The organism is Cellvibrio sp. GW822-FHT04B05, from assembly GCF_058800985.1.
In genome coordinates this window covers 519043-749728 of the sequence record NZ_JBXAMU010000002.1, presented here as the reverse complement: position 1 = coordinate 749728, position 230686 = coordinate 519043, and the positions used below count along the sequence as shown (strand labels likewise).

Here is a 230686-nt window from a genome sequence, read left to right as displayed (position 1 = left end):
CACGGGATATCGGCAACAGGTGGCCAGTGAACAACCGGTGGTGATTGTCGATCAGGATCGCACCGCCCTCAGCCGGGAATTGATACGCCATATCGAGCGCGTCAATGCCGTGCATATGATTGCCCAGGTGGACAGCGAAACGGAAGCCGCCGCCCAGGTTGCCGCCATGAAGGCCGAGGGTTTTGTGGTCATCCCCAGCGGCTTTGAGCGGGATATCCTGCGTGGCGACCAGGGGAAAATGGCTATCTATGCCAGCGGCGCCTGGCTCGGGCGGGCCAATACCCTGCTCACAGGGCTGGGCGATGCCATCACCGGTTTTGCCCGCGAAGCGGCGGTCAGGCAGGCCGCTTTTGCCGGTGCGGCAGCACAACCACCCTTGTACCTGGTGCAGCGGCCACTGTTCAACACGCGGGAAGGTTACGGCAGCGCACTGGTCACCGGTGTGGCCGAGTTGATTGTGCAGCAAACCTTATTGATTGGGATTGCGGTGATGACAGGAACCCGTCGCGAACGGAAAGGACGATTGTTTTTCTCCGGCACCCAACTGATTGGCATTGCCACCGCCTGCCTGCTGATCGGTTTTACCAATATGCTCTATTACGCCGGGTTTATGTTCTGGTATCAGGATTATCCGCAAGGTGGAAATTTCGCGGGCCTGCTGGTGGGCGGCTTGTTATTTGTCGGCGCGATAGTGACACTGGGTTTATTTCTGGGAAGCTTTTTTCGCACCCGCGAGCGGGCCTACCAATTGATCCTGGTCACTTCCCTGCCATTCTTCTTCCTGTCCAATCTCTCCTGGCCAGCCACATCGACACCGGAATGGCTGGTGTGGCTGGCCAAACTGCTGCCCTCGACTCCGGGCATCAACATCATGGTGAAGTTCAACCAACTGGGCGCCAGTTTTGCCGAGGCAACGCAGGAGATTGTGAATTTATTGGTGTTGATTGTTGTGTTTGGTGCGCTGGCCTGGTGGCGATATCGTCGACCATCCAGACCACCCTAAAAAATTGACGCTCATGCCGCCAAAGTCATAAACCCGCGAACACAAACGGATCAGCCACCTTGAACGAATCAAGTGCATTGCCCGCATACATCTGGTGGTTATTGACAAGGAGGCGCCTGACCAGACTATTTTTACCAAAATCATACTTCTTCAAGTCCACCCAGAAAGTATTGGGTGTTAGTGCTGTCTCGAAATAATAAACAAGGTTCTTCTGGTCAGATACGGATCGCCAGCGGGTCGAAGAAATGTTCGGCTCTTCTGCAGATGAAATGCCGAAGGGAACAGAGGCATTGCGGATAACGCTGAAGGCACTGGCAACGGCGATCCTGGTGTCACTGGTTTTGGGGATAGCATTCATATAAAACGACGCCCTCACAAAACGATCAGCAGCGCGGTTGGTTCCCGGCAGCATGGTAAGGCCACCGATCTGTTGCCAGTATTCATTCAACGCAATCTGTTTCTCGAAAACCGGTGAGTTGGTCATCACCGTGTAGGACATACCGTGGTGAATAACGAGCTTGCCGTCGACATATTCAAAAATCGCGTTATCACCCTTAGCGTCAGAGATCGATAAATGCAGCGTCGCAAATCTATCTGTACCCGGAATATCCGACGAAACCACCACGAAGGATTCCTTGCGCAGTGCCTTCACTGCTTCTTCGACTGTGGCGAAGTTATCCAGCACATATTGTACCCAGGCGGCGACACTTAACCCCTTTTGCCTGGGGCCATACGTCGGGTAGCTGGATTCAGCAAGCCATAGCAAATTGGCGACAAGACCTTTCTCGTTCATCCCATCCGTGCTGGATATATCGAATGCGCTTGTGACGATGCTCCCGTATTTGGACGTCCAGGTGACAGAGTTAGGGCCAACCGCTCCATGTCGTTGCATCCCTCGGGGGAACAACCACAAATTGGCGGGTATCTCGTCCTTCCAGTCCATGGATCGGGCGGTGATGACTAGCCCATCGGGACCTTGATAGACGGCACGCGTACAGGCGTTGGCTGATGTCGCTACCAACAACAAGTAAGCGCATATAGTGGTAAAAATACAGATTTGTTTTTTCATTACCGTTCTCCTTCAGTCATAACGCCATGTATGATGTTGTAGAAAATTTTTATGCAGAAAAACTTCTTTCAAAGGGCATGGGTCTAAAAACACATTGCTTTTTTTCAGATCAATCAAACTTAACCCTCTTTGTTATTGCTCTTGGCCTACATCAAATAATTTATTTTCAATCTAAACGGCTCAACTCATCCGATGATGGTTTAGCAAGCATAGCAATAAACGTTGCTGATTCAGGTACATTACCGGTGGTAAGGCGAATGATCATATCGGGATGACTGTACAGTGTGATTTGCGCTCCAGTCCTAACCAATATCCTAGCCTGCGGCAACCAGCAGCATCATTAATGAAACAACTATTGGCTTTATTGTGGCCTCGTTTTCGAGAAGCTTGCTGGCGATCAAGGGTATAACAGTAGACGGCAGATAGGGGGGGCGTGTTACAATAATTCGATATGAAGCTGCTGTGGGAGCAGACCATTTCCCCGAGCACTTTCCCAATTAAATTGAATTCAGGTTTTGCCATGATCCGTACCGCTTCGACCAACACTGTACAGTGGTGGCGCTTCCAATAAAGGAAGCGGCATGTCGTTGCGGCCTCGACCGCGCCTTGCCGCCGTATCGGCAGAAAGGTCAGCGGATGGCTCTCCGGCACGGCGGCTCCAAGAACTCAGGAGATTGCCAGATGCCTTTAAATATCCCCGTTACCAATAACCCTTTGTGCGCCATACCTTCACAGCGCGCGTTGGCTTTTGTTGCCAGGCGACACTCTATCCTCCCGCTCAAGTGGTGCGTGCTTCATGAGCAAGCGTTAGAACTGCTTTCTACTTTTGTAACCAGTCAAAACTACTTTCTGGCGGCTGTTCCACTGAAATCCACTATCAATGTGTGTAATGGTGTATATAACGGCATGAGTCTTAATCAAAAATTTCCAATAAAATTAAGGTGTTATAATGCCTAAAATTCTGATGATTGATAACTACGATTCATTTACCTACAACTTGGTGCAATATTTCGGCGAGCTGGGCGCGGATATAAAAGTCGTGCGCAATGATGAAATTACTGTCGACGAAATTGCTGCGCTTGCGCCGGAAAAAATTGTTATCTCTCCCGGGCCTTGCACGCCAACAGAGGCCGGCATATCTGTGGAAACTATCAAAACCTTTGCTGGAAAAATCCCTCTTTTAGGCGTTTGTCTGGGGCATCAAAGTATTGGCCAGGCATTGGGCGGTAAAGTGATTCGCGCCCCCTTTGTGATGCATGGTAAAACTTCACCTGTGTATCACAACAACAAAGGTGTATTTGCCGGATTGAACAATCCGTTTCAGGCAACACGTTATCACTCGTTGGTGATTGAAAAAGAATCGATACCGGATTGTCTCGAAATTACTGCCTGGACGCAAAATGACGATGGCAGCATGGCGGAAATTATGGGCGTCAAGCATAAGACTCTCGCACTGGAAGGTGTACAGTTTCATCCCGAGTCAATTTTGACCGAGCATGGCCACGATATGCTGCGCAATTTTTTAACGGCTTATTAATTTCTTGCTGTGTAGTATTTTTAGTTTACTTACAACAAACAAGTGCACTTGCGATGACCGGTACTTTCGATGTCTCGGCACTTGCTCATAGAAAGGTAAATGGCAATGGATATCAAACAAGCGTTAACGAAATTAGTCGCGCAGATTGATTTGAGTACAGATGAGATGATTTCTGTCATGCGCTCGGTGATGACAGGCGGCGCTACGCCTGCCCAAATTGGCGGTTTCCTCGTTGCTTTGCGTATGAAAAGCGAAACCCTCGATGAAATTACCGGTGCTGCTATGGTGATGCGTGAATTGGCAACACCAGTAGATATTGATGTGAATTATCTGGTGGATACTTGTGGTACCGGTGGCGACGGTGCCAACCTGTTTAATATATCTACGGCAAGTGCGTTTGTTGTTGCTGCAGCGGGCGGTCGTGTTGCCAAGCATGGCAATCGCTCAGTTTCAAGTTCAACCGGCAGCGCCGATGTATTGGAAGCTGCCGGGATTAAATTGGATATCACTGCCGAACAAGTTGCCCGTTGCGTGCGTGAGATCGGGGTCGGCTTTATGTTTGCTCCGGCGCATCACAGCGCGATGCGTCATGCCATTGGCCCGCGTAAAGAATTGGGAATGCGCACCATTTTTAATATGCTTGGCCCTATGACCAATCCGGCCAATGTAAAGCGGCAGGTAATTGGTGTCTTCAATGGCGAACTGTGCAAACCTATGGCCGAAGTGCTTGCGCGGCTTGGCAGCGAACATGTGATGGTAGTTCACGCAAAAGATGGCTTGGACGAAATCAGTCTGGCCACCGAGACCCAGATTGCTGAATTAAAGAACGGTGAAATTCGCGAATACATCATCAAACCGGAAGATTTTGGTATGCAATCCAAAAGTTTGATCGGTTTAAGTGTAAGTAATGCTGAGGATTCGCTGTTATTGATTCGCGATGCATTAGGTAATCGTCGCGGACAATACGCAGAAAAAGCGGCCGATATTATCGCGCTGAATGCCGGTGCAGCGATTTATGTAAGTGGCGTTGCCAGCACCTTGTCTGACGGTGTGGAAATGGCTCGCGATGCCATTGGCAGCAGTCTTGCGGGTGAAAAAATCCGTGAGCTGGCGGCCTTTACTCAATATTTGCAATAAATCTTTGTAAAACGATTTTGGAAAGCTCCATGTCAGATACACCAACAGTACTGCGTAAAATTATTGCGCGAAAGTGGGAAGAAATTGCCGAGCGTAAAACGCAGGTTTCGCTGGAGCAATTAAAGCGGGGCGCTGCTCAGCAGGAACCTGCGCGCGGTTTTGTTCAGGCAATTGAAAATAAAATTGCCCGGGGTAAATCCGGCGTAATTGCGGAAATCAAAAAAGCGTCGCCCAGCAAAGGCGTCATTCGTGAGCATTTTGTTCCAGCCGAGCTTGCGCGCTCCTATGAGCAGGGCGGTGCAGCTTGCTTATCGGTATTAACCGATGTGGATTTCTTCCAGGGTGCTGACGCCTATTTACAACAAGCGCGGTCGGCAGTGAGTTTGCCGGTGATCCGCAAGGATTTTCTGGTCGATGAATACCAGATTTACGAAGCGCGCGCGATGGGTGCTGACTGTGTATTGTTGATCGTGGCTGCGCTCACAGCGGAGAAATTAAAGGAGCTTAATATGCTGGCCCACTCTATCGGGTTGGATGTATTGGTAGAGGTACATGATGAAGCTGAACTGGATATTGCGTTGGAGTTGCCGAATAAATTAATCGGCATTAACAATCGCAACTTGCACACGTTTGATGTGACTTTAGAAACGACTTATAAACTGCTCGATAAAATTGGCAGTGATCGCATAGTGGTAACTGAAAGCGGGATTCTCGCTCCTGCGGATGTACAAGCGATGCGTGCTAAAAATGTACATGCCTTTTTAGTCGGTGAAGCGTTTATGCGCGCAGATGAGCCTGGTGTAGCCTTGGCAGAGTTCTTTTCTTAAATCTACAGGTTTGGTTTTAACGCACAAAAAATAAAGCCCGCATCAGCGGGCTTTATTTTTTTATGGCGGGTGAACGTATTAGCGCGTGCCGTATACAACCATGGTTTTGCCTTTCACCATTACCAAACCTTGTTCTTCCAGGGTTTTAAGTACGCGGCCTACCATTTCACGTGAGCAGCCAACAATGCGGCCAATTTCCTGACGGGTAATTTTAATTTGCATACCATCAGGATGAGTCATCGCATCCGGCTCCTTGCAGAGTTCCAGCAGGGTACGCGCAACGCGGCCAGTTACATCAAGGAAAGCGAGATCGCCTACTTTGCGGGTAGTAGCGCGCAAGCGTCGAGCCATCTGGCTGCCGAGTGCGAATAAAAATTCGGGATGAGATTCGGAAATTTCCTGAAATTTAGCGTAACTGATTTCAGCCACTTCACATTCAGACTTCGCACGCACCCAGGCACTGCGCGAATCTTTTTCATCGAATAAACCCATTTCACCAAAAAAGTCACCATCATTAAGATAGGCAACAATCATTTCGTGACCTTCATCGTCTTCGATCAAAACAGTGACCGAGCCTTTCACGATGTAATACAAGGAATCACTTTTGTCGCCCGCGTAAATGATGGTGCTTTTGGCGGGATAACGGCGACGGTGACAATGAATTAAAAACTCTTCCACATTCTTTATGTGCGGTGTAAGCGAGACAGCGACCAAGGTGTGGCTCCTGTTGATGGATTTTTATATTACTAATTTAAATATGAAATTTATTATGACGACAAGGCCATCACACTGCTATAGATATGCCATGACAACCTGAGAATTTGTGATGCAGTTATAAGCCTAGACAATTGAATTGTCTACAAAAAGTCACCATTTACATTACATATGTTGAAATTTGCGACATTTTCGATTTTTCAGCGCGCTGTGTTACGCTAGCCGCCTATTTTAGGGTGCAATATTACAACGGGTATGTCTATGCAAGCGGTAGTGAAATGGGTTGATGGGGCGCAGTTTCTGGGTGAATCGGGCAGTGGCCACGCTGTCTTAATGGATGGCCCTCCAGACCATGGTGGCCGTAATACCGGTGTCCGCCCAATGGAAATGCTGCTGCTTGGCTTGGGTGGTTGCTCTTCATTTGATGTGATGAGTATTTTGACTAAAGCGCGTCAGCAGGTGACTGATTGCCGCTGTGAGTTGGATGCCGAGCGCGCCGAAGGTGTGCCATCGCCATTTACCAAGATTCATATGAAATTCCTGGTTACCGGTAAAGAATTGAAAGAAGCGCAAGTAAAACGGGCGGTGGAATTATCGGCGACTAAATATTGTTCTGCATCGATTATGCTGGAAGCAGGTGGAGTTGAAATTACCCACTCTTACGAGATCTGCGAAGCCTGATTTGTGATCGATTTGATGAAAGAAAAAATGCCCGCTTACTGCGGGTATTTTGTTTTTAAGTGATAGCACTTTTCCAGGATATATCCGGTGTTAAATGCGATAACTGGCTGTTGTCATCACTTTGGAAACCAATGTCATTAGGCCTTTTACGGGTGCAGGAAAGTTGTATCCGCCCGCATTCAGTGCCATATCGGCATGGCGCGCTTCGTCCTCCAGCATTTGTTCGACCACCGCGCGGCTGCGGGCATCTTGTTCGGGCAACTCGTGCAGATGTTCCTGCAGATGTTTGCAGACTTGATGTTCAGTCGCGGCGACAAAGCCCAAGCTGACTTTATCGCTCACTAAACCTGCCCCGGCGCCAATTGCGAAAGAGAGCCCATACCATACCGGGTTTAAATAACTGGTATGGCTGCCCAGTGACTCGATTCGCTCCTGGCACCAGACCAAATGATCAATTTCTTCTTCAGCGGCATGCTCCATCTCCGCCCGCACATCAGGCAACCTGGCGGTCAATGCCTGGCCTTGATAGAGCGCTTGTGCGCAGACTTCACCGGTGTGGTTAACGCGCATCAGCGCGGCAGATTTTTTGCGTTCGACCTCGCTGAGGTCGGCTTCATCCAATAGATGTGCGGGCGATGGGCGCTCGCTGGTCATGTCATTGCCCGCGGCAAGGGTGCGTAGGGCGCGGTCGGCATTGATAATGAAATTATCGATTAGGCTCAAATGCTTGTTGGACATGATGGCTTCCTCTTAAAACGATGGTCTATTTAAACAGAAATTGCAGGTGAGGGCACGGGCAAAAAAATCGCACTCCAATATCGACAAGCCCACTTACAGTTACAAACCCATTGCAAGGATGCCGCACCCGCTGCATGCTGGGGTCTTGAATAGACGAAAGTGGCTCGCCCGGCTGAAAGGAGACAAGCGTGCAAGATGTTGACGAGATAAAACTATTACTGGATTCCCGCATTCCGCTGCTGGTAATAGAAACCTTCGAAGAAAAAAAAGCGCTGGATACCTTGCTTAAAGTTGCCAATAAACATGGCAAGGATTTGCATCGCTGGTCCATTACCGAAGGGCTCACGCGGATGAATTTCGGTCCGCAATTAGTGCCCAAGGGAAATTTACTGAACGAACCGGAAGAGATGTTGCGTCACATCAAGCAACAGCATCAACCGGCGATATTTGTATTGTGCGATATTCATCCATTCCTTGTCGATCAACCGCAAGTAGTACGTTTGTTGAAAGATATTGCACTCAATCATTTTGCGGTGCCGCACACATTGGTTTTGCTTAGCTACCAATTGCGTTTGCCGCCGGAACTGACACGTTACAGCGCGTCTTACTCGCTGACCTTGCCCAATGATGACAAGATCATGGAGATCATCCGTGAAGAAGCAAAAGATTGGTCGGATCGCCACGCGGGTGCGCGGGTCAAGACTGATAACATCACACTGAAAAAAGTGGTGAACAATTTACAAGGTATGAGCGTGAGCGATGTGCGCCGTTTGGTGCGCTCAGCGATCTGGAATGATGGCTCGCTCAACGAAGATGATTTGCCGCGTATCAATAAGGCCAAATTTGCGTTGCTTGATATGGAAGGAGTAATCAGCTTTGAGCAGCAGACAGAAGATTTTTCCAACGTCGGTGGTTTGAATAATTTAAAACGCTGGTTGTTAACACGGCGCGGCGCATTCAACGACGAAGATTCCAAACTGGATCGCCCCAAAGGTATTTTGTTGCTCGGTGTACAGGGCGGCGGTAAAAGTCTCGCCGCCAAAGCGGTGGCCGGTTTATGGGGCCTGCCGCTGATGCGCATGGATGTCGGCGCGCTCTACAATAAATTCCACGGTGAGACCGAACGCAATTTGCGCGAGGCATTGAAGTTAGCCGATGCAATGTCACCTTGTGTGTTATGGCTTGATGAAATTGAAAAAGGCATGGCGCAAGACGGTAACGATAACGGCGTATCGCAGCGATTGCTCGGCACTTTATTGACCTGGATGGCAGAGCGTCGCACGCGCGTATTTATTGTCGCCACTAGTAATGATATTTCGCGCCTGCCGCCGGAACTGATTCGCAAAGGGCGCTTGGATGAAATCTTTTTTGTCGATTTGCCCGAGCAAATTGTGCGCAAAGATATTTTTACCATTCATCTGCGCAAGCGTAATTGCGCCAGCGAGAATTTCGATTGTGAACAATTGGCTGCTGCAACACACGGCTTTTCCGGTTCGGAAATTGAGCAGGCTATTATCGCGGCGCTCTATTCTGCCGGCGCCGAGGGCAAACCGCTGACGAACGGGATTTTATTGCGCGAAATTGCGGCTACCAGCCCGCTTTCGGTGGTGATGTCCGAGCAAATTACCCAGTTGCGTTTGTGGGCGGAAGATCGAACTATTCCTGCATAAAATGGTGACAAAGAACTCGTGATGACAGAAAACCCGCAGCAGATTAATGACGGTTGGCTTGATGGGGCAGAGCAGTGTTTGTCGCCTAATTTCAATCAGCGCCCCGAAAATACCGCCATTGATTTGCTGGTTATCCACAATATCAGCTTGCCGCCGGGCGAATTTGGCGGTGGTTATGTGCAGCAATTTTTCCAAAACAAACTGGATGCGAGCCTGCATCCGTATTTTTCTACTATTGCTGAACTCAAGGTTTCGGCGCACTTATTCATCGAACGTGACGGTAAAATTACGCAATTTGTCCCTTTTGATGCACGCGCCTGGCACGCCGGTAGTTCCAGCTTTGCCGGTGTCGCCGACTGCAACAATTACAGTATCGGCATAGAATTGGAAGGGACGGATGATATGCCCTACAGCGATGCGCAATACCATGCGCTGGAGAAAGTTTCTCGCCAGTTGATGCTGACTTATCCTAAACTAACAGCTGAGCGTATTACCGGCCATTCCGATATAGCGCCCGGCCGCAAAACTGATCCGGGGCCCGCTTTTGATTGGCTGCGCTTTCGTAAAGCGCTTGGGTAGTACCATTTTGTTCTTTTTTGACTGAAGAGTGATTAAACAAAAATGATTTTTCTCAGTTTGGTTGTTGTCCTCGCTATCGTCTACTGGCTCGGTTCGGCCAGCTTCATCCAATTTGACGGCTGGTATAAATGGTTAGTTAATCGCCTGCAAGGTATTCCCGGCCTTTCCTCTGCGCCGGCATTACCACTCGCATTGGCGTTGTTGATTCCATTGGCTGTGCTGGTGATTCTGTTTTTGCTTGTGTACCAAATCGCAGGAATCCATTGGTTGTTTTTTCTCTACGTGCCGGTGTTGCTCTACAGCCTTGGGCGCGGGAATTTATTAGCAGATATTCAAGAGTACATTGCCCTCGCCACACGTGGCGATAGTGTGGCTGCTGCACAACTGCTTGATCGATTGCGTGGCCACGATGTTATTAGCAGCGATGCGGAAGTCAGCGATTGGCGCGGGTTACACACCGAAGCGCTGCGTGTATTTGCGTATCGCGGCTTTGAGCGCATGTTCGCTGTGCTCTTCTGGTTTTTTATTGCCGGGCCATTTGGCGCGCTGATTTATCGTTTAAGCGTTTTGTATCGCGATTTTTCATCTGCAGGCAGCGAGTCTGCCGCGCTGGCAAGCAAATGGCTGTGGTTGTTGGAATTACCTGCCGTGCGTTTGATGGGCGTAACCTGGGCGTTCGTGGGGAATTTTGAAACTTGCCCACTGCGCAAAAATTTATTGGATCTGCAAAATTCTTCCGACTATGTATTGAACGAGTGTTTACGCGGCGCCCTTGGCGCCACTACAGATAGCTCGGCTGCCGCTATGGCAGAAATGAAACCGGAAGAAAAAGCAGAAATGCAGGAAGGGATGGAAGAAGAAACCCAGGATATCATCGAAGATTTGACTGGCGATGTAATCACTACTCACTCTGAGCCGGCCTATTCATTTGCCTTGGTAAAATCCAGTGTGCCACTTTATTCGCGCTCGCTATTGTTTTGGATTTGCGCGATTGCGTTTGCAACATTGGTTGTATAAGCGCCATTTGTTTAACTCGTTTGTTTGAAAGAGGTTAGTTATGCCATCGTTTGATGTGGTTTCAGAAGTCGATAAACATGCGCTTACCAATGCGGTTGATCAGGCAAGTAAAGTGATCGTCAGTCGCTATGATTTCAAAGGTGTCGATGCCAAGTTTGATCGCAAGGAATATGAAATTACTATTACTGCAGATAATGAATATCAACTTGATGCTATGTTGGATTCTTTAAGGAGCGCTCTGCACAAAAACGGTATCGGCGTTTCTTGTTTGGAAGTTAAACCGGTTAAAACGGCGGGCAAGCAGGTAAAGAAAGATATTGTGGTGCGCACAGGCGTAGAAACTGAATTGGCGAAAAAAATTGTCCGTATGGTTAAAGATGCCAAGCTAAAAGTGCAGGCGTCGATTCAAGGTGATCAAGTGCGTATTACCGGCAAGAAGCGCGATGATCTACAAGAAGCGATTGCCATGTTGCGCGCAGCCGAGGACATTGACATGCCGTTGCAATTTGAAAATTTCAGGGACTAGTTGTGTTCGAGCGATTGTGTTTGTATCGCAACAAGCCGCTGGAGAAATCCGGCGGCTTTTTATATCGGTGCAGAACAGTAGAGTAAAATTTAATTGCTTTTATCTGTCTGGATTCGATTCCATATCCACCATAACAGAATCAGCGTGGGTACTACCGATATGCTGCTCAGGATAAAGAAGGTTGAGTAGTTGGACGCTTCCACAATATAACCCGATAAGCCGCCAATAAATTTGCCCGGTAAATTGGCGAGCGATGCAAGCAGTGCATATTGGGTTGCGGTGAAATTGCGATTAGTTAAGCTCGACATAAATGCTACTAATACGACACCGGCGAATCCTTGCGATAAATTATCGGCGCTGATCGCAGCATAAAATGCCCAGGCCTCAGCCGGGTAGTGGGCCATTAATAAAAACGCAATATTCGACACCGACACAGCAATAGTGGCAACGACTAACATCCAGCGTAAACCGAATGCAGCAATACAAATGCCGCCTAAAAATGCACCGGTAATACCAATCCAAACTCCGTAAAGTTTCGCTACCGTTGCGATATCCGCTTTGGTGTAGCCTGAATCCAAATAAAACGGGCCAGCTAACACGCCGATCATTTGGTCCGGCAATTTAAACAACCCAACAAATGCCAGTAACGCGAGCGCGAGCCAAAACCCATTGCGTGAAAAAAATTCCTGAAATGGTTTTATAAATGCATCCCATACAGAGATGTCACGCACCGCTAATGATTGTACAGAAGGTTCTTTGGAGAGCAAACCCGCGATAAGCGGTAAAAAAACGCTCGCCGCCATTACTAAATACGCATTGGTCCAACCGATCAGCTCGGCCATATAAAGCGCTATTGCGCCGGAAATAATTAACCCCAAGCGATATCCCAAAATGTAGGTGGCGGCGAGCGCGGCTTGTGATTCCACGGGCGCTATCTCAATGCGGTAGGCATCCACCACTATGTCTTGTGTGGCGCCTGCAAAAGCGGTCAGTCCTGCCAGGGCGACAAAAAGGATTAATGATGACGTAGGGCCAGTCAGTGCCATGCCCGCCAACGAGACGATCAATAATAGTTGTGAAAATGCGAGCCACCCTTTACGACGACCCAAAAATGGCAATGGATAACGGTCAATCAGCGGTGCCCATAAAAATTTCAGCACATAAAAAAAACTGGCGTAACTCACCAGCCCAATCACGCTAAGTGCGACACCGGTATCGCGCAACCAGGTTGAGAGTGTCATTCCCACCAGAAAAAAAGGCAGGCCGGAACCAAAACCCAGACAGAGCATGGTGAAAGCCGATGGTGTTGCAAATGCGCGCTTGATCCCGCGCCAGCCTTTGTAATTATCTTGTTCGGGCAGTGATTGTGAAGATGATGTCATAAGGTGTGTGGCCAACTATTTATTGCCCGCGAGCGTGGGACTGATTAGTTATTGTAACCGTAAATGCGCAAACTGATTTTTCCATTTTTTATTTCCACCCCTTCTGCTTTCAACCGCTGCAATTGTTTTTTATATGCAGCTGAGTCGACTGGAAGCGAAATTTTCCCTTGTGCATTAATAACCCTGTGCCACGGCAGTTCGGTTTTCTCCGGCAATCCGCACAACACCGAGCCGGCCAAACGCGCCGCGCCGGGTAATCCTGCCAATGATGCAAGCTGTCCATAAGTAATGACTTTGCCCGCTGGAATAGTCATCAGCGCCAGATAGATGGCTTCGCGATTTGTTGCTACTGACGTGGTGGAAGTCGATATCATCTTCGCTGTTGTGCCTGTAATGATTTGGTAAATCGATGCAGAAATATTCGCATTTACCGGAATAAACCCAAACCTAACCTAAGTTAACACTATTAACACTTCTGGCGTTGCTCTGTGGTAGAGGGGTCACTTTAATTGACTCATGCTAACTAATAAACCGGAAATCCTGCTTGTGAAGTCATTTGTCGTACTCTTGTGGACATTGTTGGGTGCCTACGCTCATGCCGGCGTTGTGGAATTAAACAACGGCGATCGCCTTGAAGGCGAATTGGTGCGTATCGATGGCGATTATTTGATTTGGAAATCGACCAACTTCGGCGAGCAGTGGCTCAAAAAAAACAATATCAAGAATATCCGGTCCAGCAAGCCGTTAAAGATCAACGGCAGCAAGGCCGCATGTTCACTGAAGCAAATGGATGCAGAACATCTGGTTTACCAATGTGAAAATTCGTCGCGGATAAAACGCACACCGCTGCTCACCGTGCAAACGCTGATGCCCTATGAGGATTATAAGAAGGGCGCTTACGTCCATCATGGTCGGTTGAATTTATGGGGCGCTTATTCGCGAGGCAATGAAGTGCGCGATGAGTGGAATATCCAAAGTGAGATGGAGTTTCGCCGCGGCGATTTCCGTCACGTTGTCGGCAGTGAGTTTGCACGCGCATCCTGGAATTTCTCGCCCGCACAGGAGCGCTGGAATAGTCGCTATTCATTGGACTGGTTTCTGGCGGATCACTGGTTCTGGTACAACAGTGTGCTGGCCGGTTCCGAACCCAATCGCGGTATGGCGAATTACCGCAGTCTTGGAACCGGTGCGGGTTATCAATTTTTCGAAAATCTCAATCAAGCCTTGTCGCTGAAAACGGGCGCAGCTTACATGGATGAACGCTACACGCTCCCCGCGAGTGTGGAGGAAGATTTTGCTACCGAGGATGAATTTATGGCGGTGCGTGTAGCGGCTGATTTTCGCTATCGCCTGCCCTGGGGGGTTGGATTTTTCCACAATAACGAAGTGCTGCAGTCAACTGAGGACAAACCTAACTGGCGTGTCAAAACTACAACTGGTCTTAGTTCGATGATCCTCAAGCGCATTTACTCAGAATTCAAAATCGACTATTGGCGCGACAACGAGCCGCAACCGACACGTAACGACAAGGATACGCGTATGTCGCTGGGGATGAGTTACAAGTGGTAGACTGCCGGCTCCACGATTCTGGATTTGATTGATGCGTATACGTGTTCTGTTTTTACTGTTATTACCCCTACTTGAACTCTGGTTGATGATTGCAATCGGTTCGGAAGTGGGAGCCTTGGCGGTAATTGTCTGGTTGATCGCGATGATTTTTCTCGGTATTAACCTATTGCGTTATCTGGGCGCCTCCAGCATGTTGCGCGCTGCTCAAGGGATGCGCGGCGGCGTTATGCCAGCACAAACCATGGTTGATGGATTGTTCAAGGCGATTGGCGCGATATTGTTGATCATTCCCGGTTTTATTACCGACTTCATGGCATTGCTGTGTTTTATTCCATTCTTACGCCGGTTGCTGTTCAAGCGCTGGCTGGCAAAAGTGGCGGTCACTGCCAGTGCGCGAGGCTTCAATGCTGCTGGGTTTGGAACACATCCATTCAAGCAAGGGCCATTTAATCCGGCCGCGGGCAATGTATACGAACATCAGGGTTCAGTTCATAAAGAGGCTGACAAAACCCCATCTGGTGTACTTATTGATCAACAACCTGAAGCGCCAGCGTCCAAAGAGCCGAAAAACGATTAAATCATCGTTATTTCGACAATTTCCTGCTTTTCTCCGTTGAAATCGCTAAACCCGGCCCCAGATAGGGGACACCGCTTTTAGGTCACCGCCTTTTGATTAATATTTAAGGGGGGAGCCCCTGTAAATCGGTGGCCTATTGACGGCCTTGAATCTTTTCTGGCCGTCCCTATATGTCATCACGCGGAATCATAATGCTCTATCTAGCCGGTGCGGGTGGAGTAAAGCCTGGTTCCAAGCATGTTTAATCTGTTTTGTTAGGAGACAAAGTTCCATGAAAATTCGTCCGTTGCATGATCGCGTTGTAGTTCGTCGCAAAGAAGAAGAAACCAAAACTGCCGGCGGCATCATTTTGTCCGGTGCTGCGAAAGAGAAGCCTAATCAAGGTGAAGTGGTAGCTGTAGGTAATGGCCGCGTGTTGGCCAGCGGTGAGTTGCGTCCGTTGGATGTAAAAGTAGGCGATGTAGTAGTGTTCGGTAAATACGCTGGCAGCGACACCATCACCATTGATGGCGAAGAGTTAGTGATTCTGAGCGAATCCGATATCAAAGCTGTTTTGGTGTAAACCAACTGCGACAAGAATTTAGTGAAGTTGCATTGCGTCGACTTCATCGGTTTAACAAAAGTTTTTAGGAATTGAAAATATGTCAGCTAAAGAAGTGAAATTTGGTGATAGCGCACGTCAACGCATGTTGGCAGGGGTAAACGTTTTGGCCGATGCTGTTAAAGCGACCCTTGGTCCAAAAGGCCGTAATGTGGTATTGGAAAAATCGTTCGGTGCACCAACCATTACTAAAGACGGTGTGTCTGTTGCGAAAGAAATCAACCTGAAAGACAAATTCGAAAACATGGGCGCACAAATGCTGAAAGAAGTAGCGTCCAAAGCATCTGACGATGCCGGTGACGGTACTACGACCGCTACCGTGTTAGCACAAGCGATTGTGAACGAAGGTTTGAAATCAGTTGCTGCCGGCATGAATCCAATGGATTTGAAGCGCGGTATCGACAAAGCAATCACTGCTGCTGTTAAACACGTTCAATCTATTGCACAGCCATGTGTTGATACCAAATCTATCTCTCAAGTGGGCAGCATTTCTGCGAACAGCGATACTTCTGTAGGTGACCTGATTGCTGAAGCAATGGAGAAGGTAGGCAAAGAAGGTGTTATCACCGTTGAAGAAGGCACCAGCCTCGAAAACGAGCTGGACGTAGTAGAAGGTATGCAGTTTGACCGCGGCTACCTGTCACCTTACTTCATCAACAACCAGGACAACATGAGCGTTGAGCACGATCATCCGTTCATCCTGTTGGTTGACAAGAAAATCTCTAATATCCGCGAATTGCTGCCTGTACTGGAAGGTGTTGCCAAATCAGGCAAGCCACTGGTAATCGTTGCTGAAGACGTTGAAGGCGAAGCGCTGGCCACCCTGGTTGTGAACAACATCCGCGGCATCGTAAAAGTAGCTGCGGTTAAAGCACCTGGTTTCGGCGATCGTCGTAAAGCCATGCTGCAAGATATCGCTGTGTTGACCGGCGGTACGGTGATTTCTGAGGAAGTAGGTCTGGATCTGGAAGGCGCTACCATTGAGCACTTGGGTACCGCAAAACGCGTAACCATGAACAAAGACAACACCACTATTGTTGATGGTGCTGGTAACGCTGAAGAAATCAAAACCCGCGTTCAACAAATCCGTGTTCAAATCGAAGAAACCTCATCTGACTATGACCGTGAGAAACTGCAAGAGCGCGTAGCGAAATTGGCTGGCGGTGTTGCGGTAATCAAAGTCGGCGCGGCAACTGAAGTTGAAATGAAAGAGAAAAAAGCCCGTGTTGAAGATGCCCTGCACGCAACCCGCGCAGCGGTAGAAGAGGGTGTGGTTCCAGGAGGCGGTACTGCATTGATTCGCGCAGTTGCTGCTATTGCTGACCTGAAAGGTGACAACGAAGACCAAAACGCCGGGATCGGTATTGCGCGTCGTGCGATGGAAGCGCCATTGCGTCAAATCGTTGCCAACGCTGGCGATGAACCATCCGTTGTTGCTGACCAAGTGAAGAAAGGCACTGGTAACTACGGCTACAACGCGGCGACCGGTGTGTACGGCGATATGTTGGAAATGGGTATCCTCGACCCGGCTAAAGTGACCCGTTCTGCATTGCAGGCAGCCGGTTCAATCGCCGGTTTGATGATTACTACTGAAGCCATGGTTGCTGATTTGCCAGAAGACAAACCAGCAGGTGGCGGCCATAGCCACGATATGGGCGGCATGGGTGGTATGGGCGGCATGATGTAAGCTTACCGAATAAACGTTACGGCCCCTAGTGGGCCGTAATTGTTTCTGGTAATTGCTAATTGTTTTTAGGAATTGCTTCAAGTAATTGATAATCCCTATTTTTAGCGATAGCGAATTTTTAATAATGCCAATTTCATTTAGTTGTTATTATCGCTACCGACTTGAACCGAGAACAAGACAGAACCTAAACAACCGTGAACTAGGAGAAACATCATGGCTTTTGAATTACCTGCATTGCCTTACGCAAAAGATGCATTGGCTCCCCACATTTCTGCTGAGACCCTGGAATACCACCACGGCAAGCATCACAAAACTTATGTTGATAAGTTAAACGGTTTGATCCCCGGTACCGAATTTGAAGGCAAAAGCTTGGAAGATATCATCAAGACTTCTTCTGGTGGCGTGTTCAACAACGCTGCGCAAATCTGGAACCATACCTTTTACTGGCACTGCCTCAGCCCGAACGGTGGCGGCGCAGCAACCGGTGCTGTAGCGGATGCGATTAACCAGGCATTTGGCTCGTTCGACAAGTTCAAAGAAGACTTTACTAACTCTGCCATCAATAACTTCGGTTCAAGCTGGACCTGGTTGGTGAGAAAGGCCGATGGTTCAGTTGCTATTGTTAATACCAGCAATGCGGCTACTCCATTGACTGATGCATCGGTTACCCCAATCCTGACTGTGGATCTGTGGGAACACGCTTATTACATCGATTACCGCAATGCGCGTCCAACCTACCTGAATGCTTTCTGGGCGTTGGTAAACTGGGAATTTGTAAACGACAATTACGCCAAGTAATTGGATTTTACCGATAATAAAAAAACGGGCCTCTGTGCCCGTTTTTTTATTGTGCTAAATAAAATTCTTGGCCTATGTTTGTACTGGCTGCTGCTATAAAATGCGCGCACACTGATCACTCATCGACCCTGTCTCATTGTTAAGGTATTTGTTGTTATGGAACGCAGAGAACCCACACTATCCCCTGGCGGTGCGTCTGAGCCAGTTGAAACCGCGCGTCGACAACCAGCGCATGACGATGATTATCCGCCTACGCGTCCTTCGCGTAAATCCACACCACCTTCAACACCGGCCTACACGCAAGCACAGTCAAGCAGTTTGCCGGCGATAGCACTGATAATTGCTCTGGGTGCTGCAGCTGGCGCAGGGTTTCTGGGGTGGCAACTCATTGAAGCTCAAGAGACGCTCAAGCAAGCTGACACCCGCATTCGGGGGTTGGAGCAACAATTAAACCTGAGCTCGGAAGAATCCAATGCAACAGTGGGAACCCTGCAAGTCAATTTGAAAAAGCTGGATGGCGAGACTCGTCGTATTGCTGGTTTGGTAGATGAAAGCCGTAAGGCGATTACTGCAAATACCGAAAAGATAACGGCGGTAGGACGCGATGCCGCCAATGCGCAAAAACTGGGTAACGATGCAAAAACCGGTATAGCGTCCTTGAAACAGGAAGTTGCCGCAAACAAAACGGAAGCCGCTGCCGCTGCTGCAAAAATTGATGGCATGAGTACCAGTGTGAGCAAGCAAAACCAAAGCGTGCAAAATATGAGGGAGCGGTTGGATAAAATGGAGTTGGAGTTAACTGCATTGGACAGTTTAGCGACGCGTTTGCGCAATAACGAAGAAGCGATTTCTGCAATCGATGAATATCGTCGCAGCACCAACCGCGAGCTGTTACAAATCAAGCAACAGTTGGGTTTGGCTCCAAAATGATCGTTTGATTGAATTCGTACTTGGCGAAAGAAAAAACGGGATCGAAATCGATCCCGTTTTTTTATTGCGGTTTTACTTTCCCGCAAATAATTAGCAGCGCAGTTGTGCCAGATGGCTATCAATATCCTGGGTAATTTTATCGACATTGTTGCTTGCATTAAAAATACTGTTGGAGAGTCGTTCCAATTCCTGGGTCGCATCACCAATTGCAGAAATATTGCGATTGATTTCCTCCGTCACCTGATTTTGTTCTTCCGCAGCCGCAGCTACTTGATAGGAGCTGTCGGTGATTGCGTTCATACCTTCCGTTGCCGTTGTTAAGCGTTCATAAGCATGTTCTGCTTCGACTAATGTGTCGCCCACTCGCTGGGTGTTTTGGTTAATTTGCACAACTGTTTGGTCAACTTGTTGTTGCAAGGATTGGATCAGGTTTTTAATTTCCTCGGTCGATTGCTGGGTGCGCGCAGCGAGTGAGCGCACTTCATCTGCAACTACGGCAAAACCGCGCCCTTGTTCACCGGCACGCGCCGCTTCAATTGCCGCATTCAGTGCAAGTAAATTGGTTTGCGCTGCTATGCCTTGAATTACATCGGTAATGCCGCTGATTTTATTGCTGCTTTCCGCGACCAACTGGATTTTCTGGCTGGAGTTGGAGAAATCTATCGCTACACCTTTAAATTCTTCCACTGTGCGCTGGAATAGATCCCGCGCGTTGGTGATCGCTTTAACTGAGGCTTCGGAATCGGTGGACGTATTGCTGGCCAGCTTCGCAACTTCGTTGGCGGTTGCCGACATCTCGTGAATTGCCGTCATAATATTTTGAATTTGTGCAACCTGTACCTCGGTGGCAGAGCGTGTATTGCGCGATGTGCCGGTCAAACTATTACTTTGATCTTTGAGTTTTTCCGAGTCCTGCTTCAGCGCAATAATCATGCTGCGCAATTTTTCAGTAAAGCGGTTAAAACCGTCGGCCATGTCAATTAATTCCTTGTCTTTTGATGGAATTAATTTGCGTGTCAGGTCGCCATCGGAGCTGGCAAGGTCGCGCATCATTTCACTCATGCGCACAATCGGTTGGGTTGAGGTTTTAATCCAGAGCGATACCACCGCCACAAAGATAACCAACAATACGATAGCGAGCATGATCATATTGGTCGCGGTAGTTACGCTACTGTCTTGCAGCGATTGGCTTAGTTCATCGACAACGCCATAGGCAATTGCCGCCGGCGTTACTATGACCATCGACCATTGGTTTTGCGTTGCATCCACTTTGATGGGCTGAACGGTAATGATTTGGTTGTTATGAATAAATTGGTCGCGAGTGTTTTGTTTGAGCAGGTTGAATAATTCTTTATCGTTTGCCTCAAGCGATTTGCCCAAATATTCCGGATGTTGGTTGCTTGCCAAAACCAGATTGCCTGAGCTGAGCAGATACATGCTGGTTTTGCCGTTGTAGAGCATCTGGGCTTGCTCCAGTAGACGCTTCTGTAATACGGGGAGGTTGATATCAATCCCCGCCACACCGCGAAACTCGCCATTAACGACCACTGGCGCAACCAGCGATGTCATCAACATGGAATTACCGGGGTTGATCTCGTACAAGTAGGGCTCCATCAAACAGGGTTTGATGCTGTCTTTACTGCACAAATACCACTCTGATTTTCGCTGGCCATTTTCATCGCGGGTCGCATCGGATTGTGAAGTGAAGGCGACATGGTTGAACACCGCCTTGCCGTTGTCGGCAACCCAATAGATACCCACGCTGCCCACATCCGAGCTATACAGTTTGTCGCCGACAAATTCTGCATCGCGCCCGTCATAACCATTGGGATCAAATTGCGCGTATATCGCCGATGCGGCTGGTGATGCCACAAGGATGTCGTAAGTGAGTTGTTTTATTTGCGCACGTGAGTAGCTTGGCGCCGTTGCGCCTCGCGCCGTGCTGCTAAGTGCAGCAGCCAGATGCAAGGCTATATCAAAATTGCGGTTGAGCAGTGCGCTCGTCTCCAGCGCTGTTGCGCGGGCTATATCGTACAGTCGGCCATTGATGGTTTCTTGCATCGAGTTGGCACTGTGTTCGATTGATTCGCTCGCATTGGATGACATGGAACGCCATGCTACAAAGCTCAAGCTGCCCATACTGAACGCGAGTATGAGGGCAACGCTGAGGCTCAGTTTGAAACGCAGTGAAAAAGAATTCATAACCAGCTGATTCCTAAGATTGGTGTTTATTCAAGCCTAGCTGTTTGGCGTTTGTTTGCACGGGATCATAAAGAGTAAGTCGACTGTTTTTCGTACTTTTTAGTGGGCCCTGGTTGAATGCATTTTGTTGGTGCAGGTTTGACGGCATTGTGGTCGCGCGGACTCAGCAGCAGCGAGCATCATGGTGTAGAATTGTCGCCACTTTTTACCCGTTCCGCTTTACGACCTAACAATCGAGAAGTCCATTATGCCAACCGTGATTCGCCAACAAGATCTTATCGACAGCGTCGAAGATGCGCTGCAATTTATCTCCTACTACCATCCCGTTGATTTTATCCAGGCCGTGCACCAGGCCTACGAGCGCGAGCAGAGTAAGGCCGCTAAAGATGCCATGGCGCAAATCCTCATTAACTCGCGCATGTGTGCCATGGGGCATCGCCCGATTTGCCAGGATACCGGTATTGTCACCGTGTTCGTTACTGTCGGGATGGATGTCCAATGGGATGCGCAAATGAGCCTGACCGATATGGTGAATGAAGGGGTGCGCCGCGCGTATATGAACCCGGATAACGTGCTGCGTGCATCTATCCTTTCCGATCCGGACGGTACGCGTAAAAATACCGGCGACAACACCCCCGCTGTCATTCACTACAACATAGTTCCCGGCAACACGGTTGATGTCCATGTAGCGGCAAAAGGTGGCGGATCGGAAGCAAAAACCAAGTTTGCGATGCTGAATCCCTCTGACTCAGTAGTGGATTGGGTACTTGAGCAGGTGCCAAAAATGGGTGCTGGCTGGTGTCCACCGGGCATGCTCGGGATTGGTATCGGTGGCACGGCCGAAAAAGCCATGCTGCTGGCGAAAGAGGCATTGCTCGATCCGGTCGATATCCAGGAACTGCAAGCGCGCGGTGCAAAAGACCGCTACGAAGAATTGCGTATCGAGTTATACGACAAAGTGAATCGCCTGGGTATTGGTGCCCAGGGTCTGGGTGGTTTGACTACCGTGCTGGATATCAAAATCAAAGATTATCCGACTCACGCGGCGAACAAAGCCATCGCTATCATTCCCAATTGCGCGGCGACCCGTCACGCGCATTTTGTGCTGGATGGTTCAGGCCCGGCACTGCAAACCCCGCCGTCATTGGAAGATTACCCGGAAATCAGTTGGGATGTGGGCGATAGCGTGCGTCGCGTTAATCTGGATACTGTTACACCCGAAGACGTGCTGGAGTGGAAAACCGGCGAGACTATTTTGTTATCCGGCAAAATGCTCACTGGTCGCGATGCCGCCCATAAGAAGATGACTGATCTACTGGCGAAGGGTGAGCAATTACCCGTCAGCATGAAAGGCCGCTTTATTTATTATGTCGGCCCGGTTGATCCAGTGCGCGATGAGGTAGTCGGTCCGGCAGGTCCAACTACAGCGACCCGTATGGATAAATTCACCCGGACTATGCTGGAGCAAACCGGACTGCTGGGAATGATCGGTAAATCCGAGCGTGGTCCAACCGCGATTGATGCAATTCGCGACAACAAATCAGTGTATCTGATGGCTGTTGGTGGCTCGGCCTATTTAGTGGCGCAAGCAATTAAATCTGCCAAGGTGCTTGGCTTCCCTGAACTGGGAATGGAAGCAATTTACGAATTTGATGTTAAAGATATGCCTGTTACCGTTGCAGTGGATTCACGCGGTGAGTCAGTGCATACCACTGGCCCACAAATCTGGAAAGCAAAAATAGAAGAAGGCATAGTGCAAGTGCAATAAATCACTGTTGTGTAATTCCGTGTAATATTTTCCCGATCAAATAAAAAACCGGCAATTGAATAATTGCCGGTTTTTTTATTGCTAAAAATAAATTTTTATAAAAATTTGCAATTAAAAACATAGCTTGGTGTTTTTATCCGCCATTTAATCCCACTTTACTTTTTGCAACTAATCACTGAAAAAATCCCCAAACGTTTTGCAAACTGCGCAAGCTGGAATAAACCTGCTACTTTTAAATAATCGTGTTTGGCCTCCCTCTGATAAATCGTATAGGGCTGCTTGCGTTAATCACCATGGAGTCATTGGAGTTAGATGCGCTTATGCAGGTGAAACCACTATGGCTAATTGCCGTCGCCTTGCTTGGCGGATGTTTGCTGGGCAGCTATCTCCATGCTCTTGCAGGCCCGGTATTTGCGGCTGCTTTGCTGGGGTATTTCCTGATTGATGCAAGCGGTAATGTATCAGCAAACGATAAAACCCTGTCGAACGACTATCACCGTCCTGTCTCACCTGCACTCAGTGAAACCAGCGCGCTAATCAATGAGGTCGTGCAAGAGAGCGCAAATAATCTGGTTGCACAGATTGGAATTCAAACCGATGCGATAAACATTCTCACCAGCGCATTTCAGCAAATCAAAGCATTATTAGAAGAGCAGCAGCGCGGTGTCCAGCGTTTGTTAAATGAAGTGGACGACGAAAAAAATTGCCAAACTATTTCGGCGCGCATGAGTTTATTTGCAGAGAATACCTACACGCTGCTCAACCAGTTTGTAGATACCACCGTTAATATGAGCACCTCGTCAATGGAGTTGGTTGAAAAGGTTGGTGCAATTGCAGACAAAATGCCGAATGTCCTTAAAGCGCTGAAAGATATCGACCAAATTGCTGCACAAACCAATTTGCTTGCACTGAATGCGGCAATTGAAGCGGCTCGCGCCGGTGAAAGTGGGCGTGGATTTGCGGTAGTCGCTGATGAGGTACGGGCATTATCAAACCGTTCAGCCGGTTTTAGTCTCGATATCCAAAAGCAATTGCGCGATATAGCAAACGCTATAGAGGATTTGACCCGCACTGTGGGTGATGTCGCATCCCAGGATATGAGTTACGTGCTGCAGGCAAAAGCGGATATGCAGGATGTCAGCGAAAATTTAATTAAATCGGTAGATAAAAACCAGGGTATGACAAAAGAGATGGAGCAACTGGTCGGACAATTAGTACAGGCGCTACACAACGCTATGCGCGCGCTACAATTTGAAGATATGTCTACTCAAAATATACGTCATACCCTGCACCGGCTCGAAGAACTGGTCCCTATAGCGACATCACTGGCGCTACCGGAAAGTAATTTTACGCAGTTAACAATTGAATTGGAAAAATACAAAAGCGCTGGCCTGCGCCAGAAACATAATCCGGTATCAGCTTCATCAGTTGATAGCGGTTCGGTAGATCTTTTTTAGGAAAATCGTGGAGATTTTTATGGCACATGTAGCAGTAATAAGGATGCCAAAGCGTTTCGATTATTCTTCCGGTGTTGAATTTAATCGCAAGGTTGCATCCGCATTGGAAACACCTGGAATAATAACGCTGGATTGCAGCGATCTGGAGTATATCGATAGTGCAGGCATTGGCTTATTAGTGATGTCGCAAAAAAAAGTCCAGGCTAAGCACTCGAAAATGGCCATGATTAATTTAAAGGCGGCGCCAAAAGAAATTTTACATTTGGCGAATTTGCAAAAAATCATTGAGCTTACCTGAGTGATGCAAAAATCACAGAAGGGATAATTTATGAGCGACAGGGCACAAGTAGTGTTACCGAATCGTTTCGATTACGGATACCACAAAGAATTTCAGCGGCAATGTACCGAGTATGTCGAGAGTCCAGCAATAACGGCCATCGTGTTTGATTTTAGCCGGGTGGAGTATCTGGATAGTGCGGCATTGGGAATGATGATGATGTGGCAGCGTCGCGCTGCTGCCGCCAATAAAAAAATGATGATCAAGGGAGCCAAGGGAGCTACAGCACAGATACTCGCAATGGCAAATATGCAAAGGCTTTTTGAGTACATCTGATCATTATGAACGAATCATTTGCTAGCTCGGTTCATTACATTTTGGTGGTCGATGATGACGAGTTGCTCAATGGACTTTTTTGCGAATTTTTACAGGATAAAGGATTCCAAACCCGAACTGCCTATAGCCTTGCCGAAGCAATGCCATTATTGAAGGCAGATGTTGAAGTCGATTTGGTGTTATTGGATTACCAATTGGGTGATGGCAACGGGCTTGAGTTTTTAGCAGAAGTTAACAGCCATGCGCAGTTAAAGAAACCACCGGTGATTATGGTGAGCGGCAACGAAGATCCGGATTTTTTGGAGAATTGTTTCGCTTGTGGCATAGATGATTACATCATCAAGCCAGTCAATCTTTCGCTGTTGGCATTGAAAGTGAGTGCACTGATTAAATCCGTGGCGATGCAACGCGTTATCACTTTACAGAATGCAGAGCTGGAGCGGTTTAAACGAGAGGCCGAGCGCGAAGAAACGATAGCAAAATATACTTACGAATATTTGCTCCGCCAAAATAGTCAAGCTATTGAGGGGGTATCGCTTTGGTTGAAATCGTCCTCCTCATTTTGTGGTGATATCGCGCTGGCAAGGATTTCGCCCAGTGGGGATCTTTACTTTTTATTGGCAGACGCCACTGGTCATGGTCTCTCCGCAGCGATTACGGTTATGCCCGTGGTAGCCATTTTTAACAGCATGGTCGCGAAAGGATTCCATATCCAAACCATTGTGGCGGAAATGAATAAAAAATTGATGCGTGACACACCGGAAGATCGATTTGTTGCCGCGATTCTGATTCAAATGCATCAAGAGCGACAAGAAATAGAAGTATGGAATGGCGGGATGCCAACGGCTTATTGGGTGCATCAGGGAAAAATTTTGCAATCATTCAAATCCCAACATATGGCGCTGGGGATTTTGGATGAAGAAATGTTTGATGCAAATGTGGTTACTTGTAACTTTTCCGGAAAGGGAACCATCATCGCCCATAGCGATGGTTTGATTGAGGAAGTGAATGCAACTGGCGATTCATTTTCTTCCGCACGTGTAGTAGAGCTGATAAAAGCTGATGGCGATAATTTACAAACTGTCTTAATCGATGCATTACACGAACACGCTGTATGCGATCAATACAAAGATGATGTATCCATTTGCATGTTGGAGCCACAGCTGATATTTGCCAACTGTGAGCGACAATTAAATGAAAGCATAAGCCGTGGCTACGTACAGGAAGATATAGGGGATTTTTCGTGGAGCGTAAAAATTTCCGGGAAGAAAATTGCCAGCTGTGAGATTCCACCCTTGTGTAACAAATTTTTGCAGCATTTCGACATTAACCAAAGTTTTTGCCAGATTATTTTTTTGGTGGTCAGTGAAATGGTGAGTAACGCCGTCGACCATGGAATTTTAAAATTGGAATCGTCAATGAAGGAAGAACCGGATGGTTTTAATCACTATTTCAGGGAGCGCGATAAACGCCTGGCGACATTGACGGCTAACGATTTTATCGAACTGCAGCTGACCTGGGTGACTAATGCAACTCCACCGCATCTTGAAGTCAGTGTGCGCGACAGCGGCAATGGATATGACAGCTCAGCTATTACCTCCAATATTGATGCGATTTTATCGGGGCGAGGTTTGCAGTTAATTCGTAACCTTGCACAAAAGGTAGAAGTTTTTCCACCGGGCAATTTTATTAAAGCGACTATTAATCCTTCATGGTAAATAGCGCCTGTATAACCAGTAGTAGAGCCGATTTTAATTATCACACAGGTAATTGTTATGAGTAAGCATGTGTTAATTGTGGATGACTCAGTGTCTGTTCGGCAAATGGTGGAGGCGACGCTCAAATCTGCTGGCTACACCGTAACGGCAGCCAAGGATGGGCTGGAAGCATTTAATTTGTGCAAAACCAGAACCTACGATTTTGTCCTCACTGACCAGAATATGCCGAATATGGATGGCCTCACGTTAATTAAATCCTTGCGTGGTTTACCAGCACATACGCGCACACCGATCATTGTGCTGACTACAGAAGCGAGCGATGCGATGAAAGCGCAGGGGCGCGCAGCCGGTGCAACGGGTTGGATGGTGAAGCCCTTTGATCCAGGCAAGTTGTTGGAGATTGCCAAAAAAGTAATGGGGTAAGGGCGCTGCTTGCCGCGCCCAATAACCTATGAGGAAATCCCAAGGGCGCAGCAAGCGGCGCCCCTACGGAAATGTTGAATGTATTGCGAAGGACGTTGGCTATGTCGATTGACATGAAACAATTCCATGCCGTTTTTTTCGAGGAGAGCCAGGAACACCTCGACGAAATGGAACAGCTATTGTTGGATTTGGATATCGATAACCCTGATGGGGAAATGCTGAACAGCATTTTTCGGGCGGCGCATTCTATTAAAGGTGGAAGTGGTATTTTTGGTTTTGATGCACTTGCAAGCGTAACCCATATTATGGAAAGCCTGCTGGATAAAATCCGTCAGGGAAGGATGGCTATCACTTCCGAAATGGTTGATCTATTTTTAGGTTCAGTTGACCAATTAAAAGAAATTTTACGTTGTTACCGCATTAATGCTCAATTGAATTGGCATCAAGTTCAGACCCTGACACGGAAATTGGAAGTGGTTACGGCGGGCAGCTCTGCTTCAGATCAGGCCGCCGCAGAAGGCAAAAAAGGCTATGGTTTTTTTATCGATGTAGAACAAAAATGGCAGCAGCCTTATGGATTCTTTGATAATCCTCGTGAAGATGATTCATTCGGATTTTTTGATGACCTTCCCGCGCCAACAGCAGCAGAATCCGCAGTAAACGAAACTGAAGTTAACGAAGAATCCTTCGGTTTTTTCGATGACCTTCCCGACCCGGCATCTGCGATAGCTGAAACATTTGGATTGTTTGAGGAGCATGCCCCAGCAGCTACAACTGTTCCAGCAACGGATGATGGATTTGGCTTTTTTGATAATATCCCGATTACAGCACACACAACAAACCCGGTTTCTTCAGCGGCTGCGCCACAGGCATTAACCAACAATTCATCCCCATCAGTAATTACACCAAACGAAAAACTATCAACGGCAGTCCCAACTAAAACAAAAAATAGCGAGAGTGTGAGTGTAGAAAGTACATCGATTCGTGTTGATGTCTCCAAAGTTGATCAGCTAATCAATCTTGTCGGTGAAATTGTTATAACCCAATCCATGATGAGTTTACTTGGCAAAAGCCTGGAGGGGGCGTTAGGTGAAAAGTTCCAGGCGGTCGCAAATGAACTGGAGCGCAATACCCGTGAGATTCAGGAAGCGGTTATGTCAATCCGCATGTTACCCGTTTCTTTTGTGTTCAATCGCTTTCCGCGCGTAGTGCGCGATTTATCCAGCAAATTAGGCAAGAAAATTGATTTGATTATAGAGGGCGGCGAAACCGAGCTGGATAAAGGTTTGACCGAAAAATTGGTTGATCCATTAACCCATTTGGTACGTAATAGTATTGACCATGGCATTGAATCCGAAGCAGTGCGCAGCGAGCGCGGTAAAAATCCCACGGGTACAGTAATCCTGCGTGCGGCGCAACAAGGGGGTAATATTGTTATCAGTATCAGCGACGACGGCGGTGGTTTGAATCGTGAACGTATTTTGGAAAAGGCGCGCGAAAATAATATTCCGATTAGTGAAAATCCGAAAGACGAAGAAGTGTGGCAGTTAATTTTTGCTCCCGGTTTTTCTACGGCCGCTGCAGTAACGGATGTATCTGGCCGCGGTGTGGGGATGGATGTTGTTAAACGCAACGTACAAAGCCTGGGGGGCCGCATCAATATTGAATCGCGTTCGGGAGAAGGCGCTACCTTTACTATTCATTTGCCACTTACCCTGGCCATTGTTGATGGCATGTGTGTTTCTGTGGGTGAGCAAACTTTTATTGTGCCACTGGTACACATTGTCGAATCCATGCAGCCCGCAGCTAAAGATATTAAAACACTGGCTGGTGATGATCAGTTATTGCATGTTCGCAATGAATACTGGCCAATTTTACCGCTTTATAAAGTGATGCAATTGGAGCCGCAATTTACCGATGTCAGCAAAGGCATCGCTGTGCTTATCGAAACCAATAAATACCGTTTTGCATTATTTGTTGATGGTCTGGTTGGTCAGCAACAAGTCGTTATTAAAAGTCTTGAACAACATTATAAGCGTGTGCAGGGGGTCGCCGGTGCAACCATTATGGGCGACGGCAGTGTCGCACTGATTGTGGATGTGGAATCACTAGCACTAACTGTTAATAACACCTTGCAGCTGGCCACAGCAGTTTGATAGTGATCCTATGATCTAAACGCAATATGGAACAGGCAGATCAAAAATGATGACAGTAGACGAACAGGAATTTTTAACGTTCACCTTGGGCGAAGAGCATTACGCGCTCGACATCCTGACAGTGAAAGAAATTCGCGGTTATGAATCCGTTACAAAAATCGCCAATGCGCCGCCGTTTATTAAAGGTGTTATTAATTTGCGCGGCGATATAGTTCCGATTGTCGATTTGCGCATTAAGTTTAATGTTGGAGAAGCTATTTATGACGAATTCACTATTGTCATTGTGTTGCATATCCACAGTCGTATCCTGGGCATAGTTGTCGATGGTGTTTCAGATGTTGTGAGTTTGACTAAAGAACAGGTGCGTCCACCGCCGGATTTTGGTGTCGCGTTTGATAGCCGCTATTTATTGGGGCTGGCAACCGTCAGTGAGCAGATGGTTATTTTGGTTGATATCAATGAATTGATATCAAGCCAGGAACTTGGATTATTTGATTCCAACCTCGTCGATAAGGAATAAAGGAAGCAAAATTATGAAATTCTCTGTTAAAACCCAGATCGCCATTGCAGGGGTGCTCGCTATCACCGGTGCCATAGTGCTTTCCATTGTTGCTTATTTTACGGCGGTGCCCGAAAGCCACGCCATGATTTTTATTATTTCCCTTATTGTGATTGCAATTGTAATTACATCGTTTACTTACTGTTATCGAAGTATTGATACCAGTAAGGAAATATTGAATGAACAAATCCGACAGGCACTGCACGCCACCTCGTCCAATATTATGTTGGCTGACGCAGGCCGAACAATTGTGTACATGAACAAGGCGGTGGAGGCAATGTTGCGTGAAGCAGAATCGGATTTGCGTAAAGCATTGCCGCATTTTTCAGTGGACAGGGTAGTGGGTAGCAATATGGATATTTTCCATAAAAATCCTGCTCACCAAAGCCAGCTTCTGGCAAATCTGCGTGATACCTATGTTGGCAACATCGTTGTTGCAGGGCGCAGCTTTCGCCTGATTGCCAATCCGATTTTTGGCGAATCCGGTGAGCGTATCGGTTCGGTGGTCGAGTGGATTGATCGTACTAAAGAAGTTGCTGCTGAACATGAGATGAGCCGCATCCTGGGTGCGCTGGAAACCACTACGACTAACGTGATGATTGCAGACTCTGAGCGCAATATTATTTACATGAACAAGTCGGTGGAGAAAATGTTGCGCATGGCAGAGTCCGACATCAGATCGGTATTACCGCATTTTTCTGTCGATAAAGTTGTTGGCAGCAACATGGATATTTTCCATAAAAATCCTGCACATCAAATGAAATTGTTAGAAAATCTGACTGCCACTTATACTTCCAATATTGTGGTTGGTAAACGCCATTTCCGCTTAGTCGCCAATCCAATTTTTTCCAAAGACGGTGTGCGTTTGGGCTCGGTTGTTGAATGGCAGGATAGAACAATTGAAGTAGGTGTTGAAGTTGAAGTGAATAGTTTGGTTGAAGCGGCAGCAGCAGGTAACTTCAGCGAGCGAATTAAAACTGACGGTAAAGATGGTTTCTTCCTGAAATTGGCAGAGGGTTTGAATATTCTGGTTACTACCGCAGAAAAAGGCTTGAACGATGTTGCACGTGTATTAGGCGCGATTGCCAAAGGTGACCTCACCGAAAAAATTACTGCCGAGTATTCCGGTACCTTTGGTGAATTGAAAAATTATTGCAACGAGACAACTAGTAGCCTCACCAGCATGCTGGGTGATATTCGCAGCGCCGCCGATACTATTTTTACTGCCTCCAGCGAAATTGCGCAGGGCAATGCCGATCTTTCCAGCCGCACCGAGCAACAGGCAGCAAATCTTGAAGAAACTGCCTCATCAATGGAAGAGTTAACGTCGACGGTGAAACTCAATGCTGATAACGCGAAGCAAGCGAATGTATTGGCGGAACAAGCATCGACAGTGGCAACCGATGGCGGCACCTTGATCCAGCAAGTGGTCACCACCATGAATGCGATTAATGATTCAGCGCGCAAAATTTCCGACATCATCGGCGTTATTGACGGCATCGCTTTCCAAACCAATATTCTTGCATTAAACGCAGCGGTTGAAGCCGCACGTGCTGGCGACCAGGGGCGAGGATTTGCCGTAGTTGCTTCAGAGGTACGCACCTTGGCACAACGTTCAGCAAATGCGGCTAAAGATATTAAAGCGTTGATTTCTGATTCGGTGCAAAAAATTGATAACGGCAATCAATTGGTTGGCAAGTCCGGCGATACCATGAAAGAAATTGTCAGTGCGATTAAACGCGTGAACGACATCATGGCAGAAATAGCCGCTGCATCAGCCGAGCAATCCAGTGGAATTGAAGAGGTTTCAACCGCTGTATCGCAAATGGATGAGATGACGCAGCAAAACGCGGCATTGGTAGAAGAGGCCGCTGCAGCAGCTGAAAGTATGCAGTCGCAAGCAGATCAATTAACCCGTAGCGTTGCGCAATTCCGGTTGTCCGATGATCAGGTGCACCGTCCTTCATCTAACCAGCGGCCCTCGGCTCTATCCGGGCCAGCGACTAAGAAGTCAGCGACGACCAAAAAATTAATACCGCCTCCCTCATCGGCAGATGACGAATGGGAACAATTCTAATGGTTGTTTAAATTAGATTTTCTTATTCGGCCAAAAGCAGTTGCAGCTTTATATTGATCCTGCAATTGCTTTTGAACTGGTTAAGGTGATGGTGCGATAACCAATATGGATGACATCTGTGGACGAAAATCCGGGACGCGAATTTGTTTACTCCGATGCTGATTTTGCACGGATTAAAAAAATTATCTATCGCATGGCCGGCATCAGTCTGGGGGACAGTAAGAAGCAGCTGGTTTATAGCCGGCTAGCGCGACGCCTGCGAGTTTTACAATTGTCAAACTTTGATGAATATTTGCAGTACCTTGAACAACATACAGAAGAACAGCAAGAGTTTATTAACGCGCTTACCACCAATCTCACTGCATTCTTTCGCGAGGCCCACCATTTCTCTTCTTTGGCAAAAATAGCACGACAAAAAATGAATGCCCCGGGAAAGTTCCGTGTTTGGTGTGCTGCCGCAAGTACAGGGGAAGAACCCTATTCGATAGCGATGACCCTGATTGAAGCTTTCGGCACTTTTTCGCCACTGGTGGAAATCCTCGCCTCTGATATTGATAGCAGTGTGTTGCAATTTGCTGAGCAGGGGGTATATGCACTTGAGCGGTTGGATGCACTTACAATCGAGCAAAAAAAGCAATTCTTTTTGCGTGGCAAGGGTGCTAATAGTGGCAAAGCCAGGGTGGTCGACAAACTGCAGCAACTCATCGAGTTTCGAAAGATTAATTTGCTCGATAAGGAGTGGGATTTAACGGGTGGGTTCGATGTTATTTTTTGCCGCAATGTCATGATTTATTTTGATAGACCAACACAGCTGCGACTGCTGGAGCGTATGTTGCGGTTATTGAAACACGATGGAATTTATATTGCGGGCCATTCAGAAAGTTTTTCGCATGCTACAAATCTGGTCAAGTTAGTCGGCAAGACAATATACCAATTGGCTGATAGTACTCGGGCAGGCGATAATGAATTACGATAACAATGTCCATCTCGCGCCAACTACCTATTTTGATCGCCACTTTGAACGGCACGCGGTAAAAATTTTGCCAGGGGAATATTACGTCACTAATGGCGACAAGATGATCGTAACGGTGTTGGGTTCATGTGTGGCGGTATGCTTGCGCGATAAGTCTATCGGTATCGGTGGCATGAATCATTTTCTATTGCCTAACGATAATAGCGATGAAGCGGGTTTATTGACGGAGTCCGCTCGCTACGGTGTGTATGCAATGGAGTTACTGATCAACCATTTATTGAAGATGGGCGCTAGCCGCACACGCATGGAGGCGAAAGTGTTTGGTGGTGGCAATGTACTGCGCGGCCTAACGTTGAATAATATTGGGCAGCGTAATGCCGCATTTGTATTGGAGTATTTACATAACGAAAAAATTCCCGTAATTGCCAGGGATTTGCTCGACGAATTTCCACGCAAGGTTTACTTTTTCCCCGATACTGGAAAAGTGTTGGTTAAAAAAATTAAATCCTTACACAATACGACGATTATTGACCGCGAAAGTGAATATCGGATGCGCGTTAAATTTACACCCAAAAGTGGTGATGTGGAATTTTTCGAATGAGTTCAGCTGGTTTGCTCTGATGGGGGACATGCATGGGAATTAAAGTGTTAGTGGTGGACGATTCTGCGTTAGTGCGTAGTTTGCTTGCGGAAATTATTCGCGCCACATCGGGTATGACCCTTGTAGGTGCTGCGCCCGATGCCTACATTGCACGCGATATGGTTAATAAATTTGCTCCTGACGTGATAACACTGGATATTGAAATGCCCCGCATGGACGGATTGGCTTTTCTGGAAAAATTAATGAAGGCGCGCCCGACACCGGTAGTGATGATTTCTACCCTGACAGAAGCTGGAGCTGAAGCAACCTTGCGCGCATTGGAGCTGGGTGCAGTTGATTTTGTACCAAAACCTAAATTGGGTATCACCAGCGGTATTCGCGAATACGCAGAATTAATTGTGGAGAAGATTCGCACCGCTGCCGGTGTGAAAGTGCGGGCGCGGGTAATAAAAGATCGTCCTGATGTAATGCCGGGACAAAAAATAATTACTAGCGGGCGATTGCAAAGTACAGAAAAAATTATCGCTATTGGTGCATCAACGGGTGGAACGGAGGCGATAAAGGAACTACTGATGCAATTACCCGCTGCAGTTCCCGGAATTGTAATGACGCAACATATGCCGCCGGGATTCACACGTACGTTTGCCGAGCGGTTAAATAAAACAACACGCTTACATGTGGTGGAAGCCAAAGGGGGCGAACGTATTTTGCCCGGTCATGCTTTCCTCGCTCCGGGTGGACACCATATGATAGTAGTGCGTTCGGGTGCGGATTACCTGGTAAAGTTGTCTGACGCCGAGCCTGTGCATCGCCATAGGCCCGCGGTGGATGTGATGATGGAGTCGGTAGCTATGGCAGGCGGTAAAAATGTATTGGCGGTCTTGTTGACCGGTATGGGTAAAGATGGAGCCAAAGGTATGTTGGATATCCGCAACCAGGGCGGTTATACCTTTGCGCAAGATGAAGCGAGTTGTGTGGTTTACGGCATGCCCAGGGAGGCGGTTGCAATGGGCGGTGTTGATCAAATTGTGGCATTGGAACTGATGGGGACAGCTCTGCTCGAGAAGATTAAAGCAATGGGCAGTGGCAATCGATTGTAATGCGCAGAAATATTTGCGTTTTTCCTATGGGTTAAAATTGTTTTACTGCTTGTTGGAACTCTACTATAAAATAGTTATCGTCGAATTTGGATTCAAAGTTTATTTTCCCATGCATCTTTTCGATAATTTCCTTTGCCATGGCAAGGCCAAGATCACCTTCGGCAAATTGGCTGTGGTTTATGGTATCGCCATGTTGTCCGAAATACAGTATTAAATTTTCGCGGATGTTATCAGTGAGGTTTTTCCCGTTTAGGCCGATAGCAATCCTCACCCGGCTGCGTTCTTCGTTAATGCGTATGTGTACTTCGCTTTTGGATTCGCATAATTTTAATGCATATTGCAAAAGCTGGGCGATAGCTTGATAGAAGCGCGCGCTGTCTACATGGATAGTTAAATCCTGCTGCACCGCTTTTATTATTACCTCGGATTGGTAAATTTCACTAAAGGTTTTATTGCGGCGCAATACCTCGTCAATCAGAGGTAATACCGCTCGTGTCTCTAATGTGAAAGGTGCATCACTCTTGGATAAGTTTTGCATTTCAATTAAATCGTCCATGAGTTTTTGTAACTTAATGCTGTTGTGTTGCGCAATCTCTACAATGTGAATAACTGATTCAGGTAATTTTCCCTGCTCTTCTGTGCGTAGTAAACCTATTGCTTCAGCAATTACGTTTAATGGCCCGAGGATTTCCTTGCTAGCCGCCGTAATAAACTGGCTGCGCAAACCGTCGATACGTTTTTTTTCGGTGATATCACGAACAATACCGATAAAAATCGGCTCACCATTTTGAAACACCCGCGACACCATTAGATCCATCGGAAATTCGCTACCATTGCGGCGTAGTCCCGACACTTCGCGGCCGATGCCAAGGATATTTTTCTTGCCGGTTTTAAGGTGAGTTTTTATATAGCCATCATGTTGGGTTTTGTAGGGTTCCGGCATGAGTTCACTAACATTTTTACCGATGATCTGTTTAGCGCGATAACCAAAAATGGTTTCAGCGGCATGGTTAAAACTTTGGATAATGCCGTCTTTGGCAATCGTAATAATGCCATCGGCAATATCGTTAAGGATGGTTTGCGTGTGGAGTGTGCTGGCCTCAAGCGCAGCTTTGTCATGTGCATGTTGCTGCTCGTGGTTCATTGTCTGTACAAATTGCGCAATGCTCTTGAGGATTGGCTCCAAATCCTCTGCAGTTTGATTAGTGTAGCCTTCGGCTGAATTGGCTAAACCGAGCACAGCAATGTGTTCCTTGCCGCTGAAAATCGGGATACCGATAAAACTGCTAATGGTCGGGTGACCTTGGGGCAGGGCGGCCGCGCGCATATCGCGCGCGAGGTGAGGGCTGATTACCGGTTTGTCTGAATGCATGATCATACCGAAAAGGCTATCCAGATTCCGGTATTCGCCATTGGGTGGTAAATGGGTGGTGCGAAAATTTTCGAGTGCGCGATCATCTTTTTTAAGACTACCAAACACCAATGCACGCATAAACGGTTTTTGGTTTTTTTCATTGACGACTTGCCCGATAAATCCCAGTTCACTGTGGCAGAGTGGCAATGTCTCATGCAGTAGAGTACCCAGCGCGGATTTAATATCGCCATCGCCAATAAAAATCGATTGCGCATTGTTGATGATTTTTTCCAGCTGTTGTTTGTACTCAAGTTCATTGGTAAGCCTTAACAGCTGCAGGTTTTTATTCAGCTGATCTTCCATGTTGTGTCTTGCACGGGTTGCGCTGACGATAACAAAAAAGATAAACAACACTGTCATGCTGGTCATCGCGATTGCGGTTGGCCCATTTTCCAGATAGATGATGACACTCAATGGCGTAATGGCAAGAATCACAAACCCGATCGATGAGTATTTGTCGACGGTCAGTGCAGTCATAGAGCCGCTGGCAACACCGGCGAGGGAAAAGGCGAGCAATGCCTGATATACGGTGTCCTCATGTGCAAATAATAAAATGGCCGCTGCACCCCAGGCAGCGCCGCTCAACCACACGCCAATACGAAAGGCCCACAACCAGAAAAAAGTAGAGTAGAGTTGATAAACGTTGTGCCAGAAAATCCATAAAATCAAACGCGCCAGCAATGTGCCGCCGAGTAATAAATTCCACAGGATAATTTCTGCTTGCCCGATCACCTTCCAATGCGAGACGCTGAGAATCAAGGCGATGGCAATTGACGACAACATGGACACCGGCAAGCTGTGATAAAGAGAGCGCATTTGCTCGTCGGCCAAACTGAAATGGCTGAGTGATTCGTTATCGACCGGTTTGTGCGAGAGCGGATTCTCTTGCATTGGATTTCCATTAGTGAGCAGTGTTGGGTAGGAAGCAATGGAGATGTTATTAAAATAAGCCGTTGTTATAGCACCAGACGGTTTAAAAGTTGTCTTGAGTATAGAACAGCCTGTGGGGCTTTCTACTCAAAAATAGTGATCATCATGGTAACGCTGGATGGGAATGCTGATCGATGTGACCCATTATGGGTTATTCCCTACATTGATCTATTTTTTAATGCTATGCGTTGAATCGAACAGAAATTATTGCTGAATATGAGGTGATTTATGGAACGCTTAAGCGAAAAAACCTGCAGTGCCTGCCGTGCAGACTCGCCGCTGATTAGTGCGGAAGCATTGCATGATGCGTTGACAGAGTTGCCGGATTGGGCAGTGGAATCGGTAGCAGGCGTTAATCAGCTGACACGGATTTATCCGTTTAACAACTTTGTAAATGCAATGACATTTACCCAGGCTGTGGGCGCGTTGGCGGAGGAATATAGCCATCACCCGGCACTGTTAACCGAGTGGGGCAAAGTGAAAGTGAGTTGGTGGACGCACAAAATTAAAGGTTTACACGAAAACGATGTGATTATGGCTGCTAAAACCGAGCAATTATTCCATGCGCGTTTTGAGCACCAGCCTTAATGGCGGCACTCAGTTAGCAGTGGTTTTTAGTAAAGGCGACTTTTAATAAAGGCGGTATTGCTCGGGAATTTGTTTAATAGAATCGATCGGCGGTGTCAGCTTGTGCAGGATGCCGTCGTGAATATCGTAAATCCAGCCATGAATGGTTAATTCCTGCCCGCGCGCCCATGCATTTTGTACGATGTTGCTGCGCGAAATATTATCTACTTGCTGGATCACATTGAGTTCGCACAGGCGATTAACGCGTTCATTAACATCGGTCAATTGATCGACAATCTCTTTGTTGTTGTAATACACATCGCGAATATTGCGCAGCCAATAATCAATCAACCCCAGCTTGTGATTTTCCAGCGCTGCTCTTACGCCGCCGCAACCGTAGTGGCCAGTGACCATCACGTGCTTCACTTTCAAAAATTCTACCGCGTAATTCAATACTGTCATGCAATTCAAGTCGGTATGGATAACGACGTTTGCGACATTGCGGTGCACGAAGATCTCACCGGGGGCCAGGTTGAGAATCTGGTTGGCTGGTACACGGCTGTCGGAGCAACCTATCCATAAATATTCCGGGGCTTGCTGCTTGGCCAAGTTTGAAAAAAACTCGGGGTCATCCCGTTTGATGTCTTCTGCCCATTTTATGTTGGCGGCAAACAGGCTGTCTAAATCACTCATTATCAGGCTCCAGGCAGGATTCGTTGGCTAGCGAAAATCAGTGCTGCGGTGGCACATCGAGACGCAAAAATCAGGCCGTAGTATAGGGGAAAGTGACGGTCGGGTGTTACATTGCGTGTTTTGTTACCCGGATTCCGGGCGTTCCGAAGGGATAAATACAATGAAATCCGATGCGCAAAATACGCTCTATTGGCACGATTATGAAACCTGGGGCGAAGTCCCGGCGGTGGATCGCCCATCGCAATTTGCCGGCATTCGCACTGATGAAGATTTGAATGTTTTGGGCGAGCCGTTGATGATTTATTGCAAGCCCGCGCCCGATGTATTGCCCAAACCGGAAGCCTGCCTAATCACCGGACTTGCCCCGCAAGTGGCGGAGGAGCGTGGCTTGAACGAGCGCGATTTTATCGCCGCTATCCATACAGAATTGTCGCGCCCCGGTACCTGCGGTGTAGGTTTTAATTCAATTCGTTTTGATGACGAAGTCACGCGTTACTCGCTCTATCGCAATTTTTACGATCCCTATGAGCGTGAGTGGCGCAACGGCAATTCGCGCTGGGATATTATCGATATGGTGCGCATGACCCGCGCGCTGCGCCCCGATGGTATCGAGTGGCCCAATTACGAGGACGGTCGCCCCTGTTTCAAGTTGGAGATGCTGAGCAAAGCCAACAATCTGCAACATGAAGCCGCACATGATGCACTCTCCGATGTGTATGCAACTATCGCGGTGGCAAAACTCATCAAAACCAAACAACCTAAACTCTATGATTACGCCTATCGCCTGCGCGACAAACGTTTTGTTGCGAACATGATCGATATTGATAGCTATAAACCGTTACTGCATATTTCGTCGCGCTTTCCCGGTGAGAATGGCAACACGGCGTTGGTATTGCCGCTGGCGATGCACCCCACTAATAAAAACTCGGTGATTGCCTTTAACCTTGGATCAGATCCCCATGCGCTCTTGACTCTGCCGGTTGAAGAGTTGCGCCTGCGCTTGTTTACCCGCACGGAAGATTTGCCGGAAGGTATTGAGCGGTTGGCGTTAAAGGAAATCCATTTCAATAAAACCCCGATGCTGTTGCCGGCGTCCATGCTCAATGACTCGACCGCTCAACGCCTGGCGATTGATAAAGCGCGCTGCGAACAGCATTGGCGAACCCTGCGTAATCTCAGCCTGAATGAACAGCAGGCGCTGCAGCAGAAACTTTTCCAGCTCTACACTAGCCAGGAATTTGCCGAAAAAACCGATCCTGAACAAATGCTCTACAGCGGCTTTTTTGATGAGCAGGACAAGCGCTTGATGGCACAGGTGCGCCGTGCTGATGGTGATGAGTTAGCCAATGCGGAGATCAATTTCCGCGATCCGCGCCTGCGGGAAATCCTCTTTCGCTACCGTGCCCGCAATTTTCCTGACAGCCTTAATAACGACGAAAAAGCCCGTTGGCAGCGCTTTTGCCAGTGGCGTCTGACCGACCCTGAGGCCCAGTCCAGCCTCACCTTGACGGAATTTTATGCGCGACTGGCACAGCTGGCCGCCGATGCTAGTCTTACAGAGCGGCAGCAATTACTGCTGAAGCAATTACAGGCTTATGCCGATAAGTTACAACAGTAGAAAATATATAAAATAACAATCAACCCCCGACAGGGGCGCATAACAAAAAAACAGCGCGATAAAAATAACAATTTCCCAAGGTCACTACACAGTTGGAGCTCACGATGGCAACTCATTGGTCATTACGCAAAAAAATCAGCACGTCAGTTGCTGTGTCCCTTTTAGTAGTTGGATGTGCCGTTTCTTATCTTTCCTACAGCTCGGCGATGAACGCGATGGAGGTCAATATCAATCGCCAGGTTGCCGGTATTTCAGCCACGTTTAGCAAGTATGTGAGCGATTGGTTTGAGCTTAAAGGCAAGGCGCTGGAAGGGTTTCCAGCCTCAGCAACGGAAGAGAATTACAACGCCCACCTCACGCAAGTAAAAATCTCCGCGGATGTCGATAACAGCTTTTTGGCGTTTGCTGATGGCAAGCTCTATAACGCCAACAATCTGGTGATGGCGGCGGGCAATGACGATCCCCGCGTCTGGGGCTGGTATATAGCGGCGATCAAAAATCCGCGCGCTACTTACATTGATAATCCATCAGTTGCATCGGCTACCGGCAAGAATGTAGTGTCGCTCGGGCGTGCAGTCATTAATAGTGATGGCAGCGTCAAGGCTATCCTCGGTATTGATGTAGTGATCGACGATATCGTGCAGCAGTTGCGCGATATTGATCTGCCCGGCAATGGTTATATGTTTATCGCTCGCGGCGGTAAGGTATTCGCCCACGCTGATAAAAACCTGCTCAGTAAATCCCTGGTGGATATCTCTCCCGATCTGACCGATGACAAGCTTCAACAACTGCTGCGGGACAAAGACGATCTGCACTTGATCCAACTCGATGGCAAAACCATGCAGGTGTTTGCCGATGCAATTCCCGGCGCGGATTTGACGCTGGTGATGCTGCTGGAGCGCGAGCTACTTGTCGGCCCGGTGCACTCCACATTAATGGGACAGCTGGCAGTTATCCTGGTGTTGTTGATTGCAACCGTGATTGCACTTAATTGGCTTAATGGTGTGCTTTTGTTGCCGTTACACAATGTTTCCCAATCCTTATCCGATATCGCTTCCGGCGACGGCGACCTGTCGCGCCGCTTACCGGTAACCTCCAATGATGAAGTCGGATTGCTGGCCGCCAACTTCAATTCATTCGTCGATCATATGAACGATTTGGTAAAACACATTCGCCTGCAGGCTACCGATTTACAGGACAATGCCCGCACTATGGCTGATTCCGCTGTCACGTCGGTGCGCGATTTGGGCGTCCAGCAACAGCAAATCGGCATGGTTGCACAAGCCATGAATGAGATGACCAATGCCACCCAGGAAATTGCCCATCACGCTGAACACACTGCCGAAGCAGTGCGGGAATCGGTTAGCAGTGCAAGTGATGGCAAGCAGCAGGTTGATAAAACCCGCGATTCGATTGTGGGACTGGCCAAAAAAGTGGAGCAGGCTGGCAGTGTGATTGCGACCCTCAATACCAATGTGCAAAACATCAGCGGCATTCTTGCCACTATCAAAGGTGTTGCGGAGCAAACCAATTTGCTTGCGCTCAATGCGGCGATTGAAGCGGCGCGCGCAGGAGAGCAGGGCAGGGGTTTTGCGGTGGTGGCCGATGAGGTGCGGGTGCTTTCGCAGCGCACCCATGCCAGCACCGAGGAGATCCAGTCTATGATCGGCGCCCTGCAATCAACCGCGCAAAATGCAGTGGCGATTATGGAGGATAGTCGCCGCCTTGCAACGGGCAGTGTGGACAATGCCGATAATGCATCCAGCTCATTGGATAAAATCAATACTGCCGTAGGGGCGATCAGTGGAATGGCCGCACAGATTGCAACTGCTGCAGAGGAGCAGAGCCATGTGGTCAACGAGGTATTGAATAACATCACCGCGATTAAACAGGTGGCTGATAATTCGGCTGAGGTTGCTCATCAGGGCGATACGCGCGCAAAAAGTTTGCAGGATTTAGCGCGCGCGCTGAACGATAAAGTGTCCACTTTCCGCCTCTGATTAACGCGCGATTTACCCATACAACAAAAGCAACCAATCCGGTTGCTTTTGTTTTTTTAGCCGATGAAACCTGCGATGCTTGAGAGCGGTTTTCATTTAGCATCAAAAGCCGTTATTTAGCCGTCGCAAGTGTGGGAATTTGCTTGGCTTGCGAGTACAATCCCGCGCCCAAGTAGGTACTGGTCTGTGGCTTGTGGATCGTGCCCGGTGAATTGTCAACGAGTTATAGCGGGAGCTTCCCATGTCGTCTATCAAAAAAGTCGTGTTGGCCTATTCCGGTGGCCTGGACACTTCAGTAATCGTCAAATGGCTGCAAGAAAACTACAACTGTGAAGTTATCACCTTCACTGCCGATATCGGCCAGGGTGAAGAAGTAGAGCCAGCGCGCGCCAAAGCCCAGGCGCTCGGCGTAAAACAAATCTATATTGACGACCTGCGCGAAGAGTTTGTCCGCGATTTCGTGTTCCCGATGTTCCGTGCGAACACCATTTATGAAGGCGAGTATTTACTCGGTACCTCAATCGCCCGTCCACTGATCGCCAAGCGTTTGATCGAAATCGCCAACGAAGTGGGCGCGGATGCGATCTCCCACGGTGCCACCGGTAAAGGTAATGACCAGGTGCGCTTCGAGCTGGGTGCCTACGCGCTTAAGCCAGGCATTAAAGTAATTGCCCCGTGGCGCGAGTGGGATCTGACTTCCCGTGAGACCCTGATGGCGTATTGCGAACAACACAATATCCCGGTTGATTTCACCAAGAAGAAAAAATCGCCTTACTCTATGGATGCCAACCTGCTGCACATCTCCTATGAAGGCAAGGTTCTGGAAAACCCATGGACTGAAGCTGAAGAAGATATGTGGCGCTGGACTGTGACTCCGGAAGCAGCTCCTGATAAGGCAACTTATCTCGAACTGACTTACGAGAAAGGCGACATCGTTGCTATTGATGGCAAGCCAATGTCTCCTGCCACTGTGCTGTCTTACCTGAATAAAGTCGGTGGCGAGAACGGCGTTGGCCGTTTGGATATCGTGGAAAACCGCTATGTAGGCATGAAGTCGCGCGGCTGTTATGAAACGCCGGGCGGCACCATCATGATGCGTGCGCATCGTGCAATTGAATCAATTACGCTCGATCGCGAAGTTGCCCACTTGAAAGATAGCCTGATGCCTAAATATGCGGAGATGATCTACAACGGATACTGGTGGAGCCCGGAGCGCCTGATGCTGCAGGCGGCGATCGATCAGTCCCAGGTTCATGTTAATGGTGATGTGCGCGTGAAACTCTATAAAGGTTCTGTGCATGTGGTTGGACGCCGTTCTGCCGACAGCTTGTTTGATGAAAAAGTAGCGACTTTTGAAGACGATGCCGGTGCATATAATCAGAAAGATGCAGAAGGTTTCATCAAACTGAACGCTTTGCGTATGCGTATTGCTGCAAACAAAGGACGTACCCTCAAGTAAAAACAACAAATGCCGAAATACCGGTTTGTACAGAAAATATCCATTTATGGGCTATTCTACAAACCGGTTAAACGCGCATAAATAATTTGATAAATATCAATCCTTGCACTGGTTAGGTGAGACAAATTGCCACGCATAAGGCAAAATGCCGCACCTAAAGTAGGGGTATAGGCGTGATGATTGCCGTATAGCTTTGAGCGACAAGTGGCGCTGGCAGAACAAACGATTTCATTTTTCTTTAAGTAATAGGAAAGTCCTATGGGTAGTCATGCGACAGTAGCTGGGGATCCTCCAGTATACGACTTCGATATAGTGCGCAAATTCTCCATTATGACCATTGTTTGGGGCATATTTGGGATGGGAATTGGCGTTCTTATCGCATCTCAGTTGGTTTGGCCGGGTCTTAATGACTTGCTGCAACCATACACCAGCTTCGGCCGTTTGCGTCCGTTGCATACTAACGCGGTAATTTTTGCATTCGGCGGTTGTGCACTTTTTGCTACCTCCTACTATGTAGTACAGCGTACTTGTCAGGCGCCGCTCTTCGGTGGATGGTTGGTTCCGTTCACTTTCTGGGGCTGGCAAACCGTTATTGTTCTGGCGGCGATTACCCTGCCACAAGGTATTACCTCTGCCAAGGAATACGCAGAGCTGGAATGGCCAATTGATATCCTGCTGGCGCTGGTGTGGATTTCCTACGCCATCGTTTTCTTCGGCACCATCGTCAAGCGCAGAACCTCGCACATTTATGTAGCTAACTGGTTCTATGGTGGCTTCATTGTCACTGTTGCGGTACTGCACATTGTCAACAGTGCATTTGTACCGGTTACCCTGACGAAGTCTTATTCAGCCTATGCCGGCGCTGCTGACGCCATGGTGCAGTGGTGGTACGGCCATAACGCGGTAGGGTTCTTCCTGACGGCGGGCTTCCTCGGCATGATGTATTACTTCGTACCCAAACAGGCGGGTCGTCCTGTTTACTCTTACCAGTTGTCGATTGTTCACTTCTGGGCATTGATCTCCCTGTACATCTGGGCTGGTTCGCACCACTTGCACTACTCCGCATTGCCGGATTGGACCCAGTCCCTGGGTATGGTGATGTCTCTGATCCTGCTCGCGCCAAGCTGGGGCGGTATGATCAACGGTATTATGACCCTGTCAGGTGCCTGGCATAAATTGCGTACCGACCCTACCTTGCGTTTCCTCGTGGTTGCTCTCTCTTTCTACGGTATGTCGACGTTTGAAGGCCCGATGATGGCCATCAAAAACGTAAACGCACTGTCGCACAACACCGACTGGACCGTAGGTCACGTTCACTCAGGCGCCCTTGGTTGGGTAGCAATGATTTCTATCGGCGCGCTTTACCACATGCTGCCCAAGTTGTTTAACCGCGAAGAAATGTTCAGCGTAAAACTGATCAACCTGCACTTCTGGTTGGCGACCGTAGGTACGGTACTTTACGTAGTGGCGATGTGGATTAACGGTATCGGCCAAGGTTTGATGTGGCGTGCGTTTAACCCGGACGGCTCATTGACCTACAGCTTTATCGAAACGGTTGTATTCAGCAAAGGTGGTTACATCATGCGCGCAATCGGCGGTGTCTTCTTCCTGACAGGCATGCTGATCATGGCATACAACACTTATCGCACTGTAAAAGCGGCCAACCTGGCTGCAGAGACTGCTAATCAGCCTGCTCAGGCACCAGCTGTTTAAGGGGAATGCCGTGAAAGGTCATGAAATAGTAGAAAAGAACATCGGTCTGATGACTGTATTTATGGTTATCGCTATCAGCTTTGGCGGTTTGGTGGAAATCGTTCCGCAATTCTTTTTAAAGCAAACTACTACTCCGGTAGAAGGTTTGAAGCCGCTTAACGCTGTACAACTGGAAGGTCGCGATATCTATATCCGTGAAGGTTGCCACGTCTGTCATACCCAGATGGTGCGTCCACTACGTGCTGAAGTTGAACGCTACGGCCACTATTCGGTAGCGGGTGAATCGGTTTATGAGCATCCGTTCCTGTGGGGTTCCAAGCGTACCGGTCCTGATCTGGCGCGTGTAGGTGGTCGCTATTCAGACGATTGGCATAAAGTGCATTTGTTTAATCCGCGTATCGTAGTACCTGAGTCGATCATGCCAGCTTATCCACACTTGTATGACAACAGACTGGATGGCAAACACACCGAAGGCAAAATGCGCGCATTGTCTAAAGTCGGCGTTCCATACACCGAAGAAGATTTTGCCGGTGCCAGGCAAGCTGTGCAGGGCGTAACTGAAATGGATGCATTGGTAGCTTACTTGCAAAACCTGGGCTTGCTGCTCAAAGAGAAGCGCTAATGGACGCAGGAACAGTTGGCGCAATTTCAACGGTACTGGTAACCATTGCCTTCTTCGGCGTTTGCTTTTGGGCGTTTTCGCCCAAACTCAAAAAGCGCTTTGAAGAAGATGCCAAGTTGCCATTTGCCGATGAACCTAAAGACAAGCAGACAGATGATCACAAGTAATCATCGATAGGGCGGATTTTAACTATGAGTACTTTTTGGAGCCTTTGGATCATTATCCTGACAACCACCAATCTGGTGTTGCTGTTGTGGATACTCTTCGCCAACCGCAAAAAAGCGGTCGTAGGTGAAGAAAGCACGGAAGCCAAAACCACCGGTCACGAATACGACGGTATTGAGGAATATGACAATCCTCTGCCACGCTGGTGGTTCTTCATGTTTGTGTTGACCTTCATTTTCGCGTTTGGCTACCTGATTATTTATCCGGGTTACGGCGCTTACGAGGGCTTGAAATTTAAAGATAGCCCCGCATGGACATCAGTAGGGGAATTGCGTGGCGATCAGGCAAAAGCTGAAAAGGTTTATGCCGAGACTTACGGTGTTTATTCCAAGATGTCGATTGAAGAGGTTGCCAGAAATCCGGACGCGCTGAAAATGGGCTTTCGTCTGTTCTCCAACAATTGCGCTGTATGTCATGGTGCGGATGGCGGTGGCAACCCGGGCTTTCCTAACTTGACGGATAAGGATTGGCTGTACGGTGGTACTCCCGAGAAAATCCACGAAACCATTGTGAATGGCCGTAAAGCTGCTATGCCTGCCTGGGGTGCTATTCTGGGTGAAGAAGGAGTAGTTGATGTTGCCGAATATGTTCTACAACTTTCCGGTAACAAGCACGATGCAGAAAAAGCCGAAGCTGGCGCCAGGTTGTATACCGCTAACTGCGTGGTATGTCATGGTACAGATGGTAAGGGTAATCAATTGGTAGGTGCGCCTAACCTGACCGACAAGATCTGGTTGTACGGCGGCGAGCCAGCGACTATTCGCCAGACAATCCGTGATGGCCGCAATGGTGAGATGCCAGCGCAGCAAGAGTTGTTAAAAGAAGACAGGATTCATTTGTTAGCAGCCTATGTTTACAGTTTGTCATTGGAAGAGTAAGCAACAGCTCTTCCTGCAAGGAAGGCAGGCTCAGGCCTGCCTTTTTTTTCGCACTCAATTAATGTTCCTGTCGATAAAGTAGTCAGATCGGTGGAGTAGTGAGGTAATCCCCTTGAGTGAAAAGCCGTCTTCAGACCAATCGTCAAAGCCAGCGGATACCGGTATCCGTTATGTAAATCTCTACGAGGCTGACGATAAGATCTACACCCGTCGCATCACCGGTTTTTACCAACGTCTTCGCCGTTACACCGGCATCCCGTTAATGCTCGGCTTTTTGCTGCTGCCCTGGTTGGTAATTGATGGTCGTCCCGCCATTTTGTTCGATTTACCCGAGCGCAAATTCCATATCCTCTGGCTGACATTTTGGCCGCAAGATGCCATCTACCTTGCATGGTTGCTGGTGATAGCTGCGTTCCTGCTGTTTACCGTGACGGTGCTGGTAGGGCGGGTCTGGTGCGGATTTACCTGTCCACAGACCGTCTGGACACAAATGTTTATCTGGGCCGAGCATCTCTGTGAAGGCGACCGCAATAAACGCATGAAGCTGGACGCACAGCCCTGGAACTTTGAAAAAATCTGGCGCAAAAGTGCAACCCAATCCATCTGGATTGCGATTTCCCTGGTCACATCGTTGACGTTTATTGGCTACTTTGTGCCGATCCGCAGTTTGATCGTCAACTTTTTCACCTTTAACCTGGATTTGATGACCGCTTTCTGGGTGCTGTTTTACCTTGGCGCCACCTACATGAACGCCGGTTTTATGCGCGAGCAGTTCTGTAAATATATCTGCCCCTACGCACGTTTCCAGGCGGTAATGTACGACAAAGACACACTCACCGTGTCCTATAACGCGGTGCGCGGCGAAGCCCGCGGCCCGCGTAAACCCGGTGATGATTACAAGGCTAAAGGTTTGGGTGATTGTATCGATTGCTCCTGGTGTGTGCAGGTGTGCCCGGTCGATATTGATATCCGCGATGGATTGCAGGCGGAGTGTATTGATTGCGGATTGTGTGTCGACGCGTGTAATACCGTCATGGATAGAATGGGCTATCCGCGCGGTCTGATCAGCTTCACAACGGAAGATGCTATCAACAGCGGCAAAACCAAAATCCTCCGTCCGCGGTTATTTGGCTACGGGCTGATGTTGTTAGTGATGATTTCGCTGTTTATCTACTCGATCGCGACCCGTGTGCCTGTGGGGCTGGAGGCGCAGCGCGACCGCGGCGTGCGCATGTTCCGTGAAGTGGAAGATACCATCCAGAACGTATACACCTTGAAAATCAGCAATATGGATCGCAGCACCCACATTTATGATGTGGAAGTGGAAGGTGACTATGACTTTAAGGTTCAAGGCTACAAATCTATTCCTGCACTTGAAGGCGAGGTGCTAACTATTCCGGTGCGGGTATCTGTTAATAAAGAAGATCTGAAAGACAAGAAGTCTGAAATTCGTTTCCGCGTCCGTGCGCGTGAGAATCCGGAAATTACCGCGACCAATACCACCACGTTTATTGGTCCCTAAGCGTCGGCCTGAATATAGTGGGGTTAAATTAAAGGTTGTCTGAGTGAGTGTTGCGCAGAAAGGTGTTTCCCAGAAAGGTGTTTCCCAGAAAAGTGTTGCCCAGAGAGAAGTTATGAACGACTCAACCGAAGAAATTGTAAAACCCTGGTATCGCCAGTTTTGGTTCTGGTTTGTATTCAGTCCGTTGATCTATATCGTCATTATGTGTTCGATTACGGTGACTATTGCGCTAAAAGGCGCGGATGATGTCATCATCGACAATTATTACAAAGAAGGGCGCATGATCAACCAGGCGCTTGAGCAGGATAAGCACGCGCACGAATTGGGTTTGAGTGGCGAGTTGCGTTTTGATCGCGCCAGCGGCGATGTATTGCTCACCATCGCGAATGTTCCTGCCGATGCCACGCTGATGCCGAACGAGTTACTGCTTATGATGGGGCATCCGGTAAAAGCCGCAAAAGACCAGTTGATTACCCTCAAGGTGATTGCGCCGGGTCATTATCGCGGTGAGTTGAAAGCAGAACCTGACTACTCTTGGTATTTGACGCTCTATCCGGTTAATAATCTGGAATTGCGCAAAGAAGCTCCCTGGACTTTGAGCGGTGAAATCAACTTCCGCGAATCCGAAGTAACGGCGCTGACGCCACGAGTCGAGTAGCCAAGGTTACATGACATCCACCGCGTCTCCTGGTGTTCCCATTGAGCAGGCCTGTTATCACTGCGGTCTGCCGGTACCTCCTGCCAGTTATTACCCGGTTGTTATTCAAGGTAAAGAGCAACGCATGTGTTGCCTTGGTTGTCAGGCGGTTGCCATGGCTATCGTCGACGGTGGCTTGGAGAATTTTTACCAATTCCGCACCGCCAGTAATGATCGGCCTGAGGTAACCGGGCAAGATGACCGTCGCTGGGATATTTACGACTTGCCCGAAGTTCAGGCTGAATTTGTGATTCCCTTTGATGGCAATATCAAACAGGCCAACCTGCTGCTTGAAGGTATCAGTTGTGCCGCCTGTAGTTGGTTGATCGAAACCCGCCTCAAAAAAAATCCGGCGATCCAATCCGTCACCGTCAATCTCAGTACCCACCGTTGCGCGATTGTGTGGGATTCGCAATTTCCCCTGAGTGAGATTTTCCAATCACTCGCCGCGATTGGCTATCTGCCGCGTCCGGCGACGGATGATCAACAGCAACAACTGATCAAAAAAGAAAACCGCATTGCCCTGTTCCGCATAGGGGTTGCCGGGTTTGGCACTATGCAGGTGATGATGGTCGCCGTGGGGATGTATACCGGCGCAACCGATTTTTGGCTGGATTTTTTGCGCTGGCTATCAATGCTGGTGGCGGCACCGGTGGTGTTTTTTTCGGCTTGGCCATTTTTCCTGGCAGCTTGGCGCAGCATTAAAATGCGCCATTTAGTGATGGATGTTCCTGTCGCTTTGGCGATTGGCCTGGCATACATTGCCAGTGTATGGGCAACTGTTTCCGGTACTGGCGAGGTTTATTTCGAATCCGTTTCCATGTTCACGCTGTTTTTGCTGATTGGTCGTTACGTGGAGCTGCGCGCACGCCACCGCAATCGCCTCGCGTTCGGCAATCTGGCGCAATTAATGCCACTGACGGCCTGCTGTTTGCGCGAGGAAAATGGTAATGAAGTTGAAGAGTCCAGGCCGATTAAAACCTTGCAACTGGGCGATTTGATTCTGGTTAAAGCAGGTGAGACCTTTCCCTGCGATGGCCGTATAGTGGCGGGCGAAAGCGCTGTGGTAGAAGCCTTGCTTACGGGGGAGTCCCGTCCGGTCAGCAAAAAACCAGGCGATATGGTGATCGCCGGTACGCTCAATAATCACAGTCCGCTCAAAGTAGTGGTAACCGCCTTGGGTGCGGCAACCCAACTCTCGGCTATCGAGCGTTTGGCTACGCAAGCAGCCGATGAAAAACCGCAGCAAGTAATGGTTGCGGATCGGATCGCGCGCTTTTTTATCGCCCGGTTACTCATTATTTGTAGCATCGTGTTTGCCTTCTGGCTTTGGTATCGCCCGGAGCAAGCGCTTTGGGTAACTTTATCGGTGTTGGTGGTGACCTGTCCCTGTGCCTTGGCGCTGGCGATGCCGGCGGCTTTGTCGGCCGCAACTGCCAATCTGCGCAAGCGTGGGTTTTTGGTAGCGCGCGGCCATGTGATTGAAGCGTTAAGCAGCGTGAATCGCGTTATTTTCGATAAAACCGGTACCCTCACCAAAGGCAAATTTGTCATGGCGCAGATCAAGCCCTATGCCGGTGTCAGCCAAAGCGATCATGACCTGTTGGGCATAGCTGCGGCATTGGAGGCAGGTTCGAACCATCCTTTGGCGGCCGCATTCCACCCCTGGCAGGATGTGTTCAAGGCGCAGGATATTAAACAAACTACTGCAGCCGGTGTGGAAGGGCGTATCGGGGACGAGTCCTATCGCTTGGGAACCGCAGGGTTCGCTACCGGGCAACTGGCCAATTTCAATGGGGCGCTTGAATTACCCGATGCGCTCCACACCTGGCTGTTGCTCGCCAGTACGCAAACGCCGCTGGCATGGATTGCCGTGGTTGATGAAGTTCGCCCGGATGCGTCTCCGTTAATCCAGCGGCTTAAAGCGCAAGGCATTGCAGTAGAATTGCTTAGTGGCGATCAATCCGGCGCAGTGGCGCAATTAGCGCAACAACTTGGTATAGAAAACTATGTTGCCGGTGCAAAACCAGGCGACAAATTGTCGCATTTAAACCAGCGGCAGGCGGCAGGTGATAAAGTGCTTATGATTGGGGATGGCATCAATGATGTACCGGTCTTGTCGGGTGCCGATGTCTCGGTTGCTATGGCCTCGGCCTCGGATTTGGCGCAGACTCGCGCTGATTCGGTGTTGCTGAATGATCGGCTGGAAGTATTGGCGGATGCACTCGATATCGCCCACCGCACCAAAGCGATCATCAAGCAGAACCTGCGTTATTCGCTGATCTATAACCTGCTCGCATTGCCTCTGGCGGCGGCCGGAATGATTCCACCCTGGCTGGCAGCCATCGGCATGACTGCCAGCTCGTTGATCGTGATCTTTAACGCACTGCGTTTAACCAGGTAATTTCATCGCGTGAGCCATTAATGGAAAGTCTGTATTTTCTTGTCCCTTGTGCACTGATTTTTATTGGTCTGGCGATCAAGGTATTGTTTTGGGCGCTAAATAATGGCCAGTACGACAATCTTGATACTGAAGCACATCGTATATTGTTTGATACGGAACAATCCAAAATAGACAAATCCAGCCAGGATAAGCCCAACCAAGACAAATCCGCTCCCACACCTGATGTTCAGGACGACAAGACTCCCCCGGTATGATAATTGAATGGTCAGCCCTCACAGCCGCTTTCCTGCTAGGCCTCTTTAGCAGTGCTCATTGCGTGGGTATGTGCGGCGGCATTATGGGTGCCTTAAGTATGGCCGTGCCCGCCAACGCCAAAGCGCGCCGTTGGCTCATCCTGCTCAGTTATAACCTCGGGCGTATCTTCAGTTATGCATTAATGGGCGCGATTGTGGGGATCTTCGCGCAGCAGATTACAGCCTCGGGCGGGGCAGTGTGGCTGCGCTGGCTCGCCGGTTTATTGCTGATTGCCATGGGTTTATATCTTGCCAATTGGTGGCGTGGACTTACTTATCTGGAAACCGGCGGTCGTTACCTGTGGGCTTATCTGCAGCCTTTGGGCAAAGCGCTTATGCCGGTTGATACGGCCACGAAAGCCGTTTTATTGGGAGGAATTTGGGGGTGGTTGCCCTGTGGATTGGTCTATTCCGCCCTGGCTTATGCGATGGCACAAGGTCATGCCGTTGGTGGCGGATTGGTAATGCTGGCCTTTGGACTGGGCACTTTACCTACTGTCCTTGCGACGGGTTTTGCCGCGCAGCAGCTTGGGCGCTTGTTACAGCGTCGCCAGATCCGCTGGAGTTTCGCGTTGCTGGTTATCCTGTTTGGACTCTTAACGATTTGGGGCGGCGGACATAATAGCCACGAGCACCATCACGGCGATGAGCAGCATAACCATCAGCATGCACCTGATCAACCAGATGACCAATCACACGAGCACGAGCACCATCACCCGGACAGTTCTTCCGCAGAACAACGCAATCCATACGATCATTCGGGCATGAATCACCCCGAAATGGATCACTCTCCGCATGCGAGTGATAATGGCTCTTCGATGGATGATCAACAACCGCATTCCGTTTTATCCTCCAGCACACGTTACCACTAAAAACTTTTAACAGCTGCCTGCTAGGTTCGCCAATCTTGTCATGCTAAGGTGCGCGTTCTTTGAAGCTGTGTAGTTAAGTTGACGCCATGGCTAAGCTCGAAACCGAACAGATATTTTCTACTACAGTTATTTATTATTCGTTACAGCAGGCTAATGCCCTTATCCCGCGTATACTTTTTTTGACGAGATTGTGGGAGGTTAATTTTCAGGCAGAGAGCTGATAGTAAAAATTGGATGTTGGACATAGCATTGAGCGAGCAACGAGGCATTATTATGATAAAACCCCCGTATATCGGGTTATTTAGTATGTTGGCTTTTTTACCCCTGTGGGTTAATGCCGAAGAGCCTGCCATTACTGCGGAAGTCGATCCAACTTGCGAAAATTTTTACGCATCCGGCAAAAAAATTACCGATATTAAAGATTCCCGCATTACGTCTACACGCTTCAATGGCTTGGAAGGAAAGAAGATTCGTCATATTGAATACAACAACAAATCAGTATTCGATAAAGATGACCCGGACGAAAATAATCGCTTGTATATGTTCCTTAATAAATTGCATGTGAACACGCGCCCGACGGTCGTGCGTACGCAATTATTATTTCAAGAGGGCGATCAGTTCAATCAACAAAAAGTGGAAGAAAGTGAGCGCATTTTGCGCAGGCGACCTTATCTTGCCAACGCTTATATTTTACCGAAAGCAATCTGTGCCGAGCAGGTTGATTTGGTTGTCATCACCCAGGATTCCTGGGCATTAGAACCACAGATATCAGTAAGTAAAGAATCCCAGGGAACTGAATCCGGTTTTGCAATTTCTGATGGCAACATCATGGGAACGGGAACGGAATTCACTGTCGGTTATGAACAAAATAATGATCGCAACCTGATCAGTTATGATATCAGTAATCCGCATATTTTTAATTCGCAAATTTCCACGCGTATTTATTACGCCGATACCAGTGATGGTCGCGACACTATTGTCAAAATTGAACATCCTTTCTATTCTCTGGAGACTCCCTGGGCAACCGGTTTTTATACTCAGGATGTGACACAGGAATTGAGAATCCGTCACGGCGATGAGGAAATAAACCGTTTTCGTCATCAGAGTATGTTCAATGAAGTTTATTTTGGTATGGCTACTGATGTTCAGGATACACATACCCAACGTTGGTTAATTGGTCTTTCCAACGAAGAAGATAATTTCTTTGAGATGGATGAAACCCTTCAGGCTGTACCGCAGCAACGTAAGACAGCTTACCCCTGGATCGAATATCAATATCTGGAAAATCGTTTCGGGGTATTTAAAAACGTAAACCAGATTCAGCGTCCGGAAGATATCGCGCTTGGTCAGAACTTCACCTTCCGGGTTGGTTATGCGGGGACCCAACTTGATAACCCTGATGACGTGACACGTTTTATCGGGCAATACACCAACATTATTGGTATAAGTGAACAGCATATTATGGAAGCTGGTGTAACCGTTGACGGTCGGCACCACTCAAAATTGGAGCAGGCGAACAGCACGGTGATGGGAGTGGATTTTGCTTACAATTATTTTGTCGATGAAAAAAATCGCTGGTATATGGGCTTCCAATATCAAGTCGGGCAAGATCTTGCCCAGTATGAAGAGTTGACGGTTGGTGATGTTAACGGTTTGCGTGGTTACCCGTCGGAGTACCAGCGCGGTGATGAGCGCTACGTATTCACTATTGAGCGCCGCTATTTTTCTGATATCCATATTTTCAATATTTTACGTGTAGGCGTGGTGGCTTTCTTCGATGTGGGTAAAGCCTGGGGACTGGAGCAATATGGTGAGAGTCCAACATTGAGTAACGTTGGTTTTGGTTTGCGTCTCAGTTCGACCAAGGTGCGTATTGGAAATGTTGTCCACGTTGATGTGGCAACACCATTAACCGCGCGCGACGGCTTGAACGAATATCAGTTGACCATCGGTGCACAGAAAAAATTCTAGCCATCCTGCAGCAATTGCCGGAGTCATCCGGCGATTGAATCTCGTGTCATTATTGATAACTATTTTTAGTTAAGACTAATTTAAGGTTGTTTCGGTAGCCTTTATCTAGCTGTCTTGCGTTTGTTGAAGATCCCGATGGCCATAAAGTTGAGTTGCTCGATATCGAGTAGTTTTTCTTACCCTACATCTGACTTGTTGAATGCGTAACTCCAACAACAAATGAGCGACCTCGCAGTTGATATCCATGATCACACAACTTGACCAACTCCAATTTGATAACCGTTTAGTGCGTGAACTTCCCGCAGATCCTATTACGGAAAATTATCGCCGCCAGGTCGCCGGTGCAATTTATTCACACGTAAAACCAACATCGGTAAAAAATCCGCAGTTGGTGGCCGGTGCGAAAGAGGTTGCTGCATTGCTGGATTTGCCTGAATCTATTTTTACGCAGCCGGAATTTGCACAGGTATTTGGCGGTAATCAATTACTCACCGGCATGGACCCCCATGCCTGTTGTTATGGGGGTCATCAGTTTGGTAACTGGGCGGGGCAATTGGGTGACGGCCGCGCGATTAATCTTGGTGAGGTTCGCAATCAACAAGGTGAGCATTGGACACTGCAATTAAAAGGTGCAGGGCCTACCCCTTATTCGCGCACTGCTGATGGTTTGGCGGTGTTGCGCTCTTCAGTGCGTGAGTTTTTATGTAGCGAGGCGATGTTTCATTTACGTGTTCCTACTACGCGTGCGCTCAGCCTTGTTACAACTGGGGAGTGGGTGCGTCGCGATATGTTTTACGATGGCAATCCACAGTTGGAACCCGGTGCAGTTGTTTGCCGTGTTGCCCCCAGTTTTACTCGCTTCGGCAATTTTGAAATTTTATCGGCGCGCGGTGATAGTGAGTTATTAAAAAAACTGGCTGACTTCACTATCCGCTCTGATTTTCCTCACTTAATCGATGAAGAATCAGCTGCTATCGATACAGGTATTTATTTGCAATGGTTCAATGAAGTTTGCATCGGTACTGCGCGGATGATTGCGCATTGGATGCGCGTCGGTTTTGTGCACGGTGTGATGAATACCGACAACATGTCGATCCTTGGTTTAACCATTGATTACGGTCCATATGGTTGGCTGGAAGGTTATGAGCCTGATTGGACCCCCAACACTACCGATGCCCAGGGGCGTCGCTACCGCTACATTAACCAGCCGCGCATCGCCTTATGGAATCTCACGCAGCTCGCTAACGCAATTTATCCATTGATCAATGAAGTCGAACCCCTACAACAGGCACTGGAAAATTATCGCACCGAATACGAGCGCTGTGCGCAGCGCGATATGGCTAATAAATTAGGTCTAAGCAGGTTTGATCCTGCGCAAGACCAAATACTGACTGATAATTTATTACAGGCATTGCAAACAGCTGAAATCGATATGACGATTTTTTATCGCCAACTCGCCCATCTGACGCTTGATGACATTCATCAGTACACCGACCGGCAATGGGTTGATATCGTAAGGAGCGCTTATTATTCCGCGCCGGATGCTGCAGCAGAAGCGGCGATGGCTGATTGGATGCGCACTTATGCGCAGCGCTTGCAGCAGGATTATGTTCTGAATGGCAATGATGATACCCAACGCCGTGAACGGATGAATGCGGTTAATCCAAAATATGTACTGCGCAATTATCTTGCCCAGCAAGCAATCGATAAAGCGGCTGAGGGCGATAATTCCGAGGTGGAAAAGTTATTGCAAATATTGCGCAAGCCCTACGCCGAGCAACCCGAATATGAGGAATATTTTGCCAGGCGTCCGGAGTGGGCGCGGCATAAAGCAGGTTGTTCAATGTTATCGTGCAGTTCGTAAGATTTAATAACATCGCCTGATTCTCCCCCAAAATTTATGACTCGCGGAATGTTTGTTGTTATTGATGATGTATCCGCTTTTTATTGAATAGTTGAGAATATTATGATCGGAAAAGTGTTGGGTTTTATCGCTGGTATTTTTGTTGGCGGTCCTTTCGGTGCAATTGTCGGTGCCATTTTAGGGCACTTTTTAATTGATCGTAAAAGAAACGTAGCGCCTAAAATGTCCAATGAGCAATTACATGCGATACAGGCAAATTTTTTCACCACCGTTTTTTTACTATTGGGACATTTGGCCAAATCCGATGGCCGTGTGAGTGAAACAGAAATCCAGTTAACTGAATCGCTGATGGGTAAAATGGGGTTAACCCCGGATCATCGCCGCGAAGCCATACGTTTATTTAAAGTAGGCGCGGGGGATGATTTTAATTTCGATGCAGTGATGAACGAGTTTAAACAACACTGCGGCGCGAGCCCCAATTTGGTCAATATGTTGCTGGTTAACCTTGTCAATCTGGCGATGGCCGATGGTGTGTTGGATAATCAGGAGGCGCAAGTATTGCGGCAGGTAGCTGAGCGCCTTGGATTTTCGCGTTTCGCCTTTGAGCAACTGCTGCGTATGCTTAACGCACAAAATGCTTTCAGGCAAGAACAGGGTCAATATCAAGGACAATCGCAAGGGAGTTATCAGCGCGCTCCGCGTCCCGACGAATTGGTACTCGCTTATGAAGCCTTGGGTGTAGAAAAAACGGCTACTGATGCTGAGTTGAAAAAAGCCTATCGTAAATTAATGAGTGAATACCACCCTGACAAGCTGATCGGACAAGGTATGCCTGATGACATGATTAAAGCGGCCACTGAACGTTCGCAGGAAATTCAGGCTGCATACGATCTCATTAAAAAATCCCGCTAGCACTATAAGCTGGTATTAACCGGGACCGTGTAATTTACGATCCCGGTATTCACTGGGTGTTATCCCTTCGCTACGTTTGAAAAAGCTGTTGAATACAGACTTGTTGTTGAATCCTACCTCCAAATAAATATCCGTAATCGTTTTATCTGCATAATCCGCACGTGCTAATAATTGTTTAGCTTCACTAATCCGGTAGCGGTTAATAAATTGATAAAAGTTGAGCTGGTAGTGAAGTTTGAGCACCAGCGATAGCTTTTTGGGATGTAGTTTTGCCTCGTTGGCGAGCTTATCAAGAGTAATATCCGAGTTGGTGTAATATTTTTTCTCAGTCATCACCTGTTCAATTTTGCTGATCGATAGCGGGTCGATAACCGGCGCTTTTTCTTCTTTGAGCTCAAAGGCGGGAGCTTCATTCACTGACTTAACCGACGAAAAGAAGATGAACTTGAGAAAAATAAGAATGTTGATGACCGCAAAATTTAAATAGTAGCCACTAAGGCCAACAACGTTCAAAAGATCCAGATCGAAGCGCCCCTCAAATAGCTCAGTCAGTTTTATAGACAGCAAAATACTATCCCAGGCGAAGAGTGCGACAAACGATACCAGCATGATTTTAAGCCAGGCCAAATCGCTCATTTTGAGGTTGGCGTACACATGCTGTAATTGCTTGCTGTAATTAAATACCAATGAAAAACACCAAAGTGCATAGAGTAATCGTAGATATCTGCCTGCCGATTCAAAATAAAGGTAGGGTGATGAATAGGCGATATGCTGTGACTCTATCAACCAATATTTTTGTGAATAATCTTTGTTATAGAAAATAAAAATCATGCAGACTGAATAAAAGATAACCGGCAGCAAGTGCCATGCATGTTGTTTTTTTATCGCGAAGTCTTTAAAAAGCATCGCCCGGACAAAAAAGTAGAGCAGGCAGCCATCCAGGAAATAGGCATAGCTGCCGATAAAGAAATAATTGGGGGAATGGTTGAGTAACCAGATACGAAACTGGCTTCCCCAAAATGTCAGTTCGTGTAGGGTAATAAGTACATGGGCAAGTAAAAAGCCGACTAAAAAATAGTTGCTGAGTGTCTTTTCTTTATTGGTTGCTGCAAGGAGTATTGCAAACAACAAACATTCAAAGGCGGTTAATACCATAAGTACATCGTGAAAATTAAAAAGGATCGTATTCATAAGTGTGGCTATTAACTAACGTTATTATGTGTAACAACTTCAGGATGATGAAATTGTCCTGTCTGTGAAGTTAATGTCTGCTTTTGATCTGTTTGTCAGTAAATCTAGCACCTACTGTAAAATGAGCGTGAAGTTTTTATTGTCCTGTGATCCATAAACAAAAAACCACGCCCAAGGGCGTGGAAACTGCAGTTATAAACAGCAGGAGTCTTGTGCCAGCAACGCTGGTACTGACAGGTACGACTATTTCACCTGGAATTGCCACTGTTGATTGGCGCCACCGGAATAGTCCCATTGTTGGATGGCCGTTCCATCATTTGATGAAAGGTCTTTGACATCCAATGATTTGTTACTGTTTTTTGCGATCACCTTAAAGTAACCGTTACCCAAGTCAGTAATAATCCAGTTTTGATTAGTGCCATTGGAAAAGTCCCACTGTTGGATTACCGCTCCATTATTGGTAGATACACCGCTGACATCCAGGGATTTACCGCTACTGTTGCTAATGATTTTGTAGGTGTTGCCTGACAATTGCGTCACCGTCCACAATTGGTTTGCCCCGCCACCAAAACTCCACTGCTGAATAACCGCGCCGTTATTGCTGGAGTTATCGCGTACATCCAGCGCCTTGCCGCTGTGTTTGGAAATGATGGCGTAGGTGCGTCCGGAAATAATTCCGGCGATAACGCTTGAGTTTGATTGGGTAGAACTTGATTTGCTGGAACTGACGGCGGTACTGCTTACACTTATCGAACTGGATGAGCGGCTTGAACTAACAGAGCTGGAAAGTTTACTCGAGCTTGCGAGGCTGGATGTTGTGCTTGAACTTATCGCGCTACTGCTCAGCATCGGGGAACTACTGGAATTGTCCGCGATATTCAAGGTGAAATTATTCAGGTTCACTTCCGGTCCGCTGAATCTGATACGAATAATTTGCTCGCCGGCAGCCAGTGTAATATTACCCGCGTTTACACTGCTCCATGCATTCCAATCTCCTGTCGATGGGATGCTGGTGGTGGATAACACCTGCCCATTCACTAGCAGTTGGATCTGACCAGTGGTTTGCGGGGTAGCGACGCGATAATTCACATTGTAAATGCCAGCCTGTTGTACCTTGACGCTATATTCCAGCCATTCCCCCTGGGCTACCCAGCCGATGTTGTAGCCGGATTGTCCGTTATCGATAGTGGTTGAAATATCCACGTCAGTGGTGCGATAAGCCCCGCCATTATTGCCACTGGTAGTGTCCGAATAAGTTAAACCCTGGCAGCCCAAGTCAAAGTTTTCCGCTTCAACGGTTCCCGGAATAGTGAATGCTTGTCCGGTGTAAGGCGAGCGAGTGCCGTTACAAGGTGTGCACACTTTCACGTCCGCGCTGCTGGTGCAAGAACCCAATGTGGTTACCGTATAGTTGTAGCAAGTTTCTCCCATCAATCCAAAGTCATTAAATGATGTAGTGTTTGCGGCTAGGGTGGTAAGTTGAACGCCGTCGCGAGTAATTCGATAACCGTCCTCCCCGCTGTTGTTGTCTTGCCAATTGAGTGTGATGTTAGAAAAAGACGTAGCGGTTCCGGTGAGTAATCCCGGCGCTTTTATTGAGCAAGCAGGTTTGGTTCCATCATAAAAATCCTGATGCCACACCAACCCGGGTGCGCCATTGCGAATATTGTTTTGCGCAAATGTGATCATGCCGGGATAGCTGCCAGCCACATTGGCATTGTTATTAATTGCAGAGACAACCGAGCTGTAAACCGAATTTGGAACGATGGTCCACAGGGTTTTGTCGTGAGACATTTTTTTGAATGACCACGCAAATGAACCGGCAATATTAGCGGCAGACCAATCCGCCATGGTGCGCAGGTTTGCGCTGGTGTCTTCACCGTATTCACCCAGAATTAATGGGACACCCATGCGGTTGGTAATGTCATCGCGCAGGTATAAATCTGCTAACCATGCGGTATTACCGAAAATATAATGGTGGGTTTCCACTACCAGATTATTATCCCAACGGCTGGTAATGCCGGTTCTACTTTGGGTGGTGGCGTTGGTCCAATCCAGCACATTTAAATCTGATCCCCACCAATCGCCTTCAACCACAATAATGTGGTTGTTATCGACTTCGCGAATGGCGTTGCGCATAGCAATAAGCGATGGAAGTAATTCGTAGCTTCTATTTGGTTGGGTTACCGGTTCGTTAATTAAATCGTAGCCCCAGATGATGGGTTCATTTTTATAATAATTAGCGATGTGCTTCCATACCTGGCTTGCAATGGCAACATTGTTACCATCCCAAAATTTTACTGAGGTACGTGGCTGGCCTGCATTGGAATCCACATTGTCGCTATGGTCACCAGGGTTTTGATAACCGGGCGCGGCATGCATATCCAACAGGACATACATTTTATGTGTTCTGCAATAACTGATCAGTCGATCCAGATATTGGAACCCGTGATTACTCAGTGCGCCGTTTTGCCAAAACATATTGTAATGAAAAGGAACTCGCACCGAGTTATAGCCTAAATTTTTCAAATCAATAATCGTTTGCTCGGTAACGTAGTTCAAACGCCACTGGTGTTCAAATTCTTTGGCTTTGGCCATATCGCCGAATGCAGTACCCAGGCTATTTAAAAATTGCGTATGGGTGCGATAATTAAAATCGCCCATCATCAAATAACCTTCCCACAACAACCAATTGCCAAGGTTCATACCGTTGAAATAAAGCGGAGCACCATTTTCATCGACAATTTTTGTGCCATTGGTGTGTACGTATTGGGCGGAGGCTTCTGTGCCAAATAAGCTGGCCGCCATTAGTGTAGCGATGGACACGACTTGTTTTAACCTTGTGCGTGGCCGAATTGAATTTAATAGTTGATATATTCTGGACATAAAATCCTCACGTTATTCATTTATTAAAAGGAGATTGATGCGTTGTGAACCTGCTTTTCCTCCCGATCTTATTATTCAATTGCGTACCCATGCGGGAGTGATAAACGGGATAAACCACCGGCGTGATTTATGGTGGGAAAGTACAAAAAAATGATTTCGTTGTAGTCTGAAAAAAGGAAAATGCAGCGAGAGTAAATATGCATACCTGCTCGTTCGATTGAGGAATTTATTCATACGCCGTTTTAGTGGCACACTGCTAACCTGGCTAGCACTGCCTTATAAGCGGAATTATTTTCGGTAGCATTTTTTAATTGTTTACATATCAAGGGTTTGCTTGGATAAGGTGATTATTCATACCTATACAGAGTGAAAGTGGGATGGATATTGGGGTGTCGGCAAGCGAAAAGTGCGCGCAAGGTTATCGATTGAATGAATATGGGTGCTTATAGCAATTGAGTAATAGGTCGCGATGATTTTTTGTTGGTGGCTGCCCGTAAATCGACAGGCGAAAACACAGCGAGATGGATTAAAATGAGCACCAAATTGCAACATCATCCTACAGCGACATTGAGCTTCTGCCATGACTTCAATTGAAAACTTCCCTATTGACGAACTTGCTGTTGGCCAAAGTGCCAGCTATAGCAAAACCCTGACGGAACAGGATGTGATCCTGTTTGCGGCGTGTTCCGGCGATTTAAACCCCGTGCATATCGACAAACACTATGCCGCTAGCACTGTTTTCGGCGAACCGATTGGCCATGGCATGTGGACGGGCGCTTTAGTGTCTGCTGCTGTCGCCATGCGCTTGCCCGGGCCGGGTTCTGTCTATCGTGGCCAAAGCCTCAATTTCAAACATCCGGTCAAAATCGGCGATACAGTGACAGTCACCCTTGCAGTCAGTAAAATTAAAGCGCGGATTAAATTAGTAACATTGGACTGCGAAGCCCATAATCAGGACGGAAAGCTGATTGCCAAGGGTGTTGCCGAGGTAATTGCACCGGCACAAAAGCAGCAGGTGGCGATTGGCGTTTTGCCGGACATTGCGATTGGATAATGTGTTTTCTGTCTCCCATCCGATTTTTCATCATCTACACTTATCAATAATCTGTTAACCGATTATCCATCTTCTGTCGTCTGACGCAGCATTGAGTGCTATTGCAATGAGATTCATTCAGTATTTTATTGTGCTAGCACTTATCGCGATGCATCCCCGGCTTTATGCCGATGATGAGTCCTTCAGCTCTGCACCGGCGCTCTTGTCTCCATCACCCGTTGTTATTCTGGTTCCCCCAACTGTGCTCGACAATGTGCGCACTATTTTGCGCGCGGACGAATCGCCTGAAACATTTGATGATTTTGCGCGAACGGGAGTTTCCCGTGACATGACTGATTATGTCTTGCTGCGGCGAGCGCTGGCAGCGGGCGGTAATAAATATCCCGTCGTTGCCGAGCCCTGGTTTGATGTGAGTTATGATCGTGTGGTGCTTCGTTTACGCTCGGGACATGCTACGGTATTTAGCAACGGCATCTGGCGCGAAGATATTGCTGCGGATGATCGGCAACTGAAAACCTCATCACCATTATTGCGCTACGGTGAAATGGAGGTTGGGCTTTATATGAACCCGCAGAATCCTAAATTGAAGACAACCAAAACGTTGGAGGATGTACGCAAGCTCACAACAGTGTCGAGTAAGCAGTGGCGTCCCGACTGGAATGCATTAAAAGGATTGGGATTGGCTGCAGTAAACGACAACGTGTATTGGGAAAGTATGGTGAAGATGGTGCATACCCGGCGAGTGGATTTTATGTTGAGCAGCTTTTCTTCTCGCGCTGATTTAAGTTATCAGGCAATGGGAATTACGCTGGTGCCGATACAGGGATTGAAGGTAAAACTGGCGGGTAGCCGGGGCTGGATGGTGAGCCTTACCCATCCTGCGGGTGTTGAAGCTTATGCGGCGATTGAAAAAGGTCTGGCGGTGCTGCGTGAGCAAGATGTTATTGCGCGTGCGTATCGTGCGTCTGGTGTTATCAATGAGCAGGTAGCAGACTGGACGGTATTAAATCCCGAGCTTCACAACAACAACAGATGAGCTGCGGATTTCCCTAAATTTTTAACTACCAGTGCATAGGAATTATCGATCATTCTTTTCACCTCCGCATCGGGAATAGAGCCGTTGATGACGAGCGTATTCCAGTGCTTTTTATTCATGTGATATCCGGGTAACACTGCATCAAATACCATGCGCAGTTGCTCGGCTTCGGCCGGATCGCATTTCAGGTTAATGCGTTTTTCATTCGCGCTGCTGAAGACCAGCGCAAACATTTTATCGCGCACTTTGTACACCGCAGCCTCGGGGCCAAAGGGAAAATCCTCAACGGCCTCGGGTTTATCGAGCAAGTACTTTTTCAGATTAAATGCCATGTGTTGACCTCATGTGGAAAACAAACAGGCTGCGATTTATTCAATATCGTCGTCGGCATTGCCCGCAAAAGAATCCCAGCCGCCCAACTCTTTCCAGCGATTGACTATCACGCAAAATAATTCGGCGGTTTTTTCTGCATCGTAAGCGGCAGAGTGCGCGGCGCTATTGCTGAATTCCAAACCGGCAACCTGACACGCTTTGGCAAGCACGGTTTGGCCAAACGCGAGTCCGGCGAGGGTAGCCGTGTCGAATACCGAGAATGGGTGAAACGGGCTGCGTTTGATATTGCAGCGGTCGATCACCGCGTTCACAAAATTCAAATCAAAATGGGCGTTATGTCCGACAATCACCGCACGCGTGCAGCCATTTTCTTTTACCGCACGACGCACGGCGTTGAGCAAATCGGTCATCACCATTAATTCCGGCTCTGCCATACGCTCCGGGTTATCGAGATCTATGCCGGTAAAATCCAGCGCCGCTTGCTCAATATTCGCGCCCTCAAAAGGCTCGACATGAAACGAAAAGGTTTCATGTCGATGTAAAAAGCCCCCTTGATCCATACGGATAGTCACCGCAGCAATTTCCAGCAAGGCGTCGGTTTGCGAATTAAAGCCGCCGGTTTCCACATCGACAATCACTGGCAGAAATCCGCGAAAGCGCTGCGCCAAAGGTGAGTCAGGATCGCGGGAGTTTTCAGGTGGATTCACACATTAACCTTAAGCAGTCTGTAACTGCCAGCGGAGGGTTTCACCGGCGCGCAAGGGCACCAGCGGTTGATCGCCTAAATCCAAACTGTCCGGCGCTTGCCAGTCTTTTTTGATCAGGGTGATGGTATCGGTATTGCGCGGGAGATTGTAAAAATCTGGCCCGAAATGGCTGGCGAAGGCTTCAAGTTTATCGAGCGCACCGGCATCTTCAAAGGCTTCGGCATAAAGCTCAATGGCGGCATAGGCGGTGTAGCTACCGGCACAACCGCAGGCGGCTTCTTTTCTATCTTTGGCGTGGGGGGCTGAATCAGTGCCCAAAAAGAATTTCGGGTTGCCGCTGGTCGCCGCCTTGATCAGCGCTTGCTGATGGGTGCTGCGCTTGAGAATGGGCAGACAGTAATAGTGCGGGCGAATATTGCCGGCGAGCATGTGGTTGCGGTTGTACAGCAGGTGATGCGCGGTGATAGTCGCTGCTACATTATCCGGCGCGTCGGCAACAAATTGGGCGGCATCGGCGGTAGTGATATGTTCCAGTACCATTTTCAGCGCGGGGAAGTCTGTCACTACCTGGCTGAAAGTGCGGTCGAGAAAAACTTTTTCGCGGTCGAAAATATCAATCGCACTGTCGGTTACTTCGCCGTGCAGCAGAAAATGCATGCCGGCATTTTGCATGGCCGCGAGCACCGGGTAGATCTTTTTCAGGTCGGTCACGCCGGAGGCCGAATTGGTCGTTGCACCGGCGGGATAGAGTTTACAGGCGGTGACGCCGTTAGCCTTGGCGATAGCGATTTCAGCCGGTTCGGTATTGTCGGTCAGGTAAAGCACCATAAGCGGTTCAAACTGGCTGCCTTCCGGGCGTGCGGCGAGGATGCGTTCTTTATAGGCCTGCGCCTGCTCGGCATTCATCACCGGCGGTACGAGGTTGGGCATCACAATCGCGCGCGCGAACTGGTGCGCGGCATCGCCTACGGTACGGACGAGGGAAGCGCCATCGCGCAGGTGGATGTGCCAATCGTCGGGGCGGGTCAGGGTTAGCTGTTGGGTCATGGGGCGGGCAATTCCGTAGCAATACGAATAACAATTAAGTAGTAAACAGGTAATAAGTAACAAGTAAACAAATAGATGAACCGATAGGCAAGCGAATAATCGGCCAAAAGTGGCGCATCCTACCAAAATTGACCCCAATCCGCAGCCTTAATTCCTGATCCTGCAATAGTCAGCATTCTCCGGCGAGCTGGCTATACTCGGTAGATCACTGTTTTATGCGATTGGACCTGCTCATGCCGCTGCTGTCTTTGTACCGCTCAAGCCCTTTGATCTTGCTGGTTATTGTCTTTAGCCAGAGTGCATCGCTTGCTGCGCAAACATATAGTGCCAGTTTCAACGACGCTGAGTGGAGCGCACGATCGGGACCATTCGCTTGTAGTTTGAGCCATGGCATCCCCGGTTTCGGCAGCGCGCGTTTTGTACGGAATGCGGGAGCGGGTGAGTTTTTTGAGTTGAAAAATAATAGCCAGGTATTCCTGTCCGGTGTGGTAAAAATTGAATCTGTCCCTCCCGTGTGGCGCAGTGATAGCGGCCCTGTGGCGCTGGGTCAGGTACAGGCCAATACCAGGCAACCTTTGCGGTTAGCGACGGATGCGCAGATCCGGGCAATTAGCAGATCATTGGAGCAGGGCACCAATGTGGTGTTCAGCAGTACGCAGGTAGGTTCAAACGGCAGCAGCCTGCGCGTAGCATTGGAAGCGCATAATTTCCTCCAGGCTTATGGCAAATATCAACGCTGTATTGCGGAGTTAATTCCTTACACGTTTGACCAACTTTCGCGCACGCTCATTAATTATGCGCCGAATGCGGATGAACTCAGCGCAGCGGCAAAAAGCCAGCTCAATAAAATCATGCGCTATACCAAAGCTGATCCCCGCGTGCTGGGAATTATTGTGGATGCCCACAGCGAAAAGTTGTCCACGCCGGAAGAAGGTGAGGTCGCCGCGCAAAAACAGGCAGAGTTGGTAACGGCATACCTTATTGATAAAGGATTGGGTGCAGACACTATTACCACGCGTTGGCATGGCGATAAATTCCCAATTGCCAATAATCAAAATAAAGCCGGACAAGCCAAAAATCGGCGAGTGACGATTCGGCTGGAAAATGAAGCCACACGCAAGGAAATGGAAAAGAAAATCGCAGCGATAAAAGATGCCGAACAAAAAGCCGCTGAACAAAAAGCAGCAGCTGAAAGCTCGAGCCAGTCACAGTTATCGGTGCAGTCATCATCGGCCGGTGCAGAGTTGCCGGTAAATCTGCAGGAATTGGAAAAAATGGTCGAGCAACAAAATCTCACCAGAGGCCAGCAGCCCACTGCAAAACCGACACCGTAAATTAATTTACCGCCAGCCTTTCATATTTTTTACTTGCATTTTTTTAGCACAATTCCCAAATCATTCTTAACCCGGAATTTATTTCCGGGTTGGAATTTTTTTTGAACTGACCAGTCTCATGTTGCGAGCAGCGGCTGATTGCTTTGCGTAGCGCGAACCATTCCCGGCTGTTGAATATTCCTAAGGAGCCTTGTATGTACAAAATGACTGCCAAATGGGCGAGTCTTACCGCAGTAGTTACCTTAATTCTATTACCTGTCACCAGCGTTGCCGCCGAACTGCCGGATTTCACCCGGTTAATTGAACAGCATTCTCCGGCGGTGGTAAAAATTACCGCTGTATCCAAAGGCGACCTTACCCGGACGCCGCAACAATTGCCGCCCAACATGGAAGGTTTGCCCGATATTTTTCGCGAATTGTTGGAGCGCCGCCAAGCGCCGCGCGATCGCGGCTCGCTTGGCTCCGGTTTTATTATTTCCAGCGATGGCTATGTGTTGACTAATGACCACGTGGTTGATCGGATGGACACCATTACCGTGATCCTCAACGATCAGCGTGAATACACCGCAAAATTGGTGGGCAGCGATGAGCGCTCAGATCTGGCGTTGTTAAAAGTCGATGCCAAAGATTTGCCGACCCTTACACTGGCCAAAAATGAAACACTTAAAGTGGGGCAGTGGGTAGTTGCAATCGGTTCACCGTTTGGCCTGGACTATTCTGCCAGTGCGGGTATTGTCAGTGCTATCGGTCGCAGCATCCCGTCGGCGCGCAGCGAGAGTAATTACGTCCCGTTTATCCAAACCGATGTCGCTATCAACCCCGGCAACTCCGGTGGCCCGCTGTTTAATATGGACGGAGAGGTAGTCGGTATTAACTCGCAAATTTATTCGCCCAGTGGTGGCTCTGTCGGTCTTTCATTTGCAATTCCATCCTCGCTTGCGATTGATGTGGTGGCGCAATTAAAAGATAAAGGTCGCGTTGATCGCGGTTGGCTGGGGGTAATGATCCAGGATGTGGACAAAAACCTCGCCAGTTCACTCGGGATGAATAAGCCTATGGGGGCGCTGATCAGCGAAGTGGATAGTGAGGGTCCAGCGGCGAAATCCGGTTTGAAAGCGGGTGATTTGATTATCAAATTTAACGGTAGCGACGTACATACTTCCAGCGATTTGCCGTACCTTGTTGGTCGCACTGCGCCGAAATCCAAAGTGCCGGTGATTATTATGCGCAAAGGCAAAGAACAATCCTTGAATGTCACCGTCGGTATTTTGCCGGTATCGCCCGCTGAGGCTGCTACACGTCCGGCTACGGCACCGGCCACTAACCCGGTGGATATACTTGGTCTGGTGGTCGGTAATCTGGAGCAAACCCAGCGTGGAGGTGCGGAATCCGGTGTGGTCGTACGCGATGTAAAACAAGGCAGTCCTGCTGCCGAGGCGGGCATACAGATTGGCGATATCATCACCCAACTGGCCTTTGCCGATATCAAGTCATCTGCTGATTACGCCAAGGTAGTGAAAAGCTTGCCTAAAAATGAACCTCAAGCAATTCGCTTTTATCGCCAGGATCGCCCGGTGTTTAGATCAATAGTAATCAAATAACGGTATAGCTAACTGCGACAATTCTCCTCCAATGCTGGATAACAATATTTGATGGAAAACCGGTTGCGCCGCTGTATTGCGGCGCAACCGTTAGCGGCTAGATAATATTGTATCAATGCTTTTTAATGCCACGTTTTGGCGATGTGACTGAGTCTGGAACTGGAGCAGGATAGTTATCGCGCAAGAATTGTCCATGGCTCGGGAGTGTATCTACGTAGTTGTTTAATTGCGGTAGAACGGCGTCCAGCGTTTTGGTCAAGTAATCCGTCGGTATGCGGTCGATTGACGGGCTGTAAGTATGCGGTCGTACTTTCATACCCTCCATAACCGCTTGCCAGCTTGGTTCGTTGAACAAGTTATCTACACCTTCCCTCAAAGAGCCATTGGCACGAAACAATTCGATTTTTTCCTGTAGGCTGTCTGGTACTTTGGCTGCACGTACGTCACGCCAGAAAGCGGTGTCTTCACGTGCGGTAGTACAATAGTGCAGGACGACGAAATCCTTGATCTCTTCGTAATCCGCTGCCATGCGTCGGTTATATTCCTTCTGTAGGGCTGGATCTACTCCGTTTTTGGGGTAAAACCGGATGAAGAAATCCATGGACCTATAGATGAGGTGTATAGCCGTTGATTCCAATGGTTCGATAAAGCCACCGGCCAGACCAACGGCGATACAGTTTTTGTGCCATAACTCGCGGCGCATTCCCGTTTTGAACGGGACGATCCATGGGTCAGTTGTTTGCTCTCCTTCAAGTTGTGGCAGGAAGGAATCCAGAGCTTGTTGGTCGGTAATATGTGAGCTTGAAAATACGTAACCATTTCCAGAACGATGTTGTAGCGGAATACGCCAGCGCCATCCAGCGTCCTGCGCGCCAGCATAGGTATAAGGATGCGGCTCATTAATATTGGTCGTCTGGGTTGTAATGGCGCGATCACACAGAAGCTCATTTGACCAATCGACAAAGGGTACATTGAGCGCCTTGGTGGTCAGAATTGAGCGGAAGCCTGAGCAGTCCAGAAAAAAATCACCGTCAATGCGACGGCCATCCTGTAGCTCCACACCAGTGATATAGCCGGTATCGGGATGCTGATGAACTTGCGTCACTATCCCTTCGTGGCGTTTGACTCCCTTCTTTTCCGCATAACTACGCAGAAAATTGGCGGCGAGATGCGCATCAATATGTACGGACATACTGGCTGAACTGATAGGAGTATTAGGTGCCATCGCTGGCAACATAAATTTCCCTTTTCTTGCCATCACAGTGGCTGGTGCGAAATCCTGTAATTCAGATGGATGGCCATTTTGCTTGGCGCGTAACCAACAGTGATAAAAGTTATTGCCTTGGATAGGACCTCCAGCATGTCCGAAGGGGTGATAATAAGTTTCTCCCTTGGTGTGCCAGTCATCGAATTTGATGCCCAATTTAAAGGCGCCCTGAGTGGCGATGATAAAGTCTTTAATGCTAATACCCAGCCGATGCACTAGCTGCAAAATGGGTGGAACCGTAGACTCACCGACGCCTATGATGCCGATTTGTTCTGATTCAATCAGCTCTATTTCCGGTTGTCCTTTCGGTAAAAACTCGGAAAGGATTGCCGCGCACATCCAGCCAGCTGCTCCGCCACCAACGATAACTATTTTTTTTATTTCACTCATTTCACGCCTCCATAAATGCACTGTATTTTTATTAAGTCAGTAGCATTCCAGTAATTTTATTTTAAGTATTTGTAATTTATTCGGTTGGGTATTTTGTGTCCGACAATGTGGTTTGCTAACCAATATTGCGCAATAGGCCGGGAATGATTCGACATGGTTTTTGTATTGGAGGCTCCTTAGTCGCGCACAGGTTTAAAGCGGCGATAATGTGTTTGTGGGATTATTTGCTGGCGAACTGCGTATTAAACCGATGGATGGTAGCAAAGCCGGAGTAACACGCTGATCAGTTCTCACTATAGAGCTACAGGGTGATAGCTATCGTGAAACCCCCGTGCTGGATACTATTTTCTGACCATTTTGATCCGCAAGCTGCTCATGGCACCGCCCTATCAAATAGGCTAGAATGCCGCCCACTATTTTCACCCCCCATTCCCGGGGACTATTCCAACTTCCTAAAGTAGTTAAGCGCCTGTGACTGACCTGAGCCATATCCGTAACTTTTCCATCATCGCCCACATTGACCACGGTAAATCTACCATTGCCGACCGTTTTATCCAGATGTGCGGTGGCTTGAGTGACCGTGAAATGGAAGCGCAAGTACTTGATTCCATGGATCTGGAGCGCGAGCGTGGCATTACCATTAAAGCCCACAGCGTAACGCTCTATTACAAGGCGCGCGATGGAAAAACCTATCAGCTTAACTTTATCGATACTCCCGGCCATGTGGACTTCACCTATGAAGTATCCCGTTCGCTGGCGGCGTGTGAAGGTGCATTGCTGGTAGTGGATGCCGGGCAGGGCGTAGAAGCCCAGTCAGTTGCCAACTGCTACACCGCAATTGAACAGGGGTTGGAAGTAATTCCGGTCTTGAACAAGATGGATTTACCCCAGGCAGAGCCAGACCGCGTTGCACAGGAAATTGAAGATATTATCGGCATTGATGCTACCGAAGCCGTGCGCTGTTCGGCCAAGTCCGGCTTGGGTATGGAAGATGTATTGGAAGAATTAGTGCGACTGGTTCCGCCGCCGGTTGGTGATGTCGATGCACCGTTGCAAGCGCTGATTATCGATTCCTGGTTCGACAACTACCTCGGTGTTGTGTCGCTGGTGCGCGTAAAGCAGGGCACCCTGCGTTTGAAAGACAAAATCATTACCAAAACCATCGGCAAAGCACAGATTGTCGACGGGGTGGGTGTATTCAGTCCTAAACCAACCCAGTTAAAAGAGCTCAAAGCCGGTGAAGTAGGTTTTGTAGTTGCCGGTATCAAAGATATTCATGGCGCACCCGTGGGCGATACCATCACCCACGCACAAACCCCTGACGTTGAAGCGTTGGAAGGTTTCCAGAAGATCAAGCCGCAAGTTTACGCCGGTATGTTCCCGATCAGTTCCGATGACTTCGAAGATTTTCGCGAAGCGTTGGCCAAGCTGACCTTGAACGATGCCTCCCTGTTCTATGAACCCGAAAGCTCCGATGCATTGGGTTTCGGCTTCCGCGTTGGTTTCCTCGGCATGTTGCACATGGAGATCATTCAGGAACGTCTGGAGCGCGAATACGATCTCGACCTGATCACTACAGCTCCAACGGTAGTGTTCGAAGTGGTTAAGCGCGGTGGTGAGGTCATCTTTGTCGATAACCCGTCCAAGTTGCCTGACCCAGGCTCAATCGAAGAAATGCGCGAACCGATTGTTGAGGCCAACATCCTTGTGCCACAAGAACATTTGGGCAACGTGATTACGCTCTGTATCGAAAAGCGCGGCGTGCAAAAAGATTTGCAGTTCACCGGTTCCCAGGTGCGTGTGCGCTATGAATTACCGATGAATGAAGTGGTCACTGATTTCTTTGACCGGCTAAAGTCAGTCAGTCGCGGTTATGCCTCGTTGGATTACAGTTTTATCCGCTTCCAGGCCGCGAGTCTGGTGCGTTTGGATGTGTTGATCAACAGCGAGAAAGTAGATGCATTAGCGATTATTGTGCACCGCGACAAAGCGCACGGCATGGGGCGGTCGCTCACCGAAAAAATGAAAGAGTTGATCCCTCGTCAAATGTACGACGTTGCAATCCAGGCTGCTATTGGTGGTCAAATCGTTGCGCGTTCTACCGTAAAAGCCTTGCGTAAAGATGTGACCGCAAAATGTTACGGTGGTGATGCAACGCGGAAGAAAAAACTGCTGGAAAAACAAAAAGCCGGTAAGAAGCGTATGAAGCAAGTGGGTAGTGTTGAAATCCCGCAAGCGGCATTCTTTGCGGTATTAAAAATAGATAGCTAACCACGTGTTTGAATCACACGCTAAGGACTCTCAATGAGCAGTATTAACCTTCCTCTGATCCTCACGCTCGCGGTATTGATTACCGGCCTGGTATGGTTGTTTGATGTACTGGTATGGTCGCGCCCGCGCAAAGCAAAAGTTGCCGCGGTAGAAAAGCAATTTAGCGGTAGGGCATTGGAAACCGAGCAGCAAAAAGCGGCCTATGAAGAGGCTAAAGAGCTGGCATCCAGGGAACCGCTATTGGTTGAGTATTCAAAATCGTTCTTCCCGGTATTGTTTATTGTTTTCTTCCTGCGCTCGTTTTTGGTTGAGCCGTTCCAGATTCCATCGGGCTCTATGATCCCGACACTGGAAGTAGGTGACTTTATTCTGGTGAATAAATTTGCCTATGGCGTCCGTGCGCCAGTATTGAACAACACCATCATTCCTACGGGTAAACCCCAGCGCGGTGATGTGATGGTGTTTTTTCCGCCGCATCAACCTGATGTCTACTACATTAAGCGTGTAATTGGCGTGCCGGGTGACCACATCACTTATAACAATCATGTGTTGACCCTGAATGGTAAAGTGATTGAAGAAAAGTTGGTGGCAGAATTGCCAGCAGGTGCTCCGGTATTGCGCATGGTGACCGAGAATATTGACGGCAAAGAATTCACTGCCTATAAACATTTGCAGCCCAGCCGTTTAAGCCAGCATGGTTCCTGGGTCGTGCCGGAAGGTCATTACTTTATGATGGGTGACAACCGCGATAACAGCCTGGACAGCCGCGAGTGGGGTTTTGTGGGTGAAGAAGCAATCGTCGGTAAAGCATTTGCGGTGTGGATGCACTGGGATAGATTCCTGAGTATCCCGTCTTTTGATCATGTCGGCGTTATAAAATAAGTTCCTGTGCTAAGTTGATGACAGCCATTCCTTTCATCGGAGTCAAGTGCAATGAAAATGAACAATCTTAAATTGATCAAGCACCAGCGTGGTTTGGGGATGCTGCAATGGGCATTGGTGATTGCTATTGCCGGCTTCTTTTTATTATTTGCATTTAAGATAGTTCCGCTGTATGCCGAGAATCGCTATGTTGAATCTGCGCTTCGCTCGTTGGAAAACGGCGGGGAAAAATTGGAACAGATGACCGATGCTGAAATTTCCAAGAAACTCAATAATTTTTACATGATTAATAATGTCCGTAGTCCTGGTCCCACAAAAAATATCAAGATAGAGCGTGAAAGTGAAAAAGCCATAGTCACTGTAGATTATGAAACCCGTGTCCCTCTCTTTTACAATATTGATCTGGTGTTGAGCTTCCAAAATCACCTCGACAGCAGCCGTCCCGGGCAATGTTGTAAACCACCAGCGGTTCTGAAGACCAAGTAAGTTGTGCTAACTCTTAAATACCAGCGCCTTGAGCAACGTCTTGGCTATCATTTTGAAGATCAACGCCAGTTACAACTGGCGTTAACCCATCGCAGCCACGGCGCTACCAATAATGAGCGTCTTGAGTTTCTTGGCGATTCAATTTTGAATTTCATTGTGGGGGAGGTTTTATTCAAGCGGTTCCCCGAAGCACGTGAAGGCCAGTTGAGTCGTTTGCGCTCACAAATGGTAAAAGGCGATACATTGGCGGAGCTCGCGCGCGAATTTGAGTTGGGTGAATGCCTGGTACTGGGCGAGGGTGAAATGAAATCCGGCGGTCACCGGCGCGACTCTATTTTGGCTGATAGTGTTGAGGCGATTATAGGGGCTATTTACCTTGCCAGTGGTTTGGATGTTTGCCGTGAGCGAGTCCTTGTCTGGTTCGCGCCGCGCTTGAATGAACTGGGTCTCGATACCAGTGCCAAGGATTCCAAATCGCGTTTGCAGGAATATCTTCAGGCTCAACGCCAGCCCCTTCCCGAATATGTGGTTACCCGGGTTGGGGGTGAAGGGCACGCGCAAGTATTCACCATTGAATGCCGTGTTGTGCTTGCCAAGCAGCCCACCGTTGCTACGGCCTCAAGCCGCCGCGAGGCGGAAAAACAAGCGGCCGCATTAATGTTGGCGCATTTAAAAATCGATTGATATTTGTCTATTAGCGTTGATTAATAGACTGCCTGAATTTCCCATTTTCTCTTCTAGTATTTCTTATGACTTTTGATTCAGATACAGACCAGTCCGAACCTGCCGGCAGTCGCTGCGGTTATGTCGCTATTGTTGGCCGTCCCAATGTGGGCAAATCTACGCTGCTCAATCATATCCTCGGGCAAAAAATCAGTATCACTTCGCGCAAACCGCAAACCACTCGCAATGCTGTAGTCGGAATTAAGACCGAAGGCGATGTGCAGATCATTTTTGTCGATACTCCGGGTATGCACCTCGGGCAACAAAAAGCGATTAATCGCTATATGAATAAAGCTGCAACCAGCGCGATGAAAGATGTCGATGTGGTGGTGTTTGTGATTGATCGTTTTATTTGGACTGAAGAAGATGAGGCGGTGGCTGAAAAATTGCAGCACCTTAATTGCCCGATTATTTTGGCGGTGAACAAGGTCGATCAAATCGAAGATAAAGAAACGCTACTTCCGCATCTGCAGACTTTGTCAGAAAAATTAAGTGTTGCTGAAATTGTACCTATGTCGGCCTTGCGCAATACCAATCTGGATCGGTTGGAACGGCTTATTACCGAGAGATTGCCGGAAGGCATTCATCTGTATCCGGAAGACCAAATTACCGATCGCAGTTCGCGTTTTATGGCAGCGGAAATTGTACGCGAAAAAATTACTCGCCAGTTGGGTGATGAATTGCCTTACGAAATGGCAGTGGAAATTGAAGAGTTTAAACAGGAAGGTAATCTGCTCAATATTTCTGCATTGATTTTAGTTGAGCGCGATGGCCAGAAAAAAATTCTGATCGGCGATAGAGGTGCACGTATCAAATTGATTGGTACTGAAGCGCGCGTCGATATGGAAAAACTGTTTGAGCTGAAAATCATGCTTAAACTTTGGGTGAAAGTAAAATCCGGTTGGTCCGATGATGAGCGTGCCCTGCGCAGTCTCGGCTACAACGAATTCTAATCGAACATTATGCGTGTTGATCTGCAACCCGCTTATATCCTCCATGCTCGTCCCTATCGTGACACCAGTTTACTGATTGATTTTCTCACGCCTGATTTTGGGCGTGTTACAGCAGTCGCGCGCGGTGTGCGAAAAAATAAAACGCCTAAACGTCAACTCTTAAATCCATTCAGTCGCTTATTGGTTTGCTGGCAGGGCAAAACCGATATGAAACTGCTGACCAGTTTTGAATCGGATAATCATTTTTTAACCTTGACCGCCAATCATCTGTATTCCGGTTTCTATCTCAACGAATTGCTAGTGCGTTTGTTACCGGAGATGGATCGTCATAACGGACTTTATTTTGCGTACGAACAATGTCTTGTTGCGTTGCAGCGATGTGAGGATATTGAACCGCTGTTGCGCAAGTTCGAATTTCGCTTATTGGGCGAACTGGGTTATGGATTGGATTTTAGTATGGACGCGCGTAACGATTGCGAAATCCAGGCGCAAGGGTTTTATGAGTGTCACGTCCAGGAGGGTTTTTTTAGCGCAGCACCTGATATTCCGGAAGCGTTTTTATTGAAGGGTGAATGGTTGTTAGCAATAGCGCAAGGTGATTATTCCCTGTCTGCCACGCGCCTTGCCGCCAAACACCTTACACGTCGTATGTTGAAACCTTTGTTGGGTAATCGACCGCTCAACAGTCGCGCTTTATTTTTACAAACAAAAAAATAAAAGTGCCAACTGTTTAGGCCTCGGCTTTTTCCAAGCCAAACAAGGCATCAATATCTTTATCTCGTCCCCAATTAATTAAATCATCCAGTGCGTGGTTGAGCGCGGGTATTGCATCACGTGCCTGGTCATATTGTTTGCTTTGAAAAAGTTTGTCGAGCAGGCCGCTGATATGTTTCAAGCGCGGCACTCCGCAATAGCAACTACTGCCATACAGTTTGTGCACTAATTCTTCCAGTTCATCAAAGGCGTCGTTGGCGAGCGCAGCGTTAATTTGTTGTTTTTCACTTTCCAATCCGCTTAACAGCATACTGAGCATATCGCGTGCAAGGGCAGGTTTATTGTTCGCCAATTTCAGGCAAAGTTGGATATCCACTGACCCTGTAAGATCTTCAGTCGGTAGCGGTTCACGTACGTTATGGTTGATAGATTTTTCTTCTATCTGGATAACTACTTCTTTTTTGCCTGACAAACTCGCCCAGCGATTAATGATATGGGCCAATTGGGATTCGCTCACCGGTTTGCTAATACAATCATCCATGCCGGCAATTAACAGTTCTGCTTTTTGTTCGGTAATGGTGTGGGCAGTGAGGGCAATAATTGGAGTACGGCGCTTACCTTGCTCTAGTGCACGAATGTGACGAGTCGCTTCCATTCCATCCATTCCCGGCATTTGGATATCCATAAAAATTACATCGAACTCGTTGTCATGGCAGGCTTCAATAGCTTGCTTGCCAGTGCTTGCTTGCACCACCTGCGTGTTCAAGCCACGCAATAATTCCGAGGCGAGTTGCAGATTGGCGAGATTATCGTCCACCAACAATACTGACACACTCGGCTGTTGCGCATCTTCTTCATCTTGTTCGCGCATATCTTTAATGTGCAAATCCAATTGCCGCCCGAGGGTTTGCAATAGGGATTCATAGGCAATGGGTTTATTGATAAATAATACTTGCGAGCGTTCTGAATGGGTACGGAATAAGCGTTGGTGCGCAGGTGTACAACACGCGATCAGTGTGCAATTAAATTCTACATTCAATTGCTCGGCGAGGTTATTGAGCAACACCGGTGGAATTTTTCTTTCGTTGGGTGCGATGTCAAGAATTAGCAGATCGAAATTGCTATTGTTATTACGTGCATTACGCAGGATTGGGAAACAATCGTGGATTGCGGGAATGCTTTGGGTATTACCATTCCACTCGCGCAACAGGTTATCGATTTGTTTTACTGATGCCGGGTTTTCGCCGCAGAGCAGGATGCGATATTCGCTCAGGTTAGCCAGTTGGCTAATGGAAGGTTGACGTTTGTCGATGCCTAAACGTGCAGTAAACCAAAAAGTAGAACCTTGCTTGGGTTCACTGACGACACCGATTTCGCCGTGCATGCGTTCCACCAAACCTTTGCAGATTGCCAAGCCTAAACCTGTGCCTTCATGTTCACGCGTGCTGGACGAGTCAGCTTGGTTGAATGGGCTGAATAATTGGTCCTGTTCTTCGCGTGTAAGGCCTATACCTTCATCGCTAACGCATACTTTTAATGTAATTTGCGTTTCCTGCCGCTGCATAATACTGACATCAATCAGGATATTACCCGTGCTGCTGTATTTGATCGCATTGCTGACAAGATTGGAAAGCACTTGTTTAAAGCGCAGTGCATCGCCCAATAAATTTTTGGGAATACTGGATTCAACGTAATTAACCAGCTCCAGATTTTTTTCATGGGCGTCGGGCGCGAGAATATGAAGTACTTCGTCGATACAATTGCGAATCGGAACCGGCGCGTAATCGAGTGTGAGTTTGCCGGATTCAATTTTGGAAAAGTCGAGAATACCATTGATCACCGTGAGCAGGTTCTGCGCCGAATCGCGAATAGTTTCCAAATATTCCCGCTGCTGCTCATTGAGTTCTGTTTTCAATGCAAGGTTGATAAAACCGAGGATGCCGTTGAGCGGCGTGCGAATTTCGTGACTGGTATTGGCGAGAAATTCGGATTTTACCCGGCTGGCTTCCAATGCTTCCTTACGCGCTAAATCCAATTCAACGTTTTGGATTTCGATGGTTTCCAATGTCTCGCGTAAATCTTCAATCGCGTGATCAATGTGCGATTGCATATCTGCTTGTGCAGCTTCCATATAATCCGCCATGGTGTTGATGGCTTCTGCCAAGCCAAAAAATTCACTCGAATTTTGTTGTTCAACGCGCTCGCTCAAGCGCCCGCGAGCCAATGCGTGCACAATATTTTTAATGTGGTCGAGCGGGTCGGTAATGCGGTAATAAAGTGCAATCGCGAAATAAGCACCGATGATTAAACACAATAAGGTGAGGGCGATGGTAAGCACTATCGCTTCGTAACGCACCACGGCGTAGGGCGCCGCCATCAATTCGAGTTCGACCCAACCGATCGGATTTTTATTCTCAAGGTTAACCAATGGATGTGAGAAGCGCAGGGTGCGGTCCGTTTTTCGCTCCAATGACCGCTGCATATTGGGTTCGTGGGTGTCCTGGGTTGGCATAAATTGCGGGCCGCTGTGAAAGCTCTGATCCGTATCGGTGTAGTAGGCATGCACTGCGCGAATATAAGGTTCTTCGATTGAAGCATCGAGAATGTACTGGACCAGTTCGCGGTTATTTTCCAACATGGGTTTATGCAGCAAGTGCGCCGTTTTTTGCGCGAGTACACTGCCGCGCAAGTCGATAAATTTATTGATTTGCGAAATGCAGAGATAAGTGAGACTGATGGCAATCAGGATAACGATGCTGATGGAGGGAATGAAAATCAGTCGCCAGACATCGGATTTAATGCTGCTGCGTTTATTCTTCATGGAGGGTTAGCCTTATTTCTTATGCCGACGAGTGATGAGCCCAAATGAGTTTTGCTACAAAGTGTTCGCAGGATGGGTGATCGCAGGTAGAATAGCCGCCCCGCGCGCGCTAGCGCAACCGGCTAACTACCTGAATTATCTGCCTTGAGGTCAGTATGGATTTCCCAACCATAGAAGCATTTGTCGGCAACACGCCACTCGTTCGACTACAGCGTCTGCCCGGTGCAACCACTAATCGTATATTAGTGAAACTGGAGGGGAATAATCCTGCTGGTTCCGTAAAGGACCGTCCTGCGTTGTCGATGATCACCCGCGCTGAATTGCGTGGCGATATCAAACCCGGCGACACGTTGATTGAAGCCACGAGCGGCAACACCGGCATTGCCTTGGCGATGGTGGCGGCAATCAAAGGTTATCGCATGATTTTGATCATGCCCGATAACTCTACCGCCGAGCGTAAAGCCTCTATGGCTGCCTACGGTGCAGAATTGATTCTGGTGAGTAAAGAAGCCGGAATGGAAGGTGCGCGCGATTTGGCGTTGCAGATGCAAGCTGAGGGTAAGGGGATAGTGTTAGACCAATTTGGCAATGGTGATAATCCGCTTGCCCATTACCACACCACTGGCCCGGAAATTTGGCAGCAGACCGGTGGTACCATCACCCATTTTGTCAGCTCGATGGGCACGACCGGTACGATTATGGGCAGCTCCCGCTATTTCAAACAACAGAATCCGGCGATACAGATTATCGGTTTGCAACCATCGGAAGGGGCGCAAATCCCTGGCATTCGTCGCTGGCCTGAAGCCTATCTTCCGAAGATATATGAGCGTGATCGTGTGGACGGCATCGTTAGCATGCCGCAACAACTTGCCGAGCATACGATGCGCGAGCTTGCGCGCAAGGAAGGGATTTTTTGCGGAGTATCTTCTGGCGGCGCTGTGGCTGCTGCGCTGGAATTAAGCCAGCAGGTTGAGAATGCGGTAATCGTGGCGATTATTTGTGATCGTGGCGACCGTTATTTATCGTCAGGATTGTTTAATTAAACCTTGCAGTGTTTGCATTATTTTTTCGGATTTTACTAACAATAATTAATCAGGATGCTTATATGGCGGCAATAAATCGGTTTGCACTTATTATTTTGTTGGTGTTGCTACAGGCCTGCGGTGGTGGTGGCGGTTCTGATTCAAAAAGCTCAATTGCAAAATCGGTAGCATCTTCAAGCTCCGTTGCTGTTGTTGCTTCATCATCCAGTAGTAGTTCCAGTGCTATTTCCAGCTCGACAGCAAGTATGCCGGCGGATTTTCCGATTGGCACCGCAGAAGCTCTGCCAGTGTTGAATATCACGACGACCGGCAATGCGCCGATTGTTTCGAAGGAAACCTATCTCACAGGAATATTCGCCTTGAGCGGCGAAAATATCACTGCTGCTGAAGGCACGTTGGAAATTCGTGGGCGCGGTAATTCCACCTGGTCGTGGGTAAAAAAACCTTATCGGTTAAAACTAACCAACTCGGTTGAAATGTTAGGTATGCCCACGAGCAAACATTGGGTATTACTTGCCAATTACGCCGACAAAACGTTAATGCGCAACGACATTGCCTTTATGTTCAGTCGCAGTCTGGGTATGGAATATACCGTCAGAAATCACTATGTGGAGTTAACGCTCAATAATAAATACCAGGGTGTTTATCAATTGGTTGAACATATCCGTGTTGCTAAAGAGCGCGTTAACGTTCCCGAATTGAACGTGGGTGATACTGATGCAGAAAAAATTACCGGCGGTTATTTAATGGAAGTAGATTTTCGTATGCACAAGGATTTTTGTAAAACTAACCCTTGGGAATCGTTTTGCGCTAATGGCGTCAACCTGGATCGCCAAAAGACGTTCTGTGTCGATTCAAATCACGGTATGAATCCATTTTGTCTCGATACACCAGAGACTTTGTTAGGGCCGGCTTGGGCTGCACAGCGCGACTACATCGCTACATATATAGCAGATACGGAAACCGCATTGTTTGGCGATAAGTTTGCTGATCCTGCGCTGGGATACGCGGCGTATATCGATGTGGACTCGGCGATTAATTATTTTTTAATTAACGAGTTATTTAAAAATCCCGATGGTGCAGTGGCCAGTTTTTATCTGTACAAAAAGCGCAATGGCAAATTATTTTTCGGGCCGATCTGGGATTTTGATTTGGCGCTTGGCAACGCGGGTTACGACGATGTTGATAAAACCTATGGTTGGCATATCCGCAGTGCATCCTGGTTTGATCGGTTGTTCCAGGATCCGGCATTCAAAGCCAAAGTGAGTGCACGCTGGAATAGTGTAAAGGCGGAAGGAAAACTGGACTATATTTTCCAATACGCCGAAGCGCGTGCGACCTGGCTCGATAAGCAACAAAAGAAAAATTACACAATCTGGTCGGTCACCGATTTTGCAGAATGGATTCGGCATGGCAGCCACGGCGGCACCGGCAGTTATGACGCTGAAGTAAAAGAGATGATCCGTTGGCAGCGCGAGCGATATAAATGGATTGACTCGCAACTTAAATAAGCCTGGTGACGGCGCATTCTTGTTTTGAGCAATGCGCCGTCTCTTTCTGTAATACCGGAATTTTTGATGTCCAATCGCAGTGGTAAAAATGGCAATCCGCCGAAAAAAAGCGGCAGTTTGTTAGGGAAAAAACCGCGGCCGAAAAAAGCCGATGGTAGCGTATACGTGCGCGATGAGGGTCCGCGCCTCAATCATGCACGCGTTACCGAAAAAGTATTGCCACAAACCAATAAACGCTTGGGTGAATTTACCATTGATCGCTTGAGCCACGATGGACGCGGTATTGCAAACCTGGACGGCAAAACCTTGTTTATCGACGGTGCACTGACCGGCGAAAAAGTCACAGCACGATTGGTGGAGGATCATTCGCGTTTTATTGATGCGCGCATTGATCAGCTGTTAAGTGCATCGCCCGAGCGGGTAGAGCCGCCTTGTCTCCATTATGCCAATTGCGGCGGTTGTCAGTTGCAGCATATGCAACCGACTGCGCAATTGGCGATGAAACAACAATCCCTGCTGGAACAGTTGCAGCGTTGGGGTGGAGTGGTACCCAAACGAGTGCTGCCGGCGATTAGCGCGGGCGACACCGGCTACCGCAGCCGCGCGCGTTTGGGCGTCTGGTATGAAACGGATGGCAGCGTCAGCCTCGGATTCCGCCAGCAATACAGCAATGCGATAACCCATGTGAACCAGTGCCGGGTGTTGATACCGGAATTGAATGCGCTGCTCGCGCCTTTACATGCTTGGTTAACGAATTTGCGTGGCGCCAAAACGGTAACACATATCGAATTGGTAAAAGGTCAGCATCAGACTGCAATTGTTTTACGTCATACCAAAAAGCTGGCCGATGCTGATCTCACAGCGCTTGCGCTGCTCGCTGAACAACAGGCTTGCAATGTGTGGTTGGAACCCAATGGCAATCTTGGTTTGACGGATTTGAGCGGTGTGGAGTGCGATCCGCGCCTTGTGTATCAGTTGGAAAATATCGAGCTGGCATTTCATCCGCAGGATTTCACCCAGGTGAATCCCCACGTTAACCAGCAGATGGTAGCGCAGGCGCTGGAACTGCTAGCGCTCAAGCCGCATGACCGCGTGTTGGACTTGTTCTGTGGCATCGGCAATTTCACTTTGCCCATTTCCCGCCATTGCGCCGAGGTTATCGGTATTGAAGCAGTGGAATCGATGGTGCTGCGCGGAAGGGAAAATGCTGAACGTCTGGGCATCACCAACGCAAAATTTATTGCCGCCAACCTGGCAGATATGACCCATACTCAACTGCAGCGCCTGGGGGAAGCTAACAAAGAACAAGAAATCGCAGCAATCTTGCTTGATCCGCCCCGCGATGGCGCGAAAGATATTATTGCCGGCATCCAACGCTGGGTGGCGGGTAAGCAACTTTCTCCCAAGCGGATTGTCTACGTCAGTTGCAACCCGGCAACGCTGGCACGAGATTCTGCATTACTGGTTGAAGCCGGGTACCAATTGGATGCTGTAGGCGTGCTGGATATGTTCCCCCACACCAGTCATGTCGAGTCAATGGCGCTGTTTTTGCTTAAGTGAGGATTCCCGGAATCTGCTTGAGTTAAGTGCTTGGTTGTATGCTGAAGCGATGGATTTATAGCGGTTATGGCCTAAAGTCGAACCGCCGCTAAAGAATAAGTAAGGCGAATACACATGGTTAAAGTCAGAGCGGATCATCCCATCGCAGCGGATGGTCAAGTTGATATCGATGCCTGGATTGATCGTTTAAACCAGGCCTATGCACAGTCTGACTCCAGCCGTGCCGAACTCCGCCGTGCCGCCGAGTTGAGCCTTTCGCTGGTGGATATCCACGCGGAAGACGACCACAACTGGGGCGAAGATTTCTCCTGTTTCCGTATCGGCCTGGAAATGGCCGAAATCTTGGCCGACTTGCAGCTCGACCAGGATGCACTGGTTACCGCGATCCTCTATCGCGCTGTGCGCGAACACAAAATTACCCTCAAAGAAATTCAGGAACGCTTTGGCGATACCGTTGGCAAGCTGGTCAAAGGTGTATTGCGTATGGCCGCAATCAGCTATCAGCGCAATGAGAATGAAGATCGCGTATTAGGTTCACAAGCGGCAGAGCAGGCCGAAAAAATCCGCAAGATGCTGGTTTCCATGGTGGATGATGTCCGCGTCGCGCTGATCAAATTGGCCGAGCGTACCTGTGCTATCCGCTCGGTAAAAAATGCATCACCCGATCGTCGTCGGCAAGTCGCGCGCGAGGTCGCCGATATTTATGCCCCCTTGGCCCATCGCTTGGGCATCGGTCATATCAAGTGGGAATTGGAGGATTTATCGTTCCGCTATCTCCAGCCTGATGATTACAAACGTATTGCCAAATTGTTGGATGAACGCCGTCTCGCGCGTCAGGAATATATCGACAAACTGCTCAACCTGCTGCGCACGGAATTGAAGAAAGCCGGTATCGAAGGGGCGGTGGGCGGACGAGCCAAACACATTTACAGCATCTGGCGCAAAATGCAGCGCAAAGGGATTCCCTTCTCGCAAGTTTATGATATCCGTGCAGTGCGGATATTGGTGCCCAGTGTGCGCGACTGCTATGCAGTGCTCGGTATAGTGCACAGCCTGTGGCGCAACATCCCCAACGAATTTGACGATTATATTGCTTCTCCCAAAGAGAACGGTTATCGCTCATTGCATACCGCTGTGTGGGGGCCGGAAAACAAGGTGCTGGAGATCCAGATCCGCACCCAGGAAATGCACGAGGAGTCCGAGTTCGGTGTCTGCGCGCACTGGCGTTATAAAGGTACAGATACCAAATCCACCCAAGATGCCTACGAACAAAAGATAGCCTGGTTGCGACAAGTACTTGAGTGGCACGAAGAGCTGGGCGGCGACTCGGAGCAATTACAAGACGACCTGCGTTCGGTGAATCAGGATCGCATTTACGTTTTTACACCTGAAGGCCATGTGGTGGATTTACCCCGCACCGCAACGCCGCTCGATTTCGCTTACAAAATTCACACTGATGTCGGCCACCGTTGCCGCGGTGCCAAGGTTAATAACCGCATAGTGCCGCTCAACTACCAACTGACCAATGCCGATCAGGTGGAAATCCTTACCGGTAAATTGGAATCGCCCAGCCGCGATTGGTTGAACGCGGCGCTCGGTTATGTGAACACGCCGCGTGCGCGCGCCAAAATCCAGCATTGGTATAAACAGCAGGCACGCGATAAAAATATCGCTGAAGGCCAAGCGCTACTCGATCGCGAATTCAGGCGTCTTGCGTTACTGGATTTGGATTTTGAAGAGCTGGCGAAAAAGCTGCGCTTCAATAATCTTGATGACCTTTACGCAGCAGTAGGCGCAAGTGATATTGGTGTCGGGCAAGTATTAAATGCGGCGCAAAAACAAGTAGATGATGCCGATCCACAACAGCCGTTGATTCCATTCAGGGCGAAATCGCCACGGCAGAAAAAAGATTCCGATTTTTATATCGAAGGTGTGGGTAATTTGCTCACCCAAATTGCCAATTGCTGCAGTCCGGTACCGGGTGATGCGATTACCGGCTACATCACCTTGGGCAAAGGTGTTTCAATTCACCGTCAGGATTGTGCCAATATTTTGCAGCTGCAAACCGATGAGCCGCAGCGCATTATCAAGGTGGAATGGGGCGATACGCCGCAGAGTTTCTACTCGGTTGATGTGGTTATCGAAGCTTACGACCGCTACGGTTTGTTGAAGGATATTACCGCGCTGCTGGATACCGAGCGCATCAATATCGTCGCCATGCAAACGCTGTCGGATAAACGCAAAAACACCGTGGACATGCAAGTCACGGTGGAGATTCGCAGCTTCGATGAACTGAGCCGGATACTCACCAAACTGAACCAACTGCCGAACATTGCATCGGCGCGGCGCAAACATTAATTTTTGGATATTGCTTGTGACTCAATACACCATCGACGATTTGCTTTATCTAATGGCGCGCCTGCGTGATCCGGAGACCGGTTGCCCTTGGGATATCACCCAGGATTACGCCAGCATTGCCCCTTCGACACTCGAAGAAGCTTATGAAGTTGTCGATGCGATTGAGAAACAGGATTTTGTGCATCTCAAAGAAGAATTGGGTGATCTCCTGTTCCAGGTCATCTTCTATAGCCAATTGGGTAAAGAGGAAGACCGCTTTGAGTTCGCCGGAGTGGTATCGGGTCTGGTTGCCAAACTCATTCGCCGTCATCCCCACGTCTTTCCCGATGGTACTTTGCACAGCCGGGTAGAGAATCGTCATACCTTGCCAACCGATGTAAAAGCGCGCTGGGAGGTGATCAAACAACAGGAGCGGGAAGAAAAAGGTGCATTGGGTTTATTGGCGGACGTACCGCTGAATTTGCCATCGTTAAGTCGCGCTGCCAAATTGCAAAAAAGGGCAGCGAGCGTTGGTTTTGATTGGGATGACGTTTATGGCCCTATTGCCAAAGTGCGCGAAGAATTAATGGAAGTGGAAGCCGAATTGGATTCCGGCGACATGGCGGCGTTGGAGGAGGAGTTAGGCGATTTATTATTTGCAGTGGTGAACATCGCACGCTACCAGAAAATAGATCCGGAGCAGGCATTGCGCATCGCCAACCAAAAATTCGAGCAGCGTTTTCACTACATTGAAACCCATGTCAGCCGGCCCTTGGCAGAGACATCGATCGGTGAAATGAATCGCCTTTGGGATGAGGCTAAACAGCAGTAATCATCATCCTGCTCATTGGCGCCAAAATCATGTTTTGAGTATAAAAACACTGTCTGCTCATAGCTTTTTGTTACGTGTGACCGATTTCAAAAGCGGCTATGATTCATAAGTAGCAAGCAATAAAGCCCCCTGCTGTAACAATAAAAATATCAAAGTGAGGTTCCTTTGGATCGGCGAGAAGTAAGGCCGGGCTATGTGGAGAAGAAGTTAAGCACCATCAAAATCCACATTTCTGAGCTTAAAATAGGCATGTTTGTCTCCAAGCTGGATCGTGACTGGCAGGAAACCCCGTTCCTGATGCAAGGCTTTATGATCGAGAGTCTCGATGATATAGACGCTGTGGCGGAGTACTCGCAATATATCTGGATTGATGCGGTGCGCGAGGAGTGGATTCCACCCGAGGAGCGAGGCGTCGCGGGCCCTGCAATCGCCAAATCAACATCCTACATCAACAAAATTGAAGCCCAAAAAGAACACGAAGCTGCATTGAGCGTATTTCGGGAGGCGAAAAAGCTGACCAAAACCCTGCTCGACGACGTGCGTTTAGGTGGTGTGGTCAATACCGAACAAGCGAAAGCGACGGTTAAAGATTGTGTCGGCAGTATTTTGCGTAACGCTGATGCACTTATCTGGATGTCGCGCATGCGCAACGAAGATGAGTACACTGCGGAGCATTGCCTGAACGTATGTATTCTTGCGATTGCATTTGGCCGTCATTTGGGAATGAGTGAGCCGGAGCTGGAAAAGTTGGGCTTATGCGGTTTATTGCACGACGTCGGCAAAATGCGTGTGCCGCCGCCAATACTTAACAAGCGTGAAGAGCTGACTGACAAAGAATTTAACATCATCAAAGCGCACACGGTGCATGGCCGTAATTTGCTGATGTCGTCGCCGGGCGTGCCCAATTCAACTGTCGATGTTGCTTATAGCCACCATGAACGGGTTGATGGCACGGGTTATCCTCGCAAATTAAAAGCGGCAGGTATTTCCGATTTCGCACGGATCATTTGTATTGTTGATGCTTACGATGCGATGACGGGCGATCGGTGTTATTCCCGTGCAATTCCCAGCACCGATGCACTCAAACGTATATTCCAGGATCGCGGCACTCATTTTGATGAGCGGCTTGCACTGGAATTTATCAAGTGCGTAGGGCTGTATCCTCCCGGCAGTATTGTTGAATTGGTGAATGGTTTGGTCGGGATTGTGCTTGAGTCCAACCACCGCTATCGCCATTTGCCAAAAATCATTATTGTGAAAGATCTGAACCAACCGCTCGAAAAGGAGCAGATCATCAACTTGCATGAAGTGGAACAAAAAACCCTGGATAAAGGTTTTTTGATCAAGCGTGCACTCTGCGACGGCAGTTACGGCATTCGTATTCGTGAGTATCGCGAAAAAGGGCTGGCATTTTCGTACGGTTAAATGTGGGGTGACTTGGACATTCGTTCATTTCTTTGCTGTAAGCAGGGCGGTTAGCTGGGATCGATAATCCGTTTGGGTTTTGGTTTTTGGATCACCAGGGTTTTAACCGCCGGTTTTGTTGCCTGTACCGGTTTACTTGCACCTTGCGCAGGACGCTTATTGTGTTGAGCGCTTTTCGTTTTATTTGCCGGTATTTTGTTTAGCTCCCCCGGAGTTGTGCCCGTTGTTTTTGTGGCGGGTTTATGTTTGGAGTGGCTATTTTTAGTACGCGCTCCGCTTACATTCGATTTCGGTGTCTGTACTGTTTCGGTTTTGTATTTCCCTTGCTCTATCCCCTCCAGTGTCCAATTGCCGATTTTTACCCGAACCAGGCGCAGGGTGGGATGGCCAACGGCAGCGGTCATGCGGCGTACCTGGCGATTGCGTCCCTCGGTAATAACCAGCTCAAGCCATTGGGTGGGAATATTGGCTCGCTCGCGGATGGGCGGAACACGCTCCCACAACTTGGGTGTAGGAATCAGGCGTACTTCTGCCGGTTGGGTCATACCGTCGTTGAGTTCAATTCCCTGGCGCAATTTGGTTAGCGCATAGCTGTTGGGTGCGCCTTCAACCTGCACCCAATAAGTCTTGGGTTGCTTGTGCGCAGGGTGGCTGATGTGATGTTGCAGGTCGCCGTCATCGGTCAGTAACAACAGGCCCTCAGAATCGTGGTCGAGTCGACCAGCCGGGTAGACATTAGGCAATTTGATGTATTGCGCCAATGTGGGGCGATTATCACCGTCAGTAAACTGTGACAGAACGCCATAGGGTTTATTAAACAACACTAATGTAGCCATAACGTAATTGGATGTGACCTAATAAATAGATGAAGGCGGCGAGATGAGAACATCTCTGAATGCCAAAAGTTTACAGCACTGCTATACTGCGCGCGATTTTATAGGCCGTCCTTGGCCACATTTTCTTGTACGAGGGTGCCGTGTCGGCGTTTTCCGTTGGCGGGTCTCCTCGGCTCTCGCCTGCCTTAACGGAGTAAACGTAAAAAATGACTGATTCCAAAATTATCTACACCCAAACTGATGAAGCCCCAGCCTTAGCCACTTACTCCTTACTCCCGATTGTTCAAGCCTTCACCAAGTCCTCCGGCATTGCCATTGAAACCCGCGATATTTCACTCTCTGGTCGTATCATCGCTGCCTTTCCTGACGCATTAACCGAAGCACAATTTATTGGTGATCACCTGGCTGAACTCGGTAAATTGGCGACCACTCCTGAAGCCAACATTATCAAGCTGCCTAACATCAGCGCCTCGATTCCACAGTTGAAAGCGGCTATCAAAGAGTTGCAATCACAGGGCTACAAACTGCCGGATTACCCGGAAAACCCGGCTAACGACGCGGAAAAAGATGCGAAAGCACGTTATGACAAAATCAAAGGTTCAGCAGTAAACCCGGTATTGCGCGAAGGTAACTCGGATCGTCGTGCACCTTTGTCGGTTAAAAACTATGCACGTAAGAACCCGCATAAAATGGGCGCTTGGGCTGCAGATTCCAAATCCCACGTTGCGCACATGTCTACCGGTGATTTTTACGGTAGCGAAAAATCAGTCCTGATTGCTGATGCGGGCACCCTGAAAATTGAATTGGTTGCCAAAGATGGCAGCACCAAAGTACTAAAAGAAACCGTAAAAGTGCTGGCTGGTGAAATCGTTGATGCATCAGTGCTGAGCAAAAAAGCCCTGCGTTCTTATATCGCTGAACAAATCGAAGAGGCCAAAAAAGAGGGTGTATTGTTCTCTGTGCATTTGAAAGCAACCATGATGAAAGTATCCGATCCGATTATTTTCGGTCACTTTGTTTCGGTGTTTTATGCACCGGTATTGGAGAAACACGCTGCTGTGCTGACTGAGTTGTCGGTTGACCTGAACAATGGCCTCGGCGATTTGTACACCAAAATCAAATCGTTGCCAGCTGAAAAGCAAGCGGAAATTGAAGCGGATATCAAAGCGCTTTACGCTACCCGTCCTGAACTGGCGATGGTTAATTCTGACAAAGGCATCACCAACCTGCATGTGCCAAGCGACGTAATCGTTGATGCTTCTATGCCTGCGATGATTCGCGACTCAGGCAAAATGTGGAATACCGCCGGCAAGTTGCAAGACACCAAAGCCTGTATTCCCGACCGCTGCTACGCCGGTGTCTACCAAGTGGTGATCGCGGACTGCAAAAAGAACGGCGCATTCAATCCAACCACCATGGGCAGTGTACCTAACGTAGGGTTGATGGCGCAGGCGGCAGAAGAATACGGTTCACACGACAAAACTTTCCAAATCCCTACCGACGGCGTTGTGCGTGTAGTAGATGCAACTGGCAAAGTGCTGATTGAGCAAGCGGTTGAGCAGGGCGATATCTTCCGTGCATGTCAGGTTAAAGATGCCCCGATCCAGGATTGGGTCAAGCTTGCGGTTAATCGCGCACGTGCTTCCAATACTCCAGCGGTATTCTGGTTGGACCCAAAACGTGCCCACGATGCGCAATTGATCACCAAGGTAAATACTTACCTGAAAGATCATGACACCGACGGCTTGGAAATCTATATCAAGACTCCGGAAGAGGCGACCCAGTTCTCGCTGGATCGCATCCGTGCAGGTAAAGATACGATTTCTGTTACCGGCAATGTATTGCGTGACTATCTCACCGACTTGTTCCCGATCATGGAGTTGGGTACTTCAGCCAAAATGTTGTCAATCGTCCCCTTGATGAACGGCGGCGGGTTGTTTGAAACCGGTGCCGGTGGGTCGGCGCCCAAACATGTTCAACAATTCGTGGAAGAGGGCCATCTGCGTTGGGATTCATTGGGTGAATTCCTGGCACTGGCTGAATCACTGGATCACTTCGGCAATGTAACCCACAATGCCAAAGCCAAAGTATTTGCCAAGACCCTGGATCAAGCTAACGGCAAATTCCTCGATGAGAACAAGTCTCCGGGTCGTGCTGCGGGTGAGTTGGACAATCGTGGCAGCCACTTCTATCTGGCACTCTACTGGGCGCAAGCACTGGCGGCACAAACTGAAGATGCTGCATTACAAGCAGAGTTTGCTCCAGTGGCAAAATCTTTGGCTGAAAATGAAACCGGGATTGTTGATGAGTTGAAAGCGGCGTCTGGCAAGCCTGTCGATTTGGGGGGGTACTATCGTCCGGATTTCGCCAAGGCGTCTGCCGCTCTGCGTCCAAGCGCTACTTTTAATGCAATATTGGCAAGCTTGAACTAAGTTTCCGAATTTCAGAAAGCACAAGAGCCCCCCGTAGTAATACGGGGGGCTTTTTTATTGGGGAATTGCTCTATGTGAGCTTAGGCGGGAACCGCGCTCGTTCGGTCGCTATGCTGCCTACTTGCCTCATTGGCTGGCGCAGTGATATTGACTGCATGCAGCCCTTTATCGCCCTTGGTAATCTCAAAGGTTACCTGTTGGCCAGCTTTGAGGGTTTTGTAACCCTCCATAGTGATGGCGGAATAGTGTGCAAACAGGTCTTCACCACCTTCATCCGCAAGGATAAAGCCATAACCTTTCGCATTATTGAACCATTTGACGGTGCCAGTTGGCATGATTGGAATCCTTCTGCCCAAGTGATGCCCTTGAAAAACATCACTGTCGTTATTATTGTCCCAAGTACAGCAGTTACTTGGGGTTGGACGAGATGTCTATTTATCTTATCGCTTATCGCTGGTTATCGTTATTTGATGCTTTTATTTGGACTAAGTGCCGCATTTGTGTGCAAGAGCGCTCTTTTTTTATCCAACAATTGACCCAAAGTCAAGCATTTATCCGTATTAGGTCTTATTAGGGCTTGTTATGCCGATGAGTTACAATACCTCTGAACAACTAATCATTTTTACTTTGTATTGAATCTCTATGGGCAATCTACACAACCTTCAACTAACCTTAAGTAAAGACGACGACAATTCCCCTGATGAATTTGACGGCGGTCTTGCGGTCTTAACATCCAGGCCGAAGCTAAAACGGCCACCAATGTATAAGGTGATGCTACTGAATGACGACTACACACCCATGGATTTTGTGGTGGAAATATTGGAAGTGTTTTTTTCCATGTCGCGCGAACAGGCCACCCACGTAATGTTAACGGTTCATGTGCAGGGTAAAGCAGTCTGTGGAATATATACTCGCGATATAGCTGAAACTAAAGCGGCACAAGTGAATCAATATGCTAGAGAAAATCAACATCCGCTGTTATGCGAGATCGAAGCAGTGGAAGATGGTGATTGATAATTGTTGTTAGAAGTGAGTGGTTTTTATATTTGTTGGTTAGAAGAGGGTAAGCGCGATGTTAAGTAAAGATCTTGAAGTGACTTTAAATCTTGCTTTCAAAGGTGCGCGTTCCAAGCGTCATGAATTTATGACGGTTGAGCATTTGCTGTTGGCACTTATCGATAATGATTCGGCGGCTAATGTATTGCGTGCGTGCGGTGCTGACTTAATGAGTTTGCGCAAAGAGCTGATCGAATTTGTTGATTCTACAACCCCGCTCATTCCCGAAAACGATTCCGAGCGTGAAACCCAGCCGACCTTAGGCTTCCAACGCGTACTGCAACGCGCAGTATTCCATGTCCAATCTTCCGGTAAACAAGAAGTGACTGGCGCAAATGTTCTGGTTGCTATTTTTAGCGAGCAGGAAAGCCAGGCAGTTTATTATCTCAAACAACAAAGTATCGCCCGCATTGATGTAGTGAATTACATCACCCATGGCATCCACAAAGTGTCTGGTCACACTGATCACAGTCACGACCATCACTCACCGCAAGAGAATCAGGATGAAGACGCAGCATCCGGTGAATCCGCTGCGCAAAGTCCGCTGGAGAATTTCTCGACCAATCTGAATGAAGCAGCCATGCAAGGCCGTATTGATCCTTTGGTTGGGCGTGAATACGAAGTGGAGCGTGTATGCCAGATTTTGTCGCGTCGCCGCAAAAACAATCCGTTGCTGGTCGGTGAGTCAGGCGTTGGTAAAACCGCTATCGCTGAAGGCTTGGCGAAGCGTATTGTCGATGGCGATGTGCCTGAGGCACTGGCCGACAGTGTTGTTTATTCGCTTGATATGGGCGCATTGCTGGCGGGCACCAAATACCGCGGTGATTTTGAAAAACGCTTTAAAAGTTTGCTTAACGAATTGAAGAGGCAAAAAAAATCCATTTTGTTTATCGATGAAATCCATACCATTATTGGTGCCGGTGCTGCTTCTGGCGGTGTGATGGATGCTTCCAATTTGTTGAAACCGCTATTGTCATCCGGTGAAATTCGTTGCATGGGCTCAACAACCTATCAGGAATATCGCGGTATTTTTGATAAAGACCGTGCACTTTCGCGTCGCTTCCAAAAAGTGGATGTGAATGAGCCGACTGTGGATGAGACTTATCAAATTCTGAAAGGGCTCAAGAGTCGTTTTGAGAAACATCATAATTTGCGTTACACCGATGCTGCCTTGCGCGCTGCTGCCGAATTGGCGGAGCGTTATATCAATGACCGTTTCTTGCCGGATAAAGCAATCGATGTGATTGACGAGGCGGGTGCTTATCAACAATTGCAGACCGCGAGCAAACGCAAGAAAACCATTGGTGTTACCGATGTGGAAAATGTTGTGGCGAAAATTGCACGCATTCCTCCAAAAAGCGTTTCCTCATCTGATAAAGAGCAATTACGCAAGCTGGATCAGAATTTGAAGATGACTGTATTCGGTCAAGATGAGGCAATCGATACGCTGGCGACAGCAATCAAATTGTCGCGCGCCGGTTTGGGTGCAGCAGAGAAGCCGATCGGCTCCTTCCTGTTTGCTGGTCCTACCGGTGTCGGTAAAACAGAAGTTTGCCGTCAACTTGCCAAGAGCATGGGGATGGAACTGATTCGTTTCGATATGTCCGAATATATGGAACGCCATACCGTATCCCGATTGATTGGTGCACCGCCAGGTTATGTGGGTTTTGATCAGGGTGGTCTATTGACCGATGCGATTACCAAGCAACCGCATTGTGTGTTATTGCTGGATGAAATTGAAAAAGCGCATCCTGAAGTCTTCAACCTGTTGTTGCAGGTTATGGATCACGGGAGCTTGACGGATAACAACGGCCGCAAAGCCGATTTCCGTAACGTTATCCTGATTATGACTACCAACGCCGGTGCAGAGGTGATGAGTCGCGCATCAATTGGTTTCACTCATCAAGATCACACTACCGATGGTATGGAGGCAATCAAGAAGATGTTTACTCCGGAGTTCCGCAATCGCTTGGATGCAATCGTCCAATTCGCGTCGCTGACACTCAACACCATCAAAACGGTGGTCGATAAATTCCTTATGGAATTGCAAACCCAGTTGGATGATAAGCACGTTACTTTGGAGATCAGTGACGAAGCGCGCGAATGGCTCGCCATCCACGGTTACGATGTGAAGATGGGTGCGCGTCCAATGGCTCGTTTGATTCAGGATAAGCTGAAAAAGCCACTCGCCGAAGAGATCTTGTTCGGATCACTGTCCCAAGGTGGTGGTACGGTCGATGTTGATGTAGATACGCTGGAGGACAAATTGGTTATAGAGGTGAAAGCCAAGCATGCGCAGCCCGCATAGTTGGTTCACTTTGACTAATTAACAAATCATCCGAAAAACAAAAAGCCGCACATATGCGGCTTTTTGTTTTTATGCAAAACGTTAATTGATCAAATTAACGTGCACGATAGGTAATGCGGCCTTTGGTAAGGTCATAGGGAGTCATCTCAACCTTAACCTTGTCACCCGTCAAAATACGAATGTAATTTTTGCGCATCTTGCCGGAAATGTGGGCAATCACCACATGTCCATTCTCCAGTTTTACGCGAAAGGTGGTGTTGGGCAGGGTATCAACCACTTCGCCATCAAATTCAATGCAATCGTCTTTTGCCATGCGGCAGTTTCCTCAGGTTTTCAACAGGTCTTTTCCGTCGCGCCAAGGCGGTAGGAAGGGGGTAAAAAAATAGGCGTGAATTGTGCCTTAATTAACCAGCGGCGCCAAGGGGAAAGGGAGGAAAAGCGGGGTTTACTGCAATTTATCGCTTCGATTCGCTGCAAATATATACAAGTTGAAGCCAGTCCATTCAGTTAAGTCGCATCCATCGACGGTTTACCAGTAATTCCAGTGGGCGATACTGGATTTTGTAGTTCATCTTTTCACATTCTTTAATCCAATAGCCGAGGTATAGATAGTCCAACCCCAAGCTTTTAACTTTCTCAATTTGCGCAAGTATGGCGAATTTGCCCAAGCTGCGATGTTCCTCATTCGCATCATAAAAGGTATAAACGGCGGAAAGCCCGTCCCCCAATTGATCGCAAACTGATACTCCTATCAACCTGCCGTCGAGGCGAAACTCAATAAATTGGGTGATGCCCCATTCACTGGTGAGGAATGCTTTGTATTGGTCTTCAGACGGTGGGTACATATCCCCATCCTGGTGGCGGCTTTCTATGTAACGGGAGTAAAGGTCGTAATGCTCAATTGTATCGATACTTGGCGCGATATGCAGTGATAAATCGCGATTATGTTGTAAACAGCGGCGCTGGGCGCGATTAGGGCTAAACAATTTCACCGGGATTCGACAGGAGACACACGCCTGGCAGCGCAGGCATTGAGGGCGATACAGGTGCGCGCCACTGCGGCGGAAACCTAATTGCGATAATTGCGTATAGAGAAGCGGATCTATATTGGCTTCAGGGTCGACAAACACAGTCGTCGCCTCTTGTCCATCGAGATAGCTGCATGGATGAGGCTGAGTCGCAAAAAGCTTGAGAGTGGAGAGGTCGGACATGATTGCCTCGCGCAAATCCGGTTAATCCCGCGCCCGGTTATTGTTCAGGGTCGGCTATTCCCAGTCGCTCATAGTCACGTTCGACCAGGGCGAAGGATGCGCAGCGGGTTCATTGACAAATTTTACCAGCATTTCCTGGAATTCTTCACGCGGGATTTCAACTGCGCCCAAACTAAATAAGTGATCGTTAGCAACTTGGCAGTCAATTAGCTGAAATTGCCATACGCGTAATTGTCTCACCAAATGAGCGAAGCCGACTTTGGATGCATTGGCAACGCGACTAAACATGGATTCGCCAAAAAAAATACGCCCTAGCGCTATTCCATAAAGCCCGCCAACCAGATCACCTCCGTCCCACACTTCCACCGAATGCGCAAAGCCGCGTTCATGCAGTGCGTTATAGCCCGCAATTATTTCATCGCTGATCCAGGTTCCATCAGCATAGTGGCGCGGAGCGGCGCAGGCGGTCATAACATCGCGAAAACAATTATCAAATGTCACGCGATAAATCCCCTGCCGCAGTGTCTTACGTAAACTTCTGGACAGGTGAAGCTGACCGGGAAAGACCACTGTGCGCGGGCTTGGGCTCCACCATAGAATTGGATCACCGGGATTGAACCAGGGAAATATTCCTTGGTGATATGCAGCAAGAATTCGCTCAGGTGATAAATCACCTCCCAGCGCCAGCAAGCCTTCCGGATCATCCAATGCGTTGGCAGGATCAGGGAATTCGTAACTATCGGGGTTTAACCAGGGAATTGAAATCATAGAATCCCTATCAAAAAATTATGCATTTAAAAAGTGGAACCGATCAGGTGTGACTATTTGGGTGTGACTATAGTCATATGTAGTAGTGAGATTTACATAACATTTCGCGTAGATTCGAATTACTTGGCGCGTTTTTTGAGTGTAAAAGTGTATCGAGAAATCAGTCAATAATTTGTTATTCCCTTTAATGCTTGAGAATTTTAGGGCTATGCTTAGGAATATCAACCAATAGAAAATTTTCATGCCCTGTTACTGTCAAAATCGTTTACTGTTTTAGCAAGCTGTCTTTTGCCGCTTTAGTCGCTAACCCGAGGTAGATTATGAGTATTTTCAGCCATTACCGCGAGCGTTTTGAAACTACCCAGCAGGAAGAATTAACGATTAAGGAGTATCTCGAACTCTGTAAAAAAGATCCCGGCGTTTACGCCTCCGCTGCTGAGCGTATGCTTATGGCAATTGGCGAACCCGAGATGATCGACACTTCACAAGACGCACGTCTGAGTCGAATTTTTTCTAACAAAATTATGAAACGCTATAAAGTGTTTAATGAATTTTATGGCATGGAAGAATGTATCCAACAGATAGTGTCGTTTTTCAAGCATGCGGCACAGGGGCTGGAGGAAAAGAAACAGATCCTATATTTGCTCGGCCCGGTTGGGGGTGGTAAATCGTCGCTGGCAGAGATGCTAAAAACCTTAATGGAAAAAATGCCAATTTACTGCATTAAGGGATCCCCCGTTTTTGAATCGCCATTGGGACTTTTCAATCCCGATGAAGATGGAAAAATTCTTGAGGAAGATTACGGTATTCCTCGCCGTTACATCAAAACTATTATGTCGCCTTGGGCGGCTAAACGTCTGCACGAATTTCATGGGGATATTACCCAGTTCAAAGTAGTGAAGATGTATCCATCTATTCTCAATCAGGTGGCGATTACCAAAACCGAACCGGGTGATGAAAACAATCAGGATATTTCCTCACTGGTTGGTAAAGTCGATATCCGCCAATTGGAAGAATTTCCGCAGAACGATCCTGATGCCTATAGTTTCAGCGGCGGTTTGTGTCGTGCGAATCAGGGCTTGATGGAATTTGTGGAAATGTTTAAAGCTCCCATCAAAGTTTTACACCCATTGTTAACGGCGACGCAGGAAGGTAACTTCAACAGCACTGAAGGTTTGGGGGCAATTCCGTTTGATGGCATTATTCTCGCGCACTCCAATGAATCTGAATGGCAGAATTTCCGCAACAACAAAAACAATGAAGCATTTATTGACCGCGTTTATATCGTTAAAGTGCCTTATTGCTTGCGTGTAACAGAAGAGATGAAAATTTACGAAAAATTGTTACAGAACTCTTCATTATTTAAAGCACCTTGTGCACCGGATACCTTGCGTATGCTTGCACAATTTTCAGTATTGTCGCGTATTAAAGAGCCAGAAAATTCCAATATCTTTTCCAAGATGCGTGTCTATGACGGTGAGAACTTAAAAGATACAGACCCGCGTGCGAAATCGTTGCAGGAATATCGTGATGCAGCCGGTGTAGATGAAGGTATGAATGGCCTCTCTACACGTTTTTCCTTCAAGATATTGTCCAAGGTATTTAATTTCGACCCAACCGAGATTGCGGCTAATCCTGTGCATCTAATGTATGTGCTTGAGCAACAAATTGAACAGGAGCAATTCCCCAAAGAGGTGCAGGAGAAATACCTGAATGCCTTGAAAGAATTCATTTCACCTAAATATGTCGATTTTATCGGCAAGGAAATCCAGACTGCGTATCTGGAATCCTATGCCGAGTATGGCCAAAATATTTTTGATCGCTACGTCACTTATGCAGATTTCTGGATACAGGATCAAGAATATCGCGACCCTGAAACCGGTGAAATTCTTAATCGCTCCTCACTCAATGATGAATTGGAAAAAATTGAGAAGCCAGCTGGTATAAGTAACCCAAAAGATTTCCGCAACGAGATTGTCAACTTCGTGCTGCGCGCCAAAGCAAACAATGCCGGTAGAAACCCGGATTGGCGCAGTTATGAAAAGTTACGTATCGTGATTGAGAAGAAAATGTTCTCTAACACAGAAGATTTGTTACCGGTAATTTCGTTTAATGCCAAAGCGTCTGTGCAGGATAAAAAGAAACACCACGATTTTGTCCAACGCATGGTGGAGCGTGGCTATACCGAAAAACAAGTGCGGCTGTTGTCTGAATGGTATTTGAGAGTCAGAAAATCGCAATAACAATGTTTTTTGTTGCAGTTTACCCTTAGGGTTTTCTCGTGCATTGTTAAACATTAAGGTTGAAGTATGAGTTACATCATTGATCGACGTCTTAATGCTAAAAATAAAAGTGCCGTAAATCGCCAACGCTTTTTACGGCGCTACCGCAACCAAATTCAAAAAGCGGTTGCCGATGCGGTAAATGAGCGCTCGATTACTGATATCGACAAAGGCGGAAAAGTCAGTATTCCCGCACGCGATATTAGTGAGCCCAGTATTTATCATGGTCAAGGTGGTCACAACACGCGCGTATTACCTGGAAATAAACATTTTTCTGAAGGTGATAAAATTGCACGGCCTGATGGTGGTGGCGGGCAGGGCAGTGGTGGTAACGCGAGTAATTCCGGCGAAGGTATGGATGATTTTTCATTCACGCTTTCGCAAGAAGAATTCCTGGATTTTATGTTTGACGGTTTGGAATTACCCAATCTAATCAAGCGGCAATTATCCGGATTGGAAGAATTTAAAACTGTGCGCGCCGGCATTGCCAATGAAGGGCAGCCGGGGCGAATCAACATTGTCCGCTCATTGCGCTCCGCCAATATGCGCCGCATCGCGTTATCGTCAGGCAAGCGCCGCCAGCTGGCCGAGTTACAAGAAGAGCTGCAAGCTTTGGAGTCGCTTCCGGAAATGCAACGCGATTCAGCGAAGGTGGTTCAGTTGCGCGATGCTATCGCCAAGTTGGAGAAGGCGATTGCCCGCGTTCCCTGGTTGGATACTTTCGATCTTAAGTATAATCTTCATATCAAACATCCCATCCCGCGTTCCAAAGCCGTCATGTTCTGCATTATGGATGTGTCTGGTTCAATGGATCAGGCAACTAAAGATATCGCTAAACGATTTTTTATTTTGCTCTATCTGTTTTTGCAGCGCAGTTATGAAAAGACAGAAATCGTGTTTATTCGTCACCACACCAGTGCCAAAGAGGTAGATGAGGATGAATTTTTTCATTCGCGCGAAACCGGCGGTACAGTAGTATCCAGTGCGTTAAGATTGATGGATGAAATTATTCAGGAACGATATTCACCTGAACAGTGGAATATTTATGGTGCCCAGGCATCCGACGGTGATAACTGGGGTGAGGATTCCGATGTATGCCGCGATATCCTGGTCGATGATCTATTGCCTAACTGCCAATATTTTTCTTATATCGAAATCACCAACAATGAGCATCAGGCGTTGTGGACGACTTACGAAACTATTCGCGATGATTACCCTGATCATTTTGCATTACAGCATATTCGTGAAGTAAGTGACATTTACCCCGTATTTCGTGAACTCTTTCATAAGAAGGTTGCATGAAGAAGCCACTGTTTGTCACATCTGAATGGAATTTTGATTTAATTCGGGAGTGCGACCAGATTCTCGGCGAGCTTGCTAAAGAATTTGGTTTGGACACTTACCCTAACCAAATTGAAGTCATCAGTTCCGAGCAAATGATGGATGCCTATTCCTCAGTGGGTATGCCCATTGGTTACAGTCACTGGTCTTACGGCAAACAATTGCTCAGCACAGAGAATTCCTACAAGCGTGGGCAGATGGGTTTGGCTTACGAAATAGTCATTAATTCCAATCCGTGTATAGCTTATTTAATGGAAGAAAATACTATGACCATGCAGGCATTGGTGATTGCCCATGCCTGTTATGGCCACAACTCTTTTTTCAAAGGCAATTATTTATTCCGCACCTGGACCGATGCCAGTTCTATTATCGACTATTTGGTTTTTGCTAAAAACTATATCAGCAAATGCGAAGAGCGCTACGGTATAGCAGCAGTGGAGGACACGCTCGACTCCTGCCATGCGTTAATGAATTACGGTGTGGATCGTTATAAGCGCCCGTATCCAATCTCGGCTCACGAAGAAGAGCGGCGTCAAAGTGAGCGGGAAGAATATTTGCGCAAACATGTAAATGATTTGTGGCGAACTATTCCAAAATCCGCGGCGCATGACTCACACAAAAATACCCCACGTTTTCCTGCCGAGCCGCAAGAAAATATCTTGTATTTTCTGGAAAAGAATTCGCCATTACTGGAGCCGTGGCAGCGTGAAGTGATTCGTATCGTGCGTAAGATTGCACAATATTTTTATCCGCAGCGCCAAACCCAGGTGATGAATGAAGGCTGGGCAACATTTTGGCATTACACACTGTTAAACGAGTTGCATGCGCGGGGTTATGTCAGCGACGGTTTTATGTTGGAATTTTTGCAGTCGCACACCAGTGTGGTGGCCCAACCCGCTTACGACAGTCCCTATTTCAACGGCATCAACCCTTATACATTAGGGTTTTCGATGATGACTGATATTCGACGTATTTGCGAAAACCCCACTGCGGAAGATCGTGTTTGGTTCCCGGAAATTGCCGGCTCAAATTGGAAGGAAACACTTCAATTTGCGATGAAGAACTTTAAAGATGAAAGTTTTATCCTGCAATTCCTATCGCCAAAAGTAATGCGCGATTTAAAACTGTTTAGCATTGTCGATGATGATCAGCAAGATAAAATCAATGTTAATGCAATCCATAATGAAACCGGATTTAAACGTCTACGCGAAACCCTGGCTGGACAATATAATCTGGGTAATCGCGAGCCCAATATTCAGGTGTATAACGTGGAGGTGCGTGGTGACAGGTCATTAACCCTGCACCATTACATGCACAATCGTCGTCCTTTGGGGGATTCAACGCAGGAGGTGCTAAAACATTTGCACCGGCTGTGGGGATTTGATGTGCATTTGCATTCGGTAGATGGCGGTGAAATTAAAGCGAGCTACCACTGCACGCAAAATAAAATGAATTAGTGTTTTCATTAGCGGCTATACGTGAGTATTTGCCCATTAAATGCTTGGCTGGTTTTTATGCTTACTGCCGGCTTACGCTGAGTATGTGAATAACCTAAAGCGACCATTCTTTTACTGAACTTGGCGTGATGCCCGCGACCGGGATCAACTAAAATAATATCGCAATGTGGGGCAGCATGTTGGTTTATAAACTCTGATAATAAATCGACATGCTCACTTTCATATAAAAGATCACTGCCAATAATTACATCAAATACGCCCAGATTACTGATTGGATCATTCCAACCTGTGCGAATGAACGGAATAATTTTATCGCGATTCAGCTCTGTGTTTTCATTTAAAAATGCTTCTACTTCGGGATGATAATCCGTCGCAGTGATATTGGCCAGTCGATGATTGAGTACCAGACTGGCCAGCGCGATACCGCAACCTACCTCAAGAATACGTTTCTCACCGATTGCATAATCAACCATTAACTGGGCCAGCACTTCGCCGGATGGCCACACAATACCAAAAAGAGGCCAGGACGCAGAGGAAATGCCCAATTCAGCAGCTTCATTTTTATCGTCAGAAAATTCCTGATTGTCACGAAGGCTGCGAATATGAATATCAGTAGTACCGAACTCAATGGTTTGGTAGCGAACACGTAGCTTTGCCATAATGGACCTGATAGGAGTGATACGAAGCCCGTATAAGTCAAGACTGCGCTGCTGCGTTGGTTAGGCTATTGTACGCCCTTTAATGGTAACAAGAAGGGTTGTGATCTCTATATTCGGTTATCTAATTCCTGCAATGGGTGGTCAGGTTTATTCAAGAAAAAGTGAAAGGTGATGATGTGGCGAACCATTAACGCATCAATTCATAAGTGCATATGTTTACCGCTGAAGCTAAGTTCAACGATTCTATTGCGCCGCAACCGGAAATCGTAAAAGCTTGTGCATTCATTTTTCGCAGCGCATCATGCGGAATGCCACGTGCTTCATTTCCAAATACATAGCAATCAAAATTTTTAAAGCTACTATCACTTAACACCTTTCCATTCATATCCAATGTCGCAATAGATGTAAAACGCTTGCTAACGGCTTCAAGTGGCACATCCAATTCCATCGGGACATGAAATATTGCGCCCATGCTGGAGCGAACTACTTTAGGATTATAGGGGTCAACCGAACCGGGACTGAGTAAACAGCGGAAATTGCCGAACCATGCAAGGCTGCGCAAGATTGTGCCCAGGTTGCCCGGGTCTTGTACTTCATACAGGTAGATTATTTTTTCGCTAGTGTTTGCGATTGTATTCGTAGTGAGCACAGGAGCAACAGCGATTATGCCTTGTGGGGTTTTTGTATCGGACATCTGCGCCATGTGTTTTTCACTGACCAGATGTTTGTTAAAACGGCTGGGAAAATCTTTGAAGTTTTCGGTTACGTAGACACTACAATCAACCAGTGCGGGATTGGTCGCCGCTGCTTTTTCCAATTCCAGAATCAGATGTTCACCTTCCACCAAAAAGTAGCCGAATTCGGCGCGGTATTTTTTTTGGTGCAGCTTTTTAATATCGTCGATTTTTAGGGGCACAATGATGATTCCTGTAAATCAGTAAGCATTGCTTTGGCAACTGCTTCAGCAACTTTGATTCCATCCACACCCGCCGACAGGATTCCTCCTGCATAGCCTGCACCTTCACCTGCGGGGAATAAGCCGCGAGTATTTAAACTCTGCAAAGATTCATGCTCCCGGGTGATACGCACTGGTGATGAGGTGCGGGTTTCAATTCCAGTGAGGACGGCATCGGCGCGATCAAAGCCACGAATTTGCTTGCCAAATTCCGGCAGGGCTTCGCGAATTGCTTCGATAACATAATCCGGAAGTGAAGAAGCTAAATCACCGAGCAGCACGCCGGGTTTGTAAGAAGGTTCGACTTCACCGAATTCGCGCGATGCTTTGCCACGAATGAAATCACCGACTAACTGGCCGGGCGCGCAATAATCTTTTCCGCCCAATTCAAATGCGTGGGATTCGAGTTTCTCCTGCAACTCAACACCGGCGAGCGGTCCACCGGGAAAATCTTCTTCAGGAGTAATTCCCACTACAATTCCCGCATTGGCATTGCGCTCGTTGCGCGAGTATTGACTCATGCCGTTGGTAACGACGCGATTAGGTTCGGATGTCGCAGCAACTACAGTTCCGCCCGGGCACATACAAAAGCTGTAAACCGCGCGACCATTTTTTGCGTGATAAACAACTTTGTAATCAGCAGCGCCGAGTTCAGGATGACCTGCATATTTGCCGAGGCGCGCTTGATCAATAATAGATTGTGGGTGCTCGATACGGAAACCAACTGCAAAGGGTTTTGCTTCAATATAAATGCCGCGTTCGTGTAATTTGCGAAAGGTATCGCGCGAGCTGTGACCGAGTGCGAGCACAACATAGCGGCTGCGCAGTATTTCACCATCAGCAAGTGTCACACCTTCAATGCGGCCATTCTCGATAATAAAATCGCTTACTTTACTTTCAAAACGCACTTCACCGCCGAGCGTTTTAATTTCTTCGCGCATCGCAGCAACGACACCGGTTAAACGGAACGTACCTATGTGCGGTTTACTCACAAACATGATTTCTTCCGGCGCACCGGCGCGCACAAATTCGTGCATTACTTTGCGGCCGTAAAATTTTGGATCTTTAATTTGGCTGTAGAGTTTTCCGTCGGAAAATAAACCGGCACCGCCTTCACCAAATTGCACGTTGGATTCCGGTGTCAATACTTTGTTGCGCCAGAGTGCCCAGGTATCTTTAGTCCTTTTGCGCACGTCTTTCCCTCTTTCCAGCACAATTGGTTTAAAACCCATTTGCGCGAGCGTGAGTGCCGCGAACAAACCGCAAGGGCCAAAACCAATTACCAGCGGGCGCTCGGTTAAATCGGCGGGGGCTTCAGCGACTGGGTAGTAGTTTGTGTCAGGAGCGGGGCGGATATTTTTATCATCAGCAAACCGGCTGAGAATTTTTTCTTCATTATTCGCCTGCAAATCGATAATGTAGACAAAAGTGATTTCGCTGTTCTTTTTGCGCGCATCGTAGCTGCGTTTAAACACAGTGAAATCGAGCAGGTCGGTGTCTTTGATTTTCAGGCGTTTGACGATGGCGGTGCGCAAAGCGTCAACGGGATGATCCAACGGCAGTTGGAGTTCGGTAATGCGAATCATGATGGCTCCTGGCCGGTGACTTTCCGGCAAAGGGGAAAAAGAAAACCCGCACATTTTACGCGGGTTAACTCAATCTAGCCAAGATTAAAAACATCTAGTCGGGGGATTAAAACCCGTCAACTCGGCTAAGCTCGTTAGTTCTGGTTAGATCCGACCTGCAGAACTATCTTGCCGCGGACGCGTCTTGTTTCCGATAGTTCAAGCGCTTGTTTCACTTCGGATAAGGGCAATACAGTTGCGATATGAGGTGTTAATTGTTTGTTGTCTACCAACGCGCTTATGGCTGCCAGATCCTCCGGATCAGACTTGCAGAATACCCGTGCGAGGTGATCGCCATAAGTTTTGAGTTGTTCTTCGGTGGGAAATTCTACCGCGGTGACAAAATAGCCACCGGCTTTTAATACGCTGAACGCTTGTAAATAGGTTTCGCCACCAACCGTATCAAATACTACATCAACATCGCCGATCTTATCGGTAAAGTTTCCGCTGGTGTAATCTACAAATTCATCTGCGCCCAGTTGTTTGACAAAATCTTCATTGCGGCCCGAGGCTGTGCCGATTACATAAGCACCATTGGCTTTAGCGAGCTGCACTGCTAATGAACCTACGCCACCGGATGCACCGGTAATTAAAATTCGCTGCCCGTTGGTTAACTTGCCTAAATCAAACATGGCTTGCCATGCGGTTAACGCGGCGAGCGGAATCGCAGCTGCCTGGATAAAATCGAGTTGCTGCGGTTTATGCGCTATATCGTCCACGCGAGCGATAGCATATTCAGCAAATCCTCCGGTGCGGATTTTTCCGTAGACTGTATCGCCCACTTTAAATCCGCTCACGGCATCGCCCAATTTTTCAATGGTTCCTGCGATTTCACTGCCGAGTGGTATTGGCAGTGTTAACCCGAAACGCCTGCCCGCGCCGCTGCGAATTCGCCAATCGACCGGATTTACGCCTGCGGTGTATACCTTTACCAAAATTTCGCCTGCGGCGGGTTGCGGTATTTCCCGATCAACCAGATTGATGACATCGTTACTGCCATATTCGTTGATAACCACAGCTTTCATATTGAACCCTCGAAATTTAAATGCACTTTAGTCGTTGCTCGCCAGAGTAATTGTTGTTCATCCGGGACTCAATAAATCGAATCAGTAAAAGCTTCATTATTTGGACATGTTAGCGTCGTAACCACACGTCATGCTTAAATGAATCAGTTGAGGCAGCTTCGACTCCTTTTTTATTGCTATGTTGTTTATTCACCCGTTTTGTCTTATACAGTCCAACCCCTTACAATGACAGGATTTCCGTAGTTAATTCGAGTTATCCATGGCCAGATCCAAAAGCAGCAACCGTTGGTTGGAAGAGCACGTCAACGATCCTTACGTCAAAAAAGCACAGGTTGATGGCTATCGCGCGCGCGCGGCGTATAAGCTGATTGAACTGAACGAAAAAGACAAATTGATCCGTCCGGGCATGATGGTTGTGGATTTGGGTTCGGCGCCGGGTAGCTGGTCGCAAATCGCCGGGCGTTTGGTTGGTGTGAAGGGCAGGGTAATTGCGTCTGATATTCTGCCGATGGATTCGCTGGAACACGTGGATTTTATCCAGGGCGATTTCACCGAGGAGTCGGTATTCAACCAGATCATGGATAAACTCGGTGGCGCGCGCGCGGATGTTGTCATTTCCGATATGGCGCCCAACATCAGCGGCGTTGATGCAGTGGATCAGGCTTCGTCGATGTATCTGGTAGAGCTCGCATTGGATATGGCGCGCAGCGTACTAAAACCCAAAGGTGATTTTGTGGCAAAAGTTTTTCACGGCGAAGGTTACGACGATTACGTGAAAGATGTGCGCACCTCGTTTGAAAAAGTGGTCATCCGCAAACCCGATGCTTCACGCCCGCGCTCGCGTGAGGTGTATGTTGTCGGTAAAGGTTTTAAACAATAAATTTTGTTAGAGAATTTTATTGTTGCGTTACTGGTTTTCAATATTTATTGAAAACCAGTCTCGTCAGATATGGCTCAGCTACATTTTAGTTTGCACTGGATAATAATTTAATAGTATCAGTGACATGCGTTAATAAATCATCCAACAAAGCGCGGCAGGTTTCATTGGTATCTGTATCCCGCGCTTTGTTAATTAACGCCAGTAAGTGTTCCTCTCCTGCGATGCGTTGTGCCAAGGCTTCATTCGTGTAGTCGGGCGTTAATGCCGCTCCCAAGTGGTGAAGAATCATTTCACCGATTTCTTTATCGGGATCAGGCGCTGAAGGCAAATCCCCTAGTTCTCGTATAACTGTACATAAGCGGACAAAAAATAATTTTCGCGGTTCTGCAATGCGTTGGAAGCGTTTGACTACGTCGGCATTTTCAACCAGCTTAATCGCATCTTCATAATGATCCACGCTTTCGCGGCAGGCGACGAGAATCTCATTAAGCACTACTTCCGTATCCGATAGTAAATGAAACATGAGTAGCTCCTGGTTAATCGGGATTATTTGGTCGCGGGCGGATGACTTCCAGTGCTTGGGGAATTACTTCAAACACTGCCGGTGTTTTACTCACCGGTTCTCCATCGGCATGGATTTCTTTTGGGCGTTTAGTTTTGATTTCAATGTGTGTGGCAAAAAGAGTAAATGTTTTTTTCATTGGCCGATGTTTTCCGTAGCGTAATAAAGGTGCGTGAGATAATAGCTCCCAGAATGTCGAAGGAGGCAAGCTGTAGAGGCAAAGCAAACCATCATCGATTTCGGATTTTTCATCAATCACATTGCCGCCACCGTAATAGCGTCCATTACCTACGGCTAATTGGATTGAGTGTAACTTATAGGATTTTTGGTTTGCCAAAATAGTTGCCCGAAATGGACTGTTGTTTTTGAATGCGACGAATACAGCTTTTAAATAACCCAAAACCCCCCACTTCTTTTTCACTTCCGGTGTAAGTTCATGGGTGACGGTAACACCAAGACCGATATGCGCCGCATTAAAAAAATAGTGCCCGTTAATAACGCCCAGATTAATTTTGCCACGGTGGTTGTCGATGATCGTCTGGAATGCATCGGGTAGATTGTTGGGAATCCCGAGTGAGCGAGCCAAGTCATTAGCGGTACCGAGTGGCAGAATAGCGAAGGTCAATTGATGTTTGTAAAGTGCTGCTGCTGCAGAACTGATAGTGCCATCGCCGCCGCCCAAAATGATCAGCTGGACCTGGTCGCGATATTCTTCAATTAGTTGGGCCGTTTCTTTAGAGCTACCTGATTTCTTTTGGATTGTAGTGATGCCCGCGTTTTGCAACGCGGCGAGTCCTTCCTCAATATCGGCGTCCGCACCGTTGCGGCTGTTGCCATTTATTATGAATAATGCTGTCGTTCCCAAGCCCATTTTATCTGCTCATTTTTACATGGATTTTTGTAGTATTTTCCTGAACTTTTTATATCTGTATTGATCACTTTTTACGCCTTATTTCCGGCGGCAAACAGATGTAGCCAAAATCAATGCAGGTATAGGCAAAAGAAGCAGTAGTTTTCATTTTTCTTTACTTGTTGTTGTGGTTTCATCACCGTTCGGGCTGGCCGCAGTTTCCACCTTTTGATGAAGCTGCAACCAACGCGCCAACAGCCAACATCCCAATGCCCAACCAGCACCGGCAGTCCAACCTGCCAACACATCTGTTGGCCAATGTACGCCCAAATAAATCCGGCTCAAGCCAACCAGCAGCGTAATGGTGATGCAGACCATCAAAATATAAGCTTTGATTATTTTGCGGCGTTGCAACTGCGCGAGCAGTGCTCCCAGTGTGAGATAGGTACTGGCAGATAACATTGAATGCCCACTGGGAAAACTGGCGGTATAGACCGTCATGCCGTGCGGAACCAGATCCGGGCGGTCGCGATCAATCGTTTTTTTCAGAGTGTTGCTAACACCTAACGCACCTAGAGTCGCTATAAGCACGACGATTACCATGCGTGGCTTTTTATCCAACAGCAGATAACCAATCACGGCAATAGTAAGAAAAATCAGCACCGCGTTGCCGCCCAATGCAGTGAAGTCGCGCCCGATTTCCTCAGCCCAAGCTGGGCCGATTGGATCGCTCAAATCGGCCGGGTTACGCATGCTTAATAGAAGTGCGCGATCAAATTCATGCGGATGAGTTTCCAGCGCCATCCCGGTTAATAGCGCGAATCCCCATAGCGAAGCCATGATCGAGAAGAGTGTAATTAACACCGGTAATTCGCGGTTGCCGATCCATAATATCGTTTTGACGATAGGACTGTGTTGGGGGTGCACACCCGGAAATTGATGCGTTTTCCTGGCATGTTTGATGTGTTTTTCCATAGATGCTTTCCGAATTTCTGGTTTTGTTACGGCTGCTTAATGACAGAAATAGTTGATCTTTTTTCTACGCTTCCATTCTTCTGCTAATTTCTTGCCATCCCGGCACTTGAGTGAAAGTAATTGCAAGTGGTAATGGAGCTAAAGAAATTTTAACGGTGATGATAATTATCTTATATGTTATTGATAATTGTTATCAATAAAGGTATTATTGGCATCTAAATCAATAGTATCGGCCGCAATGGCTGATGTTTAAGGAGTCTGCTAATGAAATCCCTTGCCCGTCTTTGCCTTCCTTTAGTTTGTAGTCTCGCTTTGAGTATTCCTTTGGCCAACGCACATACACCATTCCTGGTGCCCACCAGTTTTGAGCCATTGTATGAAGGTTGGGTAAGTTTGGATGCTGGTTTTGCCGAGGTTTTCTTTCAACCGGAAGTTGCTTTTGATAAAGGCAATTTTCAGGTGCTGACACCAAAAGGCGAGTGGGTTGCACCGGCGCGTCTTGAGCAATTCACGACCCGTAGCCTGGTTGAGTATCAAGCGAAGGATGAGGGTACTTACCGTTTCTCCACCGGGGTGCGTAAGGCAGCAATTTTCCGTATGTATGAATTGAATGGCGAGCGCAAACACACCCGTGATCCTAAAGAAGTTTTGCCTAAAGGCGCCAAGTTGTTGGATCACTACCAGTCAGTCACTTTGGCTGAAACCTACGTAACCCTCAAAGCGCCAACCCAAAACGCACTCAAGCCATACAACCAAGGCTTGGAAATTGTTCCGGTTACCCATCCAAATGATGTTTATGCCGGCGAAGCCTTTGCGTTCAAAGTCTTGCTGGATGGCAAACCATCAGCTGATAACGAAGTAAGTTTGTTCACTGGTTACGACGGCAATGAGCATGAGAAAGAAACGCTCAAGGTGAAAACCGATAAAGATGGCAAAGCAGAAATTAAACTGGATAACACCGGTGTTTACCTGCTTTATGCACGCAAGAGCGCACCAGCGCCCAAAGGTGCCGACGCGCCAAATTACGGTTACGTCTACACCCTGACGTTTGCTGTTAATGCGCAATAAGTTTTAACAATTTACGAATACAAAACCGGGTTAGCCATCATGAAAAAAAATCAAACAATGAAAAAATCAGTCATCATCAGTTTTCTGGCTTTAGTAACGGCGTTGGTTGGTTGTCAATCAACCGCGCCGGTTGTTAATAAGCCAGCTGCTGATGATCGCAGCAAGCATCAAGCTGATCATGGTGCAAGTGCGGGTCATCGCGCAGCATTTATTGAAGACTACGATACCAATGGCGATGGACAGGTTTCTCGTGCAGAGTTTGATGCGGTGCGTGCCGCTAATCTCAAAGCAATGGATGCAAATGGCAATGGTTTGGTAGATGAGAACGAATATCTGGATCATTTTGCCCAGACGCTGGAAAAGAAAATCAGCAATGAGCGTAAAGAGCAGGTAGAGCAAACTGAAATTCGTTTTAAATCCATCGATAGCAATGCCGATGGCAAAATGACGTGGGACGAATACTGGGCGTCCGGTGAAAAAACCTTTACCCATTTTGCTAAAAGTGTTGACGGTGTAGTAACACTCGCTGCAAAAGATAAAGAGTGGGATGCTGCTCCCGGTGCTGACCAGCAGCAGGGTGCGAGCATAACGCCGGCCGCTGATCCTGTTCGTCCTTCAGTTATTCGCATGCCCAGCTCCCATTCACTCGAAGGTTTTATTGATATCAATGATTTGAATGGTGACCACCAGGTAACTGCTACTGAATTTAAACAAATTCGTCGCGGTATTTTTGATTCTACCGATACCAATAAAGATGGTTGGGTAAGTCCCGAAGAATACACGTTCGAATTTACCAATCGCCTTGATCGCCAAGCGAAACAAGCGCGCACCAGTCAAATGAAGCAAGCAAAAGTACGTTATGCCGTACTCAATACCAATAAAGATGCGGGCATCAGCTTGGAAGAATTTGGTGTATCGGGCGCGCGTATTTTTGGTGGCTGGGATTTAAATAACGATACGGTTGTATCGATTGCCGATCCTCTTCCACAAGCAAAAGCATCTGAAAAAGCCAAAACAGCAGCGGCTACACCATTTGAAAAAACCGCGAGTCATTAATGTTCAGTGTTGCCGGCTTGTATCAGTATTGGATACAGATATGGTCTTTCATTTTTTATATTAGTGCGTTGTTTTTTACAAATCCGGTCTCGGCGTTGGCGGTAAAGGAAATACCGCTCAAGTTGCACATGGATGATGCAAACCTGCAGAGTCAGGTTGAAAAAACTCTCGCCCCTTTGTTGCAGAAATTGGACGCTGTCGCTCAAGAGCTTGATCAATTAAACCAGCACGGAAAGCTACCAAACCCGTCCACAGATGTGAAGGTGCTGCTGCAATTGTGCGAGCAATGGCAAACACAGACGCACAGCAATTTCACTTGCCGCCTCGGTGCATTGCAACGGGATTGGGATGCGGCGGTCGGTAAAAGTGAATTGCCTGATCGCGCATTGCTGCGTCAAAAGGCGCGCCTGCATTTACAACTGCAATGGAAGTTTGATAACGCTGCTATTCATTTCAGTGAGCAAGCGATTAAAGAAGGTTTGCAGCTCGACCTGCACGGACTTTGGCAAGGTTGGGTGCTGGAACGTGTTGCAGAAGACATTAAAGCAATCTCGGCACAGCAAAAATCATCGCTTGGCACCATCAAGATTACCTATGGAAATTTGACGTTGGTGACAGGTGCAACTGCGCAGCAAATCACGTTTTCTGATGTAGCACCTTTGTCTGTGCCGCTGGAAAACCAAACGCTGGCGCTATTGGATCGCCAACAAAATCTACGCAAGGTTGCACATTACCTGCTGAGCAGTTTGTTGGTGCCCAGAGAAGGATGGCCAATCGAGTTCGCACCATCCCTTTTGGTTCGTGCCAACAGCGCAATTGAGGCAGGTGTAATGGCACAAGCCTTGATCAGCGTGTCGGTACATGATGCGCTGGAGCAGGTTAATAAAATGACGAGTGTGACCGCTTTAGCTATCACAGAAACAGGGATGTTTTTTGCTAGCAAGGATTGGTATGGCGTTGCGCGCGCAGCTGGTGCGCCCTGGTCTGCGCAAAAAATATTTTCAATCGATTACGAAATTCCATCATTGGATGTTGCGGAATATCGTCGCCCTTATGTCGCTATCTGGATCACTGATGATAAAGGCAATTCAGTTCGACAATTGCAATTGTTGGGCAAAAACCGTTGGCTTCGCGATTTGCGTCTCTGGTGGCGCAAAATCGGACGTAGCGATGATTCATTAGTTGATGCGCTGGCAGGAGCAACGCGCAAACCTGGTCGTTACCGTATCGAATGGGACGGACGCGATGCACAGGGAAAAACAGTAGCGCAAGGGAATTATGAATTGCACATCGAAGTAGCGCGCGAGCATGGCGAACACGAGTTGCTGTCGCTGCCGTTTATTTTGAATGGCCAAACTGTATCGGCAAGTGTGAAAGGTACCAATGAAATTGGCCGTGTCAGTCTCGGTTTGAATTAAACCTGTATTTATTATTTTTACTGCAACCCTTGCGAACCCATCATGAGTAAAAAATCTGCTTTTTCAATATTTTCTGCGCGCATTTTATTGGCAATGACGACAAGTGCAATCTGTGCATCGGCAACGGTTATTGCCGATGTTGCCCAAGACGAAGAAAAACTGATCAGTCTTGATAAAGTTGTTACTACAGGTACACGCACGCCTAAATTGCTGGTGGATTCGCCCGTTGCGGTAGAAGTCGTGAATGGTGAAACACTGCGCAAAGCATCGCAGACAACCGTTGCGCGCGCACTCGATTTATTGCCGGGCGTAGTGGTAAAGCGCAGCACTAAAGACGGTTATAACGTGTACATGCAAGGATTTGATGGTGACCGTGTACTGGTGTTGGTCGATGGCCGCCGCATGATTGCCCCGACCGGCGCCGCAGTCGATCTGGATCAAATCAGTGTTGCCAATGTTGAGCGTATCGAAATTGTGCGTGGTGCAGGTTCGGTGTTGTATGGAAGTTCGGCAATGGGTGGGGTGATCAATATCATTACCCGTCAGGACACTGGCAATCACCTGAGTCTTACTGCTGAAGTTTCTTCTTACCTTGGCAATGAGATCGAAGGCAATGAATACGGCTATCAGCATCGCATGGAAGCCAGTGCAACGTTAGGTGAGTGGCGTGGCAAGCTTAATCTACAAAATATTGATGATGTCGGTTTTGATTACCAACCGGAAACCGTTGCACAAACTGCAGCGGATGTGAAAAAAACCTTTGGACAATTATCGCTAGGTCGCGACTTTTCCAGTTTTAGCACCGACTATCGCGCACAAATTTTTGACGAAGAAAAATACCGCGACAGTTTCAGGTTGCCCGGTCGTTCCGATGTTATTTATTACATGTCCGATGTTGAGCAAGTACAACACGATTTGGAATTTCGCGATCGCCCTGCAACTGAAGAAGATCGTAAACAAGTGGGCAGTTGGAAAATTAATGGTCGCTACACCACCCACGATGAAACCAGCGGTGACTCCAATGGCTTGCGCGATACCAAAATTCGTCTTGCTGAAGTGGACAGCCAAAAAGCTTGGGTCGGAAAACATTATGAAGTCGTTGGTGGCTTGAGTGCACGCCGCGATTTATTAAACCAAACCAAAGGTGATGTTGCCGAAGTAGATGACAGAACCAGCCAGGGCTATGAAGGTTTTGTGCAATACAGTCACTTGGCAGCAGATCATGAATTACTGGGCGGCGCGCGCATACAGCACGACTCCGATTTTGATTGGCACTCGGCCGTGCGCTTGAGTGGCATGAAAAAAATAAATGGCAACGGTGACAGTCAGTGGCATGTACGCGGTGGTGTAGGGCAGAGCTACCGTGTACCAACTATCAAAGAGCGTTTCTACGTTTTTGACCACAGCAATTTGGGTTACATGGTGCTGGGTAGTCCGGACTTGCAACCTGAAACTGCTTTATCCGGTAATGCCAGCGTCAGTTGGTTGCTGCCATTTGAAGATGATGTCGGGATTTTGGAAAACGAATTTAATGTGCATTACTCCGAAGCAAAAAATTTATTGGAAACTGTTCGCGATGATGAGGCCTCTGCGGCGCAGCAATTGGATATTTTCCGTTACACCAACTTTGCCAGGGCAGAAATCTACGGCGCCGATCTGGGTAGCAAATATCAATATGGAAATTGGCATCTGCAGCTGAATTACAGCTATCTGTATGCAGAAAATAACATCACCGGTGAGCGCTTGCCCAATCGTCCGCGTCATCAAGTCAAAGCAAATTTTGGTCACAGCTTTCCAGAGTATGAGTTGGATAGTTTGCTCTACTTCGTTTATGAAGCGGACGAATATTCAGGTACAGCAGGCAAACCTGTTGCCAGTGATAATTACCTCAGCATTAATTTCAATTTATCACAGAACCTTACGCGCTATTTCAGCTGGCGCCTTGGAGTGGACAATATTTTTGATGAGCATCAGGACCCGAAGGCTATAAGTGCAGGTGAATTTGATCAGCGTGCAGTGAGCAGTCGTCGTGTGTTTGCAGGTATTACGATCACTTTCTTTTAATGATTAATTTTCTAACCTCTCATGATTTACGGAGAACCCTATGAATTTTTTGAACATACAACAACTTAAAGTAACGGCCGTCCTGGCCGTCTGCCTCGCGATGGTCGCCTGTGGTGGTTCAGGTAGTGGATCCTCCACGCCTGCCAGCAGTTCAAGTGCTGCACCTTTATCAAGCTCTGCTGTTAGTTCCAGTGTGGCAGTGGAGTCAAGCTCAGCACCAGCGTCTTCCAGTTCTGCCAACCCGATTCCTTTAACAAATGTCGAACTTGGTACCGGTACAGCTGCTGCCCCGACGTTTGCATATTATGATCTGGATACCAGCAAAAAGTTAACGCTGACCGAAGCGGAGGCGGCTACCAATAAAGAGTGGGATATCGCATTTCGTCGTGACAAGATTTATTTGAATGCAAAAGCGACTACTCCGGTAAAAGCGTATGCCACTGGCAACAATGCTGATTTTTTTAATGCGAATAAAGCACCAATAACGGAAAAATTCATCAATGCAACTGCCGATAGTGAATTGCCGGATTTTAATGCAGTAGTTGCTGCATCGATTCCTGCGGATACCTCATTCATTACTGACAAAGAAGAGAAAGCGATCGGTGCAAAATTCTATAGCTATAACATGACTACCCATGTTGTTACCGCCGATCCTACTAAATCATTCATCGTGTTCTCCGATGGCAATTACAGTAAAGTTCGCGCTAAAGCATTGACCAGCGCAGGCCGTACTATGAGTTCGATTACGCTGGGTGTTTCTTTCCAGGATGTTGCCCGCGGCGATACGACTTTTATGTCAGAAGTGGATGTAACAGTTGATGCTGTTGCCTGTACCGGTGATTTATATGTTGACCTGGATACGCAAAAACCAGTTGGCGCAAATGATAATTGGGATATCTCTATTCCTTGTGTGACTGTTGGTGCAGATACCGGTGCAAGCTTTGAGTTGAATATTGCAGCAGATGCAACTGCGATAGCAGATGCTACCCCGAGTTACACTGGTATTGATAAGACTGCTCACAGCTTTATGGGGTTTCAGCCTAATGTTGCCAACGTCTTATTCTTCGGTACTTATCCATGGTATCAATACAATGTCAACCCGCTTCTTCCTCACTATCTTTACTCGCAATTCCAGGTCTATTTGATTAAAACAGCAAGCGCTACCTACAAGTTTCAAATTATAACTTATTACGCTGGATCGGGCGCCTCAGGTACCTACGGTTTCCGTTATCAATCGTTGTAATGTTGAAAATGACTAGCAATAAAATTGCCAGGGTCAGTGTTTTTTTATGCGTTTTAATTCACCAGTATTGACGGATGTTTAACTGCAAGTAATGCTAACGAAAAGGCTAGGTCTGTTAAAGACTGGCCTTTTTTCTTTTGCAGAACAATCGGCCTGATTAGGTGTCAAATATTTGATTAGGTTCTTGTCAGGAAAACTATCAATAGAACAGTAATTAGGATTTGTGGTCGGTTTAATAAAGGCATAAGCTACCGACGCTGTTATTAGACTAATAAAGATCAACCATAAGAGAGGAATTACGATGAAAAACCGGTTATCGGCAAACTTGTTATCTGCCATGTTACTTGGTGCGTTATGTATCACCCCCGCCGTAATGGCTCATGAGGGGCATGACCACAGTTATGTTACCGAATCTAACGCTATTGCAATCGGAAAAGATACGGCAACCCATTTCACCCAAAATGATCCGGGGTTTGGTTTCGGCAAGCTGCCGGTGAGTTGGCGTGACCTTCCGGCCGCCAATGCCAGACTGCTCAAAAATGGTGATGGTTACTACATAGTGACAGTAACTAATGAAGCAGAGAAAAAGACACTCTTTGTGCTGATGACCTCAAACGGGGATGTCTACGATGCGAACTTCACCGGTGAGTTTAAGCAATTACAAATGCATGACAAAGGGCACCACTAAATAAGGCTGTTACAACTTCCGGTCATTGTTGTGATCACATTTTCCCAAAAGCGTATAGGTCAGCCCTATACGCTTTTTTACATTATTAGTACCAGATTTGTCCGTTGATGGCCGATAAGGGAGAGAACCTATGGAGAAATTCTTATGGAAGTATTTATTTCGCCGTTCCAGGATCTTGTAATCGCCAGCCGTAAAGCGAACCGATTCCTGCGGTCTTGCCAGAGGCCTCATCAGCACCGGTGAACCCCACAAATTCTGCCGCCACAGATAGTCCTTCGGTAGCAAAAGAAGCATTGTTGAAATCGAGTAAAGAACAGTTGTTTCTTAAGATATAAAAACGCCCCGGACGGGGGGCGTTTTTGAAGAGGAATGTTACTTTCCAGCTTGTTGTTCTTTTACATAAGTCATGATGTTTACAAAGGTATCTGTCCAGTAAATTTTTTTATTATCGGCTAGATATTTCACCAACTCTTCATGTGCTTCTTTAGACACAACAATGTGGTCGCCACCAATACCGTGAAAGGTGAAGTTGGCCATAGTGCCTTTTGCGGCAGCCCTTTTTACAGCCGCAATCAATTGCGCACCCGTCACATCGCTGGGGAAGTCGACACCGACGGCGTAAGGGTCAAGTGTTTTCATATCAGGTGTAACCCCACCGCTTTTTGCTTTTATCGCAACAAATTCGCTCTTTAATCCATCGACGTAGTTACTGCCACCCGCATTCAAATCAATGCATGGCGGTGTGTAGGTGCGCTGTGTTTTTCCATCAATCGCGTGCAGGAATGCGTTAGTCACTTTCACCTGGTCTTGCATTTGAATCACGCTGACTTTATCCAGATCCCGGTCTGCAGGCACCCATTCGCGGCCTGGGGCATTTCTGGAGCACTGATGGAAAATACTGTGGTTGCCGAGTTCATGGCCTTTCTGAGCGGCTGCCCGCCAATCACCAAGACGAGTCGTAAGGGTAGGGCTGACAACGTTTAAATAAAACGTACCTTTAATACCGTATTTATTCAGTATAGGGATGGCGCTATCCAGTTGGCTGTCAAGGGCATCGTCATACGCGAGGTTGACTGCCGCTTTAGCACCGTTAGGCCAGACAAACGATTTTTCCGCTGCCAGCGCGGTGTGTGTTCCCAGTATCAGGCCAATACCGATTAGTAGTGAAGGTAACTTTATTGTCATTATTGCTATCTCTAGTCAATGGATTGTTGAGGAAACAACGATAGCTATTTCTTGCAGGATTATCTATAACCAACCCAGGCAGTTCATGGGATACATTGCGTAGTACTTCTTCCCTGGCTGTAAGCAATGTGTGAATGGGATGTCCTATGTAATCAAAATCGCCACGCCTGATTTATCACAGCGCAGGATAAATTTTTCGCCCACTGCATGTTGGCGCCCGCGTTACAAATCATCTGCTTAAAGATAGTTATACTTTTAATTTCATTATTTGCAGCAAAACTTCGTTTCTAATTATAAAAAGATATTAGTACTTGTTAATTGGTTCTCAGAAAGTTGTCGGAATAAAAATGAGAATGACAGCGCTGTCTAAAACAGTAAGACAAATAACAATAATAACATTTATGTTTTTTTAGGCGACATCTCTCCAGCCAAAAGTCATTGATGTCCCGTTTGTGATGAGCAGGCGGAGGCGTTGTTCAAGACCGTAACACCTTGGTTTTTACATCGAATGTGATCGGATCACGGAGGCGGCGGCCCATTGTATCCAGGTGGCTGTGTCTTGGTTTGCGGCAGTGCGAACGACAGGAGTGTGTGACAACGACTCACCCTTTTAAAGGGTAAATCAACAATAACGAGGGGTATTTAGCCCTTTTTTCAAACAATCAAGGAGACAATACATGATTACTCCGCCCAAAAAGAATCTGAGCCTGCTGGCAGTGCTAAGCCTTTGTACTATAGCGATGGGTTACAGCAGTGCGGCTTCTGCTGCCTGTACCTACAACATCGATAATGAGTGGAATACTGGCGCAACAGGTACTATCAATATCACTAACTCTACCAGTGCGGCGATTAATGGCTGGTCGGTAAACTGGCAATACACCACGAACCGTTTAAGCGGTTCGTGGAACGCCAATGTGTCAGGTAACAATCCTTACACTGCCAGCAATCTCAACTGGAACGGAACACTCCAACCTGGCCAAACCGCGAGCTTTGGTTTTCAGTTGGATAAAAATGGTGGTGCACTCGAAAGACCAACTGTTAACGGCACCGTGTGTGCTGGTGGTACAACTTCTTCGGTTGCACCTTCTTCGGCTTCAGTCGCATCATCATCCAGACCTTCGTCAGCTGCCGTAACGTCATCATCCAGGCCTTCTTCTGCGTCGGTCGTAAGTTCATCAATCAGCTCTCTATCAAGTTCTGCGGCGCCTTGTGCACAACAATGTAATTGGTACGGCACTGTCTATCCTGTGTGCGTTACCACTACCAGTGGTTGGGGATACGAAAACAACAAAAGCTGTATTTCCAGATCGACATGTACCAGCCAGCCTTCGCCATTTGGTTTGACTGCCGCCTGTGGCAATTCATCCAGTGTCCTGAGTTCCAGCAGCCGTTCAAGTTCGTCATCGTTAATTCCTTCCAGCAGTTCGCGTTCCAGCTCATCAAGCATCGTGACCACCAGCAGTTCTGTTCGTTCTTCCAGCTTGTCCAGCAGATCTTCATCAAGCAGCAGTTCGGTGGTTAGTACCGGTGGTGTATTCGCTGTTGATGCAACCGGCAACATTACCAAAAACGGTGAAGTCTTCCCGGTACGTTGCGGAAACTGGTTTGGTCTTGAAGGTCAACATGAACCAAAAAATGCGGAAAATAATGCCGACGGTGCGCCGATGGAGTTATACGTAGGCAATATGTGGTGGGCAGCTACCGGTCGTACCATCCAGCAGACAATGACTGAAATCAAAGCGCAAGGTATCAACACCATTCGCTTGCCAATTGCACCGCAAACGCTGGATGCAAATGATCCGCAAGGTAGGGGTGACATCCGTGCCGGCGGCGTGTTGAAAAACCATCCATCCGTTCGCCAAACCAATGCGCGTCAAGCTTTGGAGGATTTCATCAAACTGGCCGACCAAAACAATATCGAAGTATTGATCGATATCCACTCTTGCTCTAACTATGTTGGTTGGAGAAAAGGCCGTCTGGATGCGCGTCCACCCTATGTTGACGCAACCCGTGAAAGTTACGATTTCACTCGCGAAGGTTATTCTTGTGCACCGGTTAGTACTCCCGGCGTGGTAGTGCAGGAATACAATGAAACCAAATGGTTGGCGAACCTGCGGGAAATTGCTGGCCTGTCAGCCAAACTGGGTGTGGATAACATTATCGGTATCGATATTTTCAACGAACCATGGGATTACACCTGGGCAGAGTGGAAGAGATTGTCTGAAAATGCTTACGCTGCGATCAGCCAGGTTGACCCTAACATGCTGATTTTCGTAGAAGGTATTTCTGCCTCGGCAAATAATCAGGACGGTACACCTGAAACCATTACCCAAGTGCCGCACGGTTCTGAAGAATACAATCCAAACTGGGGGGAAAACCTGTTTGAAGCGGGTACCAGCCCACTCAACATTCCAAAAAACCGTTTGGTTTATTCTCCGCACACCTATGGTCCATCGGTATTCGTACAGAAGCATTTCATGGACCCACGTCAACCAGCCTGTGAAGGTTTGGAAGGTGATGCAGCAGGTAATGCCAAGTGCAATATCGTAATTGATGAAGCCAAACTCAGAGCCGGTTGGGATGAACACTTCGGTTATTTGCGTGCGCAAGGTTATGCGATGGTTGTGGGTGAGTTCGGCGGTAATATGGATTGGCCACAAAAAGGCAGCATCTCTGATCGTACCAAGTGGAACCACATCACCACTAACGTAGACCAACAATGGCAACAAGCGTTTGTTGGCTACATGAAAGAGAAAAATATCCAGGCGTGCTATTGGTCTATCAACCCTGAATCGGGTGATACCCATGGCTGGTATGGTCACTCTTACGATCCTGTTAGCAATGAATCCGGTTGGGGTACCTGGTTGAGTTTCGATGCACGCAAAACTGCGCTGCTGAAATTACTCTGGGGTAACTAATCAGTAATTGGTTGATGTATAAAAAACCGGAGCTGATGAAAATTGGCTCCGGTTTTTTTATTGTTGTGAATAGTTGTAACCCACCGTTGACTCGCTGGAATGCCAGTGACAGACTGCCAACTGTTTTACATCCCCCATATTTTTCCAACCTACACAGGAGCCTCAATTATGACCGCAGCCAACAGGCAGCATTGGATCGTATTGATGAATGGGCCAAGTGGAAAGTGTTGCATAAAGCAGCTGCTGCGCGTGCACAGAAAAAGCGCAGGGATTTTAATTTAAATTGGTTTTATTTTAAAATTTTTTGTTGAATAAAATCTAACAGTCATCAAAATAATATTGATGTCTGTTAGATTAAAACTAAATTTTAAAGTTGGAAAAGTAAATCAGGTTTTTTTCGTCCATTGCTGTACATAAACTGGCACCGGTATTTTTACGGGGCTGTGTTGTTCGATATTACTTTGTATCGGTTCACCGTATTTTATTGTCATCGGCAAGACTCCGGACCAAACCGGTAGGTCAAGATCCTCCGGTTTATCCTCCGGGCCGCTATTGTTAATTTTGGTTGCTGCTTCAGTAAGTGGAATTCGCAACACACTGGTGGCTGCTAATTCATTGGCATCACCCGGGCGTGCTTCATGTTTGCGGCCAGCGGCAATTTTGTCCATAAATGCATCTAGTGCGGCCACCTTTTGTTGGCCTCCATCAACAATTTCAAATGTGCCGTAAATAACAGCGGAGCGATAATTCATCGTGTGATTAAACGCAGAGCGCGCCAATACCAATCCGTCCAGATGCGTAATCGCAATAGAAACCTGGGTTCCTGCTGCCAATATTTTAGTCAAGCGACTGCCGTTTGATCCATGAACATACAGATAATTTTCTTGTCGCCAGCACGCGGTAGGAATGCAATGTGTACTCTCACCATCGTTAAACGCGATGTTGCATAAGTAAGCTGCATCGACAATCTCATAAAGTGTTTTCTGGTCATAGCTCGCACGTTCGGCCAAGCGGCGTACGCGCGTACGTTTAGATGGTGTACCGGGTGACTGCTGGTTCATTATGGTCCTTGTTTGAATGGATAAATTACACGGTTTGAAGATGTAGATTAGCTTGCTGCTGGCTCTATAATAAGATCCACACTTAATAAATTTTTTAGGGCCATATGGATTACCAGTTCCTGTTTGATCAATACAATGTAAAGCAATCCGGCACAAAACAATCGCAACAGCGCCGTTTGTATCATTGCCTGCGCGATGCCATTTTGCGCGGGCAATGCAAAGCGGGTACATCCTTGCCCGGCAGCCGCAGTTTGGCGGCGGAGCTCAATATATCGCGCAATACAGTGCTTTACGCCTACGAGCAATTGATCACGGAGGGTTTATTATTTTCCTCTGGCCGCAGCACTATTGTCTCCAGCGGTTTACCCAGCTTAACAACGGCTGTAACAGATGCGGAGGGTAACAAACCCCGGCAATTGTCTGTGCGCGCGCAACTTACCCCTTGGCCTGCTGATCCGCATGGTTCATTTACGGCATTTATGTCGGGCGTTCCTGCACTTTCGCATTTTCCTGTCGCGCAATGGCGCCGTTGTCTGGATCGTGTTTGGCGGGAGATAAATTTTCAGCAACTCGATTATGCCAACGCTGCAGGTGAACCGGTGTTGCGTGCGGCGATTGCCGAGCACATCACCAGCACGCGCGGGGTGTTGTGTACAGCCGCGCAAGTTTTTATTACCGATGGTACGCAACAGAGTCTTGGTATTTGTGCCCATGCATTGGCGAGTGCAGCTGATACTGTGTGGATAGAGAACCCCGGTTACGGCGGTGCATTCCAATCGTTGAAAGCTGCTGAGCTGAATGTGCGCGGGATTCCGGTTGATGCCAATGGTATTGCGCCCACCGAAAGTGATTGGGAAAAATTTACTCCGAAATTAATTTACACAACACCCTCGCATCAATTTCCATTGGGTATTGTGATGAGTATCGAACGGCGGATCGCATTAATCGAGTCAGCCAAAAAATACGGGTCATTAATTATCGAGGATGATTACGACAGTGAATTTCGTCGCGATGGGCCGCCATTGCCAGCGATGCAAGGATTGATTGCCGATGCCCCGGTGATATACCTTGGCACGTTTAGTAAAACATTATTTCCGGCATTGCGTATTGGTTACCTGGTTGTACCTAAAGGCTTGGCCGAACCTTTTGCAGGGATGTTAAAACTCGGACATTTACGCGGGCGCAGTGCGGATCAACTCGCACTGGCAGAATTTTTACGTAAGGGTTATTTTGCAACGCACCTTAAAAAGATGCGCCGCTTGTATGCCGTGCGTCGCGATGCACTTGTGGTGGCAATTGAGAAATATCTTGCGCGGGTTGTTACCATTTGCGGTGGATCATCCGGCATACACATCACCATCGCTTTACCTGAAACATTGAGCGATGTGGATATCAGTACTGCTGCCTTGGCACAGGGGATATACACTCAACCACTGAGTCGCTTAGCTACCGGCGATATTTTGTGTAATGGTTTATTGCTCGGTTATGCACAGGTCCACGAGGATGAGATGGATCAATACGTTGCAACTTTAGCGATAGTAATTAACGCCAGTAAAAAATGAGCGCGATTATGGGCTCATTTTCTTGCTGTGATTAGATCATCGGATGCAATGGTGGATTTAGATCGCCAATGCTGGTGCTGATATCAACGACGATAATAGCAGCAGCGAAACTACCAGTGATGGCAATACTACTGATGAAATTACCAGAGTCGATATCACGGGTGATGAAAGTAGTGTGAGCAAAGTTCCTGTTATATTGCGTAACGATTTCATAGTATTTCTCCTTAATAGCTACCCGCATTCATTATTAACGCGTTTGATGACTGCCGGGATTTTCAGATTACACCTGCATTAAAAAATATCGTTGTGAGGAATGAGAGCGTAAAACTGTGAAATATTCACTCAATAAAGCGCTTGGGACAGTGCGGTTGTTACTGTTGAGCCATGTGTTTCACGATGTGTTTTGCTATGTGTGATATCGGCTTTACTCTTGCGTGTAATTTTGCTGTAGTCTTACATCAATAAAAATAAGTTGTCCTGTAGTAAAGCCATAACAATAAAGTTTATAAAAAATCTCTCCGTTAAATATCAACCCTTTGATGTCTCTTGTTTATTTGCGTGACAAATGGAACAGGCGATTGATTTGTATCATTACCAAAAACGACTGTGCATTGCGCAGTGGCTTTTTGTTGACTGAATACTCTATTTTTCGTGGAGGAATTATTTATGAGATTATTTTCGGGTTGGGCAAAATCGTTATTGCCTGGATGCTGTGTATTGCTGGCGTTGTATGGCAATACCGCGACGGCGGCTAAATGTGAATACCGGATTGCAAATGACTGGGGTAGTGGTTTTACGGCCAGTATCCGTATCACCAATGATGGCACTGCTCCTGTGTCCGGCTGGTCGGTGAATTGGAATTACACTGACGGTTCGCGCGTCACCAGTAACTGGAATGCCACACTGTCTGGCACTAATCCTTACACTGCTGCGCCGCTAAATTGGAATAGCAATATTGCGGTGGGATCGAGTGTCGAATTCGGCGTGCAGGGAACCAACGGCGGCGGTAGGGCGCAGGTGCCAGTGGTATTGGGCGCGGTGTGTTCAGGCGCGGTTACCTCCAGTACCGCTTCGTCCGGTACAGTTGCATCCAGTGTAGTGCCAGCGAGTTCAAGTGTCAGATCCAGTTCCAGTGCGCCGTCCTCAGTGGCACCGAGTTCGCGTTCATCTTCCAGTATCAGTATTGCTTCTTCTACCCGTAGTTCCATCGCCACATCTGCGTCGGGGCAAGTATGTAATTGGTATGGAACCCTTACGCCACTGTGCGCAACTACCGCCAGCGGCTGGGGTTATGAGAACGGCAAAAGCTGCGTCGCTGTCTCCACCTGTAGTGCGCAGCCGGCACCTTATGGTGTAGTAGGTGCTACATCGAGTGCCGGTTCTTCAGTCGTGGCATCTTCAAGTAGGACAAGTGTTGCCAGTTCCTCGCCTTCATCAATATCGGTTTCTTCATCGCGCAGTTCATCCAGTGCAATCAGCAGTTCGGCGAGCAGCATTCCGCCTATCGTCGGTGGGTGTGATGGTTACGCAACGCGTTATTGGGATTGTTGTAAGCCGCATTGTGGATGGTCGGGCAATGTGCCGGCATTAGTCGCGCCTTTGCAAAGTTGTGCGGCGAATAATGTGATTTAACCCTGCCGAGCAGTTGCGACGGCGGCAACGCACATATGTGCTGGGGAATGGCGCCTTTTGCGGTGAGCGATACGCTTGCATACGGCTTCGCAGCTACATCGAATGGCGATGTATGTGGACGCTGTTATCAATTGCAATTTACCGGTAGCTCACACAACTCGCCGGGTGATCCGGGATCGGCTGCTCTCGCCGGTAAAACCATGATCGTGCAGGCCACTAATATCGGCTACGACGTAGGTGGCGGACAATTCGATATTCTCGTACCGGGCGGTGGAGTAGGCGCGTTCAATGCCTGTTCTGCACAATGGGGCGTTTCCAATTCTGAATTGGGTGCACAATACGGCGGACTACTGGCAGCGTGTAAACAAGAGTTAGGTTATAACGCGAGCCTTGTACAATATAAATCCTGTTTGACCAATCGCTGCAACAGTGTATTTGGTTCACGCGGATTAACAGAATTGCAGCGCGCCTGTACCTGGTATGCAGATTGGTTCCAGGCTGCGGATAACCCTGCACTTAAATACAAAGAAGTTGCATGCCCGGCAGAACTTACATCGCGTTCCGGTATGAACCGCGGAGCATTAAATGATATTAAAACCAGCTGTAATTAAGCGATAAATGCATAATTTATCGCTTGGTTTTTACATACGGTAATTGGTTGGGTAGCTGGTTATCTCATGCATTAATAATCAGGTTAAATTTTTATAAATCTGCCGTTAAATAAAAAAACAATGTGCCCCTGCGCACATTGTTTTTTTATATCTGCGCCTACACTCTGGACTACACTTACCTCAAGAAACGACTGAATAAGCGCAAAAGTTTTGTATTGATTAGTTTGGTGGAGGCGCCAGTTATGTATTTAAAAGAACTTATAAACCAATGGGAGTCCCATGCCCAAGGCGTATTGACGAAAGATACCTACGCTGTTCATTTACGGGCGGAAGATGCAGCAAAAATTGATGCTTTGGCGGAGATGTATCCCAAGCGCTCGAAAGAGCAATTGATTTGCGAACTATTATCGGCTGCGCTCGGGCAATTGGAAGCAAGTTTTCCCTATGTGCAGGGCACTGCCGTAGTCGCGACCGACGAAATGGGCGATGCTATTTACGAAGATATAGGTCCTACCCCGCGTTTTATGGAGCTGACCAGAAAACACCTGGCGCACTACAAAGAGTATCGCGGGGAATAAAAGGGATAGCTGTTCGAATTTAATTATTGTTTACGCTTTTTTGCAATAAAGGGAAATAAATTCCCAAACAAACAGCACGTGCGACTACGTAAATGATAAACGCTATCCACAAGCCGTGATTGCCTGCTATTGGCGCCAACAACCAAACGGCGGTTAAAAATACTAGCAGCGAGAACAATGATGCATTACGCATCGCGCGGCTGCGTGTAGCTCCAATAAAAATTCCATCCAACTGAAATGCAGCGAAAGATAACAGCACATAAATTGCTGCGTAAGGTAAATAGGTTTGTGCTTCATGTTGGATTGCTATCAGTGGATTGAGGGCATTGATAGCGGACGAGCCAAACAGAATGATTAATACCATTAACCCCAGTGCACAGGCAGCCGCGATTTGCGTTGAGACAATAATCGCGCGATTAAATAAAATCCGGTTGCGTGCTCCAATCGTTTTTCCCACCAGCGACTCCAACGCAAACGCAAAACCATCCAGAAAAAAAGCAGAGAAAGAAATAAACTGCAACAATATATGATTGGCTGCCAGGGTTACATCGCCAAATTGTGCTCCCCCGTTGGCAAACCAGCCAAAGCCCGTCAATAAAAACAACGTGCGCCACATAATGTCGCTATTGGTTTTCAATGTGTTGGTAAGGGCAGTCCGATCCAGGATTTTTTCCCAATGGAAAAACCTATCTTTGGTTGATGTATCCGGATGCAGAGACTTAAATAACAGCATACAGCCCACTATGAAACTGATCCATTCGGCAATTAAAGTTCCCAGCGCAACGCCGCGCACGCCCCAATCCAGCACCACGACAAATACAATATCCAACAATAAATTGAGGCCGTTGAGCAATAATTGCAGCCACAACAGCTTGCGTGTTTGCCCCAGTCCGACCAGCGTGCCGATAATCGCATAGGTGCCTAATGTGGCCGGTGCGCCCCAAATGCGAATTTGCATATAGTCGCGCGCGCTTTGCTCAACTGCCGCGCTGCCATCCAACAACCAGAATGCCAATGACGCTAATGGATATTGCGCAATTACCAATACCGCTCCAATTGCGACACCGAGTAACAGTGCGCGTATAAATGTGCTGCGAACTTCCACTTGGTCACCTGCGCCTGCGGCTTGTGCAGTAAAGCCGCTGGTGCCCATGCGCAGGAATCCAAACCCCCAATAGACAAAACTGAAAATCAGCGAGCCCAATGCAATTGCACCCAAAGCTGCTGCATTTCCGGTGTGGCCAATTATGGCGGTGTCCACCAAACCCAGTAGTGGTACAGCGGCATTGGCGAGAATAATCGGTATCGCCATCTGGATAATGGCGCGATGACTGATTGCTTGAATGATCACATTGTCGAGGTTCTTTTTTTAATGGTACCGGTGTTTAGCGGCACAGGTTTTCTAAATTGCCATTATAGATAAGTTTGCATTGGAGAAGATTTACTCTGTGACTACAATAGAACTGCATATACTGTAATGATACAGCGGAAACTTATTGATTAGCGGCGAATTGGATTGCCTTATGACTCTGCCCGAAAATATTTCTTCATCAATGCTCAGGCGTCCCTTGTCCGTCGCAAAGCGTTATCTTTTACTGTGCTTTGCATGGTGTTGCCTGGCAATGGGTGTTATCGGAGTTTTCGTTCCCGGATTACCTACAACGGTATTTATCCTGATGGCAGGGTGGGCCGCTGCCAAGAGTTCGCCGCGTTTTTCCGATTGGCTTGAGAACCATAAGCTGTTTGGCCCGATGTTGCGCAATTGGCGGGAGACTCGCAGTGTGAGTCGCAAAGCGAAGTGGAGCGCAACGGTGACTATGCTGTTGTGTGCGATCATTTTATTTATAACAGCGCCGCACTTATGGATAGCGGAAGTCATTAGTTTGGTGATGGCAGTAGTGTTGGTCTGGTTGTGGGCGCGCCCTGAGCCGCAGTGAGAAATAAAAAAACCCGGCTAAGCGCCGGGTTCTGTAACAAATCCTAATTTTAAAATGCCGGATCGCTGCACTGCCGCCATCGTCTTGATAACGTGTTCGTACTCTACGGTTCTATCGCCACGAATATGCACTTCCGGTTGTGGTTGCTTGCTTGCTTCGGTTGCCAAACGCAATTCCAATTCTTCCATGGTGACCTGGGTTTCATTCCAGTAAACATGCCCGTCTGCATTCACAGCCAGATTAACCGTCTCCGGTTTTAATTCGTTGGGCGTGTTATCGGCACGCGGCAAATCCACTTTTACCGAATGGGTTAACACCGGCACAGTAATGATAAAAATAATCAGCAATACCAACATGACATCCACCAGCGGAGTCATGTTAATTTCGTTCATTACATCGACTTCATCTTCGAGTCCACCGCCGAAGGCCATGGCTTACACCTCTTTACGTGGAGTGATTTTGGTAATGACACCCTTATTTTGCATAGGGCTACCGGTAATAAAATAAGCATGCAGTTGATGTGCAAAACGATTCAGTTTGTTGAGCACACCTTTGTTTGCACGTGAAAGGGCGTTATAACCCAGCACCGCCGGAATTGCTACCGCCAGACCAAACGCAGTCATGATCAATGCCTCGCCCACCGGACCCGCAACCTTATCAATACTCGCCTGACCTGAAATACCTATCCCTACCAGCGCATGGTAAATACCCCATACGGTTCCGAACAATCCTACGAAGGGTGCGGTCGATCCAACCGACGCAAGAATTGCCAGGCCGCGTTGCAAACGCTCCGCGCTTTCATCGATAGAGCCGCGCAAACATGCAGTGAGCCATTCGGCAAGCGGCAGATGGCCGTGCAGGTCATCTTTATGATTGCTGTGGTGATCAAGTGCGGCTTGTCCTTCTTCTGCCAGGTGGCGGAACGGACTGCTGCGGTCGTCACCCAGGGTACGCAGACCCTCAGCAAAGGTTTGCGCGTGCCAGAAATCATTCAGGCCTTGCGCCGGGCGACGCAAACGCCAAAGTCCCCATGCGCGAACTACAATAACCCACCAACTGGCGATGGACATGATTAACAGAATAATCGCGACGCTTTTGATGAGTATGTCGCCTTGCTCCCAGATTGAAGCAATGCCGTAGGGTGAATCCATATAAACCTCGAAATGCGAAAAAATAAAAATTACAAAAATAAAACGTTATTAATAAATTAGTGCAAGTTAAATTCAACGGGTTGTTCGTACCAAAAATCGATTTTAATACCGCCTTGGGTGGCCGGGTGGTAGCGCCACTGTTTCACCGCTTTTACTGCGGTGTCATCCAGCCGCTTGTAACCACTGGAGCTTTTTATTTTGATCTCACCCACGGTACCGTCGGCTTTGATCAGAATTTCTAACACGACAATCCCTTCTTCACGCAAGCGGCGGGACAAGTTCGGATATACCGGCGCCGGGTTACTTAATTGACCGGCTTCAGCGCGCGGTGGTAATACCGCTGGCGGTGCTGGCTCAGCGGGTTTTGCTTCTGCCGGTTCTTGTACCGGTGGTGGTGGTGGCTCCGGTGCTTTTACCGCGCGCTCCGAAGGTGGTGCCTTGGGTGGTGGCTTAGGCAACGGTTTCGGTTCGGGTTTTGGTTCCGGCGGCGGTGGAGGCGGTGGCTCCGGTGGCGGTGGCGTTTCTTCAGGTTGGGACATAACAATTGTGCCCTGAATAGTCGGCATGACAATTTCAATCGGCTTGGGAGCTGAAGGAGCAAGTAGTACGACAGCCAATACTCCGGCATGAGCACCGATAACGAGCAACAGGGATATTAACGGGGAATGTTTGGATTGCATTGGCTACTGCTGTGAGAATCGAATGAAGTTGCGAGTAATAAGTTGGCGCTAATGATAATATTTCTCATTGATAAAGGCAATCGATTAGGTGACACTGACGTATAAAACTTCGATGCTGGTAACCATTGTCGCCAGTAAGACTGGTTTTGCCCTCCGGGGCCAATGGTATACTCGGCGTCCCGCGCGACTGCGCTTTGGTCAGTAGGACCCTATGGAAATCTTTATATTGCTTGGCCTGATTATATTGAACGGCCTTTTTGCGATGTCGGAAATTGCTATCGTCACCGCAAAAAAATCCCGTTTGATGGCACTTGCCGCCAAGGGCAATAGTTCGGCCAAGGCTGCGCTGAAATTAGCAGAAGATCCCACCCAGTTTTTATCGACAGTCCAAATCGGCATTACCTCCATCGGCATCATGAACGGTATTTTCGGCGAATCTATTCTCGCTGAACCTTTTGCGTTATGGCTGCAGACCTTTGGCGTACCGGTACACTTCAGCGATAATTTCGCTACGATTTTAGTAGTGGTAGTGGTGACGTATTTATCCATCGTGGTGGGTGAATTGGTCCCCAAGCGCATCGGCCAGATCAGCGCCGAGCGTATTGCTTGCTATGTCGCCAAGCCGATGCAACTCCTTGCCGTTATCACCAAACCTTTTGTGTATTTTTTATCGGGCTCTACCCGTACCCTGATGCGCTTGCTCGGTTTTCACCAAACGCAACATTCGCAAGTCACCCAGGAAGATATTCACGCAATTCTTGATGAGGGTTCCAGTTCCGGTGTTATCGAACAACAAGAGCATGCGATGGTAAAAAATGTATTGCGCTTGGAAGCCCGCAGCATAGTGTCATTGATGGTGCCGCGCGCCGATATTATTTATCTGGATACAGCGCTATCGCTTGATGAAAATTACCAGCGCGTTATGCAATCACCCCATTCACGTTTTCCTGTCTGTACCAAACAAATTGATAATTTAATTGGCGTTATCAATGCGAAAGAACTATTGGCAGAAGCGATTCGCGGCAGTAAGGTTTATCTGGAATCCATGGCGCAGCCTTGCCATGTTGTACCTGAGTCATTGACCGGCATGGAGCTACTCGAATTTTTTCGTTCATCGCATAGCCAAATGGTATTTGTAGTTGATGAATATGGCGCTCTTAAAGGGATAGTCACGCTGCAAGATTTGCTGGAAGCCCTCACCGGTGAATTTGTAATGGGCGAGGGTGAAGATGCCTATGTGATTCGTCGTGATGACGGTTCGCTCTTGCTGGACGGCATGCTGGCGATTGTAGATTTGAAAGATTGCCTTGCGATCGACGATTTACCCGAAGAAGGTGATTACCAAACGCTAAATGGTCTGATCATGATGCTGATGGGGCGTATTCCTGCCACTGGCGACAAAGTGGTCGTGCAGAATTGGCAATTGGAAATTGTTGATATGGATGGTCGTCGCATCGATAAAGTTCTCGCTTACAACCTCGATAGTTAGTCACTTCCGTAGTTTTTCTCTTGAATACTCGTTTCCCATCCTCCGCTTGACTGATTGAGCGACAGTGGGGCAGGGCTTGTCTGATACAAAATTGTTATAACAATCCGGTAAATAGTTTATTTGACTATATGCTTATGGTTTATTTGACAATAAATCAATCTGGATGTATACAAGTATACGTTGAGCGACTTCGCCGTTTTAACAATAACAGCAATGCTGTATGGCGCTCGATAAACACCTGCTCGCAATAGGCAGGATCAACCTTCCAACAGTCCTTCCTCCTCTATAGGTGGTATTGGTTGAAAGGCTAAAAATCCAGAGAGACTAATAATGAAATTAACCAAAACTGGCAAAACTATCTTTACCGCGCTTATCGGCGCTGCAGCCCTGTGCGTAACAGCAGTAAGTGCGCAGACGTTAACCTCAAACTCAACGGGTACCAACAACGGGTTTTATTACACCTTTTGGAAAGATTCCGGCAATGCCTCAATGACATTGCAGTCGGGTGGCCGTTACACCTCGCAATGGACCAGCGGTACCAACAACTGGGTTGGTGGAAAAGGTTGGAATCCGGGTACGAGTTCAAGGGTGGTAAGTTATTCCGGTAATTACGGTGTAACCGCCAGCCAAAACTCCTATTTGGCATTTTATGGTTGGACCAGAAGTCCGCTGATTGAGTACTACATCATCGAAAGCTACGGTTCATACAATCCTGCAAGCTGTTCCGGTGGTACTGATTACGGCAGTTTCCAAAGTGACGGCGCCACCTATAACGTGCGTCGCTGTCAGCGTGTTAATCAGCCGTCAATCGATGGTAACCAGACTTTCTATCAGTACTTCAGTGTGAGAAATCCTAAAAAAGGTTTCGGTAATATCTCTGGCACTATTACCTTTGCCAACCACGTTGCCTTCTGGGCGAGCAAAGGCTTGAATTTGGGGAGCCACAATTATCAAGTGTTGGCGACTGAGGGTTACCAAAGTACCGGTACTTCAGACATCACCGTCAGCGAAGGTAGTGGCGGTGGCGGTGGCGGCGGTAGTTCCAGCTCTGCTCCGTCAACCGGTAGCAAAACAGTGGTGGTACGTGCACGCGGTGTTACCGGGCAAGAAAGCATCAGTCTCAAAGTAAACAACACTGTTGTGCAAACCTGGACCTTGACTACCAGCATGGCGAATTACACTGCGACCACCAGCTTATCCGGTGGCACGCTGGTTGAGTACACAAATGATGCGACCGGCCGCGACGTGCAAGTGGATTACATCAGCGTCAATGGCAATGTTCGCCAATCGGAAGCGCAGAGTTACAATACCGGCGTTTATCAAAATGGAGCATGCGGTGGTGGTAACGGTATGAGCGAATGGTTGCATTGCAACGGCGCTATTGGTTACGGCAATCTCTAATCTGCTGTCCAATTTGTAGATGTAAGTTCGTGGAAAAAAGGGGCGGGTTATCCGCCTCTTTTTAATCGATAAAAGACTAAAAAAATAATAATGAGAGCTGACAAATGAACATTACCTTCGACTCCAAAAAACATTTCCTGTTTTCCGCTTTCATCGGGGCAGCTGTAACTTACAGTTTGCTCACGTTAGTAGCGGATAAAGACTCTGATCGTGCCCCCAATATTGTTGCACTGGAAAATAAAGTTCAGCAGCTAGAGATATTGCTTGCGCAAAAAAATAACGAGCCGGTTCGTGCAGGTACATTAGGGAATAATAATGTCGGCGCGCCTGATCAAACTGTTACCAATACTTCTATCGACGCAGCGCCAATGGAAAACGATAGGCAAGTGGGCGAATTCAATCAAGCATTCGGTATGAGTAATCCAACACCCAGTGAACAGATACAGAGAGATCTCATTACCCAATCCGATCGCGATCCGCGCTCTTTTTCCGTGAAGGTAAACGATCTTTTAGCGGGTAACGCCACGACAGAAAATATCGCTATTGTAAGTAAGAGTGTTTTTGATTTGGCAGAGAGCCGCGAGACCTTATCCGATTCCGAATTGGATGTGCTTTATCATGGCCAAAGCAATGCGGATATCAAACGAGTCGTTGCCCAAGTGGCGTCCGCACGTGGTGATAATACGTTAATGGAAAAACAAATTGCCGAGGCGCAGGCCGGGTTACGCAATGAAAATCCGTCGGTACGACAAAAAACATTGATCGAACTGGCAAAAACACGCCATGTAAGCGCGGCTAATGCAATTTCACCATTACTACAGGACAGTAACAACAGTGTGAAATTGGATGCACTACTGGCGTTGCGTGCAACCGGAAATCAGAGTCATGTCCGCATGGTCGAACAGCTCGTGAATGATCCCGATCCAGCGGTGAGCTGGTTGGCAAATGATGTGATTAGCAACCTGCAAAACCTCAGTGATAAAGCGCGCACCAGACTTTCCAGTAACGATATTATGGCTGAGCTACCGCTAATGCCCGCTCCAAATAGTTAGTGGTGATCGCGTAAATAAAAATGGGCAGATAATCTGCCCCATTTTTATTTTAAACAGAAATTTGAATTGACTAGAGCTTTAATTCCTTCACAAGATGATCGGCTTTATATACTCGCTTTAATGCCTCACTGATTGCAGCCGGGTGTACGGATACTGCGCGATTGACAGTTTCATCAAAAAAGTAAGTACCGCCCAACGATTTAATATTGCCGTCAAAAATCAGCCCGACTAATTCACCTCTGGCATTCACCAGTGGGCTACCTGAATTTCCACCGACAATATCATTAGTGGAAACCTGATTGAATCGGGCTTTTTTATTGACTTTTTTCTGCGCTGTGATCCAACTGTCGGCGAGTTTAAATGGCGCATAATCAGTTGCACGAGCATATAGCCCGCCGATGTCCGTAAAAGGTTTTATCGGCTTGCCATTTTCATCCCAGCCGCGAATAACCCCGTGGGATAAACGCAAGGAAAAAGTTGCATCCGGAGCAACCTGTGTGCCCTGGTAGGCGAAGCGGGCTTTTGCCAATTGATTCACAGCTGCCTTTTGTACCGGTTCGATATTGTGGTCGTATTCAGTACGCAATTGGCGTGCGTATTCATCGATCAAAAACGCGAGTTTTATCGCGGGGTCATTACTGGCCTTAACTGCGGTGGCGCCGCCTTCCCAGAGCTTTTTACGTGTAGCAATTTCGCCAAGCTTGCTGTTTGATACTATGTCATTGGCGAGTGCTTCCGGAGACTGTTTACCGAGAATACGTTTTACCGCAGGGTTATCTACCCCTAATCTTTCCCGCAGTTTGTTCAATGACCAACCCAGTTTCATACGTTCAAAATCCGGGTATAAAGGCGATTCTGCAAACAGTCCGGATTGCACCGCAGGCAAGCTCGCATCAGAAAATTCCCGTAAGCGTTGATTGTCCGGTTTTTCTTTTTCGGCGGTGCCACGCACTAGCGTGCGCGCCCAAAGTACATGTTGCGACATTGCTCCAAAGCCGGCCTCGACCATCATGTAATCAACGTACAGGTTGCGCCATTTGGTTTGCACATCGCTCAGGGTTTTCCATGGATCACCGTAAATGTTTACCCGTGTTACATCGCTTGTCGCCCAGTTGCGAAAGGCGCTTTCCTGATCGCGTTTTTGTTGCATAACCTGTTTGGATAACAAGGCCTGAAACATTCCGGTGCGCGCTTTAATTCCGTTTTCCACATTGATTAATTCAGTTTGCGCGATGCGTGCGTGCTCACCACTTTGCGACGAATATTGCAGCAAGAGTCCGCGATATTCCGATGCAATCAATAAACGAAAAGGTAAAACCAGGTCGCGTTGTGTTTCCAGTTCATCGAGGGTTAACAAACGTTGCGTTGAACCCGGATGGCCGAGTGTCATGACAAGTTCGCCTTCCTGTGCGCCTTTTGCATTAATCGGAAACCAGTCTTTATTGGCGAGCGGTTTGCCTGCTTTGTCGTAAACACGCAACAGGCTCATATCCAGGTTATAGCGGGGAAAATTAAAATTATCGGGATCGCCGCCGAAAAAGCCGGATGCATACTCGGGGGCAAATACCAGGCGGACATCCTGATAGCGCGCGTATCGGTAGATGTGGTATTGGCCACCGCCATAAAGCTCGACAATATCGCAGCGTAATTGATCACCTGCCTCGCCAACGCATTCTTTTTCAATGCGTGATTGCTCAGTTTTTTTTGCATCGCTAAATGCTTTGCCCGATAAACCTTCAAGTGCTTTTTGCATACGAGCAGTAACATCTTCTGTTTTTTCCAGTCGATTTATCTCCACACCGGGGCATTGTTTTTCTTCGCCTGTTGTTTTTGCGAGAAAACCGTTATTCACCAAATCCTGCGCCTGACTGGATAAGTCTTCTACACAACCGGCCACGCAATGATGATTGGTAAGTACCAATCCCTGCGCAGATACAAATGAGCCTGAGCATCCTCCGGCCAAACGCACCGCGCTGCGCATGGATTTATCCAGCCACGCCTGTGTTGGTTTGAAATCGTAGGTTTTCTCCAATGTGGATAGTGGAAGATTGTCCAACGTCCACATGCCTTCCGCTGCAGTTGATGGCAACGACATTAATGCGCCGCTTGCTAACAGACATAACCTTGTCATTAAACGCATAATAAAACTCCCGCTGGTGATGGATGTTCATATCTATCAATTATGAGTGATTGGAGGATTCAGTACCTTAATAGTATTGCCCGCGATCTTCAATGCGCTATAGTCCAATGTATCTACAGTTCCGCTGTCCCTATAGTGGTATATCGCTATAGTTGAATATCTCTGTAGCTAAATGTTCCCTGGGATAATAGGCTCGCGTTATCTCACACTACTTTGGTTGGTTCCATGAAACAGTTGGTTATTCTATTTGCAGTTTTATTTTATATTCCCTTCGTATTGGCCGCCGATCAAGCGGGTGATTATGCACAGAAGAGTCCTGACGGACGGGTCGCTGTCGCTACGGTAAATCCTTACGCCAGTTCAATTGCCATGGAGGTTGTGGCGCGCGGCGGCAATGCGATAGATGCCGCAATTGCAGCGGCTTTCACGCTGGGTGTGGTCGATGGTCACAATTCCGGGATTGGCGGCGGCTGTTTTATTTTGGTACGCATGGCCGATGGCCGGATACTGGCGATTGACGGGCGCGAAATGGCGCCAGCAGCGGCATCGCGCGATATGTTTTTAGTGAATGGTAAAGCTGACCCTGAATTAAGCCGGACTGGTGCATTGGCCTCTGGTATTCCCGGTTCAGTTGCCGCCTATGAACGATTGCAAAAATTGGGTGGGAAATTGCAATTTCGCGATCTGGTTTTACCGGCAGCTGATTTGGCGGAAAAAGGTTTTTCAATTTCCCCGGCATTGGCAGAGCGGATCACAGCGACGGCGGATAATTTGGCAAAGTTTCCAGCAAGTGCTGCTATTTATTTGGATAAAAATAAAAAACCTTTGCCTGCATTTTCAATATTGCAGCAAAAAGATTTAGCGGTGACTTATCGTGCAATCGCGAAGCAGGGGTCGCGTTATTTTTACCAAGGTGATTTTGCTAAAAAAACCGATCGTTGGATGGCGGCAAACGGTGGCCTTATCACCGATAAAGATTTTGCAAATTACCAGATCAAAATGCGAAAGCCTGTGGTGTCGGAATTTGCGGGTTATACGCTGTATGGATTTCCACCTCCTAGCTCTGGTGGTGTCCATGTGGCGCAAATTTTAAATATTCTTGAGCAATTTGATCTGGATAAATTGGCACCTGCCGAGCGCTATCATTTAATTGCCGAGGCAATGAAATTTGCATTTGCTGATCGCGCCTATTGGTTAGGCGACGGTGATTTCACCAAAGTTCCCTTAACGCTTACCGATAAACGTTATGCGCAAACTATCGCGAAAAAAATCAGCCTCGACAAAACCACTGCCGGTATTTCCCATGGAAATCCGGATGTGGATATCCAGCATTTAATGAATAAACACACTACCCACATAGCGGCGGCTGATAAAGATGGCAATTGGGTTGCGATTACTGCCACGGTAAATACCAGCTTTGGTAGCAAAGTGATTATTCCCGGTACCGGCGTGGTGTTGAATAACCAGATGGATGATTTCTCCGCGCAAGTCGGTGCTGCCAATGCATTTGGTTTGGTCGGCTCGGATGCTAATGCAGTCGCAGCACGTAAGCGTCCATTATCGAGCATGAGTCCGACACTGGTGTTTAAAAATAATGAGCCGGTAATGGCGCTCGGTGCGGCGGGTGGCCCGACTATTATTTCGCAGGTAGTACAAACTTTACTCTACTCACTCAATGATGCTATGTCGGTAGAAAAAGCGATGGCACAAGCGCGGATTCACCAGCAATGGAATCCAAACTTACTGTTTGTAGAAGCGGCTATGCCAAGTGAAATCCAGCAAGCCTTGCAGAAAAAAGGACACGATCTAAAAATTTGGCCATCGATGGGCGCGTCGCAGGCAATTCAATTGCGCGATGGTAAATTGGTGCCTGTTGCTGAACCGCGTGTGATTCTACAAAACCAACGGAAAAACTAATCGACATTATTTTTGAAATGGAAAAGAGTGGAACCTGTTAAGGCGATCCACTCTTTTTTTACCCGGTTTATTTCAAGCACAGTTATTCCTGTGAAAAGTTACAAACCAAATCCACCGTCGATATTCCAGCTTGCACCTGTCACATAGGCAGCTTCATCACTGGCAAGATAAGAAACCAATCCGGCAATTTCATCTGCTGTGCCGTAGCGCGGTAATGCCATTATGCCGCGCAATGTATCGGCGAAATCACCGGTAGCAGGGTTCATATCGGTATCCACCGGGCCGGGCTGAATATTGTTGACGGTAATTCCGCGTTTACCCAAATCCCGTGCGAGACCGCGTGTGAAAGTCGCCACCGCTCCTTTGCTCAAGCTATACACCGACATGCCGGGGAAGGGCACAATTTGCGCATTAATACTGCCGATATTAATAATGCGGCCGCCGCTTTTCATATAATGCAATGCTTCTTGCACTGCGATAAAAATTCCTTTGACATTGACGGCAAGTAAATGATCGAAATCGGCTTCAGCGAAATCATCAATCGCGGCCATAGTCGCCACGCCAGCATTATTGACAAGAATATCCAATCCACCGAATTGTTTTGCGGTTTCCGCTACTGCATTTCGTATTTCATCTGCTTTGGCACTATCGGCTTTAATCGCAATCGCTTTGCCGCCAGCAGTGCGAATACTTTGAATTACTTCATCAGCACTACCACTATTGCTCGCATAAGTGATGGCGACGACAGCACCCTGGCTGGCGAGGCGTTTGGCAGTTGCCGCACCTATCCCGCGTGAACCGCCAGTCACCAGGGCGACTTTGTTGGCCAGGGATTGGTTGTGTTGAACTGAGGTGTTTTGAAAGGTGCTGTTCTGAGTGCTCATAATCATTGTTCCGGTAGTGTTAGGGGGAAAATCTTTATCACGGAGCCAGTGTGTTATTTTTATTGCTTTACTTGTAGTAGGTAGTTTGTACAATCATTTTCAACTGAAAGTTGAAAATAAAAGTGAGGCAACATGGAAACCCTGGCCAGTATCGAAGCTTTTGTACGCAGTGCAGAGACCAGCAGTTTCTCTGCCGCTGCACGTTTACTGGGGTTAACGCCCGCCGCGGTGAGCAAAAACGTCGCCACCCTGGAAGGGAAATTAGGTGTGCGTTTGTTCCAACGCAGTACCCGTCGGTTAACCTTAACCGAAGCAGGTGAGGCGTTTTTATTGGAAGTAAGTGGCGGGCTGGATACGGTGCAAGCGGCGCTCGCCAACGCAAGCAGGCACCGGGGGCAACCTTCCGGCACACTGAAAGTCAGCCTCGCATTTGCGTTCGGACGGCAATACATATTGCCGCTGCTGGCAGAATTTATGGCGCGCTATCCGGATATCCAACCCGATTGGCGGTTTGAAAACCGTCAGGTGGATTTAATCAATGAAGGTATAGATGTAGCGATTGGTGGCGGCATCGAATTGGCGCGTGGTGTAGTAGCGCGCGAATTGGCGCGGCCGCATATGGTGTTAGTGGCATCACCCCAATTTATGGCCGATAAAAAGCTGCCGAAAACCTTCACTGATATTTCCACCTGGGATGCCATAGTGCGACGCTCATCCAACACTGGCCGCGTTCAGCCTTGGCAGCTGCGCGATAAACAAAATGAACAAATGTTGATTGAGCCCAAGGCGCGGTTAATTCTCAACGATCCGGAAGCGATTTGTAATGCAGTGTTGATGGGGGTGGGAGTTGCTTTGGTACCAATGCCGCATGTACTGAATTACTTACAAGACGGTAGCTTGGTGCGATTGCTACCCAAGTGGTATAGCGATGTTGGCCCGTTAGCCATTTATTTTGCGAGTTCGAAATTACTACCAGCCAAAACCCGCGCATTCGTCGATTTTATCGTTGAGCATTTTCGCACTGAAGAATTAGCAAGAAAATTCGCTGCTATTTAATAAAATAATTCTTTTTCAATCATCGCGAGCAATTTGCGATAGCCGGTACTTAAGGTTTTGCGGACTTCTCGTGCGTCAATATAAAAAGGCGCACGCTTCCCGTGATACTCAATCGGTGCGCCAAGTTGGGTAAATTTAATACCCACAAAATTCAAACTGCGTGCGAGGCGCGGCTCCATCATCACAAAAATATGTACGCGACGGGTTTTGTAACACATGGCCACTGCCGACATATAAAGGCAAATAGCGATGTAAGGAAAGAAACGCAATTCCTGTGTTGAAAATGCTTGCTCATTGATTGCGCCGGTGGCACCGCCGGTAAATTGGTCTACTTGTCGTTTGCGAAATGCAAGCGGCACCGCCAAGCGCGATAACTCACAAATCTGATGCGGTAGAAAGTTTCGCGGTCTAATTTTTTCATCGGTGATTGCATGCGGACAAAATTTTTCCATCGGCAATAATTCGTCTTCATTGCGTGTGGTGATCAGACGCAAGGTTCCTGCGAGTGCATCTGAACCCAGGTGGCGAATAAAACAATGGATTGAACGTAAGTCGAACTCATCCTGCTCAATATGATCGGGATTAATCTCTTCAAAATGTAATTCTTCGCAATAAACCTGATAGCGCAGTTGATACACCTGCTGCTTGAGTTGTGGATTCCAGGCTAGCTGCGGCTTTAAATAATTGGAAAAATGTTTTGCAATATTTTCGGCTTCTTCACTCGCCAGAGTTGAAGCGTTTTTTTGATTGGTTTGTTTGGATATAGGGATGGTAGCATTTTCAGGCATGTTGAGTTTGGGTTGGTTCATAAAATTCCTTGCGTCCTTCTCCGATTGCTTCCACAACAAGTGGAGTTGCCAGTAGTCATTTCAAACACCAAAAATAATATTCGCCCTCTTTTTGGACCACCCCTTCGACTTCTTTTTCAAAGCCGGGAAAACGTTTGCCCCACTCTTGTACAGCTTCAATGTAGCCCAGCCAGGGGCCATCAAGTGGTCCGAGGTTTTCACCGGGCATTACAATCGGGATACCGGGTGGATAGGGCATAATACCTACGCCCGTAACGCGATTGGCTGCTTGTTTAAGCGGTAATAATTCTGCATCACCTGCCTGCAATTGCTGAAATGCAGTGCGTGGTGTGCAGGCAATTGTGGGTAAATTATCGAATGCACTTGCCTGTAATGCATCCATATGACTGGTGCCCATGTAATCGAACATTTCGGTGGCGAGATCGCACAAACCCATCTCGCGATAACGTGCGGGTGCTTGCTCGACTAATTCCGGTAACACTTGTTCGAGCAACGTATTTTTATCGTAGTGGCGTTTGAACGCGAGCAGCACGTTAATCAGTGTGCCCCACTTGCCTTTGGTGATGCCGATGCTGAACAAGCACAGCACCATAAAATCCGTTGTGCGTGACGGGATAATATTATTGCGATACAGGAATGCACTCAGTACAGGTGCGGGAATACCGAACGGTTGCATCTGCCCGTCCAATCCCATACCGGGCACCATGATCCCGGCTTTGATAGGGTCGAGCAGTGCCCAGTTTTTCTCCAATCCTTCAAACCCGTGCCATGCAGCGCCCGGCTCAAGCACCCAACATTCAGGATCAGATGCAAGTTGCTCGGGATCGGCGTCGGCAAATGCGATCCATTTACCGGTTTTTGCATCGCGTATTTCCGGCGTGTTCCAAGGCTGGAAAAACCAATCACCTTTTTCGGTAAATTCGCGATAGGCGCGTGCAAGTGCCTGGCGGAAATCTATCGCTTCGCGAATTACATCTTGTGTAAGACTATAGCCGCTCGCGCCATCCATCATGGCTGCGCCAATTTCGTTGGAGGCAAACAAGGTGTATAGCGGCGATGTGGTTGCTTGAATCACAAAGGATTCATTGAAGCGGCTGTGCTCAATGGGATTGCGCCCATTGCGGACATGAATGTAAGACGCCTGCGATAGCGCGGCGAGCAGTTTGTGTGTGGAGTGTGTGGCGAAAACGGTGGGCGATGTGTCGGCATGGTCGCGTGGATCGCCACGCATCGCGTAACGTCCCTGGTACATCGGATTAAAGCGCGCATAGCCGTACCAGGCTTCATCAAAATGAATACGGTCTACAGATTCGGCAATAATTCCTTCAGCGCGCTCTGCGTGCAAACAAATGCCATCGTAAGTGCAGTTGGTGACTACGGCATACACCGGTTGGTCGTGTTTGGCTTGCGTGCGCAAGGGATGATTGGCAATGCTGGCGGCGATCAGCTCAGGTGCTAATTTTTCCGGCAGTATAGGGCCGATAATTCCATAGCGGTTGCGCGTAGGCGTGAAGTACACCGGAATTCCGCCAGAGAGTACTAAACCCTGTTCGATGGACTTGTGACAATTGCGATCGCAGAGTGCGAATTGTTTTTCGCCGACACAGGCCATAAAAATCGTGCGGTTGGAACCGGAAGTGCCATTGAGTACCGCATAAGATTCATGGGCGCCGAACACGCGCGCCGCAAATTTTTCCGAGGCTTCTACCGGGCCTGTATGATCCAGCACCGAACCCAAACTATCGCGTTCGATTCCACCATCAGTGCGAAATAAATTTTCGCCGAAGAAATCAAAAAATACCCGTCCCACGGCAGATTTGGTAAATGCAATTCCGCCTTGATGCCCCGGTGCAGCCCAAGAGTGTTCGTCCTTCTGGCTGTAGCGCAACAGCGCATCAGTAAAGGGTGGCAGCAGTTTATCCAGGTAGCGATCTACTGCAGCCAATGCACGGCCGACAATGAACGGGGCGGTGTCCTCCAAGGTCCAGACAAACTCGTCGGCCAGCTCCATCGCCTCAACGGTGAGTGTTTGTTTGGCGGCGCGATCGGCCATCAAAAAAATCGGGACATTGGCATTGCGCTGGCGGATGGTACGCAACAACTGCATCACTTCGGCATTACTTTCGATGTCATCATCACCAAGCGTCCAATCCACAAAAATACAATGGAAGCCTGCATCAGAGACAATCGCTGCATGGCCGTCATCGTAAGAGCGCGCTTGCACCAGTTCGACATTGCGGTGGCGGAATTCGCTCACCAAATCATGCAGCGCGCGGCCGCGGGTGCTGTCAGTTGTTGCGAGTTGGTCTTCCACGATTAATACATGCACTCGCAATGTTTTGTTAGTGCGACCGATCATCGTAATACTCCTTTATCATTCGAGTTTAACCGGCCTGCTGGATAATAAAGCCGGTAAATGTATGAGTACATCGATTGTAAAAATTACTTTGCTGTAGCCCCTGCCGTAGCGAATTTTACTTTTCACCAATAAACACATTAATGGCCAGGGCATTAAAAAATACTCAAGTCTGGTGATATAGCTCTTTTCTGTCATTCACTTTTGAACTAGATAAGGGGATTTATCCTTGCCCATTGCTGTGCTGGAGTAATTTGGTAGTGTGAAATGACACGTTTGAATATTACTGATCAGCAAACATTACATTACATTGAATTGTCAGCAAGTTAAGTGCCGATATTAATAACCCGGACGTAAGGAGAGCAAAAATGGCCAAGGATTGCGCACTCTCTTGGTGAATGACCTTTTAGCTTCTATACTGCGTAACATAAAACCATAATAGCGCGGTAACCCCTATGTCGAGGCTTGTGGCCCTGTGTCTCCAACAAGCGGGATTTTTAATCCTGCTATTCTGCTGCGCATCGACAATTGTGCCGGCAGCTGAGGTAACCAATACGGTTGTTATTCGTCAGTCCAATATGACCGATATTAAAAATGAGGATTATTATTTTTATCACCTGCTTGCGTTGGTGCTAAGCAAAACTGATACCGTCCTGGAAAAAACTACCATCAAACAATTGCCTTATCGGTTGGAAGACAAACGCCTGCGCACGGAGATGATGCATGGCGTTGTCGATGTGCTTTGGTCGCCTACCAGTGCGGAATTTGAACAGCAAATGTTGCCGGTGCGCGTATCGCTGCTAAAGGAGTTGAATAATTATCACCTGCTATTGATCCGCAAAAATGAACAGCCCGGATTTTCTGCAGTTGCCTCTCTTGAGGATTTACGCAAGCTCAAGGGCGGAATGAGTTCACAATGGACCGATGCGAATATTATGGAGTACAACAAGTTATCATTGGTGCAGGCGGTGGGTTACGAAAAATTATTTAAAATGCTGGCGGCAAAACGGTTTGATTATTTTTCGCGAGGGCTTTATCAAATTCAGGCTGAAGTCAATTTTTATCCGGAATTGGAGTTGCAGATCGAACAGCAATTATTGCTGAGTTATTCCAATGAGGTGTTTTTTTTCGTCAACAAAAACAATGCAGGCTTGGCAGAGCGACTTGAAATAGGTTTAAAAATTGCGCAGGACGATGGTAGTTTTGATGAGCTGTTCAACAGTATTCCCCGTTATCGCTGGGGTATGGAGTTATTAAAGAATCATCAGCGGCGGGTAATTGAACTGCAGCCTTTACCTGCAGATTTTTCCGCCGTTGATGATGAAGAATAATTAGTGCGAATGTCCGCCCGCTGCCGGTTCGGCAATACCTAACCAGGTTAATTTATTGGGCACAAAATTCAGCGGGATGGTGTCACTCACTTTGCCTTCATCCAAATCAATTTGTTTAATTTGATTCGCGATAGGGTCACTCACATAAGCCATATGGCCGGGAGTTAATGCCAATTCAAACTTGCTACCGGTCGGTAATGCGCTAAGGTTGCTAGAAATCGCTTGTACACGTTTGGTTACATTCCAGCTGGCTGTGTCTATCAAGGTCAAGTTGCCGGTGTTATCCAGAATAACAAACAAATCACCTTCATCTGCAAAACTATAAGCGATGGCAGTTGGCGGTGATGTTACAGCAGCGTCGATCCAATTGATCGCAATAATTGTATTAGTCGCGGTGTTGATGGTAAAAAATTGGCCGGATGCGATTCCCACAAATTCATCAACTGAATCATCGCCCAATACTGTGCCTATGCGCGTGCTACCGGTAAAGCTTGCAGGGTTTGCAATTTTGCTGGCAGTAAATGCAGTGCCGGTTTGGGTGATGACTAATACACCATCAGTACAACCAAACGCGATTTGGTTTTCATTCTGCGCACTGCCATGTAAACCGGGGCAGGTTTCAGGCAGGATATTTTCGTCCGCAAAAAATCCATTGTGTGCGTGATAAACCGCAACGCGGTCGGGCAGGGTGCTTGTCGTTGCTGCATCGCGCACAGTGGAAATTAAATAATCGCCACGCGCTTGGGCCGCACCGTGCATATGGGTTGTGTATTCAAGCCAGGTGCCTGCCGTATTTTTTTCAATATCGCTTTCAGTAAATACACCGACTGACGCAGGTGTTGCTGAGTCAGCATTGCCATCGAAAAAAATAACTGATTGTTTTTCGGTGCCGGTAAAATGGGTTGGGCGCGATTTATTGGCACTGAATGCCATCGCTGCCGGGGTTTGTGCGTAATCATGTAAGTGATCGCCATGATCTTCTTGCCACAGACCGCCATCAAGTAAATCAACGCGATCGGCGGTGCGCTGCACAATAAAACCGTAGCGTTGGTTGGGGCTAGAATAGAGTGCGCTTGGTGCTTCACTGACAGCAAGTTCATGCAATACTTTTTTCTCGTTGATATCAACTACGCTGACTCTTGCCTGGTCTTTAATGGAAATTAATAAGCGACCCTGGCTGGGTAAATCGTCATCGTGGTCATGATCGTGATCATCTGCGATTGGAACTGGATCGCGCTCGACAATTTTAGTATCACTGCCTCCGCAACCGCCAAGCAGTGCAGAAATAAGTACCAGCGAAACACCGGGCAATAAATGGGTTTTCAACATAATGATTACCTTTCAAATAGTTTTTAGTTGCAATATCGTGTAGTTGCAATATCGTGTAGTTGCGATAATTAGTTGTGACAGCTGTTAGAAATTTCCGCTAAGACCTACAGCAAATGAGCGCGCAGGTAAGGGCGCTTTATCTTTCAGGAATGAAGAGTGGACGCGGGCATATTCATCGGTGAGGTTGTGGCCTTTAAGGTAAATCTTGAGGTCATTACTCAGCGCGTAACTGATTTGTGCATCGACCAATGTGTAACCGTCGGTGCTGGTTTCCAGTACAGCAGTTTTGTTTTGTTCGAAATAATGCTGACTGCTTAATTCAGCACGCCAGCTACCCATTTCGTATTCAGCGCGTGCGCCAATCCGCAGTGGTGGAATACGCGGTAAATCGCCGCCATCATCGAGTTGCGCACGGGTGTAGTCAGTAGTGAAACTGAGTTTGATTGGTGTGCTTGCTTGCCAGATGACTTCGCCTTCAAAACCGTAAAGGTTTGCATCCTGCGCCTGGTAAATATAAACCGGCAATTCACTCGCATGTCCATGCTCTTCACCTTCGTCACCGTGTTCGTGCGCAGTTTCGCGTGTCATGCCGGTCTCGGCGAGGTAATAGTAATTGTCGATACTGTTGTAAAACGCGTTGAGGATAAATCCAAAATCGCCCTCAAATTTGCGCAGGGAAATATCGATATTATTCGACTTTTCCAATTCAAGATCAGTGCGCGCCAAATCAAAATGGAACTCGCCGGGTTCATCTTCTACCAAGCGGAGCAGGGCGCCCACTTCATATAAACCTGAGCCAATGTGCGGGCCGAATGACAACAACTCTGCTGCAGACGGTGTGCGCTCAGCATGAGTGAAAGAGAGGCCGATGTTGTAGCCGGGAGTGAAATCCCACACTAAACCTGCTGAAGCACTGAACGGAGTGGATTCATGATCGATAGAAAATACCTGCAGGTATTCATCGCCATGATCGTGTTCATCTTCGTGGTGATGTTCGTTGAGATCAACTTGCATATTGTCGGCAGTAATTTTGACTTGCTCGACGCGCGCGCCCAATTGTACCAACACATCGCCGAAGTGACGCTCTTCCATTAATGCAATGGCGAGGCTGCCAGTAGTGCTCGGTGGTGTGAAGGCCTCTTCACCAACAGCAGAAAAATCATTGTGTTTGTAGTGCAGGCTCAACGCACCGCGCCAATCGGCAATCGGGTGATGAAATAAATCAATGCGCACTTCCTGACTTTCGTTATTAAATGTGGTGCCGACTACACCGTCTTCAATTTCGCTGTGCTCGTAATCGGTAAAACCAAAGCGGGTATTGATTGCGCTAAAAAATTCATGGTCGAGCGAAAGTTCACTCAGGAATTGCACGCGATCTTGTTTGAGATCGGCATAAACTGCGACATCTTCATCGCCGTGGCTGTGACCGGGAATGCCGTACTGGCGTTCAAGGTGACCGTAGGAAAGGCCGACAAAACCTTCATCCAAAATGTAGCTGGTGCCGAGGTTAAAACCTTTGGCTTCAGCGGAAGAGTTGGCAAGGCGACCGTTGCTGACGTGTTCTTCATGATCTTCGTCGTGATCAGTTTCTATTTCAGCAGCGCCGGGAATTTTGTAATCGTCGGCGTCGCGCCAGAAACCATCCAGATGCAAACCAATGTTGCTCTCTCCGTTAATAGGTAGGGCGGTATTCCCGCTCGCAGAAACAAGTTTGTCATCGGCAACTGAATCGCGCTCAACACGCCATTCGCCGTAAGTGTCGAGACCTTGGGGTACACGGTCATCGACAATATTGACTACACCACCAATGGCACCGCTGCCGTAAAACAACGTGGCGGGGCCACGCAGGATTTCAATCTGGCGCGCGGTGGAGGCTTCAGTCGCTACCGCATGGTCAGGGCCGACGCGTGACGCATCGCCAGCGTCCAATCCGTTTTGGGTGATCAACACGCGCGGACCTTCAAGGCCGCGAATAATCGGGCTGCTGGCGACCGGCCCGTAATAGCTGGAATGGACGCCGGCTTCATTTTTTAACGTCTCGCCTAATGTGGATGCCTGGCGATTACGTAACTGCTCACCGCTAACCACATTCACCGGCTGTGCCGATTCCATATTGGATGCGTGCCACGGCAAACCGACCACATTTACCACGTTTACCGCTGTGCTATTGAGCACCAGCACTGCGGGCTTGTTGCTTTGCTCAAGATGAAAGGTTTTATGCATAAATGAAGGGGCTTTTACATGCAGTTCCACCTCGGTTCCCGCTTGTGGCGGCAGGTTGAATTCGCCTTGCGCATTGGTGCGAAGCTGCAGATTGGACCCCACAATATCAAGGGTTGCATTGCTGATTGGTTGGCCGAGTTCATCGCGCACAACGCCCTGTATTTGAGCCAGTGCTGAATGGCTTGCGGCGACAATCGCCAGGCACAACAAAGACTTGTTCATCATTTTCTCCACTTCCTACCATCCAAATTGTCATTCGGCCAAAAACGACCGGCGTTCTAAATTGTTGGTGATGTTATACTATAACAATTGCTAATAACAACCTTTCTGGCAGAGAGTTTTTTCGAGAGTTGAAAACGACAAAGCCACCGCACGGGTGGCTTTGTCGTTTTGGTGGAAGATCGGTATTTACCGGATCGCCTTGCGGTAACTCGCGCGGGAATTAATTGCGAACTACATAGGTGCCGGCAAGTTTGTCGTGCCAGGTTTGTTTTTTCGGGTCCCAGGCTGCCCACAGGAAGCCGAGGCACAAAGGTAATGCGGACAGGATGTAAGCGAAGTAGCGACCAACAAATTGGCCAGTGCTTGGCTTGCCGCCGGTTTTAGCGCTGATGATCTTGGCCCCGATAACCATTTTACCCGGAGTTGCCTGGCGATAAGTCCAGAAACCGATAGTCCAGACGATAGGGAAAACATAGTTGAGCACGACATCTAAAGGTCCAAGTACAAAGGTTGTTTTAGTGAAGTAGCCTGTGCCGTACGCCATAAACAAAATAGGGTAGGTGATGATGGCAACAATAATGCCGTCGATAATTTGTGAACCAAGGCGGGGCCAAAAACCAACATACAGGTGCTCTTGCTCTTCAGAAACCAATTCCGCATTGGGGGCTTGATAAGGGTTATTCATAAAAAATCCTTGTGTTGTTATTGAATAATTGCTGCTGAAACGCGTGCCAACTATAGCCATTCGTCGGAGTCTTTACCAGTTTGGAAATAAATATCATTTGCAGGTTGACGTTACCCGGTTCAAATGATAATAATTATCATTAACAAGAAATACCAAACCACCTGGAGGTGTTTATGTCGGGATTATCAAGCCAAGCGAAATCAGGTCCTGTTACAGGCAAGGGCGCCAATTGGGGGCAGGATGCCGATTGCGACTGTTTTGATTGTTATCGTGAAGAGTTGCTGATTTATCTGGTTTACCGCTTTGGTTCGCTCGCCATCGCCGAGCGGATTGCCCGCGAAACCCGCCTGCGTTTGGGAGAATCCAATATCCTCGGCGTTGTGGGTAATCCGCATATATACCTCATCAGCTTTGCCTTATCGGTTGGTTTACAACTGATGACTGAAGATCGTTTGCAGGCGCAAGCGCTTGGCCGTCACCCGGCAGCTAACTGATGAAGCTCGCTAGCATCGATACCTCTGCCTGGCTGCAGGAATCCTATTCCCTGTTATCCCAACGGGCAGGTGCGCGCAAGAATTGGCCACAGTTAGGATTTTGTGACCCGGCGGCGCAGATTGTGTTGGATCGTCTGAACGCGGGAATTCGCTATTTACAACCGGCATCAACCCCGGCGGATTGCCTTGCACTCAAGCGCAGCCAGTGGATGGATCATCGCTGCCAGCAATTCTTTAGCCGCTATCCCCATGCCCTGGGTGTGGAGTTGGGAGCAGGTTTCAGCACGCGTTTCCATCGCTTGTCCGAGCTTGCCGACTGGCCAAGATTCCGCTGGTTGGAAGTTGATAGCACAGAGATAATCCAGCAGAAATCAAAATTGTTACCGGCAATCGATAATTATCAATTGGTCGCCGCCAGTGTAGTCGAGGGTGATTGGCTGGCATCCTGGCAGGGCGAGCCGCTTATTATTGTGCTTGAACATCGGCTTATGTTTATGTCGGCTGCCGAATTGCACGGTTTATTCAGCCGCATTGCCGATCTCACCCAAGGCAAAGCACCGGTCGAAATCGTGTTTGATTATTTGAGCCCGGCGACATTTTTTTACTCTCACCTGAAATCCTTATGTGGCTTTTCGACCGGTCCGGCGTATCGCTCATCATTGTGCTCAGCGCAAGTGTTGTGTGATATCGACCCGCGCTACAGCGTATTACGTGATATGGATATCCGCACCCACAACACTTTTTGGCAGTCTTGCTCATCGGCGATCTACCAGCGCATCAGCGGCGGTCGCTACCTTCAAGCCTGCGCCTCAGTGTCAATCCCGGCTTGACTGCCACCACGTATCCCCGTAACTTGCGCGGCCGAGGTGTCTGATAGGCGTGCAAGCGTCAGGTTCAGAGTCAATGGGAAGTCGGTGCGCACGCCAGCGGTTTGGTCAGCGATGCAATCCCGACACTGCCCCCGCAACGGTAAATCGGCACTGTCATCAGTGCCGATGAGTCCGATACCAGCCTTACCACCAGAACTACTGTTCTATTTGTTCACGATGTCGCGGAGGGCAACATCGGTGGAAATCTGTGTGTTTTTTTGGGTTTAAGCCCATTGCATCTTTTTCCGCTTTCCCCTCCCTCATCCCTAATTCAGGATTGAGGAATCTCATGTCTAAGCTATCAACCATCATTACCAGGCCAACCGTTAAGCCAACCGCCTTTGTACTCAGTGCCCTGAGTGCAGCCCTCCTTGCTGCGCCCCAATCGTTTGCAGCTGACAGCAAAGCGGACGACAAGAAACTCGAAACTGTATACGTCAGTGCGACCCGCAGTGAAACCGCGCCATTACCGGTTGCGACACAAATTAACATAATTTCTGCCGACGAAATTCGTGTGAGCGGTGCAAAATTATTAACCGAAGTACTGCGTACTCAAGCAGGTATACAACTATCTGATATGGATGGCAGTGGTATGCGCAACGTGTCCGTTTCCATGCGTGGTTTGAGCGGCGCCAACAACGTATTGGTGTTGGTCGATGGGCGCAAACTCAACAATCCTAGCCAGGAAGGTCCTGCGCTGAATGCCATCGCCTTGCGTGACGTTGAACGTATCGAAATTGTTCAAGGAAGTGCCGGTGTTCTTTACGGTGACCAAGCCGTTGGTGGTGTGATTAACGTAATTACCCGTCGTGCAACCGCAGGTGAGACTACAGGTTCAGTCGCTGCACGTAGCGGTAGCGATAACCTTGAAGACTATGGTGTTAACTTGAGCCAAGGGTTTGCCAATGGTTTGAGCTACAGCATTTCCGGACAAAAGCGCAACGCTGATAACTACAGAGACAACAATCAATCTGCATATGAAAGTGCATTGCTCAATGTGCGTTATGACAGCGAGCAGGGTTTTGTATTTGTTGAAGGCCAACAAATCAAAGACGATTTGCGCACTCCAGGTTCGATTAGTGATGCTCAAGCATTGATTGATCGTCGCCACACCTATTCGCCCAATGATTACAGTGATAAAGAAGCTGACACATGGCGTGTTGGCGGTGGATTGAATCTTTCCTCCAATTGGGCGCTGCAAGCAGAATATTCTGATCGCAATGAAGAAGGTGAATATATGTATTCACCTAATGCAACCCAATATTCCATGCGAATAAAAAGTTTAACGCCGCGTATTGTTGGGGAATATGTGCTTGCCAACGGACCACTGGTTGCCACTTTAGGCTACGACGATATTGATAGCGATTATGAAAGCAATAATGGCTGGAGTCCTGTTACTTCCAATCAACAACAACGCAGTGTGTATGCGCAATTATTGTATCCGTTACTGCCTAAATTAACGGCAACTATTGGTGCACGTTACTCAGAAGTAGAAGACGAAAACCAACTGCTATTGGAACAGCAAAAAGATAATCTCACTGCGAGTGAATTTGGTTTGAATTATCAAGCGAATGACCAATGGCGTGTATTTGGCCGTTACGCAGAAAGTTTCCGCTTTGCTAATCCGGATGATAACAATCTTGTTCCTGTTGGCGTGGTATTTTTAAAACCGCAAACGGGCGAGTCCTTTGAATTGGGAACGCAATGGCAGGGTGAAAAAGCGCAGGTTTCTTACTCGCTGTACCATATGACATTGAATGACGAAATTGTGCTAGACCCAATTGTCTACGCTAATATCAATTTGCCGGATTCAGAGCGCCAAGGTTTTACCTTGGATGCAGATACTCGTTTAAGTGATGAGCTAGCGCTGCGCTTTAACTACACCTTCACTGATGCTGAAGTTATAGATGGTGTTTATGATGGTAAGGAAGTTCCGTTTATCGCTAAAAATTCCGCGTCTGCAACAATCTTGTTTACACCTGTTAGCCCATTAACTCTTTCGCTGGAAGGTATTTACACTGGTACCCGTTATAAGGCCGGTGACGAAAGCAATACTAGTCCAACACTTGCACCGCTAACTGTATTCAATTTAGCTACCGTTTATACTTATCGTCAATTGGAGATCAGCGGTCGTATCAACAACCTCACCAACGAACTTTATGCTGGTTATCACTCTGTTTGGGGTCAATATCCACAACCAGAGCGTAACTACGAAGCGAGCGTTACTTATCGCTTCTAATAGCAATTATCCCATTTAATTGTTAATTTGATGCCCCCAGCCCTGCTTGGGGGCATTTTCTTTTTTGAACCAGACAAAACCGGTGGTAGTGAACATGACCGACAATAAAAATCCAAATGGCAACCGCATTGATAATAATGGTGTGCAAACAAAAGACAAAGTTAAACGTCATCAGGAGCGTATGCAGCAGCGTAAAGAAATTGTGGATGCTGCAATTGCACGGGCTGATGAAGAGCGCGGCGTAGTGATTGTATTAACCGGTGATGGTAAAGGTAAAAGCTCGTCAGGTTTTGGTACAGCGTTGCGTTGCCTTGGACACGGCTACAAGGTTGCGATAGTGCAATTTATTAAAGGTACCTGGGAATGCGGTGAAAAGAATTTTTTAACTGAAAGTATTTTCCGCGGTGCCAGCCCACAGTTGGAATATTTTGTAATGGGCACGGGTTTTACTTGGGAAACCCAAAATGCCGAGCAAGATAAGACTGCTGCTGAAGCCGTGTGGGCTGAATGTGAACACGTATTTCGTGATCAGGAAATCCATTTGGTGTTGCTCGATGAATTAACCTACATGCTTAATTACCACTATCTCGATAAAGATAAAGTGGTAGCTACAATCCAAAATCGCCCGCGCAATCAAAACGTGATCATCACGGGTCGCGGTGCTAAAAAATATTTGGAAGACCTCGCCGATACCTTCAGCGAAGTAAAATCAGTCAAGCACGCATTTAATGCCGGTGTAAAAGCGCAAAAAGGAATTGAGTGGTAAGTACTGACATAAAATTTTAATTTTCCATTCATATAACTGTCACTTCTGGCGTTTCTCATAACAAGCTAATTTGTTAATGGAGAGAGCCAATGAAGTACGTCAATAAATCTGTGCTGGTGCGCAGTCTGTTGTCTTGTGCAGTTCTTGCACTTGTTGCCTGCGGTGGTGACGATAATGATGGGAAAGTGAAAGATCTTCGTTCCGATTTAAACCAAACCCAGCAAGATTTAGCGGAAGCTAACGATAAAATCAAAGACCTTGGCTCGCAGTTGGATGCGGTTAAAAATTCTTCGTCTGCGGGCAAGCCTTTGAGTATGACCATTCTGCATATGAATGATCACCACTCACATCTGTCTGCCGAAAATTTTACGTACAACGTGGCATCATTGGGTCTTGCGACTAAAGATGCCGCATCTGCCGCAGTATCAAGTGTGATCGTTAACTACGGTGGTTTTCCAATGTTGACGTCATTGTTCGATCAATTGGCCCGTCAATCAATTAACCCTGTAAAAATTCACGCTGGTGATGCTGTTACCGGAACTCTGTTTTATTCATTATTCAATGGCGCTGCTGATGCGGCCATGATGAATCGAATTTGTTTTGATATGTTCGCATTGGGTAACCACGAATTTGATAGCGGTGACCAAGGATTAGTAAATTTCCTGAATGACTTGAACGGTAGCGCGTGCAACACTCCAGTGATTTCTGCAAACGTGGTGCCCGGTGCAAATTCTCCGCTGAAAAATGGCTTTATCAAACCTTACATTGTGCGCGACGTTGAAGGTCAGAAAGTGGGTTTCATCGGTATTGATATTGCCGATAAAACCAAAAATTCATCCAGACCTGATGCAGACACACAATTTCTGGATGAAACTACTACCGCGCAAAAATATATCGATGAGCTTCGCGGTCAAGGCATCAATAAAATTGTATTGGTTACCCATTATCAATATGAAAGCGATAAAACGCTTGCTGCCGCACTAAGCGGTGTAGATGTAATTGTCGGCGGTGATTCACACACCTTGTTGGGTAGTGCAACATTTACCGCATTAGGGTTTAATCCGGCTGGCGAATATCCTACCCAAGTCACTAATAAAGATGGCGATAAAGTCTGTGTAGTACAAGCTTGGGAATACGCTCACATCATGGGTAAATTACAAGTGGATTTTGATGCGGCGGGCAAAGTGACTCAATGTAATGGCCATCCTTATCTACCTATTTCCGATAACTTCACCTACACATATGCAACGGGTGATGTGCGCAGTTTGAATGCAAGTGATGCGTTTAAAGTTCGTCAAAAGTTAACGCAGTATCCCGAAGTAGTTGTAGCGGTGCCGGATGCATCAACTGAAAATTTGCTATCTATTTATTCAGCTGAAGTTGAAGTGTTAAAGCAATTGGCGATTGGTAGTGCTGCCGAAAACTTATGCTTGGTGCGCTTGCCTGGTGAGAGCCGCTCGACTATTTGTCCGGCAAGTGCGACTGCAGTTAATGGTAGCGATATTTCCAATATTATCGCCAAAGCCTTTTTGATGATCACGCCATCGGCAGATCTTGCTATCCAAAATGGTGGGGGTGTGCGTACCGATGTTGCAGCAGGCGAAGTCACTTTTGCTGAAGCGGTAAACGTATTGCCATTTACCAATACGCTAGTGACCATGCGTTTGAGCGGTGCACAAATTAAAGCGGTGTTGGAAGATGCAATGGAAAATACCTTGCGCACTGGCGGTTCCACTGGCTCATATCCTTATGCTTCCGGCCTGCGTTATCACATCAACGCGTCTGCAGCTAAAGGTTCTCGTGTAACCAACCTTGAAGTTAATTCGCGTGTTGCTGGAGCTTGGGCTCCGCTGGGTGATGCCACCATTTACACAGTGGTTACTAATGATTACATCGCTTCAGGACAAGATGGCTATACCACTTTTGGCCCTGAATTTATGGCGGGTAATGTTGTAAATACCTTCACGCTTTACACACAAGGTTTTATTGATTACATCAAAGGTTTGGCGGCTAATGGTCAATCGCTGCAAAAGTTGCCCGTTAGTGAATATAGCACGCAACAATATATTGGTCGCGATGGTTGTAATCACAGTACCCAGACCTGCACTGGTTATTAATAACTATCGCCTACAAGGCAATTGTAGATTCATTTGATCAGGCGCGAACTTCGGTTCGCGCTTTTTTATTGTATGTTAGTGGTTTGATTGTGCTAATGGCGCGTTATTTATTGCGGCTTGCGCATATTATCCAAAATAAGCTGGGTTAGTGTTTGATAGTTGCCATCAAAGTGGTGATCTCCTGGTCGATAAACCAGATGTTGTTCCTTTGGTTTCACGGCAATATTTTCCTGGATTTTTTCGCACAAGCTATCTTTTTGCTCGCTGTATAAACAGAGTGTGGGCCACTGATTCCAGTCTTTCATTTCCGGGTATAACAAGTGCGCAGCTTGGCCTGCTCCACCTAGCCAGCCACTTACGTGAAAAACAAAGTCAACACTGGTCGATGGGTTTAATAAGTTGACACTAATAATTTTTTCTTTAGTGTCAGAATTCAGGCGATTCACCATAAACGGCATTACGTCCGCGCCCATTGAAAATCCTATTAGCAATACACGCTTTTTATTCCACAGCGACAGATAGTGATCAAGCGTGGCTTGCAGGTCTTTACCTGCAATATCGGGTGATTTCTCCTCCCAGAAATAATTCAGTGAATTCCAGCCTAATGCGGCGATTCCCTGTTGCACTAATTGGTTGGTAATATCTTTATCGATATTCGCCCATCCGCCGTCGCCGGAAATAATAATCGCTAGAAGATCATTATTATCGCCAGTCTGAGTGGTGGGAAGTTCGATTAGCGGCAGAGTGGTGATAGTGTTTTTATTGTTACTCTCCTGTTGATCTAATTCATGCATAAAAGATTCCCTATCGCGCTGCCAGTTTTGCAGCACAGGAGTCGTTGGTATCCACTGTTGGATCAGGCTATTGGTGTTAAATAATTTCCATGGCGTCGCAGGCAGGTTGGTAATATCTAAAGCCAGCTTTTTTTGCTGCGGAACCCACTGCACCTGATCACTGCTTTTGCAGGGTGCGATTGGCATACTGATTTCATTTTGCCAATTGATACTGTAGGCGCCGCGATAAATACCTTTGGGGAGTTGCCCGAGCATTGCAAATAAATAACTACCCGCACTGCCAAAGCTGGTAATGAATGGCTGGCTAAAATGTTTGAATTGGTGATGTTGCTGAATATCTTGTGCATATACCGAGAGTGGCGTTGCTGCATCAAAACAGCTGGCATTGCGTCTGGCAATTTTTTCTAAATACACATCGATATTTAATACAGCGGTTAAATTACCTTGCCAGCTAAGCTGTGCAGCAAATTGTTGTGCCTGCCGTTGGTTGGCGGTATCGGTGAGAACCAATTCAACTCCATATGTGCCGCCAGCATAAATCCAGGTGTTATCAAAATCGCCCCAGCGTAAGACTTCTGGTTGGTATTGCGCATTGCATTGTAGTGAGATAATGACGATGAACCAAAAAAAGTGCCGCATCATTTTCCGAAGCTTCCGCGGATGCCACCTGAAATGGCATTGGTTATGGTAAAGATCACACGTGCCAAATGCCCGCCGCGTGGTAGCGCTAAATAAACAGGGTTCCATTGTGGATGGAATTTTTCTTTGTAGTGATGTAAGCCTTTGAAATCATAAAACTCGTTGCCCATGCGGAAAATGGATGAGCCGAGCCGGTGCCAGAAAGGTGCCAGCTCATCGTCATCAAGCCCTGCCAGCGGCGCCATGCCCAAATTGAATTTATGATAAGACTTTTCTTTTGCCCACAACATAATATTGGTGAGCAGATAATCCATGGCGCCTTTGGGCGCGCTATCGCCATAACGCATCAAGTCAATGGAGATTTCATTGGGTAAACCGGTGTGCAGCAAGTTTGCAAATGCCACAATCTGATCATCTTTGCAAACCACTGCTACATCAAAAAAGCGTATATAAGCATCGTCAAAAAAACCGAGTGAAAAACCTTTCTCGCGCGATTTTTTGTGATTTAGCCATTGGTCCGATATTTGTTTTAACGCGGGCAATATCGGTTCTATATCGGCAGCGCGAATAATGTGGAAGCTGAAACCCTCTTTGTTAATTTTGTTGATCGTATTGCGGAAAGAGGTCCAGGCATTTCCTTTGAGCGCAAAATTGCCGAGATCGACATGGGCTTCTTCACCCAGCTTGATCAGGTTTAAACCCAAATCAACATAGAGTGGCAAGTGCTCGGTTGCGATCCGGTAAAACACCGGCTTTGCGCCATGCCAATCTGCGCGGGTGCGGAACTCCTTTACCAGTGTTTTAAAACTGGCAGGATTACCGCAAGGATCATTTAATGCGATCCAGTATTTTTTAGTGGTGATGTAAGCAATAAATGCATCGCGCTGTTCACTCCAGAATAAATATTTATCGCCGCTCAAGCTAATGTAATGCTCGGTATTCTTTTGTGTGCTGATGATTAATTCTGCTTCCGCTAATTCTTCAATAGCGGGCAGCTGAGGTTTGTATTGGCTTCTGGATAGCAAATAATGAAATAGCCAGCCACACAGCGCAATGCTCGTTAACAATGTGGCGCGTAAGAAGCGCGATACATTCGCATCCAGCTCAAATTGCCACCATAACTCATGTGCGTAATCCACTTCGCGGTAGGCGATAAAACCAATCAGGATGCTCAGGCCCACTATCGCAATAATTAGCCCAATCCACTTGGGTGTGAGCCAATAACTATCGATATTGGATTTGCGGTAAAAATAGCGTTTGCAGGGAATAAACAGCAGCAGCAAAATACCCAGGAATATGGCCTCTTCATAGTCTAGGCCTTTGGTCAGGGAAAATAAAATTCCCGCACCCAGCAGTAGCAAGGTGAGAGGGTAAGCAGTATTGATTCGCAATAAAATAGCACGCGCGAGGATGATCAAAAAAATCCCGATAACGCTGCCTAACAAATGCGATAATTCAATCAACGGTAAATTGATCATATCCGTTAATTGCTCAAGTCGTCCCGGCAAAGCGGGAGTGCTGCCGGATACTAATAAAATTGCACCGGCAACTACCAGCAATAGCGAAAGCATCGATGGTAAACTTTTATGCAGAAACATGGAGAGGGTTTTAACGGTGTTCTGTACTGGCACTACTCCCGGTATTTTGTGCCAGCTATCGCGTAGTGCGATTCTTTGGTACACAATAAATACAATTGCGGCAACCACAAGTGGCAATAAAAAATACATCAGGCGATAAGTGAGCAGCGCCATGATGATAATCTGTTTGTCGTAACTATCACCCATTAAGTACAGGAATGTGCCTTCAAACACGCCTATACCGCCCGGCACCTGGCTAAATAATCCGGTAAGTTGCGCCACAATATAGAGTGTAAAAAACCACATGAAATGCATGTTGGTTGATGGATATAACAAGCAGTAAAGGACTACTCCTGCCAATAATAAATCGCAAATACCTGCAACACTTTGCAGTGCGGTAATGCGCGCGGGTGGAATCACCAAATTCAATTTCCACCATTGGATGTTATGACGACCGGTGGCAATTAATACCCAATAAATTCCGAGCAGCAATATCACTGCCCATATCAACCACGAAAAGTGTCCGCCTAACAATTGTGGATTGTGTAACTCTTGTGCGGGAATAAAAAAGTAGGCGATACACAATAAAGTGGCCGCGCCCAATAAATAAGTCACACTGGAGAAGACGATTATCTTGCCAATCTCAAACGCGCCCAATCCCCAGCCGGAATAAAAGCGATAACGGATTGAACCGCCCGTTACCATCGCGTGTCCGGTATTATTGCTCACTGCGAAGCTGATAAAACTTACCAGCAGCGTTTTATGCCAATCGATTTTATATTTCAGATGATGGAGCGCTAGTAAATCGTAAGTGGCTAATACGCTATATCCAAGTATCGTTGCCAACAAGGCTAACAACAGTGGCTGGCCGTGAAAGTCTTGCAGAATTTCCCCTGCACTTGCCCACGTCAGGTGATAGGTTGTTATTTCCCGTCCCACCATAAAAAAAGCGGCTAATGCCGCTAGCAGGGGAATTCCATTGGTCAGGATACGAGAATTAATCAAAGGCGCACCTATGGGTGAATAATGGGGAATGGAAATAGAGAAGTGGGGCTACCCTTTGGCAATGCAAGCGACAAGCATCATCGGATAAGATAATCTGGTTTCTTCCCTTTCGAGTGTAGTTGGTATTTTTGCAATTTCTTTACGGATTATTACAGGTATGTGTGATTTTAAATCGATTAAAAGTTCCGCAGTGCAAGATGTTCAAACGGCAATAGAGCAGGGTGCTAAAACCTTAATGGTGCAGGGCACTACTTCCGATGCCGGTAAATCTACTTTGGCTGAAGTTGCATTTATGGGTGATTTTTTACGGCAGTGGTCAGCGTTTTTAGCAACTGCCTGCTTGGTATAACAAGCAGGCAGTTGTGATTAATTATTATTTTTGGAGCGATTTCTGAAGCGGTTCATCCACTGATCATGTTCAAACAACACCACAAAAATCAGTGAGAGCGCGAAGGGGATCAGCAGGTAAAACAGACGGAAAATCAGCAGGGCTGCAACTACATCGGCTGGATCAACATCAGGTAGCGCCAGCAGGAACAGCACTTCTAACACTCCCAATCCGCCCGGTGCATGAGAAATCAGTGCTGCAGAAAAAGACGCCAGAAATATTCCCAGTACCAGCAAATATCCGGGGTTGCTTTCTTCCGGAAGAGCAAAATAAATAATGGCAGCAGCGGCCAGCAACTCCAGCGGACCTATCAATAACTGACGCCACACTATGCGTATTGATGGATATTCCAGCGAAAATTTACGTATTTTCAGTGGGCGGAATTTCAGCACGCTCCCCAGGATATACAGCGCAACCAGTGTGAGCATGCCAATACCGGCACTCAGCCCAACCCATACGGGTATATCTTCGTTAAACCGGTTCAGCATCGAAGGCTGGATCACCAGTACAATCCCACCCAGCAAAATACTGCCCAGTGCAAAAGTAAACGAGCAAAAAGCAACCAGAATGCCGACATCCGTACCGCTTAAGCCTTGCGAGGAATATGCACGGTAACGGACAACGGCGCCGGAAAACACTGATGCACCAAGATTATGTCCGATAGCATAAGCAGTAAAAGACGCCACCGAAATAAACCGCCAGGAGATCTTCTTGCGCAGATGCGATAAGGCCAGGCGATCATAGCCGGCAAGTGCCACATAAGCTCCTACTGTTGCCAGTGCCGCTAATAACCAGCCATCCAGCGGTATGGCTTGCAGACTGTCGACAATATCATCGTAAGAAATGTCTCTCAGCTGGTGATACAGTAAATATGCAGAAAAGGCGACAGCGAAGAGCCCGACAATCGGCCAAATATACTCTTTCTTCATAATCAATAACTTATTACAAAAGGTTGGGCGCATTGTAACCTGTTTACCTGCTAGCGCCTAAACAGCAATTGCCCCTTATCGAGGGCAATATTGAGCTTTTCCTTCAACATGCAAACTCATGTATCCAGCCTATACTAATTTTGTGTCATTGACGTTGGTCGATCAGGAAGGAGCGCGGGTATGCGTTGTGTATATTTATGGGGTTTGATCCTAATCGTTTTACACGCTGCCCATGGCCTTGCCAATCCGACAGAGAGCTCGACAGTCCCCCGGGTAACCGCCCCCATCAGCCTTGCCACTAATATCTCTTCTGCCTTTAGTGCGGATTTACCGGCGGGCAGCAACCAGGAGTTGTTGCCGCATTTGCAATGTATTTTCAAACAGATGGGGCGCGATTTTAATGTGCTGGTTATTCCCTGGCGGCGCGCTTATCAGGAGGTAAAGAGTAATCGCATCGACGGTTTTTTTACCGCAATTCCCATGCGGCAGGTCGACCCCTATGCTGTGCTTTCATCGCCATTGGTATTGGAGAATTGGTACTGGTTTTGGCGGGTGGACACTGTTGCCCCTGAATCCTGGCGTGAGGGTTACAAGCTGGGTTCAATTTTAGGCAGCCAGCAGGAAACCTGGTTGGATGATGCTGGTTATAAAGTGGATATGAGCGCAAATAATTTGCCGCAGCTGATTAAATTGCTGCAAAGCAAACGGATTGATGTAATCCTGGCGGATCGCGAGCATTTTGTGCAGGCCACTAAAGAAATAAAAATGGATGTTAATCGCTTCCAGTCCCGCTTCTTTCGCTACGTGCCCTTGGGTGTTTATTTTAACGAGCAATTCCTGAACCAGAACCCGGATTTTTTAGTAAAGTTCAATCAACAAATTATTGGTTGTTCTACTACACGTTTTTCACTTTCTGATTACGAACAGCAGCTGATTAAAGAATTGCTTACACGCAAAATTGAGCGCTGGAAACGCCTGCCAAAGCTGGAGGCTTTACTGAAAGAGCGCAACCTTAAATCGCGTCGCTTAACCAACCAGGAAATTGACGAGCGCGATAAAAAATGGACTCGGGCATTTTTGCAGGATGACTTTTCCTACTCGATTAAATTAGTCGATCAGGAAATGTCGGCGCAATTGCGCGAGATAAAAAAACAGTCGCAAGATACGATTACGGAAATCATTGTCACTGATGCACGTGGTTTAAATGTTGCGATCAGTGATATGACTTCGGATTATTGGCAAGGCGATGAAGAAAAATTTATCGAGGTATTCGCCAAACCAGTCAACACCATGCACTTTGGCGAAATCAATTACGATGAGTCAACCAAACGATTCCAGCTACATTTGAGTGTACCACTCTATTCAGAGGAAAAGTTTGAGCCGTTGGGTGTAATGGTATTCGGGATCGATGTAGAAAAAGTATTATCGCAGATGCAATAGAATAATCGTGAATAAGACGGATAAACAATCCAGCAAGAAAAAGGCCGCTCAAAAATGAGCGGCCTTTTTCTTGCTGGATTGTTTATTACGCTTTCAGCGGTTTGTACTTCATCCGCTTTGGCTGTGAGTCCTGACCTTTACGTTTAACAAAGTCCTCGTGGTAATCCGTGTAGTTGCCTTCAAAGAAAACAATATCCGAATCACCTTCGTACGCAAGGATGTGCGTCGCAATTCGGTCAAGGAACCAGCGGTCATGCGAGATTACCAATACGCAACCGGGGAAGGCGAGAATTGCATCTTCCAATGCACGCAGGGTTTCGATGTCCAGGTCGTTTGACGGTTCGTCGAGTAACAATACGTTCGCGCCTTGCTTCAGGGTGTTGGCCAAATGCAAACGGCCGCGCTCACCACCGGAGAGTTCGCCTACGCGTTTTTGTTGGTCGCCACCTTTGAAGTTAAAACGACCCAGGTATGAGCGCGAGCTGACTTCGTAGTTGCCGATTTTCAAAATATCCAACCCATCGGATACCGCTTCCCAAACGGATTTTTTATCGTCCAGGTTTTCGCGGCTCTGCTCTACATAAGCGACCTTCACTGTATCGCCCAGAGTAACGGTTCCGCTATCGGGTTTTTCAGTGCCGGCGATCATGCGGAACAAGGTAGATTTACCCGCACCGTTACCACCGACGATACCGACCACTGCACCTTTGGGAATACTCAGCGACAGGTTATCGATCAACAGGCGATCACCATAACCTTTGCTCACATTTTCCAGCACGATGACCTTATCGCCCAAGCGCTCGCCCGGCGGAATATAGATCTCGTTGGTTTCGTTACGCGCCTGGAATTCTTGCGATTGCAATTCATCAAAGCGGGCAAGGCGCGCCTTGCTCTTGGCTTGGCGACCTTTAGGGTTTTGACGCACCCATTCCAATTCGGTTTTCAAGGCTTTTTGGTGTGCAGCCTCGGTGCGTTGTTCTTGCTCCAGGCGCGCGTCTTTTTGCTCCAGCCAACTGGTGTAGTTACCTTCATATGGAATACCGTGACCGCGGTCAAGTTCCAGAATCCAACCAGCGGCATTATCGAGGAAGTAGCGATCATGGGTAATCGCCACTACGGTACCGGTGAAGTTGTGGAGGAATTGTTCCAGCCAGTAAACGGATTCGGCATCCAGGTGGTTGGTAGGTTCGTCGAGCAACAGCATATCGGGGCGCGACAACAACAGGCGGCAGAGCGCAACACGGCGGCGCTCACCACCGGAAAGTACAGTTACGTCGGCATCCCATGGCGGCAGGCGCAATGCATCGGCAGCCACTTCCAGGGTATGTTGTAGATTGTGTGCATCCCAAGCCTGGATCACGTCTTCGCATTTGGCTTGCTTTTTCGCCAGTGCATCAAAGTCGGCATCGGGTTCAGCGTAGTCGGCGTAAATTTGGTCGAGTTCAGCCAGTGCATCAACTGCTTCACGCACACCGTCCTGCACATTGCCCAGCACATCTTTGGCGGGATCGAGCTGCGGTTCCTGTGGCAGATAGCCGATTTTCAGATTCGGCATCGGGCGGGCTTCGCCGTTAAAATCCTGGTCCACACCAGCCATAATGCGCAGGAGAGTAGATTTACCTGAACCGTTCAAACCGAGGACACCGATCTTGGCGCCGGGAAAGAAAGAGAGGGAGATATCTTTCAGGATTTCACGCTTGGGCGGCACAATTTTGCCGAGCCTGTGCATACTAAATACATATTGAGCCATGGGGCTTAACCTCGTGGTGCAGGCGGAGGGAAATTAATCGACCAGCCGCCAGTGACAGGGAATTTTTTCAGCGGGCGTACTATAAAGAAAGCGATCATTAAGGGAAAGCGAGATTAACTGCATCTTGCTCCATCAAAATCCTTCACCCACTGTCGTATTCCTGACTTATTTTACCGTTGGGCTTTGATTCCAAACGAATGAGCAAGGGGCAAATCCTGAGCGCGGACATGACGCGTGCGCTAACGAACGGAACAGCCTGCAGTAATCGGCGAGGCTGACTGCCGAAATCCCACTTCTGCAGGCGGGCCATATGACGGTGTACATTGCGTTGGTAATACTGGGTCTGGGGCTGGTGATGTTTTATGCCTTCTCGCCCAAGAATATTTTGGCGACTAATGGTGCAACAAGTGATGGCGCATTATCCGGAACTCAATTGAATAACGTGCAGGATTTATTTTTTCGCACTGTCTTCATTTTATTGGGCTATGTAGCCAAACGCGATGGCCCGGTCAATGCGCAAGAAGTGAAGCGCACCGAAACCTTTATGGAAAAAATGGATCTGGATTCAAAACACAAGCGCGAAGCTATTCGCTTATTCAAATCCGGCGCCGACCCCGCTTTTAAAGTCCAAAAAACGCTGGATGATTTCAAAGGTCTTGCAAAAAAAAGCCCGAATCTCGCGCAAATCCTGCTGGTTTATTTGGTTAATCTCGCACGGGTAGACGGGGCGTTGGTCAATAAAGAAGTAGAGGCGGTTGAGGAAGTTGCTTTCGGCCTCGGTTATTCCAACATCACGTTTAAGCATCTACTGAAGATGATTTCATCGCAGAATAAGTTTGCGAAAGGTTTGGAGGAGGAACTCAATAGCGCTAAAGCAGGTAATCAGCAGACAAAAAAATCGCAGGATAATAATCAGCGAACTGGCGAGAAAAATAATCGCAGTGAGCAATCTGCCAATAGAGCCAGCGCTGGCGCGGATACCAAGCCCATCCTGGATGATGATAAAAGCTGTGAAGAGAAAACCCGTGATTTCCAGAGTGGAAAAGTAAATTTACAGTCCGCCTATGATGTTCTTGATATTGCACCAGGCGCCAGTAATGCGGAAGTCAAAAAAGCCTACCGTGTACTCGTCAGCCAATACCATCCTGATAAGTTAATCGGCATGGGTTTGCCACCCTACATGGTGCAAGCCGCCACTGAGTGTTTCAAAACTGTCCAGGCCGCCTACGACTATGTTCAAAAGGCTCGTCGCTGAGCCCCTTTTTTGCTCTTTCTACTCCGGTTTTGCCCTTTCCCGGCGACTGCTACTATATAATCTGCGCATTTTCTGATCCGGTATTTACTGCTATGTACCCAGTCCCCCAAGGTTATCGCACAGTTGCCGATGGTGACATTATTCAGCCGGGCGATCTGGCATTAGGCAAAATCACGTCTGCCTGTGGTCAAGGCAGTTACGGCTGGGCCAATGTTGCCCCCCACCTACTCGGCCAGGAATATTTTGCGGGTGCCCATGAATTGGGACATCCAATACTGTTGATCAGAAAAGTGTTGCCCACAGACAATATTGCGTAGAAAAAATGAGGGTAATTAACTTTATCCTCCAGGATGTACAACCACCTTATTATTACAGATGTAAAGTAAATAATTATGGCCAAAGAACGGATACTTCAAGAACTGAAAAAAGGCGCTTCCTCCTGGAATAACTGGCGTAAAAGCCAGGCGACAGGCGAGATAAATCTCGATGGCGTTGAACTGGTTGGTATGAATTTCAGTGAATACGATTTTTCGAAAATTTCGTTGCGCAACGCCCGTATTTCCCAATGCTGTTTTAAAAACGCCGATTTAATTTTGGCAAACCTGCAATATTCTGAATTGCGCGACAACGATTTCTCCCACGCAAAATTAATTGCCGCCAATCTCTCCAATTGTGACCTCAGCGGATCTGTCTTATTCATGGCCAATATGCTCACGGCTAACACGCGCAATGCACGGCTCGAGAATATTGATTTTCGCGGCCATGATATTAGTGGCTTAATGTTGCGCGATATTTCGCTTGCCGGAAGCAATCTTGAAGGGCAACAGCTCGCACGCGTAGATCTTACCAATTCCAATTTGCAGGGCGTTAATTTACAAGGTGCAGATTTAACTGGCACTTTATTTACCGCTGCGAACCTCACCAATGCCGATCTGCGCAGTGCCAGTGTAGCTGGTGCAGTATTTAAATCAGCGAATGTAAGTGGGGTTGATTTAAATAATATGGATCTGCACAAGGCCGACTTTACCGGTGCGAATCTAAGCCGCTGCGATTTGCGCCATGCCAATCTTTCCAAGACAAAATTGGCCGGTGCCAATATCACCGGCGCAAAATTATGGAAGATCGTAACTACCGGATGGAGTATCGCTAATATTGAATGCGCTCACGCTTACTGGGATAAAAACGGAAAAGAAAAAACGGTTTATCGCAACCATGAGTTTGAACGAATTTTTGCCGAAGCTATCACGATTGAATTGCGCTATCCCTATCGTTTGGTTGACCATGAGTTGGCAACCTTGCCGATTTTTATCGAACATCTGGCTGCGGTGCACTGGGGCACGATTTTACGCTTGAAATCCATTAGCGATGTTGCCGGCGGCGCGCTGGTAAAATTTGTGGTGGAAGAGGTGGGTAGTCACAATCCAACCGAATTAAAAAACCAGTTGCAATCCGAGGCGGAGCGTATCCAGCTGGCACAGTTAATGTTGCGCACTAATACCCAGCTACATTTGCAACTTAAGGAAAAAGTTGCAGCAATCCGCGAGGAATTCTGGCCGCGCTTACTTGAGCTGGCGGCAGATCATGAAAAAGACCAGGTGCGTAACCTCACTATTTTGTTTATGGATTTAAAAGGTTTTTCCAAATGGCGCGATGACGAATTATCGGAAAAATTATCGTTGTTCCGTGGATTAATAAAACCGATTTTAAAAAAGTGGGCAGCCGGTCATCCGAATATGGAAGGTGATTCGTTACGCGTGACCTTTACCAATGCCACTGCCGGTTTATCTTGCGCATGTATGATACGCAATGTATTAAGAGCGGCCGGTTTTGAATTGCGTATTGGTGTTGAGCTGGGTGAGGTTGCGGTAATCCACAACGAAGTAACCGATATTCCGGATTTGGAAGGCGTAGCGGTTAGCATGGCCGCGCGAATGGAGGCAGCAGCTGAGCCGGGTGAAGTACTCGTCAGCCACAAAGTCCGTCATTACGCCGAGCGCAGTGATTTATTTAAATTTACCCCGCGCCGTGTACCACTGAAAAAAGCCATCGGCGCAATAGAGCAGGGCGAGCATATCGAGTGCTTTGCTGTTGAAGCTACAAGAAACCTGCAAGATACTTTAGTATAAAGTCCTATCTTGGTTAAAAAATGCCGCGTAGCGTAATAAAAACACTACGCGGCATTTTTTTAAAGCCAGCCGGATTTTTTAAAGCGGTAGTGTAAATACACGCAAATCACCGAGACAACGCCAAGCGATACCGGATAGCCGTATTTCCATTTCAATTCCGGCATGTGTTCAAAGTTCATTCCCCAAATGCCGACAAATGCAGTCGCCACGGCAAATATTGCTGCCCATGCCGCAAGGCGTTTATTGACTTCGCTTTCATCAATACTCACCATAGATAAATTTACCTGAATAGCAGTACCTATGGTGTCGCGAATGGAATCAATGGAGGTGTTGATGCGATAAAGATGGTCATGCACATCGCGGAAATAATCTTTGGTATTGGCAACAATCGGCGGTACACGGCCGCCATCCAATTTTCCGACCGCTTCCAATAACGGCGCAACCGCATGTTTAAGTTGCGTTACTTTTCGTTTCAATGCATAGAGTCGCTCAATGTTGGCGCGCTGTGAACCTTTGGTAAAAATCTGGTCCTCAATAATTTCCAATTCAGTTTCAAGCGCAACCATCACAGGAAAATAGCGGTCTACAACTGCATCCATCAATGCGTAAAAAACAAATGCAGAACCTTGCACCAAATGATGAGGTTCGCGTTCGCAGCGTGCGCGCACGCCGAGGAATCCCTGTTGGCAGCGGTTGCGGGTGGACAGCACATAATTTTCACCGACAAACACATCTACTTCGCCCACGTTGAGTTCGTTATCGACCATTTCTACTGTATGCATCACCGCAAACAGTGAATCGCCATACTCTTCTATCTTGGGTCGTTGGTGCCCCACATGGGCATCTTCCACCGCTAATTCATGCAAACCAAATTCGTGTTGCATTTGCTCAAGTTCGCCGGGTTCCGCGTCCTTTAATGCGACCCATACAAAACAGTTCCGTCGTTCCAGGTAATTGCTTATCTCTTCAACATGAATATTGTCCAACCTTTTGCCTTCCTGATACGCGACACAATTAATAAGCATATGCAAAGCTCCGTAAAAAATGGGTCAACCCTGGTGTTGGATGTTATGGTGCAGCTAATTTGTTATCAGTGATACTGATGATGCCAAATAAATAAAGCAATTAAATAATAAAGCGTGTTATCCAACATAACTTGTTCGATTTAGCTGGTCCAATCGCAACAACGCGTATTTAACCCATTAAGCAGTTACGATACAGGAGTTATTATGAGCAACATTAATACCCTTTTTCGCCCGCTAAACCTGGGCAATATTGAAGTGTCCAATCGTATCTGGATGGCACCGCTGACTCGCTGTCGCGCCGGTCTTGAACATCTGCCCAACGCGCTTATGGCCGAATATTATGCCCAGCGCGCGAGTGCGGGTTTAATCATAGCTGAAGCCACAATGGCAATGGAGGGAAACTCGGCATTTTGGCAGGAGCCGGGTATTTATTCGCAAGCACAGATCGACGGTTGGCGTTTGGTCAATGATGCGGTGCATGCTAAAGACGGAAAAATTTTCTTACAGATCTGGCATGGCGGCCGCGCATGTCACCCGGCATTAAATGCGGGCAAACAACCTGTCGCGCCTAGCGCAATTGCGATAGAAGATGAAGTACATACACCCGAAGGAAAATTACCTTACACCGAGCCGCGTGCACTGGCTGATGATGAAATTCCCGCAATTATTGCAGGTTTTAAACAAGCCGCGATCAATGCAAAAGCAGCAGGTTTTGACGGTATAGAAGTCCACGGTGCCAACGGTTATTTATTGGATCAATTCCTGCGCGATGGTTCCAATAAGCGCAGCGGCGCCTATGGTGGATCTATTGAAAATCGCGCGCGTTTATTGTTAGAAGTATTGGCTGTCGTTAGTGAAGTATGGGATAGCAAGCAGATTGGTTTACGTTTGTCACCGCTCAATAGTTACAACAGCATGCGCGATAGCGATCCGGTTGGATTAACTGCCTGGTTAGCAAAACGTTTGAACGATTTTAATCTCGCTTACCTGCACATTATGCGCGGTGACTTTATACAGGCACAGCAAGGCGATGTTTTAACCCCTGCGCGCGAACATTACAAAGGCATTTTGGTCGGTAACATGGGTTATGCCGCGGATGAAGCGGCGGACGCTATCATAACAGGAAAATTGGATGCAGTTGCTTTTGGTGTGCCGTTCCTGGCAAATCCCGATTTACCGGCACGCTTTAAAACCGGAGCTGAATTAAACAAACCGGACTCCGCAACCTTCTACACGGCAGATGCCAAAGGTTATACTGATTATCCTGCGCTGGCTCAATAATTGAGTGAGTTGTGACAAAAAGAGCCTGAGCGGCTCTTTTTGTTTTCTGCGTAACATTTTTATATTCATCAGGAGCCTGACAAAAATGGTTCACAGTAAAACAAAAACCAGTTTTTATCGCCGCATCTATGTTGCCTGGCTGATCCAACAGGGAATCAACAACGTTCCTAAAATTATTGAGGCTACCGGAATGCCGCGTCGTACCGCGCAGGACACATTAGCGGCGATCAATGAACTGGATATTGAGGTGGAAAATACTAATGGTATCTATCGTATTCGTGAATGGGGCGCAGTTGATGCGAACTGGGTGGATAAAAATATCGACCAGATTAAAACGGTGCTTGAATATCCCTAATGGGGATCAGCAGCTCTCCAGGCAATCACACAATTTAAGCATTGTCTTTCTGTTGATTATTTTTCGCCATTTTTTTCGCGCGAGTTTCCAGTGTGAGATAAACCATACATGCAATCGCTAAAGGGATCAGAAAATAAATAATCCGGTAGCCAATCAGCGCCGCCAATATAGTTCCTGCTGGTAATTGATGGCTGAGCATAGAAATAAAAATAGCTTCAAGCACACCCAGTCCCGCCGGGATATGAGTTACAACTCCCGCGATGCTGCTGATTAATAAAATTCCCAATATGGTTTGATAACTCACTTTATCCGGCATCAGGATATAAATAATCAAACCCATCAGCGCCCAATTAGTCATTGCCAATCCAGCCTGCACGAAGGCTAATTTTACTTTTGGAAGTGCTATTTTATGAGAGCGAATATGAAAGGATCGGCGTTTGGAGAAACGACAAGCCCAGAAATAAAAGGCTGCAACAGCCAATAAGACAAACCCGACCAACTGTAACGCAGTAACCCCGATTTTTGCTTTTTCCGGCAAGTCGACGAGTCTAAATAAAAATAAAATCCCGGCCAAAATAATATAGCCCAGCCAATTGGTGATCAGGCTCATGCTAAGTATTTTAGTGATTGTGGCCGGTTCTAATCCCAAACGACTGTAAAGTCGAAAGCGAAGTGCGATCCCACCCACCCATGCAGTAAGATTTAACGTAAATGCATAGCACACAAAAGCTAAGGGTAGAACTTGCCGCACAGGGAGTGAGTGTCCGGTGTAGTGTCTGCCGACTAAATCATAACTGGCGAATACCAGATAACTGCATAGGGCAATACCTGCAGCAAGCAGTAAGGTTTTTGCATCGTAACTTCGCAGTGCTTGTTCAACTTCGGCCCATTCAATGTTTCTAACCAACATAAAAAGCAGCGCAGGAACCAAAATAAAAAAGGCAATTGTTAATATTCTTTTAGCCCAGCGCCATTTTTTATTAGGCGTTTGTTTGCGTGATGAGTGTGTTCGAGAGGGTGTTACTGTGGACGAACCCGATGTGCTCATAATGATTCCTTTTGATATACTGGCTCTTCATGCACGACATCCATATTGGCTCTGGTCTTTTGTATATCTTCTGCTTTTTTTTCAATTGATTCTTTTGAGCTTCCAACCAGCTTCAATTGATGTGCATGAGCGGGTAGCCATCCTATGATAGTTGGAAATGTTCGCAAGAAATGGAAGCTTAAAAAAATAAGTGGTGTGCGCCACCAGTAGCCACGCCGCGCTGTCTCTATATTTAAGTGCTGGCATTGGTTTTCCACCAAGCCGGTCAGGTGCTCATAGAGTTGCTGATTGAGCCTTTGGTCATCAATGACAAGATTCGCTTCAAGATTTAATGACAAACTTAATGGATCGAGATTACTTGATCCCACAGTGGTCCAGTTGTCATCCATTAAGGCAACTTTCCCGTGCAGCGGTCGCTGGCAATATTCATAAATTTTTACCCCCGAACGCAGCAAATAACTATAAAGCAAGCGCGACAGGGCAGTCACCCACGGCATATCGGGTTGGCCTTGCAAAATCAATGTTACCTCAACACCGCGCTGCGCGGCGCGGCGTAATGCGCGGAGTAATCTATAGCCGGGGAAAAAATAGGCATTGGCGATAATAAGGCGCTTTTTAGCAAGTCGGGCGGCGAGTAAATATTGGCGTTCGATATCCCGTGAGTGCCAACCATTATCGCGCTCAACCATTAGCATGCGCGTGTCGCCAGCCGCCTTTGGTTCGTTTGCGCGGGCATTGCGGATGTAATTGCGCCGGTCTTTACGCGGAGAACCTCGTAATAACAACAGCATACAGGCTTTATGAATATCGGCCACGATCGGCCCATGGACTTCAACGGCGTAATCTTGTTTGGCTTTTGCACCGGAACGTATCACGTGGTCAAAAGAGAAATTGATACCGCCGACGAAACCTGTGTGCCGATCAATAACAATCAATTTGCGATGCAGGCGGCGGAATAAATTAAGGCGCACCCCCCAGAGTTTCGGTTGGGGATCAAACAGGTGGAGTCTTACACCTGCTGCAGCAAGTCCATCGGTAAATTCCGGACTCAGATCCCAAGTGCCGTAGTCATCAACAGTGATATCGACTTTAACGCCGCGCTTGGCAGCGGCGATGAGTTCCTGCTGCAACTGGCAACCTATTTCATCTTCCTCAATGATAAATGTCTCCAGTATGATTTCTTCTTTCGCAGTGCGGATACATTCGAACACGCGCGGAAAAAATTCTTCACCATTAATAAGCAATTTTACATCATTGCCATCCCGCCACTTATTCCTCATAGATGAACCTCAACCGCTAATGGAGCATGATCTGAAAGATGCGACCAGGGGCGCTGCGACAGTATCTGGGGATTGTGAGTGGTAGCATTGCGCACGTAAACCCGGTCCAAACAAAGCAACGGCCAGCGGGCGGGAAAACTTTTTGCCGGTCTGCCTTTTTCATTTACAAAGGCTTCACGCATATTGCAACGTGCGAGAATGGCGTCGGCACGTTTGCGCCAGTCATTAAAATCTCCGGCAATAATAACCGGTGCGGTTGGATGAAAACTTTCAACCAGGTTCGCGAGCAGGTGCAATTGTTGTTTGCGGTGATTTTCACGTAAACCCAAATGCACACAGATTGCATGTACTTCCTCATGGCCGGGAACTTTGAGCACAGTATGAAGTAGTCCGCGCTGCTCAATTTTTCCAATTGAAACATCCAGGTTTTGAAAGCGGATAATAGGGTATTTGGACAGAATAGCGTTGCCGTGATCGCCGTCGGGATATACGGCATTGCGCCCGTAAGAAAATTCGGGCCACATGGTATCGGCTAAAAATTCATATTGCGGCGTTGCCGGCCAATTAGCGTGACGCGTCGCATGTCGCTTGTGGCTGCCGTGTACTTCCTGCAAAAAAACCAACTCCGTCGAGAGTGAACGAACCGCTTCACGCAATTCGGGTAAAATAAATTGACGATTAAACACCGTAAACCCTTTGTGCATGTTGAGCGTAAGAATTCGCAATTTATGCACGGCGGGTTTTACTTCAGTCAAATCAAAAGGTCGCTCTTGTACAAGCTCGGTTTCTATCGTGTCTACTGCTGTGTCTAGTGCAGAATCCAAACCGGTATTCATAAGATGGGCCTTTTTAATCCAAGTGTGGCGAGATAAAAATCTCTTAGTATTTTGTATCACTGCTGCCATCTTGGTTCTGTATGTTTTCGCACATATTGTAGGTCGCGGCGATGGTGGTTGATTGCCACTTTGGGTGAGCCAACAAGTATGGCTGCAATGAACCTGCCATGTGTTCGGCGTAGATCACAAGGCTTTGTATCGTCAGTGGTTGCGGAAGGATAGTGGTGACACGGTCTGCGGTTACACCGGTTCGCGCTTCAATCGATAGGTAAATGCAGCACTGTTTTGCTTTGGTTATTGCTCACCATTGGTGGCAAATTGATCTTGTTTCATCAGCCTGCGCAATGCATCTATTGCCAATTGGTGATCCGTCTCTTGCGGCAATCCGGAAACGGTAACTGCACCCACCACTCCGCTATTTTTGATCCGAATCGGAAATGATCCGCCATGTGCACAATATTCTTTTGGATCGATATGCGGCTGCGCTTCAAAGTCGCGACCCTTCGACGCATTGTATTGCCCTTGATAATAAGAGCTATGACCAAAGCGTATTACAGATTGGCGTTTGCGTCGTACCCATTCATGATTGTCTTTATTGGTGCCCGGCATAAAATAACTGAATAACACATGCTCGAAGGCATAAACCTCTATCGCTACTGATACTGAACGCTCTTCGGCGGCGAGTTTTATCAAATTACCCAATTCCCACGCTGTCTGGTTATTAAAATAGGGCAGTTGGATTTCATCTTCCTGTGCCAATAATTCTTTTAAAATATCGTTGTTCATCATTAGTTTTTCGCGTGATATTAATATTTAGTATTTTAAACACCGGGTGTATTTGAGTCTTTCAGGTTTTCAATGTAATGAATTCCGCATAGTTTAAGGATCAGTGTACGGAAAGCTTTGCCAATGGGGTAGAAAATTTGTGATCCCACTTTGGTGCTAAACACATAATAATTAATACGATTAAAAATCCCTGACGGAGTGCTGAGCAGGGTCAGCATATGGATCGCATCTGGCCCGTAGTAGATGGCGTCTTTAAATTTCAATACCATACCCTGATCTATATCCAATCCTGGTCGGGTGATTTCCTCCATAAGCTCACCTGGTTGACGGGCATCCACCAAATGCAAAATTCCCACGGCCTCACGGATGCGAATATATTTACAATAGGTTTTGCAGAACGGACATTCTCCATCATATACCAGCCATACATCTTCTTTGGTGATTAAATTATCGGTCATTATACTTATTTCACTGTAGCCACCCGCACCTCATCCCCACTGCGAATCGCATCCGGCGGCGTTGTAATAATCCGATCAGCAGCAGTAATTCCCGCAACTATCTCTACGGTTGTACCTTCATCCCTGCCAATCTTTACTGGCTTAAGTGTAACAATATTTTTTTCGTTGATGGTCGCGATTGCGGGTTTTTGGTCACGGTACAGAATTGCGCTGCCGGGGATACGGATGCGATCTTTATTGGCGGCGAGTTTGAAACTGACTTGTGCGTAGGCACCGGGCATGAGTTCGCCATTGTCATTGTTGGCTTGGAGTTCGACCAATACTGAGCCGGATGCAATGTCTACTGCATGGGCGCTGCGTGTTACGGCGGCGGGAAAGATTTTGTGGTTGTGTTCGGGTAATATCAATTCAGCTTGCTGGCCTGCCTGCATTTGGGTGGCGTAATTTTGCGGTACGCGCACAAAAACACGCATCAAGCGTGTATCAGAAATAGTGAACAGAGGCTGTGCGTTTGAATTTCCGGCAACAACTAATTCACCGAGTTGTGCAGAGCGACTGGTAACTTTACCGTCAAACGGTGCACTGAGTTTGGTAAATGATTGCAGTGATTCCAAACGGTTTACGTTTGCACGCGCCGCGGCAGTTGCTGCAGTTTTTGCTTCGGCATCGCGGCTGCGTTGCTCCACCATTTCACGTGAAATGGCGGCGCTGTTCATTTTCATCAAACTGTTGGCGCGATCCGCCATACTCTGCGCGTTGTTTTGCTCGGCAAGTGCGCTGGCGTAATCTGCTTTCGCTTGCGCTAATTGATGCAATAATTCCGGTGCATCCAGTCTTGCTAATACTTGGCCTTTTTTAACACTATCACCAATATCGACTAACCATTCTTTTATGTAGCCATTGGTTTGCGCATAAATGGAGGCGCTATTAAGTGGCTCCAAATTGCCGGGCAACACCAACGCGGTTGCATCATCTGATAATGCCGCGCTAATGACCGATACGGTTGGGATCGCGGATTGCGCTGCAATTTTTGTCAGTTCTGCCGTTGCATTGCTGCGCTGAAAAATTCCGATAGCGGCGAGCACTAAACCGACTGCACCGATAATGACGCTGGTTTTCACCAGCTTGCGACGAAATTCGCTCGGGTCTACAGGCGGAATTTGCGGATGATAATTAGACATTGTTTGGCATTAACTCCGAATTGTTTACTGAGCCATTTGCTGATGTTTTTGTGGTACGGCGATGCGCCAAACTAAACACAGCAGGAACAAAAAATAATGTGGCGATAGTGGCGGTAATTAATCCACCGATAACCGCGCGGCCTAGCGGTGCGTTTTGCTCTGCACCTTCACCTATGCCAAGCGCCATAGGAATCATGCCGATGATCATTGCGAGAGCCGTCATCATAACCGGGCGTAAACGAACATAACCTGCTTCCAGTGCTGCCTGTACTGCATCGCCCGTTTCTGCCAAGCGATCACGCGCAAAACTGACCAGCAGGATTGAGTTGGCGGTCGCAACGCCCATACACATAATTGCACCGGTTAATGCGGGTACGGATAGCGGTGTAAGCGAAACAAAAAGTATCCATACAATGCCGGCAAGTGCAGCGGGTAATGCTGAAATGATCACAAACGGATCTTTCCAGCTTTGGAAATTCACCACGATTAAAAAATAAATCAATACAATCGCGCCGAGCAAACCATAACCCAAACCACCAAAGGCAATGTTCATGGTTTGGTATTGGCCGCGCAACGTAACGTTGGTTCCAGCGGGGCGTTCTTTTTCCAGTTCTGCAATAACCGTATTAATATCACTGGCGACAGATCCCAAATCGCGGCCTTGAGTTGTGGCAAAAATATTGATCATTGGTTGGATGTTGTATTGCGATACTACCGGCATAGTGGTGGAACGACTGATGCTGGCGAGGCCACCTAAGTTTTGCGTGTTATCGCTGGTTGTTGCGGCACCTGAAACCGGAATATTTTCCAGATCGCTAATATTGGCCATTAAATATTCCGGTACTTGCGCGACCACCGGGTAAGAAATACCGTTAGCGGGATTAACAAAAAATACCGGTGCGGTTTGCTGCGTTCCCGAGAGTGAGGCACCAAGACTGTTGGTGACATCGCGCGCAGTGATTCCGTATTGACCGATACGCGAACGGTCAATATCAATATTTAATTGCGGTGAACTTTCCGGTTGCTGGATACGTGCATCGGCCACACCGGGAATGGTGTTAATGCGATGCAATAATTTTTGTGCGAAGTCGCGATTCGTGGCGAGGTTTCGCCCTGTCACTTGTACATCAATAGGCGAGGGTGAACCGAAATTCAAAATCTGGCTGGTGATATCTGCCGGTAAGAATGAAAAAGTAATACCGGGAAAACGCATGGGTAATTCCTGCCGCAAGCGCGCGATATGTTCCGCTGCACGATAACCCGGCTTGAGGCTAATCATCATATCGCCATCCTGCGGGCTAATGGTCCCGGAGGTGTTGTAGACCATGTTCAGCATGCTCACCGGCATGCCGATGTTATTGATGATCGAATCCAATTCGTTAGCGGGAATTACCTCACGTACCGATCGACCGATTAGCTCAAACTGCGCGGCGCTCTCTTCAATTTTAATTCCGCTCGACATGCGGACATGCATAAGAATGCTGCCGGAATCTACCGCCGGGAAAAAATTGCGCCCTAAAAAAGGCACCAGTAAAAATGATACCAGTACCAATCCCATAAACCCCATTACAAATAACTTGCGTGTGGCAAGCACACCGGCCAGTGACCGGGTGTAGCTATTGCGCAACGTCTCAAACCCCTGTTCAAATTTTTTCTGGAATTGGATGAGTGGAGCAAAAATACTTTTGCGTTTTAGTTGTGGTGATTGCTGTTGGTCGTCATGGTGGTGGGGTTTTAATAAATACATCGCCATGGTTAACACCACGGTGCGCGATAACAAAAATGACGCAACCATCGCGAATACAACTGACAGCGCCATAGGCACAAACAAATACCCGGAAATACCCGGTAGGAAAAACATCGGCACGAATACAATACAGATGCATAAGAGCGCAACAAATACCGGAATCAGGATTTCAGCCGCACCATCTATAATCGCCTGGTTAACGCTTTTTCTTTCACCTAAATGACGTTCGATATTTTCGATCGTCACAGTTGCTTCATCGACCAAAATACCGATGGCAATAGCGAGACCGCCGAGGGTCATCGCATTCAGGCTTTGACCGAAGGCATTGAGCACTGCAATAGCGGCAAAAATAGACAGCGGAATTGATGCGGCGACAATTAAGGTTGCGCGCCATGAACCGAGAAATAGCAAAATTAATAGCGAAATTAATGCGGCAACCAGTAGTGCTTCATGCACCACAGTCATCATGGATGCACGCACAAATACGGATTGATCGGCAACAGGGATGGCAGTAAGTGAATCTGCCAAGCCTTCAGTAATTCGCGGTAGTGCGTCTTTCACGCTTTCTACTACCGTCAGTGTTGATGCTGCGCCGTTTTTCAAAATTGTCAGCAGTACTGAACGTGTGCCTTCTACTTGTACAATATTTTGTTGCGGACTGTTGCCATCGCGTACTGAGGCAACATCGCGAATATAAATGGTCGCGCCGTTGACGACTTTCACCGGAATATTACTTAAACCCTGAATAGAATCGGGCGCGTTGTTGAGTTTAACGTTGTATTGCTGTGCGCCGATTTTCATAAAACCGGCGGGGCTGATTTGATTTTGTGCCGCAATTGCTGCGCTTACATCTGCTGCGGATAAACCATAGGATTGCAACGCAACCGGATTCAAATCAATTTGGACTTGCCGCTGTTTGCCACCGGAAGGCAAGGGCATAGCAACGCCAGGAAGTGTCAGTAATTGGGTACGGATTTGTGCTGTGCCCAAATCATTCAGTTGCTGTTCGCTGAGACCTTCGCCTGACAGCGCAACCTGCAATACCGGCACGGTAGACGCATCGTAATTCACCACAAAGGGCGGGGTAATTCCCGGCGGCATGCTGCGCAACATGGTTTGCGATACTGCAGTGACTTGCGCACTCGCCGTGCGAATATCCACATTGGGTTGGAAATAAATTCGCACTATGCCCATGCCGGTCATCGACTGGCTTTCGATATGTTCGATATCGGCAACCGTAGTTGTCAATGCGCGCTGGTAAGGTGTGATAATGCGATTGGACACATCTTCCGGCGCGAGACCGTTGTAAGTCCAGGCCACTGCAATCACCGGAATGCGAATAGCGGGAAAAATATCCACCGGCATACGTAGCGCGGCGAGCGTGCCAAACCCTGCAATTAATATCGCCATCACAATAAATGTGAGCGGCTTTTGCAGCGTGATACTGATTAGGCCTTTCAAGAGATCGCTCCTTTATAGAGTGGACGCTTGTATAGAGTAGATAATTGTATGGAACAGATACTTACATTAACCGGCAGGTCGGTTATCAACTCAAATTAGTACGTGAGTTTTAAATATTACCCATATGAGTGGGTCGAAAAGCTGACGCTTCGCTGACACTATTGTCAGAATTATGTTGCGGGTAATTTTTTTCCCCATCTACATTCGATGTAACTGCCAATGAAAAACCAAAACAATTAATACCATTTTGGCTGCTGGCAAATACATCGCCGCGGTGCATAAGTGCTACAGCGCGGACAATGGATAAACCCAAGCCGTGATGCATATCACTGCGCGCCCGCGATGCATCGACGCGATAAAAACGCTCAAACAAGCGTGCGAGATGGAAAGCATCAATCGGTTCGCCAAGATTAGAGACGCTGATTAAAGCAAAGCCATTTTCTTCTTTCAGATTCACAGTCACCCGGGTAGAACGTTGTGCATGACGCGCGCTGTTGCCGAGTAAATTAGCCAGTGCGCGATGAAATAACCGGCGATCAATTCGCGCTTGTACATCACCTTCAATAATGATGTTCAGGGATTTTTCGACAAAGGCCGGCTCCAGGTAATCCGCGGTTTTGATTGCCTCTTCTCGCAGCGATACCTCACTCAATTGTGTTGCGTGTTCGCCTGCTTGTGCATGAGATAAAAACAACATGTCATTGACGATGGAAGTCATGCGTTCCAACTCTTCCAGATTAGATTGCAGCAAATCTTCCAGCTCATGTTGTTCACGTTGCCGCGCTAATCCCAATTGTGTTTGACCGATCAAATTGGTGAGTGGGGTACGCAGTTCATGGGCGACATCGGCGTTAAAACTCTCCAATTGATTCCAGGCAATTTCTTGCCGTTCAAGCACACCGTTAAACGATTCTGCCAAGGTTTGTAACTCGACTGGCAGGGTTTTGGTGTCGAGCCTTTGGCTGCGATTGCCGGGCGCAAGCTTGTGCGCCTGCTGGCTGAGATGGTTAACCGGGCGCATACCGACGCGCGCAACAAAAAATCCCAGCAGTGCAACAAACAGCACACCGACAATCGAGATTAAAATCATTGCGCGGGTGAACGCATCGAGTGTGCTCATGTAGGGTGTGGAATCGAGTGCTGCCACATAGCGCACAGCGGGCCGTTCACCATTAGCCGGAATTTCAGTGATCAATAGATAAATCGAACAGGGCTCTTTGGGAATCCGGGAGAAACCGTTGCGCAGTTTTGTCCAGTCCACTCCTTCCAGGGGGGCGCCACCCAACTGATAGCGTGGGTCATCACTGAGGATCCAATAGTGTGTACGACCACCTTCAACGGTGGTCCAGTTTGTCAGTTTACTCGCGACTGTTGACCAGTCAGCAAGAGAGTTGCGCGCAGCGATGTAGGGCACCAACAGGCTGTGGCGAAACTGTAATTCTTGATGCATTTGCGTACGCAGTGAATCGTGCAGCGAATGGCGCAGCATTAACGCGGAGACGGCGACAATCGCAACTGATGTCACGGCAAACATCACGGCCAGACGGATAGCGATAGAGTTGCCCACAAGAATTTTATTCATCGTGGTGTGACCGCGGCGATTCTGGCCGTGCCTCCAATACGTAACCCATGCCGCGCACGGTATGCAACAATTTGATTGAGTAGGGCACATCCACTTTGGAGCGCAGGCGTTTAATCGCGACCTCCACCACGTTGGCGTCGCTGTCAAAATTCATATCCCAGACTTGTTCCGCGATCATCATCTTGGAGAGGATCTCCCCTTGGCGACGCGCGAGCAAGCTAAGCAATGCAAATTCTTTTGCAGTCAGCTCCAGCCGATGGCCGGCGCGGGTAACACGGCGCGCGAGTAAATCGAGATGCAAGTCATCAATCTGCAATTGGGTGACGTCAGCCCCGTCACTTTGGCGACGGCGCAACAGCGCCTGAATGCGTGCAACCAGCTCAATGAGTGAGAAGGGTTTGGGCAGGTAGTCGTCGGCGCCGGAGCGCAAACCTTTCACGCGTTCGTCGACTGAGCCGCGTGCAGAGAGCATCAACACAGGCGTCTGCTTGCTTAATCGCAAGCGTTCAAGCACGGTATAGCCATCCGCTCCGGGCAGCATCACATCCAGAATAATTGCGTCATAGTCATGTTGTTGTGCGAGGTATAGGCCGTCGACGCCGTTATCGGCAATGTCAACCATAAAACCCAACTCGCTCATGGCGCGGTTGATATAAGACGAGGTTTTTTCTTCATCCTCGACTAAAAGTAAACGCATCCTGAAAATCTCCACTATGTGTGGTTGGCAGTTAGCGTCTTTAGTGTAACCGTCTATACCCGACATAAAACCAACATTTACCTGACATTTCTGTCAGGAAGTGTCAATCCTTATCAGAGCTGATCGGTTTCTGCTTTCACCGGCGCGGCTTTGGTGAATTTTGACTTAAAGGCAATCAACAAACCCGCTGCGGCAATGACCGACATACCTATCAGGCTGATTCCATCGGGAATGGTGTCGAAAATGATCCAACCCAATAATCCTGCCCACAATAATTGGATGTAGGTTAGTGGAGCGAGGATTGAGGCGGGCGCATGGCGATAGGCGAGGGTGAAGAGGTAGTGGCCAAGGCCGCCGGTTATGCCCATGCTGATCAACAATATCAATTCGAGTCTGCTGGGCAATTCATCTTCCCAAAACCAGGGCAGGGCGATGCCGAATACAATCGAACCGATCAAGGCGGTGTAAAACAGCAGGGTGATGGCTTTTTCGGTGTTGGCGAGCAGGCGCGACAACAATTGATAAGTCGCATTGGCTGCTGCCGCGCCAAGCGCAAACATCACGCCGATAGCGTCCAGGCCGCCGCCGGGGCGAGCGATCAACAGCACGCCGACAAATCCCGTCACAATTGCAGCCCAACCCAGGCGGCCAATGTGTTCGCCCAACATGGAACCGGCGAGCAGGGCTACCAATGTTGGGGCGAGGTAATTGATCGCCGTGGTTTCCGCCAGTGGCATGCGCTGGAGCGCCATTCCCATACACAGGGAGGCGATAGTCAGTACGACCGCGCGCAGCACCACCAGGCTGGTGCGCTGGGTTTTTATCAGTTGTGCGGAATGGCGCGGGGCGAGAATCATCACCATTAGCAGGAAATGCACCAAGTAGCGCATCGCCACCACAAAAGGCACGTTATAGTGCGTGGTGAGATATTTGGTGGTGCTGTCCATACAAGCAAATAAAAACAGCGCCAGTGCGGCCAACAGAAAACCCTTAAACGCATTTTGAACTAACACAGGTTGGGCTACAGCAGGGCGATCAGCCTGGGGGGCATTCATTCGTTAATCCAATCGATAGGCCAACAAGCAGGGTTGCGGCGTGAAAATACCTGGCTATTGTCTCAGATGTCAGGTCTGAAGGGATACAAATTGTAAGATTTATTAACCATAGCAGCTGATGTGCCTGATGTTGAGTAAAAACGGGTAAATAGCTTAATTTGATACTTCCGCGAGTGGGTGTCGTAAAACGACTGCACTGTAGGCATCAATAATGTGCTGCACATCGGTAGTGCTGCTTAATTGCATTCTTTTGTAGTGATCCAATGTTTTCTTCAAATACTCAGCTGCGATTTTTGATTGCTCTGCGGTGTCGACTGTCCAAATCAGGCTGCCGACAGTACTTATTATTGCGTGAGGATTAAGCATGTCTTTAGTGGTTGAAACCAATAATATTTCATAGAAACGATGATTTTCCACAATCAGGGATTCAGTTTTCAGGCTGAAATCAAAATCGATTAATTGCTGGCGTAGTGTGAATTGGTGATGGACAGGGCAGAGCAAAAAATCGATATCGAGTGTAGGATTTTTTTGATGAATCGCTTTAACTAATTCCGTCATCAGATCACCGCCGATACCGGCAATGATCACAAGATGTTTTCCACTGATTTTTTGCAAGGGGAGCGCCGAGGCATCTATACAATGAACTTGCCATTGAGCCCTTGATGCAGGCTCAACACTTTCTGGATAAAAATGCGTGAGTTTGTTTTTCAGTTCGCGCATGAGTTCAGGAACTATATCCACAAAATGAATGTGCAGTGCTGCTTGCCGTGCGAGCAACGCCGCGCCTAATAATCCATGATCGCAACAACAATCCCAAATATGGTCGTAGCTTGCAGTCACCATAGATTCAATGTGTTTCAGTCGTTTACCCAGTTTCATCGTTTATCAATTTTCACTGTTTACAAAGCGTCGTTGTTGATATTCCTTTCGTGAAAGTATCATTGCACTGTTGGTGTGCTGTTTTAATTTGAGCAAGTCTTACTGCGCATGTTTAATAATCAATAAAAATAAGTTGTTATGCCCGCTAAAACTACTGTTTTCTTAAGGCATAAAGATTGCTATATCTGAGCTCGGTTGCTCGAAGTCTATCGATTAATTGCCCCCGTGCGTACTGAAATATCATTATTGATTACGAGGAATAGGTATGAAGGTTTTTCTGTTGCATTACCAAAAAGCATTGTTGTCGCTATTGATGGTTTTGTCCTACAGCGTTGCTGCGGTTGAGTTGGATCCGCGTTCAGTAGAGTTCAAAACTCCGCAGGAAATTAAGTGGGTGCGCAACGCGGCAGGCACGAATGAACAAGCAATTTTATTTGGCGATCCTACCAAGCCTGGACCTTATGTGGTTCGTATCAAATGGTTGCCGGGTAATTTTTCCAAACCGCACTTCCACAATGAGGATCGTTTTTTTGTGGTTATTTCGGGTACCTGGTGGGTGGGTACGGGGAAGGAATTTGATAAAGAACAAACCGTTCCGGTTCCGGCAGGAAGTTATGTGATCCACAAAGGCGGGCAAGTGCATTTTGACGGTGCCAAAAATGAAGAAGCTATTATTCAGGTGACCGGTATTGGTCCGGTAAAAACGGAACAGCTAGCCAATTAAACAGAAAAGAAAAAGCCCCGCCAGTGAAAGCTGGCGGGGCTTTTTAGAAAGTGCACTAAACAATATTACTTGTTAGCAGCTGCTTTCTTTTCTTTCTCTTTCGCGATTACAGCTTCAGCTACGTTAGATGGGCATGCAGAGTAGTGCGAGAACTCCATGGAGAACTGACCGCGACCTGAAGTCATGGTACGCAGGGTGCTGATGTAACCAAACATTTCTGACAGCGGAACGTCTGCCTTGATGCGTACGCCAGTCACGCCAGCTTCCTGACCAGAGATCATGCCGCGACGACGGTTCAAGTCGCCGATAACATCACCTACGTGATCTTCCGGAGTGAACACATCAACTTTCATGATTGGCTCAAGCAGTTGTGGACCTGCTTTCGGCATAGATTGACGGAAAGCGCCTTTTGCAGCGATTTCAAACGCAATTGCCGAGGAGTCAACGGCGTGGAATGCACCGTCGAACAGGTCAACTTCAACGTCCAATACCGGGAAGCCAGCCAATGGGCCGGTAGCCATCATTGACTTAAAGCCTTTTTCAATCGCCGGGTAGAATTCTTTAGGAACGCTACCGCCAACGACGGAGGTCTTGAATACGAAGCCAGTGTTCGCTTCACCTGGTTTGATGCGGTAATCGATCTTACCGTACTGACCGGAACCACCCGATTGCTTCTTATGGGTGTAACTGTCTTCGATTTCACGGGTAATCGTTTCACGGTAAGCAACCTGTGGTTGGCCTACAATCAACTCAACACCGTAAGTACGCTTCAGAACGTCGACTTTAATATCCAGGTGCAATTCTCCCATACCTTTCAGGATGGTTTCACCTGAGTCGACATCGGTTTCAACGCGGAAGGTTGGATCTTCAGCAACCATTTTACCGATTGCGATACCCATTTTTTCCACACCGGTTTTGTCTTTCGGCGTTACAGAGATCGAGATTACTGGCTCAGGGAAGATCATCGGCTCAAGCGTACATGGGTGCTTTGGATCACATAGGGTGTGACCGGTTTGCACGTTCTTCAAACCTACCAGGGCAATAATGTCGCCTGCTTGCGCGGTGGTTAAATCAGTACGCTCGTTCGCTTGCATCTCAACCATACGGCCAACACGTTCACTTTTACCGGTGAATGAGTTGAGGATAGTGTCGCCTTTGTTCAATACGCCTGAGTAGATGCGTACGAAAGTCAGGGCACCGAAACGGTCGTCCATGATTTTGAACGCCAGTGCGCGGAATGGCTCATTAGCATCAACAAGGGCAAATTGACCGTTTGGATTACCTTCTTCATCCGTCAAAGGCTGTGGGTTAACTTCTTGTGGAGCTGGCAAGTAATCAACAACAGCGTCCAGTACCAGTTGCATACCTTTGTTTTTAAAGGCTGAGCCACAGAAGGTCGGGAAGAAGACAAGGTCGCGGGTACCTTTACGTATGCAGCGCTTGATGTCTTCGATAGAAGGTTGTTCGCCTTCCATGTACGCCATCAGCAAGTCATCATCTACTTCAACCGCGTTTTCAACCAATTGGTCGCGGTACATTTCAACGTCGTCAACCATATCGGCTGGAACATCGGTAATACTGTAGTTTTCCGGAATGCCAGAGTCATCCCACACGTAGGCTTTGCGGGTCAGCAAATCAACCACACCAACAAAGGTGTCTTCGCGGCCGATTGGCAGGGTCATGATCAATGGCTTGGCGCCCAATACTTTCTTAACTTGATCAGTTACGCGCAAGAAGTCTGCACCGATACGGTCAAGTTTGTTTACGAAAATCAGACGCGATACTTTTGCGTCGTTCGCATAACGCCAGTTGGTTTCAGACTGAGGTTCTACGCCGCCTGAACCGCAGAATACGCCGATACCGCCATCGAGTACTTTCAATGAACGATAAACTTCAACGGTGAAGTCAACGTGTCCGGGGGTATCGATTACGTTGAAGCGGTGGCCCTTCCAGAAACAGCTTACCGCTGCGGATTGGATGGTAATACCGCGTTCAGCTTCCTGTTCCATAAAGTCGGTAGTAGATTCACCTTCGTGAACTTCACCAATTTTGTGGATACGGCCAGTAAGCTTGAGGATACGCTCAGTGGTAGTGGTTTTGCCGGCGTCCACGTGGGCGAAGATACCGATGTTTCTGTAAAGGGATAAGTCAGCCATAGGACTCTCGTTATGTTGAACAGGGTTAGAAAAAAGCCGGGTTGGAAAATAGCGGCGTAATATACAGGAAGTTCTTCCAATTTCCCAAAGAAAAAGAAGCCTATACCTGCTGTTTTACATTTTTCGGTCAGATTTTGGGCCTTTGTTAATCCTACCTTCTACAAAGAAGGTGAGAAGCCTGCGATTTAAGCGCCTCAGCCCAAAAATGAGAATTATTGTTATTCAATTTGGGTTCGCCGATATGTTTATAAGCTTGCAGAGTACATCGAGCGATAGTGCTTAAGAAATTCGTAGGCGGCCAGTATGTGTTTAAAACGCTCGGTTGCCACGTGTAATTGATCGGAAGGCAAGCCCAGGCTCACTAATTTGTCGGGATGGGAGTGGCTGACAAGTTTTTGAAAGTTCCTCCTGATTTCATCTTCAGTCATTTCGGCCGTAATCCCCAGCACTTCATAGGCCTTTTGCAAATCCATATTTTGATAGCGGGGCTGGCTGTGCGAATGATTGCCATTGGTAGGGTTTTTCGCCTGCGTCTTTTTGGGGTCTGAGTAAGTGTTTTGCGTGTATTCCTTTACCGGTTGTGGTGGATGGCTGCGCAGGGCAAGTTGGTCTTGCGTGTAGATGATGCGCAATAAATGATTAAATACGACGCTCTTATAACCCAGTTCCCGCGCAATCCACTGGATTGCGTGCAGTTCCTTTTTCACCAGGTAACCATCGGCCTTTGCCATGGTGATCAGGTGTACCAACAGAATCTGGATCAGCTTGGGTGTCGTTGCTACCCGGAATGTTTGTAACACTTGACTGGCGTTGAACTCCGGCCGTGTGGCCGCCTTGATTAAATACAATGCCTTGCGTTGTTCTTCATCCGATAAATGCATTTTATTGATATAAAACTTAATGCGTTTGCCTTCACTGCGATTGATTGGGCCATCGCAATTGGCCACATACCCTAACAAGCTAAACACTGCAGTTAAAAACGACTCGCGAATGCTCTGGCGCTCAGACATAGGGTTGTTGTTCCATTAATACTGGTTGAGGTAAGTTAGAAGAGGATGTAGCAAACTGTTAGAGCCCAGGATTACGCAAGGGTTCTATCAAGAGTATAGAGCCAAAAAAAGCAGGACATGTGTCCTGCTTTTTTAGATGGTGGATTATTCAGCCTTGCTGTTTATTGATCGTATAGGTTATATATGGATTACCTTGCTTTAATTCTATTTATAATTGCCGTCTCAATCACGCCGGGGCCAAAACTTGTCGGCCTCAATTGACTGGTGTTCCGGTAAATTTACTTTTGATTTACCACTAAAGCACTATTCAGTGCTTTAGTAAAACCAGGCATCATCCTCTGAACAATATTGCCGTACAAAATCTTCATGGCTTGGTAACTGCATAGCAAGCTTTTTAATTTCAGCCGAATAATCTTGCATGTATTTGCACAGATCCTGGTGATTCATTGCATCAACATATTGATGGTAGTCCTCCGGCATTATTCGCTGCCCAATCATAACCTGTGACCATGAATCCAAAGAAAAAATTTCGCCTTCAGTTTTATAGGCTATTGCCGTTTCCTTGAATAGCTTAATACGGTGTGCCAGCGTATCCGGAACGGTCATATCCCTACAGTAACGCCAGTATGGTGTATCGTCCCGTATAGTTGCTTTGTAATGCAGTATCACAAAGTCGCGGATACGTTCAATTTCAGTTTTTGTCTGCTCGTTGTATTCAGCTACATTGGATTCTTTAATTCCAGTGCTTGGAAAAAATCTCACCAATCGCAGCGCACTGTTCATAATCAAATGGATACTGGTAGATTCCAAAGGTTCAATAAATCCACTCGACAAACCCAGTGCAACACAATTTTTATTCCAGCTTTTTAGTCTGCGACCGGTTTTAAATTTCAGTATATGAGGTTCGTTAATCAATTCACCCGGTAAATCGTCAATGAATGTTTTTTTGGCATCTTCATCAGAAATATATTTGCTGCAGTATACGAAGCCGGTACCAATACGACTTTGCAATGGAATATGCCATTGCCAACCTGCTTGGTGTGCAACAGCGCGTGTGTAAGGTAATGCTGGCAGAGGATTCCTGGTTTGTGCGGCTATAGCGCTATCATTAAGCAACCACTGCGACCAATCCTCGTAACCGGTATGGAGGGTTTGTTCAATCAACACACCACGAAAGCCGGTACAGTCAATAAATAAATCACCTTCAACAACTTCGCCTGATGCCAACGTCACGCTTTTAATAAATCCATTATCATTGTGAGTTGCAACCTCAACAATCTTTCCTTCGGTACGTTTTACTCCACGGGCTTCACTGTATTTTCGCAAAAATTTTGCATAGAGGGATGCATTGAAATGATAGGCATAATTAGTGCGCGGATTTTCGGTAATCGCAAATTTCCCCAATTTTGCTGCTTGCAGTTCATAGCAGAAATCGCCGTAGTCATTGGGCAGCCCCATTCCCTTTGCTTTTAACCAAAAGTGAATAAAATCAGCCATCCATAACTCTTTGCCAGTACGTCCGAAGGAATGGATATATTGATCGCCTTTTTGTCCCCAGTTCTCAAAATTTATTCCCAGCTTGAATGTACCTTGGGTAGCGCGCAAAAATTCCTGCTCATCAATATTCAATAACTTATGGAAAGTTATCATTGGGGGAACAGTTGCCTCACCAACACCTACCGTTCCAATTTCTTCAGATTCAATGAGTCGAATATCCAATACCGGGCCAAGGTGATGTGAAATGGTTGCTGCTGCCATCCAGCCCGCTGTGCCACCACCGGCGATTACGATTTTTTTTATGGGGGTAGTCATGGTCGTTCCAATCCAGAGTCTGTTTTTACTAACGTTTTTTATTTGCACAGCTATAAATGCCGGGAATGGTTTGTTATCCATCTGTTTAAGTAATTAAATCCCGGGTAAAAACTCTTCCAGTATTCATCGCATAGCCAATAATCCTGTCGACTAGTGTTAACAGGCGGAAGGCTGATGTACAGTTGGATGTCATAAATATTAACTATTGTGAACTTCCCGGCCTTACCAGACCCTTCAAAGGTATATGGCAGCCCTCATCCGACCTGCAATCCAAAAACATGGCAATGTCACGTAGGTGACAGTTATATTTTTTTATCCGCTTTTTATCTGATGGGTGTCGATAAATGGATTTTTCATTCGACTAGCTTTGTAAGCAGTCAATTAACTTTGCAATATTGCAGATCTGATTGTCCAAGATTTCAACCAGTCTTATCCACATCGATGAAGGAGAATGTCATGTCAAATTTGAATAATCCTGTCCCTTTAAAAGCGCTGCCGCCTATTGTCAGTCAGGCTGAGTGGCAGAAAAAACATGAAGAATTAATGGCAAAAGAGAAAGCTCATACGCAGGCAAGTGATGCGTTAGCCGCTGAGCGTAGGCGCCAGCCGATGGTTGTGGTAACAAAAAAATATCTATTCACGGGAGAGGGCGGTGAAGTAGGTTTACTTGAGTTATTTGAAGGGCGTCGCCAGTTGATTGTGTATCACCACATGCTCAAGCCCGCAGACGACTCACCCTGCTCAGGTTGCTGTATGTTTACAGATATGGTCGGCCACCTTGCGCATTTGAATGCTCGCGATACAACTTTTGTATTGGTTTCGCACGCACCTATTGATGAGATAGTCCCATTCAAAAAACGTATGGGTTGGGATATTCCGTGGTATTCCACCAGTGATAGTTTCAATCCTGACTTTATGGTGGACGACGGTCACGGTCTAAATATCTTTTTGCAAGACTCTGGCAACCTCTATCACACCTATTTTACCACGGGTCGTGGCGTTGAACATTTAGGTAGCGTGTGGACTTTCCTTGACCTCACACCGCTTGGCCGCCAGGAAAATTGGGAGGATTCACCCGTAGGATGGCCACAAACCGAGCCATATAAATGGTGGAAACTGCATGATGAGTATGAGAAAAAAGAAGCTCGAACTGCAGCAACTAATTTGTGAACGATGCGTAACAAGACAATTGCTTCCGATGAATTTATGGACACAATCGGGTAAATTTTTTTTTGGCAGTAACTATGATAATACTCCTAAAACTGTTGGGTTCAGCGTCAAAGTAGTATTGCCTTAGTATATTAATTCGGTGCGCAATATCACTTAGTCACTAAATTCAACAGGCTTTTAATAGATGCCATTAAAAATACAAAGATTTTTGATCTAAAAATAAAAATATTTTGAACTTAAAAATAGTTAAAGCACACTAACTAAGTGTGTAGCTTAATGCACAATTTTGATGATCAACTTATGAGGAACTGTATATGAAAAATTCAAACCGAAAAGATGACACTCAATTGAGCCAGAAGAAATCAACAGGAAAGTCTGGAAGCTTTAAAGATAATCCTGAGCGTGCTTCAGAGGCTGGGCGTAAAGGCGGCCAAAACAGCCATGGCAGCAAACAGTAAAAACGTTGTTACCCATAATCAGGTAGGCAATAAAGGCGGCATAAGCCGCCTTTATTTTATTCTTTCAAGTCAAGATTGTTGTTTTCCCTTCTGGAAAAATTTCTGTTTATTTCAGAATAAAGTGTCTATGCCGTAGAAACGTCGGGAATAACTGGTTCACAGCGTGGCAAAAATCTGCAACGATACAGACTGGTTCTGGTCTCCTACTAATCCTAAACTTAATGGCAATACTTTTGATAGTGATACTTTGAGAGTGTTTTTGAATGAATTGGCTTGCACATGCATATTTATCCAAACGGAATATAGAGTTCCGTGTTGGTAATATATTGCCTGATTTAGTCTCAATTACAGAACTGAAGAAGTTCTCCCCCTCTTTTCAGGAAGGGATAACCTGCCATAAAGTGATTGATATATTTACCGACTCGCATTCAATTGTGAAAAACGGGATCGGCCGCATGCCGGCTAACTACAAGCGTTATGGTGGCATTATAACCGATGTCTTTTATGATCATTTCCTGGCGAAGAATTGGAGTCTATATTCTTCAGTCAGCTTGGGTGATTTTTCCAAAAATTTATACCGCGAGTTGAATGAGATAGAAGATGATGTTCCTGATGAAATCCTTTATAAATTTAGAAGGATATTCGAACACAATATTTTTGAGACCTACAAAGATATTTCCGGAATTAGGATTGCGTTGCAACGGATCGATTTAAGATTGCGAAGACCTGCTGAGCTGGCTTATGCAATTGCCATACTGGAGCAGCATTACGATCTTTATGAATCGGAATTCACTGTGTTTTTTACTGAACTGCAAAAGCACGTAAGGCCCTATATTATCGAATCTCCTAATACCAATAAAATAGCTTGAAGCCAAAGCTCCTCGATTAACATCTAACTAAAAGCTTGCCGACTGCTGCTAAATTAATCATTACAATACATAAAGTTTTTATAAAAACATAAGTGCAGCAATGCACGCAGCAAGCTAAAAATAAAAAAGGCGCTATCGATAGATAGCGCCCATTTATGAACCTTATTAAATCCTGCTACAAAAACTGACTTTTACTCAATATAGTTTTCTATGCTCGGGCACGAACAAACAAGATTGCGATCCCCGTACACATTATCGATACGATTTACACTTGGCCATACCTTGTGGTTTTTCAACCAGCTAGTCGGACGACCAGCGGTTTCGCGTGAGTAGGCGCGGGTCCAGTTTTCTTCCAGTACGTCATCTTGTGTATGCGGGGCATTATGCAATGCACTTGCTTCTGCACTGATTTCACCATTGATGACTTGATCGATTTCCTTGCGGATAATCAGCATTGCCTCAATGAATTTATCCAACTCAATTTTTGATTCGGATTCGGTTGGTTCAATCATCAAAGTGCCGGCAACCGGGAACGACATCGTGGGTGCGTGGAAACCGAAATCCATCAAGCGTTTAGCGATATCTTCTTCGCTGATACCGCTGGCTTCTTTTAACGGACGCAAATCCAACAAACATTCATGCGCAACAAAACCGTTGGTGCCTTTGTACAAAATCGGATAAGCCGCTTCCAATTTTTTTGCAACGTAGTTTGCGTTGAGCATCGCAAATTCAGTGGCTTGACGCATACCGGCCGCGCCCATCATTTTGATATACATCCAACTGATGGGCAGAATACTTGCTGAACCCCAGGGTGCAGCAGAGATGGTGCCGTTGTTCACTTCGGTACCGGGAACTGCTTGTACCGGATGCGCAGCAAGGAAGGGCTCCAAATGTTTACCTACACCGATCGGCCCCATGCCCGGGCCGCCGCCGCCGTGTGGGATGCAGAAGGTTTTGTGCAAATTCAAATGCGATACATCGCCGCCGAATTTACCCGGTGCTGCCACGCCGACGAGTGCATTCATGTTGGCGCCGTCGATATACACCTGGGCGCCGACTGCATGGACCATATCGCACAATTGGGTGATGCCTTCTTCAAACACGCCGTGCGTAGACGGATAGGTACACATGATGCACGCGATTTGGTTGCCGTAGGTGGCAATTTTTTCAGCGAGATCAGTGAGATCGACGTTGCCTTTCACATCGCAAGCAACAACGACTACTTTGTAACTCACCATTTGCGCCGAGGCGGGGTTAGTGCCGTGGGCTGATGCAGGAATCAAACAAATATCGCGCTGGGTTTCGCCTTTACTTTCAAAATATTTTTTGATCGCAACAAGGCCTGCATATTCACCTTGTGAACCGGCGTTAGGTTGCAAGCTGATGGCATCGTAGCCGGTGCAGGCTTTAAGCATTTCTTGCAGTTCTTCAAATAATTCTTTGTAACCTTCGGCTTGGTCAATCGGGGCGAACGGATGCAGCTTGCCAAACTCCGGCCAGGTGACAGGAATCATTTCGGCGGTTGCATTCAATTTCATGGTGCAGGAGCCGAGCGGAATCATCGCATTGTTTAATGCAATATCTTTTGATTCCAAGCGCTTCAGGTAACGCAACATTTCGGTTTCGCTGTGATAAGTGTTAAATACCGGATGCGTTAATACAGCGTCTTCGCGGAGCAATTCAGCCGGGATTGCGTTGTTGGCGGTGATATTTTTTCCGGCAAGTACTTGCTCATCGAACGAGCGCAACTCAACACCGGTCACGCCAAATACGGCAAGCAATGCTTCGACATCGGCGGCGGAAGTGGTTTCGTTCAGACTGATACCGAGTGAGTCGCTACCAACCGAACGCAAATTGATTTCTGCAGCTAAAGCCGCTTGATAAATGGCTTTCTGGTTATCGCCAACGTTGACGGTCACTGTGTCGAAAAATTGGTTGTTGGTGATATTAAAACCTTTGGCTTTCAATGCAGCAGCGGTGATTGCAGTCAAACGGTGAATGCGATTGGCGATACGTTTCAAACCATCCGGGCCGTGGTAAATCGCGTAGAACACACTCATCACCGCGAGCAATACTTGCGAGGTACAGATGTTGGAGTTGGCTTTTTCGCGGCGGATATGTTGCTCGCGGGTTTGCATCGCCATACGCAGTGCTTGTTTGCCGCGGGTATCGATTGATACACCAATAATGCGGCCGGGCGCGGAGCGTTTGTAGGCATCGCGAAAAGCGAAGAAACCGGCGTGTGGTCCGCCGAAGCCCATGGGGACACCAAAGCGTTGGCTGGTGCCGACCACAACATCGGCACCCATAGCACCGGGCGATTTCAGCAGCAGCAATGCCATCAAATCTGAAGCAACCGTAACCAAGGCATTATTGCTGTGGGCAGTTTCAATCAGCGTGGTTAAATCGCGCACCTGACCGCTGGAGCCAGGGTAAGAGAGCAGTGCACCGAAGTAATCACCATTGGCCAGTTCATCGGCCCTGGCAACCACCACCCCAAAGCCGAAATGCTCGGCGCGGGTTTTTACTACGGCGACAGTTTGCGGATGGGTATCGGCATCCACAAAGAACATATCGGATTTACTTTTCTTGTTCTGGCGTTTGCACATCGCCATGGCTTCGGCGGCGGCGGTGCCTTCGTCCAACACCGAGGCATTGGCCATTTCCATGCCGGTCAGGTCGATGATCATTTGTTGGTAGTTCAGCAGTGCTTCAAGGCGACCTTGGGCAATTTCCGGTTGGTACGGCGTGTAAGCGGTATACCAGCCCGGGTTTTCCAATACGTTGCGCAGCACTACGAGGGGCACGTGAGTATCGTGATAGCCCATACCGATGTAGTTTTTGAAGATACGGTTTTTGCTAGCGATGGCTTTGAGTTGGGCCAATGCATCCGCCTCAGTCACGGCTTTACCCAGCGCCAGTTCGCCTTTCAGGCGGATATTGTCCGGTACAGTTTTGTCGATCAGCTCCTTGACTGAGCTAACCCCCAGGGTTGCCAGCATAGCGGCAGTTTGTTGGGCATCCGGGCCAATGTGACGCTGTACAAATTCGTCGTGATTGGCCAAGGCCACCAGCGAAGCGGAACGAAAATCAACAGACGAAGCTGAACGAAAATCAACTGACATAGAAACTCTCTGTGTAAGGAATCAATAATAAAAGGCGGGAGAGGGTTGCGGCCGTAGCTTTATTGAAAAGCTGCCTGCTACTACAAAGTCACCTGTAAGGGTGCCTGCTTAAAAAGGCGGCAATGGTACCAATTTGGTGCTTTTCGGGCAATCGAGCCGAGGTCCAATCGGAGGTTTAGCGGCGCTTTTTGCTGTCATTGTTTATTTATTCGCCGTTTTCGCTAAGCGACAATGGAACAAGAAGGTAACAGCCGAATCTTAGGCCTGCTATGATTCAGCTCCGCTTCGGGCGGTATCCATAATAACTTTGCACGATAGGCCTATGTACCACGATTTTTTCGGGCTCAAAGAACCCGCTTTTTCCATCGCCGTGAACCCGCGCTACCTCTTTATGAGCGACCAGCATCGGGAGGCGTTGGCGCACCTGTTATACGGCATCCAGAACGGTGGATTTGTGATGCTCACTGGCGAAGTGGGCACCGGTAAGACGACGATCATCCGCTGTTTACTGGAGCAATTGCCACCCAATACGGATATGGCAATCATCCTCAATCCAATGGGCAGTGCGCCCGAGTTGCTCTCGACTATTTGCGATGAGCTGGGAGTCAGTTACATCGTCGATGAATTAACGGTTAAAGGGTTAACCGATTCACTCAACCAATTCCTGCTCGATAACCATCGTAAAGGACGCAAAACCGTTTTGTTGATTGACGAAGCGCAATTATTAAAAGTGCCGGTGTTGGAGCAGATTCGTTTACTGACCAATCTTGAAACGACCACCGAAAAATTATTGCAGATCATGTTGGTCGGTCAGCCGGAGTTGAAAAAGTTATTGGCGCGTCCGGCGTTGCGGCAATTATCCCAACGGATTACTGCGCGCTTTCATCTTGAGGCCTTGAGTCTTGCGGAAACCAAAGCTTATATCGCTCATCGTTTGAAAATTGCCGGATTGCCCGATCACCAGCGACCGTTTAACGATTCAATGATTAAAAAGATCCATGCCTTTAGTGGTGGTATTCCGCGCTTGATTAATGTCATCAGCGAGCGTTTATTGCTGGGCGCTTATTCGCAAAATCATCACTATATTGATAAGCAAATCTTTGCGGCCGCTGTAAAAGAAGTTGCCGGTACAACAACCCAGGAGGAAGAAAAATTAGCAACCGCGCGCACCTCATGGCATGTGGTATTTGTGGTAGCACTGGTGGGGATTATGCTGGGTGTTTGGTTTCTGGTACCTGATGACACTACCTCGCCTGTAGTAGTGGCACAAGCAGCGAGCAGTATATCGGCAGGTCAGGTTTCATCCGCACAATCATCAGCTACTGATGTTAAACAACAGCTCGCATCCGGCTCGCTCAGTGAATTACGCAATCAACCCAAACCAATACCCGCTGTAGTAGCTATGGCAACCCGTGATCTTACCGCAGCACAATTGGCCATGTTTACTTACGTAGGAATTGCGGTGGGGGATAAAAAGAATCCCTGCCTGGTAGTGAAAGATGCCGATTATGTGTGTGAAAAAGCACGCATTAATTCCTGGGACGAACTAAAAGATATTAATCGCCCTGGATTGTTGACACTGGCAACCCCCGATAAAAAATGGGTGTACGCATTACTGATCGGATTGAGCGAAAACCACGCATTGGTATTGGAAAACGGCGTGGAAAAAATTGTGTCCTGGAGCGAAATCGCGAATGTATGGAATGGCGATTTGTTGTATGTGTGGTCGCGCCCGAAATCATTTGAGGGTGATTTGCAGTTGGGTGATAGAGGTGATTTGGTGACCTGGATTGCTGAACAATTTGCGACGCTCGACCAGCAGCCGGCGCCTTTGACCCGACAATTTTTTACCGAGCGGTTGCAAAAGCGTGTAGAGCTGTTCCAGTCGACGCAAAATATTCTTCCCAACGGTGCAATCAATGCGCAGACCTTGCGCCGATTAAATGAAGTGATGGGAGTTGATAAACTCCTGGTGGAATTGGATGAGCAAAAATTACTTGCTCCTATATTCTCTCCTACAGAAAAACAAGGGCTTTAGTTGTATGTCATTAATTTTGGATGCCCTGAATCGCGCTGAAAATGAGCGTAAAAACCAGAATGCGGTACCGGATCTTAATACCTTGCACAGTGCGCGGGAATTTCATGCCGAGCCTAATGGCCGCCGCAATCTTTGGTGGATATTGGGTGGTGTGCTGACTATTTCGGTAATTGTTACGGTGCTGATTCTATTGTTCCGTCCCGCCGTCTTAACGCAATCGGCACAAGAAAAAAATACTGTCGCCGTCCGGCAGGCTGTCGTTGCTCCAACATCACAAGTTGAACAAAAGGCTTCTGCTGCCGAAGCAAGTGCGGCCACCACAAAAACAGTCGTATCAAATCCAGCGGTCGATTCAACACCCGCTGCCGTACCGGTGGTGGAAGCGGCGCCCAAGGTTGCTGCTCCCAGCGCAGCGGTGGAAAGCCTTTATGCCAGTGAAGATGCTGCCCCGGTAGCGGCCATCGACACCGGGGTCAGTGAACTCTATGCGGCAGAGGCAGCGACTACTGCAGCTGCATCCGAAACCATAGTTGATCCATTTAATCGGATAGGTGATCCCGCTGCATTGCCGACCGTACCGGTAGAGCAAGCACCGCCGCGGACTTATGACAGTATCACCAACATTCCCGATTTTAATTCGCTGCCATGGAATATGCGCCAGCGAGTACCGACCATCAGTTATGCGCGGCACAATTTTCTCGCAGGTGGCGTCAGCAGCGTGGTTATCAATAACCAAACTACCGGGGTGGGAAATATTGTTGGGGCAGGACAATTTATTGTTCAGGAAATTTATGTTGATGGGGTGGTATTAAAGCATGGCGATATCGTGTTTAAGCTGCGCGCATTAACCGGTTGGATAAATATGTAGTCAAAAATTTAAGTTTCATCGAAGAATTTTTAAAGAACGATATTGGCTTGTTTGATACCGATAGAGCGTAATAACAGCAGCGCTTGATTGGCATCGGTAGTGGTAATCACTACATCAAATTCATTCATTAACAGAAAGCTTTTTCCATCGCTTTCACGAATCCAGATAACCCATTCCGATAACTCGGCGGGGTTGCGCATCATTTCAATCGCAATAGTTTCATTGGCGAGAACTTTTTCTTTTACTTTAGATATTTTCATGGGGCATAAAACTCTATAAGGAACATGTAATAGAAGGTAAAGAGCTGTGGGGTGATTGCAGTGCATCACCAAGACATGGGTATAAACGAAAAATGCCTTCGATAGGTTTGATGTTGGCTTTGGCCAGTGTTTTTAAAGGTTGGAATTGCAAGTCGGTAAGCGTGAGCTGCGCCCCCACTGTGCGGCAATGCGTGATGAGCTTGGTAAGTGCAGATAAGCCACCCGCATCCAGCATGGTGACGTTATCAAGGTATAAAATAACAATTTTGTCGCGCTCACAATAACGCGTGAGTTCACCCAATATTTTATCGGCAGCGGCAAAAAATAAGGGGCCGGTAATTTTAAATATCCGGTAATTTTCTGGGACTTCTGTCGGCACATACTGTTTGTTGTGTGTAATCTCAACTACGCGGGTCATATCGGCAATTTCTTTCATAAACAGTATTGCCGCCAACACAATGCCTGCGGTGATTGCAAGTACCATGTCGAATAAAACCGTTAGCGAAAAACAGCACAGGAAAACCAGAATGTCGCTGAGTTGGGAGGTTTTGAGTAAGTGCAGGCTTTTGGGGGCTTCACTCATATTCCACGCCACTACTATCAGTAGCGCTGCCATAGCAGGCATGGGTAGATACCCCAATAGTGGCGCAAGGCTAACCAAGCCAAGTACGACCACCAGAGCGTGAATCATGCCTGCAACAGGCGATTCAGCGCCCGCTTTGAAACTGGCTGCTGAGCGCGCGATGGCTGCTGTTGCCGTTATACCACCAAAAAATGGAGTGACGAGATTACCAATCCCTTGACCGAGCAGTTCACTGTTGGCGCTGTGGCGTTTACCGGTCATGCCATCCAGCACCACAGCACATAAAAGCGATTCAATTGCACCCAGCATGGCAATCGCAAAGGCGGCGGGCAGCAGGTCGCGCGCCAAACTCCAGCTAATTACCAGCGTATTGCCATTAGCATCCGGTTGCCGCCAGGGCCATGCGAAGCTCGGCAGGATGGGTGGGATACCTTGCGCGGTGCTGCCGTCGGCGGCGATATAGCTGAAACGTGAATAAATGGTATCGACGCCCAGACCTGCATCATTCAACACCAATGCCACAAGACTGCCGACAATCACGGCGGGTAAATGTGCGGGCACCGGTATTTTCAGATAAGGCCACAACACCATAATCGCCAAGGTAAATCCGGCCACTAACAGGCTCGGCCAATGGGTGTGCCCAAGGGATATTGCGAGAAGGTTAATTTTTTCGAGGTAGTGCTCCGGCATAGTCGCTATGGGCAGGCCGAGAAAGTCTTTTATTTGCAGGGTGGCTATCACCACACCAATACCACCGGTAAAGCCCAGTATTACCGGTTCGGGTATGTATTCAATGAGTCGCCCCAGACGAAAGAGCGCCATCACCACCAGTATGGCGCCCGCCATTACGCTGGCGAGTAAGAGGCCACTCAGACCGTACTTTTGGGTAATGGGATAAAGAATGACAACGAAGGCGGCGGTTGGACCGGAGATACTGAAGCGGGAGCCGCCTGTTAGTGCAATGACAAAACCGGCAATGGCTGCTGTATACAATCCATATTGGGGAGCGACACCAGTGGCAATTGCCAGGGCCATCGCCAGTGGAATCGCAATAATTCCCACCGTCAAACCTGCCAGCAGGTCTTTTCGAAACCTTAACCCCGTGTACGGCTCTGCAAAACAACTTTCCCGTAGGGCGTGCCCTATCCGTAAGGAAAACAAATGGGCTCTGTATGACATAGGCCTACCCTCAGTGTGTCTTGACCTGTGCAGTGTAGCCATCGTTATCATATTATGCTAATTACATTATAATGTAATTATAATGTAATTATAATTTTCATCTTATAGTGTATTCTTACAGAGATTAATGATTTGTGAGTCATGACACTCAGGGTTACCAGAGCGCGGCGCAGGACTGGAGGTGATCTTCGTCTTGTAGGCAGTATCCCTCCCCCGGACATCACTTTTTTATAAAACTTTCGAAGATGAGAGAGAGGATATGGAACAGAAAACTGCGCGCCTTACGGTGCTTATTGACCCCACCAAAAAGGATGCTTTTGAGCAGCTTTGTGCTTCTCAAGACATGACTCCCTCTCAAGTGGTGCGTCAATTAATCCGCGAATATCTTGAAAAACATGGAGTCACCTACGCTAATCAGGCGCACATCACGAATGGCACCCATGAATGAGCGGAATTAATTGGAGGATTGTTTGGAGGTTCGCCGTGGGTAACGCACTTGCCGCAGGACGTCGCTCGAAAGGTTTTAGTTGTTAGTGAAATGCAGGCTTGGCATGCGATAAAACCTGTTGTCCTTTGTTTCTCCCCTGTTTGTTCGCACTCACATTGCATCAACTTGGGACAACAGGCTTTTCTTTTAGCTAAAACGATGGGACAGCAGTGGCTATGAGATCCTTTGTTATTTTTTGCCAATTGCAAATGTTATGACTGCGGAGCCATTTTGCTTTGCAGGTAATTTTGGATGCCGACTTTATCGATCAATGAAAGTTGAGTCTCCAGCCAATCAACATGCTCCTCTTCGGATTCGAGGATGCTTTTCAGCAAATCGCGGCTTACAAAATCGCGTACGCCTTCACATACGGTGATGCCGTCGCGCAGATCGGGAATCGCCTTGAGTTCTACTCTTAAATCAGACTTAAGCATTTCCGGGGTGTCTTCACCGATGTGCAGTTTGCCCAGATCTTGTAAGTTGGGCAGGCCTTCCAGAAACAAAATCCGCTCGACCAATGCGTCGGCATGTTTCATTTCGTCAATGGATTCATGGTATTCGTGATCAGCCAGTTCTTTCAAACCCCAATCTTTATACATGCGTGCATGCAAGAAATATTGGTTGATAGCAACCAGTTCATTTCCCAAGACTTTGTTTAACACGGCTATAACGGTCGGATCGCCTTTCATAGAGTTCTCCTTATGCACTAAATAACAAAAAGGAGAGTCTGGCCTTCGGGGCAGGTGATGTCAAGCAAATGACTGTTCTAAGTGATTGATGGAGAAGGAAAAAATACTAAAAATGACAATGATTTAGATTCTGTTTTGGCTTGGAACATCATAAAAAGGGTATTTAAGCCACTGCATAAAACTGCGGTAAGCCGTTAATCATTGGTGTATCGCTCAAGGCTTCATCCAGGATTTCGCGTGTCATTACCGAACATTTACCGCATTGGCTAGCAACCCCCAAGGCTTTACGTAATTGCCCAAGCGAACTTGCACCGTCATCTATTGCAGCTTTGATTTGACGATCAGTAATACCTTTGCAGACACAGACGTACATAAAACAATTCCAGAGTAATTTGCCCAAAAAATGCGATCATCTCGCGGACAAATAAACTCTAATGGTAATGAGAATTTGTGTCAATAATTTATGGGAAGGAATCGCGTTTAGCAGGGATTTATATTCGCTATTATAACCAGTCGGTAGGAGAGGGATTAATGTGCCAATGAAATCGTCATAGTTACAGTTTTGACCGCACTATATAGAAAATCAATATGACTAGTGAACGTGCCTGTGTATGATAGTCGCGCACTATCGATAAATATCAGGTAATCAATAAATGACCGTCATATATTCATAACCGATGAATAGTATTCTGGTTCCTATCCCTGATTTTGTCCCCACGGATTCATATATTCACCATTGAACGTTAACCATTAGGAGATTAGATATGGGCGTATTAGTTGGTAAACAAGCACCGGATTTTACTGCGTCAGCAGTATTGGCTAACGGTGAAATCGTAGACGGTTACAACTTTGCTGCTGCCACCAAAGGCAAGAAAGCAGTGGTTTTCTTCTATCCACTGGACTTCACCTTTGTATGTCCGTCAGAACTGCTTGCATTTGATCACCGTGTAGAAGAGTTCAAAAAGCGCAATGTTGAAGTGATTGGTGTGTCTATCGACTCTCAATTTACTCACAACGCATGGCGTAACACTCCAGTGAACGAGGGCGGTATTGGCCCGGTTCGTTATACGCTGGTTGCTGACATCACTCACTCAATCGCTAAAGCTTTCGACGTAGAATCTGCTGATGGCGTAGCTTTCCGCGGTACTTTCATCATTGATGAAGCGGGCATAGTTCGCTCACAAATCGTTAACGACCTGCCCATCGGTCGTAATATTGACGATACCATCCGCACTGTTGATGCATTAATTTTCCATGAGCAACACGGCGAAGTATGTCCAGCTGGTTGGAAAGAGGGTGATGCAGGTATGGACGCATCACCAGTTGGTGTTGCGAAATACCTGGCAGAGCATGGCGACAAACTCTAATTCAAACTGAACTGGATATGTCAAAAAACCCGGCAGAAATGCCGGGTTTTTTCGTTTTGGTGATTTATTTATATGGCGGTTCAATCATTCTCTAGCAGTCTTTAAGTGCTCTGCTAGGCTTGATACCAAAGCAGATAAATAATGAATAAAGGCTCGTAATGGCACGATTTTGTTTAAAGCCGATTGGGTGGGTTACATTGAGCATGTCTTGTGCCGTGTCCGGTTATTCAAGGGCCGAGGATACCGATTTATTAATGCTATCGCTGGAGGCGCTGTTACAGACCAAAATTACTGGCTCCACCCTTACCAACGAGTCCCTGCAGACAGTCCCTTCATCAATGACAGTATTCACCCGTGCGGATATACGTCGCTTGGGCCTCCAAAATCTTCCCCAGTTGGTGAATTTGGTTCCCGGTTATCAGGGCTATCGCTCCGATGCTTCTACACTCAATCTCAGTATGTCTAGCCGCGGTCGCCGTCTGGGTAATAACGGCAGTGAAATATTGATTTTGATCGATGGGCAGCGGCTCAATAACGATTGGTCGGGCGGCGCAAACCAGGGCGATAGTCTTATCAGTATCGAGAATGTGGAGCGAGTGGAGTTTATCCGTGGCCCAGGTGCTTCCATCTATGGCAGCAATGCGGTGATGGGGGTGATTAATATCGTTACCGCAGGCCGGCGCGAGTTGGTGGTCGATGCAGGTAGTTACGGGCGGCTTCATACCAGTCTTGCCTGGAATTGGCAGGGAGAGGGCGGTAGTTTGTCAATCTATGCGGGCCGAACGGAACGCGATGGTGAGCGATTAAATATCTATGAGCCTTTCCCTAATCCTGCGACACCGGTTTATGTGGATACGCGAGATCCATTTCAATCAGATGATCTATATCTCAACGCTAAAGTGGGGGAGTTTTCCTTAACTGCCAGAATTGCCCGGCGTGATATGGAGGGTTTCTATGTCTCTGGTTATGTAGATAACGACAGTAACCGATATACCACGTCATCCGAAAGTGTAAATATTGGGTGGCAGCGGGAGTTTACTGATGAACTCACTATCAATGGACGCCTTTTTAAAGGGCATAAAGCTTTCGATCTGCGTGCAGCGGCATCGCTTATTCCTTATTCAATTATCGATGGCGGTGTGCATGAGGAGGAACTGGGCACGCAGTGGATTCTTCAGGGCGAGTATAGCCGCTCTCATTGGTTAATGGGGTGGGAGTGGCGCAATCCCGAGTTGGTTGATACCGATGCGCATGTGAAATCACCGCCTAACCAATCTTTGGTCAACCTACCCCAAGCTCCTGAGGATGGTCGCATTATCAATGGTTTTTTTGGGCAATATCAGACTCCTATAACGAATAGGCTGGCGCTGACTTTAGGTTTGCGTCGGGATAGCTATTCGGACTTTGGCTCGCATTTAAGTCCTCGGGTCGGATTGGTACAGCAGGTGGGAGATATCGATACATTAAAGCTTTTATATTCCGAGGCCTTTCGCGCTCCGAGTCGGATTGAAACCTCAGTTCTCAATAGCAGTGGCTTTGAACAAAATCCTGATTTACGTCCTGAAACTGCCCAGACGACTGAGTTGATATGGATGCATTTGTTAGAGAAGGGCTACATTTCCTCAACATTGTTTAATACCGATGTTAAGAATGCGATTGTCGAAACGATAACGCCACAATTTAAACGCAGCTGGGGAAATAGCCAGCAGAGCGTGGCGGGTATGGAGTTTGAGTGGCAGAGCGCCTGGGGACCGCATTGGGAGTCGCGGATTGCATTAACCCACATTATGAATCCGGTGGGTTTCATTCACACTGAGTCGAGTAACTTGCTTAGTGGTAGTCTCAGCTATCACCGCAATGAATGGAAATACAGTCTGCTGGCTAACTATCAGGGCGCCAAGCGCGATCCTAATGAACAGGAATCACCGGCTAATATCACGACCACTGAATACACAGATTTTGGCGGCCATACGGTCTACAGCGCGCATGTGTCTTATTTGGTTCGCAGTGATGTAGAAGTGTATCTTCATGTCGATAATCTGTTCGATAAGCAGTATTTACTACCCGCTAATCGCCCTTCTAACTATGTTGGGGTTCCCGGTGCAGGACGGATTGTCGGTGCTGGTTTACGCTGGGTATTCGATTAATTTCTATTCGCCGATTCTTTCTGTTTCCCTGTGGTCAATGGTAGAGTGCATCAAATTTTTTTGGTCGCTCTACTATGAATAGTCCCCGCAAACCTATTGATTTACATCCCAGTTGGCTGGCCCATTTAGCGCCGGAGTTTGAACTTCCCTATATGAAGCAACTAAAACAGTTTCTATTGCAGCAGAAACAAGCGGGGAAGGTAATTTATCCGGAATCAAAATATATCTTTAACGCGTTTAATTCTACGCCGCTTGATCAGGTCAAAGTCGTTATTCTGGGACAAGATCCCTATCATGGTCCTAATCAGGCCCATGGTCTTTGCTTCTCGGTTCAGCCGGGTATTCCAGCTCCACCCTCCCTCCAAAATATGTTCAAAGAGTTGCGCAGGGATCTTGGTTTTAATATCCCTAATCATGGCTATTTGCAGAGCTGGGCAAACCAGGGTGTCCTGTTACTTAATGCCACTTTGACTGTGGAGCAGGCACGCGCAGGCTCCCATCAAGGGCAGGGCTGGGAAACTTTTACTGACAAAGCAATTCAAGTGGTAAACGATCAATGTCAAGGTGTTGTATTCTTTTTATGGGGTAGCTACGCGCAGAAGAAAGCGGCCCTCATTGATCCGCGCAAACATCTGATTCTCAAGGCTCCTCATCCCTCACCATTATCGGCTCACCGTGGGTTTATCGGTTGCGGCCATTTCTCGCAGGCAAACGACTATTTGCAAAGTCATAATAAGCCGCCGATTAACTGGCAGCTATAACGCACCAGAATAAGTCGGCTGTAATTTTGTCAATTTGACTATAACAGGTCTGCTGCTCTCATTGCTTAAATTTACACGTGAAAGCGCTTTCAGATAATTGACAGCGCTGTCACATGGTAGTAGTTTTGTGCGCAACTTGTGACGCGCTATTCGTGCGACAGATAGCAATATCGTTATTAAGTATTATTTATATTTAAAAATAGATAATTGTGATTTTTTATATTTAAAAAATCATTTTAGGGTCAATTCAACAAAAAATATAGCTAGAACTCAGTGAAGAATTCGCTTTCATTCCGAAAGTGAAAATGTTTGGAATGCAGTCATTTCAGGCTGTAATTCAGGCATGCGTGTACCGGAAAACATAATTCCTGACGATAATAAAGGAGAGCTCCATGTACAAAACTATAAGCTTTAAGAGAAAAATACTGGCAACCGCGGTGGCATCAATTGCTGCTGCAAGTTTCAGCAGCGTGACTTTTGCGCAAGACGATACTGTAGAAGAAGTAACCGTTACTGGTATCCGTGCGTCTGTTGCGCAGGCGATGGATACCAAACGTAATGCAGTCGGTGTTGTTGATGCTATTTCTGCAGAAGATATCGGTAAGATGCCTGATTCTAACTTGTCAGAATCATTGCAACGTATTTCAGGTCTTTCCATTAACCGTTCTGATGGTGAAGGTTCTCAAGTAACCGCTCGTGGTATTGGCGCTGAGCTGAATATGGTGACTTTGAACGGCCGCGTTATGCCTGCTGTTGCCAACGGTAATACCGGTGATTCATCAACTCGCGCATATGACTTTGCCAACTTGGCATCTGAGTCTGTGTTTGGTGTAGATGTATACAAAACCGGTCGCGCTGATATTGCCACTGGTGGTTTGGGGGCAACAATCAATATTAAAACCTTACGCCCTTTAGAAGCGGGCAATCGCGCGACTATTGGCGTGAAGGCAATTCAGGATGAAACTGTACGCGCCGGTGCAGGTGATGAAATTACTCCGGAAGTATCCGGTTTGGGCTCTTGGGTAAATGACGATGAGACTTTCGGTGTTTCGATTACCGGTTCTTACCAGCGTCGCGATAGCTCAAACGCGAATAACTTCGTTAATAACTGGTCCAATATCAACGAATGGGATGCAACGTCGACAGGTCGTTTCCAGGCTGGCGCACAAATCAATAACGCGCCAAACAACGGTGATTTATATGCGTTGCCGACCGATTTACGTTATGAGGTGCAAGACAACAAGCGCGAGCGGAGCAATGCTCAAGCCGTAATTCAGTTCAAGCCAACTGAACGTTTAATAACAACATTGGATTACACCTATTCTGAACTTGACCGTACTTCTGAGCGTGCACAGCAATCAGTATGGTTTAACACCAATGCGATTTCTGAATTAACTTTCGATAACGGTGCAGTTCGTACTCCGATTCTATATCGTGAATCTTACAATGGTACTAAAGACGTATCATTTGCCGGCGGTCAAGTCGACTCTTTGACCCAGAACAACTCTCTTGGCCTTAACTTTGCGTTCGAAGTTAATGATCAATTGAAGTTGACTCTTGATCACCACAAGTCAAGCGCTAACAACAATAGCCAAGGCCTTGAAATTGGTCTTAACGCCAACGTTGTGACTGAAGAATATGTTGACTGGTCCAAGAGCATGCCGCTGATGAGTGTCAAGGTCAACGACTGTCTGGAGCGCGATAGAGCGCCGCGTCCTGTGTACATCAATGGTAATTGTAACGGTATTGTTGACGGCGGCGATGTAAGTGGCGCAATGAGTAACAGCCCGCGCTCGCATACCCGTACCGAGATTGAACAAACTCAATTGTTTGGTGAGTTCCAATTCAATGGTGCAGGCTTCTTTGAAAACGCGGGTTTGAAATTTGGTATTGAACAGCGCACTGATGAAAATTCCAGTCGCGCTTCTGGTGATAGTCGTTCGGGTGTTGGTAACTGGGATGGTGTTGATCCAGGTTTATTCCCTGATCAATATTTTGAAAGCCGTGATTTTGGTAAAGATTTCCCTGACTATGGTGCAACAACCAAAAATGATTTGTTCTTTGTTGGTGTTGATGCAAACTTGTCAAAAATTGTTGAAGTTGTAGAAAATATCAATGCGAGCGGTAATTTCCCGGCAGATTTCTATGACTTCGTAAATGGCAAGATCCAGTGGAACGGAATTTACACTACCAACCGTACTATCGAAGAAGAAAGCAAATCAGCATTCGTCCAATTCAATTCGAACTTCGAGCTGGGTGGTTTGGAATCTAACTTGGTAGTAGGCCTGCGTTATGAAGAGACCGATGTAACTTCATCCTCGTTAGTAAATGCACCAGAGCTTTTATGGTGGCAAAGCGACAACGATTGGTCAGTTGTTTATGCAAATGAGAAAACTCCGCAGAGAGAAACTGGCTCTTACGATTACTTATTGCCGAATATTGACTTCGATATTAGCCCAATCGATTCACTGAAACTGCGCTTCTCTTATAGTGAAACTATTGGTCGTCCAAGCTACGCTGATTTGCGTCCTGATGTCGGTTTGAATGATTTATATCACCGAACTGCGAATGCTGGTGATGCATCCTTGAAACCAATGGAATCGCAAAACATCGACCTTTCTGCAGAATGGTATTACACCGATGACAGCTATCTGTCGATAGGTTACTTCCGTAAAGATGTAGATGGTTTTATTGGTACCCAAATCTTCCAGGAAACTGCATACGGTTTACGTGATGTGCGGTTGGGCCAGCTTGCGGTTGGAAGTGGTATTTCTCAAGGTGACGAAGCTGCTCTACATGCATACGTGCATGATAATTCTAGCCCTGAGTTCATTTCTTCGAATGGTCTATGGGTACGTGCTGATGGTGATGACCCTCTGTTGGTTTGGGCTGTGAATAAGCCAGTTAACGACAAATCAACAGTAATTGATGGTATTGAATTTGCGGTTCAGCATTGGTTCGGTGATTCTGGTTTTGGTGTGCAAGGTAACTACACCATGGTGGATGCAGATGTTGAGTTCAACAATCTTTCTACTGTAGGTCAGTTTGCAATCACTGGCTTATCGGATACCGCTAACTTTGTCGGTTTCTATGATAAAGATGCATGGCAAGTTCGTGTGGCTTACAACTGGCGTGATAGCTTCCTGTTGAGCCGTACCGCTGGTGGTGGTAACCAACCACAATACGTTGAAGATTATTCACAAATCGACGTATCGGTTGGCTATGAAATTAATGAGAACCTGACTGTAACTGCTGAAGGTATCAATGTGACTGGTGAAAACTACCGTACCCATGGTCGTTCAAAAGCGCAGTTGTTGTCTTTGGAAGATCTGGGTGCTCGTTACCAATTAGGTCTGCGTTACACTTTCTAGTGCAGGCGTTTTACCTGATTGATTGTTTGGACAAAGCCGCTGGGAACAGCGGCTTTGTTTTTTGTAAAAGCTCAGATCATGTATCTGTATTGAGGTATTAGCGTGCAGCGGAAAATAGTGATACTGGGCGGAGGCACTGCGGGTTGGATTATGGCTGCCCGTCTGGCCGCCGAGCGAGCATCAATCGATTCCACTCCTGTTGAGATCACTCTGGTTGAGTCGTCTGATGTGCCGACTATCGGGGTGGGTGAGGGTACCTGGCCAAGCATGCGAGAAACGCTAGAAAAAATTGGTATCCCGGAGCATGAGTTCTTACACTATTGCAATGCTTCGTATAAGCAGGGATCCCGTTTTGTTAACTGGCGAGAAGGAAAAGGTGAATCTTACGATCATCCTTTCACTCTTCCTCCTGCTTCAGGACGCGCTTCCCGCGGTCTAAATTTTCAAAAAGTAAATCCATCGGTTTCATTTTCGCACTGGCTGTGTTTGCAGTCTCATGCGATTGATGCTGGTGTTGCACCAAAACAATTACATACCCCGGACTATGCCGGTGTTTTAAATTATGGTTACCATCTTGATGCCGGAAAATTTGCACAGTTGATGAAAATGCATGCAGTAGACCGGCTTGGTGTAAGTCACGTTATTGGTCATTTCAAAACGGCAAATATTAACGATGAAGGTTTGATAACAGCGCTAAATTTGGTTGATGGTACAACGCTGGAAGCTGATTTTTTCGTCGATGCCAGTGGTACCCATAATCAATTAATTGGTGGTGTGTTGCCAAGTGAGTTCGTTTCACTGGCCGATGTCTCACCGAATGATCGTGCGTTAGCAATTCCTGTTATTTATCCCGACGCTGATGACGAAATCCAGAGTGCAACATTGTCGACAGCGCAGGAGGCGGGTTGGATTTGGGATATCGGATTGCAGCATCGGCGTGGAGTTGGATATGTGTATGCGAGTGCGTTTTCTACTGAGGAGCGTGCGCGTGAGGTTTTGGCAGGATATGTTGCGAATATTAATAAAGAAATCTCTGTAATTGATGCTCGCCAATTAATTATTAATCCGGGATATCGCTTGACACCTTGGGTGGGTAATTGTGTTGCAATTGGGATGTCTGCCGGATTTATAGAGCCATTGGAAGCGTCAGCTCTGGTAATGGTGGAATTGACTGCAGCTTACTTATGCGAAAATTTACCCGCACCACAATCAGCTTTGAAAGGTATTGCGGTTAGATACAATCAGCTTTTTATCGAGCGTTGGAGTCGGATTCGGGATTTTTTGCAATTGCATTATTTGTTGAGTGATAGGCGTGATACAGCATATTGGCAGCATGTGACGGAAGGCATTCCTGCTACCGATCGACTGCAAAATCTGCTGGATGAGTGGCGTTATCGCGATCCGGTATTAAATGATTTTGGTCATTTTATGGAGTTATTTCCGTCGGCGAGTTATCAATATGTTTTGATGGGGATGCAGCCATCCTATATGACTCCTTCGCTGGCACGCGCGAGTGAAAAAAACCTGGAGTTACTCAGAGAGATAGACACACTCATGGCTAAGCGTGAACATTATCTTACGAACTTACCGTCCAATCGCACTTACTTTAATAAGTTAAAAGAAAAATTTAATAATTAGTTTGGAGTTTTATTATGGCTCAGTATCAATTGCTTAATAATATTGCACATAAAGACCTGCGTATTCTAACGCGTCGCGGAGGTGATCTTGGCGATGCGGTTGGTGGTTGTGTCGTCTATCCGACCGAGTTTAATGAGTTGCAGAAATATTATCCTATTTTATTTCAAGCTAGCGAGGGCGGAGATTGGCTTACGGTTGCTCTCTTCGGTTTTGAGTTGAATGAGAATTTATTTTTATCTGGTGATAAGTGGCTTGTACCTTATATTCCCTCGGTGATCGAGCGTGAGCCTTTTATTATCGGTATGCAGGAGCGACCTTCCGGAGAAATTGAACCGGTTGTACATATCGATTTAGATAGTCCGCGCATATCTACAGGTGATGAGGGCGAAGCGGTTTTTTTACCTTTTGGTGGAAATTCACCGTTTTTGGAGCGGGTAACGAATGTGCTTTCCGTGGTGCATGAAGGGGTTGCTGAAGCCGAGAGAATGCTGTCTGAGTTTAAACGCCTGGATTTGATTGAGAGAATTACTCTCGACATAGAATTTTCAAATGGTGTGCGTTATAAAAACAGTCATTACGCAACTATTAGCAAGGAGAAATTATTGGCATTGTCCGATGCTGAAGTTGCTAACTTGCATCGTTCGGGCCTGCTTCGTTATGCCTATTTGATCATTGGCTCAATCACAAATATCCAACAAATGGTTGATATTAAAAATAGCCGGCTTTAATAAAAAGAAGCGTTATGTTGCAAGACGCAAATATAAAAATTATGGAGGTCAGGTATGCAAGCGATTAAAAGTATTGTCATCGTAGGCGGAGGAACAGCAGGTTGGCTGGCCGCTGCTGCCATCGGAAAAATTTACCAGGGCAGGCTCAATATCACATTACTTGAGTCGGATGCTATTCCTACTGTCGGTGTAGGTGAGGCAACAATTCCTACGATGATGGCATTCCATAAGTTGATTGGTATCCCGGAGCCGGAAATGATGCGCGCTACGCACGCCACTTTCAAATTGGGTATCAATTTTAAGAATTGGGGCGAAATTGGTGAAGATTATATTCACGCATTTGGCCATGTCGGACGCATTTTTTGGGGGGGAGAATTCCAACATTTCTGGACGCGATCCAGGAAGCTGGGAATGAATACACCTTTTGGCGCGTACTGCTTGGAGCAAGAAGCTGCGCGTGCTGGCAGGTTTGCGATATGTGAAAATCCCATCCTGAATTATGCAATCCATTTTGATGCGGGACTCTACGCAAAATATTTGCGCGGTTACAGTGAAGAGTTGGGTGTGGTCAGGCTGGAAGGAAAAGTTAAGCGTGCCGAGCAAGATCCTGATTCAGGTTATATCACTCAATTGCATTTAGAAAACGGCTCCACTTTGGCCGGTGATTTCTTTGTTGATTGCACGGGCTTTCGTGGTTTGCTCATCGAGGAAACATTAAAAACGGGTTACGAAAATTGGCAGCATTGGTTGCCATGCGATTCTGCGTTGGCAGTGCAGTCTGCAAAGGTCGGTCCGGCAAATGCCTACACCAGCGCCACCGCGCATGAGTTTGGTTGGCAATGGGGGATTCCATTGCAGAACCGCACAGGTAATGGAGTAGTGTTTTCCAGTCCGTTTGCGGATCGTGATTGGGCAGAAAAAACGCTCGCCAACAATATCCGTGGTGAAATGTTGATGTCTCCACGCCTGATTCAATTTAAAACCGGACGTCGCAAACTCGGATGGAATAAAAATTGTATCGCGCTTGGTTTGGCTTCTGGATTTTTAGAGCCACTTGAGTCAACCAGTATTCATATGGTTACTTCAGCGCTGATTCGATTCCTGCGTATGTTTCCGCTGCGCGGGATTCAACCTGTTTTGGTCGAAGAATATAATCGACAATCGCGTGAGGAGGCAGAGAGTATTCGCGATTTCATTATTTTGCATTATCACTCCACCCGCCGTAATGACACAGAGTTTTGGAATTATGTGCGCACAATGTCTATACCGGAGACGCTTCGTCATCGCATGGATATGTTTGTTGAAAGCGGAATGTTGGCATTAGGTGGCGATGAATTATTCAGAAGCAATGGTTGGACACAAGTGATGATTGGCCAGGGATTTGTGCCGCAGCATTATCAGCCGATTGTCGATAATATGGCAGATAATGAATTCCGGGCTTACATGAAAGGGTTTAGCGATCATGTTGCCCGTAACTTACGCCTGTTGCCGAGCCATGAAGACTTTATCGCCCGATATTGTTCGTTAGAAGAAAAACTGACCCAACCTGCTTAAATTTCTTTTGCGCTATTAAAGCCTTCAAAATACCAATTTTTGGGGGCTCTTTCTCATATTTGGAGGGCCGTTGCAAATTAGTTTGACAGCGCTGTCATTAAGTTTTAAATTAGCTGCAGTTGATTGAATTTTACTTGGCTTTATCTCTGTAAAAGCCGGGTTTTAAATGGTTGATGGTCTCTCACCGTCGATGTCTGGTTGATGCATCGACGTCTCCCTCTTGCCCCCTGAGTTTCAGAGGGCTTTTTTTTGTCTCTACATTACCCGCCGTTTTTTTTACTTGCGAATCCACTCTCGCTGGCTAGGTTATTTGATGTGTAGCTGGCATAATCGACGCCCCGAATTTTCCGGGTTTGCCCTGTAGGTTGGTCGAGGGTGAGCCCCGTTTGGCGGGTACTGCCGGTGTTGTCCAGCAGGCTCGCTTTTCTTGTCAGCTAGAGGATAACCATGAAGCCAGCAGTAAAACCCAGCAATCCCAATTTCTCGTCTGGCCCTTGCAGCAAGCGCCCGGGCTACAGCTTGGATCAATTAGATATTTCCACTTTGGGGCGTTCACATCGCTCGACTATCGGTAAAGCAGCATTGCAACGCGCGTGTGAAGACACCGCCGAATTGCTCGGCTTGCCGGAAGGTTACCGTGTAGGTGTGGTGCCTGGCTCCGATACCGGTGCCGTCGAGATGGCCATGTGGTCGCTGTTGGGTGAGCGCGGTGTGGATATCCTGCAATGGGAATCCTTTGGCAAAGGCTGGTTGAGCGACGCTACCAAAGAATTGAAGTTGAGCGTAAATGCGCACGAAGCGGATTACGGTTTGCTGCCTGATCTGTCTAAAGTGAATTTTGATAACGATGTCATCTTCACCTGGAACGGTACTACCTCGGGCGTGAAAGTGCCGAATGGGGATTGGATTCCAGCCGACCGTAAAGGCCTGACTATTTGCGATGCAACCTCGGCTGTATTTGCGATGGATATGCCGTGGGAAAAGTTGGATGTCATCACTTATAGCTGGCAGAAAGTACTCGGTGGTGAAGGTGCGCACGGCATGTTGATTCTCAGCCCGCGCGCTGTCGAGCGTCTGGAAACTTACAAACCGTCCTGGCCGATGCCAAAACTGTTCCGCATGACCAGCGGCGGTAAAGTAGTTGAAGGTATTTTCAAGGGCGATACCATCAATACTCCATCTATGTTGGCAGTGGCTGATTATCTGGACGCGCTTGACTGGGTACGCGCAATTGGCGGCGTAAAAGAAACCATCGCGCGCTCCAACGCCAATCTGGCAGTATTGAAAAATTTTGTTGCGGCAAATGACTGGATTGATTTCCTGGCGCAGACAGAAGAAACCCTGTCCAATACCAGTGTGTGTTTCATCGTGAAAGCAACTCCTGATCAGGTTAAAGCGATGGTCAAGTTGCTGGATAAGGAAGGGGTCGCCTATGACATTGGCGCATACCGTGATGCCCCTCCCGGTCTGCGTATCTGGTCTGGTGCAACTGTTGATACGGCCGATCTGGAAGTATTGTTGCCATGGCTGACGTGGGCTTACGAACAAGCCACGGCCGCCTGATTTTTTCGCAATTTTTCGCAAGGCCGTGTTTTTACACGGCCTTTTTGTTAGCGTTCTGAGGATTAATGATCATGTTTAAAATAAAAACATATAACGCGATTTCTGTAAGAGGTTTAAATCGCTTCCCTCGTGAAAAATATGAAGTTGCCAGCGATATTGGCCATCCGGATGCTTACATCCTGCGCAGCCATAAACTCCACGGTGAAGACTTGCCGGCTAGCGTTAAAGCGGTAGCGCGTGCAGGTGCAGGCACCAACAATGTTCCGGTAGATGAATACACCAAAAAAGGTGTTGTGGTATTTAACTCGCCCGGTGCAAATGCCAATGCGGTAAAGGAGTTGGTGCTTGCCGGCATGTTGCTTGGCTCGCGCGGCATACTTCCGGGAATGGAATATGTAAGTACATTGACGCATATGACCGATGCGGATGAGATGTCAAAATTGTTGGAAAAAGAAAAATCCAACTTCGCCGGTTTTGAGTTACAAGGCAAAACGCTGGGTATTGTCGGTCTGGGTGCAATCGGTTCGTTGATTGCGGATGCCGCACTTGCCTTGGGCATGAATGTAGTGGGTTTTGATCCGGCACTGTCGGTTGAAGCGGCGTGGCGTTTGCCGAGCCAGGTTGGTCGTATGGAGAACCTGCAGTCGTTGTTGGCCCGCTCGGATTACATCACTTTGCACGTACCTGCGATTCCGGCAACCAAACATTTGTTGAATGCCGATACGCTGAAAGTTACTAAGAAAGGCGCGACTCTGTTGAATTTTGCGCGTGAAGCAATTGTCGATGCTCACGCTGTTGTCGATAGCCTGAACGCCGGTCACTTGGGTAAATATATTTGTGATTTTCCTGAGCCAATCCTGCTTAATCGCAAAGATGTTTATGCAATGCCGCACATCGGCGCCAGCACGGAAGAAGCGGAAGAGAATTGTGCGATTATGGCGGCTGACCAACTGGTGGATTATCTGGAGAACGGTAATATTAAAAATTCCGTTAACTTCCCGGCGGTATCAATGGATCGTTCACCTGCTATAGGTTCGCGTATTACTTTCTCGAATGAAAATGTGTCTGGCGTGTTGGGGCATGTGTTATCTGTGTTGGCTGATCATAAAGTCAATGTGGTAGATATGGTCAACAAAAGTCGCGGTGATGTGGCCTATAACATTATCGATGTTGAGCAAGTTCCATCTGCTGCTGTCATTGACGCGCTTGCCAAGGTGGAGCACGTAATTGCAGTGCGTGTTATTTAATACGCATCATCTAAATTTGGGAGCAGGGTAGATGTATAAACTAGTCTTCTTTGTTCCCGAATCCCATCTCGATCTTGTCAAAGCAGCAGTCTTTGCTGCTGGAGCTGGCCGCATCGGTGATTACGACCAATGCTGCTGGCAAGTCCTCGGACAAGGGCAGTTTCGTCCGCTTCCCAATGCCTCCCCATTCATCGGTGTCGAAAATCGGCTGGAGACTCTCCCCGAATATCGGATAGAGATGGTTTGCGCTGATGAATATATTAATGAAGCTGTGATTGCATTGCGCGAAGCGCATCCTTACGAAGAACCCGCGTTTGATGTTTGGCAACTCGCTGATCCGGACGTATTGCGATGAGCACTTTGTTATTCGATGCGTTATCGCAACAGTTAATCCATGATCCCCTGAGCGAAGTCCTACCGCCGCAAGCGGCGGTAATTGTGTTGATTAGCAACGACGATAATCCCGCGCTTCTTTTTACCAAACGCGCCGCGCACTTGCGCCAGCATCCGGGTGAGGTTTGTTTTCCGGGCGGTATGTGGGAGCAGGGCGATAGTGATTTATTTGCTACTGCCCAGCGCGAAGTGTATGAGGAAATAGGTTTGCCGAGTACGGGAATCCAACTGCTGGGACGCTTACCCCAATCCCATACTCGCGCGGGAACTCCCGTAACTCCCTTTGTTGCCAGCTTTGATCCGGCGTTGCCTTTGTATGCATCCCCCGATGAGTTGGACAGTATTTTTCTGGTGCCTTTAAGTGCTTTCAAAGAGGGTATTCAAGTGCGGGAAGATACTTTCGAGCGGCATGGCAGAATGATTCAAATCCCCGTCTATCATTATCACGGCTACGAGATTTGGGGTTTTACCGCAGCAGTAACTGCGCAATTACTGGATTTGTTGGCCTGGGAGCCAATCAACGACTAATCCCATAATTGTTCAAGTTTCAAACTTTTAGTTCTCGAAAGGTTAAAAAACGCAACTATTTGCGATAAAGGGTACATCTGTACAGGTGTAATTCGCTAGAATCCAACATCTACATGCTAAAAATAATGAGATTATCAATCGGTTAGCGAGCACCAAAGCTCGCTGTTTCACTCATCAACAGGTTTTCACCTGGGTGGTTAAGGATGAACAATTACCAAACGCCGCTGCGCGATATCGATTTCACCCTCTTTGAATTATTTGATTACGCAGGCCATTGCCGCGCAATAGGTCATGCTGCTCTGGACCGCGAATTAACCAAAGCTTTCTTCGGCGAGGCGGCACGGTTTGCCGAACAAGTGCTCGCTCCGCTTGGCCCTGTTGGTGATGAGCAAGGCTGCCAACTGCGCGATGGCAAAGTTGTTACGCCGACAGGGTTTAAGGAGGCCTACGAACATTATTGCGCGGCGGGTTGGCCAACGTTGTCGCGTTCCACTGTGTATGGTGGACAAGGCTTGCCACAATCCCTCGGTGTAATTTTGAGTGAAATTCTCGGCACGCCCAATTGGGCTTGGGGAATGTATGCCGGCTTATCGCAAGGTGCCATGCACACCATCGAAACTCATGGTACCCAATTGCAAAAGCAACAGTATCTTCCCGCGCTTATTTCAGGTCGTTGGACGGGCACCATGTGCTTGACGGAGTCCCAAGCCGGTAGCGATCTGGGTTTGTTGCGCGTGCGCGCCGAACCGCAAACTGACGGCAGCTACACCATCACCGGCACCAAGATTTTTATTTCCTCAGGGGAGCATGACCTCGCCGAAAATATCGTCCATATCGTGCTTGCACGCCTGCCGAATGCACCTGCCGGCACCAAAGGTATTTCCCTCTTTATTGTTCCGAAAATCATTGTGGCTGATGATGGTTCGCTCACCGGCGCCAATGCGGTCAATTGCACCGCCCTGGAAAAGAAAATGGGTATCCACGGCAATGCCACCTGCGTATTGAATTTTGATGGCGCCAAAGGCTGGCTGCTGGGAGAGGTGAATAAGGGGTTGAACCATATGTTCACCTTTATGAATCTTGCCCGTATCGGTTCGGGATTGCAGGGATTGGCACACGCGGAACTGGGTTATCAAAAAGCCCGCTTATATGCGCGTGAACGGCTGCAGATGCGGTCTTTGACGGGCATTAAAAATAGTGAAGGACCTGCCGACCCTATCATTGTCCATCCCGATATCCGCCGTATGCTGCTAACCCAAAAGTCATTGGTAGAGGGGATTCGTATGTTGTGTTACTACGCCAACATTAAAATGGATGTGAGCCAGCATTCCGGCGCTTCCATTGAGCGCCAGCGAGCTACGGATTTGTTGAGCCTGCTAACGCCGATTGTGAAAGCGTTCAGTACAGAAGCGGGCTTTGAATCTGCCAACCTTGCCCTGCAATGTCTGGGCGGGCATGGGTATATCCGTGAATGGGGCCTCGAACAAAATTTGCGCGATTGCCGTATTGCCACCTTGTATGAAGGGACCACCGGGATTCAGGCTCTGGATTTGTTAGGCCGCAAAGTGCTTGGCTCTGGAGGCAAAACACTTTCACCACTCATTGATGAGATAACGCTTTTTTGCCACTCCTGCGATGGAAATGAACAACTCGCTCCACATGTTGCCCAATTAGCTACACTCAGTCAGGAGTGGCAGCAACTTGGTATGTGCATCGCTGAACGCGCGCAGCACAACGCGGATGAAACCGGGGCCGCTGCGGTAGATTATCTGATGTATTCGGGCTATCTTGTGTTGGCATTTTTATGGCTCAAGGCTCAGAAAACCGCACTTGAACAACTTGCGCAACCCATTTCCGATCCCGGTTTCTATCGCACAAAACTGGCTGCCGCTGATTTTTATTTTGCCCGCATACTGCCGCGCACGATTAGTTTGGTTAGGGCGATAGAATCCGGTGCGAATAACTTGATGAGTTTGGCCGGTGATGAATTTTAATGTCGGTATAATAATATCGATACAATAATGAACGTGGAGAATGTCGAATGTCATTGAATTACAACAGAACACTTACAGACGTCTTTGCGGAATCCTGTAAAGAATATGCTGAGAACAATGCGTTCACCTGCATGGATCGCACATTGACTTATGCCGATCTGGATCGACTCTCAGGTCGTTTTGCTGCTTATTTACAACAGCACACCACGTTAAAACCTGGCGATAGAATCGCGGTGCAGTTGCCCAATATTTTGCAATATCCCGTAGCGGTTTTTGGCGCACTGCGCGCCGGTATGGTGGTTGTTAATACCAATCCACTTTATACAGCGCATGAAATAAAACACCAATTGAAGGACTCAGGCGCTAAAGCGTTAGTAGTATTGGCCAATATTGCGAAAAACGCAGCTGCCATTATTGAAGATACCGGTGTCGAGCAAGTCATCGTCACCGAGCTTGCCGATTTGCATTCGCCACTCAAACGCGTATTGCTAAATTTTGCCGTAAAACACCTTAAAAAAATGGTGCCGCCATTTGAGTTCCCCAATCAGATTGCGTTTAACAAAACACTCGAACTCGCAACCAAACCCTGGCAACCCGTAGCGCAAACACCGGATGACATTGCGGTGCTGCAATACACGGGTGGAACCACCGGTGTCGCCAAAGGTGCGATGCTTACGCATCGAAATCTGGTTGCCAATATGGCGCAACTGAATGAGCGAATGAAAAATATTTTTCGTCCACGGCAGGAGTTCTACGTCGCTCCCTTGCCGCTTTACCATATTTACTCGTTTACTATTCACTGCACATCTGCAGTGGCGTTGGGAAATCATAATTTATTAATTCCTAACCCACGTGATATTCCCGCTTTTGTAAAAACCTTGAAGGGAAAACCATTCACATTTTTTGTGGGCTTGAATACCTTATTTAATGCGTTGATGCGTAATAAAGATTTTTGTGAATTGGATTTTAGCCATTTACGCCTTACGTGCTCCGGTGGCATGGCATTGACCGCAGAGACAAACCGTCATTGGGGAGAGCTGACCAAAGCACCCATCAGTGAAGGTTATGGGTTGACGGAAACTTCTCCGGTCGTATCCAATAATCCGGTTGAGAATGTGCAGTACGGAACTGTCGGTTTGCCGTTGATTGATACGAATTGCAAAGTAATTGATGATGCCGGCAACAGTTTGCCTTCGGGCGAAGCAGGTGAACTTTGTGTGCAAGGGCCGCAAGTGATGAAGGGTTACTGGCAACGGCCGGATGCAACTGCAGAAGTGATTGATGCCGATGGCTGGTTTAAGACGGGTGATATTGCCGTGATTCAACCAGATGGCTACATCAAAATTGTTGACCGCAAAAAAGACATGATCAATGTGAGCGGATTCAAAGTATTCCCTAATGAAGTGGAAGACGCGTTAAGCGGCCATCCCGATATTGTAGAAGTTGCAGTTGTCGGTGTTCCCGATGGGGATGGTAGTGAAACGGTCAAAGCATTTATTGTCACTGCCAATGAGCAACTTACGATTGAGCAAGTGCGTACATTTGCTAAAGAATCGTTGACCGCCTACAAGGTTCCGCATCTGATCGAATTCCGCAAAGAGTTGCCCAAAACCAATGTGGGGAAAATTTTGCGCCGCGAATTGCGCGATCAGGAAATCGCCAAGGGCAATACGGCTAAAAAGAGTTAATCGCTCGTTAATAGAAACCGGGGTTAAATCGCAGCACTGCTTCATCGTATCACCACTCAGGATCTCATTATGGATGCGTTACTTTCTCTTCTCACCAGCCCGGCTTTCTGGGTTGCGTTGGTGTTGCTTTATACCTTGAAAAAAGGTATTCACTTTGTGCCGCAGAACCGCGGTTATGTTATTTATCGTTTTGGTAAATATACGAAGACGCTAAGTTCGGGTTTAAATTTTATTATCCCCTACGTTGAGTCTGTAGAGGCTGATCGTAATTTAAAAGAGCAGTCTTTAGTCATCCCGAAACAATCGGCGATCACCAAAGACAACATTGCGTTGAGTATTGACGGTGTACTATTTATCAAAGTGATTGATGCGGCAGCGGCAACCAACAATATTACCGATTACAAATTGGCCTGTACGCAACTCGCCATGACCTCCATGCGTAATGCGATCGGCTCGATGGAGTTGGATGATTGCTTTCAAAACCGGTCGGCCATCAATGCGAAAATTCAGGAGGCAATGCAGGGCGCGACTGAACCTTGGGGCTTGATTGTTTTACGTTTTGAGTTGCTGGAAATTACTATTCCTCCGTCAATTAAAGAAGACATGGAAAAACAAATGACTGCGGAGCGGCAAAAGCGCTCGGCAATCTTAACGGCTGAGGGTGTTAAAATCGCTGCAATTACCACAGCAGAAGGCCAAAAGCAGGCACGTGTTCTCGATGCAGAGGCTGCTAAAGCGGAGCAGGTTCTTGCAGCAGAAGCGAGCAAAGAAGCACAAATTCTGGAAGCTACCGGTAAAGCAGAAGCCATCCGCCTGGTCGCGATTGCTGAAGCAGAAGCGCTGACCACAATTGGTAAATCAGCGGCGACTGAAGAAGGGCAAAAAGCAGTTGCTTTGAATCTGGCGCAAGGGGCAATTGATGCGCACAAGGCCATTGCGCAAAAAGGCACTGTGGTATTGACCGATGGTAAAACCAGCGAAAATATTACCACGACCGTTGCGCAAGCGATGGCAGTGTCTTCCTCAATAAATTCCGCACAAGCAACTCGCTTCTAATGGTTGGAAAAGAGCTATGGGCTTGATTGATCATTTTGCGCAGAATCAGGATCACCTCCTCTATGCGATAGCAGGCATTTGTTTGGTTGCCGAGCTAAGTGTATTGGGAATGAGTGGGCCTTTATTATTTTTAGCATTGGGCTGCTTGCTAACAGGAGTTATGGTTTCCATCGGCATGATCAGCGGTTGGGAAATGGAAGTGTTTAGCGTGGCTGTTTTGGCTGCATTAAGTGCTGCATTATTGTGGAAACCATTAAAGGCTTTTCAAAACGCCGGCATTGGTCGCGATACAAGTAGCGATATGATCGGCAAAGTTTTACCGGTGACCCAATTAATTACTCGCGATCAGGGTACGGTTGCTTACTCCGGTATCGATTGGCAAGCGCGTCTTGATGCGGCGCACAGCGAGCCTGTTGCCGTCGGTAGTCGCGCTCACGTGGTGGCAGTGCAAGGCGCATTATTGTTAGTCCGGCCGGAATAAAATTGATTTGCTGTTAGGAAAGCACCTGCTTCAGGTGCTTTTTTATTTCTGCTGCTCGAAAAGTTTTTTGCGCCAAAAGAAGCGTCAGCTGCTAACCTCAAAGTAATACAGCTTTATCAAATTAGATAACCCCCTTGGTAATGCTAAATAAAAATATCTGTCTATAAGAAGCGTTTATGAAAACAGCATTGATTTTATCTGGCGGTGGTGCCCGTGCTGCTTATCAAGTCGGGGTGTTGCAAGCCCTTGCGGATGTTCTGCCAGATGACTGTGAAAATCCTTTTCCTATTATTTGTGGTACTTCTGCGGGAGCCATCAATGCGTTGGCGATTGCAGCGCATAAAGGTAATTTCAAATCGGCAGTCAATGCACTCGCCTATATGTGGCAAAACCTGGATATTGGGCAGGTTTATTTGCACGGTTGGGGCGATATTTTTAAAGGCCTCGGTTATCTCGGACTTTCATTGTTTAATGAGGGCGTGGGCCGTCGCCGTCCTTTATCTTTACTGGACAACGCACCTCTGTGGAATTTGCTCGGCTCAAAAATTAATTTCGAAAATATTAATCATTCTGTCGAGAGCGGAAAATTACTTGCAGTGAGTGTGTCGGCAATGGGTTATACCTCCGGGCACTCGGTGAGTTTTTTTCAAGGTAGTCCGGCGTTGCAAGGGTGGTCGCGTTATCGCCGCAGCGGCGTGGCGACGCATTTACGCCTTGAGCATTTACTTGCTTCTTCTGCAATTCCTACCATTTTTCCTGCTGTGCGTATCAACCGTGAATATTTTGGTGATGGTGCGCTGCGTCAGTTGGCGCCGATTAGTCCGGCATTGCATCTGGGTGCGGATGCGTTGTTTGTGGTGGGGGTGAGTGGTAACCGCGCTCCCAAAGCCAGTCGACGTGTACCACACCGTCACTCGCCATCCATGGGGCAGATTGTTGGGCATTTATTTAACAGCGCGTTTGTCGATGCACTCGAAGGCGATTTGGAACACATGCAGCGCATGAATGAATTGTTAAAATTGATTCCGGAAGATGTACGTATGCGCGAGGGAATTATATTGCGACCGGTTGAGAATATGGTGATTTCTCCCTCATCGCCTATTGATAGTATCGCCGGGCGTAATGTGCGTTACCTGCCAAAAAGTTTGCGATTTTTCTTGCGCGCGATTGGTGCTACCGCAAAAGGTGGAGGCGCAACAGCAGCGAGTTATTTATTGTTTTCCAACGAATTTATTACTGAGTTAATGGAGTTGGGAAGGCAGGATACTTTGGCTGAAGCAGATAATATCCGTGCCTTCTTTAGTCGTTAAAAAACTGTGCCGCGTATAAATTGCTACGCAATAAAAAACGCCGCTGTCATCACAACAGCGGCGTTTTTTATGTGCGGATTACAATATTACGCGCGACGACGGAACAGTGGCAGCGGTTGATCAACCGACGCTTGGTAATATTCCTGTAAATCGCTGAGCGATTTTACTGCCTCTTCCAGATTGGTTTCCGGGTTGGCAAATGCAAATGCATTTACACCGCAGCGGCGCAGATAACAAAGTTGATCGCGAATAAAATTACCCACTGCGCGCAACTCACCGGTAAAGCCATAACGCTCGCGCAACAAACGCGCGGTTGAGAATGAGCGACCATCCATAAACAGCGGGAAGTTTACGCCGATTACCGCAAAACGATTTGCATCGTCACCGATCAATTCAGCACCTTCATCGCTATCAAACCATACACCTATATCTGAGCGGTTTTGCAATTGGTTTTTTTGCGCGAGCCACACTGCAACTGGAATCAACACCTGGCCTGCAGGTATTTCAATTGCTGCTGCTTCACCTTCGGCTTTGGCAACCAGTGTCCAGGTATCATCCTGGATAAGGCCATCTTTAATTAGCTTTTGCATAGACTTTCTCCTTGAAGGGAGCTGCACCTATACGGCGATAGGTATCGATAAATAATTCTTCCGCAGTGCGATTGGCGACGTACACATCCACAATTTTCTGGATAACCGCAGGCATATCATCAGCACCGAATGAGGGACCAAGTACATCGCCGAGTGATGCGTCGTTGCTGGCGCTGCCGCCCAACTGTACCTGATAGAATTCTTTGCCGGATTTGTCTACACCGAGAATACCGATATGGCCGACGTGATGATGACCGCAAGCATTCATGCAACCGGAAATATTCAGGTCGATATCGCCAAGATCATAGACATAATCCAGATCATCAAATTGGCGTTGGATAGCTTCGGCAATCGGAATTGATTTGGCATTAGCGAGTGAGCAGAAATCACCGCCGGGACAGCAAATGATATCGGTAATAGTACCGATGTTGGGGGTCGCAAAACCGGCCGCTTTACATTCTTGCCACAAAGCAAACAGCTCGGTCTTTTTCACATCGGCAAGTACGATATTTTGTTCGTGTGTTGTGCGCGCTTCGCCGAAACTGTATTTATCAGCAAGGTTTGCGATAATTTCCAGTTGCGAATCGGTGATATCACCAGGCGCAACGCCGGTTGGTTTCAGCGAGAGGGTAACTGACGCATAACCGGGAATTTTGTGTTCGCGTATATTGCGTTGCAACCATTTGCTGAAAGCAACGCTATCAGCAGCTTGTGCATCTACCGCTGCTTGCGCAGCAGCGTTATCAATTTGCTCATAAGCCGGTGCAGTGAAGAAGCCTTTAGCGCGTTGTATTTCTGCCTGCGTCAGCTTGTTGTAACCATCTTTCAAATGTTGCCATTCATCTTCCACTTTTTGGGCAAAGACCTCTGGCGTTAGCGCGCGCACCAGAATTTTGATACGGGCTTTGTATTTGTTATCGCGACGACCGAAGAGGTTGTACACACGCAAAATCGCTTCGAGGTAAGAGAGCAAATCTTCTTCCGGCAGGAATTCACGAATCGCCACACCGATAACCGGTGTACGGCCCAAGCCGCCACCGACAAACACTTTAAAGCCCACTTCGCCTTTATCGTTGAATACAACTTCCAGGCCGATATCGTGCACTTGCACGGCGGCGCGGTCTTGCGTTGAACCGGTAACGGCGATTTTGAATTTGCGCGGCAAGAATGCGAATTCAGGGTGGAAGCTGGACCACTGGCGAATAATTTCGCAGTAAGGGCGCGGATCGATGACTTCATCGGGCGCGACGCCGGCAAACTGATCGGACGTAGTGTTGCGGATGCAGTTACCGCTGGACTGGGTGCCGTGCATTCCTACTTCGGCCAATTCGGAGAGGATATCCGGTACTTCGGTCAGATCCGGCCAATTGTATTGGATGTTTTGACGAGTACTGACATGGCAGTAGCCTTTATCGTAATGGCGGGCGATATGGGCCAGCTTGCGCAGTTGGGTAGAGTTGATCATCCCGTAGGGGACGTTGATGCGCAGCATGGGCGCCAAACGTTGTACGTAAAGGCCATTTTGCAAGCGCAATGGCAAGAACTGTTCGGGCGGAAGCTCCCCTGCAAGGAAGCGTTCGGTCTGGCCACGGAACTGGGCGATACGCTGGCGCAGAATGCTGTGGTCGTAATCGTCGTAGATATACATGGAGCTAAATACCTATCAAATGTAAGCCACACGGAATGGCAAAGGTAAAGGCCATCACGGTTGGAATGGCTCTGTAGGCTAAAAATCGAGGCGCAAATAATACAGGAAAAGTGGTTTTTCAGCGACTGTTGCGGCGGCACGATAGCAGTAGCCTATACCGAAGTGAACAAACCTTTGTGACTAACTTTGTTCCTGTAGGTTATGACACGCAAGTTTATTGGGTTTGAGCTGGTATTATGGCGTTATTGATTTTTTGTCTATCTATTATCGATTTCACTTATGCAACCGGATATTGAGCAATTATTCATTCTCCCACCCTGTGATGGAGAGATAGAAATCTTACAAGAAACACAGGATTTCCTCCTGATTAACAAGCCTGCGCGCTTGCTCAGCGTACCGGGTCGCCATCCGCAAAACCGCGATTCGGTGATTAGTCGGCTGTTACCTGATTATGCCGGTGCCGAGATTGTCCATCGGCTGGATTTTGATACCTCCGGGGTGATGGTGATTCCGCTTAATAAGCCTGCGCTCTCCCATATCAGCAAGCAATTCCAGGCGCGTACGGTAAGCAAACATTACACCGCGGTGGTTGCGGGATTAATAGAACGAGATGAGAGGATTATCGATTTGCCTATCGCCTCCGCCGAGGGGCCTAAATACAAAATCTGCCAAGCGACAGGCAAACCCTCGATTACCGAATACCGCGTCCTGGCTCATGATCCAGCGGCGGGAACAACACGGGTATTTCTGCACCCGATTACCGGGCGCTCCCATCAACTGCGTTTGCACCTGCAGGCGATAGGGCATCCTATTCTGGGATGCGAATTCTATGGCGGTGATTATGCCAAAGCGACTGATCGGTTGCTGTTGCATGCGACTGATCTCCAGTTTGCCCACCCTGTGTCAGGGCAACTGGTATTTGTAGAATCGCCTCCCGATTTTTAATCGGCCAATGCTTGCCAATTGGCCTTAAAGTGAAACAGACATTTTCACTTTGGATTAACTTATGTAAATCCACGTTAAATTCCCGATTTCCTGTAGTGAATGATTTGACAACGTTGTCTGTAATGCGAGAAATTTACCTTTTGCAAGTAATCACCAATAATCAACCACGACGATAGGATAACAATATGGGGCACCATCGTATTTTTTTTGCCAGCATTCTCACTGCATCAATTGCGTTTGTCGGCTGCGATTCGAAAACTGACTCGACAATCGAACAAGCATCCACACCAGCAGAAACCAAAGCAGTAGAACCTGCTGCAGTTCCCGTGACAGTTCCTGCGACAGCAGCAGTTTTTTTTGACGATTTCAGTTATCAGGATATTAACGCATTCCATAACAATGGCTGGAAGGTAAGAACCGAAACCGGTCATCCGGGCATCAAAGGGGCGACCTGGTCGGCAGAGGGCTTGTCTTTCCATGCGGATATTCCGGATACCGAAGCAGGTGCAGTCAGAATGAGTTCGGTCACCAATGGTACCGGTGAAAAAACCCGTCACACGCAATTTTGCCATGCGCGTAAATATCGCGAGGGCACCTACGCCGCGCGCATTTTTTTCCGCGATGAGCCGAGCTCGGGACCGGATGGGGATGAAGTTATCCAGACCTTCTACGCCATCAGCCCACTCAAAGCACCCATGGATAAAGATTACAGCGAGACCGATTTTGAATATCTGCCGAACGGTGGTTGGGGCGAAAATACCAAACCTGCGATGTGGACTACCACGTGGGATACTTTCCAGTTGGAGCCCTGGACCAAAGTGAATGAGTTCACTCGCCAAGAAGGTAGTTATGCCGGTTGGCGGACGCTGGTGTTAACCGTTGCCGACAACAAAGTCACTTACTATGTCGATGGCAAATTATTCTCCGAACACACCAGCGCTGTATACCCGGAAGATTTTATGTCGATCAACTTTAACTTGTGGTTTATGCCCAAGGGCGCTGACGGTTCTCAGGGACCGGTGGACTCTCCTGAACTGCGTGAATATCAGGAAGATATCGATTGGGTATTTTTCCAGGAAGGGGTAGCCATCACTACGGCGGAAGTGGAAGCGCAAATCGCCGATATGCGCAGTAAAAAAGTGGCTTATATCGACAATGTGAAAGAACAAAACCCGGCATTACCATCGCCGTGCGGGCTTTAATTGCCGCTTATTGAAGACACGCCTATTACCAATAATTAATTCCCTCCTTGAGTATCAACAACTGCAAGTGCATCTAACCGGATGCACTTGCAGCTGCCAATTGTGCAGCTTAATGCTGTGAAGCTTCAGATGCTCCAATCCCGGTTTGCGAACGCACAAATTGTGCATCAAACGATGCTTGTTCAGTCGCTGCTGCCGCTGATTTATCGGTGATAGAGAAAAACCAAATGCCGATAAATGCCATGCTTACCGAAAATATTGCTGGATACTTGTAAGGGAAAATTGCGTCGGTAAATCCGAATGCATCCACCCAGACAGTTGGGCCAAGCACGACGAGAATCACCGCCGTGAACAACCCTAAACCACCACCGATAACAGCGCCGCGTGTGGTCAGTTTTCGCCAGTACATACTCAGCAGCAGGATAGGAAAGTTAGCACTGGCGGCAACGCAGAATGCAAGGCCTACCATAAACGCAACGTTTTGTTTTTCAAAGACGATGCCGAGCAACACCGCAATTACACCGAGGCAAACGGTGGCGATACGTGATGCACGGATTTCTTTTTTCTCGTCGTGATTACCTTTTAATACCAAGGTTGCGTAAAGGTCATGGGAGATGGCGCTTGAACCTGCCAGGGTCAAACCTGATACCACCGCGAGAATCGTGGCGAAGGCCACTGCTGAAATAAAGCCCAGCAATACATCGCCACCCAAAGCGTGGGACAAATGGATCGCCGCCATATTGGCACCGCCAATCAATGCACCCTCGCTGAAGTAGTCCGGATTTTTCAGCAGCAGAATAATCGCGCCGAAGCCGATGATGAAAGTGAGGATATAGAAATAGCCGATAAATCCTGTTGCATAAAATACCGAGCGACGCGCTTGTACGGCATCTTTCACGGTGAAGAAACGCATCAAAATATGCGGCAAGCCGGCAGTACCAAACATCAATGCGATGCCGAGTGAAATTGCCGAAATAGGATCGCTGACTAAAGTCCCTGGTGCCATAATCGCATCTGCTTTTGCGTGGACTTTTACTGCTTCGGAAAACAGGCTTTCAAAACTGAAGCCAAATTGCGCCATCACCAAAATTGCCATCAGCGATGCGCCGGACAATAATAAAATCGCTTTTATTAATTGCACCCAGGTAGTGGCGAGCATTCCGCCAAAGGTTACGTAGAGTGTCATCAATACGCCAACGATCACTACTGCCGCTTCGTAAGGCAAACCAAATAGCAATTCAATTAATTTGCCGGCGCCGACCATCTGCGCAATTAAATAAAATATAACGGTAACCAATGAGCCGCTGGCGGCGAGTATGCGAATGGGCTTTTGTTGTAGCCTGAATGACGCTACATCCGCAAATGTGTATTTGCCCAGGTTGCGCAGCGGTTCTGCGATGAGCACCAGTACAATTGGCCAGCCGACTAAAAATCCAATCGCATAAATCAAGCCATCAAAGCCGGATGTGTATACCAATCCCGCAATCCCTAAAAAAGATGCAGCCGACATGTAATCGCCCGCAATGGCGAGGCCGTTTTGGAATCCGGTAATACCGCCGCCAGCAGCGTAAAAATCGCTGGCAGTTTTGGTTCGGCGTGCTGCCCAATAGGTAATGCCGAGTGTTACAGCGACGAACGCCAGGAACATAATGATGGCAATCGTATTGACACTTTTTTCGCTGCTAGCCTGCGCCCAGGCGCACGTTGCCATTGCCGATAATATGAGTGCGAGAGGTGCATTGTATTTCATGCTTTGCCTCCTGCTTTTTTCACAATCGCCTGGGTCAACGGCTCTAAGACGCGGTTCGCGTAGTAGACATAAATGCCGGTGATTACCATACAAAAGAGAATGATGCCAAGCCCCAGCACCATACCGATGGAGGTAACACCATTCCCTATAGGATTGCCGAGTAGGGCAGGTTCAAACGCGATAGTGAGGATCAGTGCGAAGTAGGCAACAATGACAGCCAATGATAGGGGCCACATAATTTTTTTGCGTGCGCGGGTCAGGGCCGCGTACTCCGGCAATTGCCGGATAGTGTCAGTCTGCATGCTAGGTTTCCCTGTTTTTTTGTAGGTTATGGGGTGGACGTGGTGCACAAGCGGCTGCTGATTCCGATGTGTTTTGCCTCGGTCAGTTATACCACTCGGTCTTACTGATTTTTTATCGGTCGTTATCGCTGTGATGAGTCGCTGCCGGAACAGCAGCTTAAGGGGATTCTAGCAGCCATTTTGCTGCTACAGGAATATCGGGCGGGATAAAATTCGTAAACTTGCATACAAGCTGGCAATCTTTGGATCCTAACCTTTTGGCTATCAGATCCAGCCTTTTTGGCGGGCGATGCGTGCGGCATCTACGCGGTTGGCCGCATGCAGTTTGGCAATGGCCTCAGAGAGATAATTGCGCACAGTTCCTTCGGATAGACACAATACGGTAGCAATCTCCGCAGTGGTTTTTCCCTCGGCGGCCAAGCGCAGGGCACGGCGTTCTTTATCGTTGAGCGGATCACTTTCACCCAATGCCATCATGGCGAGTTCACCATCAATAACACGCTTTCCATCCATGACTTTGTAGATGGCCTGGATCAATTGCTCTGAGGGTGCGTCTTTCAATAAAAATCCGGCAACGCCCATATCAATAGCGCGGCGAATATAACCGGAGCGGCCAAAGGTGGTAATAATAATAGTCTTGGTTGGCAATTTTTGTTGTAAAACCCACTGTGCCAATTCAAGACCGGATCGGCCGGGCATTTCAATGTCGGTCAGTAAAATGTCGTAACTGTTTTGTTTCATCAGCAGCCAGGCGCGATCGCCGTCTTCCGCTTGGGTAATTTCAAATCCCTCTTCCATGCCGAGCAAGGCAGCTAATGCGCCGCGCACCATTGATTGATCTTCAGCCAATAAAATTTTCATAGTCCCGTTTACTCTTGCCTAAAATGCGCCCTTGTTTCAGGTGTACTCTTTTTTCAGGTGCAATGTTTAACGTCTAGTCTTGCTGGTGCAATTCCTTGCGTGGCAAGGAAATAATAAATTCACAGCCTTTACTAATAGAGGATTGCAAATCGCCCGTCAGTGCGTTGAGCCGCTCTTGTATACCTTGCAAACCATTGCCGGGAATCAATGATTTAACCGCACCGTTATCGCGCATACGCACTAAAATTTTGTCGCAACTCTGTTGGAATTCAATCTGGCAATGATTGCCATTGCTGTGGCGCAAGATATTTGTCGTGAGTTCGGTCAAGGCCAAAATGATTGCTGTTTCGGCGCGCGGGGAAAGTTGGGGGATTTCCCCATTAAGGTCGACCAAAAAACCGTTTTGGCGCAACTTCTCGCAGAGTTCCATCACCTCACCAGAAAGGCCGCGATGTTTGTAACCCGATACTGTCTGACGTACCAGGCTCAAACTATTACGCGCAATTTGATGCAGTTCAGACAAATGTTGTTTGGCGTTATCCAATTTTTCCTGGGCCAATAACTTTTCAGCCAGCTCCGCTTTCAATGCAATGCTCGATAAGGTATGGCCGAGGATATCGTGCAGGTCGCGTGCAATGCGTTCGCGTTCGGCGATCACTGCGAGCTGTTCAATTTCTTGCCGGCTTTTTAATTGGCTGGTGCGCGCTTCCATGCGAATTCTTTCAACGTAACCGATGATGCTGATGGTAACCAGACCTGAAAGAGCGGGAAGGGCAAAGAATGGAAATTGGTAATTAAAATAAAAATGCATGGCTGCGATTATTAATACCAAGCCAGCGAGGATGGTCATCCAGATTCTGGTGCGATAAAAATATCCGATCAGAAATCCGATGTAGGAAAAAAAAGTACTGGACCCGGGAGTGTAGGGGGTAATTGCAATAGCGAGAATCGTTAATGCCAAAATCGGTTTCCAGATATGGCGCGATTGCAGGGTTATCGCCCATAAATAAAGCGCGACAAACACGCAGTAGACGCCTATGAGCAAAACATAAGCTGTGCCACTGAATGGCATGTAATAAATGGGCACAAAATACCAAAGGCTGAATATCAGCCAAACCCAGGATTTGGCAGAGTGAATGGAGCCTATGCATTGGTTGGTATTGTGATTCATAGTGTTGTCTGCGTGATGGTATTGATATCAGTCTATTATGTATCCGCTGCCTGTCCGTTGCGATTCTTCCTGATGACCATTTGATAATTCATTCTCTGCGTCATCAGGTTAGTCTGATCCTTAATCCATGGCGATGCCAGCCTCGAAAGTCACTATTGTCTTGTGACAATTGTCAGGCGGTCGCTATAT

191 protein-coding genes, 1 pseudogene and 1 riboswitch (1 of these 193 cut by a window edge) are annotated in these 230686 nt (G+C 47.5%); of the genes and pseudogenes, 121 read left to right on the top strand and 71 right to left on the bottom strand.

All coding sequences use genetic code 11. The features are described from left to right. Positions 1 to 1003, top strand: partial view of an ABC transporter permease gene (locus AC1RJL_RS08780; RefSeq protein WP_492912986.1) — the 3' portion only. 137 nt of this gene lie to the left of the window's left edge; only the last 1003 of its 1140 coding nucleotides appear in the window; its start codon lies off the left edge, out of view; the stop codon is at positions 1001 to 1003. A 25-nt stretch (positions 1004 to 1028) separates the two neighbouring features. On the opposite strand, the gene AC1RJL_RS08775 is transcribed toward AC1RJL_RS08780, so the two are convergent. Next, on the bottom strand, positions 1029 to 2072 hold the full coding sequence (locus AC1RJL_RS08775) for a linear amide C-N hydrolase (protein ID WP_492912985.1): 1044 nt from the start codon (positions 2070 to 2072) through the stop codon (positions 1029 to 1031). A 949-nt stretch (positions 2073 to 3021) separates the two neighbouring features. Here AC1RJL_RS08775 and AC1RJL_RS08770 point away from each other — a divergent pair. From AC1RJL_RS08770 to trpC, 3 genes are all read left to right on the top strand, one after another. Beyond that, the gene (locus AC1RJL_RS08770) at positions 3022 to 3609 is read left to right on the top strand and encodes an anthranilate synthase component II (RefSeq protein WP_492912984.1); all 588 of its coding nucleotides are present in this window, start codon (positions 3022 to 3024) and stop codon (positions 3607 to 3609) included. A gap of 105 nt (positions 3610 to 3714) precedes the next feature. After that, positions 3715 to 4746: an anthranilate phosphoribosyltransferase gene (gene trpD / locus AC1RJL_RS08765; RefSeq protein WP_492912983.1), complete on the top strand. Its 1032-nt coding sequence runs from the start codon at positions 3715 to 3717 to the stop codon at positions 4744 to 4746. 29 nt (positions 4747 to 4775) lie between these two features. Then, positions 4776 to 5573 carry an indole-3-glycerol phosphate synthase TrpC gene (gene trpC / locus AC1RJL_RS08760; RefSeq protein WP_492912982.1) on the top strand — a complete coding sequence of 266 codons (798 nt, stop codon included), beginning with the start codon at positions 4776 to 4778 and terminating at the stop codon, positions 5571 to 5573. A 78-nt stretch (positions 5574 to 5651) separates the two neighbouring features. On the opposite strand, the gene crp is transcribed toward trpC, so the two are convergent. Beyond that, positions 5652 to 6287, bottom strand: a complete 636-nt coding sequence (gene crp, locus AC1RJL_RS08755) for a cAMP-activated global transcriptional regulator CRP (protein ID WP_394982205.1) — start codon at positions 6285 to 6287, stop codon at positions 5652 to 5654. Between the two features lie 261 nt (positions 6288 to 6548). On the opposite strand from crp, the gene AC1RJL_RS08750 reads away from it, so the two are divergent. Further along, the gene (locus tag AC1RJL_RS08750) at positions 6549 to 6968 is read left to right on the top strand and encodes an OsmC family protein (protein WP_492912981.1); all 420 of its coding nucleotides are present in this window, start codon (positions 6549 to 6551) and stop codon (positions 6966 to 6968) included. Positions 6969 to 7058: 90 nt separating this feature from the next. Here the strand turns inward: AC1RJL_RS08750 and coq7 are convergent, their stop codons facing one another. After that, positions 7059 to 7706: a 2-polyprenyl-3-methyl-6-methoxy-1,4-benzoquinone monooxygenase gene (gene coq7 / locus AC1RJL_RS08745; RefSeq protein WP_492912980.1), complete on the bottom strand. Its 648-nt coding sequence runs from the start codon at positions 7704 to 7706 to the stop codon at positions 7059 to 7061. Between the two features lie 188 nt (positions 7707 to 7894). Between coq7 and AC1RJL_RS08740 the strand changes: the two genes are divergently transcribed. The 4 genes from AC1RJL_RS08740 to AC1RJL_RS08725 are packed head-to-tail and all read left to right on the top strand — an operon-like array spanning position 7895 to position 11498. Beyond that, positions 7895 to 9376, top strand: a complete 1482-nt coding sequence (locus tag AC1RJL_RS08740; RefSeq protein ID WP_492912979.1) for an AAA family ATPase — start codon at positions 7895 to 7897, stop codon at positions 9374 to 9376. A 21-nt stretch (positions 9377 to 9397) separates the two neighbouring features. Next, positions 9398 to 9955 (top strand): 1,6-anhydro-N-acetylmuramyl-L-alanine amidase AmpD, encoded by a 558-nt coding sequence (ampD, locus tag AC1RJL_RS08735; protein WP_492912977.1) that lies wholly within the window; start codon positions 9398 to 9400, stop codon positions 9953 to 9955. A 42-nt stretch (positions 9956 to 9997) separates the two neighbouring features. Further along, positions 9998 to 10972: a regulatory signaling modulator protein AmpE gene (gene ampE / locus AC1RJL_RS08730; RefSeq protein ID WP_492912976.1), complete on the top strand. Its 975-nt coding sequence runs from the start codon at positions 9998 to 10000 to the stop codon at positions 10970 to 10972. 40 nt (positions 10973 to 11012) lie between these two features. After that, positions 11013 to 11498: a YajQ family cyclic di-GMP-binding protein gene (locus AC1RJL_RS08725; protein ID WP_492912974.1), complete on the top strand. Its 486-nt coding sequence runs from the start codon at positions 11013 to 11015 to the stop codon at positions 11496 to 11498. Positions 11499 to 11587: 89 nt separating this feature from the next. On the opposite strand, the gene AC1RJL_RS08720 is transcribed toward AC1RJL_RS08725, so the two are convergent. Next, positions 11588 to 12880, bottom strand: coding sequence for an AmpG family muropeptide MFS transporter (locus AC1RJL_RS08720; RefSeq protein ID WP_492912972.1), 1293 nt, complete (start codon positions 12878 to 12880; stop codon positions 11588 to 11590). A 44-nt stretch (positions 12881 to 12924) separates the two neighbouring features. Beyond that, positions 12925 to 13254, bottom strand: coding sequence for an MGMT family protein (locus AC1RJL_RS08715; protein WP_492912970.1), 330 nt, complete (start codon positions 13252 to 13254; stop codon positions 12925 to 12927). Between the two features lie 172 nt (positions 13255 to 13426). Between AC1RJL_RS08715 and AC1RJL_RS08710 the strand changes: the two genes are divergently transcribed. From AC1RJL_RS08710 to AC1RJL_RS08685, 6 genes are all read left to right on the top strand, one after another. Beyond that, positions 13427 to 14449 carry a DUF481 domain-containing protein gene (locus AC1RJL_RS08710; protein ID WP_492912968.1) on the top strand — a complete coding sequence of 341 codons (1023 nt, stop codon included), beginning with the start codon at positions 13427 to 13429 and terminating at the stop codon, positions 14447 to 14449. A gap of 31 nt (positions 14450 to 14480) precedes the next feature. Further along, positions 14481 to 15026: an FxsA family protein gene (locus AC1RJL_RS08705; protein WP_492912966.1), complete on the top strand. Its 546-nt coding sequence runs from the start codon at positions 14481 to 14483 to the stop codon at positions 15024 to 15026. A 271-nt stretch (positions 15027 to 15297) separates the two neighbouring features. Further along, positions 15298 to 15588 carry a co-chaperone GroES gene (locus tag AC1RJL_RS08700; protein ID WP_492912964.1) on the top strand — a complete coding sequence of 97 codons (291 nt, stop codon included), beginning with the start codon at positions 15298 to 15300 and terminating at the stop codon, positions 15586 to 15588. Positions 15589 to 15667: 79 nt separating this feature from the next. Beyond that, positions 15668 to 17314: a chaperonin GroEL gene (gene groL / locus AC1RJL_RS08695; RefSeq protein WP_492912962.1), complete on the top strand. Its 1647-nt coding sequence runs from the start codon at positions 15668 to 15670 to the stop codon at positions 17312 to 17314. A gap of 213 nt (positions 17315 to 17527) precedes the next feature. Continuing rightward, the gene (sodB, locus tag AC1RJL_RS08690; protein WP_492912960.1) at positions 17528 to 18112 is read left to right on the top strand and encodes a superoxide dismutase [Fe]; all 585 of its coding nucleotides are present in this window, start codon (positions 17528 to 17530) and stop codon (positions 18110 to 18112) included. Between the two features lie 156 nt (positions 18113 to 18268). After that, entirely contained in the window at positions 18269 to 19042 is a 774-nt protein-coding gene (locus AC1RJL_RS08685) for a hypothetical protein (protein WP_492912958.1), read from the top strand. Positions 19043 to 19132: 90 nt separating this feature from the next. Here AC1RJL_RS08685 and AC1RJL_RS08680 read toward each other — a convergent pair whose 3' ends face one another. Next, positions 19133 to 21244, bottom strand: coding sequence for a methyl-accepting chemotaxis protein (locus tag AC1RJL_RS08680; RefSeq protein ID WP_492912956.1), 2112 nt, complete (start codon positions 21242 to 21244; stop codon positions 19133 to 19135). Between the two features lie 247 nt (positions 21245 to 21491). On the opposite strand from AC1RJL_RS08680, the gene AC1RJL_RS08675 reads away from it, so the two are divergent. The 12 genes from AC1RJL_RS08675 (at position 21492) to AC1RJL_RS08620 (ending at position 34689) form a co-directional block, all read left to right on the top strand. After that, positions 21492 to 23012, top strand: coding sequence for a fumarate hydratase (locus tag AC1RJL_RS08675; protein ID WP_492912954.1), 1521 nt, complete (start codon positions 21492 to 21494; stop codon positions 23010 to 23012). 320 nt (positions 23013 to 23332) lie between these two features. After that, complete coding sequence (locus AC1RJL_RS08670) at positions 23333 to 24469, top strand: methyl-accepting chemotaxis protein (RefSeq protein WP_492912952.1); 1137 nt, start codon at positions 23333 to 23335, stop codon at positions 24467 to 24469. Positions 24470 to 24476: 7 nt separating this feature from the next. Next, positions 24477 to 24767 carry an STAS domain-containing protein gene (locus AC1RJL_RS08665; RefSeq protein WP_492912950.1) on the top strand — a complete coding sequence of 97 codons (291 nt, stop codon included), beginning with the start codon at positions 24477 to 24479 and terminating at the stop codon, positions 24765 to 24767. A 30-nt stretch (positions 24768 to 24797) separates the two neighbouring features. Next, positions 24798 to 25082: an STAS domain-containing protein gene (locus AC1RJL_RS08660; protein WP_492912948.1), complete on the top strand. Its 285-nt coding sequence runs from the start codon at positions 24798 to 24800 to the stop codon at positions 25080 to 25082. A 5-nt stretch (positions 25083 to 25087) separates the two neighbouring features. Then, the gene (locus tag AC1RJL_RS08655) at positions 25088 to 26800 is read left to right on the top strand and encodes a SpoIIE family protein phosphatase (protein WP_492912946.1); all 1713 of its coding nucleotides are present in this window, start codon (positions 25088 to 25090) and stop codon (positions 26798 to 26800) included. 57 nt (positions 26801 to 26857) lie between these two features. Next, the gene (locus AC1RJL_RS08650; RefSeq protein ID WP_492912944.1) at positions 26858 to 27223 is read left to right on the top strand and encodes a response regulator; all 366 of its coding nucleotides are present in this window, start codon (positions 26858 to 26860) and stop codon (positions 27221 to 27223) included. A 101-nt stretch (positions 27224 to 27324) separates the two neighbouring features. Continuing rightward, positions 27325 to 29379 (top strand): chemotaxis protein CheA, encoded by a 2055-nt coding sequence (locus tag AC1RJL_RS08645; RefSeq protein WP_492912942.1) that lies wholly within the window; start codon positions 27325 to 27327, stop codon positions 29377 to 29379. 46 nt (positions 29380 to 29425) lie between these two features. Then, positions 29426 to 29899, top strand: a complete 474-nt coding sequence (locus AC1RJL_RS08640; protein ID WP_492912940.1) for a chemotaxis protein CheW — start codon at positions 29426 to 29428, stop codon at positions 29897 to 29899. A gap of 13 nt (positions 29900 to 29912) precedes the next feature. Further along, a complete protein-coding gene (locus AC1RJL_RS08635) occupies positions 29913 to 32015 on the top strand; it encodes a methyl-accepting chemotaxis protein (RefSeq protein WP_492912938.1) in 2103 nt (700 codons plus the stop codon). A gap of 118 nt (positions 32016 to 32133) precedes the next feature. Next, a complete protein-coding gene (locus tag AC1RJL_RS08630) occupies positions 32134 to 32991 on the top strand; it encodes a CheR family methyltransferase (protein WP_492912936.1) in 858 nt (285 codons plus the stop codon). After that, entirely contained in the window at positions 32978 to 33589 is a 612-nt protein-coding gene (gene cheD, locus AC1RJL_RS08625) for a chemoreceptor glutamine deamidase CheD (RefSeq protein ID WP_492912934.1), read from the top strand. Before AC1RJL_RS08630 ends, cheD begins: the two co-directional genes overlap by 14 nt. Positions 33590 to 33621: 32 nt before the next feature. Beyond that, entirely contained in the window at positions 33622 to 34689 is a 1068-nt protein-coding gene (locus AC1RJL_RS08620) for a protein-glutamate methylesterase/protein-glutamine glutaminase (protein WP_492912932.1), read from the top strand. Positions 34690 to 34720: 31 nt separating this feature from the next. On the opposite strand, the gene AC1RJL_RS08615 is transcribed toward AC1RJL_RS08620, so the two are convergent. Next, positions 34721 to 36994, bottom strand: coding sequence for a PAS domain S-box protein (locus AC1RJL_RS08615; protein ID WP_492912930.1), 2274 nt, complete (start codon positions 36992 to 36994; stop codon positions 34721 to 34723). Between the two features lie 267 nt (positions 36995 to 37261). On the opposite strand from AC1RJL_RS08615, the gene AC1RJL_RS08610 reads away from it, so the two are divergent. Next, on the top strand, positions 37262 to 37621 hold the full coding sequence (locus AC1RJL_RS08610; protein ID WP_492912928.1) for a 4a-hydroxytetrahydrobiopterin dehydratase: 360 nt from the start codon (positions 37262 to 37264) through the stop codon (positions 37619 to 37621). 42 nt (positions 37622 to 37663) lie between these two features. Here AC1RJL_RS08610 and can read toward each other — a convergent pair whose 3' ends face one another. After that, positions 37664 to 38293, bottom strand: a complete 630-nt coding sequence (gene can / locus AC1RJL_RS08605) for a carbonate dehydratase (protein WP_492912926.1) — start codon at positions 38291 to 38293, stop codon at positions 37664 to 37666. Between the two features lie 160 nt (positions 38294 to 38453). On the opposite strand from can, the gene sbcB reads away from it, so the two are divergent. The 15 genes from sbcB to djlA (AC1RJL_RS08530) all read left to right on the top strand — a co-directional run bounded on the left by sbcB (position 38454) and on the right by djlA (AC1RJL_RS08530) (position 57343). Then, on the top strand, positions 38454 to 39911 hold the full coding sequence (gene sbcB / locus AC1RJL_RS08600) for an exodeoxyribonuclease I (RefSeq protein WP_492912924.1): 1458 nt from the start codon (positions 38454 to 38456) through the stop codon (positions 39909 to 39911). Between the two features lie 104 nt (positions 39912 to 40015). After that, positions 40016 to 41911, top strand: a complete 1896-nt coding sequence (locus AC1RJL_RS08595; protein WP_492912922.1) for a methyl-accepting chemotaxis protein — start codon at positions 40016 to 40018, stop codon at positions 41909 to 41911. Positions 41912 to 42152: 241 nt separating this feature from the next. Then, on the top strand, positions 42153 to 43370 hold the full coding sequence (locus tag AC1RJL_RS08590) for an argininosuccinate synthase (protein ID WP_492912920.1): 1218 nt from the start codon (positions 42153 to 42155) through the stop codon (positions 43368 to 43370). A 258-nt stretch (positions 43371 to 43628) separates the two neighbouring features. Further along, positions 43629 to 45083, top strand: a complete 1455-nt coding sequence (ccoN, locus tag AC1RJL_RS08585; protein WP_492912918.1) for a cytochrome-c oxidase, cbb3-type subunit I — start codon at positions 43629 to 43631, stop codon at positions 45081 to 45083. Between the two features lie 10 nt (positions 45084 to 45093). After that, entirely contained in the window at positions 45094 to 45705 is a 612-nt protein-coding gene (ccoO, locus tag AC1RJL_RS08580; RefSeq protein ID WP_492912916.1) for a cytochrome-c oxidase, cbb3-type subunit II, read from the top strand. Continuing rightward, positions 45705 to 45872: a cbb3-type cytochrome oxidase subunit 3 gene (locus AC1RJL_RS08575; RefSeq protein ID WP_492912914.1), complete on the top strand. Its 168-nt coding sequence runs from the start codon at positions 45705 to 45707 to the stop codon at positions 45870 to 45872. The genes ccoO and AC1RJL_RS08575 overlap by 1 nt, the downstream gene beginning before the upstream one ends. A gap of 24 nt (positions 45873 to 45896) precedes the next feature. Beyond that, positions 45897 to 46808 carry a cytochrome-c oxidase, cbb3-type subunit III gene (gene ccoP / locus AC1RJL_RS08570; protein WP_492912912.1) on the top strand — a complete coding sequence of 304 codons (912 nt, stop codon included), beginning with the start codon at positions 45897 to 45899 and terminating at the stop codon, positions 46806 to 46808. Between the two features lie 112 nt (positions 46809 to 46920). Further along, positions 46921 to 48330 (top strand): cytochrome c oxidase accessory protein CcoG, encoded by a 1410-nt coding sequence (gene ccoG / locus AC1RJL_RS08565; protein ID WP_492912910.1) that lies wholly within the window; start codon positions 46921 to 46923, stop codon positions 48328 to 48330. 112 nt (positions 48331 to 48442) lie between these two features. Further along, positions 48443 to 48988: a FixH family protein gene (locus AC1RJL_RS08560; protein ID WP_492912908.1), complete on the top strand. Its 546-nt coding sequence runs from the start codon at positions 48443 to 48445 to the stop codon at positions 48986 to 48988. Positions 48989 to 48998: 10 nt separating this feature from the next. Then, positions 48999 to 51431, top strand: a complete 2433-nt coding sequence (locus AC1RJL_RS08555) for a heavy metal translocating P-type ATPase (protein WP_492912906.1) — start codon at positions 48999 to 49001, stop codon at positions 51429 to 51431. A gap of 20 nt (positions 51432 to 51451) precedes the next feature. Further along, positions 51452 to 51685 carry a cbb3-type cytochrome oxidase assembly protein CcoS gene (gene ccoS / locus AC1RJL_RS08550; RefSeq protein WP_492912904.1) on the top strand — a complete coding sequence of 78 codons (234 nt, stop codon included), beginning with the start codon at positions 51452 to 51454 and terminating at the stop codon, positions 51683 to 51685. Further along, complete coding sequence (locus tag AC1RJL_RS08545) at positions 51682 to 52596, top strand: urease accessory protein UreH domain-containing protein (RefSeq protein ID WP_492912902.1); 915 nt, start codon at positions 51682 to 51684, stop codon at positions 52594 to 52596. Before ccoS ends, AC1RJL_RS08545 begins: the two co-directional genes overlap by 4 nt. A 273-nt stretch (positions 52597 to 52869) precedes the next feature. Further along, on the top strand, positions 52870 to 54567 hold the full coding sequence (locus AC1RJL_RS08540) for a BamA/TamA family outer membrane protein (protein ID WP_492912900.1): 1698 nt from the start codon (positions 52870 to 52872) through the stop codon (positions 54565 to 54567). 244 nt (positions 54568 to 54811) lie between these two features. Beyond that, on the top strand, positions 54812 to 56431 hold the full coding sequence (locus AC1RJL_RS08535; protein ID WP_492912898.1) for a protein adenylyltransferase SelO: 1620 nt from the start codon (positions 54812 to 54814) through the stop codon (positions 56429 to 56431). Positions 56432 to 56533: 102 nt separating this feature from the next. Further along, entirely contained in the window at positions 56534 to 57343 is an 810-nt protein-coding gene (gene djlA, locus AC1RJL_RS08530) for a co-chaperone DjlA (protein ID WP_492912896.1), read from the top strand. Positions 57344 to 57358: 15 nt separating this feature from the next. On the opposite strand, the gene AC1RJL_RS08525 is transcribed toward djlA (AC1RJL_RS08530), so the two are convergent. Then, complete coding sequence (locus tag AC1RJL_RS08525; RefSeq protein ID WP_492912894.1) at positions 57359 to 58498, bottom strand: helix-turn-helix domain-containing protein; 1140 nt, start codon at positions 58496 to 58498, stop codon at positions 57359 to 57361. Positions 58499 to 58777: 279 nt separating this feature from the next. Next, on the bottom strand, positions 58778 to 61360 hold the full coding sequence (locus AC1RJL_RS08520; RefSeq protein WP_492912892.1) for an RICIN domain-containing protein: 2583 nt from the start codon (positions 61358 to 61360) through the stop codon (positions 58778 to 58780). A gap of 640 nt (positions 61361 to 62000) precedes the next feature. On the opposite strand from AC1RJL_RS08520, the gene AC1RJL_RS08515 reads away from it, so the two are divergent. Together AC1RJL_RS08515 and AC1RJL_RS08510 are read left to right on the top strand one after the other, a co-directional pair. Further along, positions 62001 to 62474 carry a MaoC/PaaZ C-terminal domain-containing protein gene (locus AC1RJL_RS08515; protein ID WP_492912890.1) on the top strand — a complete coding sequence of 158 codons (474 nt, stop codon included), beginning with the start codon at positions 62001 to 62003 and terminating at the stop codon, positions 62472 to 62474. A gap of 106 nt (positions 62475 to 62580) precedes the next feature. Continuing rightward, positions 62581 to 63510, top strand: a complete 930-nt coding sequence (locus AC1RJL_RS08510) for a hypothetical protein (RefSeq protein ID WP_492912888.1) — start codon at positions 62581 to 62583, stop codon at positions 63508 to 63510. Here the strand turns inward: AC1RJL_RS08510 and AC1RJL_RS08505 are convergent. Genes AC1RJL_RS08505 through pyrC form a run of 3 tightly spaced genes read right to left on the bottom strand, consistent with a single transcriptional unit; the run spans position 63492 to position 65597 of the window. After that, entirely contained in the window at positions 63492 to 63842 is a 351-nt protein-coding gene (locus AC1RJL_RS08505; RefSeq protein WP_492912886.1) for an MmcQ/YjbR family DNA-binding protein, read from the bottom strand. The two genes, AC1RJL_RS08510 and AC1RJL_RS08505, sit on opposite strands and share 19 nt — an antisense overlap. A 36-nt stretch (positions 63843 to 63878) precedes the next feature. Next, entirely contained in the window at positions 63879 to 64550 is a 672-nt protein-coding gene (gene rnt, locus AC1RJL_RS08500) for a ribonuclease T (protein WP_492912884.1), read from the bottom strand. A 9-nt stretch (positions 64551 to 64559) separates the two neighbouring features. Beyond that, positions 64560 to 65597 carry a dihydroorotase gene (gene pyrC / locus AC1RJL_RS08495; RefSeq protein ID WP_492912882.1) on the bottom strand — a complete coding sequence of 346 codons (1038 nt, stop codon included), beginning with the start codon at positions 65595 to 65597 and terminating at the stop codon, positions 64560 to 64562. A 233-nt stretch (positions 65598 to 65830) separates the two neighbouring features. Between pyrC and AC1RJL_RS08490 the strand changes: the two genes are divergently transcribed. Next, the gene (locus AC1RJL_RS08490) at positions 65831 to 66931 is read left to right on the top strand and encodes a MotY family protein (RefSeq protein WP_492912880.1); all 1101 of its coding nucleotides are present in this window, start codon (positions 65831 to 65833) and stop codon (positions 66929 to 66931) included. A 194-nt stretch (positions 66932 to 67125) separates the two neighbouring features. Continuing rightward, entirely contained in the window at positions 67126 to 68532 is a 1407-nt protein-coding gene (locus AC1RJL_RS08485) for a Do family serine endopeptidase (protein ID WP_492912878.1), read from the top strand. A gap of 112 nt (positions 68533 to 68644) precedes the next feature. Here AC1RJL_RS08485 and AC1RJL_RS08480 read toward each other — a convergent pair whose 3' ends face one another. Beyond that, positions 68645 to 70189 (bottom strand): tryptophan halogenase family protein, encoded by a 1545-nt coding sequence (locus AC1RJL_RS08480; RefSeq protein ID WP_492912876.1) that lies wholly within the window; start codon positions 70187 to 70189, stop codon positions 68645 to 68647. A 471-nt stretch (positions 70190 to 70660) separates the two neighbouring features. Between AC1RJL_RS08480 and lepA the strand changes: the two genes are divergently transcribed. The 6 genes from lepA (at position 70661) to recO (ending at position 76221) form a co-directional block, all read left to right on the top strand. Next, the gene (lepA, locus tag AC1RJL_RS08475) at positions 70661 to 72460 is read left to right on the top strand and encodes a translation elongation factor 4 (RefSeq protein ID WP_492912874.1); all 1800 of its coding nucleotides are present in this window, start codon (positions 70661 to 70663) and stop codon (positions 72458 to 72460) included. Between the two features lie 33 nt (positions 72461 to 72493). After that, a complete protein-coding gene (lepB, locus tag AC1RJL_RS08470) occupies positions 72494 to 73342 on the top strand; it encodes a signal peptidase I (RefSeq protein ID WP_492912872.1) in 849 nt (282 codons plus the stop codon). A gap of 57 nt (positions 73343 to 73399) precedes the next feature. Beyond that, entirely contained in the window at positions 73400 to 73828 is a 429-nt protein-coding gene (locus AC1RJL_RS08465; protein ID WP_492912870.1) for a DUF4845 domain-containing protein, read from the top strand. A gap of 3 nt (positions 73829 to 73831) precedes the next feature. After that, on the top strand, positions 73832 to 74512 hold the full coding sequence (gene rnc / locus AC1RJL_RS08460) for a ribonuclease III (protein ID WP_492912868.1): 681 nt from the start codon (positions 73832 to 73834) through the stop codon (positions 74510 to 74512). 65 nt (positions 74513 to 74577) lie between these two features. Continuing rightward, entirely contained in the window at positions 74578 to 75504 is a 927-nt protein-coding gene (era, locus tag AC1RJL_RS08455) for a GTPase Era (RefSeq protein ID WP_492912866.1), read from the top strand. A 9-nt stretch (positions 75505 to 75513) separates the two neighbouring features. Further along, a complete protein-coding gene (gene recO / locus AC1RJL_RS08450) occupies positions 75514 to 76221 on the top strand; it encodes a DNA repair protein RecO (protein ID WP_492912864.1) in 708 nt (235 codons plus the stop codon). 13 nt (positions 76222 to 76234) lie between these two features. On the opposite strand, the gene AC1RJL_RS08445 is transcribed toward recO, so the two are convergent. Then, positions 76235 to 79039 carry a response regulator gene (locus AC1RJL_RS08445; protein ID WP_492912862.1) on the bottom strand — a complete coding sequence of 935 codons (2805 nt, stop codon included), beginning with the start codon at positions 79037 to 79039 and terminating at the stop codon, positions 76235 to 76237. 155 nt (positions 79040 to 79194) lie between these two features. On the opposite strand from AC1RJL_RS08445, the gene cysM reads away from it, so the two are divergent. From cysM to AC1RJL_RS08415, 6 genes are all read left to right on the top strand, one after another. Beyond that, entirely contained in the window at positions 79195 to 80082 is an 888-nt protein-coding gene (cysM, locus tag AC1RJL_RS08440) for a cysteine synthase CysM (RefSeq protein WP_492912860.1), read from the top strand. 62 nt (positions 80083 to 80144) lie between these two features. Then, complete coding sequence (locus tag AC1RJL_RS08435) at positions 80145 to 81593, top strand: CotH kinase family protein (protein WP_492912858.1); 1449 nt, start codon at positions 80145 to 80147, stop codon at positions 81591 to 81593. A 66-nt stretch (positions 81594 to 81659) separates the two neighbouring features. Beyond that, entirely contained in the window at positions 81660 to 83153 is a 1494-nt protein-coding gene (gene rlmD / locus AC1RJL_RS08430; RefSeq protein WP_492912856.1) for a 23S rRNA (uracil(1939)-C(5))-methyltransferase RlmD, read from the top strand. A 114-nt stretch (positions 83154 to 83267) separates the two neighbouring features. Continuing rightward, positions 83268 to 85511: a GTP diphosphokinase gene (gene relA / locus AC1RJL_RS08425; protein ID WP_492912854.1), complete on the top strand. Its 2244-nt coding sequence runs from the start codon at positions 83268 to 83270 to the stop codon at positions 85509 to 85511. Between the two features lie 16 nt (positions 85512 to 85527). After that, positions 85528 to 86322, top strand: a complete 795-nt coding sequence (gene mazG, locus AC1RJL_RS08420; protein WP_492912852.1) for a nucleoside triphosphate pyrophosphohydrolase — start codon at positions 85528 to 85530, stop codon at positions 86320 to 86322. Positions 86323 to 86517: 195 nt separating this feature from the next. Continuing rightward, positions 86518 to 87747, top strand: a complete 1230-nt coding sequence (locus tag AC1RJL_RS08415) for an HD-GYP domain-containing protein (protein WP_492912850.1) — start codon at positions 86518 to 86520, stop codon at positions 87745 to 87747. Between the two features lie 50 nt (positions 87748 to 87797). Here AC1RJL_RS08415 and AC1RJL_RS08410 read toward each other — a convergent pair whose 3' ends face one another. After that, positions 87798 to 88583, bottom strand: a complete 786-nt coding sequence (locus tag AC1RJL_RS08410; RefSeq protein ID WP_492912848.1) for a pseudouridine synthase — start codon at positions 88581 to 88583, stop codon at positions 87798 to 87800. A 206-nt stretch (positions 88584 to 88789) separates the two neighbouring features. Here AC1RJL_RS08410 and AC1RJL_RS08405 point away from each other — a divergent pair, with 206 nt between their 5' ends. Continuing rightward, positions 88790 to 91015, top strand: a complete 2226-nt coding sequence (locus tag AC1RJL_RS08405; protein WP_492912846.1) for an NADP-dependent isocitrate dehydrogenase — start codon at positions 88790 to 88792, stop codon at positions 91013 to 91015. Between the two features lie 80 nt (positions 91016 to 91095). Here the strand turns inward: AC1RJL_RS08405 and cspD are convergent, their stop codons facing one another. Then, the gene (gene cspD / locus AC1RJL_RS08400) at positions 91096 to 91350 is read right to left on the bottom strand and encodes a cold shock domain-containing protein CspD (protein ID WP_492912844.1); all 255 of its coding nucleotides are present in this window, start codon (positions 91348 to 91350) and stop codon (positions 91096 to 91098) included. A gap of 307 nt (positions 91351 to 91657) precedes the next feature. Between cspD and clpS the strand changes: the two genes are divergently transcribed. Then, a complete protein-coding gene (clpS, locus tag AC1RJL_RS08395) occupies positions 91658 to 92029 on the top strand; it encodes an ATP-dependent Clp protease adapter ClpS (RefSeq protein WP_492912842.1) in 372 nt (123 codons plus the stop codon). A gap of 58 nt (positions 92030 to 92087) precedes the next feature. Further along, positions 92088 to 94379 carry an ATP-dependent Clp protease ATP-binding subunit ClpA gene (gene clpA / locus AC1RJL_RS08390; protein WP_492912840.1) on the top strand — a complete coding sequence of 764 codons (2292 nt, stop codon included), beginning with the start codon at positions 92088 to 92090 and terminating at the stop codon, positions 94377 to 94379. Between the two features lie 94 nt (positions 94380 to 94473). Here the strand turns inward: clpA and infA are convergent, their stop codons facing one another. The 3 genes from infA to aat all read right to left on the bottom strand — a co-directional run bounded on the left by infA (position 94474) and on the right by aat (position 96358). After that, the gene (gene infA / locus AC1RJL_RS08385; protein ID WP_039916411.1) at positions 94474 to 94692 is read right to left on the bottom strand and encodes a translation initiation factor IF-1; all 219 of its coding nucleotides are present in this window, start codon (positions 94690 to 94692) and stop codon (positions 94474 to 94476) included. 190 nt (positions 94693 to 94882) lie between these two features. Then, on the bottom strand, positions 94883 to 95590 hold the full coding sequence (locus AC1RJL_RS08380; RefSeq protein ID WP_492912838.1) for an arginyltransferase: 708 nt from the start codon (positions 95588 to 95590) through the stop codon (positions 94883 to 94885). Between the two features lie 54 nt (positions 95591 to 95644). Then, positions 95645 to 96358: a leucyl/phenylalanyl-tRNA--protein transferase gene (gene aat / locus AC1RJL_RS08375; protein ID WP_492912836.1), complete on the bottom strand. Its 714-nt coding sequence runs from the start codon at positions 96356 to 96358 to the stop codon at positions 95645 to 95647. A gap of 320 nt (positions 96359 to 96678) precedes the next feature. Between aat and AC1RJL_RS08370 the strand changes: the two genes are divergently transcribed. The 3 genes from AC1RJL_RS08370 (at position 96679) to AC1RJL_RS08360 (ending at position 101438) form a co-directional block, all read left to right on the top strand. Next, entirely contained in the window at positions 96679 to 98601 is a 1923-nt protein-coding gene (locus tag AC1RJL_RS08370) for a PrkA family serine protein kinase (RefSeq protein WP_492912834.1), read from the top strand. A 66-nt stretch (positions 98602 to 98667) separates the two neighbouring features. Then, positions 98668 to 99942, top strand: a complete 1275-nt coding sequence (locus AC1RJL_RS08365; RefSeq protein ID WP_492912832.1) for a YeaH/YhbH family protein — start codon at positions 98668 to 98670, stop codon at positions 99940 to 99942. Then, positions 99939 to 101438 (top strand): SpoVR family protein, encoded by a 1500-nt coding sequence (locus AC1RJL_RS08360; protein WP_492912830.1) that lies wholly within the window; start codon positions 99939 to 99941, stop codon positions 101436 to 101438. The genes AC1RJL_RS08365 and AC1RJL_RS08360 overlap by 4 nt, the downstream gene beginning before the upstream one ends. A gap of 8 nt (positions 101439 to 101446) precedes the next feature. Here the strand turns inward: AC1RJL_RS08360 and AC1RJL_RS08355 are convergent, their stop codons facing one another. The 4 genes from AC1RJL_RS08355 to AC1RJL_RS08340 form a co-directional block, all read right to left on the bottom strand. Continuing rightward, positions 101447 to 102097, bottom strand: coding sequence for a class I SAM-dependent methyltransferase (locus AC1RJL_RS08355; protein ID WP_492912828.1), 651 nt, complete (start codon positions 102095 to 102097; stop codon positions 101447 to 101449). 187 nt (positions 102098 to 102284) lie between these two features. Then, positions 102285 to 103013, bottom strand: coding sequence for a TrmH family RNA methyltransferase (locus AC1RJL_RS08350; RefSeq protein WP_492912826.1), 729 nt, complete (start codon positions 103011 to 103013; stop codon positions 102285 to 102287). Next, positions 103004 to 104638, bottom strand: a complete 1635-nt coding sequence (locus tag AC1RJL_RS08345; RefSeq protein WP_492912824.1) for an NAD(P)/FAD-dependent oxidoreductase — start codon at positions 104636 to 104638, stop codon at positions 103004 to 103006. Before AC1RJL_RS08345 ends, AC1RJL_RS08350 begins: the two co-directional genes overlap by 10 nt. A 134-nt stretch (positions 104639 to 104772) precedes the next feature. Next, positions 104773 to 105702 carry an NADP-dependent oxidoreductase gene (locus tag AC1RJL_RS08340; RefSeq protein ID WP_492912822.1) on the bottom strand — a complete coding sequence of 310 codons (930 nt, stop codon included), beginning with the start codon at positions 105700 to 105702 and terminating at the stop codon, positions 104773 to 104775. Between the two features lie 259 nt (positions 105703 to 105961). Here AC1RJL_RS08340 and rlmE point away from each other — a divergent pair, with 259 nt between their 5' ends. Next, entirely contained in the window at positions 105962 to 106582 is a 621-nt protein-coding gene (gene rlmE, locus AC1RJL_RS08335) for a 23S rRNA (uridine(2552)-2'-O)-methyltransferase RlmE (protein ID WP_435785992.1), read from the top strand. Positions 106583 to 106667: 85 nt separating this feature from the next. Here rlmE and AC1RJL_RS08330 read toward each other — a convergent pair whose 3' ends face one another. The 3 genes from AC1RJL_RS08330 to AC1RJL_RS08320 form a co-directional block, all read right to left on the bottom strand. Further along, positions 106668 to 107105 (bottom strand): ferritin family protein, encoded by a 438-nt coding sequence (locus AC1RJL_RS08330; protein WP_492912820.1) that lies wholly within the window; start codon positions 107103 to 107105, stop codon positions 106668 to 106670. A gap of 13 nt (positions 107106 to 107118) precedes the next feature. Further along, on the bottom strand, positions 107119 to 108015 hold the full coding sequence (locus AC1RJL_RS08325) for a lipid kinase (RefSeq protein WP_492912818.1): 897 nt from the start codon (positions 108013 to 108015) through the stop codon (positions 107119 to 107121). Between the two features lie 144 nt (positions 108016 to 108159). Continuing rightward, positions 108160 to 108969 (bottom strand): phosphatase PAP2 family protein, encoded by an 810-nt coding sequence (locus AC1RJL_RS08320; RefSeq protein ID WP_492912816.1) that lies wholly within the window; start codon positions 108967 to 108969, stop codon positions 108160 to 108162. A 264-nt stretch (positions 108970 to 109233) separates the two neighbouring features. On the opposite strand from AC1RJL_RS08320, the gene AC1RJL_RS08315 reads away from it, so the two are divergent. The 6 genes from AC1RJL_RS08315 to AC1RJL_RS08290 all read left to right on the top strand — a co-directional run bounded on the left by AC1RJL_RS08315 (position 109234) and on the right by AC1RJL_RS08290 (position 116506). Further along, positions 109234 to 110037, top strand: a complete 804-nt coding sequence (locus AC1RJL_RS08315) for a DUF4198 domain-containing protein (protein WP_492912814.1) — start codon at positions 109234 to 109236, stop codon at positions 110035 to 110037. A 39-nt stretch (positions 110038 to 110076) separates the two neighbouring features. Then, the gene (locus tag AC1RJL_RS08310) at positions 110077 to 111093 is read left to right on the top strand and encodes an EF-hand domain-containing protein (protein ID WP_492912812.1); all 1017 of its coding nucleotides are present in this window, start codon (positions 110077 to 110079) and stop codon (positions 111091 to 111093) included. Positions 111094 to 111221: 128 nt separating this feature from the next. Beyond that, positions 111222 to 112511, top strand: a complete 1290-nt coding sequence (locus AC1RJL_RS08305) for a DUF2271 domain-containing protein (protein WP_492912810.1) — start codon at positions 111222 to 111224, stop codon at positions 112509 to 112511. A 42-nt stretch (positions 112512 to 112553) separates the two neighbouring features. After that, positions 112554 to 114575, top strand: a complete 2022-nt coding sequence (locus AC1RJL_RS08300) for a TonB-dependent receptor plug domain-containing protein (RefSeq protein WP_492912808.1) — start codon at positions 112554 to 112556, stop codon at positions 114573 to 114575. Positions 114576 to 114615: 40 nt separating this feature from the next. Further along, entirely contained in the window at positions 114616 to 115818 is a 1203-nt protein-coding gene (locus AC1RJL_RS08295) for an HmuY family protein (protein WP_492912806.1), read from the top strand. A 301-nt stretch (positions 115819 to 116119) separates the two neighbouring features. Then, a complete protein-coding gene (locus tag AC1RJL_RS08290; RefSeq protein ID WP_492912804.1) occupies positions 116120 to 116506 on the top strand; it encodes a DUF6488 family protein in 387 nt (128 codons plus the stop codon). 372 nt (positions 116507 to 116878) lie between these two features. On the opposite strand, the gene AC1RJL_RS08285 is transcribed toward AC1RJL_RS08290, so the two are convergent. Next, complete coding sequence (locus AC1RJL_RS08285) at positions 116879 to 117691, bottom strand: polysaccharide deacetylase family protein (protein WP_492912802.1); 813 nt, start codon at positions 117689 to 117691, stop codon at positions 116879 to 116881. A 677-nt stretch (positions 117692 to 118368) separates the two neighbouring features. Here AC1RJL_RS08285 and AC1RJL_RS08280 point away from each other — a divergent pair. Beyond that, complete coding sequence (locus AC1RJL_RS08280) at positions 118369 to 120609, top strand: cellulase family glycosylhydrolase (RefSeq protein ID WP_492912800.1); 2241 nt, start codon at positions 118369 to 118371, stop codon at positions 120607 to 120609. A gap of 386 nt (positions 120610 to 120995) precedes the next feature. On the opposite strand, the gene AC1RJL_RS08275 is transcribed toward AC1RJL_RS08280, so the two are convergent. Beyond that, entirely contained in the window at positions 120996 to 121670 is a 675-nt protein-coding gene (locus AC1RJL_RS08275) for a pyridoxamine 5'-phosphate oxidase family protein (protein ID WP_492912798.1), read from the bottom strand. A gap of 104 nt (positions 121671 to 121774) precedes the next feature. Here AC1RJL_RS08275 and pdxR point away from each other — a divergent pair, with 104 nt between their 5' ends. Continuing rightward, complete coding sequence (gene pdxR / locus AC1RJL_RS08270) at positions 121775 to 123232, top strand: MocR-like pyridoxine biosynthesis transcription factor PdxR (protein ID WP_492912796.1); 1458 nt, start codon at positions 121775 to 121777, stop codon at positions 123230 to 123232. A gap of 57 nt (positions 123233 to 123289) precedes the next feature. Here the strand turns inward: pdxR and AC1RJL_RS08265 are convergent, their stop codons facing one another. After that, entirely contained in the window at positions 123290 to 123445 is a 156-nt protein-coding gene (locus AC1RJL_RS08265) for a hypothetical protein (RefSeq protein WP_492912794.1), read from the bottom strand. 453 nt (positions 123446 to 123898) lie between these two features. On the opposite strand from AC1RJL_RS08265, the gene AC1RJL_RS08260 reads away from it, so the two are divergent. The 3 genes from AC1RJL_RS08260 (at position 123899) to AC1RJL_RS08250 (ending at position 126053) form a co-directional block, all read left to right on the top strand. Continuing rightward, on the top strand, positions 123899 to 124864 hold the full coding sequence (locus AC1RJL_RS08260) for a cellulose binding domain-containing protein (RefSeq protein ID WP_492912792.1): 966 nt from the start codon (positions 123899 to 123901) through the stop codon (positions 124862 to 124864). Between the two features lie 47 nt (positions 124865 to 124911). After that, on the top strand, positions 124912 to 125475 hold the full coding sequence (locus AC1RJL_RS08255) for a hypothetical protein (protein ID WP_492912790.1): 564 nt from the start codon (positions 124912 to 124914) through the stop codon (positions 125473 to 125475). A gap of 242 nt (positions 125476 to 125717) precedes the next feature. Then, positions 125718 to 126053 carry a type 1 pili tip component gene (locus tag AC1RJL_RS08250; RefSeq protein WP_492912788.1) on the top strand — a complete coding sequence of 112 codons (336 nt, stop codon included), beginning with the start codon at positions 125718 to 125720 and terminating at the stop codon, positions 126051 to 126053. Positions 126054 to 126072: 19 nt separating this feature from the next. Here the strand turns inward: AC1RJL_RS08250 and AC1RJL_RS08245 are convergent, their stop codons facing one another. Next, complete coding sequence (locus AC1RJL_RS08245) at positions 126073 to 127404, bottom strand: MATE family efflux transporter (protein WP_492912786.1); 1332 nt, start codon at positions 127402 to 127404, stop codon at positions 126073 to 126075. 172 nt (positions 127405 to 127576) lie between these two features. Here AC1RJL_RS08245 and AC1RJL_RS08240 point away from each other — a divergent pair, with 172 nt between their 5' ends. Beyond that, positions 127577 to 127990: a YbaN family protein gene (locus AC1RJL_RS08240; protein WP_492912784.1), complete on the top strand. Its 414-nt coding sequence runs from the start codon at positions 127577 to 127579 to the stop codon at positions 127988 to 127990. A 17-nt stretch (positions 127991 to 128007) separates the two neighbouring features. Here the strand turns inward: AC1RJL_RS08240 and AC1RJL_RS08235 are convergent, their stop codons facing one another. The 3 genes from AC1RJL_RS08235 to AC1RJL_RS08225 are packed head-to-tail and all read right to left on the bottom strand — an operon-like array spanning position 128008 to position 129821. Beyond that, a complete protein-coding gene (locus tag AC1RJL_RS08235) occupies positions 128008 to 128421 on the bottom strand; it encodes an ExbD/TolR family protein (protein ID WP_492912782.1) in 414 nt (137 codons plus the stop codon). 3 nt (positions 128422 to 128424) lie between these two features. Next, positions 128425 to 129141, bottom strand: a complete 717-nt coding sequence (locus AC1RJL_RS08230; protein WP_492912780.1) for a MotA/TolQ/ExbB proton channel family protein — start codon at positions 129139 to 129141, stop codon at positions 128425 to 128427. Between the two features lie 56 nt (positions 129142 to 129197). Further along, positions 129198 to 129821: an energy transducer TonB gene (locus tag AC1RJL_RS08225; protein WP_492912778.1), complete on the bottom strand. Its 624-nt coding sequence runs from the start codon at positions 129819 to 129821 to the stop codon at positions 129198 to 129200. Positions 129822 to 130032: 211 nt separating this feature from the next. On the opposite strand from AC1RJL_RS08225, the gene AC1RJL_RS08220 reads away from it, so the two are divergent. The 3 genes and pseudogenes from AC1RJL_RS08220 (at position 130033) to AC1RJL_RS08210 (ending at position 133763) form a co-directional block, all read left to right on the top strand. After that, positions 130033 to 131310 carry a hemolysin family protein gene (locus AC1RJL_RS08220; RefSeq protein ID WP_492912776.1) on the top strand — a complete coding sequence of 426 codons (1278 nt, stop codon included), beginning with the start codon at positions 130033 to 130035 and terminating at the stop codon, positions 131308 to 131310. A 330-nt stretch (positions 131311 to 131640) separates the two neighbouring features. After that, a pseudogene (locus tag AC1RJL_RS08215) lies at positions 131641 to 132702 on the top strand (glycoside hydrolase family 11 protein); the annotation flags it as partial. Positions 132703 to 132815: 113 nt separating this feature from the next. Then, positions 132816 to 133763 (top strand): HEAT repeat domain-containing protein, encoded by a 948-nt coding sequence (locus AC1RJL_RS08210; RefSeq protein ID WP_492912774.1) that lies wholly within the window; start codon positions 132816 to 132818, stop codon positions 133761 to 133763. 70 nt (positions 133764 to 133833) lie between these two features. Here the strand turns inward: AC1RJL_RS08210 and AC1RJL_RS08205 are convergent, their stop codons facing one another. Further along, a complete protein-coding gene (locus AC1RJL_RS08205; protein WP_492912772.1) occupies positions 133834 to 135903 on the bottom strand; it encodes a S46 family peptidase in 2070 nt (689 codons plus the stop codon). A 225-nt stretch (positions 135904 to 136128) separates the two neighbouring features. On the opposite strand from AC1RJL_RS08205, the gene ggt reads away from it, so the two are divergent. After that, positions 136129 to 137820, top strand: coding sequence for a gamma-glutamyltransferase (gene ggt, locus AC1RJL_RS08200; protein ID WP_492912770.1), 1692 nt, complete (start codon positions 136129 to 136131; stop codon positions 137818 to 137820). A 98-nt stretch (positions 137821 to 137918) separates the two neighbouring features. Here the strand turns inward: ggt and AC1RJL_RS08195 are convergent, their stop codons facing one another. Beyond that, complete coding sequence (locus AC1RJL_RS08195) at positions 137919 to 138704, bottom strand: 3-oxoacyl-ACP reductase family protein (protein ID WP_492912768.1); 786 nt, start codon at positions 138702 to 138704, stop codon at positions 137919 to 137921. Positions 138705 to 138836: 132 nt separating this feature from the next. Between AC1RJL_RS08195 and AC1RJL_RS08190 the strand changes: the two genes are divergently transcribed. Further along, complete coding sequence (locus AC1RJL_RS08190; protein ID WP_492912766.1) at positions 138837 to 139760, top strand: LysR family transcriptional regulator; 924 nt, start codon at positions 138837 to 138839, stop codon at positions 139758 to 139760. Here AC1RJL_RS08190 and AC1RJL_RS08185 read toward each other — a convergent pair. Both AC1RJL_RS08185 and AC1RJL_RS08180 read right to left on the bottom strand, forming a co-directional pair. Further along, positions 139757 to 140569 carry a PEP-CTERM/exosortase system-associated acyltransferase gene (locus AC1RJL_RS08185; protein ID WP_492912764.1) on the bottom strand — a complete coding sequence of 271 codons (813 nt, stop codon included), beginning with the start codon at positions 140567 to 140569 and terminating at the stop codon, positions 139757 to 139759. The two genes, AC1RJL_RS08190 and AC1RJL_RS08185, sit on opposite strands and share 4 nt — an antisense overlap. Before the next feature lie 55 nt (positions 140570 to 140624). Next, positions 140625 to 142928: an Orn/Lys/Arg family decarboxylase gene (locus AC1RJL_RS08180; RefSeq protein WP_492912762.1), complete on the bottom strand. Its 2304-nt coding sequence runs from the start codon at positions 142926 to 142928 to the stop codon at positions 140625 to 140627. 452 nt (positions 142929 to 143380) lie between these two features. Here AC1RJL_RS08180 and AC1RJL_RS08175 point away from each other — a divergent pair, with 452 nt between their 5' ends. Further along, positions 143381 to 144256: a substrate-binding periplasmic protein gene (locus AC1RJL_RS08175; protein ID WP_492912760.1), complete on the top strand. Its 876-nt coding sequence runs from the start codon at positions 143381 to 143383 to the stop codon at positions 144254 to 144256. Here AC1RJL_RS08175 and AC1RJL_RS08170 read toward each other — a convergent pair whose 3' ends face one another. From AC1RJL_RS08170 to AC1RJL_RS08160, 3 genes are all read right to left on the bottom strand, one after another. Further along, positions 144257 to 145585 (bottom strand): 5-methyltetrahydrofolate--homocysteine methyltransferase, encoded by a 1329-nt coding sequence (locus tag AC1RJL_RS08170; protein WP_492912758.1) that lies wholly within the window; start codon positions 145583 to 145585, stop codon positions 144257 to 144259. It lies immediately after the preceding gene. Between the two features lie 84 nt (positions 145586 to 145669). Then, the gene (locus AC1RJL_RS08165; RefSeq protein ID WP_492913456.1) at positions 145670 to 148030 is read right to left on the bottom strand and encodes a TonB-dependent receptor; all 2361 of its coding nucleotides are present in this window, start codon (positions 148028 to 148030) and stop codon (positions 145670 to 145672) included. 220 nt (positions 148031 to 148250) lie between these two features. After that, positions 148251 to 148715, bottom strand: coding sequence for an RDD family protein (locus AC1RJL_RS08160; RefSeq protein ID WP_492912756.1), 465 nt, complete (start codon positions 148713 to 148715; stop codon positions 148251 to 148253). Positions 148716 to 148888: 173 nt separating this feature from the next. On the opposite strand from AC1RJL_RS08160, the gene AC1RJL_RS08155 reads away from it, so the two are divergent. The 5 genes from AC1RJL_RS08155 to AC1RJL_RS08135 all read left to right on the top strand — a co-directional run bounded on the left by AC1RJL_RS08155 (position 148889) and on the right by AC1RJL_RS08135 (position 155200). Continuing rightward, a complete protein-coding gene (locus tag AC1RJL_RS08155; RefSeq protein ID WP_492912755.1) occupies positions 148889 to 149209 on the top strand; it encodes a hypothetical protein in 321 nt (106 codons plus the stop codon). After that, the gene (locus tag AC1RJL_RS08150) at positions 149209 to 150039 is read left to right on the top strand and encodes a class I SAM-dependent methyltransferase (protein ID WP_492912753.1); all 831 of its coding nucleotides are present in this window, start codon (positions 149209 to 149211) and stop codon (positions 150037 to 150039) included. The genes AC1RJL_RS08155 and AC1RJL_RS08150 overlap by 1 nt, the downstream gene beginning before the upstream one ends. Positions 150040 to 150056: 17 nt before the next feature. Then, positions 150057 to 150239, top strand: a riboswitch (cobalamin riboswitch). Positions 150240 to 150367: 128 nt separating this feature from the next. Next, positions 150368 to 152317: a TonB-dependent receptor gene (locus AC1RJL_RS08145; RefSeq protein WP_492912751.1), complete on the top strand. Its 1950-nt coding sequence runs from the start codon at positions 150368 to 150370 to the stop codon at positions 152315 to 152317. Positions 152318 to 152411: 94 nt separating this feature from the next. Continuing rightward, positions 152412 to 153083, top strand: a complete 672-nt coding sequence (gene cobO / locus AC1RJL_RS08140; protein ID WP_492912749.1) for a cob(I)yrinic acid a,c-diamide adenosyltransferase — start codon at positions 152412 to 152414, stop codon at positions 153081 to 153083. Positions 153084 to 153172: 89 nt separating this feature from the next. Continuing rightward, on the top strand, positions 153173 to 155200 hold the full coding sequence (locus tag AC1RJL_RS08135) for a 5'-nucleotidase C-terminal domain-containing protein (protein WP_492912747.1): 2028 nt from the start codon (positions 153173 to 153175) through the stop codon (positions 155198 to 155200). A gap of 107 nt (positions 155201 to 155307) precedes the next feature. On the opposite strand, the gene AC1RJL_RS08130 is transcribed toward AC1RJL_RS08135, so the two are convergent. After that, the gene (locus AC1RJL_RS08130; RefSeq protein WP_492912745.1) at positions 155308 to 156636 is read right to left on the bottom strand and encodes an AcvB/VirJ family lysyl-phosphatidylglycerol hydrolase; all 1329 of its coding nucleotides are present in this window, start codon (positions 156634 to 156636) and stop codon (positions 155308 to 155310) included. After that, positions 156633 to 159215, bottom strand: coding sequence for a bifunctional lysylphosphatidylglycerol flippase/synthetase MprF (mprF, locus tag AC1RJL_RS08125; RefSeq protein WP_492912743.1), 2583 nt, complete (start codon positions 159213 to 159215; stop codon positions 156633 to 156635). The genes AC1RJL_RS08130 and mprF overlap by 4 nt, the downstream gene beginning before the upstream one ends. Before the next feature lie 157 nt (positions 159216 to 159372). On the opposite strand from mprF, the gene AC1RJL_RS08120 reads away from it, so the two are divergent. Next, entirely contained in the window at positions 159373 to 159564 is a 192-nt protein-coding gene (locus AC1RJL_RS08120) for a hypothetical protein (protein ID WP_492912741.1), read from the top strand. 17 nt (positions 159565 to 159581) lie between these two features. Here the strand turns inward: AC1RJL_RS08120 and AC1RJL_RS08115 are convergent, their stop codons facing one another. Beyond that, positions 159582 to 160532 carry a lysylphosphatidylglycerol synthase domain-containing protein gene (locus AC1RJL_RS08115; protein WP_492912739.1) on the bottom strand — a complete coding sequence of 317 codons (951 nt, stop codon included), beginning with the start codon at positions 160530 to 160532 and terminating at the stop codon, positions 159582 to 159584. 180 nt (positions 160533 to 160712) lie between these two features. Here AC1RJL_RS08115 and AC1RJL_RS08110 point away from each other — a divergent pair, with 180 nt between their 5' ends. Next, positions 160713 to 161972: a substrate-binding periplasmic protein gene (locus tag AC1RJL_RS08110; protein ID WP_492912737.1), complete on the top strand. Its 1260-nt coding sequence runs from the start codon at positions 160713 to 160715 to the stop codon at positions 161970 to 161972. Positions 161973 to 162057: 85 nt separating this feature from the next. On the opposite strand, the gene ettA is transcribed toward AC1RJL_RS08110, so the two are convergent. Further along, positions 162058 to 163722, bottom strand: a complete 1665-nt coding sequence (ettA, locus tag AC1RJL_RS08105; RefSeq protein ID WP_492912735.1) for an energy-dependent translational throttle protein EttA — start codon at positions 163720 to 163722, stop codon at positions 162058 to 162060. 310 nt (positions 163723 to 164032) lie between these two features. Here ettA and djlA (AC1RJL_RS08100) point away from each other — a divergent pair, with 310 nt between their 5' ends. From djlA (AC1RJL_RS08100) to AC1RJL_RS08090, 3 genes are all read left to right on the top strand, one after another. Further along, positions 164033 to 164977 (top strand): co-chaperone DjlA, encoded by a 945-nt coding sequence (djlA, locus tag AC1RJL_RS08100; protein ID WP_492912733.1) that lies wholly within the window; start codon positions 164033 to 164035, stop codon positions 164975 to 164977. A gap of 92 nt (positions 164978 to 165069) precedes the next feature. Further along, entirely contained in the window at positions 165070 to 165294 is a 225-nt protein-coding gene (locus tag AC1RJL_RS08095) for a hypothetical protein (protein WP_492912731.1), read from the top strand. 75 nt (positions 165295 to 165369) lie between these two features. Continuing rightward, positions 165370 to 167103: a pentapeptide repeat-containing protein gene (locus AC1RJL_RS08090; RefSeq protein ID WP_492912729.1), complete on the top strand. Its 1734-nt coding sequence runs from the start codon at positions 165370 to 165372 to the stop codon at positions 167101 to 167103. 59 nt (positions 167104 to 167162) lie between these two features. On the opposite strand, the gene corA is transcribed toward AC1RJL_RS08090, so the two are convergent. After that, entirely contained in the window at positions 167163 to 168128 is a 966-nt protein-coding gene (gene corA, locus AC1RJL_RS08085; protein WP_492912727.1) for a magnesium/cobalt transporter CorA, read from the bottom strand. Between the two features lie 204 nt (positions 168129 to 168332). Between corA and AC1RJL_RS08080 the strand changes: the two genes are divergently transcribed. Together AC1RJL_RS08080 and AC1RJL_RS08075 are read left to right on the top strand one after the other, a co-directional pair. After that, positions 168333 to 169409: an alkene reductase gene (locus AC1RJL_RS08080; protein WP_492912725.1), complete on the top strand. Its 1077-nt coding sequence runs from the start codon at positions 168333 to 168335 to the stop codon at positions 169407 to 169409. 85 nt (positions 169410 to 169494) lie between these two features. Further along, positions 169495 to 169764 carry a helix-turn-helix domain-containing protein gene (locus tag AC1RJL_RS08075; protein ID WP_492912723.1) on the top strand — a complete coding sequence of 90 codons (270 nt, stop codon included), beginning with the start codon at positions 169495 to 169497 and terminating at the stop codon, positions 169762 to 169764. Positions 169765 to 169798: 34 nt separating this feature from the next. Here AC1RJL_RS08075 and AC1RJL_RS08070 read toward each other — a convergent pair whose 3' ends face one another. The 11 genes from AC1RJL_RS08070 to AC1RJL_RS08020 form a co-directional block, all read right to left on the bottom strand. Continuing rightward, entirely contained in the window at positions 169799 to 170812 is a 1014-nt protein-coding gene (locus AC1RJL_RS08070; RefSeq protein ID WP_492912721.1) for a lysylphosphatidylglycerol synthase domain-containing protein, read from the bottom strand. Then, positions 170809 to 172092: a cardiolipin synthase ClsB gene (gene clsB / locus AC1RJL_RS08065; protein ID WP_492912719.1), complete on the bottom strand. Its 1284-nt coding sequence runs from the start codon at positions 172090 to 172092 to the stop codon at positions 170809 to 170811. Before clsB ends, AC1RJL_RS08070 begins: the two co-directional genes overlap by 4 nt. Further along, the gene (locus AC1RJL_RS08060) at positions 172089 to 172928 is read right to left on the bottom strand and encodes an endonuclease/exonuclease/phosphatase family protein (RefSeq protein ID WP_492912717.1); all 840 of its coding nucleotides are present in this window, start codon (positions 172926 to 172928) and stop codon (positions 172089 to 172091) included. The genes clsB and AC1RJL_RS08060 overlap by 4 nt, the downstream gene beginning before the upstream one ends. A 294-nt stretch (positions 172929 to 173222) precedes the next feature. Beyond that, the gene (locus AC1RJL_RS08055; RefSeq protein ID WP_492912715.1) at positions 173223 to 173717 is read right to left on the bottom strand and encodes a heme-degrading domain-containing protein; all 495 of its coding nucleotides are present in this window, start codon (positions 173715 to 173717) and stop codon (positions 173223 to 173225) included. 32 nt (positions 173718 to 173749) lie between these two features. Further along, positions 173750 to 174172, bottom strand: coding sequence for a DCC1-like thiol-disulfide oxidoreductase family protein (locus tag AC1RJL_RS08050; RefSeq protein ID WP_492912713.1), 423 nt, complete (start codon positions 174170 to 174172; stop codon positions 173750 to 173752). Between the two features lie 5 nt (positions 174173 to 174177). After that, positions 174178 to 175353 (bottom strand): efflux RND transporter periplasmic adaptor subunit, encoded by a 1176-nt coding sequence (locus AC1RJL_RS08045; RefSeq protein ID WP_492912711.1) that lies wholly within the window; start codon positions 175351 to 175353, stop codon positions 174178 to 174180. Then, positions 175346 to 178561, bottom strand: coding sequence for an efflux RND transporter permease subunit (locus AC1RJL_RS08040; RefSeq protein ID WP_492912709.1), 3216 nt, complete (start codon positions 178559 to 178561; stop codon positions 175346 to 175348). The genes AC1RJL_RS08045 and AC1RJL_RS08040 overlap by 8 nt, the downstream gene beginning before the upstream one ends. A 109-nt stretch (positions 178562 to 178670) precedes the next feature. Next, positions 178671 to 180143, bottom strand: a complete 1473-nt coding sequence (locus AC1RJL_RS08035) for a heavy metal sensor histidine kinase (protein ID WP_492912707.1) — start codon at positions 180141 to 180143, stop codon at positions 178671 to 178673. Next, positions 180136 to 180840, bottom strand: a complete 705-nt coding sequence (locus AC1RJL_RS08030; RefSeq protein WP_492912705.1) for a heavy metal response regulator transcription factor — start codon at positions 180838 to 180840, stop codon at positions 180136 to 180138. Before AC1RJL_RS08030 ends, AC1RJL_RS08035 begins: the two co-directional genes overlap by 8 nt. A gap of 113 nt (positions 180841 to 180953) precedes the next feature. After that, on the bottom strand, positions 180954 to 181895 hold the full coding sequence (locus AC1RJL_RS08025; protein WP_492912703.1) for a DMT family transporter: 942 nt from the start codon (positions 181893 to 181895) through the stop codon (positions 180954 to 180956). 153 nt (positions 181896 to 182048) lie between these two features. Then, complete coding sequence (locus AC1RJL_RS08020; RefSeq protein WP_492912701.1) at positions 182049 to 182774, bottom strand: tRNA (adenine(22)-N(1))-methyltransferase; 726 nt, start codon at positions 182772 to 182774, stop codon at positions 182049 to 182051. A gap of 265 nt (positions 182775 to 183039) precedes the next feature. Here AC1RJL_RS08020 and AC1RJL_RS08015 point away from each other — a divergent pair, with 265 nt between their 5' ends. Next, entirely contained in the window at positions 183040 to 183498 is a 459-nt protein-coding gene (locus AC1RJL_RS08015; protein WP_492912699.1) for a cupin domain-containing protein, read from the top strand. Between the two features lie 65 nt (positions 183499 to 183563). Here the strand turns inward: AC1RJL_RS08015 and fusA are convergent, their stop codons facing one another. The 3 genes from fusA to AC1RJL_RS08000 all read right to left on the bottom strand — a co-directional run bounded on the left by fusA (position 183564) and on the right by AC1RJL_RS08000 (position 188476). Continuing rightward, positions 183564 to 185654: an elongation factor G gene (gene fusA, locus AC1RJL_RS08010; protein WP_492912697.1), complete on the bottom strand. Its 2091-nt coding sequence runs from the start codon at positions 185652 to 185654 to the stop codon at positions 183564 to 183566. A gap of 245 nt (positions 185655 to 185899) precedes the next feature. Then, a complete protein-coding gene (locus AC1RJL_RS08005; RefSeq protein ID WP_492912695.1) occupies positions 185900 to 186664 on the bottom strand; it encodes a TerB family tellurite resistance protein in 765 nt (254 codons plus the stop codon). Positions 186665 to 186979: 315 nt separating this feature from the next. Then, positions 186980 to 188476, bottom strand: coding sequence for a tryptophan halogenase family protein (locus AC1RJL_RS08000; protein WP_492912693.1), 1497 nt, complete (start codon positions 188474 to 188476; stop codon positions 186980 to 186982). A gap of 456 nt (positions 188477 to 188932) precedes the next feature. Here AC1RJL_RS08000 and AC1RJL_RS07995 point away from each other — a divergent pair, with 456 nt between their 5' ends. The 3 genes from AC1RJL_RS07995 to AC1RJL_RS07985 all read left to right on the top strand — a co-directional run bounded on the left by AC1RJL_RS07995 (position 188933) and on the right by AC1RJL_RS07985 (position 190973). Next, positions 188933 to 189646: a DUF899 domain-containing protein gene (locus tag AC1RJL_RS07995; RefSeq protein WP_492912691.1), complete on the top strand. Its 714-nt coding sequence runs from the start codon at positions 188933 to 188935 to the stop codon at positions 189644 to 189646. A gap of 314 nt (positions 189647 to 189960) precedes the next feature. Then, entirely contained in the window at positions 189961 to 190104 is a 144-nt protein-coding gene (locus AC1RJL_RS07990; RefSeq protein WP_492912689.1) for a con-10 family general stress protein, read from the top strand. Positions 190105 to 190367: 263 nt separating this feature from the next. Then, positions 190368 to 190973, top strand: a complete 606-nt coding sequence (locus tag AC1RJL_RS07985) for an acyl carrier protein phosphodiesterase (RefSeq protein WP_492912687.1) — start codon at positions 190368 to 190370, stop codon at positions 190971 to 190973. A 191-nt stretch (positions 190974 to 191164) separates the two neighbouring features. Here AC1RJL_RS07985 and gcvP read toward each other — a convergent pair whose 3' ends face one another. Then, positions 191165 to 194098 (bottom strand): aminomethyl-transferring glycine dehydrogenase, encoded by a 2934-nt coding sequence (gene gcvP, locus AC1RJL_RS07980; RefSeq protein ID WP_492912685.1) that lies wholly within the window; start codon positions 194096 to 194098, stop codon positions 191165 to 191167. 322 nt (positions 194099 to 194420) lie between these two features. Between gcvP and AC1RJL_RS07975 the strand changes: the two genes are divergently transcribed. Together AC1RJL_RS07975 and AC1RJL_RS07970 are read left to right on the top strand one after the other, a co-directional pair. Further along, positions 194421 to 196136, top strand: a complete 1716-nt coding sequence (locus AC1RJL_RS07975) for an ExeA family protein (RefSeq protein WP_492912683.1) — start codon at positions 194421 to 194423, stop codon at positions 196134 to 196136. Positions 196137 to 196140: 4 nt separating this feature from the next. Next, complete coding sequence (locus tag AC1RJL_RS07970; RefSeq protein ID WP_492912681.1) at positions 196141 to 197004, top strand: hypothetical protein; 864 nt, start codon at positions 196141 to 196143, stop codon at positions 197002 to 197004. A gap of 29 nt (positions 197005 to 197033) precedes the next feature. On the opposite strand, the gene AC1RJL_RS07965 is transcribed toward AC1RJL_RS07970, so the two are convergent. Further along, positions 197034 to 197264, bottom strand: coding sequence for a hypothetical protein (locus AC1RJL_RS07965; RefSeq protein WP_492912679.1), 231 nt, complete (start codon positions 197262 to 197264; stop codon positions 197034 to 197036). Positions 197265 to 197277: 13 nt separating this feature from the next. Continuing rightward, a complete protein-coding gene (gene dauA, locus AC1RJL_RS07960; protein WP_492912677.1) occupies positions 197278 to 199026 on the bottom strand; it encodes a C4-dicarboxylic acid transporter DauA in 1749 nt (582 codons plus the stop codon). A gap of 259 nt (positions 199027 to 199285) precedes the next feature. Here dauA and AC1RJL_RS07955 point away from each other — a divergent pair, with 259 nt between their 5' ends. Beyond that, a complete protein-coding gene (locus AC1RJL_RS07955; RefSeq protein ID WP_492912675.1) occupies positions 199286 to 199474 on the top strand; it encodes a hypothetical protein in 189 nt (62 codons plus the stop codon). Positions 199475 to 199725: 251 nt separating this feature from the next. On the opposite strand, the gene bfr is transcribed toward AC1RJL_RS07955, so the two are convergent. Then, on the bottom strand, positions 199726 to 200202 hold the full coding sequence (gene bfr / locus AC1RJL_RS07950) for a bacterioferritin (RefSeq protein ID WP_492912673.1): 477 nt from the start codon (positions 200200 to 200202) through the stop codon (positions 199726 to 199728). Between the two features lie 163 nt (positions 200203 to 200365). Next, on the bottom strand, positions 200366 to 200575 hold the full coding sequence (locus AC1RJL_RS07945) for a bacterioferritin-associated ferredoxin (RefSeq protein WP_492912671.1): 210 nt from the start codon (positions 200573 to 200575) through the stop codon (positions 200366 to 200368). A gap of 391 nt (positions 200576 to 200966) precedes the next feature. On the opposite strand from AC1RJL_RS07945, the gene AC1RJL_RS07940 reads away from it, so the two are divergent. The 16 genes from AC1RJL_RS07940 to AC1RJL_RS07865 all read left to right on the top strand — a co-directional run bounded on the left by AC1RJL_RS07940 (position 200967) and on the right by AC1RJL_RS07865 (position 222028). Further along, positions 200967 to 201569: a peroxiredoxin gene (locus AC1RJL_RS07940; RefSeq protein WP_492912669.1), complete on the top strand. Its 603-nt coding sequence runs from the start codon at positions 200967 to 200969 to the stop codon at positions 201567 to 201569. Between the two features lie 203 nt (positions 201570 to 201772). After that, positions 201773 to 203716 carry a TonB-dependent receptor plug domain-containing protein gene (locus AC1RJL_RS07935; RefSeq protein ID WP_492912667.1) on the top strand — a complete coding sequence of 648 codons (1944 nt, stop codon included), beginning with the start codon at positions 201773 to 201775 and terminating at the stop codon, positions 203714 to 203716. 74 nt (positions 203717 to 203790) lie between these two features. Further along, positions 203791 to 204477, top strand: coding sequence for a uracil-DNA glycosylase (ung, locus tag AC1RJL_RS07930; protein WP_492912665.1), 687 nt, complete (start codon positions 203791 to 203793; stop codon positions 204475 to 204477). A 392-nt stretch (positions 204478 to 204869) separates the two neighbouring features. Then, positions 204870 to 207848, top strand: coding sequence for a TonB-dependent receptor (locus AC1RJL_RS07925; RefSeq protein WP_492912663.1), 2979 nt, complete (start codon positions 204870 to 204872; stop codon positions 207846 to 207848). A 102-nt stretch (positions 207849 to 207950) separates the two neighbouring features. After that, positions 207951 to 209486: a tryptophan halogenase family protein gene (locus AC1RJL_RS07920; RefSeq protein WP_492912661.1), complete on the top strand. Its 1536-nt coding sequence runs from the start codon at positions 207951 to 207953 to the stop codon at positions 209484 to 209486. 14 nt (positions 209487 to 209500) lie between these two features. Beyond that, positions 209501 to 210214, top strand: coding sequence for a SapC family protein (locus tag AC1RJL_RS07915; RefSeq protein ID WP_492912659.1), 714 nt, complete (start codon positions 209501 to 209503; stop codon positions 210212 to 210214). A gap of 54 nt (positions 210215 to 210268) precedes the next feature. Then, a complete protein-coding gene (locus AC1RJL_RS07910) occupies positions 210269 to 211768 on the top strand; it encodes a tryptophan halogenase family protein (protein ID WP_492912657.1) in 1500 nt (499 codons plus the stop codon). A gap of 447 nt (positions 211769 to 212215) precedes the next feature. Continuing rightward, the gene (locus AC1RJL_RS07905) at positions 212216 to 213331 is read left to right on the top strand and encodes a phosphoserine transaminase (protein WP_492912655.1); all 1116 of its coding nucleotides are present in this window, start codon (positions 212216 to 212218) and stop codon (positions 213329 to 213331) included. Positions 213332 to 213402: 71 nt separating this feature from the next. Next, positions 213403 to 214578 carry a phosphoglycerate dehydrogenase gene (locus AC1RJL_RS07900; RefSeq protein ID WP_492912653.1) on the top strand — a complete coding sequence of 392 codons (1176 nt, stop codon included), beginning with the start codon at positions 213403 to 213405 and terminating at the stop codon, positions 214576 to 214578. A 31-nt stretch (positions 214579 to 214609) separates the two neighbouring features. Then, positions 214610 to 214933: a YqfO family protein gene (locus AC1RJL_RS07895; protein ID WP_492912651.1), complete on the top strand. Its 324-nt coding sequence runs from the start codon at positions 214610 to 214612 to the stop codon at positions 214931 to 214933. Next, positions 214930 to 215499, top strand: coding sequence for an NUDIX hydrolase (locus AC1RJL_RS07890; protein ID WP_492912649.1), 570 nt, complete (start codon positions 214930 to 214932; stop codon positions 215497 to 215499). Before AC1RJL_RS07895 ends, AC1RJL_RS07890 begins: the two co-directional genes overlap by 4 nt. A gap of 203 nt (positions 215500 to 215702) precedes the next feature. Next, positions 215703 to 217493, top strand: a complete 1791-nt coding sequence (locus tag AC1RJL_RS07885) for an acyl-CoA dehydrogenase C-terminal domain-containing protein (protein ID WP_492912647.1) — start codon at positions 215703 to 215705, stop codon at positions 217491 to 217493. A gap of 47 nt (positions 217494 to 217540) precedes the next feature. Then, positions 217541 to 219181: an AMP-binding protein gene (locus AC1RJL_RS07880; RefSeq protein WP_492912645.1), complete on the top strand. Its 1641-nt coding sequence runs from the start codon at positions 217541 to 217543 to the stop codon at positions 219179 to 219181. A 69-nt stretch (positions 219182 to 219250) separates the two neighbouring features. Beyond that, positions 219251 to 220237: an SPFH domain-containing protein gene (locus AC1RJL_RS07875; RefSeq protein WP_492912643.1), complete on the top strand. Its 987-nt coding sequence runs from the start codon at positions 219251 to 219253 to the stop codon at positions 220235 to 220237. A gap of 16 nt (positions 220238 to 220253) precedes the next feature. Beyond that, positions 220254 to 220718, top strand: coding sequence for an NfeD family protein (locus AC1RJL_RS07870; protein WP_492912641.1), 465 nt, complete (start codon positions 220254 to 220256; stop codon positions 220716 to 220718). Between the two features lie 176 nt (positions 220719 to 220894). Next, on the top strand, positions 220895 to 222028 hold the full coding sequence (locus AC1RJL_RS07865) for a patatin-like phospholipase family protein (RefSeq protein ID WP_492912639.1): 1134 nt from the start codon (positions 220895 to 220897) through the stop codon (positions 222026 to 222028). Between the two features lie 86 nt (positions 222029 to 222114). Here the strand turns inward: AC1RJL_RS07865 and AC1RJL_RS07860 are convergent, their stop codons facing one another. Both AC1RJL_RS07860 and AC1RJL_RS07855 read right to left on the bottom strand, forming a co-directional pair. Continuing rightward, entirely contained in the window at positions 222115 to 222618 is a 504-nt protein-coding gene (locus AC1RJL_RS07860) for a DUF934 domain-containing protein (protein WP_492912637.1), read from the bottom strand. After that, complete coding sequence (locus AC1RJL_RS07855; protein WP_492912635.1) at positions 222602 to 224266, bottom strand: nitrite/sulfite reductase; 1665 nt, start codon at positions 224264 to 224266, stop codon at positions 222602 to 222604. The genes AC1RJL_RS07860 and AC1RJL_RS07855 overlap by 17 nt, the downstream gene beginning before the upstream one ends. Positions 224267 to 224545: 279 nt before the next feature. Between AC1RJL_RS07855 and AC1RJL_RS07850 the strand changes: the two genes are divergently transcribed. Beyond that, entirely contained in the window at positions 224546 to 225211 is a 666-nt protein-coding gene (locus AC1RJL_RS07850) for an RluA family pseudouridine synthase (protein ID WP_492912633.1), read from the top strand. 185 nt (positions 225212 to 225396) lie between these two features. Beyond that, complete coding sequence (locus AC1RJL_RS07845) at positions 225397 to 226413, top strand: glycoside hydrolase family 16 protein (protein WP_492912631.1); 1017 nt, start codon at positions 225397 to 225399, stop codon at positions 226411 to 226413. Positions 226414 to 226522: 109 nt separating this feature from the next. Here the strand turns inward: AC1RJL_RS07845 and AC1RJL_RS07840 are convergent, their stop codons facing one another. The 4 genes from AC1RJL_RS07840 to AC1RJL_RS07825 form a co-directional block, all read right to left on the bottom strand. Continuing rightward, a complete protein-coding gene (locus AC1RJL_RS07840) occupies positions 226523 to 228163 on the bottom strand; it encodes a cation acetate symporter (protein ID WP_492912629.1) in 1641 nt (546 codons plus the stop codon). After that, positions 228160 to 228465 carry a DUF485 domain-containing protein gene (locus AC1RJL_RS07835; protein ID WP_492912627.1) on the bottom strand — a complete coding sequence of 102 codons (306 nt, stop codon included), beginning with the start codon at positions 228463 to 228465 and terminating at the stop codon, positions 228160 to 228162. The genes AC1RJL_RS07840 and AC1RJL_RS07835 overlap by 4 nt, the downstream gene beginning before the upstream one ends. Before the next feature lie 264 nt (positions 228466 to 228729). Beyond that, positions 228730 to 229326, bottom strand: coding sequence for a response regulator transcription factor (locus AC1RJL_RS07830; RefSeq protein WP_492912625.1), 597 nt, complete (start codon positions 229324 to 229326; stop codon positions 228730 to 228732). Positions 229327 to 229399: 73 nt separating this feature from the next. Beyond that, positions 229400 to 230497, bottom strand: a complete 1098-nt coding sequence (locus AC1RJL_RS07825) for a sensor histidine kinase (RefSeq protein WP_492912623.1) — start codon at positions 230495 to 230497, stop codon at positions 229400 to 229402. Between the last annotated feature and the right edge of the window lie 189 nt (positions 230498 to 230686).

Coding starts and splice junctions, on each gene's coding strand:
- AC1RJL_RS08775 (WP_492912985.1), bottom strand. CDS start 2,072: ATGAAAAAACAAATCTGTATTTTTACCACTATATGCGCTTACTTGTTG.
- AC1RJL_RS08770 (WP_492912984.1), top strand. CDS start 3,022: ATGCCTAAAATTCTGATGATTGATAACTACGATTCATTTACCTACAAC.
- trpD (WP_492912983.1), top strand. CDS start 3,715: ATGGATATCAAACAAGCGTTAACGAAATTAGTCGCGCAGATTGATTTG.
- trpC (WP_492912982.1), top strand. CDS start 4,776: ATGTCAGATACACCAACAGTACTGCGTAAAATTATTGCGCGAAAGTGG.
- AC1RJL_RS08750 (WP_492912981.1), top strand. CDS start 6,549: ATGCAAGCGGTAGTGAAATGGGTTGATGGGGCGCAGTTTCTGGGTGAA.
- coq7 (WP_492912980.1), bottom strand. CDS start 7,706: ATGTCCAACAAGCATTTGAGCCTAATCGATAATTTCATTATCAATGCC.
- ampD (WP_492912977.1), top strand. CDS start 9,398: ATGACAGAAAACCCGCAGCAGATTAATGACGGTTGGCTTGATGGGGCA.
- ampE (WP_492912976.1), top strand. CDS start 9,998: ATGATTTTTCTCAGTTTGGTTGTTGTCCTCGCTATCGTCTACTGGCTC.
- AC1RJL_RS08725 (WP_492912974.1), top strand. CDS start 11,013: ATGCCATCGTTTGATGTGGTTTCAGAAGTCGATAAACATGCGCTTACC.
- AC1RJL_RS08720 (WP_492912972.1), bottom strand. CDS start 12,880: ATGACATCATCTTCACAATCACTGCCCGAACAAGATAATTACAAAGGC.
- AC1RJL_RS08715 (WP_492912970.1), bottom strand. CDS start 13,254: ATGATATCGACTTCCACCACGTCAGTAGCAACAAATCGCGAAGCCATC.
- AC1RJL_RS08705 (WP_492912966.1), top strand. CDS start 14,481: ATGCGTATACGTGTTCTGTTTTTACTGTTATTACCCCTACTTGAACTC.
- AC1RJL_RS08700 (WP_492912964.1), top strand. CDS start 15,298: ATGAAAATTCGTCCGTTGCATGATCGCGTTGTAGTTCGTCGCAAAGAA.
- groL (WP_492912962.1), top strand. CDS start 15,668: ATGTCAGCTAAAGAAGTGAAATTTGGTGATAGCGCACGTCAACGCATG.
- sodB (WP_492912960.1), top strand. CDS start 17,528: ATGGCTTTTGAATTACCTGCATTGCCTTACGCAAAAGATGCATTGGCT.
- AC1RJL_RS08685 (WP_492912958.1), top strand. CDS start 18,269: ATGGAACGCAGAGAACCCACACTATCCCCTGGCGGTGCGTCTGAGCCA.
- AC1RJL_RS08680 (WP_492912956.1), bottom strand. CDS start 21,244: ATGAATTCTTTTTCACTGCGTTTCAAACTGAGCCTCAGCGTTGCCCTC.
- AC1RJL_RS08675 (WP_492912954.1), top strand. CDS start 21,492: ATGCCAACCGTGATTCGCCAACAAGATCTTATCGACAGCGTCGAAGAT.
- AC1RJL_RS08670 (WP_492912952.1), top strand. CDS start 23,333: ATGCAGGTGAAACCACTATGGCTAATTGCCGTCGCCTTGCTTGGCGGA.
- AC1RJL_RS08660 (WP_492912948.1), top strand. CDS start 24,798: ATGAGCGACAGGGCACAAGTAGTGTTACCGAATCGTTTCGATTACGGA.
- AC1RJL_RS08655 (WP_492912946.1), top strand. CDS start 25,088: ATGAACGAATCATTTGCTAGCTCGGTTCATTACATTTTGGTGGTCGAT.
- AC1RJL_RS08650 (WP_492912944.1), top strand. CDS start 26,858: ATGAGTAAGCATGTGTTAATTGTGGATGACTCAGTGTCTGTTCGGCAA.
- AC1RJL_RS08645 (WP_492912942.1), top strand. CDS start 27,325: ATGTCGATTGACATGAAACAATTCCATGCCGTTTTTTTCGAGGAGAGC.
- AC1RJL_RS08640 (WP_492912940.1), top strand. CDS start 29,426: ATGATGACAGTAGACGAACAGGAATTTTTAACGTTCACCTTGGGCGAA.
- AC1RJL_RS08635 (WP_492912938.1), top strand. CDS start 29,913: ATGAAATTCTCTGTTAAAACCCAGATCGCCATTGCAGGGGTGCTCGCT.
- cheD (WP_492912934.1), top strand. CDS start 32,978: ATGAATTACGATAACAATGTCCATCTCGCGCCAACTACCTATTTTGAT.
- AC1RJL_RS08620 (WP_492912932.1), top strand. CDS start 33,622: ATGGGAATTAAAGTGTTAGTGGTGGACGATTCTGCGTTAGTGCGTAGT.
- AC1RJL_RS08615 (WP_492912930.1), bottom strand. CDS start 36,994: ATGCAAGAGAATCCGCTCTCGCACAAACCGGTCGATAACGAATCACTC.
- AC1RJL_RS08610 (WP_492912928.1), top strand. CDS start 37,262: ATGGAACGCTTAAGCGAAAAAACCTGCAGTGCCTGCCGTGCAGACTCG.
- can (WP_492912926.1), bottom strand. CDS start 38,293: ATGAGTGATTTAGACAGCCTGTTTGCCGCCAACATAAAATGGGCAGAA.
- sbcB (WP_492912924.1), top strand. CDS start 38,454: ATGAAATCCGATGCGCAAAATACGCTCTATTGGCACGATTATGAAACC.
- AC1RJL_RS08595 (WP_492912922.1), top strand. CDS start 40,016: ATGGCAACTCATTGGTCATTACGCAAAAAAATCAGCACGTCAGTTGCT.
- AC1RJL_RS08590 (WP_492912920.1), top strand. CDS start 42,153: ATGTCGTCTATCAAAAAAGTCGTGTTGGCCTATTCCGGTGGCCTGGAC.
- ccoN (WP_492912918.1), top strand. CDS start 43,629: ATGGGTAGTCATGCGACAGTAGCTGGGGATCCTCCAGTATACGACTTC.
- AC1RJL_RS08575 (WP_492912914.1), top strand. CDS start 45,705: ATGGACGCAGGAACAGTTGGCGCAATTTCAACGGTACTGGTAACCATT.
- ccoP (WP_492912912.1), top strand. CDS start 45,897: ATGAGTACTTTTTGGAGCCTTTGGATCATTATCCTGACAACCACCAAT.
- AC1RJL_RS08560 (WP_492912908.1), top strand. CDS start 48,443: ATGAACGACTCAACCGAAGAAATTGTAAAACCCTGGTATCGCCAGTTT.
- AC1RJL_RS08555 (WP_492912906.1), top strand. CDS start 48,999: ATGACATCCACCGCGTCTCCTGGTGTTCCCATTGAGCAGGCCTGTTAT.
- ccoS (WP_492912904.1), top strand. CDS start 51,452: ATGGAAAGTCTGTATTTTCTTGTCCCTTGTGCACTGATTTTTATTGGT.
- AC1RJL_RS08545 (WP_492912902.1), top strand. CDS start 51,682: ATGATAATTGAATGGTCAGCCCTCACAGCCGCTTTCCTGCTAGGCCTC.
- AC1RJL_RS08540 (WP_492912900.1), top strand. CDS start 52,870: ATGATAAAACCCCCGTATATCGGGTTATTTAGTATGTTGGCTTTTTTA.
- AC1RJL_RS08535 (WP_492912898.1), top strand. CDS start 54,812: ATGATCACACAACTTGACCAACTCCAATTTGATAACCGTTTAGTGCGT.
- djlA (WP_492912896.1), top strand. CDS start 56,534: ATGATCGGAAAAGTGTTGGGTTTTATCGCTGGTATTTTTGTTGGCGGT.
- AC1RJL_RS08525 (WP_492912894.1), bottom strand. CDS start 58,498: ATGGTATTAACCGCCTTTGAATGTTTGTTGTTTGCAATACTCCTTGCA.
- AC1RJL_RS08515 (WP_492912890.1), top strand. CDS start 62,001: ATGACTTCAATTGAAAACTTCCCTATTGACGAACTTGCTGTTGGCCAA.
- AC1RJL_RS08510 (WP_492912888.1), top strand. CDS start 62,581: ATGAGATTCATTCAGTATTTTATTGTGCTAGCACTTATCGCGATGCAT.
- AC1RJL_RS08505 (WP_492912886.1), bottom strand. CDS start 63,842: ATGGCATTTAATCTGAAAAAGTACTTGCTCGATAAACCCGAGGCCGTT.
- pyrC (WP_492912882.1), bottom strand. CDS start 65,597: ATGACCCAACAGCTAACCCTGACCCGCCCCGACGATTGGCACATCCAC.
- AC1RJL_RS08490 (WP_492912880.1), top strand. CDS start 65,831: ATGCCGCTGCTGTCTTTGTACCGCTCAAGCCCTTTGATCTTGCTGGTT.
- AC1RJL_RS08485 (WP_492912878.1), top strand. CDS start 67,126: ATGTACAAAATGACTGCCAAATGGGCGAGTCTTACCGCAGTAGTTACC.
- AC1RJL_RS08480 (WP_492912876.1), bottom strand. CDS start 70,189: ATGAGTGAAATAAAAAAAATAGTTATCGTTGGTGGCGGAGCAGCTGGC.
- lepB (WP_492912872.1), top strand. CDS start 72,494: ATGAGCAGTATTAACCTTCCTCTGATCCTCACGCTCGCGGTATTGATT.
- AC1RJL_RS08465 (WP_492912870.1), top strand. CDS start 73,400: ATGAACAATCTTAAATTGATCAAGCACCAGCGTGGTTTGGGGATGCTG.
- era (WP_492912866.1), top strand. CDS start 74,578: ATGACTTTTGATTCAGATACAGACCAGTCCGAACCTGCCGGCAGTCGC.
- recO (WP_492912864.1), top strand. CDS start 75,514: ATGCGTGTTGATCTGCAACCCGCTTATATCCTCCATGCTCGTCCCTAT.
- AC1RJL_RS08445 (WP_492912862.1), bottom strand. CDS start 79,039: ATGAAGAATAAACGCAGCAGCATTAAATCCGATGTCTGGCGACTGATT.
- cysM (WP_492912860.1), top strand. CDS start 79,195: ATGGATTTCCCAACCATAGAAGCATTTGTCGGCAACACGCCACTCGTT.
- AC1RJL_RS08435 (WP_492912858.1), top strand. CDS start 80,145: ATGGCGGCAATAAATCGGTTTGCACTTATTATTTTGTTGGTGTTGCTA.
- rlmD (WP_492912856.1), top strand. CDS start 81,660: ATGTCCAATCGCAGTGGTAAAAATGGCAATCCGCCGAAAAAAAGCGGC.
- relA (WP_492912854.1), top strand. CDS start 83,268: ATGGTTAAAGTCAGAGCGGATCATCCCATCGCAGCGGATGGTCAAGTT.
- AC1RJL_RS08410 (WP_492912848.1), bottom strand. CDS start 88,583: ATGGCTACATTAGTGTTGTTTAATAAACCCTATGGCGTTCTGTCACAG.
- AC1RJL_RS08405 (WP_492912846.1), top strand. CDS start 88,790: ATGACTGATTCCAAAATTATCTACACCCAAACTGATGAAGCCCCAGCC.
- cspD (WP_492912844.1), bottom strand. CDS start 91,350: ATGCCAACTGGCACCGTCAAATGGTTCAATAATGCGAAAGGTTATGGC.
- clpS (WP_492912842.1), top strand. CDS start 91,658: ATGGGCAATCTACACAACCTTCAACTAACCTTAAGTAAAGACGACGAC.
- clpA (WP_492912840.1), top strand. CDS start 92,088: ATGTTAAGTAAAGATCTTGAAGTGACTTTAAATCTTGCTTTCAAAGGT.
- infA (WP_039916411.1), bottom strand. CDS start 94,692: ATGGCAAAAGACGATTGCATTGAATTTGATGGCGAAGTGGTTGATACC.
- AC1RJL_RS08380 (WP_492912838.1), bottom strand. CDS start 95,590: ATGTCCGACCTCTCCACTCTCAAGCTTTTTGCGACTCAGCCTCATCCA.
- aat (WP_492912836.1), bottom strand. CDS start 96,358: ATGATTTCAATTCCCTGGTTAAACCCCGATAGTTACGAATTCCCTGAT.
- AC1RJL_RS08370 (WP_492912834.1), top strand. CDS start 96,679: ATGAGTATTTTCAGCCATTACCGCGAGCGTTTTGAAACTACCCAGCAG.
- AC1RJL_RS08365 (WP_492912832.1), top strand. CDS start 98,668: ATGAGTTACATCATTGATCGACGTCTTAATGCTAAAAATAAAAGTGCC.
- AC1RJL_RS08360 (WP_492912830.1), top strand. CDS start 99,939: ATGAAGAAGCCACTGTTTGTCACATCTGAATGGAATTTTGATTTAATT.
- AC1RJL_RS08355 (WP_492912828.1), bottom strand. CDS start 102,097: ATGGCAAAGCTACGTGTTCGCTACCAAACCATTGAGTTCGGTACTACT.
- AC1RJL_RS08345 (WP_492912824.1), bottom strand. CDS start 104,638: ATGATTCGCATTACCGAACTCCAACTGCCGTTGGATCATCCCGTTGAC.
- AC1RJL_RS08340 (WP_492912822.1), bottom strand. CDS start 105,702: ATGAAAGCTGTGGTTATCAACGAATATGGCAGTAACGATGTCATCAAT.
- rlmE (WP_435785992.1), top strand. CDS start 105,962: ATGGCCAGATCCAAAAGCAGCAACCGTTGGTTGGAAGAGCACGTCAAC.
- AC1RJL_RS08330 (WP_492912820.1), bottom strand. CDS start 107,105: ATGTTTCATTTACTATCGGATACGGAAGTAGTGCTTAATGAGATTCTC.
- AC1RJL_RS08325 (WP_492912818.1), bottom strand. CDS start 108,015: ATGGGCTTGGGAACGACAGCATTATTCATAATAAATGGCAACAGCCGC.
- AC1RJL_RS08320 (WP_492912816.1), bottom strand. CDS start 108,969: ATGGAAAAACACATCAAACATGCCAGGAAAACGCATCAATTTCCGGGT.
- AC1RJL_RS08315 (WP_492912814.1), top strand. CDS start 109,234: ATGAAATCCCTTGCCCGTCTTTGCCTTCCTTTAGTTTGTAGTCTCGCT.
- AC1RJL_RS08310 (WP_492912812.1), top strand. CDS start 110,077: ATGAAAAAAAATCAAACAATGAAAAAATCAGTCATCATCAGTTTTCTG.
- AC1RJL_RS08305 (WP_492912810.1), top strand. CDS start 111,222: ATGGATGATGCAAACCTGCAGAGTCAGGTTGAAAAAACTCTCGCCCCT.
- AC1RJL_RS08300 (WP_492912808.1), top strand. CDS start 112,554: ATGAGTAAAAAATCTGCTTTTTCAATATTTTCTGCGCGCATTTTATTG.
- AC1RJL_RS08295 (WP_492912806.1), top strand. CDS start 114,616: ATGAATTTTTTGAACATACAACAACTTAAAGTAACGGCCGTCCTGGCC.
- AC1RJL_RS08290 (WP_492912804.1), top strand. CDS start 116,120: ATGAAAAACCGGTTATCGGCAAACTTGTTATCTGCCATGTTACTTGGT.
- AC1RJL_RS08285 (WP_492912802.1), bottom strand. CDS start 117,691: ATGACAATAAAGTTACCTTCACTACTAATCGGTATTGGCCTGATACTG.
- AC1RJL_RS08280 (WP_492912800.1), top strand. CDS start 118,369: ATGATTACTCCGCCCAAAAAGAATCTGAGCCTGCTGGCAGTGCTAAGC.
- AC1RJL_RS08275 (WP_492912798.1), bottom strand. CDS start 121,670: ATGAACCAGCAGTCACCCGGTACACCATCTAAACGTACGCGCGTACGC.
- pdxR (WP_492912796.1), top strand. CDS start 121,775: ATGGATTACCAGTTCCTGTTTGATCAATACAATGTAAAGCAATCCGGC.
- AC1RJL_RS08265 (WP_492912794.1), bottom strand. CDS start 123,445: ATGAAATCGTTACGCAATATAACAGGAACTTTGCTCACACTACTTTCA.
- AC1RJL_RS08260 (WP_492912792.1), top strand. CDS start 123,899: ATGAGATTATTTTCGGGTTGGGCAAAATCGTTATTGCCTGGATGCTGT.
- AC1RJL_RS08255 (WP_492912790.1), top strand. CDS start 124,912: ATGGCGCCTTTTGCGGTGAGCGATACGCTTGCATACGGCTTCGCAGCT.
- AC1RJL_RS08250 (WP_492912788.1), top strand. CDS start 125,718: ATGTATTTAAAAGAACTTATAAACCAATGGGAGTCCCATGCCCAAGGC.
- AC1RJL_RS08240 (WP_492912784.1), top strand. CDS start 127,577: ATGACTCTGCCCGAAAATATTTCTTCATCAATGCTCAGGCGTCCCTTG.
- AC1RJL_RS08235 (WP_492912782.1), bottom strand. CDS start 128,421: ATGGCCTTCGGCGGTGGACTCGAAGATGAAGTCGATGTAATGAACGAA.
- AC1RJL_RS08230 (WP_492912780.1), bottom strand. CDS start 129,141: ATGGATTCACCCTACGGCATTGCTTCAATCTGGGAGCAAGGCGACATA.
- AC1RJL_RS08225 (WP_492912778.1), bottom strand. CDS start 129,821: ATGCAATCCAAACATTCCCCGTTAATATCCCTGTTGCTCGTTATCGGT.
- AC1RJL_RS08220 (WP_492912776.1), top strand. CDS start 130,033: ATGGAAATCTTTATATTGCTTGGCCTGATTATATTGAACGGCCTTTTT.
- AC1RJL_RS08210 (WP_492912774.1), top strand. CDS start 132,816: ATGAACATTACCTTCGACTCCAAAAAACATTTCCTGTTTTCCGCTTTC.
- AC1RJL_RS08205 (WP_492912772.1), bottom strand. CDS start 135,903: ATGCGTTTAATGACAAGGTTATGTCTGTTAGCAAGCGGCGCATTAATG.
- ggt (WP_492912770.1), top strand. CDS start 136,129: ATGAAACAGTTGGTTATTCTATTTGCAGTTTTATTTTATATTCCCTTC.
- AC1RJL_RS08195 (WP_492912768.1), bottom strand. CDS start 138,704: ATGAGCACTCAGAACAGCACCTTTCAAAACACCTCAGTTCAACACAAC.
- AC1RJL_RS08190 (WP_492912766.1), top strand. CDS start 138,837: ATGGAAACCCTGGCCAGTATCGAAGCTTTTGTACGCAGTGCAGAGACC.
- AC1RJL_RS08185 (WP_492912764.1), bottom strand. CDS start 140,569: ATGAACCAACCCAAACTCAACATGCCTGAAAATGCTACCATCCCTATA.
- AC1RJL_RS08180 (WP_492912762.1), bottom strand. CDS start 142,928: ATGATCGGTCGCACTAACAAAACATTGCGAGTGCATGTATTAATCGTG.
- AC1RJL_RS08175 (WP_492912760.1), top strand. CDS start 143,381: ATGTCGAGGCTTGTGGCCCTGTGTCTCCAACAAGCGGGATTTTTAATC.
- AC1RJL_RS08170 (WP_492912758.1), bottom strand. CDS start 145,585: ATGTTGAAAACCCATTTATTGCCCGGTGTTTCGCTGGTACTTATTTCT.
- AC1RJL_RS08165 (WP_492913456.1), bottom strand. CDS start 148,030: ATGAACAAGTCTTTGTTGTGCCTGGCGATTGTCGCCGCAAGCCATTCA.
- AC1RJL_RS08160 (WP_492912756.1), bottom strand. CDS start 148,715: ATGAATAACCCTTATCAAGCCCCCAATGCGGAATTGGTTTCTGAAGAG.
- AC1RJL_RS08155 (WP_492912755.1), top strand. CDS start 148,889: ATGTCGGGATTATCAAGCCAAGCGAAATCAGGTCCTGTTACAGGCAAG.
- AC1RJL_RS08150 (WP_492912753.1), top strand. CDS start 149,209: ATGAAGCTCGCTAGCATCGATACCTCTGCCTGGCTGCAGGAATCCTAT.
- AC1RJL_RS08145 (WP_492912751.1), top strand. CDS start 150,368: ATGTCTAAGCTATCAACCATCATTACCAGGCCAACCGTTAAGCCAACC.
- cobO (WP_492912749.1), top strand. CDS start 152,412: ATGACCGACAATAAAAATCCAAATGGCAACCGCATTGATAATAATGGT.
- AC1RJL_RS08135 (WP_492912747.1), top strand. CDS start 153,173: ATGAAGTACGTCAATAAATCTGTGCTGGTGCGCAGTCTGTTGTCTTGT.
- AC1RJL_RS08130 (WP_492912745.1), bottom strand. CDS start 156,636: ATGATGCGGCACTTTTTTTGGTTCATCGTCATTATCTCACTACAATGC.
- AC1RJL_RS08120 (WP_492912741.1), top strand. CDS start 159,373: ATGTGTGATTTTAAATCGATTAAAAGTTCCGCAGTGCAAGATGTTCAA.
- AC1RJL_RS08115 (WP_492912739.1), bottom strand. CDS start 160,532: ATGAAGAAAGAGTATATTTGGCCGATTGTCGGGCTCTTCGCTGTCGCC.
- AC1RJL_RS08110 (WP_492912737.1), top strand. CDS start 160,713: ATGCGTTGTGTATATTTATGGGGTTTGATCCTAATCGTTTTACACGCT.
- ettA (WP_492912735.1), bottom strand. CDS start 163,722: ATGGCTCAATATGTATTTAGTATGCACAGGCTCGGCAAAATTGTGCCG.
- djlA (WP_492912733.1), top strand. CDS start 164,033: ATGACGGTGTACATTGCGTTGGTAATACTGGGTCTGGGGCTGGTGATG.
- AC1RJL_RS08095 (WP_492912731.1), top strand. CDS start 165,070: ATGTACCCAGTCCCCCAAGGTTATCGCACAGTTGCCGATGGTGACATT.
- AC1RJL_RS08090 (WP_492912729.1), top strand. CDS start 165,370: ATGGCCAAAGAACGGATACTTCAAGAACTGAAAAAAGGCGCTTCCTCC.
- corA (WP_492912727.1), bottom strand. CDS start 168,128: ATGCTTATTAATTGTGTCGCGTATCAGGAAGGCAAAAGGTTGGACAAT.
- AC1RJL_RS08080 (WP_492912725.1), top strand. CDS start 168,333: ATGAGCAACATTAATACCCTTTTTCGCCCGCTAAACCTGGGCAATATT.
- AC1RJL_RS08075 (WP_492912723.1), top strand. CDS start 169,495: ATGGTTCACAGTAAAACAAAAACCAGTTTTTATCGCCGCATCTATGTT.
- AC1RJL_RS08070 (WP_492912721.1), bottom strand. CDS start 170,812: ATGAGCACATCGGGTTCGTCCACAGTAACACCCTCTCGAACACACTCA.
- clsB (WP_492912719.1), bottom strand. CDS start 172,092: ATGAGGAATAAGTGGCGGGATGGCAATGATGTAAAATTGCTTATTAAT.
- AC1RJL_RS08060 (WP_492912717.1), bottom strand. CDS start 172,928: ATGAATACCGGTTTGGATTCTGCACTAGACACAGCAGTAGACACGATA.
- AC1RJL_RS08055 (WP_492912715.1), bottom strand. CDS start 173,717: ATGATGAACAACGATATTTTAAAAGAATTATTGGCACAGGAAGATGAA.
- AC1RJL_RS08050 (WP_492912713.1), bottom strand. CDS start 174,172: ATGACCGATAATTTAATCACCAAAGAAGATGTATGGCTGGTATATGAT.
- AC1RJL_RS08045 (WP_492912711.1), bottom strand. CDS start 175,353: ATGTCTAATTATCATCCGCAAATTCCGCCTGTAGACCCGAGCGAATTT.
- AC1RJL_RS08035 (WP_492912707.1), bottom strand. CDS start 180,143: ATGAATAAAATTCTTGTGGGCAACTCTATCGCTATCCGTCTGGCCGTG.
- AC1RJL_RS08030 (WP_492912705.1), bottom strand. CDS start 180,840: ATGCGTTTACTTTTAGTCGAGGATGAAGAAAAAACCTCGTCTTATATC.
- AC1RJL_RS08025 (WP_492912703.1), bottom strand. CDS start 181,895: ATGAATGCCCCCCAGGCTGATCGCCCTGCTGTAGCCCAACCTGTGTTA.
- AC1RJL_RS08020 (WP_492912701.1), bottom strand. CDS start 182,774: ATGAAACTGGGTAAACGACTGAAACACATTGAATCTATGGTGACTGCA.
- AC1RJL_RS08015 (WP_492912699.1), top strand. CDS start 183,040: ATGAAGGTTTTTCTGTTGCATTACCAAAAAGCATTGTTGTCGCTATTG.
- fusA (WP_492912697.1), bottom strand. CDS start 185,654: ATGGCTGACTTATCCCTTTACAGAAACATCGGTATCTTCGCCCACGTG.
- AC1RJL_RS08005 (WP_492912695.1), bottom strand. CDS start 186,664: ATGTCTGAGCGCCAGAGCATTCGCGAGTCGTTTTTAACTGCAGTGTTT.
- AC1RJL_RS08000 (WP_492912693.1), bottom strand. CDS start 188,476: ATGACTACCCCCATAAAAAAAATCGTAATCGCCGGTGGTGGCACAGCG.
- AC1RJL_RS07995 (WP_492912691.1), top strand. CDS start 188,933: ATGTCAAATTTGAATAATCCTGTCCCTTTAAAAGCGCTGCCGCCTATT.
- AC1RJL_RS07990 (WP_492912689.1), top strand. CDS start 189,961: ATGAAAAATTCAAACCGAAAAGATGACACTCAATTGAGCCAGAAGAAA.
- AC1RJL_RS07985 (WP_492912687.1), top strand. CDS start 190,368: ATGAATTGGCTTGCACATGCATATTTATCCAAACGGAATATAGAGTTC.
- gcvP (WP_492912685.1), bottom strand. CDS start 194,098: ATGTCAGTTGATTTTCGTTCAGCTTCGTCTGTTGATTTTCGTTCCGCT.
- AC1RJL_RS07975 (WP_492912683.1), top strand. CDS start 194,421: ATGTACCACGATTTTTTCGGGCTCAAAGAACCCGCTTTTTCCATCGCC.
- AC1RJL_RS07970 (WP_492912681.1), top strand. CDS start 196,141: ATGTCATTAATTTTGGATGCCCTGAATCGCGCTGAAAATGAGCGTAAA.
- AC1RJL_RS07965 (WP_492912679.1), bottom strand. CDS start 197,264: ATGAAAATATCTAAAGTAAAAGAAAAAGTTCTCGCCAATGAAACTATT.
- dauA (WP_492912677.1), bottom strand. CDS start 199,026: ATGTCATACAGAGCCCATTTGTTTTCCTTACGGATAGGGCACGCCCTA.
- AC1RJL_RS07955 (WP_492912675.1), top strand. CDS start 199,286: ATGGAACAGAAAACTGCGCGCCTTACGGTGCTTATTGACCCCACCAAA.
- bfr (WP_492912673.1), bottom strand. CDS start 200,202: ATGAAAGGCGATCCGACCGTTATAGCCGTGTTAAACAAAGTCTTGGGA.
- AC1RJL_RS07945 (WP_492912671.1), bottom strand. CDS start 200,575: ATGTACGTCTGTGTCTGCAAAGGTATTACTGATCGTCAAATCAAAGCT.
- AC1RJL_RS07940 (WP_492912669.1), top strand. CDS start 200,967: ATGGGCGTATTAGTTGGTAAACAAGCACCGGATTTTACTGCGTCAGCA.
- AC1RJL_RS07935 (WP_492912667.1), top strand. CDS start 201,773: ATGTCTTGTGCCGTGTCCGGTTATTCAAGGGCCGAGGATACCGATTTA.
- ung (WP_492912665.1), top strand. CDS start 203,791: ATGAATAGTCCCCGCAAACCTATTGATTTACATCCCAGTTGGCTGGCC.
- AC1RJL_RS07925 (WP_492912663.1), top strand. CDS start 204,870: ATGTACAAAACTATAAGCTTTAAGAGAAAAATACTGGCAACCGCGGTG.
- AC1RJL_RS07915 (WP_492912659.1), top strand. CDS start 209,501: ATGGCTCAGTATCAATTGCTTAATAATATTGCACATAAAGACCTGCGT.
- AC1RJL_RS07910 (WP_492912657.1), top strand. CDS start 210,269: ATGCAAGCGATTAAAAGTATTGTCATCGTAGGCGGAGGAACAGCAGGT.
- AC1RJL_RS07905 (WP_492912655.1), top strand. CDS start 212,216: ATGAAGCCAGCAGTAAAACCCAGCAATCCCAATTTCTCGTCTGGCCCT.
- AC1RJL_RS07900 (WP_492912653.1), top strand. CDS start 213,403: ATGTTTAAAATAAAAACATATAACGCGATTTCTGTAAGAGGTTTAAAT.
- AC1RJL_RS07895 (WP_492912651.1), top strand. CDS start 214,610: ATGTATAAACTAGTCTTCTTTGTTCCCGAATCCCATCTCGATCTTGTC.
- AC1RJL_RS07890 (WP_492912649.1), top strand. CDS start 214,930: ATGAGCACTTTGTTATTCGATGCGTTATCGCAACAGTTAATCCATGAT.
- AC1RJL_RS07885 (WP_492912647.1), top strand. CDS start 215,703: ATGAACAATTACCAAACGCCGCTGCGCGATATCGATTTCACCCTCTTT.
- AC1RJL_RS07880 (WP_492912645.1), top strand. CDS start 217,541: ATGTCATTGAATTACAACAGAACACTTACAGACGTCTTTGCGGAATCC.
- AC1RJL_RS07875 (WP_492912643.1), top strand. CDS start 219,251: ATGGATGCGTTACTTTCTCTTCTCACCAGCCCGGCTTTCTGGGTTGCG.
- AC1RJL_RS07870 (WP_492912641.1), top strand. CDS start 220,254: ATGGGCTTGATTGATCATTTTGCGCAGAATCAGGATCACCTCCTCTAT.
- AC1RJL_RS07865 (WP_492912639.1), top strand. CDS start 220,895: ATGAAAACAGCATTGATTTTATCTGGCGGTGGTGCCCGTGCTGCTTAT.
- AC1RJL_RS07860 (WP_492912637.1), bottom strand. CDS start 222,618: ATGCAAAAGCTAATTAAAGATGGCCTTATCCAGGATGATACCTGGACA.
- AC1RJL_RS07855 (WP_492912635.1), bottom strand. CDS start 224,266: ATGTATATCTACGACGATTACGACCACAGCATTCTGCGCCAGCGTATC.
- AC1RJL_RS07850 (WP_492912633.1), top strand. CDS start 224,546: ATGCAACCGGATATTGAGCAATTATTCATTCTCCCACCCTGTGATGGA.
- AC1RJL_RS07845 (WP_492912631.1), top strand. CDS start 225,397: ATGGGGCACCATCGTATTTTTTTTGCCAGCATTCTCACTGCATCAATT.
- AC1RJL_RS07840 (WP_492912629.1), bottom strand. CDS start 228,163: ATGAAATACAATGCACCTCTCGCACTCATATTATCGGCAATGGCAACG.
- AC1RJL_RS07835 (WP_492912627.1), bottom strand. CDS start 228,465: ATGCAGACTGACACTATCCGGCAATTGCCGGAGTACGCGGCCCTGACC.
- AC1RJL_RS07830 (WP_492912625.1), bottom strand. CDS start 229,326: ATGAAAATTTTATTGGCTGAAGATCAATCAATGGTGCGCGGCGCATTA.
- AC1RJL_RS07825 (WP_492912623.1), bottom strand. CDS start 230,497: ATGAATCACAATACCAACCAATGCATAGGCTCCATTCACTCTGCCAAA.